Genomic DNA, 230686 nt, shown 5'->3' with positions numbered 1-230686 from the left:
GCTCATTGGGCGGGATCTGGTCAAAACGGGACATAAATACTCGTATTAAGTGAATGCATTCAGGCGCGAGCCGTTTGACTCGGGGGAGGGCTAATCGATGCGCTGCTCTTTTCGGCACGCCGCGCAAAGGCCCTGAAGTTCGATGGTTTGGCGTTCTACGTTGAAGCCCTTTTGGCTTGCAAGCTCTGCCAGTTCGTCGCTAACCGCATCCAGGTGCAGCTCCTCGACGTGGCCGCATTGTCGGCAAATCAGCAGTTGGAAGCCGTGGGTATGTTCCGGGCAGGCGCAGGCAATATAGGCGTTTTGTGACTCGATACGGTGAACGAAGCCTTCGGTAATCAAAAACTCCAGCGCCCGGTAAACGGTGGGTGGGCGGGCCGCGGCGTGTTCGCTCGAGAGTTGGTCGAGCAAATCGTAGGCTTTCAAGCCGCCGCCGTTGTCCGCGATCATTTCGAGCACGCGCTTGCGAATAGGCGTAAAACGCACTCCCCGCGTAATGCACTGTGATTCCGCCTGCTGCAGTAGCGTACTGGTTTTCATCATCAACGACTCGGTTAACGTAACACGCCTAGTTTACGCGCTCGCCGTCTTCGTGTCAGGGGAGGCGGTAAGCTCGCTTTGCCGGGCAAAGTGGTGCTGGGCAAAGGCTACGCGCTCCTGGGCGCCCACACCTTCAGGTTGGCGTTCGATCAAATCGAGCCGCCGGCGCAACCCCTCGCCGTTGGTCATTTGAATGGCGAGGCCCGGGCGGGCATTGAGCTCCAAAAGCATCGGGCCGTGTACTCGGTCGAGCACCATGTCGGTGCCCAGATAGCCAAGCCCGGTCATTTCATAGCAGCCGGCGGCCAGGTTCAAAAGGGTGTCCCACTGAGGCACCACCAGGCTTGCCAAATCATGGCCGGTATCCGGGTGGCGGTAGCAGGGGCGGTCGAACTGCACGCCACGAAGCGCCTCGCCACTGGCAATGTTGAGCCCCACGCCGACCGCCCCCTGGTGAAGGTTGGCTTTACCATCCGAGGCCGCGGTAGACAGGCGCATCATGGCCATGACCGGGTAGCCTTTGAAGACGATGACGCGGATATCCGGTACGCCTTCGTAGGTGTAGGCCATCAGGCTCTCGTCGAAGTTGATCAGCGTTTCGATCACCGCGACGTCCGGCGAGCCACCCAGCGAATAGAGCCCGGAGAGGATATTGGACACGTGACGCTCGACATCGGTCAGCGTCAGGTGGGCGCCGCTGGGTTTGATGAAGGCATTCTCTTCGACGTTCTCGATCACCAGAATGCCTTTGCCACCGCTGCCCTTGGCGGGCTTGATGACGAAGCCTTTGTGGCCGGTCAGCATCGCACCGATATGCTTGACCCCGAACTGGGTGCCTACCGTGCCGATCAGCGCTGGCGTGGTGATGTTATAGCGCTGGGCCAACAACTTGGTTTGGAGCTTGTCGTCCACCAGCGGATAGAGCTTGCGCGAGTTGTACCGGCCAATATAGCGGATATTGCGCCGGTTCATCCCGATGATGCCCTTGCTCTGCAGGTTTTTGGGCCAGGTCCAATCCTTTAACCAGTTCATGACGGCTTCTCGTCATCGATAATGGGCTTGAAGCGGCGAAGCTCCAGCAGGCGGTAACCGGTGTAGTTGCCCAGCAGCAAAATGAACGCCATCAGAATCAGCTGCACACCGAGGAAATTGAAGGTGATGTGGCGAATCCACGGGTTGTTCATGGCCAGGTACGCCAGTACCGCGGTGACCAAACTGCCGCCCCCCTGAATCAATACTTCCTTGGGGCCTTCCTCTTCCCAGAGAATCGACATGCGCTCGATCGTCCAGGCCAAAATGATCATCGGGAAGAAAGTGACGGTAAGCCCGGCACTAAGCCCCATACGGTAGGCAAGTACGGTGAAGGCGGCAATGATGGCGATGACCGTGATGATCACCGCCGACACTCGCGCTACCAACAGTAAATTCAAATACGACAGATAGTTACGAATCACCAGGCCGACGGCAACGATCAGCAAGAAGCCGATGAGACCGGTCAGCAGCGTGGTCTGGATGAACGCCAGGGCGATCAGTACCGGCATGAAGGTACCGGAGGTTTTAACGCCGATGAACACGCGCAGCAGCACGACCACCAACGCACCAATGGGGATCAGCAAAATGGTCTGGAACAGTGCCTGCTCTTCCAGCGGCAGGCTGTGAATCGAGAAATTCAGCAGCGTATTGTCCGAGCGGTGATTGCGCACGGCCGCCGAGGCGGGCTGATTGTGGGTCAACATCGCGAAGCTGACCTGGGAGTTGGTGCCACCCAGCACTTCGAGCACCGCGCGGCCGCCGGTTTCCCACAGCAGCAGGTTGTCCGGCCGGCCACGCTCGCCGGTAACCGGGTTGAAAATCGCCCACTGATCACCGGGCTCGTCGAAGACCTGAATCCAGCTAGACAGCGACTGACGCCGACGGGCGTCTTCGAGCAATAAGCCGCTGACTTCCCGCGCCTGGACACCGGCCTGGTTCAAAAGGCGCACGATAAGCGCCGAAGGCTCTTCCTGGGTTAGCAGCAGACGCGCGTTCTCCGCCTGGCGTTCGCCGTTGATGTCCAGGATGAGCTCGCGGGCGAAGGTCGCGTTATCGGCACTGCGCGCCCAGGCGCGTTCGATGATCTGTTCGGCGGCCGACTCGTAGGGTGACTCCCAGGGGGTAGGCGTCGAAAGCCCCGGCGGAGTCTGGATCGGCGCGTGGGCATCCGGTGATACCAGCATCTGTACCGAGTAGTAAAGCTGCTGGCTACCGGCGGCGTTGCGAATCGTCCACTGCGCCTGGCGGCCCAGCTCGTCGGCGCTATAGGCAAGCCCATAGCCGGATGACGCGGTGTTTTCGGTCAGTACGCGGTATCCCGCCTGGTGGGAAGGCAGCGCAAGGTCGACCTGAACCGGGCCGTTTTGGGCGTTGAAGGTGATGACCGCTTCGATTTCCCATACCTGGCGCTGTTCGCCGGGCACCCAGGGAATTTCGAACTGGACGTGGCGGTGAACGCTGGCAGCGATCCCCGCAATCAATAAAAAACCCACGATCAAATAGAAGGGCAAGCGTGACATGAAGATTCCTTTCAGCGAAAAGCGACAGGGTAGAGCGGTTACTCTTCGGTATCGTCCTGATCATCAGCTACTTCATCGTCAGCTGCCTGGTCTGCAGGCTCGCCGCCGGGAAATTCGGGCCGATCGTGAATGTAGGACTGCGCCACGTCGATAGTGGCAATATCCATCATGAAGCGTCGTCCCAAAAGCACCGGAAAATCCAGATGCGACCGATCGTTTAGCGTGAATTCGACGTTTTCGCGAATCGGCCCCAGGGTCAACAGCAGCGAGATGACCGGGCGCGACTCTTCACCGGAGGCTTGAACGATGCGGACCCGGCGCTGAATAGGTGCTTCGATCCACTCGTCGCGTATCTGCTCGACGGCTACGTCTTCCTCGTTGAGCGCCAGTTTGAAACGCACCCAGTTTTCGCCATCGCGCTCGAACCGTGTGATATCCGAGGCGGAAAGCGACGAGGTGCTGGCTCCCGAGTCGATACGGGCCTGCAGGTAGGTACCGATCATGGGAAAGCCTACCCATTCACTGCGTCCCAAAAGCGTTTTATCGCTTTGAGTCTGCTCGATCTCACACTCTTCGCGAACGATCAGGGGTTCTTCACCGCGAGCTTCGATATCCGCCACGTCGCGCTGCAGTACGCGCAACAGATTGCCCACTTCGTGCATGTTGGAGACCAGGGTTTGGTGCTGGCTGATCTGCTCGGTTTGCAGCGAACGGGTGTCGCACTGCTGAACGAGTGTCGATTCGAGCTCCTGAATGCGCGAGTCAAACGAAGCCTGGCTCAGCGGCGGGGGCTCGTTTGGCTCTGGCTGGTTCACTGCACAGCCTGCCAAAAGCAGCGGCGTAGCCATCAACCAGATAAGTGTTGGGCGCATAAAATGGGAATTCCTTGCCGATCAAGAGGGGGGAATAATATGAATAAGTACGCTGCCTTGTCCAATAAGGTGGCGGTTTTTTATTAACTCAAGATATCTGATTTAACATAATATATATTATACGAACTAAAGGGCACGGTTTTCTTTACGGGCGTCTAGCGTTGAGCTTCTTCTATCTCTTTTCCAAATAGCCCGCTTCAAGGCATGCCAATAAAAAGGACAGCCCTTATCGGGCTGCCCTTTGAACGACTGCGTTGGCCGTATCGATCCGGTCGCTACCAGATCACTCTTCTGCCGGCGCGTAAGATCCATCTTCACGATGGACTTCCTTGCCGGTAAGCGGCGGTGTAAACACACAGGCCACGGTCATGCCTTTTTCCTTGCCGCGCAGCAGGTGTTCGTCGTGCTGATCCAGCATGTAGACATCACCCGCTTTGATCGGCCAGATCTTGCCATCGGCGATGGTTTCCACTTCGCCTTCGCCTTCGTAGCAGAAAACGGCTTCGTAGTGGTTCTTGTAATGGATATGGGTTTCGGTGCCCGGGAAAATACGGGTGATGTGAAACGAGAAGCCGGCCTTGTCGCTGGCCAGTATCAAGCGCGTGCTGTCCCAGTTACCGTTCTCCGCCGTTACCAGGCGGTCTGTCTTGCGGGCTTCTTCCAGGTTGCGAACGATCATCGATGTGCTCCTTATGAGGTGGCCGTGTTTGGCCACCGTAACAGTCTTGGGCGTGGCTTAACGGGGTCTACCGCGTTACTTTTTTTCGTTGATCACTGCTTCGACACATTTTTCGAGAATATCCAGACCCGCAATGAGGTCTTCATCGCTAATGGTCAGCGGGCAGAGACATTTGACGACTTCACCGCCCTGGCCGCTGGTTTCGATGATCAGGCCGTGCTCGAACGCCTTGGCGGTAATTTCATCGGCAATATCGCCGGAAACCACATCAATACCGCGCATTAGTCCGCGGCCGCGCTCGGTGGCCGGCATGCCACTGTCAGACAAGCGCTTGGCCAGCTTCTGGAAGCGCTCTTCGACGATGCGTCCTTTGCGCTGGACATCACGCTCGAAGGTATCGTTGGACCAGTACTTTTTAAGCGCCGCCGTCGCCGTGACCATGGCGAGGTTGAAACCACGGAAAGTACCGTTGTACTGACCCGGTTTCCACTGGTCGAGCTCCGGGCGCATCAATACGTGAGCAAACGGTAGACCGAAACCAGAAAGCGACTTGGAGTTCGTCACCATATCGGGTTTGATACCCGCATGTTCGAAGCTAAAGAACTTGCCGGTCCGCCCGCAGCCTGCCTGAATATCGTCGATGATCAGGAGAATATCGTTGGCCTGGCAGATGCTTTCCAAACGCTTGAGCCAATCGAGGCCCGCCACGTTGATACCGCCCTCGCCTTGCACGGTTTCGACGATGACCGCCGCCGGGATATCCAACCCACCGGATTTATCGCCCAGAAGCTTCTCGAAGTAATCCAGCGTGTCGGCGTGCTCGCCCATGTAGCCATCGTAGGGCAAGAAACTTGCGCCCAGGGTGGGGATGCCGCCGGTCGCTTCGCGGAATTTGCGGTTACCGGTCGTGGCAAGCGCGCCCATGGTGACGCCGTGAAAGCCGTTGGTGAAGGTCACGATGTTGTGGCGGCCCTTGGCAACGCGGGCCAAGCGGATCGCTGCCTCGACGGCGTTGGTGCCCGTGGGGCCTGGCAGGTGTACTTTGTAGTCGAGCCCGCGCGGCTTGAAAATCAGCTCGTTCAGCGTATCGAAGTAGTCGCGCTTGGCGGCCGTCCACATATCCAGGCCATGCACCACGCCATCCGACGAAAGATAGTCGATCATCGCTTCCTTGAGGTGGGCATTGTTGTGACCGTAATTGAGCGTACCGGCACCGGCGAGGAAATCGATGTATTCGCGCCCTTCTTCATCGGTCAAACGCGCATTTTTCGCCTTGGTGAACACCACCGGGAACGAGCGCGAATAGGTACGCACATTGGATTCCATACGTTCGAGCGTTTGGGTCTGCATGTTGACCTCCCTTTCAGAGAATGACCTGTCTCAGAACCTTGAGACGGCTAAATGAATTTTCAAGGGCTTACTCGAGCAATCGAGTAACGGCTAAGCGATCTCCAGTTAAACGATATTGTCGGTTTGAAACGGCCCGATACGTACGAGGTTTTCCGGGTCGTGTTCGCCACCGAGCTGCTCGGTCGAAAAGTATTCACGGCTATTGAGCGGTGCCTGCCAGCGTGCGGCCAGGCGCCGGAAAAGCCCCCAGGACGCCAGATTGTCCGGGGTGATCGTGGTTTCCATGTGGTGTACAGCGCCCAGATCCTCGCGGGACATGATCGCTTCGATCAGCCGCCGGGCAAGACCGGTACCGCGGGCTTTTTCACCCACTGCCACCTGCCATAGAAAGAACGTGTCCGGGGCGTTGTCCTTGACGTAACCCGAGACGAAACCCACGATTTCGCCCTCTTCATTGGTGGCGACCGCGCAGGTGTCACGAAACTGGGTCGCCAGCAAAAGGTAAGCGTAAGCGGAATTCACATCGAGCGGCGGGCAGGCTTTGACCAGCTCATAAATACCCCAGCCGTCGTCGGCGTTGGGCTTGCGAATGTAGAGCGGCATCTGCTCGCTCCCCACTACCGCATCGGCCACGGTGGGTCTGGCAAGGTCGAAAGAAGGCGTAAAAGATGTTGAAGGCATGCTCATGGTGTTACTTCGCCGTTGCGAATTCGGGCTCTACTATAACAGCGAATTATTAATAACTCAAAATGCATATTATGCTTTTCTCCCTGTTTGATAATTTTTAATTATATATGGCGCGATTATGCAGACGTTGCCCATAAGAGCTGGCCGTTAAAAGCTTAGTCCAACTTCAAAAAAGTGGTAAAAAAAAGCGAGCTTTCGCTCGCTTTGATTGACTGACGTTTCATTGAGGTATTGGACGTTACGTGCGCGACGGTGTACGCATGGTGACAAGCTCTTCCGAGCCCGTGGGGTGAACCCCCAGGGTACGGTCGAAATCCTTCTTGGTGAGCCCGGCGCGCACCGCAATGCCCACGTTCTGGATCAGCTCGCCTGCATCTTCGCCTACGATATGGGCGCCGACCACGACGTCGCTTGCGTCGTCCACGACCAGCTTCATCAGCATGCGCTCGTCGCTTCCTGACAGCGTATGTTTCATGGGTTTGAAATCCGTGCGATACACGCGGATATGGGCAAAGCGCTCCCGAGCGGCCTCTTCGGTCAACCCTACGGTACCGATATTGGGATGGCAGAACACCGCAGTGGGCACGTGCTCGTAGTCCAAAGGCTCGGGGGTCGAGTCGCTAAAGTGGATCTCGGCAATCTGCATCGCCTCGGCAATGGCGACCGGGGTCAGCTCCGGGCTATCGATCAAATCCCCTAGCGCCAATACTGATGGCACGTTGGTCTCAAAGCGCTCGTTGACCGTGATTTTGCCACTTTCATTGAGCGCGATACCCAATTTATCGAGGCCCAGGCCTTCGATATTGGCATTGCGCCCGGTGGCGGCCAGCACGGTATCGACGATGAGTGTCTCGCCGGTGGTCAGGCTGACCTTGAGGCCATCCTCTTGTTTGTCGATACGCTCGATATTGGCAGAGAAATGTAGATTGACGCCCTTCTTCTTCATCTCGTCGCGAGTAAATTCGCGCACTTCGTTATCGAAGCCGCGCAAGAAGAGCTCTTGGCGATAGATTAGATGCGTCTCGCTGCCCAACCCGTTGAAGATACTCGCGAATTCAACGGCGATATAGCCGCCGCCGAGCACCAGAAAGCGCTGAGGAAACGTGTCGAGGTCGAACACCTCGTTGGAGGTTATCGTATGCTCGCTTCCCGGGAAATCCGGCACCCAGGGCCAGCCGCCGGTGGCCACCAGGATCTTTTTGGCGCTGACCAGGCTATCGCCCTTGGCCGAGCCAAGCGAGACGGTATGGGCATCGACGACCGAGGCCCGGGCGTTATAGAGGGTCACGCCGGCGTTTTCGAGCAGGCGCTGGTAAATACCGTTGAGCCGCTTGATCTCGCTGGACTTATTGTCGCGAAGCGTCGGCCAATCAAAGGTGGGCGTTACCGGTAAGTGCCAGCCGTAGCCGGCTGCATCGTCGAAGCTATCGCGAAAGTGCGAGGCGTAGGCGTAGAGCTTTTTGGGAACACAACCCACGTTGACGCAGGTGCCGCCCAGGTAGCGGTCTTCGGCAATCGCCACCCGGGCACCCTGGGCGGCGGCGGTGCGCGCCGCGCGTACACCGCCGGAACCGGCGCCGATGACCAACAGGTCGTAATCGAACTCAGCCTGCGCTGACATAGGGACTCCTTGCTACTTGACTGTATAACGAAATTTGACGGTATAACGAAAGCCGCCCGCTCAAAGGGAGTCTGAGCGAGCGGTTAAAGCGTCGTTTGAAGGGGGTGAGCCCTTAACGGTCGAACGATGAAGCCAGCTTAGCCAATGGCGCAGGTTACGCCAGTACCTTTCAGCCCGCAGTAGCCTCCCGGGTTTTTATCCAGGTACTGCTGATGATAGCCCTCGGCGTAGTAGAACGTGTCCAGCGGCCTAATCTCGGTGGTGATTTCGCCCTTGCCGTGTTCGTCGAGCGCGGCTTGAAACGCCTCGGCGCTTTGACGCGCCTGCTCGAGCTGGGCCTCGCTGGTCGTGAAGATCGCCGAGCGATACTGGCTACCGATATCATTGCCCTGGCGGTTGCCCTGGGTCGGGTCGTGCCCTTCCCAGAAGATCTGCAGCAACGTGGCAAGTGTCACTTTGGCCGGGTCATAAACCACGCGCACGACCTCGGTGTGGCCGGTGCGCCCGGTGCAGGTTTCATCGTACGTGGGGTTTGGCGTCTCGCCGCCGGCGTAGCCTGCGGCGGTGACGAATACGCCGGGGGTTTGCCAAAACAGACGCTCTACCCCCCAAAAGCAGCCCATACCCAGCACGATTTCATCGTACCCTTCGGGAAACGGCGCCTTGATCGACTGGCCGTTGACGGCGTGAACATCGCTTGTCTCGAGCGGCTGATCACGGCCTGGCAGTGATGTCGAAGTTCTGGAAAAAAGTGTCATGGCCACCTCTTATTGCCGTGGGAATATGCTGGGCGAGCCCTGGCGCGAGAAGGTGTAGATCAGATCCACCGCCTGACTCGTACCGGTAACCGCCTGTACGTAAAGATTACGCCAAAGCGTATAGCGTAGCGTTAGTTCCGCAATCGGCGAGAAAATTCCCACGCCGTAGCTAATGCGGAGGTCGTCGGTGAGCTGGCCGCTCAGGGCGACCTGGCTGTCGTCGCCGGCCCCGGTGGTGTCGAGTGCCAGATCGTTGATGCCGAAGGCTTCACCAATCGAGCCGACTGCGCCACCGGTACGCCCAAGCGACATACCGATGAGCGCAGTGGTCAAGGCGCTGTCGACGCCGCCACCGGAAGAATCCGGCGCCCGCCCACGCAGTACGTAGGAGAGCGCGCTGCTTTCCGGCATGGCAGGCTCCGAGAAGATCGCGACATTGGGCTCGTCGGCGGTGCCGGTGACTCTAAGCCCGGCGATCACGTCGTCCTGGGTCACATCCGGGTTACGAATCGCTTCGAAATCGAGCACCGGTTGGCCCGGCGGGCCGCTAAAGATCAACTGGCCGCGGCGAATCAGCAGGTCTTGGCCAAAGGCCTGGAAACGCCCGTCGACCAGGTTCACCTCGCCAAACAGTTGCAGGATGCCGTTATCCTGACGGATTTCGAGGCCGCCGGATAGCCCGGACTCGAGCCCGTAGGCCGCTAGCTGCATATCGCTGCCAAGCGTCAGAGAGATCAGCATATCGAGCTCGATACCGGTCTGGGCGAGTTCGTCGGTCCTGCTGGGCCCTTCGCCGTTGGCGGCTCGAAGCTGGGCAATGCGCTCGGCTTCGCGGTCCTGGCGCTCGGTAATGATGATTTCATCGCCGCTTGGGCTAATGGCGGAGGCCGGCAGTCGGCCGATTTCCAGTCGCGCCCAGGGGATGTCCACGTTACCGCGTATCTGAAGAAGCTCCGGGTTGATGCGAATACGAATATCCGGCGCGGCCTCCAGACGGCCGAACTGGGGAAGCACCACCAGTAACGGCTCCTGAACCGCGTTTAGATCGATGCCCATGCGCCACTGCTCGTCCTCGGGCCAGTAGGCATCGCCGGTGATATTGAGCCGGCCCCGCTCGGCGGCGACGAAACCGTCGATGGAGCCCTGACCGCCGTCGAAGCGCAGGGCCAGCTCGCCATCCACGATATCCAGCGGGATATCCGGGCCGCGCGCCCGAACGCCCCGCAGCGCAAGGGTGCCCTGGAGATCCGGCTGAGCCGTGGTACCGCCGATTTGAACGCTGCCGTTCAGGTCACCCTGTAACTGGTCGAGCTGCGCGACCATCGGTAGGTAAGGCTCGAGCGAGACGTTGCTGGCGCGCAGCTCGCCGTTGAGCCCGCCCTGGCCGATCGGGTCGTTAACGGTAAGGTCGAGGGCGAGCCGGCCGGCTTCTGAAAGCGAAAGCACGACGTTTGCGTTAGCCAGCGACTGGTTGGCCTCTATCTGGGCGTCCAGGTCGATGACCGGCAGCTGAACCGGCTGGCCAAAGTCGTTGATCGCGGTAATGGCCAGCTCGCTCAACAGTTCGACATTCGCCTGCCAGCGCGCCCCACCCTGACGCCAGGAAAGACCCAGGTCCGCCGTCGTGTCACCTTCAAGACGCCAGTCGTCGGGCAAGAACGGCTCGAGCATTTCCATGGGAACTTCGCGCACGGTCAAGGCGGCCTGGCCTTGATCCGCCGAGGCATTGATCGTCTCCGTGGAACAGACCAGTCCGCCTTCCAGCCGGCGCAAGCAGAACGGGGTTAGCCGCGCCTGGCCGTTGGCCAGGTTGTAGCGCACATCGAGCGGGCTCTCGAGGCGGATGTTGCCGGCCTCGGAGTCGATCTCGAGCGGTGTTACTTGCGCCTGGTAGCGCTGGTCTGCCTGATCGAAGCGCCCTGCCAGGCGCAGCTGGGCGCGGCTCATGATCGCGCCGTCGCCGCCTTGTGCATCGAAGGCCAGCGTATGTTGAGAAAGCCGCCCGTCCAGGGCCAGGTTTAGGCGCTCGAAGGTTTGGCCGCCGGCGATTACCCGGTCGAGCGCTAAATCGACGTCCAGACGCGGGTCGTCGATACCGGTGACATCGGCGTTGAGCGTCAACCGCTCGACGGCGTTGTCGGCAAAGCGCAGGCCCTCACCGGTTAGCGCGGCGTTGAGGCGTGGCTCGTTGAGGCTACCCCGCGCCTGGATATCGCCGGTCAACCGGCCGGCAAGTTCCGGATGCAGGGTTTGCAGCTGGGTGAGCGCAATGTCCGCATCCAGCGAAAGCGCCTGCTGGCTTGCCTGGCCCTGGGCGGTAAGACGGTTCTCGCCCTGGGTAAAGAGCAGCTCGTCGATATCGACTTCCAGGTCCGTATTGGCGGTCAGCGCGGCTTGCAGCGTCAGTGGATACTCCTGGAGTTCGCCGCCGATCGAGAGTTCGGGCAGGTCGATCAGCCAGCGGCTGCCCTGCTGAAGCACGCCCAGTTCGATATCTCCATCGAGCGAGCCGTTGAGGTCATCGACGAAGTGCGAGGGGTCGAAGTTATCCAGCCGAATCCGCGTATCCAGCGCAATGGCGTCGGCCCAACTGACCCGCCCCTGGCTTGCCAACCGGCTTTCATCGATTCGAAGGGCAAGGGATGACCAGCTAAAAGAGCCGGTATCGCCACTGCCTTCTACGTTCAGCGATAAAAGCGGCACCTCCGGCCCCTGGCCGTCCACATCCAACGCTAGTGTGTAAGCGTTGATGTCACCCTCGGCACGCATGTCCATATTCTGCACGACCCAGGGGGCAGTGTCGGCGTTTTCCGGGGCGATCAGGGGCCACTGTAGCCGTTCGCTTTGAAGCCGAGCGGTAAACGGGTAGTTCGCCTCCTCGATATCGATGCGTGCCTCGAGACGGGTATCCTCGATTCCATCGGCGTCGAGCACTACCGTGAACGCCTCCAGGTCGCCGTTGGCGTGCAGATCCAGATTCTGTACGACGATAGGGTCGGTTTCGGCGTTGTCTGCACCGATCAGCGGCCATTGGAACCGCTCGCTTCGTAGACGCAGGTCGAACGGATACGTCGGATCGTCAAGATCGACACGCGCTTCGAGCCTGGTGTCCTCGATACCGTCGGCGTCGAGCACCACTGTGAACGCTTCCAGGTTACCGCTGGCGCGAAGATCCAGGTTCTCCACCGTCAAGGGCTCGGCGTCGCTGTCTGCCGACGGCGTGGGTGGCCACTGCAATTGCTCGGTTTGCAGGCGCACATCGAAGGGAAAGCGTGGGTCGAGTACGTCCACGCTTGCATCGAGTACGACATTGACCAGCCCTTCGGTGTCGAGCTCGCCGCTTAGTTCGGCAAGCGAGCCGGACAGTGAAAGCGACAGCGTATTACCGCTAAGCTCGGGAAAGCGTTCGGGCAGGTAAAGCGTGGTGTCCAGGTTTAGATCGAGGGGATAGCTTTCCGCCAGGCGGATAGTGCCCGCAAGATCGACTTCGGCGTCCGGGGTGAGCACGTAGAAGGTATCGATCGCGACATCGTGTTCGACCACCGAGCCCACGAGCGTGAGCCGCTCGACCTGGTAGTCGAAGGCGCCTTCGAGGGCGAAGTCGTTGATGGCGAGTTCTTCGACGATGACATCGATGGGGAGCGTGATATCGGGCAGCTGCGTTCGCCCTTGTTCGCTCACCAGCACCCCGCCGCCTTCGTCTTCGGTTGCCTCTCGTTCATCCCGGGGCGCGTGAACGGCGATCGCCCCGTCGATGCCGGTGGCCTCGAGCGGTGTGTCGGTATTCTGGGTGAGCCGCACGCCTTGGGTCGGGGGCAAATAGACGCGAGGCTGGTTTAGCTCGGTCGGCGCCAAACGCACGCTTTGTCCTTCGGCGATGGTGGCGCTGGTCAATGACGCCAGCGTGATACGCGTGCCATCCCCCAACGTCACCGCGGTGTCATTCAGCACCAGTTCGCGAAGTTCAATGGGAAAAGGCAGCGTAATGCGCAGCGGCTGCTGGTTCTCTTGCGGCGGCGTTTCATCGTCACTCGCGCCGATACGGATATCCGCCCCGTCGGCGCGCAGCGTGTCGATACATAGCCGCCCGGACAGCAGGCAGTCGTCCGCCCAGCGAAGTTCCAGGTCATCGATGGCGACCCGGGTCGCGCCGATGTTCAGGCGAAAGCCTTGCAGTGTGAATTCGTCGAGCAGCTCCCCGGACTGCGACTCGAAGCTGATATAGCCGCGCTTCTCCGCCTGGGAGAAAATCTGCGCCGTGCCCCAGGGAGAAAGCGCCGTCCCCAAAATCAGCGCGACCAGGCCAAAAAGCCACAGCGGCACGAGGATTAGAAGCCGGATCAGGCTCCAAATGGCCAAGCGGGTGCGGGTTCTAGAAGAGAGCCGCTTTTTGCTGCGCGGCTTTTTCTTTGCGACGTCTGCCAAAATGCGCTCCTAGAACTCGGGGCCGATAGAGAAGTGTAAGCGGTAATCGTTGTCGTCATCGTCGAAGGGATGCGCGACGTCAAAACGAATGGGGCCGACCGGCGATACCCAGCGAACGCCCAGGCCCGCCCCGGTTTTCAGGTCGTCGGCTTCCCAGTCGTCGAAGGCGTTGCCGTTATCGACGAAGGCAGCGCCCCACCAGTTGCCGGTCGCCCGGCGCTGGTACTCGAGCGTCGAGCTCAGCATTTGCTGGCCCCCGCGTAGCAGCCCGTCTTCACTGCGCGGCGCCAGGCTCTCGTAGGAGTAGCCGCGCACGCTGCGGTCGCCGCCGGCAAAAAAGCGCAGCGAGGGCGGGATTTTGTCGAAGTCGTCGGTTTCGGTAGCGCCCACGCTGAGTCGCGCTATGAAGCGGTTGTCCGCATTGAGGGTACGGATCCACTCGGTATCACCGGTCACGCGGGCAAAGCGAGCGTCCGACCCCCAGGCGGTATCCGAGTACTCCACCGAGAGCTGCTGGCGGTCGCCCCAAAGCGGGAATCGCTCGGGCCGGGTGCGCGTACGTGACCATTGAATGCCGGGATAGTAAAGCCAGACCTCGTCGGAGAGCCCGCCCTGGGTAAAGTCTTCGTAGGTGGTACGCAAGTAAAGTGTCTGAACCCACCGGTTTTCGAACTCCCAGCGCCGGGCGAACTCGATGGTGCCTTCGATCGACTGGGTGTCATTATCGTCACGGTTACGGATCCCGTACTGGAGCCGGTAGTTGTCGCGAATCGGGTCTTCCAGGGGGATGTTATACACCCCGGTAAAGCGCTGATCCGACCCGGAGATGTAAAGGTCGTGGTTCAGGCTGTGGCCCAGGCTATTGATCCAGGGTTGCTGCCAGCCAAAACGCAGCCTGGGACCGACATCGGTGGCATAACCAATACCGGTTTCGAACTGGTGGCGGTCGGCAGGCTCGACGGTTACGTCGATCGGCAGGCGGTTATTGCCCGGCTGGCCAAGGCTTAGTGCACTCGCGAACGCCGCGCTGGAAAGCCGCGGGCGCTGGGGCTGGGAGGCGGTGGCCGAGTCGAACCAGGGCGACCCGCCGCCGCTTGGTGCAATCACCAGCTCCTGGGCGGTTTGCAGCCGTGGGCGCACGGTGACCGAGCTAAACCAGCGGGTTTCCCCCAGCCGCTGGCTATAACGAGCCACGGATTCCGCCAGATAAGGGTCGCCGGTCTCGAAGCCGCGCATCTGACGCAGCCGGTCGGGCTGGATATGGCTGCCCACGATGACGGTATTGCCGAACTGATAGCGTGGCCCGCTATCGAAATCCATGTAGAGTCGCGCGCTTTCAAGGTAAGGGCGAACTTCCATACGCCGGTCGGTAAAGCCCCAGTCGAAGTAGCCGCGCTCGATCGCAAGGCCCGAGAAATCGGAGCTTAGTTCGTCCCAGGGGGCGTGATTGAGCACGTCGCCTTCGCTGAGCGGAAAGGCGTCCAGCGCCGCCTGAAACGTCGGGTCGTCCTTGGCTTCGCCCTGGATATCGATCGACAGGGTGTCGATGCGTACCGCCGGGCCCGGCTCGATTCGTACCCTCACCGGGGTTTGATCGACGTCGACGTTGATCTCGGATTCGTAGTAGCCAAAAACCCGCAGGGCTTCCTGGGCGCGCTGACGGATCTCGCCTTCCAGGCGCACGTCGGTATAGCGCTCTTCGTCGATGTTTTGCAGGTAAGCGTCAACGTTCTCTTGTACCGGCCCGGTGACGCCGCTAATGGCGGCTTCTACCGCGCGCGCCATGGGGCTAAGCGTCAAAAACGGCGTTGCTGCCAACAGCGCGACGGGGATGGCCAATCGCTGACGGTATCGTTGCATGTGTGTCCTTTCCTAACCCAGGCCAGCGAAATAGCGTGAGGCGATAGAGTACGTGTAGACGATAGAGTACGTGTAAGCGATATAGTACTTGTAAGAGATATAGTACGTCGCGCGCCGAATTATCGCAGCATTTCCATTTGAGCACTAAACGCCAGCTGCGCCTGGCGCACCTGACGCACATCGCTCTCCAATGCGCTAATGCGCTCGCTTAGTTCTGCCGTCGCGCTATCGAGTGCTTGTTGATCGATACCCGTTTCATTGTTTTGAGGCCTTTGTGATAGTTCGGCCACCTGTTCGTCGAAGTCGCTACGCCACTGGCTGAACTGGTTCTCAATCGAGGTGCGCTCCCGGGCGAGCTGCTCTTCAAGTGCTGCGATGCGCTCGGCGGTACTCTGGTCGAGGTAAGCCACCTCTTCAACCAGATTTCGACGGCCGGCGGTTCCCGCCTGCTCCAGAGCGCCAAGCGAGGTGCGAATGGCGTCCAACTGGCGGTCGTTAAGGTCGGCGGCCTCGCGAAGCTGATCGAGGTCTGTGCGTAGGTCGTCCAGCGACTCGACCGAGGCCAACTCTTCGCCGTCGGTCAGTACACCGTAAAGCTCTTCCCGGGTGTTGCTCAGCCGCAGGGCAAGCTGTTCCTGCTCCTGGAACAGCGTGGTCATCTGCGCCTGCATGTAGGTGACCGTATCGACGACGTCGACATCGCCGGACTCGAGCCGCGCGTGCAGGTTGGAAACCTCCCCGCTTACTCGGCTAAGCTCGCCCGATAGACGCTCCCGCTCGAACCAAAGCCCTGCTGCAAGCGCCCCCAGCAGCGCGATCACTAGCAGCAGCATGAGCCACAAAGGCCAGATGGTTGGCCCGCGGCGGTGGCGCAGGTGCTGCGCGCTCAAGCTTTGGTCCACATCGGGCACGATGCGTTGGGACGAGGTGGCGTCAGACATGAAATATCCTCAAAGAGTCGTTGGGTCGGCACGACGACCAATCCCTCTATAGCGTAGGCCACAGCTGGCTACGAAGGCAGGGTCGAAAATGTTGCGCCCATCCAATACCAATTTAGCGTTGAGCAACGAGGCTAAGCGATGCCAGTCCGGGTTCCAATAGATTTTCCACTCGGTGACCAGCATCAGCGCATCTGCGCCCTCGCAGGCCAGGTAAGGGTCGCCGGTGTAAAGCGTCAGGTCCTCGCGCTCGCCCAAAAGCGTTGCAAGCGCCGGGGTGGCTGCCGGGTCGTGGAGTTTCACCTTGACCCCCTGGGCCAACAGCGCTTCCAGCAGTGTAAGGACCGGCGCGTGATCGATGCGCGCGGTGCCGGGCTTGAACGCCGCGCCCCAGATCGCGACAGTTTTGCCGGTCAGCTCGCCTTCGAAAAACGTCCAGAGCTTTCTGAACAGCGTCTCTTTTTTCTGCTCGTTGATGTCGACGACCTGCTCTAAAAGCGCCGAGTAGCGCCCGCTTTGCGACTGGACATCGGCCAGGCGCATCAAGTCCCGGGAAAAGTTCGGGCCGCCAAAACCGCACCCCGGGTACAGGTATTCAAAGCCGATGCGCGTGTCGGCGCCCATACCCTGGCGCACGTGCTCGACATCCACTCCTAACGTATCGGCAAGCCCGGCGATTTCATTCATGTAGCTGATGCGCGTGGCCAGCATGCCGTTAATGGCGAGCTTGGTTAGCTCCGCGGCACGCCGAGGCATGAGCTGGAAAACGTCGCGGCGGCGGTTGAACGCGCGCAGAAGTTCGCGGATGACCTGCTCGCCCTGGGCGTCGTCGCAGCCCAATAGCCAGCGTGTGGGGCGCGTAAAGGACTCCCAGGCGCGCCCTTCTTCCAGCGTATCCGGGAGGGCCACGCTCGAATGCTGCTCGCCCATCAAGGCGTGCAGCCGCTCGGTGTCGCCCACCGGAAAGGTGGAGTTATTCACCAGCACCACCCGCGGCACCTGAAACGTTAACGCGTCGATCAAGGTGTCCGCCGCCTGGCGCTGGTTGGGCGAAAGAGCCAGCCAGATCACCTCCGTGGCGTCGGCATCGTCCAACTGGTCGATGATACGCAAGGTACCCTGGTCGAGCGCCTGGCTGATATGCGCCATGAGCTCGGGCTCGCGGCGTAGCCAGTCGCGCTCGGAAACCGCCTCCCAGGGAGAGTCTTCGTGGAGCAGCCAATCGACCCGGTGGCCTACGAAGGCCAGCGCCGCAGCCGCCGTCGCAGCGCTGAGCTCACTGCCGTGGAGTAATACGCGCATTAGGTACGCTCCCAACGCAATCGCCGGATAAACAGGGCTTTTTGAGTCATGACGCGTTCCTTTTCATGCGCTTCGCTCCTGGAGTGGTTAGAATGTAATAATACAAAACCCGGGGGTGGATGCCACCTTGTTGCCTAATCTAACCCGCTGGAACGATCTGGCCGTTAGGCGGCCCGGTAAATCTCGCGCTGACACGATAAGGAAGTGACCCCATGCAAGCGACCTCTCAGGATAGCACTGCTGATCGCTATAAAGGTAACGTCGATCAAGCGGAAGTGGCGAAATTTGAAGCACTTGCCAGCCAGTGGTGGGACGACCAAGGCGAGTTCAAGCCGCTGCACGAGATCAACCCGCTGCGCCTGGATTTCATCGACGCCCGGGCCGGGCTTGCCGGGAAGAAAGTGCTGGATGTGGGCTGCGGCGGCGGCATCTTGAGCGAGTCCATGGCGCGCCGCGGCGCTCAGGTGACCGGCATCGACCTGGGCGAGGCGCCGCTGGGCGTTGCCCGGGTCCATGCCGAGCACCATAACGTCGAGCTCGACTATCGCAATATAAGCGTTGAAAGCCTGGCCGAGGAGTCGCCGGGCGCCTTCGATGTGGTCACCTGCATGGAAATGCTCGAGCACGTCCCGGACCCGGCCTCGGTCATTCGTGCATGCTGCAAGCTGGTACGCCCGGGCGGTTACGTTTTCTTTTCGACGATCAACCGCACGCCCAAAGCCTACGCGTTTGCGATTGTGGGCGCGGAGTACGTACTGAATCTTTTGCCCCGGGGCACCCACGACTACGCTAAATTCATTCGCCCTTCTGAAATGGCCGGCTGGGCGCGTGAGGCGGGACTCGAGGTGCGTGAGCAAACCGGACTGACCTACAATCCGCTTACCCGCCGCTACAAGCTGGTAGCCCAGGACGTCTCGGTCAACTACATGATGTACTGCCGCAAAGTGAGCCAATAAATGGCGTATTCGACCCTTGATGCGCCCGCCGCTAGCGCCACGCGTGAGCTTCCCGCGCCCAAGGCGGTGCTGTTTGATCTCGACGGCACGCTGGTCGATACCGCCCCGGATCTGGCGAACGCGACCAACGCGTTAAGGCAGCACCACGGCCTGGCGCCCCTGCCCTTCGATCAGATCCGCCGGGAAGTCTCCAACGGCGGCAGCGCCCTGGTGACGCTGGCCATTGGTCTTGAAGCCAATGCCGACGGCCACGCCAGCGCCCGCCAGTACCTGCTGGATGCCTACGAGCAGGCGGTAGCGGTGCATAGCCAGGTCTTTAGCCCGCTGGATCGGTGGCTGATCGACTGGCACGCCAACGAAAGACTCTGGGGGATCGTGACCAATAAGCCGCGCCGCTACACGCTGCCGCTACTCGAGGCGCTGGCGCTGGAGCCGGGTGCGCTTTTGTGCGCCGACGACTTGAGTGTCAAAAAGCCCAAGCCCGAGCCGCTTTGGGAGGCCGCGCGGCGCCTGAATATCGCCCCAGGAGAGTGCTGGTACGTGGGCGATCATCGCCGCGATATCGAGGCGGCGAAAGCGGCAGGCATGACGGCCATTGCGGTGGGGTATGGGTATATCAGCGAGCAGGACGACTATCGTACCTGGCCCGCCGATGTCTGGTTCGAGACCTGCGAGGCGCTGGTCGAGCGCCTTCTCACGTTCTAGCAGGCAGAGAACGAACCCTTTCGGAGTTTAAGCCCGGGGCGGCTGCGCGTCGATTTTTTGCCCCGTGACACCGCGGCTGTCCGGGCCCATCAGCCAAAGGTAGGTGGGCATGATCTGTTCCGGCGTACGCAGCGTAGTGGGGTCTTCCTGGGGGTAGGCGCCTTCACGCATCGCGGTGCGCGTGGCGCCCGGGTTTAGCGTATTGACGCGCAGGTGCGCGCGCTCCTGGAACTCGTCGGCCAAAAGCTCCATGAAGCCTTCCGTGGCAAACTTGGAAACGCTATAAGCGCCCCACTGCGCCCGGCCTTTACGGCCCACGCTAGAGGACGTGAAAATCAGCGAGGCATCCTCGGCGCTATCCAGCAGCGGCAAGAGTGCCTGGGTCATCCAGATGGGGCCATTGATGTTGACCTGCATCACCTGTTCCCAAAGCTCGGGATCGTACTCTTCGAAAGGCGTAATCGTTCCCAGAAGCCCGGCGTTGTGTAAAACGCCGTCCAGCCGACCAAACTCTTTATCCAACCGCCTGGCCATATCGTCGAAATCTTCGAGGGTTGCGCCCTCGATATTGAGCGGAAAAATCGCCGGCTGGGGGCTGCCCTGCGCCTCGATTTCATCGTACACGCGTTCGAGCTTCTCGAGCGTGCGGCCCAGCAGAATAACGGTGGCGCCGTGCTGGGCGTAGCTCAACGCCGCGACCCGGCCGATCCCATCGCCGGCACCGGTGACCAAAATGACCCGGTCCTTCAATAGTTCAGGCTGGGGCTGATAGTCGATCTTGCAGGTCATGCATAACCTCGAGGTGAGTATTATCCGGCGGACTGGCGGAGAAAGTCGTTGGCAAGCCCGGCGGCGCTGCTTTGCGGAAAGTCGTCGCGCACCTGCTCTAGTAGCTCGCGACTGCGCTCGGGCTCGCCCTGGCGGGCCTTGACCAGACCCAGCTTATAAAGCGCGTCCGGCACTTTGTTACTGTTGTCGAAGTCTTCGATAACACGGCTAAAGGCTTCATCCGAGGCGCCGAGTTCGTTTTCGGCGGCGTAGAGTTCGCCAAGCCAGTAGTAGCCGTTGGCCGTCAGGCTGGTATCCGGATGGGCATCGACGAAGGTGTTGAACGCGTCGATCGCTTCGTTAAAGCGGCGCGCCTGAACGTGGGCGAAGGCCGCCTGATAGTCGGCCTGGGCGTCTTCGCTTACGTTGCTGGAGGGGGCGTTGACCACCGCCTCCGCCGCCTCCGGTTCTACTTGCGGCGCGGCCTGCTCCGCGGGCGCCGAGGCTGGCGCGGAGGCCTGCGCCGGTGCGCTCGTTTGCAGGTTCATCAAGCGGTCTTCGATATCGATGTACTGCTGCTGCGACTGCCGGCGCAGCTGCTCCAGCTGATGCCTAAGCTCTTCGACCTGGCCGCGCAGTTGCTGGATTTCCTGCTGGTGCTCCTCGACCTGGTTGAACAACACCAGGTTACCGCCGGAAGCTTCCTGGCGCTGGGTTTGCTGATAGAAGCCGTTGGAACCCGAAGAAATATCCTGAACCAGGGGCTGTTGGGCAAGCGCCGTAAGGGGCAATACGGACAGCGGGAGCGCAATGGCTCCCGCACCGCACAGCCTCTCAAAAAAGCGTTTGAGACTGTGATTCATGTTGACTCCGAAAACGCAGGCGCGCCGTGGCGCGCCGGTACGTCTAGTAGCTAAATACAACGCGACGGTTTTGTGAGTAGGCGCTGTCGCCCTGGCCGCTGGCCGCCGGACGCTCTTCACCGTAGCTCACAACGCTCATCTGAGACGGCGAAACGCCCTGAATGTTCAGAAAACGCTGTACCGCGCGAGCACGGCGCTCACCCAGTGCCATGTTGTATTCCCGCGTGCCGCGCTCATCGGTATGGCCCTGAAGCGTGACGCGCGCGTTCGGGTTGGACTGCAGGTAGCGCGCATGGCCCATTACCACGGATTCGTACTCGCTTTTGATCGTATCGCGGTCGTAATCGAAGTAGATGGTGCGCACTTCGGGGATACGTGAATCGGCCTGCTGGCCGGTACCCGAGCCGCTGGTCGAACCGTACTGACCGGTACCGCTGGTGCCCGTGCCAGAACCGGTGCCCGTACCCGTGGTGCTGCCACTTTGGCTTCCGTAAGCGTCACCGTCCTGGGTGCCGCCGGTGCTGGAACAGCCAGCAACCGCCAGAATGGAGAAAGCGACTGCTAGAGAGCGAGCCAATGGCTTAAGTTGCATAATCAGACTCCTTGCCTGAAAACAGAATTTTGTGTTGTTCAACTATTTCTGTTGTTCAACTTTAATTTAAAAAGGGAGACCACGCGGGATCGCGTACTTCACCCTGTGCTGCCGGCAGTCTGAATGACGAGCGGCCATCCGCCGAAACGGCACTCAAAAAGCCACTTCCACCCTGTTGGGTAGCGAAGATTACCATGGTCCCGTTCGGCGCAACACTAGGAGATTCATCCCGCGTTGATTCGCTCAATACGACCAAACGGCCACCATCCAATTCCTGACGCGCTACCTGATACCCACGGTCCGAGCGGTGAATCAAAAAGATTTGGTCACCGTCGGGTGAGTAGCGCGCGCGGGCGTTGTAGTTGCCGGTGTAGGTCACGCGGTCGGCGCTGCCGCCACTGGCCGGCATCTGATAAATCTGCGGGCCGCCGCTGCGATCCGAAGTGAAAATCAGGTTACGGCCATCCGGCGACCAGGCCGGTTCAGTATCGATGCTATTGCTCTGGGTCACACGGTCGAGCGAACGACTGCCGATATCGAGCACGTAGATATCCGGCTGGCCATCCTTGGAAAGCGACATCGCCAGACGGCGGCCGTCCGGCGACCAGGCCGGTGCACCGTTGATACCTTCGAACGAGGTTGCCTGAACCCGCTGCCCGGAGGACACACTTTGAATATAAATCGCCGGGCGTTCCGTTTCAAAGGAAACGTAGGCCAGTTTAGTGCCATCCGGCGACCAGGCCGGTGACATGATCGGCTGATCAGAGGTCAGCACCTGCTGGCTGCGGCGCCCGTCAGAGTCAGCCACGTAAAGTCCGAATTGCATGTTGTCGCCCAAGCCCTGGGCGGTGACGTAGGCAATTTTGGTCGAAAACGCGCCGCGAATATCGGTGATCGCTTCAAAAATCTGGTCGCTGATGTAGTGCGCGCCACCGCGCAGGTCGTTGCTATCGACGTTGACGGTTTCGCCAATCATGCGCGACTGGCCGCTAATGTCCATCAGCTCGAACTGGATCTGGTAGCCGCTGCCGGACTGCTGAGCGCGCCCGACGACCAGGTAGCGGGTATCCAGCGAGCGCCAGGTGCCGAACTGCACATCGCTTGCCTGACTTGGTCTCTCGAACATTGCGCTGCGCTCGAGCGGCGCGAACATGCCGCTACGCTCCAGGTCATCCTGAACGATTTGCGCAACGTCTTCAGGAAACCCCTCGCCACCCTCGAAAGGCACTACGCCGATGGGGAGGGCCTGGTCGCTGCCCCGGGTTATTTCGATGGTAAGGTTGGCACTTGCGACGCTGCTGATCAGCAGCAGAACACAAAATAGCCACACTTTGCTCAATGTCTGCATCAACGTACCCCTCCTGGTGTGAAGTTAAAGTTCATCGGTTGTGATCGAATCATGCGCTGCTGTTCCGGGGTTAGTTGCAGCAGCTCGCGAAACGGCGCTGCTTGCTCGACCGCTTGAATGGCCGACTGATCAAAAGCGCTGTTGCCGCTCGACGTAACTATGTTAGCCATTAACACCTCCCCTGACGGCCCCAAACGCACGCTTATGGTGGCACGCAGGTTGTCGCCGGCGCCGCCGGGAATGATCCAGGCCTGCTCGACGGCACGCTGCACGAGGTTGCTAAAGTTATTGGCTGCCTGCTGGGCTTGTTGCGCATTGGCCGCGGCCGCCGCTTCGCCTTCCAGCTGGCGCTGCATGGCGGCTTCGGCCTCTGCCTGAGCTTCGGCTTCGCGCTGACGCTGGGCCTCTGCTTCCCGTTCACGTTGGGCCTGCGCCTCACGCTCGGCTTGGGCTTCGCGTTCGCGTTGCGCCGCTTCTTCGCGCTCACGTTCTGCCTGGGCTTCGCGCTCAGCTTGTGCTTCGGCCTCGGCTTCGCGACGCGCCTCTTCCTCACGCCGGCGTTCGGCCTCTGCCTCTGCCTCTGCCTCTGCCTCTGCTTGGGCTTCGGCCTCTGCTTCGGCCTCCGCCTCGCGACGTGCGGTTTCTTCGCGTTGGCGTTCGGCTTCCGCTTCTGCCTCGCGTTCCTGGCGAGCCTGCTCTTCGCGCAGGCGTTGCTGCTCGGCTTCGGCTTCTTCTCGGGCTTGCTCCTCGGCGGCGCGCTCTTCGGCCAGGCGCTGGGCTTCTTCTTCGCGTGCCTGGGCTTGAGCTGCCTGCGCCTGAGCCTGTTCTTCGGCCTGCTGTTCCCGGCGCGCCGCTTCGGCTTCGGCTTCTTCGAGCGCACGAGCGCGGTCTGCAGCCGCCTGGGCTTCAGCCTCGGCAGCGGCCTGCGCTTGCGCCTCGGCTTCGGCGTTACTCTCTTGCGGTGCAGGTTCGGGCTCGGGTTCCGGCGGTGGTTCGGTCGCCTCCGGGGCGCTGGCACTCTCTAATGCCGCCTGCTGTTCGATCGCCTGCTGCGCCTGGTCGGTAAAGGTCTCGGTGCTGACGAAGGTTGCCTGCACGATCGAGGTAGTGTCCGGCTCCTCGGTGCTGCTCGGCAGGCTGATCAAGCTAAACGCCAGGATCGCGAGGTGAACCGCAATCGCCAGTATCGCGGGCAAGGTATAGCCGACGTCCTGTCGGTCACGAAAAGCGTCATGGGCCATAAGCGTTACCCTTGCGCCTCCTGGGGCGGCTCGGAAAGTAGCCCTACGTTGGCAACGCCGGCGCGCTGAAGCGTACTCATCAGCACCACGATCTGGCCGTACTGTACGTTACGGTCGCCCCGCACCATGACCGGCGTATTGGGTACACGCTGGAGTATCGCGACGACGCGCTCGGACATCTGATCAAGCGACACCGCCGTGGTGTCCTCACCCAGGGTAATGAAATAGCTGCCTTCGCTATTGACCGAGATAATGATGGGGTCCGACTCGTCCTGGTTCTCCAGCGGTTCGGAGCTTACCTGGGGCAGGTCGACCTCGACTCCTTGAGTCAGCATGGGAGCGGTGATCATGAAGATCACCAGCAGCACGAGCATGACGTCGATGAAAGGGACGACGTTGATCTCCCCCATCGGTTTTTTATTACCGCCGCGATGAAATGGTCCGTTCATTGTGGACTCCCTTAGCCGACGCTCTTGCTGCTATCGCGACCTTGCAGATTGCGATGCAAAATGGCGTGGAACTCTTCGGCAAAGTCTTCGTACTTACCTAGTAGCCGGCTAACGTCATTGGAGAGACGGTTGTAGAAAATAACCGCGGGGATGGCAGCGAACAGGCCCATGGCCGTGGCGATCAGCGCTTCGGCGATCCAGGGCGCGACGGTGGCAAGCGTTGCCTGCTGCGACATGGAGAGCGACTGAAACGAGCCCATGATGCCCCAGACCGTACCGAACAGGCCGATATAGGGGCTTGCCGAGGCCACGGTGGCCAAAAAGGTCAGATGTTGGGTCAGGCGGTCTTCTTCCCGGGACCAGGCAACGCGCATGCTGCGCTGTACGCCTTCGAGAATGGTATCGGCGTTACGGGTCTTGGGAAGCAAACGGTTGAATTCGCGAAAGCCGGAATGAAAGATATGCTCGGCGCCATGCCCCGGCTCGTCGGCGGGAATGTCGCGATAGAGTTCGTTGAGATCGACCCCGGACCAAAACGACTCTTCGAACTCGCTGTACTCCCGTTTGGCTCGGCGTATAGCGATACTGCGCTGAAAAATCACCACCCATGAGAGGATCGACCCCACTACAAGCAGCAGCATGACCAGCTGCACGACGGTGCTGGCACTCATTATCAGGTGGGGTATGGACATGGTGTTATCGTTCACAGTCGCCCTCATCAGTCTGTTAGCGCAAACGCGCCGTTATGGTCTGTAGAATGGATCCAGAAACCCGTTAGGTAGTGCTGCCCGGCCCGCTTACGCGTCGAGTTGGGCGCGAAGCTCGCTGGGCCACGCTTTGGGCCGTAGCGTTTCGCCGTTCAAGCAGGCTATCTCGACTGTGGCGCGGCACAAGAGTTCCTCGTTTCGCCATACGCGTTGCTCGAACACCATCCGGCAGCGGCCCATACTGTCGACGGTTGCGTCTACGCTTAGCGCGTCGTCGAGTCTGGCCGGTTTGCTATAGTGACAAGCCAAGCGGTATACCACTAGCTGCGTGCCTTCGTCCAGCAGCGTTTGCTGGCCAAGCCCCAATTCTCTTAGCCATTCGCTGCGGGCGCGCTCCATGAACTTCAAGTAGTTAACGTAGTAGACGATGCCGCCGGCGTCGGTGTCTTCGATATAGACACGCACCGGCATACGAAACGTTGAGCTCATGGGCGGCGCTCCCCTTCCACGTCGATACTCTGCTCGTGGGGTACGCGGTCGAAGTGTCGCCAGGCCTGGCGGGTCACCACGCGCCCACGCGGCGTGCGCATCATGAGCCCCTGCTGAATCAGGTAGGGCTCGATGACGTCCTCGATGGTATCGCGCTCTTCGCCGATCGCCGCGGAAAGCGAATCCACCCCGACCGGGCCGCCGTCGAACTTGTCGATCATCGCCAGCAATAGCCGACGGTCCATATGGTCCAGGCCGTGATGGTCCACGTTTAGCATATTGAGCGCGGCGTCGGCCAACGCGGCGTTAACGACCCCGTTACCCTTGATGTCGGCGTAGTCGCGCACGCGGCGTAAAAGTCGATTGGCGATACGCGGCGTGCCCCGGGAGCGCCGAGCGATCTCGATCGCGCCTTCGTGGTCGGTTTCGACGTCCAAAAGCCTGGCCGAGCGGGTCACGATCTCGGTCAGCTCTTCCAGGTTATAAAACTCCAAACGCTGCACGATACCGAAGCGGTCGCGCAGCGGCGAGGTCAAAAGCCCGGCGCGCGTGGTCGCCCCGACCAGCGTAAAGCGCGGCAAATCCAGCTTGATCGAACGCGCCGCCGGCCCTTCGCCAATCATGATATCGAGCTGGAAATCTTCCATGGCGGGATAAAGAACTTCCTCGACGACCGGCGAAAGCCGGTGGATTTCGTCGATGAACAGCACATCACCGGGCTCGAGATTGGTGAGCATGGCGGCCAGGTCGCCGGCGCGCTCGAGCACCGGGCCCGAGGTAGACTTGAGCCCGACGCCCATCTCGGTGGCAATGATATTGGCCAGCGTGGTTTTACCAAGGCCCGGCGGGCCAAAGACCAGGGTGTGGTCCAGGCTCTCCTCGCGAAGCCGCGCGGCGCCGATAAAAATCTCCAGCTGTTCGCGTACCCGGGGCTGGCCAATATAGTCCTGGAGTTTTTTGGGGCGAATGGCGTGGTCGATGCGCACTTCGCCCTGCTCGGGGGCGGCGGCAATGAGCCGGTCGTGTTCTAGCATAAATACTCGTTAGCGCCTGCGTTCAAAACCCGATAATTTGTCATTCAGCCTCCCATGCGCCGGGTAAGGGCTGCTTTTATGAGCGCTTCCGTGGGCTGATGGGGGTCAATATCGGCCAGCATTTTAGCGGCTTCGGTCAGCTTATAGCCAAGGCTTGTAAGCGCCGCTTCGGCATCGGCCAGGTTGTTGCGCGGTGCGGGCTCGCCGTTGGCGCCTTCCAGGGCAAGCGGTGCGTGCTGGCCCTGCTCCCATTCCGGGAAGCGGTCGCGCATTTCGATGATCAGCCGCTCGGCGGTTTTCTTGCCCACGCCGGGCAGTTTGGTGAGCGCTTTACTGTCGTCGTCGCGCACGCAGCGCATGAAGGCGTCTTCGTCCATGCCCGAGAGAATCGCCAGGGCGAGCTTGGGGCCTACGCCGTTGACCTTGATCAGCGCCCGAAAGAGCGCACGCTCCTGCGCTCGGGCGAAGCCGTAAAGAAGATGCGCGTCGTCGCGAATGGTCAGGTGGGTATAGAGCGTTACGGTCTCGCCCGGGGCGGGAAGCGCCACAAGGGTTGTCATCGAGGCTTCCAACTCGTAGCCAACGCCGTGCACGTCGATGACCACCCAGGGTGGATGTTTTTCCAGCAGTGCGCCGTTTAAACGACCAATCATGGGCTACCTCGTTACCGATCAAACTTGGGTTACATAAAAAAGCGAGTGACTAAACAGACGGTTACTCTACACAGGGTTACTATATGACGACTCTGTACAGATGACCAGTGGTGGCGCGACGACCTTAAGCGCTGTGCGCCGTTAAAGTCGCCAACGCCCGCTCGAGCGCCGGCTTGCCCCCCGGGCGGGCAAAGCCGTTAGCCCCTGGCCTGCGTAGGCGTGGCTGAGCGCAATGGCCAGCGCATCCGCGGCGTCGGCCTGGGGGGTGGCCGAAAGATTCAAAATGGCGGTGACCATATGCTGGACCTGGGCTTTATCCGCCCCGCCCTGGCCGGTCACCGCCTGTTTGATTTGGCGGGCGGCGTACTCGGCGATTTCCAGCCCGTGATTGGCCATGCACACTAACGCCGCGCCGCGCGCCTGGCCAAGTTTCAGGGCGGAATCCGGGTTTTTCGCCATGAAGACACGCTCCACCGAAACCTCGGTTGGCCGGTGAAGACCCACTACCTCGGCAAGCCCGGCGTAGATTTGCGCCAGGCGCTGCTCGAGTGCCCCGTCAGCGGTTCGGATACAGCCGCTGGCCACGTAGTGCGGCTTGGCGTTGACCAGTTCGATCACGCCGTACCCGGTAATCCGCGAGCCCGGGTCGATCCCCAGGATGCGCCGGGTCGGGCCTTTGGGCCGTTCGTCCATGTGCTTTCTCCTGACGGACTATTTCTAACGTACAATTTCCAGACGTACTACTTCCAGACGTACTACTTCCAGACGTGCTTTTCCTGACCTACTTCCCTTGAAGCACGGTGCCTGGAAACAAAAACACCGACGCGAGCGCCGGTGCTTGAGCCTACCTTAACGTAGCATTGAAACCTTTACCGGATTACTCGCCGGTGGTGGTCTCGGGCTTCGCTTTCTGGCGCAGGCGGATGTTGAGGTCCTTGAGCTGATCCGGGCTCACCTCGCCCGGGGCGTCGGTCATCAAACACGCCGCGCTCTGGGTTTTCGGGAAGGCGATTACTTCGCGGATGGTTTTCGCATCGGCCATCAGCATCACCAGACGATCGAGGCCGAAGGCCAGGCCGCCGTGGGGCGGCGCGCCGTACTGGAGCGCGTCGAGCAAGAAGCCGAACTTCTCCTGGGCTTCCTCTTCACCGATACCCAGAATCTCGAACACGCTGCGCTGCATGGTCTGGTCGTGGATACGGATCGAGCCGCCGCCGAGCTCGGTGCCGTTGAGCACCATGTCGTAGGCGCGGGAAAGCGCGCTGGCCGGGTCGGCCTTGAGCTCTTCCGGCGAGCAGGACGGCGCCGTGAACGGGTGGTGAAGCGGGCTCAGACGACCGTTATCGTCGGCTTCGAACATCGGGAAGTCGACGACCCAAAGCGGCGCCCAGGATTGGGTGTAAAGGTCCAGATCGGCACCGAGCTTCACGCGCAGCGCGCCGATCGCCTCGTTGACGATATTGGTCTTGTCCGCGCCGAAGAAGATGATATCGCCATCCTCGGCCCCTACCCGGTCCAGAAGCTCTTCGACCACGTTCTCCATGAACTTGACGATGGGCGACTGAAGACCTTCCAGACCCTTGGCGCGCTCGTTGACCTTGATCCAGGCCAAGCCTTTCGCGCCGTAAATGCCGACGAATTTGGTGTACTCATCGATTTCTTTACGCGAAAGCTTGGCGCCGCCGGATACTTTCAGCGCGGCCACACGGCCGTCGTCGGCGCTGGCCGGTCCGGAGAAGACCTTGAAGTCGACCTGGCTCATCAGGTCGTCGACATCGGTCAGCTCGAGCGGGATACGTAGATCGGGCTTGTCCGAGCCGAATCGGTCCATCGCTTCCTGCCAGCTCATGCGCGGGAATTCGGGCAGCTCGACGGAGAGTACTTCCTTGAAGAGCTTTTGAATCATCGACTCGGTAATGCCCATGATATCGTTCTCCTCGACGAAGGAGGCCTCGATATCGATCTGGGTGAACTCGGGCTGACGGTCGGCGCGCAGGTCCTCGTCGCGGAAGCACTTGGCGATCTGGTAGTAGCGGTCGAAGCCCGCCACCATCAAAAGCTGCTTGAAAAGCTGGGGCGACTGCGGCAACGCGAAGAAGCTGCCAGCGTGGGTGCGGCTAGGCACCAGGTAGTCGCGGGCGCCTTCCGGCGTTGCGCGGGTCAGGATCGGCGTCTCGATATCCAGAAAACCTTCGTTTTCCAGATAGGCGCGAACGGTATGCGAGATACGCGAGCGCAGACGCAGTTTCTCGATCATGTCCGGGCGGCGCAGGTCGATGTAGCGGTGCTTGAGGCGCACTTCTTCGCCGACCTTGCCGTGCTCGTCGAGCTGGAAAGGCGGCGTGGCAGCGGTGTTGAGCACCTCGACGTCTTTCGCCAGAATCTCGATCATGCCGGTGGGCATGTTCGGGTTTTGCGTGCCTTCCGGGCGCAGCCGAACGCGGCCGGTAATACGCAGCACGTACTCATTACGGGCACGGTCGGCATTGGCGAACGCTTCAGCGGTATCCGGGTCGACTACGAACTGGGCGATGCCGTCGCGATCGCGCATATCGAGGAAAATGACCCCGCCGTGGTCACGGCGACGATGCACCCACCCACAGACGGTGACCGTTTGATCTACCAGAGTTTCGTTAAGCTGGCCGCAATAATGGCTGCGCATGTTTCATCCTGTTCTGTTACGTGACAATAAAGGTATCGCGGGTCTGGCCTTCACCGGCGCGGCTACGCCGCATCACCCTTGCTTTTGGAAGAGCCACCGGTGGGTGTAGACGAAGCGCTTTCGGCTTTACCCTTTGCGGCGGGCTGGTTGTCCGCTGCCAGGTTTTTCTTGCCACCGGTTTTGAAATCGGTTTCATACCATCCGCCGCCGGCCAAGCGGAAACCGGCCGCCGACACCAGACGATTGAGATCGTCGCGCTGACAGGCCGGGCAGTGCTTCAACGGGTCGGCACTGATCTTCTGTAGTTTTTCCATGCGATGACCGCAGGCCTTGCACTCGTATTCATAGATGGGCATGTTGATAGCTCCTGAAAAGCTCAGCGTAGACAGGACATTGATAACCCTAACGACTTTGGGCCCTGGCAATATGTGGCCTGTCGTAATAAATTCCAAGACAGCGGTTGGTAAAGCCGCCCATTATACCCTTTTGTGCCCCCTGCCGGGCAAGGCCTGGCACCCCTCGGTTTACATGGAGAGAATAAAATGGCCAACGCGGTAATGCTCGATGCACAAAGCATGGGCCCCCATATCGATTTCACCGCGATTCGTGACTGCGTCTCGACGCTGGATATCCACGACCAAACCACCCCGGAGCAGGCCGAAAAGCGCCTGAAAGACGCCGAGATCGTGCTGGTCAACAAGGTCAAACTCGACCGTCAGCTTTTGGAGTCGCTGCCCTCGCTCAAGCTTATTTGCGTCATGGCGACCGGCCTTAACAACATCGACATGGACGCGGCCAAGGCCAATGGTATTGCCGTGAAAAACGTGTCCGCCTACGGCACGGCCAGCGTGTCTCAGCATACGTTGATGTTGATATTGACACTGGCGGCTCGCCTGCCTCGCTACCAGCAGGATGTCGCCCAAGGCGCCTGGCAGCAGAGCGCGTTTTTCTGCCTGCAGGACTACCCGACGCTACAGCTTGCCGGCAAGGAGCTCGTCATGGTCGGCCAGGGCGAGCTTGGCTCGGAAGTGGCGCGGCTGGCGAAAGCGTTTGGTATGAACGTGACGTTCGCCGCACGCCCAGGTGGCGAGGCCGACGACCAGCGCCCAAGCCTCGACGAGCTTATGCCCCGCGCCGATGTCATCAGCCTGCACTGCCCGCTCAACGAGCAAACGAAACACCTGATCAATAAAGAGCGGCTGGAAAACGCCAAGCCGTCGCTTTTGCTGGTTAACTGCGCCCGAGGCGTCATTATCGACGAGCACGCTGCGCTAAAGGCCCTGCGCGAAGGCCAAATTGGCGGGCTTGGGGTCGATGTACTGCCCGAAGAGCCGCCGCGCAGTGGTCATGCCTTGCTGGACGCGCTGGCAAGCGACGAGGCGCTCAACCTGATCGTGACCCCGCATAACGCCTGGGTCACCCCGGAGGCCCGCCAGAACATCGTCAAGCTGACCGCCGAGAATATCGAACGCTTCAAAGCAAGCGCCTAGGCGGTCGTAAACCCTTCGGGCACGCGCACGCCGCTGACCTCTTCGAAGGAGACCTCGGTGACGTGTGCGTTCGCAGGCCCCTGCCAGAGCCACTCGCCAAGGGCGGTGACCGCCTCGGCGTCGCCGCACATGAGTACTTCGACCCGGCCATCGGGCAGATTTTTAGCGTAGCCCGTTACCCCTTTGGTACGGGCCTGTTGCTGAGTACTCGACCGGTAGTGAACGCCTTGTACCTTGCCGCTTACCCAAGCGCGAACGTTTTTCGTTACCACGATGGCCTCCTCTTTTTAAACGTCGTCCTGCTCTTTGATGAACTCATGCTTGACGCGAACCGCGCTATTACGCGGGATGATCGGCCGCCCGCGGCGGGCCAATAGCGAGCGGGTAAACGCAGCGCCAAACAGTAGAATAAGCGAGCTGTAATAGACCCATAAAAGTACCATGACGACCGAACCCGCCGCGCCGTAGGTCGACGCCGTCGCCGTGTAGGCCAGATAAACGGCGATCAGGTTGCGCCCGATAGTAAAGAGTACCGCCGTCACCAGCCCGCCAATCAGTACGTCCCGCCAGCGTAGCACGACATCCGGCAACACCTTGAAGATGGTCGCGAACAACAGCGTGACCATGGCAAGCGAAAGCAGGGATTCGAGCGTAGTGGTGAAAAAGCTCATAAACGGCATGAGATAATTGGCCGCTTGCAGCATCCCGCGAATCACCACCCCCAGCACCAGAGACACCAGTAAAATGAAGCCGATCGACAGCACCACGGTCAGCGATAAAAGGCGGGTCTTGATAAAGATGAAGGCGCTGTTGGAGGTAGGTTTGGCGGTAACGTCCCAGATGGTGTTCAGCGAAAACTGCATCTGCGCAAACACGGTGGTTGCGCCGACCAGTAGCGCGCCAAAGCCCAAAAGCGTGGGCAGAAGCCCCGACTCTTCGATACGCGACTGGGCGACGGCTTGTTCGATGGCGGATGCTGCATCGACCCCAAGTGTGCCCTGCAACTGGGCGACGATTTGGCCCTGGGCGGCATCTTCGCCCAGCACGATGCCAATGACCGTGACGGCGATAATGATCGTTGGTGCCAATGAGAAGAGCGTATAGAACGCAAGCGAGCCTGCGTAGCTAAAAGCGTTGCGCTCGAGCCAGAGTGCAATGGCGTCCTGCACTACTTTCCACCAGAACAGTAGCGTACGTTTTAGCATATTGATTCCCTTGCGAAATACTTTATGTCATGCGCTTTATAGCGCGCACTTGTGTGATGCTTTTTAATAATAACAGGATACCTAACTATTGCCTGGCGCGCTTTCTTCGCAATACCTGCCTTTTTCACAAGCACTTTATAGTGAAGCCGTTTTCAAATGATCACGCTTGAAGGAAATCCCTCGGGAGTTTCATCATCTGCCGCCAAAGCCGCTCGACACCGGGTTTATGAACCAGCGAGCAGCGGTAAAGGCGAATTTCCAGCGGGATATCGAGGCTTTCGTCGCCGGCGCGCACCAGGCGTTTGCTCTTGAGCTCCTCGCGAATGCAGAAGTCCGGAATCCAGGCAACGCCCACGCCCTGGAGCACCATCCCTTTTAGCCCTTCGGCCATGGCGGTTTCGTAAACCGTGCGCAGGTTCATGCGCAGCGGGTCGTTTTTGAGCACCATATGCACGCTGCGCCCCAAAAACGCACCCTGGCTATAAGCCAAATACGGGACCGGCTCTTGCTGGTCGAGGGTAAAGAGCGGCTGGCCGTCGCTATCGGCAAGCGACACCGGCAGCATTTTGACATTGCCGATGGAAAACGACGGAAACACCTTGGTATCGAGCTGCATGGTGGCGAAGGGGTCGTAATAACCGAGCATCAGGTCGCAGTTGCCCTCGCGCAGTACGTGGATCGCTTCGCCCACGTTCATCGCCATTAACCGGGTAGGCAGCTCGCCTACCCCTTTTTGCAGCCGCGAGATCCAGGGCGGATAAAAGCTGAGCGCAAGCGAGTGCGCCGCGACGATGTCCAATGCCTCGTTGGCGATGGAAAGCCCGTGTAAGTGGCTAATGGACTCGTTGAGTTGTTCTACCAGGTTACGCGCGGTCACCAGAAAAAGCTGCCCTTCGGCGGTCAATCCAATGGGCGTGGTCGAGCGGTCCACCAGCGTCGTATCCAGCGCCTGCTCGAGGGCGCGAATGCGGCGGCTAAAAGCGGGCTGGGTGACGTGGCGCTGTCGCGCCGAGGCCGAAAAGCTTCGCGTATTGGCCAGGGCGACGAAATCCTCGAGCCATTTGGTTTCCAGATTCATCCGAAACTCCTTGTGTCGGCGTCTACGCTAAAGCTACTGAATGGGCGCGGTTAAATAGGCAGCGCGGGAAACGACTTTTTTCCAAAGCGGTCGGTTATTGATTTCGTCGATGGTAACCCGCCGGCAATTGGAAAAATCCTCCTCGAGCATATCCGTGACGCTCGCGGCGAAGCTTGACGACGGTACGTAGGCGGTAATCTCGAAATTAAGCCGAAAAGAACGGTTATCCAGATTGATCGTGCCGACCGTGGCGGCTTCATCGTCGATTAGCATCACTTTTTGATGTAAGAACCCGGGAAGATAACGGTATATTTTAACACCTGCTCGCAGCATGTCCGGTAAAAAGGAGAACGCCGAAAGAAATACCAGCAGATGGTCTGGCCGCTCGGGGATCATGACGCGTACATCGACGCCCCGCATGGCCGCTAAACGCAGCGCATCCTGTACGCCCTGGTCCGGTACGAAGTAAGGGCTTGTCACCCAAAGCCGGTCGTTGGCGCTATGAATGAGCTGCTGGATCAAAAGGCTGGCCGTATCGTGCTTGTCCGCCGGGCCCGAGGGCACGATGACCACCTGATGGTCCATCTGCGCGTGGTTTTCGGCGTGCCAGTTCAGTGTGATGACTTCGCCGGTCGCCCAGTGCCAGTCCTCCCAAAACGCTTCCTGCAGACCCAGTACGCCGGGGCCTTGAAGCATCAGATGCGTGTCCCGCCAGGGGCCGTGACGGGGGTGCTCCCCTAGATACTCCACGCCGACGTTGAAGCCCCCTACCCAGCCTTTTTTGCCATCGACGACCATGATCTTACGGTGATTGCGGAAATTGAGCTGAAAACGATGCTTGAACCCGCGTGAGGAGCCAAAGGGGCTTACTTCTACGCCTTCGCTTGCCAGTTCCTTGAAGTAGCCATCCCGCAGCTTGCGGCTGCCAAGCTCGTCGTAAAGAAAGTAGATACGCACGCCCCGGCCCACCGCGTCTAACAGGTGCTCTTTGAGTTTTTGACCGAGCCGATCATCGCGCACGATAAAAAATTGCAGCAACAAGTAGTCGTTAGCGTCGTCGATTCCCTGGAACAGGCTCTCGAAGGTGGCGTCACCATTGATCAATAGCTCGGCGTGGTTGCCCTTGGTCAGCGGCATCATGGCCAGCTGCTCCACCGCTTGAATATCCGGCGTGGCGGGAAGCGAGATATGCGGCTTCATGTTGTTACGGTAGCGGCGCAGCACGCGCCTTAGGACATTGTCCTTGGCGCCGCGAGCCGTCACGTAGCCATAAAACCGCGGGCGGCCAAAAAACCAGTAGGCCGGCAGCGCCACGTAAGGAAACGTTAGAAGCGACATTATCCAGGCGACGGCACCTTGCGAGGTTCGACTCGACATGAGCGCCATGACGGCGGAGACCATGCCCAATAGGTGGATGAGCATAATGCCCGTACCGATAAGCCATGAAGTCATCAAACGCTCCCTGCCATACACTCAGTTCCTTGAACGATTCCCTATATGCAAAAGCCCCGCGAGACGGGGCTTTCGTTTTTGACTGACGGGTAATTTGCTTGTGCCAGTTTACGCGGTTTCGGCAATAATTGCTTTCCATTTAGCCGGGCCGGTCTGATGAACCGAGGTGCCTTGCGTGTCGACCGCCACCGTGACCGGCATATCTTCTACCTCGAACTCGTAGATGGCTTCCATCCCCAGATCTTCGAAGCCTACCACGCGGGATTTCTTGATCGCCTGGGCGACCAGGTAAGCCGAGCCACCCACCGCCATTAGATAAACCGCCTGGTTGTCTCGAATCGCCTCGATCGCCGCCTGGCCACGCTCGGCCTTGCCCACCATGCCTAGAAGCCCGGTCTCTTCGAGCATCGTGCGGGTGAACTTGTCCATGCGTGTCGCGGTGGTCGGGCCAGCCGGGCCCACGACTTCGTCGCCGATCGGATCCACCGGGCCGACGTAATAGATAAAGCGCCCTTTCATATCCACCGGCAGCGGCTCGCCTTTGGCGATCATGTCGGTCATACGCTTATGCGCCGCGTCCCGGCCGGTCAACAGCTTGCCGTTGAGCAGCAGCGTATCGCCGGGCTGCCAGGTTTTGACCTCCTCGGCGGTGACGGTGTCGAGATTGACCCGCTTGACGTTGTCACCTATTTCGCGGGTGATCTCGGGCCAGTCCTCAAGCTTGGGCGCCTTCAAGGCCACCGGGCCCGAGCCGTCGAGGGTGAAATGGGCGTGGCGTGTGGCCGCGCAGTTGGGAATGATCGCCACCGGCTTGTTGGCCGCGTGGGTCGGGTAATCCTTGACCTTGATATCGAGCACCGTGGTCAAACCGCCCAATCCCTGGGCGCCGATGCCGGTTTTATTGACCTTGTCGAAAAGCTCCAGGCGTAGCTCTTCGGCGCGGTTGCTTGCACCGCGCGCCTGCAAGTCCTGAATATCGATGGGATCGAGCAGCGCTTCCTTGGCGATCTCCATGGCTTTTTCCGCCGTACCGCCAATCCCGATACCCAGCATTCCCGGCGGGCACCAGCCGGCGCCCATTTTGGGCAGCTGCTCGAGCACCCAATCGACGACGCTGTCCGAAGGATTCAGCATGGCGAACTTGGATTTCGCTTCGCTACCGCCGCCCTTCGCCGCTACGTGGATATCGACCTTATCGCCGGGAACGATCTTGTGGTGGATGATCGCGGGCGTGTTGTCCTTGGTGTTCTGGCGCTTGCCGTCCGGGTCGGCCAGCACCGAGGCGCGCAGCACGTTATCCGGCAAAAGATAGGCCCGGCGAACGCCTTCATTGACCATATCATCCAGGCTCATGTCCGCCTGCCAAGTCACGTTCATGCCGACGTGAACGAACACGGTCACGATGCCGGTATCCTGACAAATCGGCCGATGTCCGGTCGCACACATGCGTGAATTGATCAGAATCTGGGCGATGGCATCCTTCGCGGCCGGGTTCTCTTCACGCTCGTGGGCGGCCGCCATGGCGTCGATAAAGTCTTTCGGATGATAATAGGAGATGTACTGGAGGGCATCGGCAACGCTTTGAATAACGTCGTCCTGTTTGATCACGGTCATGAACAACGGGCTCCTGATAGGTCGATTCAAGCGGCTATTTCTAAAGGATTTTGGCATCCCGTTAGCCGTCTAGGCGAAGCGCAGTATACCCGATCGAATAATTCGCGGCAGCTCTGCTTGGTGACAACATCACTCCAAAGGCGATTCTTTTAGCTTAGCCAACAAGATAACGGTATAAATTTGGATTCATGAAACCGGCTGGCAGTGTGGGCACCAGTAAAGCCTACGCGAGCCAACCATCTGCCGCTCGATGACCTCCCCACAGCGGTGGCAAGAGAGCCCGGCGCGCTCGAATACACTAAAGCGCCACTGCCGCCGTGTTTCGCCGGCGGCTTTGGCCTGTTCGATCCAGGCATCGCGGTTGGTGACCCCGGCCTGGCGATAGGCTTGCCAGGTGGTATCGATGATGATCTGCGCCAGCGTCTTGCGCGCGTCAGCGGTTAAATCCACCGGCCGGGTTTTGGGGTTGAGCCCGGCAAAGAACAGGATCTCCGAGCGCAGGTAGTTACCAAGCCCCGCCACCAGGGACTGGTCGAGCAGCAGCGCCCCCAGGCTTCTGCGATAAAACCGGGTATCGTCCAGGCGCTCGACCACCCCGGCGGTGGATACGTTCTGACTTAGCAGATCCGGGCCCAGGCGTGCCAAAAACGGATGTTCGTCGAGGCGGTCTTGCTCGAGCAGCGCGATACTCGACGCGCTATAAAGGCTCGCCGCCCTTCCCTCGGCGATCAAACGTACGCGCAGCGAGCGCCTGGTTTGAGGTGGTTGGTGGGCGGCGTGAAGCTTCCAAACGCCGTATAGCTGATTGTGCGAATAAAGCACCCGCCCATTGGCAAAGCGAATCAGCATGGCCTTGCCCCGGGTCTCGACGGCGTCGATGCGCACATCTACCAGCGAGTCGGCCTGGGCCTGGAGCTCGTCAAAGGCAAACCAGGCCTCTTCCACTACCCGGCCGCCTATCTGCTTTTCGATACGGTCCGCCGCGCGGCGGATTTCCGGACCTTCCGGCACGACTACCCTAGCACCAGCTGTTTCTCTTTCATTTGATTGAGCTGGTCGCGCAGACGCGCCGCCTCTTCAAACTCCAGATTTTGGGCCGCTTCGAACATCGCGTCCTCGAGCTTGCTGACCGCATCGGTAAGCTCCTGCTGGCCCATGCTCGCAATGTCGTACTCGACGGGCTGGCTTTTCTTGCGATCCGAACCGCGACGGCCGTTGGTCTTTTTAGCCCCCGGCGCTTGGCCGGCTTCCATGATGTCCGCCACCGAGCGGGTCACGGTAGTCGGCGTAATGCCGTGCTCCTCGTTGTGCTCCATCTGCTTGGCACGACGGCGCTCGGTTTCATCCATGGCACGACGCATGGAGTCGGTAATACGATCGCCGTAAAGAATCGCCTTGCCGTGGGCATTACGCGCGGCGCGGCCGATGGTTTGAATGAGCGAGCGCTCGGCGCGCAAAAAGCCCTCTTTATCCGCATCGAGAATGGCCACCAGCGAGACTTCGGGAATATCCAGGCCCTCGCGCAGCAGGTTGATGCCGACCAGTACATCGAACTTGCCCAGGCGCAGGTCGCGAATGATCTCGACCCGCTCGACGGTATCGATATCCGAGTGCAGGTAGCGTACGCGGATGCTGTGATCGTCCAGATACTCGGTCAGGTCCTCTGCCATACGCTTGGTAAGCGTGGTGACCAGCACGCGCTCGCCCACCGCGGTGCGCTTGTTGATCTCGGAGAGCAGGTCGTCCACCTGGGTACTGGCCGGACGCACCTCGATTTCCGGGTCGAGAAGCCCCGTCGGCCGCACCACCTGCTCGACCACCTGGCCGGCGTGCTCGGCTTCATACTTACCCGGTGTGGCCGAGACGAAAATCGTCTGCGGGGAGATCGATTCCCACTCCTCGAACTTCATCGGGCGGTTATCCAGCGCCGAAGGCAGCCGGAAGCCGTACTCCACCAGGGTCTCCTTGCGCGAGCGGTCGCCTTTGTACATACCGCCCACCTGGGGGACGCTCACGTGGGACTCGTCGATGAACAGCAGTGCATCGTCCGGCAGGTAGTCGAAGAACGTGGGCGGCGCGTTGCCCGGGTCGCGCCCGGAAAGATAGCGGGAGTAGTTCTCGATGCCGTTGCAGTACCCAAGCTCCAGCATCATCTCGATATCGTAGAGCGTACGCTGCTCCAGGCGCTGGGCTTCCACCAGCCGTTCGTGCTTTCTAAGCCACTCCAGGCGCTCCTTGAGCTCGGCCTTGATCGACTCGATCGCTTCCAGAATCGTCTCTCGCGGCGTTACGTAATGGGACTTGGGGTAGATCGTCATACGCGGTACTTGGCCGCGCACATCGCCGGTGAGCGGGTCGAACAGGCGGATGGAGTCGATCTCGTCGTCGAAGAGCTCGACGCGTACCGCCTCCTCGTCGGAATCCGCCGGGAAGATATCGATGACGTCGCCGCGTACCCGGTAGGTACCCCGGCGAAAGTCCATGTCATTACGGGTATATTGAAGCTCGGCCAGGCGGCGCAAAAACGCCCGCTGGTCGATCAACTCGCCCCGGGTAAAGTGCAGGCGCATCTTCAAATACTGGTCCGGGTCACCCAGACCGTAAATGGCCGACACGGATACCACGATCAGCGCGTCGCGGCGCTCCAGCAACGCCTTGGTGGCGGAAAGGCGCATTTGCTCGATGTGGTCATTGATCGAGGCGTCTTTCTCGATGAACGTATCCGAGGAAGGAACGTAGGCTTCGGGCTGGTAATAGTCGTAGTAGGAGACGAAGTACTCGACGGCGTTATCCGGAAAGAACGCCTTGAACTCCCCGTAAAGCTGGGCGGCCAGCGTCTTGTTGGGGGCCATGACAATAGTCGGGCGCTGCAGCTGCTGCACGATATTGGCCATGGTGAACGTCTTGCCCGACCCGGTCACACCCAGTAGCGTCTGATGGGCAAGCCCCGACTCGAGCCCGCTGATTAAGCCTTTGATGGCGGTCGGCTGATCACCCGCGGGTTCGAACTTCGACGTTAGCCGGAACTCTCTGCTCATCGTTACTCCAATCTGGAAAAATCGTTATTCGCCCGCGTGCTGGCCGGGGGAAGTCAACTGCGTATTGATGGTCACGGTGGCTTGGGTCATGAGCCGCTGCACCGGGCAGCGCTCGCTGATATCCAAAAGTTTTGCGCGCATTGCCTCGTCGAGAGGACCGTGAAGCTCGAGATGAACGTCGAGGGAGTACTGCCCTTGGCGCTCCTGGCTTTCGTCCCGCGCTACCGTCACCGTGATCCCTTCCAGCGGCCACTCCTTGCGCTTGGCGTACATCTGCACGGTAATGGCTTTACAGCTGCCCAGCGCCATATCGAAGTAGTCGTGCGGGTCCGGGTCCTGCCCATCGCCCCCCATCGGCGCGGGCGCGTCGGCGTAGAGCGCTTCGACGTCCTCGACCTCGATTCGCTGCCTGAAGGTTTTATTGCGCTCGCTGATAAGGGTGATGGGCTGATGCATTAGGAGACCTCGATGTTGAGCTTTAGATCCTTGACCGCCTTGATAAGCGTTTGATGGCTTGCACGCCCTTCGACCTCCGCGCCATGACGCCCGACCTCGGCGCTCTCCACGCCGTCGAGCATCATCAGTGCGGTCGTAATCTTGTTCACTTCATCGGCGTTTCGTACACCCTTGAAGTTCAGGGATTGGTAAGCCATGACTCATCCTTCTTTTGAAACCGGCGCCGGGCGCCCGCTAACCTATGCAAAACTGATACAACCCGAGAAGTCTAGCACGCCGCCGCTGCCTTGCAATTGCGACTTCGAGCCCTCACCTGCAGATCAACAGTGTTACGCTAGAGCGAACGCACACCCCCTGCTAGTGGAGCTTGTATGGCAACCGAACAGTCCCCTTCCTTCAAAGGCGACGTACGCCTGGATCACCTGGCCGCGCTGGATATCAAAGGTGCGAACGCCGAGAAGTTTCTACAGGGGCAAACCAGCGCCCAGGTGAGCCTGGCGAACGGCCACTTCGCCCCACTCACCTGCTTTTGTACGCCCAAGGGGCGCATCATCGCCAATGGTCAGCTTTTAAGAGTCGCCGAGCACCACTTTAGACTGCTGGTCAGCGAAAGCCTCGTCGAAAAACTTGCCGAGCATCTCAAAAAGTTTGCAGTGTTCTACCAGGCCGAACTTGGCGTCAACACCGGGCTTACATTGGTCGGCGCAGGACCGGAAAAAGCCCGGCAGCGGGCAGAAAAAGCGGGGCTTGCCTTGCCCGAGAGCGCCTACCTGCACACCGGCGATGAAAAAGCCTCGATACTGCGTCTGCCGGGTGAGGAGCGCTACGTGCTGGGCCTGCAAGACGATGAAAGCGAAGCGCCAGCGGATGAAACGCTGCAAAACGCCTGGCAGCTGGCGGATATTCGAAGCGGCCTTGCCTGGCTGACCGAAGCCCAGGAAGACCACTTCCTGCCCCAGATGATCAACTGGGAAGCCCTTGGCGGTATCAGCTTCAAAAAAGGCTGCTATACCGGCCAGGAAGTGGTGGCCCGCGCGCACTTTCGCGGTCAGGTGAAAAAGCGTCTTGTACGCGCAAGCCTTGAAAGCGACGTACTGCCCGGCGTGACCGATTCACTGACCGATGAAAATGGCAAAAGCCTGGGCGAAGTGATGAATAGCGCCTTTAGCGGCCAGCATCAGGTGGCGTTACTCGCGGTGGTGGCCACCAAAGCGATCGAAACGCCGCTTGCGCTAAGCTGGAGTGATAAGCCGGTCACACTCGAAGAGTTGCCCTACCCGGTCGAACGCCTGGACCCGGAGCAGCTTTCGGCAAGCCTTATGGGTTGAATCGATCAAAGCGCCGCCGGCTTTTAAGCCAGCGGCGCTTGGGAGACACGCGCTTAGTGCTCGCGGGTGGGCTGGAAGCGAATGTCCGGCCAACGCTCCTGGGTCATCTGCAGGTTGACTCGAGTCGGGGCAATGTAGGTCAAATAACCGCCGCCGTCGATGGCCAAATTGGTGCTGGCCTTACGCTTGAACTCCTCGAGCATCTTGGCATCTTCGCAATACACCCAGCGCGCGGTTTGCACGTTCACGCCTTCGTAAATACAGTCGACCTTGTACTCTTCCTTCAGCCGGTGGGCGACCACGTCGAACTGCAGGGTACCCACCGCGCCCAGGATCAGGTCATTGTTGTCCATGGGCATGAAGACCTGGGTCGCGCCCTCTTCGGAGAGTTGCTGCAAGCCTTTTTGTAGCGCCTTCATTCTAAGCGGATCTTTCAGACGTACGCGCTTGAAAAGCTCCGGGGCAAAGTGCGGAATGCCGGTGAAGCGCATGTCTTCACCCACCGTGAAGGTATCACCGATTTGCACCGTACCGTGGTTATGTAGGCCGATGATATCGCCGGGCCAGGCTTCTTCCACTTGGGAGCGGTCGGAGGCCATGAAGGTCAAGGCGTCGGCGATTTTGACGTCCTTGCCAATACGCACGTGGCGCATCTTCATGTTCTTTTCGTATTTGCCCGAGCACACCCGCAAAAACGCGATGCGGTCGCGGTGGTTCGGGTCCATGTTCGCCTGGATCTTGAACACGAAGCCGGAAAAGCGCTCGTCCGAGGCGATGACTTCCCGGGCATCGGTGTCCCGCCGCTGGGGGGGCGGTGCGTACTCGACGAAGCCGTCGAGCATTTCGCGCACGCCGAAGTTACCCATGGCGGTACCGAAATAGACCGGCGAGAGCTCACCGCGCCGGTAGGCGTCGAGATCGAATTCGTGAGAGGCGCCGCGGACCAGCTCGATCTCCATACGCAGCTCTTCGGCCTGTTCTTCGCCCAACAGCGCCTCCACGTCCGGGTTATCCAGACCTTCGATGCGCTTGTCTTCAGAAATGCGGTTACCCTGGCCCTGGGTGTAGAGGTGAATCACGTCGTTATAGAGGTGATACACCCCCTTGAAGTGACGCCCCATGCCGATCGGCCAGGTCATCGGCGCGCACTGAATGTTGAGCACGGTCTCGACCTCGTCCATCACCTCGATCGGGTCGCGAATATCGCGGTCCATCTTGTTGATGAAGGTCAAAATCGGCGTGGTACGCAGCCGACATACTTCCATCAGCTTGATGGTGCGGTCCTCGACACCCTTGGCGCCGTCGATCACCATCAAGGCGGAATCCACCGCCGTCAGCGTACGGTAGGTATCTTCGGAGAAATCCTCGTGGCCTGGGGTGTCCAGCAGGTTGACGATGCGCCCGTTGTAGGGGAACTGCATCACCGAGGTCGTAACCGAGATACCGCGCTCCTGCTCCATTTTCATCCAGTCGGAGGTCGCATGGCGGTCGTTACGCTTGCTTTTGACCGAGCCCGCCATCTGAATGGCGTTACCGAACAGCAGCATTTTCTCGGTGATCGTGGTCTTGCCCGCATCAGGGTGCGAAATGATCGCGAAGGTGCGCCGTAGTTCCGCTTCCTGGGCTAACTGAGTCTCTTTCATCTTGCCTCTATAAATTGATACTCAGCGATGTGTAAAGCGCCGAACGGCTCTGGCTGAGTGAGTCACAATGGCCGGGATTGTAACGTTCTGGCGGGACCGGTGCCACGCCCTTTAAAAAAGCAGCGCCGCCAGGCCTTGTTAAGTACAAAATGTTGAGCACAAAAAAAGAGCCGCCAGCGGCGACTCTTTGCAGTGAAGGGCTCGAATGCATCAGGCGTAGGTGTTGACCTGCGTGCCGAGCGTGCCCTCCCGGGCCAAATCCGGCTGGGCCTGAAGGTCGGCACCGGCCAATACCTCGGTTACCTGCTGCGACTGCATATCCAGCGCCTGACGAAAAAGCTCCATCTGGGCCTGCTCGGCGGTTTGCGCCTGATTCATATAAAGCGCTTGGCTAACGGCATGGCTCGCTGCGACATCCATAATCTCACCTCACGTTGAGTTCCTGATTCCTTGAGCGTACTGCTGGGTTGAAATCACGATTTGTAAAACCTGTGTCAAAGCGTAGCAAAGGCCCAATGATCTCACCAGTAAAGGATGAGTTTTATAATCCATTTAGAAGCGCTCAACCCGGAACGGCGCCATATCGATCGCCGTGGGCTTGCCTTCCATCAGGTCGGCCAATAGCGAGCCCGTCGCCGGGCCCAGGGTAAAGCCTTGGTGGCCATGGCCGAAAGCGAACCAAAGCCCTTGATGACGCGGCGCCGGGCCGATAATCGGCTTCATGTCCGGCAGGCACGGCCGGGCGCCCTTCCAGGCCGCCTCTTCGCTGCGCTCGCCTAGCGGAAAAACCTGTTGGGCCACTTTTTCCGCGGCGCCAAGCTGGTGCTCGTCGGCCGGTGACTCCAGCCGGTCGAGCTCGGCACCGGTGGTCAGGCGCACGCCCGCATTCATTGGCGCCAGCAAATACCCCACCTCGGCGTCCATCAGCCAGTAGTTGAGCTTCGCACCGGGCTTCGTGGCGTAGTGCATGTGATAGCCGCGCTTGACGAAGGTGGGAATATCATAGCCAAGCGTCGATGCCCATTTGCCCGCCCAGGGGCCCAGCGCCATGACCACATCGTCCGGTGTCAGCGTTTGCTGCCCCGCCACTACCTTGAAGCCTTCCCCGTCTTTCTCGACACTCTCGATATCCGCCTGCAGGATACGCCCGCCCAGTTCGACGAAGGAATCCGCATAGGCCTCTACCAGCGCCCCCGGGTCGGCCACGGTCCAGGGGTCCAGCCAGTGGATGGCACCGATGATGTCTTGACCGATGTCCGGCTCTTTTTGCTCGAGAGCGGCGCGGTCCAAAACGTCGAACCGTACGTCGAACCGCTCGCGCGCCTCCTTGGCTTCCTCGATACGCTTGGCAAGCTTCGCTTTGGTGCGGTAAATCTCGAGCCAGCCTTCGCGGCGCACCAGATGACTTGCTTTGGCCGCTTCGATCATCGGCCCGTGAGCGTCGAGGCAGAGCTTGATGATTGAGGCATATTCGGGAACGATCTTTTTATAAAGCCTGGCCGATGAATGATGCCAGTAGCTTAAAAGCGGCGAGAACGCATTGAGCATACCGCCGGGGCGGTAGCGGATATCGACCCGCTTGTTGGGCAGCACGCTCAAAATGGTTTTCATATCCCGGGGGAAAGCGTAAGGCCTAACGGCTTCGCGCTGAATGATACCGGCATTACCGTAGGAGGTTTCGCGCCCGGGCTCCCGCCGGTCGATGAGCGTTACCTGATGGCCCCGCTTTTGCAGGTGCCAGGCTATACTCACACCGACCATGCCTGCTCCGAGTACCGCAATACGCCGCTGGCCCATTTAAACGCTCCCCTTTATTGGTATAAATGACTGAAAGTATCAGAAAAAAATACCACTGCTCAGGAAGCTTTAATATAGTGATAACCACTGTATTGTAGGCAATAAACAGCATGAATTACGACAAAAGCCAAAAGAGCAGAATTATTTACCACTAAAAAACAAACGACAGTAAAATCGCCTGCTACGTTTTGATACGTCGATTCGCAGGGGAGATTTCAAGCGCAGCAGAACGCAGAACGCAGAACGCAGAACGCAGAACGCAGAACGCAGAACGCAGAACGCAGAAAAGACTACAAGCCATCTAATATGCTTGAAGCAAGAATTCGATAGAGAAAAAAACGAACGATAAAAAAAGAAGGGAAAAGAAACGAGAAGGGAAAGGTTAATGGGGTGGATGATGGGGATCGAACCCACGACCACCGGAGCCACAATCCGGGGCTCTACCACTGAGCTACATCCACCACAACCTGAAAGCTTATTACTACTGCTTTACTGCTACTGCTTTATTACTACTACGTGTTTCGTATCAATGGGGTGGATGATGGGGATCGAACCCACGACCACCGGAGCCACAATCCGGGGCTCTACCACTGAGCTACATCCACCATTGATAACCAACAAACACAACGCCTGCGCTTAACAGCTGCGGCCATACTTCGATGGCACGCCCAGCAGGACTTGAACCCGCAACCTACGGCTTAGAAGGCCGTTGCTCTATCCGGTTGAGCTATGGGCGCACATAAAGCATTCCTGATACCGAACACCGATGAGCACTTGACCACAACCAACGCCTGGAAAAGCAAGTTACCACCTTCCGCGCGAGGTACGTGGTCGGGATGGAGGGATTCGAACCCCCGACATCCTGCTCCCAAAGCAGGCGCGCTACCAGACTGCGCTACATCCCGATGACTACCTTTGACGCTACTGCTTAGCCCGTCTCAAGCGAGGCATATACTACTATTTTTAATTTTAAAGTCAACACTTAAAGGCTTTAAGGCCTTGGCCGCTTTGCCTGCCAGGCCCAACATGCGAAAATTGGCGATTCGCTGGTATGCCAACCTCATATCGGCCTTTTGACCCGCTCATCACCTCCATAGGGACCTCATTACATGACCGCCCAACTCATCGATGGCAAAACCATCGCCGCTAATGTCCGCCATCGTGTTGCCGAGAAAACCGCCGCCCGTTTACAGGCCGGTGCTCGCGCCCCCGGATTAGCCGTGGTTGTGGTTGGCGATGACCCGGCCTCTCATGTGTACGTTAACAACAAACACCGCGCCTGCGACCAGGCGGGCATTTTGTCCTTTCAGCACGCGCTACCCGCCGACACGACGCAAGACGAGCTCGAGGCGCTGGTCGACCAGCTAAACGACGACCCCCGGGTCGACGGCATTCTGGTGCAACTGCCGCTTCCCGAACATATGGACGCTCGCCCCATTCTCGAACGTATCCGCCCGGACAAGGACGTCGACGGTTTTCACCCCTACAACCTGGGCCGGCTGGCGCAACGTAGCCCGGCTCTTCGCCCCTGTACGCCGAAGGGCGTGATGACACTATTGAGCGAAAGCGGTATCGACGTACGCGGGCTTGATGCCACGATCGTCGGCGCCTCCAATATCGTGGGCCGCCCCATGTCGATGGAGCTAATGCTGGCCGGCTGCACGACGACCGTTTGCCACCGCTTCACCCAAAACCTCGAGGCCCACGTAAGCCGCGCCGATTTGGTCATCGTAGCCGTCGGCAAGCCCGGGCTCGTCAAGGGCGAATGGATCAAGCCGGGGGCGGTGGTGATCGATGTGGGCATCAACCGCCAGGCAGACGGTAAGCTCATTGGCGACGTGGACTTTGAAAGCGCCGCCGAGCGCGCAAGCTTTATTACCCCGGTACCCGGCGGCGTGGGACCGATGACCGTGGCCACGCTGCTCGAGAACACCCTCGAAGCCGCCGAGGCTCACGACGCTTAACATAACCAAAACCGTCTACATTCAATCGAAAGGGGGTACGCCGGGTGCAACGCATTGGAATTATTGGCGCAATGGCGCAAGAAGTTAAAACGCTGGCAGGTCAGCTCGAAAACGCCGAGCGTGTCGATCACGCGGGCTTCGTATTCTATAGCGGCACGCGTTACGGGCTCGAAGTGATCGTGCTTCAGTCCGGCATTGGCAAAGTCAACGCCGCGGTGGGCACGGCGGTGCTACTCGAGCGCTATCAGCCGGATGCGATTATCAATACGGGGTCGGCGGGCGGTTTTGCCGAGGATCTGGATATCGGCGATATCATCATCTCGAGCGAGGTACGCCACCACGATGTCGACGCGGTGGTCTTTGGCTATGAAATCGGCCAGGTACCGGGGATGCCGGCGGCGTATATCGCCAATACCCACCTGGGCGATATCGCCAAACAGGCCATCGAGACACTGGGCGAGGTGAATGTGCGCGAGGGGTTGATCGCCACCGGCGACGCCTTCATGGCCGACCCGGCGCGAGTAGCAGCCACCCGCGCGCAGTTTCCCACCATGCTGGCCGTTGAAATGGAAGCGGCGGCCATCGCCCAGACCTGCTACCTCTACGGCTGCCCTTTCGTGGTGATTCGCGCGCTGTCCGATATTCCCGGTGCCGGCGACAACCACCTCTCCTTCGAGCAGTTTCTGGAAGTCGCGGCCGCCCACTCTTCGCGCATGGTCGACCAGATGCTGCAAACGCTGGGGCAGCGAAAGCCGTAAATCCATGGCTTTATCAAATGGCGCGGCCGGGCGGCCTCGCCGTTTTATCCCAACAAAAAAGCGCCTGCCGGTTGGCAGGCGCTTTTTTCATAGCCGCTCTTGCAGCGCATGCAGGAAGGCATCCGCGACTTCGCGTTCGTAGCAGTAGTAGGTCCACTGCCCCACCCGCTGCGAAGAGACCAGCCCCGCGCGGGCGAGTGTCGAAAGATAGAGCGAAATGGTCGGCTGCGAAAGACCGGCCTTTTCGCGAATATGACTGACACACACACCGCCCTGGGGCGCGGTCTCTTTCTGAGCCGGAAAATGGCGCTCCGGCTCTTTCAGCCAGGTCAGTATGTCGAGGCGCACCGGGTTCGCCAGCGCGCTTAAAACGGTATTAATATCCATGATCACGGCCAGTGGCGAAAGCCTGATCAGTATACGCGTTTAACGCCATACTGCCGAGGCGCTCTTTGGTCTCGACTTAACGGACCAGGGACTCGAGGGCGGCGCTATCGAAGTCCGAAAGCTCGTCCAGGCGGCCCTGCTCTACCTTGTTGGCCCACTGCGGGTCGGAGAGCAGCGCGCGGCCAATGGCGATCAGATCGAAATGCCCCTTGGCACGCCACTCGGCAAGCTCGGCCACGTTCACCCGGCTCTTGGAGGTCGGGTCCTCGGTACGCGTGAAGTGGCCAGTCCGGAAGGTACGGTCGAGCCCTACGCTACCCACGGCGATCACCGGCTTGCCGGTTAGCTCGCGGGTCCAGGTGGCCAGGGTCTTCTCGCTACCCGTAAAGCCCGGCTCCCACACCCGGCGGGTGCTGGCATGGAATATATCCACGCCGTCATCGGCCAGCGGCTTCAAGAGCTCCCCAAGTGCTTCGGGGGTTTCGGCAATGATGGCCGTGTAGTCGGAAAGCTTCCACTGCGAGAAGCGGAAGATGATCGGGAAGTCCGGCCCCACCGCTTCACGCACCGCACGCACGATCATGCGCGGAAAGCGTAGCCGGTTTTCGAGGCTGCCGCCGTAGTTGTCGGTGCGCTGGTTGCTCTCCGGCCACAGGAACTGGTCGATCAGGTAGCCGTGGGCGCCGTGAAGCTCGATACCATCAAAGCCGATGCGCTGAGCATCCATCGCCGCCCGGGCAAAAGAGGCGGCGACGTCATGCATGTCGTCCTCGGTCATCGCTTCGACGACTTCCAGGTCGTTTTCGACGATCGACATGGGGCCGAAACCCGGCACGCTGGTTTGGGGCTCGACCCCCGGACGGCGCTCGCGACCTACGTGCCAAAGCTGGGGTACGATTTTACCGCCAGCGGCGTGTACGCCTTCGACCACGCGCTGCCAACCGGCCAGCGCTTGTTCGCCATGAAACGCCGGCACCGCCGGGTAGCCGTTGGCGCCGGGATGGTCGATATAGGTGCCTTCGGTGATGATCAGGCCAACCCCACCGGCGGCGCGGCTTTTATAGTAGGCCGCGACTTCTTCCGTGGGTACGCCACCCGGCGATTGGTTACGCGTCATCGGCGCCATGACGATACGATTCGCCAGGTTGAGCGAGCCAAGATCGAAGGGTTCGAAAAGCGGCGCGGCGAGGGTTTCTGGATTAACGGACATGCTTATTCACCTATATATAGAAATATCTCAATATATAAACATTAATATGCGCGCAAGACAACCGCTTGGACGAACCAGAATCTGGCGCCTTCCAACAACGAGCGCTTCAAGCAGGCCCATGAGGCGCCTTACAACGAAAAACGGAGCCCAAAGGCTCCGTTCAGTTCAATCAACCCAGGGGATTCGTCACCCCTTGAGCGACCACTCGAGCGTCTCCTCGGCCATTAGCGGTACGATCGAGCGGTTGTCACCGTATGCGTAGCTTGCCGGTAGCACCTGCGAGCGGCGCTCGAGGGTGACGGTATCGGCATTGGGCGCCAGGCCGTAAAAGCGCGGCCCGTTCAGGCTGGCAAACGCCTCGAGCTTGCCAAGCGCCCCCGCCTCTTCGAAGGCGATGGCGTATAGCTCGATGGCGGCCGGGGCCGTATAGGCCCCCGCACAGCCACAGCTCGACTCCTTGTCCCCCTTCTCGTGGGGGGCGCTATCCGTGCCCAGAAAGAACTTCGGGCTGCCGCTGGTGGCGGCTTGCAAAAGCGCCTGGCGGTGTTGCTCGCGCTTGAGAATCGGCAGGCAGTAGTAGTGAGGGCGAATGCCGCCGGCGAGCATCTTGTTGCGATTGAACAGCAGATGATGCGCGGTGATCGTGGCCGCCAGGTTATCCGGGCCTTGGGCAACGAACTCGGCGGCTTGCTGGGTGGTGATATGTTCGCACACCACCTTGAGCGTGGGATGGCGCTCGAGCAGTGGCTTCAACACGCGCTCGATAAACGCGGCTTCCCGGTCGAAGATATCGATGTCGCTATCGGTGACTTCACCGTGAATGAGCAGCGGCAACCCGAGCCTGGCCATCGCGCCAATGGCCGCATCGCAGTGGGTGATATCGGTAACGCCGGAGGCCGAGTTGGTGGTCGCCCCGGCCGGGTACAGTTTCACCGCCTTGACCACACCGCTTTGGTGCGCCTTTTCGATCTCCCCGGCAGTGGTGGTGTCGGTGAGGTAGAGCGTCATCAGCGGCTCGAACTGACTGCCAGGCGCCAGCGCCGCCAGGATGCGTTCACGGTAGGCGAGCGCTTGATCGGTGGTGGTGACCGGGGGCTTCAAATTGGGCATGATGATGGCACGCCCCATTTGCGCGGCGGTGTGATTGACGACCGCGCTCAGCACCTCGTCATCGCGCAAGTGAAGGTGCCAGTCGTCGGGGCGGGTCAGCGTAATAGAGTCCACGGTCAATCCTGTATCAGCGGTGGGTTTGAAGGGGCTTTCGGTCAGTATACCTGAACGCCGGACGGGTTAAATCCAGCCGGTAAATCGCGCGCAACGTCCACAGCGCTTTACAAGTGTCGTATCATGGCGGCTTTATAACCGCTCAAGGATTTTGGCCGACTATGCAAAACGTCAGACGCTACGCCGACATACTCACCAGCATTGAAGGGCTGATGTGGCTAGCGCTTGCCTGGTCCATCTCGGCATCCGTGCACCGAGGCAGCACCGAGCCCACGCTTGCCATGCTGTTCGTGGTGGGGGCGCTTTTGCTGTTTAGCTGGGCGCACAAGCCCATGCGCGTTTTACTGCGCCGCTACCACGTGCGTAAACGCCGCACGGACATGTGGATTCATACCCTGGCGCTGCCGCTGCTGCTGGCCATGCTGCTCCATATTTTATTGGAAACACTGGTCGGCCGTGCCTGGCTTCCGCCCAAGATACTGGTCTTCAACTTGCTGGCTACCGCCGGGTGGCTGACCTACGTGATGACCCTGTTCATCAAGTTCATCATTCACGGTTTCAAAACCTCCCGCGCCCAGTCGCGCTAACGCACTAACCAAGTAGCTCTCTATGCAAACCGCCCTGCCGCTTCCACTCTCCACCCCCAACCGCAACCTGGTCCGATTGACGATCGTGCGCGGCATTACCTGGACGGGCTTTTTGCTGGCGATCATCGTGGGCGTGGAGTTTCTCGCCTTCGAGCTCGAAGTCGCGGCGGTCATCAGCGTGGTCATCGCCATGGGGGTTTTGAATATCATTACCTGGTGGCGACTGGGCAGGCCCCGCGCGGTGAGCCATCACGAGTACCTTTTGCACCTTCTGGCCGATATTGCCGGCTTGACGCTACTTTTCTACTTTACCGGCGGCTCGACCAACCCGTTCATCACCTACTACCTGGTGCCGGTGACCATCGCCGCCGCTACGCTGCCCTGGCGCCACGCCTGGATCATCGCAGGCTGCGCGATGGCGGGTTACAGCTTCTTGATGGTCGTCTACCACCCTATCGCCCAGTTGAGCCATATCGACAGCGACAGCCTTTTGAACCTGCACGTGCTGGGCATGTGGCTCAACTTCGGCCTTTCGGCGGGGCTGGTGACGTTTTTCATCTACAAAATGGCCCACGCGCTCAGAAGTCGTGACAAGGCGCTTTCACGCACCCGTGAAGCGGCGCTGCGCAACGAACAGGTACTGGCCGTCGCGACCCAGGCGGCGGGTACCGCCCACGAACTGGGCACGCCCCTTTCCACCATGGCGGTGCTGCTCAAGGAAATGGAGGCGGAGACCACCGCCGACTCGCCGCTTCAAGCCGATATAAAACTTTTGCGCCAGCAGGTCGACGTATGTAAATCCCGCCTTCAGAATCTGGTCACCAACGCCGACCGGCGGCGCATGGCAGAGCCCGAAGTGTTCGATGCCGAAGAGTGGCTTTCGAGCGTCCTACAGCGCTGGCTGGTCATCCGCCCGGATGTCACCCATCAGTTGGAGGTTCAAAGCCGGCGGAGCCGCCCCTGGCTTTTGGTCGATGCCACCCTGGACCAGGCGCTGACCAACCTTTTGAACAATGCCGCCGACGCCCACCCGGAGCAGGTGAACGTACGTCTGGACTGGAACGAAGAGAACGTGGTGATCGATATTCGCGACCACGGCCCGGGGATCGCCATGTCGATTGCCGACCAGCTCGGCGACACCTTCGTTTCGACCAAGAGCAAAGGCATGGGCATTGGGCTATTTTTAACCCATGCCACCATCAACCGATTCGGCGGCGGCGTCAGCCTCTATAATCACCCTGAAGGCGGAACGCTCACCGAGGTCACGTTGCCCAGAAGCGATGCCCCCGAGAAATAGCGCCGCCCACCGATAAACAGCGAGAAGACCATGCCGACTCAAGACCAGCGCCTTTTGATCGTGGACGACGACGATGTGTTTTGCCATGTGTTGAGCCGCGCGCTGACCCGCCGGGGCTATGAAGTGCAGGTAGCCCACGACGCCGAACAGGCGCTGCAGATCGCAGCCGCGTTCGCCCCGACCATGGCGACCCTCGATTTGAAACTCGAACAAAGCTCCGGACTCAAGCTGTTGCCGGAGCTGCTGGCCATCGTACCCACCTGCCGGGTCGTGGTGCTGACCGGCTACTCGAGCATCGCCACCGCCGTCGAGGCGATCAAACTCGGCGCGCTACACTACCTGTGTAAACCTGTAGACGCCGACGACGTGATCGCCGCCTTCGAGCACGAAGGCGGCGACCCGGACATCGAACTAGCCGACAACCCGCCGTCGATCAACCGGATTACCTGGGAGCACATTCAAAAAGTGCTGCAAGAGCACGACGGCAATATTTCCGCCACGGCCCGGGCACTGGGTATGCACCGGCGCACGCTTCAGCGCAAGCTGCAAAAACGCCCGGTCAAGCGCTAGGATCGAGGCACCCAAGAGCCGCCGTTCGCATCAGTGCGCCGTCCAGCCAAGGTCGATATTGAAACTCGAGCCGGTGATGGCGCCCGCGGCGTCGGAAGCCAGGTAGTTCACCAGTTGAGCGACCTCGCTGGGTTCGACCAGGCGCTTCACGGCGGCATCCTTGAGCATGATCTTTTCGATCACCTCTTGCTCGTCCATCTTGTTGAGCTTCGCCTGATCGGCGATCTGGTTATCCACCAGCGGGGTTTTGACGTAGGCCGGGCACACGGCGTTGGCGGTAATACCCTGCTCGCCGCCTTCCAGCGCGGCGGTTTTGGTCATGCCGATCAGCCCGTGCTTGGCGGTCACGTAGGCGACCTTGCCCGGCGAGGCCACGTGGGCGTGAATCGAGGCGATATTGATGATCCGCCCCCAGCCGTTTTCTCGCATGGAGGGCCACGCGGCCTGGGTAAGCAAAAACGGCGCGGTGACCATCAAATCCATGATGGCGCGCCACTTCTGCTCGGGAAACGATTCGATGTCGCTAACGTGCTGTATGCCGGCGTTGTTGACCAGAATATCGACCCGGCCAAAACGTTTGATCGCCTCTTTCACCGCGTCCTTGCACGCCTGGGCGTCGGTCAAGTCGGCCTGGAAAAACGCCGCGCCCTGTTGGCTGGCCGTTTTCTCACCCTCGGCGTTGAAGTCTACCGCCAGCACTTGATAGCCCAGTTGGCAAAAGTGTTCGACCACGCTTGCACCAATGCCGCTGCTGGTGCCCGTGACCAGCGCGACCCGGGGCGTATTACCCATACCTGCCGACATACCCACCTCCTAAAAGAAGAAAAGTCCAAGCATTCATTAGACGAACCTCAGTATAGAACGCCTGAGCGAACATGATCGAAAGCGCGCCAAGATTGTTCAACGCAGCCCACCTGAGCGACAATGGCAAACCAACGTCACCACCCTCAAGGAGTCACCATGTTCGTGGTCATTTTCGGGCGCATGAGCTGCCCATTTTGTGTAAGAGCCAAGCAGCTTGCCGAGCAGCTGGAAAGCGCCCATAAGATCGAAGGCTATCGCTACGTCGATATGCCCTCGGAAGGCGTCACCAAAGAGGACATCGCCAAGACCGCAGGCAAGCCGATCCATACCGTCCCCCAGGTGTTTATCGACCAGGATCATATCGGCGGATATAGCGAGTTTGACGCCTACGTGCGTGAAAATGGCCTTCTGGCCTGATCCCTGCCCCTTTTATTCCCCTTTTTAATTGAACCCGCATGCCACCTTGCTGCCTATAGTGACCAGGGCCTACCTTCCCCAACAAGACCGCCCAAGGCGGCAAGGACATGCGCCATGCAACGTGAAGAATTCGAACAGCAGCTCTGGCTTGATTATATCCATACGCACCCGGACCTTGGCGGCCTGGGTATTTGGCCGGCCAACGTCAAAGCCGAATACCTGACGCTTTTAACCCTGAACCACGGGCCGTTTAGCGCGGCACGACTTGCCGACAAGCTTCACCGCATGGGTTACGTCTGTGCTACCCAGTATGCCTTGGCAGACAAAGGGCTCATCATTCATCTACTTGGCGCACCACAGAGTAGCTGGTTGATTTTAGCCGAGCTCCAGCTGGGCGCACTGTGTACATCGCCAAGGCAGGCACTTTTAGAGCTTATAGAGCAAAGCCACCCCCAGGATTGTAAGGGGCACAATTTGCTTTGCCGGGGAAGACCCTGGCCGATGCCCTCCTGGGCGCTTTACCAGGCACTCGAGCGGGAACACCCGGTGGCGGCGTGGCTTGCGGTGATGGGCCCGCGACTTCACCACGCCGGGTTCAATTGCCAGGTTTTGGGCGAGCCGCTGGCCACACTGAACGAGGCCCTCGAAAATGCCGGGTGGGCGTGCTCCAGTGATCGGCAAAACGGCATTTTTCCCGTCTCGAACTCCCTGGATCACCGCTTCTACCCGGCCATGCCGCAAAAGGTAGCGTTTAGCCAGGGAGATGAACACCGGCTCTGCTTTGGTGGACTGGCGCTGGCCCAAAAAGGGGTGAACAGCGCGTCAACCACCCTGGGCGAAGAGCTGCTTCCGCCGCACACCCGGTGCCAAATGGCGTGATCGAACACGCCATTTGAGAAGACCGCTTGAATCAAGCGAATTCCATTTCCGGCACATGGTCGGGAACGATCAGCTTACCGGCGGTTTTCTCCTGAATTTCCTCTACGCTTACCCCGGGGGCGCGTTCTTTCAAGATGAACGCGCCGTCCTTGATCTCCAGATACGCCAAGTCGGTCAGCACCCGGTTGATACACCCCGCGCCGGTCAACGGCAGCTCACACTTCTCGAGCAGCTTGGACTCGCCGTGTTTAGACGCGTGAGTCATGGTGCAGATGATGTTTTCGGCACCCGCGACCAGGTCCATCGCCCCTCCCATGCCCTTGATGAGCTTACCGGGAATCATCCAGGAGGCGATGTTGCCGTGCTGGTCCACCTCGAAGGCGCCCAGTACGGTCAAATCCACGTGGCCACCACGGATCATGGCAAAGGATTCGGCGGAGGAGAAAATCGCCGCGCCGTCTCGGGCGGTAACGGTCTCTTTTCCGGCGTTGATCATGTCCGGGTCGAGCTCTTCTTCGCTTGGGTAGCGCCCCATACCCAATAGCCCGTTTTCGGACTGAAGCATCACGTCGATCCCCTCGGGGATGTAATTGGCAACCAAAGTGGGGATACCGATCCCCAGGTTCACGTAGAAGCCGTCCTGAAGTTCACGGGCCACGCGCTGGGCCATCTGCTCTCGTGTTAACGCCATGGTAATTACCTCGAAGTCAGTGGAAGTTGGCCGGGTGCTTAGCTACGAACCGTGCGCTTTTCGATACGTTTTTCAAACGTGCCCTGGATGATCCGGTCGACATAAATACCCGGCGTGTGGATTTGGCTGGGATCCATCTCGCCGGGCTCGACGATTTCCTCCACTTCTACAACGGTAATTTTGCCGGCGCTAGCCGCCATCGGGTTGAAATTCTGCGCGGTGTGGCGGTACATGACGTTGCCGTAGCGATCCGCCTTCCATCCTTTGACGATGGCGAAATCCCCTACGATCGCCTCTTCCATAATATAGTGGCGGCCATCGAACTCGCGCACCTCCTTGCCCTCACCAATCGGCGTGCCGTAGCCGGTCGCGGTATAAAACGCCGGAATTCCCGCACCGCCGGCGCGCATTTTTTCGGCAAGCGTGCCCTGGGGCGTCAGTACGACTTCGATCTCTTCGTCGAGCATCTGCCGCTCGAAAAGCGCGTTTTCGCCCACATAAGACGCAAAAATCTTGCTGATCTGGCGCTTTTCCAACAAAAGCCCGAGACCGAAACCGTCCACGCCGCAGTTATTGGATACCACCGTCAAATTCTTGACCTCGCGGCGCTTGATCTCGGCGATCAGGTTTTCGGGAATGCCGCAAAGGCCGAACCCACCGGCCAGAACGGTCATGCCGCTTTCGATGCCTTCCAATGCTTCCTCATAGGAAGCGACCCGCTTATCGAATCCTGCCATGTGTAGCCTCGCTTGTTGTCATTCGTGCCCGGCGCGCCTTGGCGCGTGCACGCTAAAGGGTGAGTGGCTCGAGGGTTTTGCGCCCCAAAGTTGCTACATGGTTGCTTACCAAATACTACTACAGGGTGGTCGTTAAAAAGCCTGGCGCCAAAGGGGCGACGTGTTTTTTGTTATCAAACCAAAGAAACAACTTATAAAGAGCCACCAGGAGCGTCAAGCGTCTAACGGTGCTTATAGAGGGATTTACTGGGAAGTAAGGCCTTGATCCTTTAGCATTTACCTCAAAGGCCGTGTACAACGCAGCGCGCAAGGCCAGGGTTATGAAACCGCGAAGGAGTCAAGGGTATGCCAGTCATCAAGGGAGCAGGGAGCATTTTAATGCTCACGCTCAGCACGCTATTGTGGGGGGTGCCGCTGATCGCGCTCACCTTTTTGAAGGTCGTCGTGCCGGGCCAACGCGCGAAACAGTGGCTTTTGGGCAAGCTCTGCGCGGTCGCGCTCAATTGGATCGGGCTCAATCTTTGGTGGATGAAGCACTGGCTCAAACCCGATGTATCGATCGATATCCCCGCCTCGCTGAGCCCGAACCAGTGGCTTTTGGTCATCTCCAATCATCGCAGCTGGACCGATATCTTCATTTTGTTCATGGCGCTTCACCGGCGTATTCCCATGCCGCGCTTTTTTCTCAAACATCAGCTCATCTGGATTCCCATCGTCGGACTGGCCTTCTGGGCGCTCGAATTTCCCTTTATGCGCCGTTTTAGCCGGGAACAGATTGCCAAAAACCCTAAGCTCGCTACTATTGACAGGGATTCGACCGAACGCGTGTGCCGTCAGGCACGCCACGCGCCCATTTCGATCTACAACTTTGTCGAGGGCACCCGGTTTAGCGTGGCTAAACGTGAGGCCCAGCAGAGCCCTTTTCGCCATCTTCTACGCCCCAAGGCCGGTGGCGTGGCCCAGGTATTAGGGCTTCTCGGCGATCAATTGGATGGTATCGTAGACGTCACCATCAGCTACACCAACCCTTCGCCGAACTTCTGGGACTTCTTATGCGGCCAGGAGGCATCGGTTAACCTGGTGGCGCGACAGATCGCGATCCCCGAGTGGATGCACACCGCACGTTATCATCAACAACCGCAGCACAAGGAACGCTTCCACGCATGGATCAACTCACTCTGGCAGGAAAAAGACGCGCTGCTGGAAACGCTGAGCGACCACGACTAGCCCTTTGGGTAGGCGTTTGCTTGCTGGCGGCCTTATTGGCCGGGTGCGCCAGCTCAGCGCCGTCATCGAGCCAGCGAAACCCTACCAGCAGCGCCTCGAGTGCCATCAACGGCGAATGGGTCGAAGTGCGCCGTGGTGATACGCTGGGCCAGCTCGCGGCGCGGGCGGGCGTGCCCATCGAGCGTCTCGAGCGCTTCAACCCCGGGGTAAACGCCCAGCGCTTGGCGGTCGGTCAGCGTCTTTTGATCCCCACCCAGCAGGAGCGTGCGCCCTCCGGTGGGCCTTACCGCTACCAGATCCGCTCAGGGGATACGTTCTCCGGCGTGGCGCGCCACTTTGGCACGACCAGCGGGCGTATCCAGAGCGCCAACGCCGGGACCTCCCCCACAGCGCTGCGCGTTGGTCAGATCATTAGCGTGCCGCTTAGCGCGGGTTCCGCTTCGCGCGCCACGGCCTCTTCAAGCAGCTCGAGCGGTTCGAGCTCTTCGTCGTCGGCGGCGCCCACGCCCAGTGCAAGCGTGCCCTCATCGGCGCGCAATTGGCCCTGGCCGCTGGAGGATTACCGGATCGTGCGCCGCTTCGGCCCGGACAGCCGTGGCACGCTCCAGCCCATGCTACTGGCGACTCAATCCGGTGCCCGGGCGCAGTCGGTCGCCCCGGGCGAGGTACGCTTCGCCGACGGCATGCGCCAGCTCGGCGAGGTAGTGATCGTTCATCATGCCGACAACCTGCAAAGTGTCTACGCGCTTTGCGAGCGCATACTGGTGAGCACAGGGCAGAACGTAAGCGCCGGTGAGCCGCTTTGCGAGGTCGGCCAAAGCAGCGCCACCGAGCGCTATGATCTGTTGTTCGACCTGCGCCAGGCCGGTAAACCCATCGACCCGCGTCAGGTTCTTCGCTAACGCGTTCGTCGTTGAAAGCCCTTTTCACTCGCCCATAAAAAGCCCCGGTATCACCGGGGCTTTTTATGTCGGGGCTTTTCATATCGGGGCCAGGCCGCGCTATTAACCGCGGTGGTAGCCCGGCGTAATGAAAGGCGTTTTGACGACCGTCATGGGCAGCTTTTTACCGCGTACCTCGGCGTAAACCACGCTCTCCGGTGCCTCCCATTCGCGGGTGACGTAGCCCATGGCGATGGGCTTGCCAACGCTTGGCCCAAAACCGCCAGAGGTTACCACGCCGACCTCTTCGCCCTGCTCGTCGAGCAGGCGCGCGCCTTCGCGCACCGGCGCGCGGCCCTCGGCAACCAACCCTACCCGCTTACGGGTGTGGTCCTTGGCATCGATCTGATGGAGCACGACATCCGCACCTGGGAAGCCGCCGGCGCGCTCGCCGCCGTGGCGGCGCGGCTTGCCCACCGCCCAGATCAAGCCAGCTTCGACAGGCGTGGTCGCCATATCCATATCATGGCCGTAGAGGCAGAGCCCGGCTTCAAGACGCAGCGAGTCACGCGCGCCCAGGCCAATCATTTCGACTTCCGGCGCCTCTAAAAGCCCTTTGGCGAATGCTTCGCTGGCCTCGGCGGCCACCGAGATTTCGAAGCCGTCCTCACCGGTGTAGCCGCTGCGGCTCACCCAAACGTCTTGACCCAGAATCGTGAAACGCCCGTGCTGCATGAACGTAAGCTCACAGGCCTCGGGGCAAAGCCTGCGCATTACCTCCACCGCTTTGGGCCCTTGCAGGGCCAGCAGGCCACGCTCGAGCACCTGGATGTCGTGGCTCGACCCCAGGTTGGCACGCAAATGCGCGATGTCCTGGTCCTTGCAGGCGGCGTTGACCACCAGGTAGAAGTGATCTCCCGCGTTGACGACCATCAAATCGTCGATGATCCCGCCATCGGTGCTGATGAAAAGCCCGTAGCGCTGACGCCCTTCGGCCAACCCCTCCAGGTCGGCCGGAATCAGCGACTCCAGCGCCGCGGCGGTGTCCGGCCCGGAGACCAAAATCTGGCCCATGTGCGACACGTCGAAAAGCCCGCATTGGCGACGGGTATGTTCGTGCTCTTTTTTCACGCCAAGCGGGTACTGCACCGGCATGTCATAACCGGCGAAAGGCACCATTTTGGCGTCAAGTGTTTGGTGAAGCGCGTGAAGCGGTGTTTTGTGGAGTTCTGTCATGTCGTGTCCTCGCCATCGAAAGAGCCGGCAAGCAAACGTCGCTTCCCGGCTCGTATTGGGGGTTACGTCGTTCAACCCTTACTTGTCGTGATCCAGCGCTTCGCCGGGCAGCACGTCCTTACCGGCGAAATAGTCCTTGGCCAGTTTGAACACCACCGGCGACAGCAGCGCCAGCGCGATCAGGTTGGGAATGGCCATGAGCGCATTGAACGTGTCCGCCATCAGCCAGATAAAGCCCAACTGGGCCATCGCGCCAAGCGGCAGCGCCAGCACGAACAGCACCCGGTAAAGCATGATCGAGCGCGTACCGAAGAGAAACTGGAAACACTTCTCGCCGTAGAACGACCAGCCCAGAATCGTGGTGAACGCAAACACCGCCAGCGCAATCGCCACGATCTGGTTACCAAAACCGGGGAGCGCCGCATCGAAAGAAAGCGCCGTCAGCGAGGCCCCTTCTTCCCCTTCGAGCCATACTGAAGAGGTCAGGATCACAAGTGCGGTGATGGTGCACACCACGATCGTATCGATAAACGTCCCCAGCATGGCGATCAACCCCTGGCGGACCGGGTTTTTGGTTTGCGCCGCCGCGTGGGCGATCGGCGCGCTACCGAGCCCCGCTTCGTTGGAGAAAATACCGCGCGCCACACCAAAACGGATCGCCGCCATGACCGCCGCACCGGCAAAACCACCGGCCGCCGCCATGGGGTTGAAGGCGTAGTAGAAAATCAGCCTAAAGGCTTCACCGACCTGGTCGGCGTTGACGATCAGCACCACCACCCCCGCCAGCACGTAAGCGATCCCCATAATGGGCACGAGCTTACCCGCCACTTTGGCGATACGCTTGATGCCGCCCAGAATGACCGCGCCAGCCAACACCATGATCACCACGCCGGTCAGCCAGTGTGGCACACCAAAGGTAGCGTCCATGGCGTCTGCAACGGAGTTCGACTGCACGGTATTACCGATGCCGAAGGCCGCCACCGCGCCAAAGAAGGCAAACAAGATACCCAGCCATAGCCACTTTCTGCCCAGGCCATTTTTGATGTAGAACATCGGCCCGCCCAGGTGGTAGCCGTTGCTATCGGTTTCACGGTAGCGAACGGCGAGCACCGCTTCGGCGAATTTGGTCGCCATGCCGACCAGTGCCGTAATCCACATCCAAAACACCGCCCCCGGCCCACCGAGGGCGATCGCGGTGGCCACACCGGCGATATTGCCCGTGCCTACGGTGGCCGAAAGCGCTGTCATCAACGCGTTGAAAGGCGAAATTTCGCCGTCGTCGGTCGTTTGCTCGCCTCCCTTGCCGCGCTTGGCATCACGCCCTTGCCACATCAGTTTGAAGCCGGTACCGAGCTTACGGATCGGCATGAGCTTCAAGCCCGCCTGAAGATAAAGCCCCACACCGAGCAGCAGGATGAGCATTAACGGCCCCCACACGACCCCGTTAACGGCCTCGACCACAGTTGTTAGCGTTTCCACGTCGTTCTCCTTACCCTTGAGCATTTCAGGAATGCATGTTTATTCGATGTCATTATGGTGTCGTGATGGTGTCGATATCCGATACGCCCATAAAGGCGGCCCGCCTTCGAGCATAGCTGGCAAACCCCGGATCGAGACGGTGATGCTTTGCCACGTTAGAAGCGCCGATTCCGGAGCGTGTATAGCGCGTAAGCGTTCGTTACTCGGCTAAACGGCCGATAACCCTGTTTTACACTATTTTCCCGTTGGCTTGCCATGGACTTGACGCTTTTGCTGGGCAAAATCAGGGCGAAGTGGTTGATTCTATTAAATAGCATGGCGTTTCCAGGTAAACAAAAACGCAGTGGGCCTCTACTCATGCCACGCTATAGAAATTTGTTTCCTATGAGAAACACGGTACCATAGCGCTATCGGCCAGCGCGTTTGAAGGGGTCGCTAAGGCCCCCAACAAGCGCTAGTATGTTTTAGCTTGGACAACCGTTTAATAGGGATACGACATGAGCAATCTTCCTGCGAATCTTCGCTACGCCAAAAGCCATGAATGGGTGCTTGACCACGAAGATGGCACCGTCACGATCGGTATCACCGACCACGCTCAGCAAGCACTTGGCGACGTGGTATTCGTCGAGCTTCCCGAGATCGGCCAAACGCTCACCAAGGGTGAAGAGTTTGGTGTGATCGAGTCGGTCAAGGCCGCCTCGGATCTTTACGCGCCGGTGGATGGCGATGTAATCGAGGTGAACGATGCGCTCGAAGACGCGCCGGAGACCGTCAACGAAGCGCCTTATGATGGCGGCTGGATCATGAAAGTCCGGGTCAGCGACCAGGACTTCGACGATCTTCTCGATGCCGACGCCTATCAGGCAACGCTGGCCGACGAGTGATTTTCAAGCGCCTGCCTACGCAGGCGCTTAGGTTTTGCCCCGCACGGTCTTCCCATTACGTCTGGAATCTTCTCATGTCCTTTCAAACTCGCCGCTTGGCCGAACTGGCCGATCACGATGCTTTTATCAAACGCCATAACGGCCCTAACGAGCGCGATGCCGCGACCATGCTGAGCGCGCTCGGCATGAAGCGCATCGAGGACCTGATCGAGCAAACCGTGCCGGGGGATATCCGACTAGACCGCGAGCTCGCCCTCGACGAGCCGCAAAGCGAAGCCGAAGCGCTCGGTTACCTAAGCCAGCTGGCGCGCCAGAACAAGGTCGCCAAAAGCTACATCGGCCAGGGGTATTACAACACCCACCTGCCCGCGGTCATTCAGCGTAACGTGTTGGAAAACCCGGGCTGGTACACCGCCTACACGCCTTACCAGCCGGAAATTTCCCAGGGCCGACTCGAAGGGCTTCTGAACTTCCAACAGGTGGTGATGGACCTGACCGGTATGGAGCTTGCCAACGCGTCGCTGCTCGATGAAGCCACCGCCGCCGCGGAAGCCATGGCGCTTTGCAAACGCGCCAACAAGAAGAGCAAGTCCAACGCCTTTTTCGTTGCCGACGACGTTTTCCCGCAAACCCTCGACGTCGTCAAAACCCGCGCCGAGTGTTTTGGCTTCGAGCTGATTACCGGCCCGGCCGACACCCTCGCCGAGCACGACGTGTTCGGTGCGCTGCTTCAGTACCCCGGCGCAAGCGGAGCCGTCACCGCGCTCGAGCCCCTCGTAAGCGCCGCCAAAGAGCGCGGCATCATGACCTGCGTGGCCACGGACCTTTTGAGCCTGGTGCTCTTGAAAGAGCCGGGCGCGATGGGCGTCGACATCGTGGTCGGCAACTCCCAGCGCTTTGGCGTGCCCATGGGCTTTGGCGGCCCCCACGCAGCGTTTTTTGCCACCTCGGACAAGCTCAAGCGCTCGATTCCCGGGCGTATCATCGGCGTCTCCCAGGACAGCCGGGGCAACACGGCGCTGCGCATGGCGATGCAGACCCGCGAACAACACATACGTCGCGAGAAAGCGACCTCCAACATCTGTACCGCCCAGGCGCTTTTGGCCAACATCGCCGGCTTCTACGCGACCTATCACGGCGCCGAGGGCCTGCGTAAAATCGCCGCCCGGGTTCACCGTCTCACCTCGCTGCTGGCCCAGGGCCTGAAACAGGCCGGCGTGGCGCTAGAAAGTGAAAGCTGGTTCGATACGCTTCGCCTGACCGGCGTGGATGCGGGCAAGATCCACGGCCGGGCGATGACCGTCGATATCAACCTGCACTACTTCGACAATGGCGACATCGGCGTAAGCCTGGACGAGACCACCACCGCTCACGACCTGGCGGCGCTGTTCGACGTGATCCTGGGCGACGAGCACGGCCTATCGATTCCGTCGCTCGAAGACCAGCTGTTCGAAAGCGCTCTTTCAGGCATCCCCGAGGCGTACCGCCGCGAAAGCGACTTCCTGACGCATCCCACGTTCCACCGCTACCGTAGCGAAACCGAAATGCTTCGCTACTTGAAGCGATTGGAGAACAAGGATTTGTCGCTCGCCCACGCGATGATTCCGCTGGGCTCTTGTACCATGAAGCTCAACGCCACCAGCGAAATGCTGCCGATTTCCTGGCCGGCCTTTGCCCAACTACACCCCTTCGCCCCGCGGGATCAGGTCGCGGGTTATCATCAGATGATCGACGAGCTGGCCGCGTTTCTGGTCGAGATCACCGGCTACGATCACGTTTCGATGCAGCCCAACTCCGGCGCCCAGGGTGAATACGCGGGGCTTCTGGCCATCCGCCGCTACCAGGCGGCCAACGGTGAAGGCCACCGCAACGTCTGCTTGATCCCAAGCTCCGCCCACGGCACCAACCCGGCCTCCGCCGCCATGGTCAGCATGGAAGTGGTCGTGGTCGAGTGCGACAAGCAAGGTAACATCGACCTCGACGACCTGATCCAAAAGGCCGAGCAGCACAAGGATCGCCTCTCGGCGGTAATGATCACCTACCCGTCGACCCACGGGGTGTTCGAATCCCACGTGCGCAAGGTGTGCGAGGTGGTTCACGAAAACGGCGGCCAGGTCTACGTCGACGGCGCCAACATGAACGCCCAGGTCGGGCTTACCCGCCCCGGCGATTTCGGCGGCGACGTATCGCACCTGAACCTGCACAAGACGTTTTGCATTCCCCACGGTGGCGGCGGCCCGGGCATGGGCCCCATCGGCGTGAAAGCGCACCTGGCGCCTTACGTTGCCAACCACGTGGTCACCCCGATCAACGGCGTGAAAACCGAAGGCGGCGCGGTGGCCGCGGCGGCCTTCGGCAGCGCCTCGATCCTGCCGATCTCCTGGGCCTACATCAAGATGATGGGCGCCCGGGGGCTTCGTGAAGCCACCGAATTTGCCATTCTCAACGCCAATTACATCGCCAAGCGCCTGGCAGAGAGTTACCCGATTCTCTACCGCGGGCAAAACGGCACCGTGGCCCATGAGTGCATCATCGATATTCGCCCGCTCAAACAGAATTCCGGTATTTCGGAAGAGGATATCGCCAAGCGCCTCATGGACTACGGCTTCCACGCCCCGACCATGTCGTTCCCGGTGCCCGGCACGCTGATGATCGAGCCCACCGAGTCGGAGTCGCTTTTCGAGATCGACCGCTTCTGCGATGCGATGATCGCAATTCGCGAGGAGATCGAACGCGTCGAGAGCGGCGAGTGGCCGCTTGAGAACAATCCGCTGGTCAATGCACCGCACACTCAGCGCGATCTGGCCGACAGCGAATGGGCGCGGCCTTATGACCGCACTCTGGGCGCCTTCCCCTCCGAGGCGGTGATGGCGGCGAAGTACTGGCCGACGGTCAACCGGGTCGATAACGTGCTGGGCGATCGTCAGCTGATTTGTTCCTGCCCCAGCATCGATGACTACCGTAACTAAAGCGCCCCCAGGCCAAAAAAGCGTTTAGCGCACTCTCAAAAAAGCCCCGGGATACGAGCATCCCGGGGCTTTTTTATAGGTTTCAGTGCCTGGCGCTACTGGGCGATTTCCTGCAGACGCTGCTGTTTGAAGCCGTTGAGCAGCTTTTCGTAGCGCTTGGGCGGCGTCGAATCCCGCCGGGTCAGCACGTAAAGCACCTCATCCACCGCCACGGGGAGCGACAAGGCCCTCACCTGTCGCTGCCAGGGCGAGGTTTCGAGCACCAGCCGTGACACCACGGTAAAGCCAAGCCCCCGGGCCACGGCGTCGAGCACCATGCTCACCTCGTTGGTAAAGCCCTGATGGCGAAAGTGGCTCATGGAGCGAAACTCGTCGGGGAAGTTGGCGCGCAGCAGGTAGTTGGCGTGATTGATACCGTCGTAATAGTTGATAAAACCAAGCCCCATCAGCTCGGCCAGCGTGGTGCCGGCAAAGTCTGCCGGCACCACCAGACAAAGCGGCTCTTTATGCCATACCTCGCAGGAGACTTCGGCGCTTTTGACCTGCTCGGTGGCGATCCCGATATCGTAGCGACCGTCCAGCAGGTCCCCGACGATTTCATGATTGAAGGCGAAGCTATAGCTCACCGTAAGGTTCGGGTGCATTTGTTGCTGGCCCAAAATGAACGGATAGAGCATGAGCCCGACGCTTCCAGGCGAGGCGATCCGGCACTCACCGCTGTCGATCAGGTCATCGTCCAGGGCGTGGCGAAATTGCTCGTGCTCGGCAAACAGCTTCAGGGCATAGTCGTAGGCGCGCCGGCCGGACTCGGTCAGGGTAAAGCTTTTTCCCTTGCGCTCGATCAGCGTTTTATCAAGATACCCTTCGAGCTTTCGAACGTGCTGGCTGACGCCTGGCTGAGTCATTTCCAGGCGGCGCGCGGTGCGCGTAAAGCTACCGGTTTCCACCAGCGTAATAAAGGTTCGAAAGTAGTGGGCATTGAACATGATGAGCGCCATAGCAAAAGTAACGTATGGTGTTTCAAACGCGAACACCAAAACGGTCAAGATTAGCATATCTGGCACGCCGAGGCGCCTTGCACGTAGCCATTCGCTTGGGTGATAGTAGGGCAAGTCATTGTTATTCACCCAGAGAACGTTACACGAATGAACCAAGCCCTGGCCCCACGGCCCACGATTTCCAGCACGATTTCCCCTGAAGGCAGCCTCGAGGTGCTCTCTCAACAAGAGGTCTATCGCCTGCAAAGCACCTCTCAAACCGGGCTTCACGACTTGCTTCGCCGCTGCGCGCTGGCGGTACTCAACTGCGGGCGCCCCTCGGACGATAGCCTGGCGATCATGGAGGCTTACAAGGATTTCGACATCGAAGTGCTGCAGCAGGACCGCGGCATTCGGCTGAAGCTGACCAACGCCCCGGCGGAAGCCTTCGTCGATGGCCACATGATTCGCGGTATTCGCGAACATCTTTCGTCGATCCTTCGCGACATCGTCTACGTGTATAGCGAAATTCAGCGCCAGGACCGCTTCGACCTGACCACCGGCGAAGGCACGACCAACGCGGTTTTCCATATTCTGCGCAAGGCCGGCACGTTAAAGCCCGAGCTCGACCCGAGCCTGGTGGTGTGCTGGGGCGGGCACTCGATTTCCCGCGAAGAGTACGACTACTCCAAGGACGTGGGCTATCACCTGGGCCTGCGCGAAATGGATATCTGCACCGGGTGCGGGCCCGGGGCGATGAAGGGCCCCATGAAAGGTGCCAATGTCGCCCACGCCAAGCAGCGGCGTAAAGGGGGGCGTTATTTGGGGATCTCCGAGCCCGGTATCATCGCCGCGGAAGCGCCGAACCCGATCGTCAACGAACTGGTGGTCATGCCGGATATCGAAAAGCGCCTCGAGGCCTTCGTGCGCCTGGGTCACGGCATCATCATTTTCCCCGGCGGTGTGGGCACCGCGGAAGAGATCCTGTATCTACTGGGTATTCTGCTACACCCGAAAAACAGCGACACGCCCTTCCCGCTCATTTTCACCGGCCCGGCCGCCTCCGCCGCCTACTTCGAGAAAATCGACGAGTTTTTGGTGTACACCCTGGGTGAGGAGATTCGCCGCTACTACACCATCATTACCGGCGACCCGGTGTCCGTTGCCCGGGGCATGCGCGAAGGCATCGACGAGATCGCTCAATTTCGCCGCGAGCATCAGGACGCTTTCTATTTCAACTGGCGTCTCAACATCGCCCGCGAGTTCCAGGCCCCCTTCGAGCCGACCCACGAAGCGATGAAGAACCTTGCCCTGCATCGCGACCAGCCCACTCACGAACTGGCCGCCAACCTGCGCCGGGCGTTTTCCGGCATCGTGGCGGGTAACGTGAAAGAGCCGGGCATTCGCGCCATCAAGGCCCATGGTCCTTTCGTGCTCTCCGCCGAGCCGGAGCTCATGCGCCGCCTGGACGAGCTTTTGAGCTCCTTCGTCGCCCAGGGGCGCATGAAACTCGACGGCGAGCCCTATACGCCCTGCTACGTCCTCGAAAACTGATCTTGAACGCATGACATACAGGATGAACCCGTGATCATCGCGCTATTCACGCTATTGATAGCCGGAGTGGTGAAAGGCGCAATCGGCTCCGGCGTGCCGGTCATCGTCGTGCCGGTGTTTACCATGCTCTACAACGTTCAGACGGCCATCGCGCTACTGGTGGCCTCCAACCTGTTCAGTAACGCCCTCCAGGCCTGGCAGCACCGCCGCCACCTGCTGCCCATCCGGTTTTTGATGGTGTTCTCGCTGGCAGGCTGCGCGGGCATCGTCCTGGGTACCTGGGGGCTGGTAGCGCTCTCTCACGATACGCTGTCATTAGGCGTGGCCGGGGCGATCGTGCTTTATCTCGTGATCAAGCTACTGAGGGGAAAGATGGCGCTTTCGATGGCGATGGCCGACCGGCTCGTACTGCCGGTGGGGCTAGTCGGCGGCATACTTCAGGGGGCGGCGGGCATGTCGGCGCCGGCCTCGATTACCTTTTTAAACGCCATGCGACTCGAGCGACGCGCGTTCATTGGCTCGATCTCGGTATTTTTCTGCGCCATTACGCTGGCCCAAATACCGGCACTGCTGGCCACGGGTATTCTAACCCTCGAGCTTGGCGCCTATAGCCTGGCGGCATTCGCCGTGATTGCGCTGGGCATGCCGCTGGGCGCCGCCCTTGGCAAGCGCCTGCCATTTGCGTGGTTCGATAAGCTGATCATGCTGCTACTGGCCGGTATCGCGGTTAAAATTCTCAACGAGGTATTTGTCTAGCCCGCGTGGAACATTTAGGCTCTGTCTGAAAAGTGCCTGCGCTCGACAATACGGCGTTAAAAATTGGCTCAAAATACTCATTTACACATGTAAACTCCGTTTTTTCGCCAATTTTTGCCTTGTCTTGTCTTCGCTCGTCGACTTTTCAGACAGACCCTCGCGCAAAGTGCTGGCTAATTACTATACTGACTCATACCTGCTATTAAGCACCCAAAAGGAAAGGATACGACCCAATGGAAATGATCAACCAGCTTCAGGAAGGCCCGACCAAAGCATTCGCCAAACACTGCTTCGAGGCCCATTCGCCGGAAGAGCTCGAAGCCGCCGCCGAAGGCGCGCCGGATGAATCGGAGATGGAGCACTGGGGTATCGACGCCGGCCAATGGGAAGAAGCGGTCACCACCGCCCTGGCCGACCACCGCGCCCAGCAAGAATAAGCCCGCCGAACGCGAAGGGCCGCCGCTTGCTTTAAGCGGCGGCTTTTTTGATTCAGCACGTTCGCCCGGAATCAGCGTCTTTGGAGGTCATCATGCGTAAGTGGATACTGCTGGCGCTCTTCAACTGGCTACGAAAGCCCGCCAACCGGCAAAAGGCGAAAAACGCCTGGAACAAGTATCGGGGTAACGCCGCGAGCCGGCCAAGCCAACAACCAGGCACCCGCCCTGGCGGCGCGCAACGCCGCCCCAACGATATCAAAGACATTAACGAGCGTTTTTGATCAGGCATAAAAAAACCGCCGCTCGGGGTAACCCGTAGCGGCGGTTTTCGTATTTTGGTCGGAGTGACAGGATTCGAACCTGCGACCTTTGCAACCCCATTGCAACGCGCTACCAAGCTGCGCCACACTCCGATGTCTTTTGCGATCGGCACTTTTAAAGCGCTGACTTATCGCCTCAAGACGGTGCGTATACTAGCGTTTAATGGCGCAAATGAAAAGTCCTTTTTAGGCTTTCTTTTCAAATGCTTGGCCCAACGCTTACGACACGCCCTTGAGAAGCGACGCCATCTCCTTGAAAACGCCGGGGGCCGTGATCAGAAGCTCTTCAGGGTACAGGTCCGCCGAGAGCCCCTCGGGTACTTCGACCAAACGGCCAAGCGAGGCGCCCGCCTCGCGTGCGATGACCCAGCCCGCCGCAAAATCCCAGGGCGAGACGGTCTCGAAGTAGGCGTCCAACCGCCCGCAGGCGATATCGCAGATATCCAGCGCCGCGGCGCCGTTACGGCGGATATCCTGGCAATTCGTTAATACGGCCTCCAGGCGCGGCATTAACGCTTTGCGCTCAGCCCTGTCGTAGGGAAAGCCGGTTCCGACCAGGGTCGCTGCCAGTTCACTGGCCTTGCTTGGCTCGATGGGCTGACCGTTCAGGAACGCCCCGCCGCCCTCGACCGCGGTAAAGGTTTCATCCAAAAACGGCGCGTGCACCACACCGACCTTGCCCACGCCCTGCTCCAGCCAGGCAATGGAAACCGCCACATGGCGAAGTCCTTGGGCGAAGTTCACCGTGCCGTCGATTGGATCTACGACCCACAGCGGCTCCCTCGCTTCCAACCCCTTCTCTGGGCTCAGCTCTTCACTAAGCTGCGCTTCCCCGGGAAAGTGTTTGGAAAGCTCTTCGCTGATAAAGGTATCCACCGCCACGTCCACATCGGTGACCAGCTCGATGCCCTGCTTTAAGCGCTGATCGAAACGCTGCTCGGTTCGCGCTGTTTTGATCATTCGGCCTGCTGCTTGGGCAATGCGTATGGCCTCTTGCAAGCGTGCTTGTAACGTAGTCGCCATCATTGCTTCCTAATTGGTATTTAAATGCTCACTGCCAGGCTCTGTCTGAAAAGTATCTACGCTCGACCTTACGGCGTTAAAAATTGGCTAATAATACTCATTTACGACCATTAAACCCCGCTTCTTCGCCAATTCTGCCTTGCCTTAGCTTGTCTTCGCTCGTCGACTTTTCAGACAGAACCTAGGGTTGCGAAGTGACACTGTCATGAATCAAAGTGATCCTAACATATTAATTAATAACCAAAAATTTCGAACCATTGCGCTAGCGGAGTAATTAGAAAGCATGCGGTAGAATTTAAAACTCAGGTCAGCATGCTTAAATAAAATAACATTTAATATAAAAGATATTATATTTATATTAAGTAAACAAAAAAGCCGCCTAAGAGACGGCTAAAATTGAATATTCAGGTATCAATTCGCTTAAGGTGTTACAGGCGTTTCAGGTGTTACATCTATTTGACCATTCTCCACTGGTACAGCATCAACCCCAGTGCGATTTACATCGACGTTTTGCTGAGTACCGCTGATAAGATTGTTAGCCAATGTAACTTTAGCAGCATCTCCATCAATGCTACATGATTCAAAATTATAATCTGTAATTACACTATTATCGGCAGAGACAGCTCCATTAGTAGTAGTAGCGCTTTCAGCTACAGCAATACTTCTAAAAGAGCTTAACTCGGAAACACAAGCAGTTCTGGCAGAACGATCTAAATAATTACCATACTGCGGCACTCCAATAGCGGCCAATATACCGATGATCGCAATAACGATCAGCAGCTCGATCAGCGTAAAGCCGCCCTGGTGGTAGCGTTTTAGCTGTGTTGCGTTTGGAATTTGCATTCGGTGTGTCCCTTTGAATATGTCGTTTTTTTGGGGCTAAAAATGTTTAGCCCATGTGGGGATCACAGTAGCCTGGCGGGGAAGAGCTGACAACTAGCTTTATAAGCCTTTTTTGAGCGCTATTCCCTCTTTATGATGACGGCAAAGCGTGCATTATAGTAGTTTTTAATGGCAGTTAAGTATTCTTGCTGCCCACACGCACGCGTTGCGAGATTCTATGACCTCTTCTGCCTTTGACGAGCCCGCCACGGGGCTTAAATTAAGCGGTATTGCCAGGCGCCTGGTTGCCCACGAAGTGCTGACCCGGGCTCAAGCCGAGGTGGCGGACGAGTCCTCCGCCGAGCTCGATCTTTCGTTTCTACAGCACGTGGTAGAAAGTGGACTGGTGGATTCGACCGATGCGGTGCTGGCGGCGGCCTGGGAGTACGGGCTGCCGGTGGTGGATCTCGAGGCGGTCAAGCTAAGCGCCCTGCCCCCGGCCAACGAATACCCTATCAAGATACTCAACAAGCTGAACGCGCTGCCGCTGGCGCGCCACGGCCACCGGCTCACCGTGGCGGTGCCTTACCCGGCCACGCTCACCCAGCTTGATGAACTGCAGTTTGCCACCAACTTGAGCGTCGAGGGCGTACTGGCACCGGCGGAGCAGATACGCAGCCACCTGATTCAGTACGTGGCCCAGAACGAGCGCAGCCTGCTCGAAGAGCTCGACGGCGTGGACGACTCTGTCGGCGCGCTCAATATCGTTCACGACGAGGAAGGCGAAGAGGTCACCCTCGAGAGTACCGGCGTCAACAAGGAGGACGCGCCGGTCGTCAAGTTCGTCAACAAGGTGCTGCTGGATGCCATTAGCCGCGGCGCGTCGGATATTCACTTCGAGCCTTACGAATCCCAGTACCGGGTGCGTTTTCGTATCGACGGCATGCTCATCGAGATCGCCAAGCCGCCGTTTGCCATGCGCGACCGGATTGCGGCGCGCTTGAAAATCATGTCTCGGCTGGATATTTCCGAGCGCCGCCTTCCCCAGGACGGGGCGATCAAGCTGCAGCTGTCCCGCTCGCGCTCGATCGATTTCCGGGTCAACTCGCTTCCTACCGTGTACGGCGAAAAGCTGGTGCTGCGGATACTCGACCCCTCCTCGATACGCTTGGGTATCGAGCAGCTGGGCTTCAGTGCACGCCAACAAAAGGATTACGAAGCCGCCCTCAAACGCCCCCAGGGCATGATCCTGGTGACCGGCCCCACCGGTAGCGGTAAAACCGTAACGCTCTACACCGGTATCGATATGCTCAATCAGATCGAGCGCAATATCTGTACCGCCGAGGATCCGGTCGAGATCAAGGTCTCCGGCATCAACCAGGTCAACGTGCTGCCCAAGATCGGGCTCAATTTTGCCAGCGCCCTGCGCGCGTTTTTGCGCCAGGACCCGGACGTGGTCATGGTGGGCGAGATTCGCGATCTCGAAACCGCAGAGATCGCCGTCAAGGCGGCGCAGACCGGGCACATGGTGCTCTCGACCGTGCACACCAACTCGGCGGCGGAAACCCTGACGCGCTTGGCCAATATGGGCGTTGCCTCGTACAACATCGCAAGCTCGGTCACGCTGATCATCGCCCAGCGGCTAGCACGCAGGCTCTGCCCTAACTGCAAGGCGCCGGCGGATATCCCTCACGAGGCGCTTTTGAAAGCCGGTTTCCGCCAGGCGCAGCTCGATAACGTCACCATCTACAAGGCGGTGGGCTGCAAGCAGTGCACCCAGGGCTATAAAGGGCGCGTGGGCATTTACGAAGTATTGCCGATTAGCGACGACATGCGCACCTTGATCATGCGCGACGGCAACGCGCTCGAAATCGACAAGCTCGCCCGCCAGGAAGACCACCCAAGCCTCTATCAAAGCTGCTTGAGTCGGGTGCTGGATGGCAGCACCAGCCTTGAAGAAGTCAACCGTATCAGCAAGGAGTAACCAGGGTGATGGCCAAAGCGAAAGCGCGCACGAAACTTGCTCCCTTGCACCGCTGGAAATGGCAGGGCAAGGGCCCGAAAGATCGTGTCATGAAGGGCGAGCTGATTGGCCGCACCAAGGATGAAATCGTCGAGCAGCTTGCACGCCAACGGGTTACCGCACAAAAGATTCAAAAGCGCAGCAGCCTGAACGGCCGCGGCAGCGTCTCCAGTGTCGACATCATGCTGTTTGCCCGGCAAATGGCGACCATGATGCGCGCAGGTATCCCGATTCTTCAGGCGCTCCAGGCCATTTCCGAGAGCATGAAAAAGCCGGCCATGGTCGATCTGACCCAGCAGATCATGCGCGATGTCTCCTCCGGCGACAGCCTTTCCCAGGCGATGGCCCGACACCCCAAGCAGTTCGACCGGCTCTTTGTGAACCTGGTCAGCGCCGGCGAGCAGGCCGGGGCACTCGATCAAATGCTCGAACGCATCGCCCTCTACAAGGAAAAAGTCGCCTCACTGAAAAGCCGGGTGAAAAAGGCGCTTTGGTACCCGGCGGCGGTCATGACCATCGGCCTGGTCGTGACGATGATTTTGTTGGTAATGGTCGTGCCCGAGTTCGAAAGCATGTTCCAGGGCTTTGGCGCCGAGCTTCCCGTACTTACCCAGGTGACCGTGCGCTTCTCGGAACTCGCCCAGGCCTACTGGCTACCCACGCTTGGCCTGATCGTAGGGGGAATCGTGCTCCTCAAGGCGGCGGCCAGACGTTCGGATAAAGTCGCCTACGCCATCGATCAGTTCCTGCTTCGCCTACCGGTGCTAGGGGACATACTGCACAAATCAGCGGTGTCACGCTTTACCCGAACGCTTGCCACGACCTTTAGCTCCGGCGTGCCGCTCATCGAGGGGCTGGAAACCGCCTCCGGGGCGGCTGACAACCGGGTCTACATCAAGGCCATCAACGAGGTACGCGAGGACGTGACGACCGGCCAACAGCTGCACTTTGCCATGCGCCTGACCAATCGTTTTCCGGCCCTGGCCGTGCAAATGGTGAGCATTGGCGAAGAAGCAGGCTCCCTGGATGCGATGTTGAACCGAGTGGCCGACTATTACGAAGAAGAAGTGGAAAACAAGGTCGACACACTTACCTCACTCATGGAACCGGTTATAATCGTCGTTCTGGGGCTTTTGGTCGGCGGCGTCGTCGTTTCCATGTATCTGCCCATCTTCGAAATTGGTACCGCACTTTAACCGCTTGCCTGGAGCATCATGGGTTTACCGCCAGCCGTTTTATATAGCGCCATTTTTATCGTTGGACTCTGCCTGGGCAGTTTTTTGAACGTGGTCATTACCCGCCTTCCGGTCATGCTGATGCGCCACTGGCGCGAAGAGGCGCGGGCGTCTTTGGAGTTACCCCTCGAACCCGCCCCGCGCTTCAATCTCGCCGTCCCCGCTTCCATGTGCCCACGTTGCGAGGCGGCCATCGCCTGGCACGATAACCTGCCCGTCGTCGGATGGCTAAAGCGCCGGGGGCGCTGCGCGCATTGCCAAACACGTATCAGCCCGCAGTATCCGCTCGTGGAACTCGCCGGGGGGCTACTGGCCGTGGCGGTGCTGGCACTTTTTGGTTTTACGCTCAACGCGCTGTTCATCTTTGCCGCGTGTTTGACACTTCTCGCTCTGGCGGTTATCGATTTTCGTACCTTCTTGTTGCCCGATGCGCTGACGCTACCGCTTCTCTGGCTAGGCCTCATCTACCAGCTGATGTTCCAGCCGTTCATGCTGCAAAGTGCCGTTATCGGTGCCATGGCGGGTTATCTCGTTCTTTGGAGTTTTTACTGGCTCTTTAAGCTGATAACCGGCAAGGAAGGCATGGGGTATGGCGACTTCAAGCTGCTGGCTGCCCTTGGCGCGTGGCTGGGGTGGGCGTTCTTGCCCCTTTTGCTGGTAGTGTCGGCGGGGCTGGGGGCGGTCATAGGCTTGCTCGCCCAGTGGCTGATTCCCAACATGCGCGGTAAGCCGCTGCCTTTTGGCCCCTTTTTGGCGCTGGCTGGCTGGACGTGCCTGCTCGCCGGTGACGAACTGTTCGTGCTTTACACAGCGCTTAGCTTTTAACCAAGCCCCACCAGGGCTGGATAGATAGTTTTATGATCATTGGTTTAACAGGTGGTATCGGCTCGGGTAAATCGACCGTCGCCAGGGCGTTCGAGGCGCGGGGTATCGGGTTCGTCGATGCCGATGACGTCGCCCGGGAAATCGTCATGCCCGGTGAGCCAGCGCTTGCGGACATCATCGAGCACTTTGGCGGCCATATACTCAAGGGTGATGGCACGCTCGACCGGGCCGCACTACGCGCCCTGATTTTCAACGACGCCACAGAGCGTCAATGGCTCGAGTCCTTTACCCACCCGCGTATCCGTACGCGTCTGGTCGAGCATCTCGAAGCACTCGAACGGCACTCGCCCTACGTACTGCTGGTTTCACCGCTGCTATTCGAGTCCGGACAGGCGGCATTGGTCGCGCGCGCGCTCGTGGTCGATGTGAGTATCGAGACCCAGCGCGAACGTACCATGCGCCGGGATAACGTAAGCGAAGAGCAGATAAATGCGATCCTGGCCGCGCAGCTTTCTCGGGAAGAGCGTTTGGCCAACGCCGATGATGTGGTCGATAATGATAGCGCTTGCGAGCAGCTCGAAAAACAAGTCGCCACTCTCGACCAGCGCTACCGGCATTTGAGTAACATTATATGAGCATCAACGTGCAGGAGTTTTATGTCCCCCGCTAACGATTCCCCTTTTGAAGTAGCCTGCCCCCAATGCGGTACCCAGGTACCCTGGACGCCGGAAAGTGCGTATCGGCCGTTTTGCAGCAAGCGCTGCCAGTTGATCGACCTTGGTGCCTGGGCGGATGAATCCCACCGCATTGGTGGCGAATCGGCCATGGATGAAGCCGATATCGAAACACTGCTGGCCCAGGCCGACAAAGACGCCCCGCTCTCATGAAGCCGCGCGATGAGTAACGATACCCCCGCGGCGTATCACCTCTTTTACGCGCTCGATTCACGCTTCGATCAGCTGATAGCCGCCATCGAAAAGGCCGCCGAGCTTTATGAAAGAGCCCAGCCGCCCACCTGGCAACTCGAAGAAACAAGCGAGCAGGTGTGCTGGTTTCGCCATGCACTGATGGACATGTGGCATGTGCAAGGCCAGGACGGGCGCGAAACGCGTAACTATATCGCCGTGATCGCGGCGGGCGACGACCTTCTCGAAGCCATCGACGAGGTCAACCAGGCCAAGAGCGCTATTAGCGAGCTTATAAGGCGTATCAAGGCGCTTTCACCCAGCGCCTTGAGCGAGGCGCGGCAGCGCTTGCCGCAGCGCCATCCCCATGTCGATGATGTATTGCGCAAAAGCGGTATGGCACGCCTTCACTTGAAGCAGTGTTGGCGTCATATTCCTATCGCCCCGGCCCCGGTCTCCCGGGTGCGCCTGGCCTGGTATACGAGCGGGCGTTCGATTAAAAAGCTGAGCGTTCAAGAGGCGGAGAAAAAACTGCTGCAACTCGATACCGATGCCCCTCACATACGCATTCAGCTTCAGAAACTGGCCGGCATACCCTCTGGCGAAACGCTGGCCCGGGTGCAAGCCCAGGCACCATTGTTGCGCGCGAACCTGTTCTTTACCGAGCCACTTCAGGATGGCCATACACGCCTGGCGCATAATATTGCCATGCCACTGATCGTGCCCGCCCAGCAAGCGCGCCTACCGCACATCAAGGCGCCCTCGCCTCAGGTGCCGGAGCAGCGCACCCGCGCCAAGCGCCGCGATGAAAAGCTGGAAAGTGAGGCGTTTCTACCTAGCCTGCGGGTTTATCGCTACCGCTAAGGCTATGTTCGACCGTGGGCTGGGTAACCGACGGTGTTTCATCCATAGCCCAGCGTCCTCCTTTCACCAAAGCCTCTACGAGCGCTTTGACACTTTCCTCAGAATATCCGCTTTCGATACACAGGGCTTTCAAGCGCTCACCAAACAGCTGCTCGCGTTGTTCGACCCGGGTTTTCTCATCCTGCTCTTCCAGGTCTTTAAGCGAACGTACCGGAGGGCCGGTAGGAATATCAAAACTATTGTCTGGATTCTCCAGCTGACGTAACGCCTGCGCGAAAGCATCGTCAAGCTCGCGAAACTTACGTAGTTTGTCGCGCTCGTCCACCTGCTTATAGTCCTTTTGATATTTCATTGATCTTTCATTTACACCTTACTTAAGAAAAGAAAATGTGCAGCTTCATGGTGCGGCAAGTCTGGCTTGAGGGTGCGACTTAATATCGCGCTTACTAACAAAGGTTAATTTTAGTAAATACTCTAAATCGGCCGAGCCAATCGGCTAATTGATACTCAAAATACTTGATGACGGCTTACAGGCTCAGTGAGCGTTACTACGTCTTATAATGGTGGCAGTGGCAGTCGTTTTAAATGGTAAGAATGAGCTACTTAATGCACCACACAGGCTGAGGTCGCCGTTACCTTGTCCAGGCTTTTCGCTGGATTACATGGGCTGCCCGCAGGGGCGAAAAGCGTTCATCTTGGCGTTTCAGCACAACGACTATAGCGCATAAAAAGCGAGCCGGGGCTGTCACGTTCACACTTATCTGACACTGAACGAAGCGTGCGACATTCAAACCATACGGCAAAGGGCTAAGGACAAAGTCAGAACACTGCAAAGAGACGTTGATTCAAAGCTCTTGGGGCCGTTCACAAATGCTTATTAAAGCGCTCAAGGCGTGGCAGACCTTTTTCAAGCATAGCAGAAGTGTCTGTGCTTACGCAGCAGGCGCTGGAGTGGATTCAGCTATCTACTGCTGTGGATCTTTGCGAGAAACGCTTGCTGGCTCGTCTGCGCTTGAAGGGCTTTCAGAGAACCCGTGGCATCCAATGCTTAACTCGAACAAAAAAAGCCGGTGCCCTCAAAAGGCACCGGCTTTTCTTAATTAGCTGTCTTGCGGCTGGAGCCAGGATTCGACGGTCTCATCGCCGTACTCGTCTTTCCAGGCACGTAATCCTTTATGGTTTCCGCCACGTGTTTCAATGACATCGCCGGTGTTCGGGTTCTTGTACACTTTAAGACGACGCTTGCGACGATTGGTCGGGGCCGCCGCTTTCTGGGAAGAGCGCTGGTCACTGGAAGGTTCCAGTAACGCAACGACATCGGCCGGGCGCTTATTGAACTCGTTCATCAATGCTTCAAGCTTTGATTTAAACTCGAGCTCGCTCTTAAGGCGCTGATCACCTTCTAGACGCTGTAGATCTTCCTGCAGCTGCTTTAGCTGCTGCTCTTTCTGCATGTATTCATTTAGGAGTGACATAGGGGGTTCCTTGATAACTGTGACTGAACAAGTAAAAGGTTAAATGTTAATAACCATGAATTACTTGCCCCGAGGCGTCGACATTATTGCTTTAATTGATCTAATTGACAATAGTCTAGTTGATTTTAAGCTAAATACTAATCGTTTTTTTATATCAAACCAGTTTAAAAGTTTAAACCTGGAAACCGGCAAAGTAATTTATTGAAGCAGACGCGTTATTACAGGTAAAAAAAACGCCGCCCGAAGGCGGCGTTTCTTGAATGAACGCTAGGACGATTAGTCCTGGCCGCCCATCTGCTGCTTGATCAGGTCGCCGATAGTGGTTGCACCACCGCCGCCTGTTTCAGAAGAGTCCTGATCGCGCAGTTTCTTCATGTTTTGACGTGTATCGTCCTGGTCTTTCGCTTTGATCGACAGATTGATCTGACGGCTCTTGCGATCGACATTAACGATGCGCGCTTCAACGCTGTCGCCTTCGTTTAGCACGTTACGCGCGTCTTCGACGCGGTCAGCGCTAATTTCAGACGCTTTCAAGATAGCAATAACGTCGGTAGCGAGTTCTACGTGCGCTTCCTTCGCGTCAACTTCGACGACGCGACCCGTTACCATGCTGCCTTTATCGTTGACCGAGAGGTACTCAGCAACCGGATCGGAATCCATTTGCTTGATACCCAGCGAGATACGCTCACGCTCGGGGTCGATAGACAGGATGACGGCTTCGGCTTCGTCGCCTTTCTTGAAGTTGCGAACCGCTTCTTCGCCGGTCTCGGTCCAGGAGATATCGGACAGGTGTACAAGACCGTCGATACCGCCTTCAAGGCCGATGAAGATACCGAAGTCGGTGATCGACTTGATGGTACCGGAAACACGGTCGCCCTTGTTGTACTCAGCGTTGAAGGTTTCCCACGGGTTAGCGGTGCACTGCTTGATACCCAGGGAAATACGACGACGCTCTTCGTCGATATCCAACACCATGACGTCGACATCATCGCCCACTTGCACGACTTTGGACGGATGGATGTTTTTGTTGGTCCAATCCATTTCGGAAACGTGGACCAGACCTTCGACGCCCTCTTCAAGCTCTGCAAAGCAGCCGTAGTCGGTCAGATTAGTGACGACAGCGTGTACTTTGGTGCCTTCCGGGTAGCGCGCTTTGATGTTGACCCAGGGATCTTCGCCTAGCTGCTTAAGACCCAGCGATACGCGGTTGCGCTCACGGTCGAACTTAAGAACCTTGACGTTGATCTCGTCGCCCACGGCAACGATTTCGGACGGATGCTTGATGCGCTTCCAAGCCATATCGGTGATGTGCAGCAAGCCGTCAACGCCACCCAGGTCAACGAAGGCGCCGTAATCGGTCAGGTTCTTGACGATACCCTTGATTTGCTGGCCTTCCTGCAGCGTAGCGAGCAGTGCTTCACGCTCGGCGCTGTTTTCGGCTTCAAGCACGGCGCGACGCGATACAACGACGTTGTTGCGTTTCGGGTCGAGCTTGATGACTTTGAAATCGAGTTCTTTGTTTTCCAGGTGCGCGGTATCGCGAACCGGACGAACATCGACCAGTGAACCCGGCAAGAAGGCACGGATAGAGTCAACGTCGACTGTAAAGCCGCCTTTAACTTTACCGTTGATCACGCCCTTGATGATTTCGTCTTTCTCGAAGGCTGCTTCAAGAATCTTCCAGGCTTCTGCACGCTTGGCTTTTTCACGAGACAGACGTGTTTCACCGAAGCCATCTTCTACGGCTTCCAGTGCAACGTGAACGTCATCACCGATCGCGATGTTGAGTTCGCCGTTTTCATCGCGGAACTGCGCCGCGGGGATTTGGCCTTCAGATTTCAGACCAGCGTTAACGGTAACCCAGTCACCGTCGATGTCGACAACCTGGGCCGCGACGATGGCGCCCGGCTCCATATTGATGTCGTTAAGAGACTGTTCAAACAGTTCAGCAAAGCTTTCGCTCATGGTTTTCCTACGTGATCAACGTTGTTGAGGCGTAATGCCTTCTCCGTACCACCAGCGAGTACGGGCCTAATGTAACTCAGCTTTCAGGGGTGTTAACGCTGGTTAGACCTGACCGGGCTCTCTGATATGAACGATCATATGAATTGCCGCCCTGCCATGTCGTGACACCTTCCCAAAAACGCCGCAAGGGAGAGTCAGTTTGCGCTTGCAAGCCCTTTCTCAGCGAGCAAGCGAGTTAGCTGATCAACCACTTCCGGTATACTCAGGCGTGTGGTATCAAGCGTAATGGCATCATCTGCCGGCTTGAGAGGAGCCACACTGCGCTGCGTGTCGCGTGCATCGCGTACCTGAATCTCCTTTAAAAGACTCGAAAGACTAGCATCCACGCCGGCTTCCTGCAACTGCTGATGCCGTCGACGGGCACGCTCCTCGGCGCTGGCGGTTAGAAACACCTTTAAAGGCGCATCGGGAAATACCACCGTTCCCATGTCCCGCCCATCGGCTACCAGGCCCGGCGCTTTACAAAAGTCGCGTTGGCGCTCCAGGAGCCCTTGGCGCACGCCGGGAAGCGAAGCCACCCGTGAAGCCCGCTCGCCGGCCTGCTCGGTGCGAATGGTGAGCGTGACGTCCTCGCCTTCCAACAGTGTACGCGGGGTACCGTCTGTCACGGGAAAGGCGACATCGAGTTCTGCTGCCAGGCGCTTGAGGCCGTCTTCATCGTCCAGCGCCACGTCGTGTTTGGCCGCCGCCTGGGCGGTGAGTCGGTAAAGCGCGCCGCTGTCCAGCAGATGCCAGCCAAGGCGCTCGGCGAGCAGACTGCTGATCGTGCCCTTGCCGGCCCCGCCGGGGCCGTCGATAGTCAGTACCGGGATCGATATCATGGCTCGCGTACCTCCTCGGCGCTCATGCCGATGCGTTCCAAAAGCGTCAAGAAGCCCGGAAACGACGTGGCCACGTTGGCGCAGTCGTTAATGACGATCTCGCTCGAGGCGCGCAGACCCGCTACGGCAAACGCCATGGCAATACGGTGATCGCCCAGGCTATCGACCGTGCCGCCGGCGTAGTTTGGCGATGCGTCCGCTGACAACTGGCCGCCAACGATATCGATACCGTCTTCCACCACGGTGTGCTCGACGCCCAGAATGGCAAGGCCGTCGGCCATGGCCTGGAGTCGGTCGGACTCCTTGACGCGAAGCTCCTCGGCGCCGCGCAGCCGGGTCGTACCCCTGGCATTGGCCGCGGCGATAAACAGCGCCGGAAACTCGTCGATGGCGAGTGGCACCTGGTCGACCGGAATATCGACACCCTCGAGCGGCGCGTAACGAATGCGAATATCGGCGACCGGCTCGCCGCCTACTTCGCGCTCGTTTTCAAACGCGAGATTAGCGCCCATCAGCGTCAGGATATTGATGACACCAATACGGGTCGGGTTCATCCCCACGTGCTCGAGGGTAATGTCCGAGTTTGGGGTAATCGCCGCAGCGACTAAAAAGAACGTGGCCGACGAAATATCCGAAGGGACGTCGATGGGCCCGGCGGTGAGCTCATGCCCGCCTTCCAGCCAGCAAGTATCGCCTTCACGGTGTACCGGGTAGCCAAAGCCGTTGAGCATGCGCTCGGTGTGATCGCGGGTCGGCGCGGGTTCGCGCACGCGGGTTTCGCCTTCGCTGTAAAGCCCCGCCAGCAGCAAACAAGATTTGACCTGGGCACTGGCCATGGGCATATCGTAATGAATGCCCTGCAGTTTGGCGCCACCGCGGATGACCAGCGGCGGGCGCCCGCCCTCGGCGGTTTCAACCGCCGCGCCCATCAAACGCAGCGGCTCTGCCACGCGGCCCATGGGGCGTTTGGTCAGCGACTCGTCCCCGGTGAGCTCGCTATCGAACTGCTGGCCCGCCAAAAGCCCGGCAAATAGCCGCATGGCGGTACCCGAATTGCCCACGTAAATCGGCCCGGCCGGTGCCTTGAGCCCGTGAAGCCCCACGCCGTGAATCGTCACGCGCCCCTGGTGCGGGCCTTCGATGGCCACGCCCATTTCGCGAAACGCCTGCAGCGTGGCCAGGCTGTCCTCGCCTTCCAAAAAGCCCTTTACCTCGGTCACGCCCTCGGCCAGCGCCCCCAGCATGATCGAGCGGTGGGACATGGATTTGTCGCCGGGCACCCGCAGCCGGCCCTGGGCCTGGCCACCGGGTTTTACACGGTAGGTAACATTTGCGTGAGACTGCATATGGTATTCCGCCTGATAACTGGTTTTACTAAGTAGGGTGCCAAAGTAGTGCCGCGCGTGGCTGGCCCGGTCGAAGGTGGCAATGAGCGCGTCGCTATCGCCCTGCTCGATCGAGCGGCGAAGACTCGCCAGACCCGCCTCGAAGTCATCGAGGGAGGCCAGCACCGCTTCGCGATTGGCGATGAAGATATCGCGCCACATGACCGGGTCACTGCCGGCGATGCGGGTAAAGTCGCGAAAGCCACCGGCGGCGTAGCGGAAGATTTCCATCCGCTCGTCCTGACGGGCCAGCGTATCCACCAGGGAAAATGCCAGCAGGTGCGGCAGGTGGCTGGTACGCGCCAACACCTGGTCGTGGCGCTCGACACTCATTTCGAGCACCTCGGCGCCGCAGGTCTGCCAAAGCGCAGCGACTCTGGAAAGCGCTACGGGGTCGGCGTTGGGTGCCGGCGTCAGGATGACCTTATGATCGATAAAAAGCGTCGGGTTGGCCGCCGCCACGCCGCTTTTCTCGGACCCGGCGATGGGGTGGCCGAGCACCACGTTAGCAGGCAGTTCGCCAAAGACCCGCACCACGCAGTCGCGAATCGTGCCCTTGGTACTGCCGACATCGGTGATCACTACGTCGGGAGATGCGCTATACAAGCCCTCCTTAAGCGTTGCCAGCACCGTCTCCATGGCCAGCACCGGCACCGCCAGCACGATCATCGAGACGTTATCCAGCAGCGTTTCGAGATGGCGACCGCCGCCGTCGATCAGCCCCATCTCGATGCCCAGCGCAATCTCGCTATCACTGGGGTCGCAGGCCAGAATCTTGCCATCAAAGCCTTGCTGCCTAAGCGCAGCCGCAAGCGAGCCGCCCATCAGGCCAAGCCCGACGATCAATAACCGCGGCTCTCGAAAGCCCCCCTGGCTTTTCAAAGAGGATTGCCGATCGATCACATTACGCCCTGGGGGTAGGAGCCCAAAACACGCAGCTCAAGCGCGCGCTGTTTGACTTCCTCGAGCACAGAGGCAACGCCGGGTTCGTCGCAGTGGCCTCTGAAATCGATAAAGAAGACGTAGTTCCACGCCCCGGTGCGCGAGGGGCGTGTTTCGATACGGGTAAGGTCGATACCGTGACGATGAAAGGGTTCGAGCAGGTCGTGAAGCGCGCCGGGCTGGTTGCGCATGGCCACGACCACCGAGGTTTTATCCTCGCCGCAGCTGGGCACGCCTTCGCTACCGATGATCAAAAACCGTGTCGAGTTGTCCGGACGGTCCTCGATTTTTTCCGCGATATGCGTAAGCCCATAGAGCTTGGCCGCCATATCACCGGCAATCGCGGCGCTGTGCCACTCGGTCTTGACCAGCTTCGCCGCTTCGGCGTTGGAGGCGACCGGCACCCGCTCGGCGTGAGGAAAGTGAGCGTCGAGCCACTTGCGACACTGACCAAAGGATTGCGGGTGGGAGTAAATACGCGTGACCTTATCGCGACGGGTATTCTCGCTGACCAGCAGGTGGTGATGAATGCGCAGAACGACCTCGCCGCAAATCTTGATCGAGGAGTCGATAAAGGTATCGAGGGTGTGATTCACCACCCCTTCGGTGGAGTTCTCCACCGGCACCACGCCATAGTTCACCGCGCCCGCCTCGACCTCGCGAAAAACTTCGTCGATGGCTGCCATGGGCAGACTGACGGCGCTGTCGCCAAAGTGCTTGAGCGCTGCCTGCTGGGTGAAGGTGCCTTCCGGGCCCAGGTAGGCGACCTTGATGGGTTTCTCCAGCGCCAGACACGCCGACATGATCTCTCTGAAAAGCCGCGCCATCTCTTCGTCATCGAGCGGGCCTTCATTGAGCGACATGATGCGGCGCAGTACCTGGGCCTCACGCTCGGGCCGATAAAACACCGCGTTCTCGTCATCCACCAGCTTGACTTTGGCCACTTGCTGGGCGCAATGGGCACGCTCGCTGATTAAACGCACGATGTCCTCATCGAGCTGGTCGATGCGTTGGCGCAGCTCGTCCAAATTGATCGGCGTATCTGACATGAATCCTAGCCCTTTCGTTGTTCGAAATCGTGCATGAACGCAATGAGCGCGTCCACGGCGGCTTCCGGCACGGCGTTGTAGAGACTTGCGCGCATGCCGCCCACGCTGCGGTGGCCTTTCAGGTTCAATAGCCCGGCCGCTTCGGCCTCACGCAGAAACACCCCATCGAGGGCGGCGTCGGCCAGCACGAACGGCACGTTCATGCGCGAACGATTGCGCTTGGCGATCGGGTTGGAGTAGAAGTCGCTTTCGTCGATGGCGCGGTAAAGCTTGTCGGCTTTACGCTGATTGAGCGCATCCATCGCCTCGAGCCCACCTACCTCGTCTTTAAGCCACTCGAAGACGAGCCCCGAGAGATACCAGGCGTAGGTCGGCGGCGTATTGACCATGGATTCCGCTTCGGCGAGCTTTTGGTAATCAAACAGCGAGGGGGTCACGGCCTGGGCGCGACCCAACAGGTCGTCGCGCACGATCACCAGCGTCAAACCCGCCGGGCCGATGTTCTTTTGGGCGCCGGCGTAGATGACACCGAAGTCGCTGACGTCGAGCGGCCCGGACAGAATGCTCGAGGACATATCGCAAACGAGTGGCACGTCCGCACCGTCCTGGCGTTTGAGCGCGGGGGTGTAATCGAATTCTAGCCCGCCGATGGTTTCGTTGGCCGTATAGTGCAAGTAGGCGGCATCAGCACTCAAGGCAAGGCTCTCGAGCGTAGGCACCTCCAGGTGCCCATTCGCTTCGCTGCTGCCCGCCACATGGCAATCAAAGCCCAGCTGTTTGGCTTCCGATAGCGCCTTTTTCCCCCAGATACCGGTCTGGATAAAATTAGCGCTGCCGCCACGACCTAATAGATTCATGGGCAGCATGGCGAACTGCAGGCTTGCGCCACCCTGTAAAAACAGCACCCGGTAATTATCCGGAATGCCTAAAAGGCCCCGTAGATCCGCCTCGGCCTTATGGGCAATGGCAACGAACTCATCGCTTCGATGACTCATCTCCATCACCGAAAGCCCGCGCCCTTGATAATCGAGCATTTCTTGCTGGGCGCGCTCTAAAACGGCGGTGGGCAGGGCCGCCGGCCCTGCGCAGAAGTTATAGTGACGTGTCATCGTGCCCGCTTTCCTCCTCGCCGCTATTGATCGCCTCCTCCGGCGCTTCGCCCTCTTCGCCTGGCTCTTCGAGCGGCAGCTCAGCGGGCTCGTCGACACGCACGGTTTTGACCAGCTTCTCCTCTTTACCCAGACGAATCAACATGACGCCCTGGGTGTTACGCGAGGTGGTCGAGACCTCTTCGACACGGGTGCGCACCAGCGTGCCGCGGTCGGTGATCAGCATCATTTCATCGCAGTCGTAGATCTGCATGGCGGCCACTAACGCGCCGTTACGCTCGCTGGTCTGCATGGCGATCACGCCCTGGCCGCCGCGTCCGCGCAGCGGAAACTCTTCTAGCCGCGTACGCTTGCCGTAGCCTTTTTCACTGGCGGTGAGAATGTAGATCTGCCCTTCCGCCTGAGGCTCGACCTGGGCCGCCGCCTCTTCACCGGTTTCGGTTTCGGTTTCGCTATCGGTTTCCGAGTCGATCTGCTGGCTCTTGGGAATGATCAGGCTGATCACTTCCGCGTCGCCTAGCAGGCGCATGCCGCGAACGCCGCGGGCGGTACGGCCCATGGCGCGCACGTTACCTTCTTCGAAACGGATCGCTTTGCCGTTGGACGAGAGCAGCATCGCGTGATCGCTACCGGAGGTAATCGCCGCGCCGACGAGGCGGTCGTCCTCTTCCAGGTCGATCGCAATCAGGCCGACACTGCGCGGGCGCGAGAACTGCTCGAGGCTGGTGCGTTTGACCGTGCCTTTGGCGGTGGCGAACAAGATGTAGTTGTCCGGGTTGTAATCGCGCACCGGCAAAATCGCGTTGATCGCTTCGCCTTCGTCGAGCGGCAGCATGTTGACCAACGGTTTGCCCCGCGAGCCCCGGCTGGCGTTGGGCATCTCGTACACCTTGAGCCAGTAAACCTTGCCGCGGTTGGAGAACAGCAGCACGGTGTCGTGGGTCGAGGCCACCAGCAGGTGCTCGATGACGTCTTCGTCCTTCATCGAGGTAGCGGACTTGCCGCGACCGCCGCGGCGCTGAGCCTGGTAGTCGGAAAGCGGCTGGGTCTTGGCGTAGCCCGAACGCGACACGGTCACCACCATGTCCTCTTCGGCGATCAGATCTTCCATGGAAAGATCGAGATGGCTTGCCTGAATCTCGGTGCGGCGGTCGTCGCCGAACTGGTCGCGAACAGCATGAAGCTCTTCGCGGATGACTTCCATCAGACGCTCCGGCGAGGCGAGAATCTCGGTCAGCTCCGCAATGCGCTGCAGAATCGAGAGGTACTCGTCGAGCAGTTTCTCGGTTTCGAGACCCGTCAAGCGGTGCAGGCGAAGCTCCAGAATGGCCTGGGCCTGGGCCGGCGAGAGACGGTACTCGGTGGCCGTGGTATTCAGACCAAAGCTTTCGTCGAGGTCTTCCGGCTTGCAGGAGTGGGCACCGGCACGCTCGAGCATCGCGGTGACCTGACCGGGCTGCCACACTTGTTCGAGCAGCTTCTCTTTCGCCTCAGCGGCGTTGGGTGAGGCCTTGATCAGCTCGATGACTTCGTCGATGTTCGAGATGGCAACCGTCAGGCCTTCGAGGATATGGCCGCGTTCGCGCGCCTTTTTGAGCTCGAACAGCGTGCGCCGGGTAACCACCTCGCGCCGGTGGCGAATGAACGCCTCCAGCATTTCTTTCAGGTTCAGCGTGCGCGGCTGGCCATTTTCCAGCGCCACCATGTTGATACCGAACACGTTTTGAAGCTGCGTCTGGGCGAAGAGGTTGTTGACCACCACCTCACCGGACTCGCCGCGTTTGATCTCGATGACCACGCGCAGGCCGTCCTTGTCGGACTCGTCGCGAAGCTCCGCAATCCCTTCGATGCGCTTCTCTTTGACGAGCTCGGCGATTTTCTCGATCAACCGCGCCTTGTTCACCTGGTAGGGAAGCTCGGTGATTATGATGTGATCGCGCCCGGTCTTGTCGTGGTGCTCGATGGTGTGCGCCGCGCGCACATAAATACGTCCGCGACCGGTGCGGTAAGCGTCCAGAATACCCGCGCGGCCATTGATGATCCCCGCGGTCGGGAAATCCGGCCCCGGGATGTACTGCATCAGATCATCGATGGTCAGCGTGTAGTCGTCGATCAGTGCCAGGCAGCCGTCGATCACTTCGCGCATGTTGTGCGGCGGAATGTTGGTCGCCATACCCACGGCGATACCCGACGAGCCGTTGATTAACAGATTCGGTACGCGGGTGGGCAGCACCTCGGGAATCCGCTCGGTGCCGTCGTAGTTATCGACCCAATCGACGGTATCTTTTTCCAGATCCGCCAGCAGTTCGTGGGCCAGGCGCGCCATGCGCACCTCGGTGTAACGCATGGCAGCGGCGTTGTCGCCGTCGATCGAACCAAAGTTACCCTGGCCATCCACTAGCACGTGGCGCATGGAGAAGTGCTGGGCCATACGAACGATGGTGTCGTAGACCGCGCTGTCGCCGTGGGGATGGTACTTACCGATGACATCGCCGACGACACGCGCCGACTTCTTGTACGGTTTGTTCCAGTCATTGCTCAGTTCGTGCATGGCGAAGAGCACGCGGCGATGCACCGGCTTCAGCCCGTCGCGCACATCGGGAAGCGCGCGGCCGATAATGACACTCATCGCGTAGTCGAGGTACGACTGCTTTAGCTCGTCTTCAATATTGACGGGCAAGATTTCTCTGGCGATGTCACCCATGAAAGTCAGATCCTTTGCACTGCATTGGCACTGCGAGAGTTGAAAGCGCTTTAATGCCGCCGTGTTAGAGAATCAACAGGCGGGCGCACATACCCCTCCATCATACCACCGCATAAGCACCAAGGGCAGTCAGAGAGCGCGTTAAGGGTAGACTCATCAACGCGCCGGGATCATTTGCGAATGAAAAGCTTAAGCGAAGGCTTCTTTATCGACCCGGAGCCGGTCGAGCACCTGGTACACATCGCCTTCTATGGCGCTTGCCTTGTTCGATTTTATATCCAGCAGCACGAAAGTAAGATCCGCCTGGGCGACGACTTTGCCGTCGGCGCGTTGGATACGGTGGTGGCAGCGTGCGCTGCGCTCGCCCACCTCGGTAATCCCGGTGAGCACGGACAGGTCGTCGTTCTGCACCGCCGCGTTTTTGTAATCGATATTGAGATTGACCACTACAAAAGCGCGCCCGGCCTCGTGCAGCTCGCGAATCAGGTCCTTGTGGTCGTCGAAAAACGCCCAGCGTCCCTCCTCCATGAACTCGAGATAACGGGCATTATTGACGTGGCCGTAGCCATCCAGGTGGTAGCCACGTACGCGAAGATCGACACGGGTAATCGAAGACGACATAAAAAATCCTTATTGAATTAAACAACGCTTGAAAAGCGCCAGCGAGCAAACATGGGTTTTAAACGCACATTTAAATACCGGCCATTTAACGTAGGCAATAAAGGCGCTTTAGTGCAAGAGGCTGGCAGGACGGGCAGCGTTTCGCCATAATGTGCCCCCTTTTGGATAGGATTGGTGATATGTGGTTTAAGCACCTGCACTTGTATCGTCTACACGGCGAGTTCGAGCTCGATGCCAGCGCGCTTCAGAGCGCACTCGAGCCCCACGCCGCCAGGCCTTTGGGCGGCGCCGATGCCCGCAGGCTTGGGTGGACAGCGCCGGCAGGCCGCTTGGGCAGTGGTCAACTGCTCCACGAGATCCAGGGTCACCGCCTGCTGAGTGCGCTGCGCCAGGAACGCCTGCTTCCGGCTTCCGTGGTCAAGGAAGAGCTCGACGAGAAAGTCGCCGATATCGAGGCCGCCGAGGCGCGTAAGGTGACCCGCAAGGAGAAAACCACGCTCAAGGAGCAGATCACCGAGGAGTTGATGCCGCGTGCCTTCGTACGCAGCCAAAAAGTCGATCTTTGGTGGGATACCAGGCGCAACATGATCGGTATCAACGCAAGCTCGCGCACTCGCTGCGAGGAGATTCTCGATCTTCTACGCGAAACGCTAGGCACGCTGAAGGTGACCCCGGTCAACTCGCAAACCCTGCCGATTCGCGCCATGACGACCTGGCTTGGCGACGCCGCGAGCCGCCCGGCGGATATGCAGCTAGGCGATCAGGTCGAGCTCAAGGCCAAGGGGGACGACGGCGTCCTGCGCGCCCGCCAGGTCGATCTCGACAGCGACGAGATTCAAAACCTGCTGGAGAGCGGCCGCCAGGCAAGCAAACTTGCCATCGGCCTCGAAGGTCGGTTACACCTGGTGCTACACGACGACCTGGCGCTCAAGTCGCTGCGCTTTGGCGATGCCCTGATCGAGGAAGCGGATCACGCCGACGACGGCGACGACGCGCTTGCCCGGCTTGAAACCGACTTCATCCTGATGGCGCAGTCGCTTTCAGAAGATATCGCCCGGCTACTCGAATGGCTAGGCGGCGAGGCCCAAAAAGAGCCCGCCACGACCGACCAGGCCTGACGCGCGTCGTTGGGTTAGAATGGCGGTATCACCCTCGATTTGGCTCACTCTTACAAACGGATCGCATGACTGACCAACATCACGCTCTCAACGACGCCTCGTCCGATGATCCCTGGGCGGATATTCGCCCTTACATGGATCACGAGGTGAAAGACGTGCTCACGCGGCTGAGTCGCGACAGCGAGCTACTCGATGCGTTAACCCGGTTCAAGCTGCCCCGTCTTGCCAAGTGGGCGCCGGCGCTTGCGCGCATGATCGCTGGGCGCACGGTGCGCCGCGAGGTCGAAAACGTTGCCTCGGTTCGCGATTTTCAAATGCGTATCGCCGGTTACATGGAGCGCATGATACGCACCACGACCGACGCCTTCGAGGTCACCGGGCTCGAGAAGCTCGACGCGAATAGCGCTTACCTGTTCATCGGTAATCACCGCGATATCTCGCTGGACCCGGCCTTCGTCAACTACGCGCTTTACGCCGCCGGACGCGACACCGTGCGCATCGCCATTGGCGACAACCTGCTCAAAAAGCCCTACGTCACCGACCTGATGCGGCTCAACAAGAGCTTTATCGTGCCGCGCAGCGCGCGAGGCAAGCGGGCGATGCTGGCCGCTTACCAGAAGCTTTCGGGCTATATTCGCCACTCGATCACCGGCGACAACCACTCTATCTGGATGGCCCAGCGCGAAGGACGGGCCAAAAACGGCATCGATCGTACCGACCCGGCCATCATCAAGATGTTGACCATGGCGAGTCGTAGCGATCCGGGCGATTTCGTTTTCGGCGAAGCGATCGCCGAGCTCAAGCTCGTGCCGGTGTCGATCAGCTACGAGTACGACCCCTGCGACGTGCAAAAGGCCCAGGAACTGCATGACGTGGCCACCCTTGGCAGCTACGCGAAAAGCGAGTTCGAGGATATCCGCTCGATCGTGGCGGGTATTACCGGTACCAAGGGCCGCGTGCAGCTGCGCTTTGGCCAGCCGCTAGACGCGGACATGGCGACCCCGGACGAAGTCGCCGCCGAGATCGACCGCCAGGTGATCGGCGGCTACCGGCTATTCCCCAGCCACTACCTGGCCCTGGAAGCGCTCGGTGAGGCGCCGGAGCTGGTGGCGCGCAAGGCCATTACCCGGGAAGACCGGGCACGCTTTGCAGAGCGCCTGGCCTCTGTGCCCGAAGAACTGCGCCCTTATTGGCTCAACCAGTACGCCAACCCGGTAAAACACAAGGCCGGCCGGCTACGCCTTTAAAACGCGTGCGCGGCCCACGCCTTGCCCGCGCACGGCTCATGCCGAGCCTGTCAAAAAGTGCTAAGGTCAAGGCATTCACTGTTTGGTTCAGGCTTGGCTTTTAGCCCAAGCCTCAAGGAGCGCACCATGTCGGCATCCGAAATTCAAAAAACTCGCGTAATCAACGAGCTACGTGGATTTATCCGCAAGCTTCTACAAGACCCGGATATCCTACTGCAGTCGCTCGCCGTGGCTCGCCGGGAACTTGCCGAAGGCTCCAGCCCCGCGGCGATGGCGCGCATCGCCAACGAAGTATCCGGCACGACCAGCGTGCATATCCCCGAAGACCCCGCCGAGCACTCCGAAGCGGACAAACTCTTTTTAGAGCTTTTGCGGGAAGTCGTGCAGGAGGAGCAGGCGCTTTACTAGCGCCGGTCTTGCGCTGACAAGAGGCGCCCGGCCCTCACTGGCGAACGACGTTATCGGCGAAGTGCACTCACCCTTCGCCGACTTTATTTGTTACAAGCTAATCGGAAGTATTCCAAACCATGTCAAACACTGCCCCGCGCGATATTTTGGTGACCAGCGCCCTCCCTTACGCCAACGGTGATATCCACCTTGGTCATCTGCTCGAATATATCCAAACCGATATCTGGGTGCGCTTTCAAAAAAGCCGGGGCCAGCGCTGTTTTTACGTGTGCGCCGACGACGCCCACGGCACCGCCATCATGCTGCGCGCCGAGCAGGAAGGTATTACCTCCGAGGCGCTGATCGAGCGGGTCTCCAATAATCACCAGGCGGATTTCGCCCGCTTTGGCGTGGGCTTTGACAACTACCACTCCACCCACTCGGCAGAGAACCGCCACTTTAGCGAGCAGATCTACACGCGCCTGCGCGACAAGGGCCATATCGCCACCCGCGATATCGAGCAGATGTTCGACCCGGTCAAGGGCCTCTTTCTTGCGGATCGCTTCATCAAGGGGACCTGCCCCAAGTGTCATAGCGATGACCAGTACGGCGATAACTGCGAAAAATGCGGCGCGACCTACACGCCGGCGGAACTGATTGATCCGGTATCGGCGATCTCCGGCGCCAAGCCCGAGGTGAGAAGCTCGACCCACTACTTCTTTAAGCTGCCCGAGTTCAGCGAGTTTCTGCAGAACTGGATCAACGACGGCCACGTGCAGCCGCAAATTCGCAACAAGCTAATGGAGTGGTTCGAGTCCGGCTTCAACGAGTGGGATATCTCCCGGGATGCGCCCTACTTCGGCTTTGAAATTCCCGACGCGCCGGGCAAGTATTTCTACGTTTGGCTCGACGCGCCGATCGGCTACCTGGCCAGCTTCAAGAACCTTTGTGAGCGCGAAGGCATCGACTTCGACAGCTTCTGGGAGAAGGACTCCACCGCCGAGGTGTATCACTTCATCGGCAAGGATATCGTCTACTTCCACGCGCTTTTTTGGCCGGCGATGCTTCACGGCGCCGACCTGCGCACCCCCACCGCGGTGAACTGCCACGGCTTTTTGACCGTGGACGGCGCCAAGATGTCGAAATCCCGCGGCACTTTCATCAAGGCCGCCACCTACGCGGATTATCTCAACCCGGAGTACCTGCGCTACTACTTTGCCGCCAAGCTGAGCGCTGGGGTCGATGATCTCGACCTGAACCTCGACGACTTCACCGCCCGGGTCAATTCGGATCTCGTCGGCAAGGTGGTCAATATCGCCAGCCGCTGCGCCGGGTTCGTGAAGAAGCTCGGCGGCGGTACGCTCTCAGCGCACTGCGCCGAACCGCAGCTGGTAGAGCGCTTCGTTGACGCAGGGGATGAGATCGCCCGGGATTATGAGGCGCGAGAATTCGGCCGCGCCATGCGCAAGATCATGGAGCTTGCCGACGAAGCCAATACCTACATCGCCGATAAAGCCCCCTGGGCGCTGGCCAAGCAAGACGGCCGCGAGCAGGAAGTACTGGACATCTGCTCGGTGGGCATCGATTTGTTCCGCCAACTGATGGTGTATCTGGCGCCGGTCGTGCCCACCATGGCCGGTGAGGCTCAGCGCTTTCTCAACGTCGACTCCCTCGACTGGGAGAGCCGCCGAGCCCTTCTGACCGGCCACACTATCGAGAAATTCAAGCCGCTGATGACGCGCATCGAGCGTGACAAGATCGACGCCATGATCGAGGCCTCGAAAGAAGACCTCGTGGAAGAGCAGAAACTCAAGGAATCCGCCAAGGGGCCGCTTGCTGACGACCCCATCGCGGCGGAAATCAGCTTCGACGACTTCACCAAGGTCGACCTGCGCATCGCGCGCATCGCGAAAGCCGAGTACGTCAAGGGCGCGGACAAGCTATTGCAGCTCACCCTGGATTTGGGCGGTGAAACCCGCAACGTATTTTCCGGCATCCGCAGCGCCTACTCGCCGGAAGCGCTCGAAGGCCGCCTGACCGTGATGGTCGCCAACCTGGCGCCACGCAAGATGCGCTTTGGCATGTCCGAAGGCATGGTACTGGCCGCCGGCGACGATGAAGGGATCTATCTAATGTCGCCGGACAGCGGTGCCAAGCCGGGCCAACGGGTGACTTGAGTGGCTGCTAGTGCGCTCATCGATGCCATCGACGCCGAGCTTCCGCAAACCCAGTGCGGCAAGTGCAGCTATAACGGCTGTCGCCCCTACGCCGAAGCCATCGTAGCGGGTGACGCTATCAACCGCTGCCCGCCCGGCGGCGTCGAGACCCTAAACCGGCTGGCCGAACTCACCGGCCGGGCCACGCTGCCGCTGGAGCAACCGCCCCAGCCACCCACGCTTGCGCTCATCCGTGAGGATGAGTGCATCGGCTGCACCAAGTGCATTCAGGCCTGCCCGGTGGATGCGATCGTCGGCGCGGCCAAGCAGATGCATACGGTCATCGAGGACGAGTGCACCGGCTGCGAGCTCTGCGTGGCGCCCTGCCCGGTAGACTGCATCGACCTGGTGCCCCACCCGCAGTGGCAGGCCGCGAATACCGACGCCGAGCAAACCGCTTACCTGGAGCATCGCGCCATCAAAGGGCGCGAGCGCTTCATCGCGCGCAACCAACGCCTGGCCGCCCAGGCCGAGGCCAAACGTCAGCGGCGCGCACAGCGTAGCGCCGCCAAACCGTTGGAGGCGCCTAAAAAGGAGACCCCAACCGCCTCGCTCGCCTCGCCCAGTGCGCTGCGAGCCAACCGCGCGCGCCAGGCCGCCGCCCTCAAACGCCTCGAGCGTAAGCTTGAAACCGAGCAGGATAGCGCCAAACGCGACGAGCTTGCCGCCAGCCTCGAGACCCAACGCCGGGCGCTAGAGGCGCTCGACGCGACCCTGAATGAAGCAAACGCCGGCGAGCCAGCCACCGCACAGACACAAAGCAGCGCTACGCGGCGCCATCAAAAACGCATGGCACTAAAAGCCGCCGAGCAGTCGCTACGCCACGTGCGCCAGCAGCTAAGCCACGCCAAGCGCCAGGGAACGGCCGCCGACGTCGCGCGGGTCGAAGAGCAGTTGCACCAGGCCCAGCAGGTGGTAGATGCGGCCCATCAGGCGCTCGAATCGGAAACGTCCTCATGAACGCCAACAAGCGCTTTGAAATCTTTAGCCGGCTCCAGGCCGACAACCCCCACCCCACCACCGAGCTCAACTGGCGTACGCCGTTCGAGCTGCTCGCCGCTGTGCTGCTCTCGGCCCAGTCGACCGACGTCGGCGTGAACAAGGCCACGGCGAAGCTCTTTCCCGCCGCCAATACGCCCGGCCAAATCATCGCCCTCGGCCTCGAGGGTTTGAAAGAGCACATCAAGACCATCGGGCTCTATAACACCAAAGCGCAGAACCTGATGAAGACCTGCACGCTTTTGGTAGAGCAACATGACGGCGAAGTGCCCCGCACCCGCCAGGCGCTGGAAGCACTGCCCGGGGTAGGCCGCAAGACCGCCAACGTCATTTTGAATACCGCCTTCAATGAACCGACCATCGCGGTGGATACCCATATTTTCCGGGTCTCCAACCGTACCGGCATCGCCAAGGGCAAGGATGTCGTCGAGGTCGAGCAAAAGTTGATGCGCCACGTCCCCCGCCCGTTCATGAAGGATGCCCACCACTGGCTGATTCTTCACGGCCGCTACACTTGCGTGGCGCGCAAACCGCGCTGCGGCAGCTGCATCATCGAAGACCTGTGCGAGTACAAGGAGAAAGTCGAGCTTTGAGCGGCTACTCGCTCGTTGCTGGCGGCCCGTACAAAAGCGCCTGGTAGCGCGCCTGCCACTGGGGCCACTCCCAGGCGTGGCTATCCAGCCGCTTTGGGCGGCGCTCGGGGTCGGTTAGCCACGTTTTTAAACGCTCATAAAGCCCCTGGGGCGTTCCATCGTAGCGGTATGCTTGCGGGTAGAGCTCGGGAAAGCAGAGCCGGTCGGGCACCAGCGGCCGTGCGCCCTGCTGGGCGGCCTCCATGATCGCCAGGCCCTGGAACTCGTGCCAGGTCGTGGAGACCACGATGCCGCCTTGCTCCAAAAGCTGCCGGTATTTTGAAAGCTCGAGCGCGCCCCAGCACACGATATGCTCTTTTAGGCGCGTTTTCGCCTCGTCGAAAATGGCCGGCTCGTCGCGAAAGCGCTGGCCTACCACCGCAAGCTCGAAGGCCACTCCCGCCTCGCTTAGCTTGAAAAGCACGTTAAAGAAGTCGTCCGGGTTCTTGTCATACTCCCAGCGGTGATTCCAGATAATCCGCTTTGAAGGCGACCCTCCCGTGGCGGTTTGCTCAAGCGGCGCAATCGGCACCGGCAACACCCACGCGCGGCGTCGAAGCGCCTCCAGCGGCGCGGCGGCGGGCAGGTTATCCGGCATCTTTTTCAAAAATGCCCGGGCGCCGTCGATGAACGAGTCCCGGTTATAGGCCGAGTTGAATACGATTTCATCTGCGCCAAGCGCTGCGTAGAGATTGACCATCATCGCTTCGACGTGATGCTGCTGGGCGCTCGACGGTGGGTAGGCAAACTGGTTTTCGTGAAAGTAAACGATCTTCCGCGCCCGCCCAAGGTGAGGAAAAAGCCCGACCAATGTGGCCAGGTCCACCACAGAGGTGGCCAGCACCACATCATAAGACTGGCTCAGCGTGGCGTGCTCTTTGAGCCACCAGCTCATGGGATTACCGCGAATGCGCCAGGCAAAGTGGCGTGGCGCCAGGCTAAGCCGTGTCCAGTCCAGATCATCAAAGCGCGCGATCAACTGGTCTGCCCAGTAGCGGTGGCTAACCGCCTCGTAAGCCGAGAGTAACAGTACCCGCATTTAAAACCCTGTTGGCTAAGCGCTTGCCAGGCCCTGCCTGAACGATACCCGTACCGCCGGCTTTTCGGACAAGCCCTGAAGACCCGCCAGTATATCAACTCGCTTCGCGCCACAAAGCACTAAAGAGAACGGCTGTTTGCACCAAGGTCGCCTAGGCGGATAGCGCGTATCTACATAGACTTCCAACAGCTTAAACTTCCAACAGCCGGGTTCGATACGCCGGCGCCCAGCCACCTTCGCCGACAAAGGACTCAGCGCTTGTCTATTTATTTGTTACGTTTAGCGCTTTCGAGCGCCAGCCGCCACGCGGGCGCTGACCATGGTTAAAGGCCTGCCTACACCCCAGCGGCTGGTAGGGCTCTGGCTGCTGCTCGGGGGTATTAGCCTGTTGGGCGGCGCCGTGTTCGCGGCCTGGCTCGACAGCCAACTTGTGCTTCCGCCCCTGCCGCGGGCGCTTATGTGGCTGTGCGCGCTGTCCGGCGGGGTCACGCTCTTGACGGTGGGCTATGGGCTCGAGCGCTTTTTGCTGACGCCGCTGCGCACCCTTCATGGCGAGCTTGCCAAACTGCTGGCCCACCCGGATAAAACCATCGAACCCCCGAGCGGCTGGCTTGCAAGCCTGGGGCCGGACGTGAGCCAGATCGCCGAGCAGTGGCGCGTCGACCGGGCTCGGCTGCAAAGCGCGCGCCAGGAAGGAGCACAAGAAACCGCACGGGTTCGCCGGGAACTCGAAAACCTGTTACAGCGCCTGGCCACGCCCATTCTGGTGTTCGACCAGCACCGTCGGCTGTTACTTTTCAATCAGGCGGCGGAGGCGCTTTTCGTCTCGCCCTACTGCCTGGGACTGGGCAAAGAGCTCAAGAGCCTGATCCCCGACCCGGCGCTTGGCGCACGCTTCGACGCGTTGATGGCGGCCCCCGCCTCGAACGGGGATTTCTCCCGGGAAGTGCTAACGCGCCAAACCGAGCGCATCCTGTCGGTTAGCTTAACCCGGCTTGCCCATTCCACCGGTGAAATCGTCGTAACGCTCAAGGATGTGACCCGCGCCTGGCAAAACGAGCTGGGGGTGCGAAAAAACATCAATACCCTGCTGCAGGGCATCGAGCAAACCACGCCGCCCGCGGCGCTTGGCGAGTTGAGAGCGCTGTGGCAAGACCCGGATTTCGTCAACGAGCGGCTGACCTCGATCTGGTCGAACGCGTTCTGGCAGGCGCTGGACGAACAGCTGGATCCGGCACGCCCCCTGATAACGCCCATCGGCGTGCCCGGCTGGTTCAAGGGCCACCAGCCATCGCTCATCGCCCTGTTCGATACGCTGGTTAAAAAGCTGCACGGTGAGCTGCCCCGATGCGGCTTCGAAGGCGAGCTGATCAACACCCACGACGGCGTTTGGCTCGCTTTCATCTGGCGGGGGCTTGCCATCGAGGCGACAACGCTAACGAACTGGCGAAACGAAGTCATCGAGACGCTGCCCCTGGCGCCCAGTGTCGAGGACGTCCTGCTCATTCACCAAAGCACGCTCTGGAGCGAGAACGACGCGGACGGCAAGCACGCCAGGCTATGCGTATCGTTCAAGCGCTCGCGCCGCCAGAGCGCTCCCAGGCCGTCTGCGTCTCCCCGCCCGGAGTTTCATGACTTCGCCATCGCCGATCAAACACCGGCGGCGGCGCCGTTCGAGCGCGCCCTGGAGCAGCTCGATATCGTGGCCTTCGACACCGAAACGACGGGGCTCGACCTTCGCGGCGGCGATACGCTGTTAAGCCTTGGCGCCTGCCGAATCGTCAACAACCGGCTGCTCGCCAACGACGTGTTCGACCGCTACATCAACCCCTTTCGCCCGATCCCCGCCGCGAGCACCGCCATTCACGGCATCCGCGACGACGACGTACGAAACGCACCGGCTGCAAGCGTGGTGCTCGATGCGTTTAATGCCTACACCCAAAACGCCGTGCTACTGGCGCACAATGCCTCGTTCGACCTGCTCGCGCTGAGCCAAGCGGGCGCCAGGCCGACCCAGCCGGTGCTGGATACACTGTTGATTTCCAAAGCGTTGGACAGCGCGCTATCCGGCCACGACCTGGAGTCCCAGGCCAAGCGCTACGCGCTGGCAATCCCCCAGGACGCCCGCCATACGGCGCTGGGCGACGCTCAGCTAACCGCCGAGCTTTGGCTTTCGATGGTTACTCGGCTAAAAGCGCGCAACATTCATACGCTCGCCGAGCTTCTCGTTTTCCAGGCGAGCGCCCTGGACCGCCAGGACGGTAGTTTATAGACGTTCTCTAATTTCGAGCCGAGGGTTAAAAGCCACTTTGCTTGCAAATTCGCTGGTTCGTTCGCTGTAGGGTAACTAGCACGGGGGGAGAGTTTAAGCTAACATTCCCGGCCACACAGGCCATATAATTGGGAGCCATAAGTTAATGCCAAGCAGCGCACTCGATGTGGCTTCCAAAAGCTATACGATCGCACTCCAGCCTATCGTCGATGCCCATCTCAACCACGTCGCCGATGAGCTACTTTATCGTGGTCATTTCAACGACCGGGAAGCGCATATCGATGACGACGTACAGGCAACCGCCCGGGCCTGCGCCGTCGCTATTTACGAAATAGGCTTAAACAAGCTTTGCGGCACGCGCAAACTGTTCATCAATGTCTCCGAACAGTGGCTTCTCAACCCGGACCTGCACGCGCTCCCGGCCAATCAAGTCGTGCTCGAAATTCTTGAAACCACGCCGCCCACGCCGGAAGTCAAGCAAGCCCTGGCGGGGTTGAAAGCGCAGGGCTACACGCTGGCCATCGACGACTTCCAGACGGACCAAAATCACGAATCGCTGTTGCCTTATTGCGACATTATCAAACTGGATATTTCATCCGGTATTTCAAACGAAATGATCGCATCGCTCAAAGCGCACAATGTCACGCTTTTGGCCGAGCGGGTGGAGACCCAGGAGGAGTTCGAGCATTTCAAAGCGCTTGGGGTCTCGCTTTTTCAGGGCTATTTTTACGAGCGCCCGACCACCCAAAAAACGCGCAACATCCGCCGCTCATCCCCAAAAGCCTATCAGCTGCGGCTCATCGCGAAACTCTATAAGCCCGATGTCAGTATTTCGGAAATCCGGTCCCTGATTGCTCAGGACCCGAGTATGGTCGATGCAGTATTAAGGCGCACCAACTCGGCATGGTATGCGCTCGCGCAGCCCTCTTATAAGCTCAATAGCTGCATTCAGCTTCTGGGTATTAACGAGCTGAGAATGATGGTGACGATTATCCTGCTCGCTAATAATAGTCCGGCCAACAAGCTGAACCTGATTAACGGCCTGACCAAGGCGCTGGCCTGCGAGCAAGTCGCGCGCAAAAGAAAACTGGACGACGAAGAAGGGTTCATACTCGGGCTCTTATCGCACATGCCGATCATTTTGAATATCGATCTAAGCACGCTGATGAAAGAGATTTCGCTGGGCCCCATGTTTTTTGAGGCGCTGGTCGAGCGCAAGGGCGCAATGGGGATGCTGCTCAATGATGTGGAGTCCGCCGAGAGTGGCAACCTCTTGAACGGGCTTTCGGACTCTCTTTTGCTGGGAGCCGCTGCACAAGCCCGGTCCCTGGTGGATAACACTCTAAACAGTAGTGCCAAATCCTAAACGTTAGGGTCTCTTGCGTGGCGCGGGTCGGGGTCGAACATCGCCTCGCCAACCTCGTCGATATAGCGCTTGGCCTTGGTCACCATCATGTCGTCGCAGGCCTGGCGCGCGGGCAGCATGTCCGAGCGCTCGAAGCGGTGCTCACGGGTTTGACCATCATCGCACGCCTTGCTGATAGTGCCGCTCACCCGGTACTGGCCGCTTTGCGGGTCCGGCGTCGAGACGATGGCGTACTCCTTGTACTGAACGGGCTCGGCGGGCGACACCCCGGCGGCGGGTTGATCGCCGCTGCCCGTTAGAATCGAAAGCAGTTTTTTAAACATGGCGCTATCCTGAACCGTTACCTGAAAACGACGTCTTGCCGCTAAAAGCGGCCAGCCGCGCTGGCCGCCAAACGTTTAGCTTTGCTTACGTCCTTTGCCTGCGGCGATACGCAGACGCAGCGCGTTCAGCTTGATAAAGCCTTCCGCGTCTTTTTGATCATAAGCGCCGGCATCGTCTTCGAAGGTAGCGATCGACTCATCGAACAGCGACTGCTCGGACTGACGACCCACGACGATGGCATTGCCCTTATAGAGCTTCAAACGCACCACGCCCGAGACATTGCCTTGGGTTTCGTCGATGGCGGCCTGCAGCATGCGCCGCTCCGGGCTCCACCAGTAGCCGTTATAGATCACTTCGGCGTACTTGGGCATCAGTTGGTCTTTCAGGTGTGCCTCTTCACGGTCCAGAGTCAGTGACTCGATGGCGCGGTGGGCGCGCAGCATGATGGTGCCGCCCGGTGTTTCATAGCAGCCGCGCGACTTCATGCCCACGTAGCGGTTTTCGACGATATCCAGACGGCCGATACCGTTGTCGCCGCCGACTTTATTGAGCTTTTCGAGCACTTCGTGGGGCTTGAGCGCTTGGCCGTCGATGGCGACGATATCGCCCTTCTCGAAAGTCAGCTCGATATAGGTCGGTGTTTCCGGCGCCTGTTCCGGCGATACGCTCCAGCGCCACATGTCTTCCTCGGCTTCCGCCCAGGGGTCTTCCAGAATGCCGCCTTCGTAGGAGATATGCAGCAGGTTGGCGTCCATGGAGTACGGGGATTTCTTCTTCTTGCTGGAGAAATCGACCGGAATATTGTGCTCTTCGCAATACGCCATCAATTTCTCACGCGAGGTCAGATCCCACTCGCGCCAGGGCGCGATGACCTTGACGCCAGGCTTGAGCGCGTAGCCGCCCAGCTCGAAGCGCACCTGGTCGTTACCCTTACCGGTCGCGCCGTGAGAGATCGCATCGGCGCCGGTTTCGTTGGCGATTTCGATCAAGCGCTTGGCGATCAGCGGGCGGGCGATCGAAGTGCCGAGCAGGTACTCGCCTTCATAAATGGTGTTGGCGCGAAACATCGGGTAGACGTAGTCGCGCACGAACTCTTCGCGCAGATCTTCGATGTAGATCTCTTTAACACCTAACGCCTCGGCCTTGGCGCGGGCGGGCTCGACTTCTTCACCTTGACCGATGTCGGCTGTGAAGGTCACGACCTCACAGTTATAGGTCTCTTGCAACCACTTAACGATCACGGATGTATCAAGCCCTCCTGAATAGGCCAGCACAACCTTTTTGACATCGGACATTCTCGACTCCTTTGGTTTAGCAAAGCCCGCTCTTAAACACCCGGGCTTTAACGAATTCGTTAAACCCTGAGTATAGCGCTCTCAAAGTCTCGGGAACACCGTCAACGACGCCGCCGGTTCAAAGCTGCTAGAATCAAGCCACTGTTAGCGGTAGCCTGCCGCTACTCTTTACCGACTACTCGCTTTTAAGGAGAGCTGCATGAGCGAGGCAATAGCCCGTGAATTGATGGCCCAACGTTTTCGCAGTTATTTACCGGTCGTCATCGATTTGGAAACGGGTGGATTCAACGCCCAACGTGATGCGGTTCTCGAGATTGCAGCCGTCACGCTCACGATGGACGCCGACGGCAACCTCTTGCCGGATGCGACCTACGCCTACCACATCAAACCTTTCGAGGGGGCGAACGTCGAGCAATCAGCGCTCGATTTCACCGGTATCAACCTGGACGACCCGCTGCGCCAGCAGGTCGCGCTCTCGGAAGAAGAAGCACTGAGCGAGATTTTCAAACCGATTCGTAAGTCGGTCAAAGCGCACAACTGCTCACGCGCCATATTGGTGGGCCACAACGCCGCCTTCGATCACGGTTTCTTGAACGCCGCCGCCAACCGCTGCGGCGTGAAGCGAAGCCCGTTCCACCCCTTCTCGAGCTTCGACACGGCCACCCTCGCCGGTTTCGTCTACGGGCAAACGGTGCTGGCGCGGGCGTGTCGGGCAGCGGGCATCGAGTTCGACAACAAGGCTGCCCACTCGGCGCGCTACGACACCGAGCGCACCGCCGAGCTGTTCTGCGCCATGGTCAACCGTTACAAGGACCTGGGGGGCTGGCGCCTTGCGCTTCAGGAGCAAGACCTGGATACATCGGAGTAACCCGTGATGCAGTTAAAACCGCTTTACGGTAAACTCCGGCCGATATGACTCGATTGGTATCGGTTTCAAAAGCCGGCAACGCCTCACCCCATCCGAATCAGGAGTTAAAAGGTTTCCATGGCTCAGCATAACGCCTTCTACGCCCAGTCCGGTGGCGTCACCGCCGTCATCAATGCAAGCGCCTGTGGCGTTATCGAGGCCTGCCGCCAGGCCCCCGACCAGATTGGCAAAGTGTACGCCGGCCATAACGGCATCATCGGTGCCCTCACCGAAGATTTGATCGATGTCTCCCAGGAAAGCGACGAGTCGATCGCCGCCCTTAGGCACACCCCGGGTGGCGCCTTCGGCTCGTGTCGCTACAAGCTCAAGGACATCGAGACCCATAGAAAACAGTACGAGCGCTTGATCGAGGTCTTCAAGGCCCACGATATTCGTTACTTCTTCTATAACGGCGGCGGCGACAGCGCCGATACCTGCCTCAAGGTCTCGCAGCTTTCCGAGAAGCTCGGCTACCCGCTCACCGCGATCCACGTACCCAAAACCGTGGATAACGACCTGCCAATCACCGATAACAGCCCGGGCTTTGGCAGCGTGGCCAAGTACATCGCCACCTCGACCCGCGAGGCCTCGCTTGATATCGCGTCCATGTGCGCCACCTCGACCAAGGTGTTCGTTCTCGAGGTAATGGGCCGTCACGCGGGCTGGATCGCCGCCGCCGGAGGCTTGGCGGGGGAAGGCGAAGGCGAGCCGCCGCACCTGGTGATCTTTCCGGAGATCGCTTTCGACCGTAAAGCCGTCATGGCGCGAGTCGATGAAAGCGTGAAGAAGTACGGCTACTGCGTGATCGTGGTGTCCGAGGGCGCGCGCTACGAAGACGGCACCTTCCTGGCCGATGCGGGCAACACCGATGCCTTTGGCCACCGCCAGCTCGGCGGCGTGGCGCCAACACTGGCCGGCATGGTGAAACAGGACCTGGGTTACAAATATCACTGGGCGGTGGCCGACTACCTGCAGCGCGCCGCGCGCCACCTGGCGTCGAAAACCGATGTGGAACAAGCCTACGCCGTAGGCCGCGAAGCGGTAAGCCTGGCGCTGGCAGGCAAGAACGCGATGATGCCGGCCATTCGCCGCATTTCGCAAACGCCCTACCAGTGGGACGTGATCTCCGCGCCGCTTTCCCAGGTCGCCAACCAGGAGAAGTTCATGCCGCGGGACTTCATCTCCGATAACGGCTTTGCCATTACCCAAACCTGCCGCGACTATCTTTCGCCGCTGATTCAGGGTGAGGATTTCCCGCCCTTCGAAAATGGTCTGCCGAAAGTCGCCAAGCTGAAGCTTGCCAAGGTCGAGCAAAAACTACCCGCCTTTTCGCTTTAAGCGTTAACGGGTAAAAAAAAGCCGGGGCGATGCTCACATCGTCCCGGCTTTTTAGTGGCTGACTATTCAGTGTGACCGCTACAGCGGACTATCGCAGCAGCCAGGAGAGCACGAGGAGCAACAGCAAAATACCCGCCACCCCCTGCCAGAATCGGCGTGGCTCGCGGCGGGTTTCGTCGCGCACCGGCACCCGGCCAAGCGATACGCGCAGCGCGTGTAAAAGCTCCGATAGCTTTCTAAAACGCAGTGCTCGCTGGGGGTCCAGCGCACGCCGCAGCGCATCGTCCAGCGCCGGGGTAATTTCCGGCGTCGCGCTACGCGCGCTTTTATAACTAAGGGATTCCAGGTCGGTGTGGCTGCGCAGCCGGTCGGGGGTGAGGCTATAGGGAAGCGTCCCGGTCAGCAGCCAGTAGACCGTCGAGGCCAGCGAGTACTGATCGCTTCGCCGTCCAACGCTATCGCCCAGGGCGTATTCCGGGGCGGTGTGCTCGTTAAAACCGACCTGGCGCAACAGCTCGCCGGAGTTACGATGCCCCTCCATATCGCGCATGTGGCAGGCGCTGAAGTCCGCCAGTACGACCTGGCCGTGCTGGTCGATCAAAACGTTGTCCGGGGTGATCTGCTGGTGAATGATGTCCCGGTGGTGCAGCGCCTGCACCGCCTTACCCAGCTGGTTGGCGATGTCCAGGCGCTGCTTGAGGCTTGCCTGAGGGTGGCGGTCCGCCCACTCGCGCAGCGTTTCGCTTTCGATATACGCCATCAGGTAGTAAAGGTAGCGCCGGGGCCGCGAGGGGTCGATCACCTTGACCACGAAGGGCGAGTTGACCCGCTCCACCACCCACTGTTGAAGCAGAAAATGTTCGAGATAGGCGTTGCGTAGCGAAAGCTCCGGGCTTGGCGCCTTCATGACCATACGCCGCTGGGAGTTGATATCGCGCACCTGATAGACCCGCGACTGCGCATTACGCGAAAGGACGCGTTCGACTTCCATGCCGTCGAGGCGCTGACCGGGGGAAAGCTCCGGCGGAATGGGCAGGTCGCCGTAGATGAGCGCCGGGTCATCCTCGGTCTCCTCGGGCAGCTCGTCGATGCGCAGAATCTGAAAGCAGAACTGGTCGCCGCCGTAGCCGCGTTCCTGGGCGCGCTGCTTGGCTTCACTGGCGAGCCGCTCGCAGGCGGCGTCCAGGTCGCTTGCGTCTTCGCGAATCAGGCGCACGTAGTCCGAGGGCATCAGCGTGCCGCGAACGCCCTGGGTGGTGAACACGAAGAAATCGCCCTGCTTTAGATTGATCAGGCTGTAGTCGATATCCAGGCTGCCATCCATACCCAGTGCCCGCGAAGGGTAGCGGTAGCCGCCGACGTCGGTGACGTGATCGCGGGTGAGTTGCTCGAACTCGGCACCGCGCAAGCGAAAGACCAGCGTGTCCCCCATATGAAACAGGTTGGCCTCACCGGCTTTGAAAATCATCGCCGACATGGACGAGACGAAGCTGCCCTCTTTGACGTGCTGGCTCTGGCTATAGCACCAGCTATTGAGAGCGAGCATCACCCTGGTCGCCGAGGTTTTGATATCCCAGTGCTCCGGCGTCGAGTAGTAGTCGGCCATGAAGCCGCGCACGCTCAAATCCCCCGCCTGTTTCGCCATGGTATTGCGCGAAAGCGAATCGCTGATCACCGCGCAGGCGCCCTTGGTGTTGAGCAAGGGGGTGTCCGGCACGCTTACCGACATGGAGCTTCGATGCTTTCGCCGGTCCGGGGCAACAAACGCCTGGCCGTAGCTGATCAGTAATTGAGCGTGCGCCAATTCATCCTCCTTGGCCGCGGGCGTGAAATATCAAAAAAAGAGGCGCCAACCGCCAAGCGCCCTATCGATAGGCGTTATCATACACGTTGCGTAAGCACAGCGATGCCCGCCAATGGTCGGTGATCGTCAACGCGGCTGGCCGCCTCGAGGCGAATAACGCTTTTGCATTTCAAGTTAAAACCGGGGAAATTTAGCGCGTGGCCGACGTTGAATTGGTAATTCTGCGGTCTTATTCGTATAATTTGTCGCAATTGCGCAATACATCAATCGCTTAGACTCCGTACGTTAAAAGCCAAGCTAAGGACTCCAAATGAACTTCGACCACATCCCCGCTGGAAAGGATCTGCCCAACGATATTTATGTGGCGATCGAAATTCCGGCTAACCACGCCCCGATCAAGTACGAAATCGATAAAGACATGGGCGCGCTGCTGGTTGACCGCTTCATGGCCACTCCGATGTTCTACCCGGCCAACTACGGCTTCATTCCCCACACCCTGGCCGACGACGGCGACCCCCTCGACGCACTGGTCGTGACGCCGCACCCCGTCGCGCCGGGTAGCATCATCCGCGCTCGTCCGGTGGGCATTCTCAACATGACCGACGAAGCCGGCGAAGACGCCAAGCTGGTTTGCGTACCGCACCCCAAGCTCAGCACGCTTTATGACGACATCCATGAAGTGACTGACCTGCCTGAGCTGCTTCGCCAGCAAATCGCGCACTTCTTCGAGAACTACAAGGATCTCGAAAAAGGCAAGTGGGTGAAGGTCGAGTCCTGGGAAGGCGTAGACGCCGCGCGCAAAGCCATCGAAAAATCCGTGTCCGCTTACCAGAAAGCGTAAGCCACGCTTTTTTTGCCGCGCTAAAGGGCCGCCCAAGGGCGGCCCTTTTGTATGGAAAACGAATTTATTGAAAAAGTCGGCATCGAAGACGAATGCATGGAAAACCCGTGCATTCAAGGCGGGCCAGGCGCCGAGCGCGGCACGTCATCGCAGCCGCTACGCGCGTCCGCTCTGGTACGTTATGCTACGCGGGACGATTTTCAAGGACCTGCCGTGTTATTGATCAAGCGCTTACTCTTAACCTGTTTACTGGCTCTACCGCTGGCAGCCCAGGCCCAGTGGTTCTCGGATAGCAGCCAAAGTGATTTTCTCCCGGTACACGAGGCGTTTCAAAGCCAGGCCTGGCACGACGGTGAGCGGGTTTACGTCGGGGTGGATATCAGCGAGGGCTACTACCTCTACCGTCATCAGCTCGCCCTCGAGGCCTCCAATGAACAAGCGCTGCTGGACGCGCCGGTCATTCCCCAGGGCCGCTTGATTACCGACGAATTCATGGGCGAAGCCTACGTTTTCAGGGACCAGCTGGTATTCGAAGCGCCCTTTACCACCGCTCAAAACGGCCCGGTTTCCCTCGAGTTCCGCTTTCAGGGCTGCGCCGACGCCGGACTCTGCTACCCGCCAGAGCAGATTACCTTGGAGGCCGCCCAAACGTCCCCGCCCGCCGCTTTTGCAGACTGGCAAAGCGAGGCAGAAGAAGCACCAGCGGCCACGACCGCGGGGGACGCCGCCTCATTAAGCGCGCCGCAAAGCGAAGATGGGCGCTTCAGCGCGCTGATTAGCGAAACCAGCCTGCCCGTCGCGCTCGGGCTGTTTTTGTTGGCGGGCATCGGGCTGACCTTTACGCCCTGCGTATTGCCGATGCTGCCCATACTCTCGTCGATCATCGTGGGACAAAACCCCACGCGGCCGCGGGCCTTCGTGCTCTCCTCGAGCTACGTGCTGGGCATGGCCGCCACCTACGCCGTGGTCGGCATACTGATGGGCCTGTTCGGCGCGGGGCTCAACCTGCAGGCACGGCTACAGTCGGCGCCGGTATTGATCGGCTTTGCGATTCTTTTTGGCCTGTTCGGCTTGGCCATGCTGGGGGCGTTCGACCTGCGCCTTTCGCCGCGCCTTGCTCAGCAGGTAGAGCGCTGGCAAACCCGCGCTCAGCAAAGTGGCCCCGCGGGGCTGGCGCTGGCCGGGGCATTGTCGGTATTGGTGGTGTCGCCCTGCGTGACCGCGCCGCTGGCCGGCGCTTTAGTGTTCATCTCGACCACGGGCGACGCCTTGATGGGTGGCGCGGTGCTGTTTGCTTTAGGGCTAGGCATGGGTTTGCCGCTCTTACTGGTGGGCACGTTCGGCACGACCCTGCTGCCGCGCTCCGGGGCGTGGATGAATGGCGTCAAAGTGGCCTTCGGGCTGCTGCTCTTTGGCGTGGCCATCTGGATGATCGAGCGGTTAATCGACCCGGCGATGGCGCTTTTGCTCTGGGCCGGCCTGGCAATCGGTACCGCGTTGACGCTTGGCGCGCTGACCCCTCACCCGGCAAACGGCTTTGCCCGCGCACGTCAGACCCTTGCCCTGATGCTGCTGGCCTGGGGGGTGGCGCTGGTCTTCGGCGCCGCTCAAGGCAGTCACGACCCGCTGCGCCCGCTGGGCGGCTTTGGCTCATCGACCGCTTCATCCCAGCGGGCCGAGCCGCCCGCTTTCACTACGGTGGCGGGGCTCGAAGAGCTGCAGAGTGCCCTGGAACAAAGCGGTGATACCCTTGCATTCGTGCACTTCACCGCGGACTGGTGTATCGCCTGCAAGGTGATGGAGCGCAACGTCTACCCGGACCCGCGCGTGGTAAGCGAACTCGAAGACCTGACGCTGATCGAGGTCGATGTCACCGAGACCACACCGCAAACCCGGGCGGCGCTGGAGGCATTCGATCTATTCGGCCCGCCGAGCCTTTTGTTTTTCGATGCAGGTGAAGAGATTCGCCAGGCCCGTGTTCAGGGCGATATCAGCGCCGACGCCCTCGCAAAGCACCTCGCCTCGCTCAAACGCTTTCAGCAAGACGACCGGGGCGCTTAGTAGCCGCTTACTGCGCCCATGAGGGCTTTAAAGCCCCCGCGCTGGACAATAGGGGTGTTTTTCGGCAAACTCCGCCCCCATATCGGTCAAATACGCGCTTTTAAGGCTGTCCGGCAGACATCGTTCGTTAACGTGCAGCCTTTTGACTCATTTACCATTTGGTTTACTGCGCTTTTAAACGTGCGTTTCAAGGCACGCGCACCATTATTCACCAGCATAGGGCCCCCGTTATGGATATTCGCAAGGTTAAAAAACTCATCGAGCTGCTCGAAGAATCCAACATCAGCGAAATCGAGATTCAGGAAGGCGAAGAGTCGGTCCGCATCAGCCGTCACCCGGATGGCGCAAGCTGGCAGCCTCAGCAAATGCCGCAATACGGCTACCCGGGCTACCCCCAGCCGGCACCGGCACCCGCGGCTCAGCCCTCCAGCACCGATACCGCCCCGGACGCCCCGGCGACCAGCTACCGCGGTGAAGCGGTCAACTCGCCTATGGTCGGCACCTTCTACCGTAGCCCGGCGCCGGGTGCGAAGGCCTTTGTCGAAGTAGGTGATACCGTCAAGCAAGGCGATACGGTATGTATCGTCGAAGCCATGAAAATGATGAACCAGATCGAAGCCGATCGCGACGGCGTGGTAGAGGCTATCCTGGTGGAAGACGGAGAGCCGGTGGAATTCGATCAGCCCATGATCGTCATCGCTTAATCTTTCATTTCAATACGGGTGGATTCTCCCATGCTGGATAAGGTACTTATCGCGAATCGCGGCGAGATTGCCCTGCGTATTCTTCGCGCCTGTAAAGAGCTAGGGATCAAGACCGTAGCGGTGCACTCCAAGGCCGACCGGGACCTTATGCACGTACGCCTGGCCGACGAAGCGGTATGCATTGGGCCGGCAGCCTCGAGCCAGTCCTATCTCAACATCCCCGCGCTGATCAGCGCCGCCGAAGTGACCGACTCGAGCGCCATACACCCCGGCTACGGCTTTTTATCCGAAAACGCCAACTTCGCCGAACAGGTCGAGCGCTCCGGGTTTACCTTCATTGGGCCCCGCGCCGAGACCATTCGCCTGATGGGCGACAAGGTCAGCGCCATCGAGTCGATGAAAGAAGCCGGCGTTCCGACCGTGCCCGGCTCCGACGGGCCGCTGGGTGACGACGACGCCACCAATCTGGCCACGGCAAACCGCATCGGCTACCCGGTCATCATCAAGGCCGCCGCCGGCGGCGGTGGCCGCGGTATGCGCGTGGTGCACACCGAAGGCCACCTGCTCTCGGCGATTACCGTGACCCGCACCGAAGCCCACGCCGCTTTCGGCGATGGCACGGTGTACATGGAAAAATTCCTGGAAAAGCCGCGCCACGTGGAAGTCCAGGTACTCGCCGACGGCCAGGGCAACGCCATCCACCTTTATGACCGCGACTGCTCCTTGCAGCGCCGCCACCAGAAGGTGCTGGAAGAAGCCCCGGCGCCGGGGATCGACCCGGACGCCCGCGCCAAAGTGCTGGAAGCGTGCCGCCAGGCGTGTCTGGAAATCAACTACCGTGGCGCCGGCACCTTCGAGTTTCTTTACGAAGACGGCGAATTCTTCTTTATCGAGATGAATACCCGGGTCCAGGTCGAGCACCCCGTGACCGAAATGGTCACCGGTGTCGATATCGTCAAGGAGCAGCTGCGTATCGCCTCGGGTTTGCCGCTGTCGATTCGCCAGGAAGACGTGCAGATCAATGGCCACTCCTTCGAGTGCCGGATCAACGCCGAAGACGCGCGTACTTTCATGCCCTCGCCGGGCAAGGTGACGCTCTATCACGCGCCGGGTGGGCTTGGCGTGCGCATGGACTCGCACATATACACGGGTTACAGCGTGCCGCCGCACTACGACTCCTTGATCGGCAAGTTGATCACCTGGGGCGCCAACCGCGAGACCGCTTTGACGCGTATGCGCAACGCCCTCGACGAGCTACTGGTCGAAGGGATCAAAACCAATATCGACCTGCAAAAAGATCTGGTACGGGATAGCTACTTCCGCCAGGGCGGCGTCAATATTCACTATCTCGAGAAAAAGCTGAGCAGCTAATCCACGCTTGCAATCGAGTCTGACGGGGTGGCCTGGCCACCCCGTTATCGTTTCCCCCGTTCATCATTTTCGGAGAGTGCCATGCCCTGGCTACAGCTTCGCGCCCACGTCGCCCCCGAGCAGGCGGAACTTCTCGAGGAACTCTTACTGGAAGAAGGCGCCACCGCCATCGGCCTGCAAGACGCCGAGGACGATCCGGTGTTCGAGCCCGACCGGGGCACTACCCCCCTCTGGCAAGACACCATTTTGACCGGCCTGTACGACGACCTGGAAGGCATCGACGCGATGCTTTCACGCATCGAGGCGGCCTGGGCCGAGCAGATGCCCGGCGAACCCTGCCCGAGTATCGAGTACGAGCTCTTGGCGGATCGTGACTGGGAGCGCGAGTGGATGGACGACTTCGCCCCGCTACAAATGGGCGAGCGTCTCTGGATCGTGCCCAGCTGGCACACGCCACCCCACGTTGATGCGGTCAACCTGATCCTCGACCCGGGCCTGGCGTTTGGTACCGGCACCCACGCCACCACCGCGCTTTGTCTCGAGTGGCTCGACGGCCTGGCGGTCGAAGGCAGTCTCGAGGGTAAAACCGTACTGGATGTGGGCTGTGGCTCGGGCATTCTTGCCATCGCCGCACTCAAGCTGGGCGCCGATAGAGCCGATGCCACCGACATCGACCCCCAGGCGCTGCAGGCCAGCCGCGAAAACGCCGAGCGTAATCAGGTGGCCAAAGAGCGGCTATCGCTTTACTACCCGGAGCAGCTCGAAGGCGGCGACTACCCGATCGTGACCGCCAACATCCTGGCCGGGCCGTTGATCGAACTGGCCGGCACCATCGCCGGCCACGTGGCCGCGGGCGGCCATATCGCGCTTTCCGGCATTCTGGCCAACCAGGCCGACGAGGTCATTAAAGCCTACGAAGCCCAGGGGCTTGTCATCGACGAGCCGGCGGTACGCGAAGGCTGGGTGCGCCTGACCGGCAAGCGGCCGGTATAATTGCCGCAGGGCCTTCACCCGGTTAGCGGGTAGGCGTATCATACGCCCCTTTAACGCGCCCACCCGCTCGCCCAACGCTTGAATCATCATGACATTATCGACCCTTAAGCTTCCTGACATTGGGCCTTACCCCCTTCATGGCCCGGTAATGCTGGCCCCCATGGCCGGCGTGACCGACCGGCCGTTTCGCAGGCTTTGCCGCCGCCTTGGCGCAGGCTGGGTAGTGGGCGAAATGGTGACCTCCGACCCTTCGCTTTGGCGCACCCGCAAATCTCAGCTGCGCATGGACCATACCGGCGAGCCCTCGCCCAGGGTGGTGCAAATTGCCGGCGGTGACGCCGCGATGCTCGCCAACGCCGCCCGGCTCAACGCCGAGCTTGGCGCCCAGGTGATCGATATCAATATGGGCTGCCCAGCCAAGAAGGTGTGCAATAAAGCGGCGGGCTCGGCGTTGATGCGCGACGAAGCGCTGGTGGCCGAGATACTGGACGCGGTGGTGCGCGCGGTGGATATCCCCGTGACGCTTAAAATCCGTACCGGCTGGTGTCAGGACTCCAACAACGCGCTGAGCATCGCAAGGCTTGCCGAGTCCGCCGGGATCCAGGCATTGGCGATACATGGAAGACACCGGGAACAGCGCTATACTGGTTGTGCCGAGTACGACACCATCGCCGAGGTCGCCTCTCATCTGTCGATTCCAGTGATCGCCAACGGCGATATCACCACCCCCGAGAAGGCCGCTTTCGTGCTCGATTACACCGGGGCGGATGCGCTCATGGTAGGTCGAGGCGCCCAGGGCAACCCCTGGATATTCGAACAGATCAATCACTACCTGGCCCACGGTGAACGCCTTGCACCACCTTCGCTGGCCACGCGTCGCATCGTGCTCGACGAGCACATCGCCGCTCTGCATGCGTTTTACGGTGACACCATGGGCGCGCGCATTGCGCGCAAACATCTGGGCTGGTATCTCGACGAGGACACGCGCTTCGACGAGGCCCAACGCAAGTCATTAAAACAACAATTCAATGCGCTCAGCACCCCTCAGGCACAGTTTGAATGGATCAACGAGGCGATGACGCCTGACGCCGCGGCGCACCTGCTAGCAAAAGGAAGCCATGCTGCATGAACGAACGTTTTATAATGAATAGCGAAGTGACTTCTCTCGGTGCCCAGAGCCCGGACCCGCAAGCGGGCCCTCAACCCTTGAGAGAAGCCGTTGAAAGCGCGATGCGCCGTTACTTCGAGCATCTCGATGGCAGTCAGGCCACTGACCTTTATGCCATGGTGATGGCCGAAGTAGAGGCACCACTTCTTGCCTGCGTGATGGACCACACCGATGGTAACCAGACGCGAGCCGCCGACGTGCTGGGACTCAACCGAGGCACACTGCGCAAGAAGCTTAAGCAGTACAGCCTAATCGAAAGTGACGCCCCTTAAATGGGGCGTTGTCGTTTTTAATCCCTGACTCTTACGAGCATCCAATGGCAGATAGCACCCACACTCCTGTTCGCCGCGCCCTCCTGAGCGTTTCTGACAAAACCGGCATCGTCGACTTCGCCCGCGGGCTGAGCGAGCAAGGCGTTGCCCTGCTCTCGACGGGCGGTACGTTTCGTCTACTCAAGGAAAACGGAATCGAAGTGCAGGAAGTATCCGAGCATACCGGCTTTCCGGAAATCATGGATGGCCGAGTCAAAACGCTGCATCCCAAAATCCATGGCGGCATTCTGGCGCGTCGGGGCCAGGACGATGCGGTCATGGCGGAAAACGATATCGACCCCATCGATATGGTGGTGGTGAATCTCTACCCCTTCGCGGCTACCGTGGCCAAGGACGACTGCACCCTTGAAGACGCTATCGAAAACATCGATATCGGCGGCCCGACCATGGTGCGCGCTTGCGCCAAGAACCACGCCTACACCACCATCGTCGTCAACACCAGCGACTACGCCCGGGTGCTGGGTGAGATGGCCGCTCAGAATGGCGCCGTGAGCGAAGCGACCCGCTTCGATCTGGCGGTCAAGGCTTTCGAGCACACCGCCGGTTACGACGGTGCGATCGCCAACTACCTCGGGCGCCAGGTCAGCGAAAGCGACGCTACTTTCGCGCGCACCTTCAACCTGCAACTGAACAAAAAGCAGGACATGCGCTACGGCGAAAACCCGCACCAGCAGGCGGCGTTCTACGTCGACCCGAACGTTTGTGAACCAAGCGTTGCTACGGCCAAAATCCGCCAGGGCAAGCCGCTCTCTTATAATAACGTGGCCGATACCGACGCGGCGTTCGAAGCCGTCAAGGCCTTCGATGAAACGGCGTGCGTGATCGTCAAGCACGCCAACCCTTGCGGTGTGGCCACCGCCACCACGGCCCTGCAAGCCTACGACAAGGCCTTCGCCACCGACCCGACCAGCGCCTTTGGCGGTATCATCGCCTTCAACGTAGCGCTTGACGGCGACACCGCCCGCGCCATCGTGGAGCGCCAGTTCGTCGAGGTGATCATCGCCCCCGGCGTCAGCGACGAAGCCGCCGCCATCGTGGCCGAGAAAAAGAACGTGCGCCTGCTGGAAACCGCTGCCCTAGAGGGCCGAAACATAAAAGCCGCGCTGGACTACAAGCGCGTCAACGGCGGTCTGTTGGTGCAGGAGCTCGACCAGGGCGCGGTCACCCGGGACGAGCTCACCGTGGTCAGCAAACGCGCGCCCTCCGAGCAAGAGCTGGGTGATCTCCTGTTTGCCTGGCGGGTCGCCAAGTTCGTCAAATCCAATGCGATCGTCTACGCCAAGGATGGCCAGACCATCGGCGTGGGTGCCGGTCAAATGAGCCGCGTCTATTCGGCGAAGATCGCCGGCATCAAGGCCTCGGACGAAGGCCTCACCGTGCCAGGCTCGGTCATGGCCTCGGACGCCTTCTTCCCCTTCCGCGACGGCATCGACGCCGCCGCAAAAGCGGGCATCACCGCGGTCATTCAGCCCGGTGGCTCCATGCGCGACCAGGAAGTGATCGACGCCGCCGACGAGGCCGATATCGCCATGGTCTTTACCGGCATGCGCCATTTCCGCCACTAAGTACGACGGGAGAAGAGCCGCCGCCCATTAGCCGAGCGGCTCATCCATTAAAAAGCCCGGGCATTTGCCCGGGCTTTTCTGCACTAGCCATTATCGATCAATCGATTAGCTGCCAAGCTCCATACACAGATACTTGGTCTCCAGGTACTCCTCGAGGCCCTGATGGCCACCTTCGCGGCCAAGACCGGAGGCCTTCACCCCGCCAAAGGGCGCGGCGGCGTTGGAGATCAGCCCGGTATTGATCCCCACCATGCCGTACTCCAGCGCCTCGGAGACACGCCATACCCGAGCCAGATCCTTCGAATAGAAGTAGGAGGCCAGACCGTACTGGGTATCGTTGGCCATCTCGATGGCGGTCTCCTCGTCATCGAAGGGGAACACCGCCGCCAGCGGGCCAAACGTCTCTTCGTGGGCGACCTTCATCTTGTCGTTGGCGAAGTTGATCAGCGTCGGCGTGAAGAAGTTGCCGCCCAGCGGGTGCGGCTGGCCCCCCAACAGCAGCTCGGCGCCGTTATCCACGGCGTCCTGAACGTGCTCGCTGACCTTTTTGACCGCGTCTTCGTTGATCAAGGGGCCCACGTTGACATTGGCCTCGGTGCCGTCACCGACGTGCAGCTCGCTATTCATCGCCACGGCCAGCTTTTCGCAAAAGGCGTTAATCACGCTGGACTGCACCAAAAAGCGGTTGGTGCACACACAGGTTTGCCCGGCATTGCGAAACTTGGCCGCCATGGCACCTTCGACGGCGGCGTCGAGGTCCGCGTCTTCGAAGACGATAAAGGGCGCGTTGCCACCCAGCTCCAGGGAAATTTTCTGCACGTGCTGCGCGGCTTGCGCCATCAGCTCGCGCCCCACTTCGGTTGAGCCGGTGAAGGTAATCTTGCGCACCTTGGGCGAGTCGGTCAGCGCTTTGGCGATCTCGGAAGCGCTGCCCGGCACGACGTTGAACACGCCGCGGGGGATGCCCGCACGCTCGGCCAACAGCGCAAGCGCGGTAGCGGAAAACGGCGTTTGGCTGGCGGGCTTGACGACGATCGTGCAGCCTGCGGCCAGCGCCGCCCCGGCCTTGCGGGTAATCATCGCCGCCGGGAAGTTCCAAGGGGTGATCGCCCCGACCACGCCCACGGGTTGTTTGGTCACCAGGATACGCTGACTGGCTTTCGCCGCCGGGATGGTTTCCCCGTAAACCCGGCGCGCCTCTTCGGCGAACCAGCGAATGAAACTCGCCGCGTAGGCGATTTCGCCTTCGGCTTCCTTGACGGGTTTACCCTGCTCGTGGGTCATCAGTACGGCCAGGTCGTGCTGATGCTCCATCATCAGGTCATACCACTTGAACAGCAAATCCGAGCGCTCCTGGGCGGTCAGCGCACGCCAGGCGGGCAGCGCGCGGTCCGCGGCGTCGATCGCCCGCTCGGTCTCCGCGCGACCAAGGCGCGGCATGTCGCCCATGCTTTCGCCGGTAGCGGGGTTGATGACATTGATCTGCTCGCCGCTGTCGGCGGCGACCCAGCTACCGTCTATATAGGCAAACGGGCAGTACAGTTCGGTTTCCTTGAGCGCTTCCATGACAGTCTCCTGACCCGAAGGTCGTCGGTGATTTCCATGTTCGATTCATTTCAATCGTTTCATGCTAAGACGAATCTGCCCGTTTGACCAAATGTTTGCTTTCAGGTAGTGAAATTTCCTCGCTTAGTTCACCAGCGTCAAAAACTCCTGGCGCGTTGCCTGGCTGCTTCTAAAGCGACCCAGCATCACCGAGGTGGTCATACTCGAGTTCTGCTTCTCGACGCCGCGCATCATCATGCAAAGATGGCGCGCCTCGATCACCACGCCCACGCCTTTCGCGCCGGTCACTTCCTGCACCGTTTCAGCGATTTCGCGGGTCAGGTTCTCCTGGATCTGCATACGCCGGGCGTACATATCGACGATACGTGCGAACTTTGAAAGCCCCAGCACCTTGCCATCGGGCAGGTAGGCAATATGACACTTGCCGATAAACGGCAGCAGGTGGTGTTCGCACATGGAGTAGAGTTCGATGTCCTTGACCAGCACCATCTCGTCGGTTTGCGACTCGAACACGGCGTTGTTGACGATCTCATCGAGCGAGGTTTTATAGCCCGCGTTCAAAAACTGCATCGCCTTGGCGGCGCGGGTGGGTGTATCCCGCAGCCCTTCCCGGTCCGGGTCCTCGCCCAGGGCGGTAATAATGTCGCGGTAGTTCTTTGCAATGTCATCGGTCATGACGAGCCTCATTCAACCTAACTGATGGGCGGCACGGGCTTTAGAACACACTTGCGGGTTCATCGATAGCGCGGGGATGCGTGCCGCCCCATGGCAAACTGCTTTCAGGCGCTTTTACGCCATAAGCCGCCAGGCCCATGAACGTTTGAATCATTAAAAGCGAAAAGTTAAAAGCGATGGAGTGCGCGCATTTTACCCTACCCGGGGCTTGGGTGGCAGGGTAAAACCGACCAAAAACCGTGGTTAAACATCCACATCCCGACATTCAAACGCCGCTGCCCTTGCCCGACCCAAGCGCCGCGCTTTAACGGGCGTCTTTCATGCAAGCCAGCGCGGCTCGCTTAGTTGAAGCAGTTGCTGCTCCAGTTGGCGAATGTGCTGGTCCCAATAGCCGCTTTCGGCCACCCAGGGAAACGCCCGGGGAAAAGCCGGGTCCTCCCAGCGCGACACCAGCCACGCCGTGTAGCGAATCAAGCGGTAGGCTCTTAGCGACTCGATCACGCCAAGCTGCTCGCGGGGAAAGGGCCTAACCTGCTCGTAGCCTTCGATCATTTCACTCAGCTGGGCTTGCCAGCTATCGGGCTCCCCGGTGGGCAGCAACATCCACACGTCTTGAATGGCGGGCGCCATCAGGCAATCGTCGAAATCGACCAGGTGAAAGCGCTCGTCGCGGCCCAGAATATTACCCAGGTGGCAGTCGCCGTGGGTACGTACCAGGGGTGTTTTGGCGACGCCAAGCCGCGCCAGGGCCGCAAGCGTTTTATCGATTACCTGGCAGTAGGCTCTTTGCTGGTGCCCCCCTAACCGGCCACTGGCCAGCACCCGCGCCTCGGCGTCCTTTATGTCTTTTTCGAAACAAAGCGTGTGGCGGTGCTCGAAACTGCCCTTCGCGGCCTGCTCGTGCAACTGGCCCAATAGCTCGCCCAGCGCGAAAAGATGCACGGGATTATCGAGCTCCGGTGCCTGGCCCACGCACTGGGGGAATAGTGCAAAGCGAAATGGCTGGTCGCCATGCACGTAGGTGTGAAGCGAGCGGCCCTGGCCATCGCGCCAGGGGGCGCTGACCGGTACGCGGGCGGCCTCTAACTCGGCAAGAAAGTCGTGCTCTTCTTCGATCGCCGCGTCGCTCCAGCGCCCGGGGCGGTAAAACTTCACCACCCAGCGTTTTTGATCATCGTCCTGGAACATCAATACGCGGTTTTCGTAGCTATTGAGCGCAAAGGGCTCGGCGGCCGGATAGATGCCAACGGATTCGGCGGCGGAGATCACCGCATCCGGGGAAAGCGCGCTAAATGCGTGGGCCATACGCAGCTCCTGCAAATCGCTCATTCTATCAGTTACTTCCCAGAGGTGCCTCGCCCAAAGGTGCCTCGTTAGCTCGTGTCCAATGTGGTTACTACTACGACTGACAGGAAAGACGTTAGTGGCTATCTGATGGGTTACTACAACCAGCAGCGACCTCATTCCTTTAATGGTGGCATTTCTCCCGCCAGGGCTGAGGAAAATCTTAAATTACTGTCCGGTATTAGTTGACCACTACACTACCATTATAAAAGAAAAATATTCTTTATCTAAATCCATCTCATAGGCCATTTAACCTTCAAAAGGCTACCCTAAATTATTCATATCAACCCCTATCATTTAATATATATTCACATTCAGTCTTATGACCTTCAGCTGGTACACACTCAAAAAAAACCTCATCACCTTTTTTAGCGCTCAAAATGTCACTTTTTGGCTTTAATATCACTGATTTAAAATAAGTTATTTTATAAGGCATTAATACTTCTTGACTAAAAATCTTTAAAACCTCTCCTTTTTCATCTACTCTCAAATCTAAAACACTGCCAATTTTCAATTTATCTTGGGCGTCGATTCCATCACATTCAAGAATAAAACCAATTTCTGCGCCATCTTTGATACCTCCTAAATTGACAGCACCTTCTCCTAGCAGGATATTAGCTGCATCATAAACATCTGTTGCTTCTTTTTGATTATAAACATGTTCAGCATTAAAAAATATATCACACCCCATCCTTTCAGAAATAACTCTTGCCTTCTCAATGTACATAAGAAAACTATCAATGTACTTAAATCTAGATATTCCTTTAATGTTTTTTGCATTCGCACTAAAGGCGATATCACCATGTATTTCCAATGATGTATGCAGTTCGTTTCCGTTAAAAAGGCTATCGAAAAAAAATTTTATTTTATTAAAATATGGTAAATTTTTAATATTTCTTCCATCCCATTTCGAAAAATTCAACGAAATATCGAAACCAGACCCCTTATTAAAATTAGCTATCGGCCGAGTATATTTTAGCGAGAAAATTTCTGAGCAGGCAAAACCTTCAAATCGCATGGCCTTAGTGCCAGAAAAGATTTTTCCATGCACATCATTAAACTGTTCTGTTATATTAGTGTCAACGTCGATTAACCATATCTTATGTATTGCTTCGATACCGTCATTTTTAATTTCTATCTGGGAAATTCCATCCGTAGAGCCTCCAGGAAAGCCGTCTCCACTAATTTCAAAATACTCTGCAGGCAAGCTAGCATCCTGTCCTTCTTCAAATATTTTTCTTAATATTTTTACACCTTCTTCACCTTTTACTTCAAAATTAAAAGACACATCCTCCTTAGCGTGGTACTCAAAAACAGTTTTTCCATCCTTAAATTGAGTAACCACTTCAAACCTTGGATCGGATTCTTCTATAGCTTTTGCTGTAGCATTATGAACATTATATATAGCTGATGTAATTATCTTCTTGGGTAGCCCTGTCAGAGCCATCGTTGTCTGATGTATTGCATCTTCTGTAGTTGGGAGTCGCGTTCCTTGCTCTTTAAACGCTTTGTCTTCAGCTGTTTTCTTCCAATCTCTGAGCAAAATCGCTGAATATCGAGACTCATTTCTATCAATAACAGTGGAGCACGTTGAGCAAAGCCAAATTGCATTTGATATAGAGCTTCTTTCCTTTGAATTCATAGTTGAGTCATAGCGAGCTCCACCAGGTGCGGCTGCATGTATATGAGCAGCAACCCCAACATTGCTCACCTTTAACTCGGTTTCGCCTGGAGCAGCAGTAGGTGCTCGACAATCGGGGTTGGAGCAACGTTGAGACACCCTACGGCTCAGTACATCTTTAACTTTCGACGTAAATTCATCTTCTTTTTTTCTTGTCACACCTACCTCCCATGCCTTAACTCAATCAAAATTTTAACGAAGCATAACTAAAAATAACTTATAGCTATATAGTCAAATAATATTTAGCTTTAGGTCTCGAAAACATTTAAAGGAACATTGAGATTATAATTAAGCCCAAAGATAGAAACTTGCTAATAACATGTCCTAGAGATAGAGATGATTTTAAGCATCTAACACTTTAATCGGCTACTGATGCTTGATACGCTTACTTACTTTGGAAAATATCATGCTCCTGCAAAACGTCCATTCTATCAGTTACTTCCCAGCGGTGTGCGCGCCGGCGCCCAGAGATCGACCCGGCTCGCGCCGGCGCTTAGCGCCCTGCGCGCCAGCTCGTGCCCAGTGGCACCCGTCGTAACGACATCGTCGATAACGGTTACGTGGGGCGGAAGCTTTGGGGGAAGCTTGAAGGCGCCTTTTAAGTTGGCCGCACGCTGCTTACGGTTGAGCGTGCGTTGCGAGGGCAGATTTTTAACACACTCACCGGTGAGCAAGGGCCGCCCCAAACGCCTGGCGAGCTGCTGGGCAAGCCAGTGTGCCTGGTTGAAGCCGCGCTCGCGCGCTTTAGCCGGGTGCATAGGCACGCCGATGAGCGCATCGCCCACCGCCGCCGGTGGGCGCGTCAGCATCAACTCCACCAACAGCATGCCCGCCCGGGGCGAGGCGTGGAACTTAAAATCGCGCACGAGCTCTTTAACGCTCGCTAAATACAGAAACTCGGCGGTGGTCGCGGAGAACGCGGGCGGCTCGATTAGGCAGTGGCCGCAAAGCGCGTTTTCAGTGCCGGCATAAGAAGATGGCAGCGGCTCCTTGCACCGGGGGCAGGCGCAGGTGTTAAGCGCAAGCAGTGAATAGCATTCGTCGCACCACCCTTCTACTCGGGCCTGAGGCGACAGACAGAAAGCGCAGTACCCCGGCAGCGCTTTTTTAAACGCCGCATTGGCTGCCCGGCCCCACTGCATTAACCCCATGGCAATCTCACCTGTTCGGTACTAATTTCTTCTGGCAGCTTATTGACTTAGCGCCAAATATTGATAATATACGCCTCGTCTTCTGCGGATGTGGTGGAATTGGTAGACACGCTAGATTTAGGTTCTAGTGCCGTAAGGTGTGGGAGTTCGAGTCTCCCCATCCGCACCAATATGATTTTGTTAAGTTTTTCCCTCCTCTTAGTATTCCTTCTAGACTCCCTGAATTATCCCGCGTGACCGGATTGTGACTTGGCCAATTGACGGCTTAACGCACTTCTTCGGCGCCCAGCCTTTGTTGCTCGTCTTTCAAATTCCGTTGCTCGCTCTCCAAACTAAAGTACCTTTTGGTGGCTGACAACTCGTCGCCTCTAATCCGCACGGCTTTTTATTACGCCTTACCCTGGGCTAATGACTTTTGGCGCCTGCCAGGCTAAATTAGCGCGCTACAAATGACTTCATTCAAGGGATCTGCCATGGAATGGCTCGATGAGAATGCGCAGGCAATTTCGGCGCTTACCAGCTCTTTAACGCTTTTTGTTTGGCTTTTTTACGCCCAACTGCTTTTTCACAGTTACTCCCGCCAGCGTCGCCCTCGCATCATCATCAACCGCGGTAAAGGTATCGGTACCGAAGCGCTTTGCCTGGTGAGCAACATGAGTACCGAATCGGTTTATCTTCAGCATGTCATTGCGGTCCTGCATACGGATAGCCACTCCTATGAGCTCGACGTAGTGGAATACCAGCAGCAAAGCGATGACGAAGGCGAAGATAGCTACCGCACCCACCAGGGACCGCTTACCTCCGGCAACAATATCCATATTCAAAGCTTTGGCGCGATCATCGAGCAGGTTCAAAAGTACTGGAACATCGATCAGCAAACCATCGAGCAGTCGAACCTTAAAATGGAAATACGCGTGATCGCCATTTACGGGCCGGAAGACAAGCCTTTTGGCGCCTCACGCTGTTTCGACCTGGACGTCAACGCCGAGCCGAACCGCCAGCTTATTCCTCAAGGCATCGATACCCAACGCATGACCAGCTACCGCCAGCGTAAAAAAGTGATCAAGTGGGCCGAAGAGGTCGAACTGCACAAGGCGAAATAACACCGTAAAACAACATAACACCGGCAAGACAGCTGACTTAGCGGCTGCCTGCCCGCATCATCATTCAGGGACGTTTTTCATGAAGTTAGTTATTGCCTCTCTTTGTATGGGCTCGTTCGTCGCTTTTTCGCTACCCGCCCATGCACAACAAGAGGAAGAGAGTGACTTGTCCGACTGGGCGACGGAGCGGGTAGAGCCCTTTCGCGCCAGTGTGGGTAACTGGGTCGACAATACCTCACGCAACGTGGACGCTTTTTTCGGGGGCGACCACTACACCGCCTCCGCTGAAAACGACTCCTACCTGCGCCTGGGTCAGGAAATCGACTGGATGGAAGGTGAAGGCGTCGACGGCGATACCAGCATCCGCTACCGAATCGATCTACCCACTACCGAAGAGCGCCTGCGCCTGGTCATCGAGAGCGACCCGGACGAGAGCCAGGGCACGCTTGCCGAAGAGGGCTCGGGGCGGCTTTATAACGACCAGCGCGATCGCAGCAACTCGATACTCGGCCTTGACTGGCTCGAAAGCCGGGACAAACGTGAAAACTGGAGCAACCGGTTTGGCGCCGGTGTCCGGCTGCGCCTGCCCATCGACCCCTACGTGCGCTTCACCAGCGAACGCTTGTGGGATATCGGCGATGGCCCCTGGCAGCTCGAGTCATTCAACCGGCTCTCCTGGTTCAACAATTCCGGGTACAACGCCCGCACCCGCTGGGATATCGGCCGAGCGCTGAGCGAGCGCCGCCACCTTCGCTTTATCAGCACCGTGCAGTGGCGCGAAGAAGAAGACACTCTCGAGTACAGCGAAGTGGCCGAGCTCAACCACCGCATCAACGACCGCAGCGCGCTGCGCTACTCGGCGATTGCCATAGGCGAGAGCGTTTCGACCCCGCGCATGACCGATTACTACCTGCAAACCCGTTACCGCCGCGACCTGCACAAGGGTATTCTGTTTGCGGATGTGATTCCGGAGCTGCATTTTCAGCGCGATGTCAGCTACGACCCGCGCTGGGCGATGACGATGCGCCTGGAAATGTACTTTCAGCGCGAGATCAGTCGCGACTACTTTTAAGCCGACACGCTTGGGTTAAAGGCGCAAGCCACCGTCGCACTCGATGATACGCGCGGTGAAGTAGTCGTTCTCGAAAATGAACGCCACGCTCTGGGCGATATGCGAAGGCTCGCCCAGCGCTTTCAGTGGCACACTTTCCGCGATGCGCTCGCGCATATCCGGGCGCATCGCCGCGGTCATTTCCGTCGAAACGAAGCCCGGCGCGACGGTTCCGGTACGAATACCATGGCGGGCAAGCTCTTTGCCCCAGGTGACGGTCAACGCGTGAATCCCCGCCTTGGCGGCAGCGTAGTTGCTCTGGCCCATGTTGCCCGCTTTGGAAATACTCGAGATATTGACGATGACCCCAGCGTGGCCCGCCTCGATCATCTGGGTGGCAGCTTCACGCCCGCAAAGAAACGCCCCGGTCAGGTTCACGTCGAGCACCCGCTGCCAGGCGTCAAGCGACATACGCTTTTCGACCTTGCCCTCCTTGACCTTCACGAGCATCGCGTCGTCGGTAATACCCGCATTATTGATACACCCGCTGACCGGGCCGAGCGTACGCTTGATCGCCGCAAACCCCTCCTCGACCGAGCGTTCGTCTGCGACGTTCACCTCAAACGCGTTAGCCTGAATATCGCGCTCGGCCAGGCGTGCAACGGCCTCGCTGAGCGCCTGAGGTTGGGTATCCAGTAACGCAAGCCGAGCACCGCGAGCGCCCAGGTGTTCGGCGGCGGCAAACCCCAACCCGCGGGCGCCACCGGTAATCGCGATGACTTTATGATCTACGTCCATTGCTCGTTCCCAGGTAAAAATTAATGATTGAGCGCGCGACGCTTTTGCCCGCACTGCGCGCGAGGCTGCTTGTAATTGTAATTTTTGGCACCATAGAGGGTACTAACGTTAGTGCTGGAGGCAGCCATGCCCGTATTACTTTTCATATCGATCTTCACCCTACTCGATTTTGTCGTGCTTTTCTCGGTAGGCAGCCATATCGGCCTGCTCACCACACTTGCTTTAGTGGTGCTCACCGGCTTTGTCGGCCTGCACCTCATTCGCCGCGAAGGTATCTCGACACTGGCCCGGGCACGCGCGCGGATGCAGTCGGGTGAAATTCCCTCTTCCGAGATCTTCACCGGGGCGGCGCTGATCTTCGGCGGCGCCCTGCTCATGGCCCCCGGCTTTTTATCCGATGCGCTCGGACTTGCCTGTTTGCTGCCCAACGCGCGGCAGCTGATGGTAAAGGCGCTGACCTGGTTTGGCTTGAAAACCACGCTTCATCAGTCGGGCCCGCGCCCACAAGAGCCGCCTCATACCGGCTGGAACGATCAGCGCGGCGGCCAACGCGACTCCACCACCATCGAGGGCGAGTTCATTAGCCGTGAAGACGAAGGTCGCCGGTAGTGAGACCCGCCCCCGCGATCACGACTTAAGTCGAGGTCTTTAGGATAATTTTTTGGCTCCAGGCCCTTGAAAGGCAGGCGTAAGCCCCCACTTTTTGAATCAGCACAGACTTCGGCAAAAGCAGTGGCTTTTGCCTTCGACAGGAAGGCAGCAGGCCTTCACTTCTCGGGGCAAGACCGCGAGAATTCATTTAAAACGGCCCGTTGGGCTTTGACGATACTCAGGAGAACGAAAGCATGAATATCCGTCCCTTGCACGATCGCGTCGTAATTCGTCGCGTGGAAGAAGAACAGAAAACCGCTGGCGGCATCGTGCTACCGGGCAACGCCCAGGAAAAACCGACCCGTGGTGAAATCCTGGCCGTCGGTAATGGTCGCATTCTGGAAAACGGTGAAGTGCGCGCCCTGGACGTAAAAGTAGGCGATAACGTGATTTTCAAGGACGGCTTCGGCGTCGAGAAGCAAAAGATCGACGGTGAAGAAGTGCTGATCATGAGCGAAGCCGACATCCTGGCGGTCGTCGAAGGCTAATTCGACTGTCTCGACTATTTACTTTCATCTATTCACTTTCAATTTAGGAAGTAACGAACATGGCAGCTAAGCAAGTCAAGTTTTCCGATGATGCCCGCAAACGTATGGCACGTGGCGTTGACACGCTGGCCAACGCGGTAAAAGTCACGCTGGGCCCGAAAGGCCGTAACGTGGTACTCGATAAATCCTTCGGCGCACCGACCGTCACCAAAGATGGTGTTTCCGTTGCCAAGGAAATCGAACTGAAAGACAAGTTCGAAAACATGGGCGCGCAAATGGTCAAGGAAGTCGCTTCCAAGACCTCTGACGCCGCCGGCGACGGTACCACCACCGCTACCGTTCTGGCCCAGGCGATCGTCGCCGAAGGCCTGAAAGGCGTGACCGCCGGCATGAACCCGATGGATCTCAAGCGCGGTATCGACCAGGCCGTCAACGCCGCCGTCAAAGAAATCCAGGCAATGGCCGTACCCTGCACCGACACCAAGTCCATCGCTCAGGTCGGTACGATCTCTGCCAACGGCGACAAGCGCATTGGCGAAATCATCGCTGAAGCGATGGAAAAAGTCGGTAAAGAAGGCGTGATCACCGTCGATGAAGGCCGTGGTTTCGAAGACGAGCTGGAAGTGGTCGAAGGTATGCAGTTCGACCGTGGCTACCTCTCGCCCTACTTCGTCACCAACCAGGAAACCATGTCCGTCGAGCTCGAGGACCCCTACATCCTGCTCGTCGACAAGAAAGTTTCCAACATCCGCGAACTGCTGCCGGTACTCGAAGCCGTTGCCAAGCAAGGCAAGCCGCTGGCCATCATCGCTGAAGATATCGAAGGCGAAGCGCTGGCGACGCTGGTCGTCAACAACATGCGCGGTATCGTTAAAGTCGCCGCGACCAAGGCGCCTGGCTTTGGTGACCGTCGTAAGTCCATGCTGCAGGACATCGCGATCCTGACCAACGGCACCGTGATCTCTGAAGAAGTGGGCCTGACGCTCGAGCAAGCGAACCTGGATCATCTGGGTACCGCCAAGCGCATGACCATGTCCAAAGAGAACACCACCATCATCGATGGTGCCGGTCAGGAAAACGACATCGAAGCGCGGGTTAACCAGATTCGTGCCCAGATCGAAGAGACCTCTTCCGACTACGACAAAGAGAAGCTTCAGGAGCGTGTCGCGAAGCTGGCTGGCGGCGTTGCCGTCATCCGTGTGGGTGCGGCGACCGAAGTCGAGATGAAAGAGAAGAAAGCACGTGTCGAAGACGCGCTGCACTCTACTCGCGCCGCGGTCGAAGAAGGCGTCGTACCTGGCGGCGGTACCGCCCTGGTTCGCGTCATGGCCAAGGTACAGGGCCTGACCGGCGACAACGAAGACCAGAACCACGGCATCAACATGGCGCTGCGTGCCATGCAGTCGCCGCTGCGCCAAATCATCACCAACGCAGGTGAAGAGCCGGCGGTCGTGATCAACCGCGTTAAAGATGGCGAAGGCAACTTCGGCTATAACGCGCAAACCAGCGAGTACGGCGACCTGTTCGAAATGGGCGTACTCGACCCGGCGAAAGTTACGCGTACCGCGCTGCAGTCTGCCGGTTCCGTGGCGGGTCTGATGATCACCACCGAGTGCATGATCGCCGACGACCCGGACGAGAAAGAAGCTGCCTCGGATATGGGTGGCATGGGCGGAATGGGTGGCATGGGCGGCATGATGTAAGCCTTGCCCCACTGCTTTGACGTTTGACGTCGACAAGAACCCCGCCCTGTGCGGGGTTCTTGCCGTTTGGGGCCGCGAGACGGCTTTTTTGAGGCCAAAGCGTGCTACCATGCGCGCTTTATTCAGGCTTTACTTGGGTCGTTCTTACCGTGCTTTCTCGTATTCGTATCGTGCTCGTTCAAACCTTTCATCCTGGTAATATCGGTGCCGCGGCGCGGGCCATGAAGACCATGGGTCTTGTGGACCTGGTGCTGGTCAATCCCCGGGAGTTTCCAAGCGAAGAAGCAACCCGTTTGGCCGCCGGCGCCACGGACGTGCTGGAAAACGCACGGGTCGTGAATGGCCTCAATGAAGCCGTCAGCGACTGCGTACAGGTGATCGGTGCCAGCGCCCGGCTGAGAAGCCTGCCACTGCCCCACTTCGACGAACCCGATGAGATGGCCCAAAGCGCGGTGCAAAATGCCCAGCAGGCGCCGGTGGCGCTGGTATTCGGGCGCGAGCGCTCGGGGCTGACCAACGACGAAATTCGCGAATGCACCCATCAGGTGAGCATTCCGGCCAACCCGGAGTACGGTATCCTGAATATCTCCCAGGCCGTGCAGATACTCGCCTACGAGGTTCACCGGGCCTGGCGCAAACGAGCCGGAAGCGACTTTTCCTATCAGCGCCCGCTCGAGGCCACGCCCCCTACCCGCGAGCAGCTCGATTACTTCCAGGACCATCTGGGCCGCCTGATGCGCCAAAGCGGCTTTCTGACCCAGCCCCACGCCCGCACCGAAGAGCAGCTGCAAATGCTCTTCACCCGCGCCGAGCCGAGTCGCAAGGAGCTTTCGCTACTACGCGGATTGCTAAGCGCGTTCGAATCCCACCTTCCGAATAACGAATAACGCACTAAAGCGTCATAAAAAAAGGCAGCCGAGGCTGCCTTTTTAAGTAGCAAGCGATACCTAGAACCACATCGCGCCGAGCCAGCCAAAGGCGATCAGCGGCAGGTTGTAGTGGATGAAGGTGGGTACCACGCTGTCCCAGATGTGGTCGTGCTGGCCGTCGACGTTGAGCCCGGAGGTTGGGCCAAGGGTCGAATCCGACGCGGGTGAGCCTGCATCGCCCAGGGCGGCGGCGGTGCCGACCAGCACCACCGTGGCCATGGGCGAAAAGCCAAACTGTACGGCCAGGGGCACGAAGATCGCGGCAATGATCGGTATGGTCGAAAACGACGACCCAATCCCCAGGGTGATGAAAAGCCCCACCAGCAGCATGGTCAGCGCCGCCAGGCCCCGGTTATCGCCGAAAAGTTCGAAGGCGCCGCTGACCAGCGCATCGATATCGCCGGTCGCTTTCATTACCTCGGCAAAACCCGCTGCGGAAATCATGATAAAGCCTATCAGCGCCATCATGCGCATGCCGCTGGTGAACAGGTCGTCCGCTTCGCGCCACTTGAAGATACCGCCCATCGAGAGAAGACCAATGCCCACCAGACCGCCCAGAATCATCGAGCCGGTATAAAGCTGCAAGCCCAGTGCAGCGACGATGGCAACCCCGGACATGATAAGCCCCTTCGCATGGGGCGTGGCCGGTGTAGCGCTGACCTGCGAGCTATTGGCCGCCACCTCTTTATCGGCGTAGCGGCGCTGGCCCCGGTAGCTGAAAAACAGAGCCACCAAAAGGCCCACCGCCATGCCGCCCACGGGAATGGCCATCGCCATGGGGACCATGGCCCGTGTGATCTCCAACCCCAGTGCTTCGCCGGCGCTGTTCAAATTGGCGAGCAGAATATCGTTGAGAAAAATCGCCCCGAACCCCACCGGTAACAACATATAGGGGGCGGTCAGGCCAAAGGTGAGCGCGCAGGCGATTGCACGGCGGTCGAGCTGAAGGCGGTTCATCAGCGCCAGCAGCGGCGGGATCAAAATGGGGATGAAGGCGATATGAACGGGAATGGCGTTTTGCGAGAAGATCGCCACCATCAGGATAGCGCCCAGTAAAATATACTTGACCCGGGTTTGGTGCGCCGCGGTGGACTCCTTGCCCAAAAGCCGAATCAAACGCTCGGCGAGCATATCGGGAAGCCCGGAGCGGGAAATCGCCACGGCGAACGCGCCCAGTGTGGCGTAGGCCAACGCCACCTGGGCACCACCCCCCACGCCGTCGTTGAACGCGCCCAGGGTATCCTCCAGGGAGAGCCCACCTACCAAACCACCCACAATGGCGCCCGCCACCAGGGCGAATACCACCGAGACACGTAAAAGCGACAGCGCCACCATGACGAGCACTGCAATAATCACTGCATTCATCGAGTTACCTAAAGCCTTGAAGGGTTTTGTGGACGTTGGCACTAGCGCTAAAGGTGACGAATATTAGCAGATGCCCACGGCTTTTAGCAGGCTAAATTCAGCGCCCGGCCCCGGCGTTACTCGCTACAACTTTAGTCACTAAGGCATTGCTGCTTTGCAACATCGGGCCTACTCTTTTTCGCTTGTCCACTCTATTAACAACAAAGATCAAGGCACTCCCATGAGTATGCTGGCAATTATCGTTTCCCTCGTACTGTTGATGCTGCTGGCCTATCGGGGCATCTCGGTCCTGCTGTTGGCGCCGCTCATGGCATCACTTGCCGTGCTGCTTTCCGGCGATGGCGCTTTTTTGCTGCCGGTGTACACCGACACCTTCATGCAGGCGCTGGGCGGTTACGTCACCCAGTTCTTCCCGCTTTTTTTACTCGGCGCGCTGTTTGGCCAGCTAATGGCGGATTCCGGCGCGGCCCACTCGATCTCGAACGGTATCGTCAAGCGTTTGGGCACCCAACACGTGGTACTGACCGTGGTCATGGCCTGCGCGGTACTGACCTACGGCGGCGTATCGCTGTTCGTGGTCGCGTTTGCGATCTATCCGATCAGCCGCGAGCTTTTCCGCGAGGCCAACGTGCCCAAGCGGCTCATTCCCGCTTCCATCGCACTTGGCTCGTTCACCTTTACCATGACCGCCCTGCCCGGCACACCGGCCATCCAGAACGCCATTCCCATTCCGTATTTCGCCACCAACAGCTTTGCAGCCCCGGGCCTTGGGGTGATCGGCGGGCTCATCATGCTGGGGCTGGGGATCGCCTATATTCAGTCGCGCGTGCACAAGGCCAAAGCAGCTGGCGAAGGCTACGGCGTACATACCGATAAAGAGGCCGAAGAGAGCGCTGATGAAGCCCCTCTCGCCACCATGGCACTGCCGCTTGCGCTGATCCCGCTGGTGATGGTGATCGGGCTGAACGCTTTATTTACCTACGGTGTGTTTCCCGCCCTGGATTTGAGTTTTATCGACGCCGCCTTCGAGAACGTCACCGCGGATAACCAGGCGGGCCTCTGGGCCATCCTGATTGCGCTCTTGAGCGCCTCCGCCTGGCTAATGGTGGCCCGCTGGCGCCACTGGGCCAATCTTAAAGCGACCGTCAACAAAGGGGTATTTGGCTCGCTGTTGCCTATTTTCAACACGGCGTCCGAAGTAGGTTACGGCGCGGTGATCGCAAGCCTTGCTGGCTTTGCCATCATTCGCGACGCGGTGTTGAACGTGTCGCCCAACAACCCGCTGATTTCCGAGGCGCTTGCCATGAGCGTGCTGGCGGGTATCACCGGCTCCTCCTCCGGCGGGCTCTCGATTGCGTTGGAAACCCTGGGCGACGAGTATTTGGCCATGGCGCAGCAGGCCGGTATCGACCCGGAACTGATGCACCGGGTGGCAACAATTGCCGCGGGTGGCATGGATACTCTGCCTCACTCCGGCGCGGTCATTACGCTTTTGGCCATCTGCGGGCTCACCCACCGCCAGTCCTACGCCAACGTGGCCATGGTCACTATCGTGCTACCCATCGCGGCACTGGCCAGCGTCATCACCCTGGGCACGTTATTGGGGAGTTTTTAGAACGCTTGATTCGAAAAGCTTGCTTCATATCAAACCCGCAACCCGCGTCCACGGTAATATGGCCCGACGCGCCCTACCCAATGTGACTTCATGCTTTTCGTTCTTTCACTTTTGCACCAGCTCAAAAGCAGCCTGCGCGATCTTGCCCCGATCGTGCTGGTGATGGGCTTTTTTCAGCTCGTGGTCATTCGCCAGCCGCTGCCGGATACCATTGCCCTGGCGGATCTCGCGGTGGGCGTTTTCTGCGTACTGATTGGCCTGACGCTTTTTATCAAGGGGCTATCGTTGGGGCTTTTCCCGCTTGGCGAAAGCCTGGCCCACGCCTTCGTGAAAAAGGGCTCGATCGTCTGGCTGATCGTTTTTGCCTTTGCCCTCGGGTTTGGCTCTACCGTGGCCGAGCCGGCGCTTATCGCCGTGGCCGCCCGGGCGGCGCTGGTACTTTCCGAAAGCGCCATGATCGAGCCCGGCGCCCAGGCAAGCTTTGCGTTGACGCTTCGCCTGGTGGTAGCGGTGTCGGTCGGCGTGGCGGTGATTCTTGGCGTGGTACGCATCATCAAGGGCTGGCGCTTGCCGCCGCTGATCATTACCGGCTACGTGCTGGTACTGCTGCTTACGCTGATCGCCCCGGAGGCGCTGATCGGGATCGCCTACGACTCCGGCGGGGTGACCACCTCGACCATTACCGTGCCGCTGGTCACCGCGCTGGGCGTAGGGCTTGCTTCCAGCATCAAGGGGCGTAACCCCATGCTCGATGGCTTTGGACTGATCGCGCTGGCCTCCATCATGCCCATCATCTTCGTGCTGGTATTCGGCATTCTAAGTCTGGGAATCTCGGCGGGAGGCGTGCCATGACGATACTGCAAAGCCTCTGGAGTACGTCGATCGATATTGCGCCGATCATTTTGATCATTTTTGGCTTCCAGTTTGGCGTGATCCGCAAACCCATCAAACGCCCGGCCCAGGTCGCCGTGGGCTTCATCATGGTGTGGCTGGGGCTTGCGCTATTTCTGGTAGGGCTGGAAAGCGCGCTGTTTCCGCTGGGCGAGCTCATGGCCATCCAGCTGACCGACCCGGACTTTCTACCCGCGCTTTCGCCAAGGGCTACGCGCCACTGGTCCGACTATTACTGGATCTACCTGTTCGCCTTCGCTATCGGCGCAAGCACCACCATTGCCGAACCCGCGCTCATGGCCGTGGCCCTCAAGGCAGGCGAGATTTCCGGCGGCACGCTCAACCCCTTGATGCTGCGCATCGCCGTCGCCCTGGGGATGGCCATGGGCATTACGCTCGGGGTTTGGCGTATCGTCATGGGCTTGCCGCTTCACTGGTTCATTCTGGGAGCTTATTGTCTGGTGATCGTGCAAACACTGCGCTCGCCGCGCGCCATCATACCGCTGGCCTTCGACTCCGGCGGGGTGACGACCTCGACCATTACCGTGCCGATCATCACGGCACTTGGCCTGGGAATCGCCGGCGCCATTCCCGGGCGCAGCCCGCTGGCGGACGGCTTTGGCATGATCGCCCTGGCATGTCTGTTTCCCATCATGACCGTTATGGGCTACGCCCAGATCAGCCAGTGGCTTTATCGACGCAAAAGCGCTCGAAGCCATTAGGCAACCGTTAATAGCAGCGCGCAAAGGAGATTACCATGCGCTTCAAACTGATCGTCGCGTTAGTAGAAGACGAGCTGAGCGATAGAGTATTGAACGCCGCCCGCGAGGCCGGTGCGACAGGAGCGACCGTGATCAACAACGCCCGCGGCGAAGGCCATCATCCGGTGCATGGCTTTTTGGGTATGGAGATCACCGCTCAACGCGATGTGCTGCTTTTTCTCAGCGAGGCGAGCGCCAGCCGGGCAATACTCGAAGCGATTGCCCGGGTGGGCGAATTCGATGAAACGCCGGGCACCGGGATCGCCTTTCAACTGGATGTAGAAGATGCGTTGGGCGTACAGAGTCAGATCAACTCGCTGGCCGCAGGTGAAGCCAAGCGCTAACCGCGGCGGCCGCCCTGCCGCGAACGGCGCTAGAGGCGTTAGGGGTATGCTAGTATGCGCCGGTGCAGGCGTTGGCCGGTAAAAGCCACGGGTAAACAATTTAGCCTTGGCTAACAATCGCCGGTGCGATACGCTAGCTTTATGACGCTGTTTCCATCTACTGCCAGTAAGTTTTGCCAATGAGTGATGACCAAACGCCGCAACGTCCATTACGGGGCGGCCATAGCAACGATGCGCTTCCGCCGGTCGAGCAACACGCTCGCCAGTACGAAACGGTGCGCAACGCTCATGAAACCGAGCTGATCGAAGACTACGTAGAGCTCATTGGCGACTTGCTCGATCATCGCGGTGAAGCGCGGGCAGCGGATATCGCCAATCGCATGGCGGTAAGCCAGGCGACCGTTTCAAAAATGATCCGCCGTCTCAACGAGCTGGGCCTTGTCACCAGCCAGCCCTACCGCTCGCTCTTTTTGACCGAAGAAGGCAAGAAAATGGCGCAGACCTCTCGGGGCCGCCACGATGTCGTGCTGCACTTTTTGCGCGCGCTGGGCGTGACCGACAGCACCGCCCGCATCGATGCCGAAGGTATGGAGCACCACGTCAGCGACGAAACCCTCGCCATTATGCAGCGCTTTACCGAACAGCACCGCCGCTAGCCTACTTCTCTTTTCCCGCCAGTGCCGAAAGCCGGTTGACCTGTGTCAGTCGGCCATTCCAGACCATCTCGATATGCGTGGTTTGCACGACGCCCTTCACATAGCGTGGGGTCATTAGCGCCCAGCAGGTCGCCCCGGGATTTCGCACCGACCGATAGCGAAGCCCTGGTTCCCGGGCCTGACGAAGTTCTCTGCCCAGTACGCGGGAAGCGCGGTAGCTGTCCGGGTCATAAACCGGATGATCCTGTTCAAGGGCGAGTCCATCGCGGCAATTTTTCTCATCGAACGTGCAGCGCAGTCCTCGAAACACGAAGCGTTCATAATGAAGCGCGGGCACTTTCTCCCAATAGGCCTGCTGGTGGTGGCTGACCTCGGCGATCGCCGTGGCTAACGTATCCGCGATATAAAGCACGCCAAAATGCCCGTCGCTAAAGCGCGAACCATCCGGATTGACGTGGGTAAATGCCCCGGCGGCGTAGGAACACCCGCGAATCCCGAAGGGAATCTCCTCGGTGGGTAGCAGCGCCAAATCCCCCAGCTCGTTGCGAATGCGGGGATTGGTCAGCGCCTGAAGCTTGAAAAGCGCTTCGAACTCATCCGCATCGGCCACGTCGTCGAAAAGTGCGATCGGCGGGAATTTGCTATTGATCAGCCGGTAGCCTTCGACCCGATTGGGCACGCGCTGCGCCAGCGCATCCACCGTTACCACTGGGCGCCTCGCAGGCTATCGATGCGCTTGAACGTTTCGTAAAGCGCGGCGAAGTCGCCACTTGCGATCACCTCGAGCGGCGTACGGCCATTAAAGTAAGGGTTATGATTGGCCATGGAGACAAACCCGTAGATGTTCTCCGGGTTTTCAAACAGGGTACGCAGCGCCGCGTGAATATTGAGCAGATAGCTGATGCGGGTGAGCTGGTCGCTGTCGAGCTTGATTTCGGCAAGCTCCCCACGCCGCGCCCGGGCGTAGGTCGAATGCGAAACACGTAGAATCGCCTCGCCTTGCTCTCCGCTTGCCTGCCATTTATCCAGAATGCGGACCGCGGCCTTCAAACCGGCCGCGGCGGCGGCTTTGTCGTTCGCTAACTCAGGTGCTGTTTGCATGACCAACCTCAACTATTATTTACAAATACTAATCCTTTAATAAAGTATCTGCAAATATATCGAGACGTCGTGTAGGGTCGCTCGCGCAGACTTACCTGGCGCGCCTGGCCAATCCGGCCGATTCCCGGCAGCTTGAAAATAGCGCCGCATCACAAGGCTAATAATCCCTGCAAAGCCGCCTCACGACGATCCCCAATCAAATACGTCAATGACACCTTAACGAAATAGCGGCGCGTAGATCACGAACGAGAATAGGAAGATAGAGAAAAGAAAAAGCGACGTTAGAAAATATCGCTTTAACTTAAATCGAAAAGCCATGCAAATAACTCAAGTTAAAAAATTATTTATATTAATATCTCCTCTCAAAATGGCACCTCAATCTCAGTCATCAACAACATATATTAAAGTATATTTATTATTTAATGATAAAGGATCGATCTACACACTTTATTTTCTTAATAACATGGATTAAATAAAAATATTTTCTTTGGCAAAGAATTGGGCAATACGATGGCCTCATTTTGAATATCACGAAAGCCAGAGAGCGACCGATATATTCGACACTCATCAATCTGGCCTAAATACCGCATAAGGCCCGGCATAACGGGCTTTAAACACGACAAATCCCGCCTCTATCTATCGTTTAATCAACGCGATTCCTCGCTAAAAACATGCCCCGTTTCGATCGACTCAAAGCTATCAAAGTAACTCTTATAGTCGATAGTAGACCTGTCCAACTTTCCATTTGGATTCGTGACACGCCTTGAAAATACTAAAAATCAATACCACCATAGTGGCCAACTTTTAATCGAAACTATTAATATAAGAATGCATTAATTTATTTGAATTGAAATATTTCAGCATTAAGACCATGAGCTTTTTTAGCTAATCAAGCTAATGCTCATCGAAACCTTTTGACATAAAAATATAAGACGACACTTTACCAAGGAGTAACAGGGAACATGAAAATTAGTATTTTCGGTTGTGGCTATGTGGGTCTCGTAACGGGTGCCTGCCTGGCCGATGTCGGTCATGACGTTATGTGCGTCGATGTCGACGAGAAGACAGTGGCCAGTCTTGAAGCGGGCAATTTAACGATTTTCGAACCGGGGCTGGAGCGCCTGGTACGAGATAATCAAGCCTCTGGCCGGTTGAAATTTACCACCGATGCGCCAGAAGCGGTCAAATTCGGCTCGCTTCAGTTCATCGCGGTGGGCACCCCTTCCGACGAAGATGGCAGTGCCGATCTTCAGTACGTCCTCAAGGTGGCCCAGACGATCGGCCAGCATATGGATGACTACACGATCATCGTCGACAAATCGACCGTGCCCGTAGGGACCGCCACCCAGGTGGAGCAAGCGGTGGCTACCGAGCTCGAAAAGCGGGGCCTCGCGCTGGATTTCGACGTTTGCTCGAACCCGGAGTTTCTCAAGGAAGGAGCGGCCATCGAGGACTTCTCCCGCGGTTCTCGCATTATCGTTGGCACCGAATCCGAGCGCGTCAAGGACGCCATGCGGGAGTGTTACGGCCCTTACAACCGCCAGCGCGACAAGCTGATGTTCATGGGTGTACGCAGCGCCGAATTGACAAAGTACGCGGCCAATGCCTTGCTTGCGACCAAGATAAGCTTCATCAACGAAGTCGCCAACCTGGCCGAGCACCTGGGCGCCGAAATCGAAGAGGTTCGCAACGGGATCGGGTCCGACCCGCGCATTGGTTACAGTTTCATCTATCCCGGCTGTGGCTACGGTGGCTCCTGCTTCCCCAAAGATGTCAGAGCGCTTGCCAATACCGCCGACGACATCGGCCAGCCCGCGCATGTCATCAAGGCGGTGGAACAGGTCAATACGCGCCAGAAGAGCACGCTGTTCGACAAACTCTCTCAGGCCCTGGATGGTCAACTGGCAGGCAAAACCATCGCCTTGTGGGGGCTTGCCTTCAAGCCCAATACCGATGACATGCGAGAGGCGCCCAGCAGGACCTTGATAGAAGCCCTGTGGAACGCTGGTGCGCGCGTGCAAGCGTTCGACCCGGAGGCCAGCCACGAGTGCCGTCGCCTCTACGGGGAGCGCGATGATCTCCTCCTCGCCGAGCAGCGCGACGATACCCTGGAAGGCGCCCATGCACTGGTCATCTGCACCGAGTGGAAAGCCTTTCGTACCGTCGACTTCTCCCAACTGAGCAACACGTTGCTCGAACCCGTCGTCGTCGATGGGCGCAATCTCTTCAATCCCGCTACCGTCAAAGCGGCAGGGCTTGCCTACTACGCCATCGGCCGGGGTGACTCCGTACGCGCCGTCCCGGCTTGAGGCCTTCAATGTTCGCTACTCGCCCCAAGCATTCCTCGGCCAGCCGTATCACGGAACTGACCACCTTCCTGTTCGGTTTGGCCCTGCTGATCTTTGCCATTAGCCAATTGCCGGCGGATGTCCTCTCGCCCGAGTCGGAGAGCTTCTTTTTCATCATTGGAGCGATCGCTATCTGGCGCTACTCCTGGTGGGCGGTACAGGCCGTTCGCTCGCTGTTGTACAACCGGCTGGTCTTTCCAAACCTGCGTGCCGACGCCGATGAGGCCGGCAACCAGGAAAAACCGCCTGAGCTCTTCGTGCTTTGTACCTCTTATCGTATCGACGAGCGCGTCAACTTCCAGGTCTACGATGCCTTGATACGCGAAGCCCATCAGTACGGGGTTCCAACGACGATCTTCGCGTCCGTTTCGGACCGTACCGACGTGGATATCATCACGCACGTGCTGGAAGAAAACGACTGGCCACAGAATGTCAGCGTGCGCTACATGTTTCAAAAGGGTGACGGCAAGCGTTCGGCCATGGCCGAGGTGCTGCGGGCGATCTCCCGGTGCCTGCCAGCGCCGGGGTCGCTTTTGATCTCGATGGACGGCGATATCCTCATCGAGCCCGACACCCTGTCACGCACCCTCTCTTTCTTTCTTGCCCAAAACGATTTGGGGGCGCTAACGACCAACAACCGTGCCCGGGTAACCGGGGGAGACGTCACCCGGGAGTGGTACGACCTGCGCTATGCCCAGCGCCATTTGATGATGAGTTCGATGTCGTTGTCCCGGCGGCTACTCGTTCTCACCGGTCGTTACAGCGTTTTTCGCACCGACCTTGCTACCAAGCCGGACTTCATCGAGCTAATCGAGAGCGACCACGTCGATCACTGGCGCTTCGGTAGTTTCAAGTTCCTGTCCGGCGACGATAAGTCCTCTTGGTATTGGCTGCTGAAAAACGGCTGGTCGATGCTCTACGTGCCCGATGTCTTCGTCACGGGATTCGAGGAGTTGCCCAACCGGCATCGCTTCTTTGCATCATCCACCGATCTGATGCGGCGCTGGTTTGGCAACATGCTGCGCATCAGCCATCGCGCCATCGCCCTGGGCCCTCGCCCCATGGGAATGTTCACCTGGTGGAGCCTGGTCGACCAGCGTATCTCCATGTGGACGACCCTGGTGGGCCCCACGGTGGTCCTGCTGGTCACGCTTTTCATACGCCCCTCGTTTTTCTTCACCTATGTGCTTTGGATCATGTTCACCCGTGGCATTGCCGTGTCGATTCTGGCGTGGCAACGCGGGCGGTTCAGCTGGCTGTGGATTCCGCTGATTTATTACAACCAGGTGTGGGGCGCGATCCTCAAGACCTATGTCAGCTTTCGCTTCAATCGTCAGCAGTGGTCGCGCCAGGGCATCTCGGCGGGCGAACCGGACGACCCGGTCGCGGTGCGCCGACAGCGACGCATCGGCCATGCGCTGCACGGGCTCTTCTATGGCACGCTTTTCCTCATCCTGGTGATCTCGACCGGCGACACGCTGCTTCCGGATCGGACTTCGATGCATATCGCCATCGATCAGCTATGGGGGGCAGGCAATGACGCCCGGTAATCCGATCCAACAGGCGCCTACTGACTATTTCTTATAAAAAGGCGGCCTGAAAGTTGTCGACGACTCATTCCTGACGCAAGGAACCACCTACGGATGAAAGATGATCCTTTACATCAAGAAAACGAACGTATGACCCAGGATAACCCACTCCAGCATGAGAAGCGCGACGAAAGAGGCTATATCCGGGTTCCGACCCTGTTTCGCGTGACCCTCGCCGATAGCGATATTGAGCTTGACGGCAACGATGTCTCGCTCGGCGGCTTTTCTGCTCAAAGCAGCCGTGCGTTTGAAGCTGGTGAGCGCGTTGACGTGTCACTGATCATGGCGGCGGGCACCTTTGACGTCATCGTGCCAGCCACAGCCGAATGCATCGACACCACTCCCCGAGAGAACGGCAAGGGATTCGATGTCAGATTCAAGTTCAACGAGATGGACCCGCAGCACCAGGAGTCGCTACGTCAAATCATTCGTAGCTGGTTGAGTGGCCGTGCGCCCAATATCGAAGGCCAAATGGTCAGCGACGATCCGCAGACGCCTCGCAAGCGTCAAGCCGCCAGGACAGCGCCTGCCAAACGCCCGCCCAAGCCTATCGGACGCTACGTTCTGCTATTCCTTGCGATCGGCTTGTTGGTATTGGTAGCGGCTGCAACCGCTTATCGTAATTTCGTGCTGATCGAGCCAAGCTTCGCCGCCGTGACGGCACCGCGTATCGATATCCGCGCCCCCAGCCCCGGCGTGCTGGGCGAGCACGACTTCAACGCGGGTGACCAGGTCGAGCGCGACCAGCTATTGACCCACGTGATCGACCGCGACCTCGAATCGGAACTGATTCTCGCAGAAGCCGCCATCAGCTATAACGAACAACTGATCGAGAACCTGCGAGGCTATCTCGAAGAGGATACCCAAGAGATCAGCCTGGCGGATTCGGCAAGGCCCGCCAGCGGTGACACGACCAGCTTCGATACGGTATCGCCGGCGATCGCCGAGGCGCGTATCGAACAGTTCGAGCAGGTGCGCGATTACGAGAGCTCGCGCATCGCCGCCCTCCAGGGTGTTCAGGCCAGAAACGAGATATACAGCCCCTGCAACTGCCTCGTTGCCTGGGCGCTGAGCAGTGCCGCCGGCGTCTACATCGACGAGAGCGAACCGATCATGACCCTGGTGCGTACCGATGAAGGCGACGTGATGGTCGAGGCGCTGGTGCACATGGATGACATTAGCCGCATCCAGCCCAATCAGCAGGCCTACGTCACCCTGCCCAATGCCACTCAACCGATTCGCGCTCAGGTGCGCAACGTCGCCCTTGATATCGAATCTCAGCCCCGGGCCGGTTTCCCCAGCTGGGTACGCCAGCAGCAAAACATGGCCAGTGTATTGCTATTTCCCGAGGAGCCCTTGCCGCCAGAAAGCGTGGGCCAACCGATCGACGTTCGCTTTAGCGAAACACAGCTTCTTAGTGACGCCTCGGAAACGATATGGCAAGGCGTGAACTGGATTGCACAGACAAGCCACGACCTCTACGACACGGTCCGGGATGAAATCAACCACTACTGGGACGATACCGATGCCATCAGCACTGAAGGGTAAATACTCCAAGCCATTTATCGGGTTACGACCCACGCCTCTACTAGTGGGCGTGCTGGCGCTGCTGCCGTTTTCGGCAAACCAGGCCGCCCAGGCCGAGAATGCCGTCGTTAGCACGCCCCAGGAGGCGCCCTGCTCTCAGCGCTACCACCTGGCCGAAGCTCCGCACCTGGCGCCCACCGAGGACGCTTACAGCGCCATTCGCCAGGCGTTCGATACCACGCGGCACTGGGGTACCGAAGAGAACGTTGCGTACCTGGCCTCCGAGGACAATGGCCTCAATGAAGCAGGTCTGCGTGTCCGCTATCCCGCGGGCAGCTCGTCGCCCGGGGAGAAGCCTCTTGGGGGCGCCGGCTTCTACAGCGACCCCGCTTCGTTTCAAAACGCCGAGCGCGCTTGCCTGAGCTACAAGGTACGTTTCCCGGCCGACTTCGATTTCGTAAAAGGCGGCAAACTGCCGGGGCTTTATGGCGGTGACGCCCCCTCCGGCGGCGATAGCGTCGATGGCGAGCACGGCTTCTCCATGCGCTTGATGTGGCGCGAAGAGGGCCAGGGCGAGCTCTACCCTTACGTGGTCGGTTTCGAGGGAAAATCGGTAGGTCGCGGCTCCTGGCGCTACCCGGCCGGGTCCTGGGCGACCATCGAACAGGAAATCCTGCTTAACGACCCGGATCGGGAGAACGGCGTCGCCAGGGTCTGGATAGACGGTCAGCCCGTGCTTGAACAAAGCAACATCGTCTTTCGTACCACCCCGGCTATCACCATCGATGGTTTGATGTTTTCTACTTTCTTTGGTGGCACGGGGGAAGGCTGGCGCACGCCCCGCGACCAGTACGTGGATTTTGCCGAGTTCCGCTTCTATACCCCAGCATCTTGAGCGCGAGCCGCCACGCTTTCGGAGCAATAATGATCATGCCTCTTGGCTTAGCAAAAGGACGTCCCGCCCGGTTTCTCTTTGCATTGCCCGTCGCCCTGGTGGCAATGGGCAGCACCGCTTTATCGGCTAGTGTGAACCTGGACGAGACGCTCTCTAACGAGGAGCGGCAAAACCTTGACCTTTCTGACTACCGTGTCACCGATACCAACGCCAGCTACTTTGACGTAGAAGCGCGCATGGCGCTACTCGAGCAAACCGAAAGCACCATTTTGCTCCAGTTGAAAGACGAGTTCTCGATGGGCCCCAGTTGCCGTCAAAAAACCAACGCGGAGCCCATCACGACCCGGGGCGCGATACCCGGCTTCTATCCCAGTCCTGACGAATGGGAGGTGGCGACCAGGCCATTATTCGCCTTCGAAGATAGCGTATCGGAACTTGCCGGTGCGTTCGTGGCCAGTGGCGACATTTACTACGGCGAATGCCTGGTGCATTACTTGCATCGCTGGGCCGAGGCCGAAGCCATGACGGACTTCGTCTATGCCCCCGCGCAACCCCAGGCCTGGTTCGCCTCCGAGTCGATGCTGTTCGCCGCGGGCCTGGCTTACTCCATCGTGCGCCCTTTTATCGATGGCCTCGAGCAGGAACGGGCCGAGATCGAACAGTGGTTGCAACGCCTGGCCCGGGAGCACTCCAACGTGCCGGGCGTCGCGCAGCAAAGTTGCTGTAACAACCATTTATATCGTCGCGCGCTTTACGCCACCATGATCGGCGTACTGGTCGAAGACGACGACCTGTTTCGCTTTGGTGTTGGCGCTATTTACTCGGCCCTGCACGACATGACCGAGGAAGGCGCCCTTCCCCTCGAGGTGCGCCGCGGACGACGCGCTACTCACTACCAGAACTACGCACTTAGCTACCTCATCCCCAATATGCAGATCGTCTATCGCCAGGGCTATGACATCTTCGATCTGGAGTATGAGAACAGCACCATTCATGAAGGCGTCGATTATCTGTTCGAAATCCTCGACGACCCGGAAGCATTGGGCGATTACGCGCCCCGCGAACAGTACTCCGGTTTTCTGCGAGACCCCCAGTACTTCCCCTGGATGGAGATGTACCTTTCCCACTTCGACCATCCACGTATGGAAAGCTTCATTACCCGCGTACGCCCCACCTATAGTCGCAGTGCGGGAGGGCCCGTCACTTTTTACTTCATGGCCCCCGATGCCCAGCAGCACATTCGCAGAGACGAAGAGCGCCAGGATACCGACGCCTTTCGCGGCCTGGATAGCTAAGCGGTCATCGCGCCACACAAAAACGACAGGAAGCATATGACGAGGAAAACGACTCGGATACTTCATAGACCTACGCTGCAGCTAAGCGCAGCGCTGACCTTATCGGCATGGCTCGCTGGCTGCGCCGTCACCACCGAGAAGGCGCCTGTCGGAGAACATGCAGGCCCGGTTCCTGCCCACTATGTCGGCTGGTTCTCCAATGCGCCAGAAGTCGATACGGGCGGCTCGGACTGGGAGAGAATCAACCTCGCCCAGGAGCGCATCGAAGAGGGCCGCTTCGATGAAGCCATCGCCTACCTCAAGCCCTTGATGGCTCGCTATGTACCGCCGGCCTTTTATGAAATGGCCAAGCTTTATGAACAAGGGCTCGGCGTCGAACAGGATTTCACCGAGGCGGCACGCCTTTATGGCGAAGCAATCAACCGGCCTTCCTCGACCCGCGGTCATGCCTCGCTCAACCTTGCACAGCTCTACCGAGAGGGTCGTGGCGTAGCACGTAACGACGTGCTCGCCTATCACCTGCTTTGGCAGGCCAAAGAGGCCAACCTTGACCGGACAGCGGAAGTCGACCTTGCCGCCCTGCTGTCCGAAGGCGGCGAAGGTGTCCAAGCGGACCCGGAACTGGCCCGCGAGCTTTACGAACGAGCGGCTTCACAAGACAAGGAACAGGCGCTGCTGGCGCTGGCCCAGGCGTACGCGCCCGGCGGTTGGCTAGAAGAAGATACCGCTCGGTCGATGGATTACGCCAAGCGTTACGCCATGCGCCTCGAGGCCAACGCAAGCCAGGGCGATGTCGACGCCATGCTTCGGTTGGCATCGCTCTACTCCTCGGACGGCCTGCTCAGTGACCAGTCCGATCAAGGCATCCTGTGGTTGCAGCAAGCCGCGCAGCTGGGTGATCTTGAGGACCGGGCCCGGGCCGGGCAGGCGCTGGCCAACGCCGGCGAATATCGACTGAGTATCTCGTTACTGGAAGAGCCCGCACGCCAGGGTGACGTCGAGGCCATGACCTACCTCGGTCAGGCACTGTTGACGCCCGGAAGCGACGGCCGCCCCCCGGCGCCGGATCGCGCTGAACGCTGGCTGAGCGAGGCTATCCAGGCGGGCTCCAACGATGCTCGGGTGATTCTCGGTCGTGCCCTCGTCGAAGGCCAGGCAGGCCTTGACGATCTTTCCCGGGGCATCGACCTGCTCGAACAAGCGGCCGAAAATGACGACCCGCTGGCCCTGGCCCAGCTAGGGGCACTGTTCATGGATGACGAGCGAGTCGAAAGCCGACCCGGTGTCGCCGCGGACTATCTGGAGCGCGGCCATGAACTAGGCCACCCCTGGGCGACCCAGCAACTCGGCGCCGCCTACCTGGCGGGCCGGGGCGTGACAAGAGACCCCGAACGCGCCCAGGCGCTACTCCAGGAGGCGGTCGCGCAAGGCCAGACCGGCGCCATGCGGCTGCTCGGTGAGGCCTACCTGGCCGGCGATGTCTTGCCCTCACGGCCTGGCCAAAGCCAGGAGCTGCTGACACGCGCCGTCCAGAGCGGCGATACCACCGCGATGACCCTCCTCGGTGAAGCCTATCTGGACGGCGCGTTGCCAGGCGATGCCTCCCAGGGCATTCGACTGATCACCCGAGCCGGCGAACAGGGGGATGGCTATGCCATGGTATTGCTGGGTCGTGCCTATCGAGAGGGAAACGGCGTCCGGCGAGACCTCTACGAGGCCAGGCGGTGGCTGACCCGGGCGCAGGAGGCAGGCCACCCCTCCGCCGCCGACGCCCTCGCCTACGTGCAGCGCGACCTGGGGGCCGAAGGCGATATCGAGGCGCTCATCGCCGCCGCCCGAAGCGGGCATCCCAGCGCCATGGCCAACCTTGGTCGCGCCTATCTCGACGGCAATGGCGTAGAGCGTGACCAGGCTCAGGCTGAGCGCTGGCTAGACCGGGCCTATCAGGCAGGCCATGCCGGTGCCGGGGCAACCCTTGGCCGCATGTATCTGGATCGGGGCGAAAGCGCGCGCGGTATCGACTACCTGGAAACCGCTGTATCCCGAGGGCACGCGGGTGCGCGCCAGGACCTGGGGGAAGCCTACTTGACCGGCAGGCACACTGAGCAAGATGTGCCGCGCGGTCTTGAACTGCTCAACGAGGCGGCCGCCTCCGGCAACCCGTACGCCGCCTACGTGCTGGGCGATGCCTACCAGCACGGTGACGTGGTCGAACAGGATGCTGAGCTTGCCGAGCGCTGGTATCGACAGGCCAGTGATGCGGGCGCCCTCTATGCCCGCGCCGAACTGGGTATTGCCTATATGCGGGGTCAGGGTGCTATCGACCAGGATGTTCCGAAAGGCCATGAGCTACTGCTGGACGCCGCCAATCGAGGCCACGCGGGCGCCCAAGCATCGCTTGGCCGTGAATACCTCAACGGGGACAACATAGAGCAGGATGTCGAGCGGGGTGCCAGCTACCTCTATGAGGCAGCAAGCCAGGGACACCGCACTGCTCGCCTCGCTCTGGCCAGAGCCTATCTTTTGGCGCGGGGCTTCGAGAATCCCAATCAGCAGCAGGCCTTGCTATGGCTAAATAACCTGATCGATGACGAGGGCCAGCTGGCCGTCGAAACGCTACGCCAATTGCTAACGGATGAGGCCGCGTTTGCCTCCATCGATAATGAACTGGACGCCGTCTTTGACGAATGAGGCGTTAACGTACTCCCCCAATCGTTAGAAATGGCACGCCATACGGTTTTGGGCTTCGATGAATGACCTTGTGTGCGATCGCATAAAGCGTTTCGCCGATCGCACACAGGCAGACGTTGCCAATGCATGGATAAGCGTCGCGAGGGCGTTCTAGCGCCAGCGATCGAGGTCTTGATAACGGGGGGGGGGAACGTCAGAAATGGAGGCGGCCCCAAAAGCCACATCCCGGCACACGCATCCACCACTACCGTTGCTCCCTTCCGGGCCTGGCGGGGTTTGCAGTTTCGCGTTGCGGGAGGACCTAAGGGGCCACCATAGCGATAAAGCCTTGGCGTGCTAGCTTTATCGTGCGCGATGTGGTGGCTACGCCCTGATTCGAACAGGGGACCCCATCATTATGAGTGATGTGCTCTAACCAGCTGAGCTACGTAGCCTTTGCCTCATCAGCGGGTGCAGATTATGCCCACATCGATGACAAAAGGCAAGCCATAACGGCCTGCCTTTTACACTAAATGTTTAAAATCATGGGCACTTCTGCTTTTTGCCCTGCAAGAACATTAGAGCGCCTGACGAACAGCGGGCAGCGCTTCGTCGCCTTCGCGCGTGGTAACGCCTTCGAGCCACTGCTCGAGAACGTCGTCGTGCTCGGCAAGGTACGCCCGGGCCGCCTCGCGGGGGTCCGTGCCTTCATCCATGATCTCGGCCATCAACTGGTTTTCCATTTCCAGCGTAAACGTCATGTTGCCTAAAAGCTCGCCCACGTTGGGGCAATCTTCGATGAAGCCGGCTCGGGTATTGGTGTGCACCGTTGCCCCGCCCAGGTTCGGGCCGAAGTAGTCGTCGGCGTCAGAAAGGTACGCCATGTCGAAGTTGGTGTTCATGGGGTGCGGCTCCCAACCCAAAAATACCATCCACTCTTCGTTGGGCACCCGCGTGTTGAGCTCGGAGAGCATGCCCGCCTCGCTCGAGTCGACGACCTGCCATTCACCCAGGCCATAGGCGTCGTCTTCGATCATCTGCTCGATCATTTCGTTACCGTCATTACCGGCTTCGATGCCGTGAATGCGGGAGTCGAACCGCTCGGCGTTTTCAGCCAGGTCCTCGACCGAGGTCACTCCGGCGTCATAAACGTACTGCGGAACGGCCAGGGTGTACTTCGCCCCTTCCAGGTTCGCCACCAGGCGCACCACGTCGCCGTCCTCAACGTAAGGGTCGCTGATGGAGGCCATGGAGGGCATCCAGTTTCCCAGGAAGACGTCGAAGTCGTTATTACGCATACCGGCATACGCAATCGGCACCGATACCGTATCGACCCGGGGCTCATAACCCAGCGCGTCGAGCACTTCGCTTGCCATGGCGGTGGTCGCGGTAATATCGGTCCACCCCACTTCGGCAAAACGTACGGTCGTGCAGTTATCGGCCATCGCGGCGGCGGGCAGTGCGGTCAGCACTGCAAGCGCGCTCCATTTAGCCTTGTTTGCGTAGCTCATGACTTATCTCCTGATGGGTGAGGGTCTTAGCGTAGTAGCGTTGGGGGGCGTTGGTCACTTCGTTTTTATTGATTGAACGTTCAATCAATAAATGTCACGATATTCAGGTAACCATGCCCCAACGCGGATTTCAAGGCGAAGTCCTGGGGCTATCACGCGCTTCACCCTTAAAAACGCCGGTCTGAATCGTCATCCAGGAGGTCATCGTGCCCAAAGTGGGAATGGAGCCAATACGCCGTCAGCAGCTGATCGAGGCCACCATGACCGCGATCGACGAAGTGGGTCTCGCCGAGGTCACTATCCTGCGTATCGCCCGCCATGCGGGGGTATCTGCGGGCATTATCAGCCACTACTTCGGCGGTAAGGATGGCCTTTTGGAAGCCACCATGCGCCAGATTTTGACCGACCTGAGCCAGGCGGTCGCCAAACGGCGCCGGGCACTGATTGAGCGTAGTGCTCGCGCACATATCGGCGCGATCATCGAAGGCAACTTCGACCGCTCTCAGGTCAGTGGCCCCGCGGCTAAAACCTGGCTGGCGTTTTGGGCCAGCAGCATGCACCGCCCGGCGCTTGCTCGCCTACAAAACGTCAACGACCGGCGACTTTACGCCAACCTGTGCAGCCAGTTTCGTAAAGCAATGCCCCGGGATCAGGCGCAAAACGCCGCGCGCACCCTAGCCGCTTTGATCGACGGGCTTTGGCTACGCGGCGCCCTTACCCCGGATGGGCTCGACGTCGAAAGCGCCCGCGACCTGGCGCTGGCCCAGCGAGACCGCTTACTTGGCCTACCTCACTGATTCGATAGCGCCCTACCCACAGGAGTCTTCCATGAACGTGCATCCAACCGTCCCTCTATATATCAACGGTCGTATGAAAGAGGCTTCTTCCGGCGAAGTCTTTAGCGTCACTAACCCGTTCGATGGCGCAACGCTTGCCACCATTGGTCAGGCAAGCCAGAGCGACGTGGATAGCGCTGTCGAGGCGGCCCAAATGGGCCAGCGCGTCTGGGCGGCCATGACCGGCATGGAGCGCGCACGGATTTTACTGCGCGCGGTGGCACTGCTGCGTGAGCGTAACGATGAACTCGCTGAACTGGAGACGCTCAACACCGGCAAGCCGATCAGCGAGACATCGAGCGTCGATATCGTCACCGGCGCCGATGCGCTGGAGTACTACGCGGGCCTGGCCCCGGCGATCGAAGGCAGCCAGATTCCGCTGCGCGAAAGCTCCTTCGTTTATACACGGCGTGAGCCGCTGGGCGTTATCGGCGCAATTGGCGCCTGGAACTACCCGATCCAAATCGCCTGCTGGAAAGCCGCCCCAGCCCTCGCGGCGGGTAACGCCGTGGTTTTCAAGCCAAGCGAGATCACCCCGCTCACGGCCATCAAACTGGCCGAAATCTTGACCGAAGCGGGTCTGCCCGACGGCGTTTTCAACGTGGTGCAGGGCGACGGTCGCGTGGGCGCCATGCTGACCGAGCACCCGGGGATCGCCAAAATTTCGTTCACCGGCGAGGTCGAGACCGGCAAGAAGGTAATGGCCGCCGCCGGGGGCTCCACCCTCAAAGACGTCACCATGGAGCTTGGCGGCAAGTCGCCGCTGATCGTCTTCGCGGATGCCGAGCTTGATCGCGCCGCCGACGCTGCGATGATGGCGAACTTCTACTCCAGCGGCCAGGTATGCACCAACGGCACGCGGGTCTTCGTCGAGCGCTCGGTCAAAAAAGCGTTCGAAGCCAAACTACTCGAGCGCGTCGCGCGTATCCGCGCCGGCGACCCGCTCACCCCCACGGTCAACTTCGGCCCGTTGGTGAGCTTCGAGCACCAGAAGAAGGTGCTCGCCTACATCGCGCTTGGCAAACAGGAAGGCGCGCGGGTACTGGTGGGCGGCAACGCCTGGGATCACGAGCCGTTCACCAAAGGCGCCTGGGCGGTGCCGACCATTTTCACCGACTGCACCGATGACATGCGCATCGTCCAGGAGGAGATATTTGGCCCGGTGATGTCGGTGCTCGCTTTCGATGACGAAGACGAGGTCATTCGCCGTGCCAACGATACCGCTTACGGGCTGGCGGCGGGGGTTTTCAGCGAACGGCTCAGCCAGGCCCACCGGGTGATTCACCAGCTGCAGGCGGGTATTTGCTGGATCAACACCTGGGGCGACTCCCCTTCCCAGATGCCGGTCGGCGGCTATAAGTCCTCGGGCATCGGCCGTGAAAACGGGGTCGAAACGCTTAACCACTATACCCAGCTCAAATCCGTGCAGATCGAGATGGGGCCGTTCGAGTCGGTGTTTTGAATACGACGTTTTAACCCTGCTTCGTTACTCGACTCTCGGGAGGTATGCATGGCTTGGCAACGCGAATTTGACTACATCATCATCGGCGCGGGCTCGGCGGGCAACGTGCTGGCCACACGCTTGACCGAAGACGAGGGCGTCAGTGTGCTGCTACTGGAAGCGGGCGGGCCGGACTACCGCCTCGATTTTCGCACCCAGATGCCGGCCGCCCTCGCGTTTCCGCTTCAGGGTAAGCGCTACAACTGGGCGTTCGAGACCGACCCGGAGCCCTATATGGATAACCGGCGCATGGAGTGCGGTCGGGGCAAGGGCCTGGGTGGGTCGTCGCTGATCAACGGCATGTGCTATATCCGCGGCAACGCCCTGGATTACGATCACTGGGCGAAAGAGCCGGGCCTTGCGGAGTGGGACTACCTGAGCTGTCTGCCCTACTTCAAAAAGTGCGAAACCCGGGACACCGGCGCAAGCCCCTATCACGGTGACAACGGCCCGGTCAGCATCACCACGCCGAGGCCGGGCAATAACGTGCTCTACCGCACCTTCATCGAGGCGGCCAAACAGGCGGGCTACCCGGAGACCGAAGACGTCAATGGCTACCAGCAGGAAGGCTTTGGCCCAATGGACCGCTTCGTCACGCCCAAAGGGCGGCGCGCCTCTACCGCCCGTGGCTATTTGGATATCGCCAAAAAACGCGCCAACCTGACCATCGAAACCCACGCGCTGACCGATGTGATCGCGTTCGAAGGCAAGCGCGCCGTGGGCGTTCGCTATCGGCAAAAAGGCGAAGAGAAACGCGTGCGCGCCAAGTGCGAGGTACTATTGTGCGGCGGCGCCATCGCCTCGCCACAGATACTCCAGCGCTCCGGCGTAGGCGACCCGGCACTTTTGAAAGCCCTGGATATCCAGGTCGTTCACGCGCTGCCCGGCGTCGGCAAAAATTTGCAGGACCACCTGGAGATGTACATTCAGTACGAATGCAAGGAACCGATTTCGCTCTACCCGGCGCTCAAATGGTACAACCGGCCCAAAATCGGCGCCGAGTGGCTCTTTAAAGGCTCCGGCACCGGTGCCAGCAACCAGTTCGAGGCCTGCGGATTCATCCGCTCCAATGACCAGCAAGTCTGGCCCAACCTGCAGTATCACTTTCTACCCATTGCCATCAGCTACAACGGCAAAAGCGCGGTTCAGGCTCACGGCTTTCAAGCCCACGTCGGCTCGATGCGCTCGCAAAGCCGCGGGCGTGTCCAGGTGCGTTCGAAAGACCCGGCCGCCTCGCCCAGCATCCTGTTCAACTACATGTCAAAAGAGAAGGATTGGGAGGAGTTTCGCGACGCCATTCGACTGACCCGCGAGATCATCGCCCAGCCGGCGTTCGACCGCTACCGTGGCCGGGAAGTCGCCCCGGGGGTAGACGCGCAAAGCGATGCGGCGCTGGACCGGTTCATCAAGGAGCACGCCGAAACCGCCTACCACCCCTGCGGTAGTTGCCGGATGGGCGAAGGGGACGATGCGGTGACCGACGGTCAAGGCCGGGTCCATGGTATCGAAGGGCTTCGCGTGGTCGATGCCTCGCTCTTTCCGCTGATTCCGACCGGCAATCTCAACGCGCCGACGATCATGCTGGCCGAGAAAATCGCCGACCGTATTCGCGGCCGCGCGCCGTTGCCGCGGGAAAACGTCGAATACTTCGTGGCCGGTAACGCCCCGGCCAGGCAACGAGCCCAACGATTACCCTGCTGATGTCCGCAAGGCTCCCCTGCGTGGCCCTCTTTGGCTTACCTACCTACGACACGCCATCAAGCAAGCAGCCACCATCGGGCCCACTATAAAGAAGCCAAGCCACCGCTGGGTTATCGGCACGACTCATGGCAGGCGAGCAGTAATGGCGCAGTACTTGAGTGCCGCGGGCGTAGCGCTCGTGTAGTACTTACATAGTACTGGCGCAGTACTGGCGTAGTACTTGCGCAAAGCAGCGCTAGTCTGCCACTATTCAAACATTCGTTTAAATACGTACCCTGGGCGCTGCCCCAAACCCCCGGTTTCAAAAACAGGTTTGTACAAAAAGCCCTGAACGAACCACGCTTGAAGACTCTGCATAAACAAAAAGGAGAAATTCCATGCTCACGCTACTGCTTATAGTGCTGGCCGTGATAGGCCTGCTGGTGGTCATGCGCCGCGAGGCCGGTGCGGCCCCGGCCATCGGCGTACTCGCGGTATTAGGGCTGGTGGGTCTGGTGTTCGAGGCACCGGTCACCGGCTTTATCCTCATCATCGTGGCGCTACTGGTCGCGGCGGCGGGCCTGGCTCCGCTTCGCCGGCTATGGCTGACACCGCGCATTTTCGCCACGTTCAAAAAAGTCGCGCCGAAAGTATCCGCCACCGAGCGCACCGCCCTCGAAGCGGGTACCGTTGCCTGGGATGGCCAGCTCTTCTCCGGCAAGCCCGAGTGGAACACGCTGTTAAACTATAAAGACGAAGGCCTTCGCGAAGACGAGCAGGCGTTTCTCGACGTGCAGTGCGCCAAGGCCGCCGGCATGTGTAATGCCTGGGATATCTCCATCGAGCGTGCTGATCTTCCCCAGCAGCTTTGGGATTACCTGAAAAAAGAGGGCTTCTTCGGGATGATCATCCCGAAAGAGTATGGCGGTCTAGGCTTCTCGGCCAAGGCGCAGTCCATGGCGCTGCAAAAGCTTTCGGCCAACGAGACCCTGATGGTCACCGTGGGCGTGCCCAACTCGCTCGGCCCGGGTGAGCTGCTGCTCAAGTACGGCACTCAAGAGCAAAAGGATCACTACCTGCCGCGCCTGGCCGATGGCCGCGAAATTCCCTGCTTTGGCCTGACCGGCCCGCGCGCGGGCTCTGACGCCACCTCCCTTCCGGACACCGGCGTGGTCTGCAAGCAAACCATCGATGGCCAGGAAGTGCTCGGCGTACGCCTGAACTTCGAAAAGCGCTGGATCACCCTGGCACCGATCGCCACCGTGGTCGGCCTGGCGTTTCGCCTGTTCGACCCGGAAAAACTGCTCGGTGACGAAGAAGATCGCGGCATTACCCTGGCGTTGATCCCCCGGGACACCGCCGGCATGGAAATCGGCCGTCGCCACCATCCGATCGGCAGCCCCTTCATGAACGGGCCGATCAAGGGACACGATGTGTTCGTACCGCTGGACACCATCATTGGCGGCCAGGACATGATCGGTCAGGGTTGGCGCATGCTGGTCGAGTGCCTGTCTATTGGGCGCTGCATCACCTTGCCTTCTGGCGCTACCGGCACCGCGCGCTATGCGCTGGGCTGGAGCGGCGGCTTCACCCGCGTGCGCCGCCAGTTCAACGTGCCGGTGGCCGAGATGGAAGGCGTGCAGGAGCCGCTGGCTAAAATGGCCGCCCTTGGTTATATCGCCCAGGCCACGGTCTACCAGACCGCTAACCTGATCGATCACGGCGAGAAGCCCGCGGTCCCCTCGGCGATTTTGAAAAGCCAGCTGACCGAATTCCAGCGTGAGATTCTAAGCCACGCCATGGACGTGCATGGCGGTAAAGCGGTCACGCTTGGCCCGCGCAACTACTTAGGCATTGGCTACAGCGCTAACCCGGTGGCGATCACCGTGGAGGGCGCGAACATCATGACGCGTAACCTGATGATCTTTGGTCAGGGCGCGATCCGCTGCCACCCCTACGTACTCGAAGAACTGGCCGCCAAGGACGCCAACGACATGAAAGCGTTCGACACGGCGTTCTTCAAACACGCCGGGCTCATTTTCGGTAACGCGGCCCGCGCCCTGACCCTGGGCATCGGCATTGGCAAACCCGGCGTGCCGTTTGACGCCCCCGCCGCCGCCTACGCCCAGGATATCGCCAGGCTCTCGGCAGGCTTCGGCCTGTGTGCCGACGCCGCCATGGCAAGCTTGGGCTCGGCGCTTAAAAAGCGCGAAATGCTCTCGGCGCGCCTGGGTGATGTGCTCTCCAACCTTTATCTTGCCTCCATGGTGCTCAAGCAGTGGCAGGCCGGTGACAAGGTCGAAGGTGAAGAGGCGCTCTTGCACTATAGCTGCCGCTTCTTGCTCCACCGCGCTGAGCAGGCGTTCGTCGAAATCTTCGACAACCTGCCCAACCGCGCGCTTGGCAAGGTGCTCAATGCCGTGGTGATGCCTGCTGGCCGGCGCTGGGACAAACCCCACGACGATTTCGCCCGCGATATCGCTCACCGGGTCTCGACTCACAGCGCGCTGCGCACCAAGCTTTTGCACAACACCTGGGATCAGGACGACGGCGAACAGCGTAACCCCTTGGCGCGTTACAACGCCCTGCTGGTGGACTACGAGCGCGCCGAGAAGATCTATCGCACGGTCAACAAGGCCTACGCCAAAGGCGAGCTACCGCAAACCGCGCTTCATCCGGAAGCACGTGTCGTAGCGGGCCTTGAATCGGGTATCGTTAGCGAAGAGGACGCCGAGTTCATGCGCATCTTCGAAGAAGAGGTGCTGGAGATGCTCACCGTGGACGACTTCGCCTACGACGAATTCGCGACCAACAAGTCGACGCTGATCAACCACAACGCGGCCGCCAAACCAGCCCCGGCCGTTAGCGAAGAGGCCAGCATCAAATAGAAAGCTTGCTGCTCGAACGCTACTGAAACGGTAAAGCCGGCCCCCTGGGTCGGCTTTTTTTATGCACGTCATCGCGCTGTCGCGTACCAGACGTACGCTGCTCTTATCTAAAACTTTCGAAGCTTCGTTTACTGGTGTTACTGAAGTGACCCACCCAGGGCTAAACGCGTTGAATGTTCGGAATCGATCATCTATAGTTTCGTTATTGAAAATAAAGCGCGGCTTTACGCCTCGGCCCCACGCCTAAACCTGACGGTAACCGCTATGACGCTTCGAACTCGCAATCTCGAAAAGCTGCCCAATGAAGAGTATGACGCGCTGATTATCGGCGGCGGCATCAACGGTGCGGCCGCCGCCGCTGCCCTTTCGGGGAAAGGCGCGAAAGTCGCCCTTATCGACCGCGGGGATTTCGCCGGCAGCACCAGCATGCACTCGTCCAACCTGGTGTGGGGCGGTATCAAGTACATGGAGTCCAACGACTTCGGGCTGGTGCGCAAGCTCTGTAAAAGCCGCAACCACTTGATTAAAAGCTACCCGTCTACGGTCAAGGAAATTCGCTTTCTCACGACCATTACCAAGGGATTTCGCCATTCCCCGTACTACCTATGGGCGGGCACCTGGCTTTACTGGCTGATGGGTAACGGCTTCACCAAGCGCCCCAACCTTTTATCGCCGAAAAACATCAAACAGGAAGAGCCGATCATTCAAACCGAAGGCGCTGTAGGCGGCTTCGAGTACTCGGATGCCTACCTCTACGATAACGACGCCCGCTTCGTGTTCAACTTCGTAAGTCAAGCCATGAAGTTCGACGCCGTGGCGGTCAACTACGTGGAGTCGCTCGGTGCCGAGCGTGAAAACGGCGTGTGGGTCACGAAAGCCCGCGATGCGATGAATGGCGCCACCTTCGAAATTCGCTCCAAAGTGCTGATCAACGCCGCCGGCCCCTGGGTCGACGAGCACAACGCGCTGACAAAGCAAACCACCTCGCACCAGCACATGTACTCCAAGGGTATCCACCTGATCGTACCGCAGCTGACCGAGACCAAGCGCGTACTGGCGTTTTTCGCCAACGACGGGCGGCTGTTCTTCGTGATTCCAATGGGCAACCGTACCTGCATCGGGACCACGGATACGCACATGGAGCACCCCAACCCGGAGGTCACCCAGGAAGATATTCAGTTCGTTCTCGAAAATATCAACTCGCGTTTGACGCTTAAAACGCCGCTCACCCAGGACGATGTGGTTTCTACCCGGTGCGGGGTACGCCCGCTGGCGGTTAAAGCCGAGAAAGACGAGGAGCGCGACTTCCTGCAGCTTTCGCGCAAACACGTGATCGACACCCACGAAGAGAGCGCCCACATCAGCATCTTCGGCGGCAAACTGACCGATTGCCTGAACGTGGGCGAAGAGATCGCCGACGAGTTAACCAGGCTCGGGGTCGAGCTGAGCGCTCCCAACAAGCTTTGGTACGGCGAGCCAGGCGACGATGTAAAAGCGTCGTTCATGCAGCAAGCAAGCGAGATGGAGCTCGACAAGCTGACCCCGGCCACCTCGACGGAGAAGCTCTCTTCACGGCTGTGGCGCCGCTACGGTTTGGATGCCTTCGCCATGCTCGACAAGATCAAGGCCGATCCCACCGAGGCGGAGATCCTCATCGAGAAAACCGAATACATCCGCTGCGAGCTCGAGTACGCCCGCGATCATGAAATGATCACCGAGCTCGAAGACTTCCTGCGCCGCCGCGCCAAGGTGTCGCTGGTGGTCCACCGCGACGAACTGGCGCGCTCCGAAGGCCTCAAAAAGGCCTGCGAGGTACTGTTTGGCGACGACGCCGAGGCGCGCTTCAATGCCTACTTCGACAACAACCCGGACACGACCCACCCGCCGGCGGAGTTGACCCAATAAAGTCCCATAAAGCGCTCGATAAAAAAGCCCCTTGAAGGGGCTTTTTTAGTTACCGCGCTGGTCGCTACTCGACTCTTTGCCTTCGACACGTCTACTCTTCGTCTTCGACGATCAGTTGAGAGTCCTGGGCAAGCACTTCTTCCCAGGCCTGTTCCATCGAGTAGCCCGCGCGTGTATCGATCGTGTCGAGCACTTCGACCGCCTGTTGAAGTGACTCGCCCTGGCTTTTAAGTGCCAGTACCAGTTTGGCAAGCTCTTGCTTGCTGAACGTGCTGGCGATTCGGTCGGCTTGTTGATTCAATTCGATACAGTTCATAAACCACCTCTTGACGTTGTTACCGCTTACGGGTTTAAAAGAGTTTTCGAGCGCCTGGGGTGAGGCGCCGACGCCCGCGGGGCGGTAGACCTCGCAGTGTCCTAATGAGGCGCATTGGCTTATAAAGTCCAAGCGCCGGGCTTTGAGGGATGCGTTATTCAAAGCCATGACGTGACTATGGCCGACGCCGATAACGCCGACAATCGATCATTGGCAGGGGCCGGGGTTGTAACTCGACTACACCAGCACTCGCTGAGCGCTATTTATGTCGATTACTTTCAAACGATCGTTTTATTGGCGTTATGCTTTAAAAAAGTGCGTTAACGCGTCATTAAATCGAATAAAAAGCCGCCACTGGGGTGACGGCTTTTTAGGATCAACAGCGACGTTCAATACTTTTTAAATATAATCGGCCAATGTCGTTTCGAGGCGGCGTTTAAACGCCCTACTTCAAAACTATTTGAAATAGCGTTTCAGGAAATCGATGCGTATTTCAGGCAACGTGCAGCTCGACACCGTGCTCGCCCAGTAGCTTAATGATGGCCTCTGGCGGTTGGCGGTCGGTAAATAGCGCATCGAGCTGGGCGATGTTGCCCTGGCGAACCACCGGGTTACGGTGAAACTTGGAGTAGTCCGCCGCCAGGTACACCCGCCGCGAGTTGGCGATAATGGCCTGGGCGACGCGCACTTCCTGATAGTCGAACTCGAGGAGCGAACCGTCTTCGTCGATACCGCTAATGCCAATGATGCCGACATCCACCTTGAACTGATTGATGAAGTCGATGGTCGCCTCGCCGATGATGCCGCCGTCGCGCGAGCGTACCTGGCCGCCGGCAATGATCACCGAGAAATCCTCTTTACGCTGCAAAATGGCGGCCACGTTCAAATTGTTGGTGATGATCTCGAGGCCCTTGTGCTCCAAAAGCGCCTGGGCGATCACTTCGTTGCTGGTACCGATATTGATGAAAAGCGACGCGTGGTCAGGGATGTGCGCGGCCACGCACTGCGCAATGCGCTCTTTCTCACCCAGATGGAGGGTTTTACGCGTGCTGTAAGCGGTATTCACCGTACTCGACTCCACCCCGGCGCCACCGTGTACCCGGCGGATACGTCCTTCGTCGGAGAGCGTATTGAGATCACGACGAACGGTTTGCGGGGTGACGGCGAAGTGTTCGGTGAGCTGCTCAATGCTCACGTAGCCGTTCTGGCGTACCAGTTCGACAATGGCGTCCTGGCGATACTGTTGATTCATGGGCCGAGCCTTTTATACAGGTGGCCAGGCGCGCTATCGCGCGCCTGGCCGTGTTCACGGGTTCAAAAATGCAGGCGTCTAGCCGGATAAAGGCCACACTAGCAGAATTACGGGGATAGCGGTGACCATGACCACGATCGAAAGCGGCAGACCCAGCTTCCAGTAGTCGCTGAAACGGTAGCCACCGGGGCCGAGCACCAGGGTATTGGACTGATGCCCGATGGGCGTCAGAAAGGCGCAGGAAGCGCTAACCGCCACGGCCATCAAAAAGGGTTCCAAAGAGACGTCGAAGCCGTTTGCCAAACTCACCGCGATCGGCGCCATCAAAAGCGCCGCGGCGGCGTTATTGACGATGTTGGAGAGCAGCATACACAGGATGAAAAGGCCCACGAGGGAGATGACGACGGGCCAATCGGCGCCAAAATATAAAAGCGAGTTGGCGATGATATCCGCCCCGCCACTGGTTTCGAGTGCCTCGCCCACCGGCAGCATGGCGGCCAGCAGTATGATCACCGGCCCGTCGATGGCCTGGTAGCCTTCTCGAAGCGGCAGCACGCCGATCAAAAGCGACACCAGCGCCGCCGAGCTCATGGCGACCGCGGCGGGCAGCAGGTCAAACAACATGGCGGCAATGGCCAGCGCAAAAATTCCCAACGACACGGCAAGCTTACGCGGCTGGCCCAGGTGTAGCTCGCGGTTGGCAAGCGGCAGACAGCCAAGCGTCGAGAGGCTGTAGCCAATCTCCTTTTCGCTGCCCTGGAGCAGCAATACATCGCCGGTTTGAAAGCGGATATCGCGAAGGCGTTGCTTCAAACGGCCGCCATCGCGCGCTACGGCCACCAGATGAAGACCGAACTGATGGTTGAGGCGAAGCTGGCGCACGCTGCGGTTGATCATCATCGAATCATTGCGTACCACCGCTTCGACAAGCTGCAGGCCTTCGGTGTCGACCGGCTCGTCGTCCTGCGGGTCGAGCTCTTCTTCATCCTGGCTTGTTTGCCCCTCCGGCGCGTCCTGGTCAAGCTCCGCCACGGCACTCAAGCCGACCTTGTCCTCCAGTAGCTGAAGCTCGTCCGGGCCGGCTTCGAGCAATAAAATATCGCCCTGCTTGAGCACGCCGTGAAACGAGTAACCCGCGAGGCGGCTATCATCGCGCACTACGGCAAGCACCGGGATCGTTTCGTCCAACTCGTCGCGAAGCTGTTGAAGCGTTAACCCGTTGGCTTTGGATTCCTCGGCGACTTTTAGCTCGACCAGGTAGTTGGCGGTATCGAACATGTCCGCAGAGCCTGCCTGGCTATTACGCCTGGGGGTAAAGTGCCACCCCAGCAGTACGATAAAGGCAAGGCCCGCCAGCGCCACTGCCACGCCCACCGGCGAGAAGCTGAACATGCTGAAATTTTCGCCGGTAATGTTGCCCCGGTATGCGGCGATGATGATATTGGGCGGCGTACCGATCAGCGTCGTCAGCCCCCCTAGTAGCGAACCAAACGCCAAGGGCATCAGCAAAAGTGAAGGCGAGGTATTGTGCTCGCGCGCCAGGCGCATGGCCACCGGCAACAGTAGCGCTAAAGCGCCGACGTTATTCATGATTCCCGAGAGCACCACGACCGTGCCCACCAGCACCAAAAGCTGCAGCATCAGGCGCTCACCGGCCTTCATGACCTGGTGGGCGATGATATCGACCACCCCGGAGCGCTCGAAACCGCGGCTCAATACCAGCACCGCGGCGACGGTAATCACCGCCGGGTGGCCAAAACCTGAAAAAGCCTCATCCGCCGGCACCAGGCCCACCATGACCGAGCTCAAAAGCGCGGTCAGCGCGACCAGGTCATAGCGAAAGCGGCCCCAAATGAACGCCGCCAGTGTCAGTGCCAGGATGATGAAAATGAGCGTACTGGGGGCCAGTCCGAGCGACTCGATCGCCATTGAACAACGTCTCCTTTTACCACCTGGCACGGTTGCCGCGTGGTATGTAATCTATTGATCTTTTAACCCAAAACACGGCGCAAGTTAACTTATTAATTGGCGGGCGAAGCCATAGGGTATTCATACCCGGGGCGCCAATGGCGGCTTCGCTTTAAAACCGGCTTTCGCGGGCCCATTGCCGCGCTTACACTTAAGCCGATCAATCGGGCAATGAGCGCTCCCCTTACGAGCGCTCATTGCCCCCACCACTGAAAGGACGTTATATGGATTTGTGTCAACGTTTGCGCGAAGCCGCCGCCCCGTACTGGGACGCCTCGGTCAATCATCGTTTCGTCGATGAACTGATCAGCGGCGATATCAGTGATCCCGCGTTCGCGCGCTACCTGGTTCAAGATTTTTGTTTTTGCGATACCTTCGTACGTTTACTGGGCGCGGCGGTGTGCGCCGCGGATGACCCCGAGGCGCGGCTCACCCACGCGCGCCAGCTAGCCATCGTGGCCGGGGGCGAGTACCGCTATTTCATTGACGCCTTTCAGGCACTCGGCGTCGCCGAGGCGCAGTGGCGCAACCCACCTCATGCCGAACCCACCCAGGCCTTCATTGCGCTTATGGACAAGGCCTGCCAATCCCAGGACTACGCGCTGATTCTGGTCGTACTGGTGGTGGCTGAATGGCTCTATCTCGACTGGGCCCAGCGCGCCAAGCAGCCGCTGCCCGAACGCGCCGAACACCGCGACTGGATCGTGATTCATAGCGATGAGGATTTCGTGCGCTGGGTGGACTTTTTACGTACCGAGCTCAACCGGGTCGGTGCCGAGCGCGATTTCGAGAGCCTGCGTGCCCCCTTTGTCGATGCAAGCCACATCGAGCAGCGCTTTTTCGATAGGGTCTACGAAGATACCGACCAGTAACCCTCAAAGCCGCCGCGTTCAAACGACAAAAGCCGCCCAGGGCGGCTTTTGTTCTCGAAAATTTCTAACCCAGGATCAGGGAAGAAGAATGGTAGAACCGGTGGTTCGACGGCTTTGCAGCGCATCCTGGGCCTTGCCGGCCTCTTCGAGCGGGTAGCGATTGGCCACGTCGATCTTGATCTTGCCGCTTTCGATCATCTCGAAAAATTCGCTGCACATCTGCTCGAAGCGCTCCCGGGTGTCGGCATAGCCGTTAAGGCTTGGCCGAGTCACGAACAGCGCGCCCTTTTGGTTGAGAATACCGATATTGACGCCATCGACCGGGCCCGACGCATTGCCAAAGCTCACCATCAGCGAGCGCGGCTTCAGGCAGTCAAGCGACATCTCCCAGGTATCTTTACCCACCGAGTCGTAAACCACGTCGCACATCTGACCATCGGTCAGCTCGCGCACGCGCTCGACCACGTTCTCCTCGGCGTAGTTGATCGTCGCCCAGGCGCCGTTGGCCTTGGCAAGCTCGGCTTTCTCCTTCGAACTCACCGTGCCGATCAGCTTCACGCCCAACGCCTTCGCCCACTGGCAGGCAATGGAGCCCACCCCACCAGCGGCGGCGTGAAAAAGAATCGTCTCGCCGCCTTCGAGCTTTTGGGTTTGGCGCAGCAGGTATTGAACGGTCAGACCTTTGAGCATACTCGCCGCAGCGGTTTCGAAGTCGATACCGTCGGGCAGTTTGATGACCTTGTCGGCGGGGAGCACATGAAGCTCGGCGTAGGCACCCAGCGGCCCCTGGGCGTAGGCCACTCGGTCGCCCTCTTTCAAATGACTCACGCCGTCACCCACCGCGTCCACCACGCCGGCCCCTTCCGTGCCAAGCCCGGAGGGCATGGAGGGCGCCGGGTAAAGCCCGGTACGAAAGTAGATATCGATAAAGTTGAGCCCCACGGCCTTGTTGGCAATGCGAACCTCGCCCTTGCCCGGCGCTTTAGGGTCGACATCCTTTACCTCGAGCACTTGCGAGTCACCGGTGGTTGCAAACTCGATCCGCTTGGCCATAAACGAACACTCCCATATTCCCTGGATGATTAAACGATCGACTACCTTGCATTATCCAACCGCGTCAGAGGCGATAAATCAAGCCTTCTGGCGAAGCCATCGCGCTGTCATACACCCATGCTAGACTGGCCTTTTATTCCCCACTATTACGGATACACCATGTCGAATCCAGGCATTTTGTTACCGGCGCTGATCGCCCACCGCGGCTACTCTGCTGCCGCCCCGGAAAACACCCTGACCGCCGTACGCGAAGCTTACAACGCCGGCACCACCTGGGTAGAGCTCGATGTGCAGCTACTGGCCGACGCCACGCCGGTGATCTGGCACGACGCCGATGTCCGGCGCTGCTCCGACGGGCGCGGCGGGCTTGCAAGCCTGAGCCTGCAAGCCGCCAAGCGGTTGGACGTGGGCAGTTGGTTTTGCGACCGCTTCACCGGTGAAAAAATGGCCACCCTGGATGAAATGCTGGCGCTTTTAAACGAGCTCGGCATGGGCGTCAACCTGGAAATCAAGGTCAATAAGGGCCGCGACCCGATCGCGTTGGTCAACGCGGTAATGCCTACGCTTTTGAACGAAATTCCCGCCGAGCGGCTTATCGTCTCTTCTTTCGATATGGCGGCGCTGCGCCGCTGCCGTGAATTCGCCGGTAGTGACGCCCTCGCGCTGGGTGTGCTGTTCGCAAGCATCCCCAAGGGGTGGCAGGCGGTATGCGAAGAGCTCGAGGCGTTTAGTATCCACCCGGACTGGTCACGCCTGAAACGCCCCCAGGCCGAGGCAATGGTCGGGGCCGGCTATCAGCTTCTTTGCTACACACCCAATGACCCCAGCGCCTTCGAGCCCCGCTGGGCCTGGGGGATTGCGAGCGCGATTACCGATCAACCGGCGCTTTTCAAACGTTTTTTGGATCACCGGGATAACGCATAATGGGCGAAACCACGTCCCAGTAAGGAAACGTCATGAAGTATATCGGTGCCCACGTCAGTGCCGCCGGCGGGCCGGACCAGGCCGTACACCGCGCCGTCGAGATCGGCGCCAACGCCTTTGCGCTGTTCACCAAGAACCAGCGCCAGTGGAAAGGCAAGCCGCTCACCGAAGAGGCCATTAAGGCATTCAAAAAAGCCTGTGACGCACAGGGCTTCGGGCCTCACCAAATTCTTCCCCACGATAGCTACTTGATCAACCTGGGCCACCCCCAGGCGGAAGGCCTCGAGAAATCCCGGGCGGCGTTTTTGGATGAGATGCAGCGCTGCGAACAGCTGGGGCTGACGCTTTTGAACTTTCACCCGGGCAGCTTTTTGAAAAAGATCAGCGAGCACGACTGCCTTTTACGTATCGCCGAGTCGGTCAATATCGCGCTCGAACAAACCCGGGGTGTAACCGCGGTGATCGAAAATACGGCAGGCCAGGGCACCAACCTGGGCTGGCGCTTCGAGGACCTGGCCACGATTATCGAAAACGTCGAGGACAAAACCCGCGTGGGCGTGTGTATCGATACCTGCCACGCCTTCGCCGCCGGTTATGATCTGCGCGATGCCAAGGCCACCGAGCAAACCCTGGACGCGCTTGGCAGCATCGTGGGGTTCGACTACCTGCGCGGCATGCACTTGAACGACGCCAAAAGCGAGTTCGCAAGCCGAGTGGACCGCCATCATAGCCTGGGCAAGGGCAACATTGGTTTGGAGGCGTTCACGACCATTATTCAGGACGCTCGCACCGACGATATCCCCCTGATACTGGAAACCGTCGAGCCAGAAAACTGGCCGGAAGAGATCCGCTGGCTGCGTACTCAGTTGCCCGAAGCCGCGCCGGGCAGGTAGTGAATGACGTCGTGAAAGCGAAGCCTCGCCGCTCCGCTATTGCGCATGACGTGGGGCCGGTCGGCGAAAAACCGCAGCCCCTCGCCGGCTTTCAGACACTGCCAGCGTTCGTCGATGCGCAGCTCCATTTCCCCCTCGACGACCACGATATGCTCGACGCCCCCGCTTGCGTGGGGTGCGGATTCGCTCATTGCCCCCGGGGCAAGCTCGATCATGAACATCTCGAAGCCCAAAAGCGGATCGAACGGAAACAGCAGCCGCGCCTGCATGCCCGCACTATCATGCCCCCACACCGACTCCCCGCTATCACGCTCAAGCTCGCCCTGGGCGGGCTTCGAGCCATTGAACAAGGTGGAAAACGATACCCGAAACCCGCTGGCGATTTTCCAGAGAGTGGACACCGTCGGGCTCGATTCGCCGCGTTCGATTTGCCCCAGCATCGCCTTGCTCACACCGGTTTGCGTGGCAGCTCGACCCAGGCTCCACCCCCGTGCATTGCGTAGCCGTTTAACGGTACTGGCAACGTGACCGGCAATGGCGGGTGATTCGCGTGTCATCGATCTCTCCTTTGAATGGGCCCGGCGCATCGCGCCGGCGCCTGAACCGTAACAAGACGAATTTTTACTACACCCCTGTTCATTTTTCTAATCTCGACAGGCGATAAAAAAAAGAGCCGAGGCGAGGCCTGTCAACAGCTTGAGCTGACTATCGATGTATCATCTTTAAAAATAAAAAACCATTTTCAGAAAACCTTCAACAATGTTAACTTTTTAAATAAATATTTGTTTTTACAAAACTATTTTTCAGGCTTATAAATGCGGATATTTAATGAGTAAATATTTCAGGGATACGTCTTTTGCTCAAGAACTTCATTAGGAAACTGGAAAACTTCCAATCTTTTTCTAAAGAGGAAGTCAGCGCACTCGAAGGTTATGTAACCCCCATCCGAACCCTGAAAAAGTCCGAAAACCTCATACAAGAAGAAGACAAACCCTACGAAGTCAACATTTTGCTCGAAGGCTGGGCGACGCGCTACAAGGTGAGTGCAGAAGGCAAGTTTCAAGCGCTCGCGTTTTTGGTACCCGGCGACGCGTGCGATGTGCATATCACCCTCATAAAGCAAATGGATCACTCCATATGCGCTGTGGTGCCCTCGACGTTCACGTCTATTCCCAAGCACAATATCGAAAAAATATACGAACACCACCCGCGAATTGCGCGCGCTCTTTTCTGGTCGATGCTCGTCGATGAATCCACCTTACGCGAATGGGTTTTCAACATTGCCGGCAGGCGGGCCGACCAGCGCATGGCCCATTTGTTTTGCGAATTACTGGTTCGCTCCTGGGCGGCCGGCTTGACGAGCGATCATTCGTTTTACCTTCCGCTGACCCAGCAGCAAATAGGCGAGGCCATGGGCATCACCCCGGTACATACCAGCCGCGTCGTGAGCAAGCTCCGCGCTGAAGAGCTGATTTTCTGGGAAAGCAAACGCATGAAAATTCGCGACTGGGAAAGGATGAAAGCCTTTAGCGGCTTCGATGCAACGTACCTGCACCTGGATCAAGCCCCGCCATGCCTGGCCAAGGAAATTTGATGCCTTGCCCCCATTAATGAATGCGCAGGGCTATAACGTAGAAGCCCGGCCATAAGGCCGGGCTTTGCTGCGACGTCCGTGTGAACATCGCGGGCATCCTGCCCGCGCCTCCCTGGAAATCTTCCTGATTCGATACTCCCTGACGAATATCCTTATCCGCCCAGGCCATATTGGCTTTTAAACCCAGGGTTGTAAGTAACCTAATATAACAAAGCCACTAAATAACCTTAATATTCATTGATAATCAGGATAAACCATCAGGACCTTTCCCTTAAAACGCCTCGGTTGGGCACGTTTAAGAACGAAAAACCGGACGTCTTGCGCCCTCGGCATTACTTGCTAGGCTTATATCGGCTTCACTGCCGACAAAGTACAAACCCGGAGAAGAATCAGACAAGGAGTCGTTGTGAGCGAGACCGATTTAGGCTTAATGGATGCCCATTCGCTTCGTAAACTTTTCGAAAACAAACAGGCTTCACCCCTTGAAGCCACCCGCGCCGCGCTGGAGCGTATCGATCGCTTCAATGACGAGGTCAACGCCTACGTTCACGTGGACCACGAGGGCGCCGAAAGCGCCGCCAAGACCTCGGCCCGGCGTTGGGGCCAGGGTAAACCGTTGAGCCCCATCGACGGCGTGCCGGTGTCGATGAAGGACCTGGCCCAGGTGGCGGGCATGCCGTGCCGGGAAGGCTCGCTCACCACCACCAAAAAGGTGTGCGATACCGACTCCCCACCGGCGCGTATGCTGCGCGAAGCCGGGGCGATCATTCTGGGCAAAACCAATACGCCGGAATTTGGCTGGAAAGCGGTGACCGATAACCGCGTATTCGGCGCCACCACCAACCCCTGGGACACGCGGCTCACACCCGGCGGCTCGTCCGGCGGTGCTGCGGTGGCTGCGGCCCTCAACATGGGCGTACTGCACCAGGGCGGCGACTCCGGCGGCTCGATTCGCATTCCCGCCGCCTTTACCGGCACCTTCGGTTTCAAACCGACCTACGGCTGGGTGCCTCAGTGGCCGCCGGCCAAGGAGCCCAGCCTTTCACATCTGGGCACACTGACCCGTTCGGTGGAAGACGCGGTCAGCATGCTCAACGTGATCGGCCGCTACGACTACCACGACCCCTACGCTACTCGCGGCCAGCCCGACTGCTGGGGCGAAGACCTGCACAAGAGCCTGAAAGGCCTACGTATTGGTTTCTCGCCGGATTTGGGCCATGTCAACGTCGACCCTCAAGTGGCCGAAAAGGTGCGCGAAGCCGCCAACATGCTGAGTGAGTTGGGCGCCGAGGTGGTGGAAGTCGACCCGGGCCTGAGCCCGGCGATCGATACCTTTCGCAAGCTCTGGTTCACCGCCTCGCTTCACCAGTGGGATCAACTGGACGACAAGCAGCGCGAACTGCTCGACCCGGGCCTGGTGGCCAACGCCAAGGAGGCACAAGGCTGGAGCGGGCTGGACTTTTTCCGGGCGCTCAACGAGCGCGCCTACATCACTCAGCGCCTCGAATATTTCAACCAGAACTACCATCTGCTGATGACCCCGGCGGTGGCGATTCCCCCCTTCGAGGCCAACCACGAAGTGCCACCGGGCAGCGACATGCGCGATTGGGAAGAGTGGGCCTCGTTTAGCTACCCCTTCAACCTGAGCCAGCAGCCAGCGGCTTCCGTGCCCTGCGGCTTTACCAACGAAGGGCTACCCGTAGGCTTTCAGCTTGCCGGCGGTAAATTCGACGATGTACGCGTGCTGCGCGCGTGCCACGCCTACATGCTCCATAACCCGCCGCGCTTTCCAAGCATTCCCAACCCTTCCCATACGCCGGGATAGGTGATTCCCCCAAAGGCGGGCGTGGTGAACGCCCCACAACCATTGTGCGCTATAGCGCACAATGGTAGCGTCGTTTTTGTGCGTTATAACGTATACCGACGATTAAAGGCCCGCCATGACCACCCCCGAGCATTCTACTCCTGCTAGCCCCTCACTTTGGCGTGATACCACGCTTTCCACGGTTACCGCGGGGCTGGTGGCCGTGGTCATTAGCTATACGAGCTCGGCGGCCATCGTCTTTCAGGCCGCCGCGGCGGCGGGCGCGACGGCGGCACAGATCAGCTCCTGGCTTTGGGCGCTGGGTATCGGTATGGGATTGACCTCGCTTGGGCTTTCGCTTCGCTACCGCATGCCGCTACTCACCGCCTGGTCCACGCCTGGGGCGGCCTTTTTGGCGACCAGCCTGCCTGGCGTGCCGATCAACGAGGCGATCGGCGCGTTTCTATTCTCGGCGTTTTTGATCACTCTGTGCGGTGTGACCGGGCTTTTCGAGCGGCTGATGCGCCATATTCCCAACGCCATTGCCCAGGCCCTGCTGGCGGGCATTTTGCTGCGCTTCGGGCTCGAGCTATTTGGCGTGATGGAAACCGAGTGGCTGTTACCGCTGATCATGCTGGTCACCTGGCTTGCGGGGCGGCGGCTTTGGCCAACGCTTGCCGTACCGGTAGTGCTGCTGGTGGGGCTTGCCGGTGCGCTTTTGCTGGGCCAGGTGAATATGGCGGGTATCCCGCTTGCCCCGGCGCTACCGGTATGGACCTCGCCCGCTTTCGCACCCACCACGCTGATCAGCATCGGCATACCGCTTTTCATCATCACCATGGCCACGCAAAACCTGCCCGGGGTGGCGGTACTGCGCGCGGCGGGGTATCAGCCCAATAGCTCCGCGCTGATCGGCTGGACCGGGGCGGCAACGTTCTTGCTGGCACCGCTTGGCGGCTTTGCGCTGAACATGGCGGCGATCAGCGCGGCGGTGTGTATCGGCCCGGACGCCCACGCAGATATGCGCCGGCGCTACACGGCGGGCGTGGCGGCGGGCGTGTTTTATATCCTGATGGGCGTTTTCGGGGCGACGGTGACCGGGCTTTTCACGGCCCTGCCCCAGGCACTGGTCGTCGCACTTGCCGGAATTGCGCTGCTGGGCACATTGAGTGGGGGGCTTGCCGGCGCGTTTGCGCAAAGCGATCAGCGCGACGCCGCGATCGTTACCTTTTTGCTGACCGGCTCCGGCATCACGCTATTGGGTATTGGCAGCGCCTTTTGGGGGCTGGTGGCCGGGCTGATCACGTTAAAGCTTGCCCGGCGCGCACTTTAAAGCGTGCTCAGGCGCTCGTCGTCCATGACGCCGGACATCCGCACCAGGGCAAGCGCTTCATCCAGGCTTTCGACCTCTTCCATGATCAAAAGCTCATCGTGCAGGTTGACGGGCTGGCCGGCCTTGTCGGAAAGGATTCGCTCGAGCGAAGCCAGATCCTGGGAGTCGTCGAGCTTGAAGGTATCGATAGAGGCGCTCGAATTGCTGGGCAAGTAGATCGTGCCGTTGGAGAAGTCCACTGCGTAGGCGATCACGCCGGGCAGGATGAAAAACAACAGCCCAACGCCGTTGGCGATGGCCACCACCGGGTCTACGTTGCCGCTAAGCTGGCCCTTGCGCTCCGGGTGAAACAGCGTCCCGCAACCGCTCAAGCTAATGATCAGCCCCCCTATGACGGCGCCTTTCAAACCACGGTGTACGAGCTGTTTCATCGATGCCCTTCCTGAAAAAGTGAAAAAAAATGGCCTGGCTATAAACCGGTTATACCATTTGGAGCGGCCCAGTCTAGCATAATTGCGCTAACGCTTTGGCACGGCGCTTAATTTTTGCCGCCTTTACCGCTTGCCCGTACAATGCAATCATTCAACGTATTACCGACCCTAAAGGAAGTTCCTCGCTCATGCGCGCCAGCCAACTACTGATTGCCACACTAAAAGAGACCCCGGCCGATGCGGAGGTCGTGAGTCACCAATTGATGCTGCGCGCCGGCATGATTCGCCGTTTGACCTCGGGCCTTTATACCTGGCTGCCGCTGGGGCTGCGCACGCTGCGCAAGGTCGAGCGCATCGTGCGCGAAGAGATGGACCGCGCCGGCGCTCAGGAAGTGCTCATGCCCGCGGTGCAGCCGGCGGATTTGTGGCAGGAGTCCGGCCGCTGGGAGCAGTACGGCCCGGAGCTTTTGCGCGTCAAGGACCGCCACGAGCGCGACTACTGCGTGGGCCCGACCCACGAAGAGGTCATTACCGACCTCGTTCGCCGGGAAATTTCCAGTTACAAGCAGTTGCCCGTTAGCTTCTACCAGATTCAAACCAAGTTTCGCGACGAAATCCGCCCGCGCTTTGGCGTCATGCGCTCGCGGGAGTTCATCATGAAGGACGCCTACTCCTTCCACAGTGATGAAGCCTCGCTCGGCGAAACCTATCAGCACATGTACGACGCCTACACGCGTATTTTCACCCGGCTGGGGCTCGATTTCCGCCCGGTGATCGCCGACAACGGCTCGATCGGCGGAACCGGCTCTCACGAGTTCCACGTGCTGGCAAGCTCCGGCGAAGACGATATCGTCTTCTCCAACGAATCCGACTACGCGGCGAACATGGAAAAAGCCGAAGCGCTGGCTGCCCCGCTTGGCAGCGACGCCAAGCGCGACGCGCCGAGCCAACAAATGCACCTGGTCGACACGCCCAACGCCAAGACCATTGCCGCCTTGGTCGAGCAGCACGGCCTTGCGATCGAAAAAACCGTGAAAACACTGATCGTACGCGGCGCTGAAGGCGGGCTGATCGCGCTGCTGGTGCGCGGCGATCATGAGCTCAACGAAGTGAAAGCGGAAAACCTGCCCGAGGTGGCAAGCCCTTTGACCATGGGCGACGAAGAAGCGATCCGCGCCGCCGCCGGCGCGGGCTTTGGCTCACTGGGCCCGGTGGGGCTCGATATGCCGATAATCATCGATCACAGCGTCGCGCTGATGTCCGACTTCGGCGCCGGTGCCAATATCGAAGGCAAGCACTACTTCGGTATCAACTGGGAGCGTGATCTGGCGCTGCCGCAAACGGCGGATCTGCGCAACGTGGTCGAAGGCGATCCCTCCCCGGACGGCAAAGGCACGCTCTCGATCAAGCGCGGCATCGAAGTCGGCCATGTCTTTCAGCTCGGTCAGAAATACTCCGAGGCCATGGATGCCAAAGTGCTGGGGGATAGCGGCAAAACCATCCACCCCTGGATGGGCTGCTACGGTATCGGCATCACCCGCGTGGTGGCCGCCGCTATCGAGCAGAACCACGATGACGCCGGTATCATCTGGCCCGATGCCATCGCCCCGTTCAACGTCGCGCTGGTCCCCATGAACGCCCACAAATCCCAGCGCGTGCGCGAAGCCTCCGAGGCGCTCTACCAGTCGCTGACCGAGGCCGGTTACGACGTCCTATTGGACGACCGGGATACCCGGCCCGGCGTCAAGTTCGCCGACCTGGAGCTGATGGGCGTGCCGCACCGTATCGTGATCGGCGATCGCAGCCTGGATAACGGCGAACTCGAGTACAAGGGCCGCCGCGACGCCGAGGCCACCATGGTGGACAAGGATCAGATCACCGCGTTTTTAAACGAACGCGCCGGCCGCTAACCGGCTGTGAGCGTGTCGGCGCGGCTTTGGCGCCTGGTAGGGGCGAGCGCGCTATGCCTGGCCCTATCGCCGCTTGTCGCCGTGGCCGAGGCGCCGCTTCGCTCGACGTTCGAGGCCGCGGGCAGCGCCGAGCAGCACGCGTTGAGTGTCGAGATGCGCCAGTGGCGAGCGCGCATGCACCCGCCGCTTGCCAGGTTCATTGCCGACCCCGCCGAGCGCGACGCTCTGCTGACCCGCCTCTACCTGGAGGCGCACTTGGCGGGGCTCCCCCCCAGCCTGGTGCTTGCGCTGATCGAGGTGGAGAGCGCCTTCAAACAGGAAGCGGTCTCCACCGCTGGCGCCGTGGGCCTGATGCAAATCATGCCCTTTTGGGTAGCCGAGCTTGGCTTACCCATGGACGACTTGACCCATCCTGACCGCAACCTTCGCTACGGCTGTACGATTCTGGCCCACTACCTGGCCGTAGAAGGGGGCGACTTTACCCGGGCATTGGCCCGCTATAACGGAAGCCAGGGCAAAACCTGGTACCCGGAGCGGGTAATGCGCGCCTGGCAGTCCGCCTGGCGCTAGCGGTCATAGCGGCTTCACGCCCTTTTGATACCTCCCCGTTATACGTACCTGTTAGACGTACCTGCCAGCTCCTCCCTCAAGGTCCGCTTCTTTCTAGTACTCTTTTTAGTTAAGTTGGCTTATCGTTAAACGGATAACATGACTTTTCACGTCAAGCGACACACTATTAAGTTCATTATTTCTCAATTCAAACCGGGGGCCTCGTGGCATTATCCACCCGTCGTATCCTTGCAGGTTCGGCACGCGCCGCTGTGCTGGCTCTTTTAGCGATGGCCTCTTATAGCTACGGGGCGGTCATTACGGTTAGTGATACAAGTGGCCAGCCGCTCGAGGATGCGGTGGTCGAGGTTTACGCCCCTTATCAGGCGGATACGCCCACCGAAGAAGGCCGTATCTATCAACGCAATGCGGCGTTTCAGCCCCGAGTGCTGGCCGTGCCCGTGGGCAGCTTCGTCTCGTTTCCTAACCAGGATACGACGCGCCACCACGTTTATTCGTTTTCACCGGCCAAGACCTTCGAACTCAACCTCTACTTGCAGGAAACGCCGCCGCCCATCGAGTTCGACCAGTCGGGTATCGTCGTGCTGGGCTGCAATATTCACGACAATATGCAGGCGTTCATCGTGGTAAGCGAGGCGCCCTACGTGCAAAAAACCGGCGCTGACGGTGTGTTGGATCTTCCCGAATTACCCCCGGGGGAACACCGCGTTCGGGTCTGGCACCCGCAGCTGGACGACCGCCAACAAGTCTGGTGGGAAGGCGAGATCACTCAGCACGCACCGCTGGACGTTCGCCTCGAGCTCAACGCGCTCGCCCCCGTGGCACCTTCTCTTTCGCCGCTTCAAGAACGCTTTAGACAGGCCACCGGGAGCTGATGTCATGATGATTCGTTATCGGCTGGCGTCGACAGGCGCTATCTGCTCGAGGATGCCATGCGCTTTCGCACACGCCTGATGCTGGTCCTGCTCGCCGTCGTGCTCGTGTCGCAGATTGCCACCGGCGCGGCGTTTCTTCGCGCCACCCAAAACGACATCATTGCCAAGGGCCATCAGCGCCTCGAGGTGGGCGCCAACGTCTTTAATCAACTGCTCGCGTCTCGTGGCGAGCAGCTCAGCCAGAATATTGCCATTCTCGCCGGCGACTTCGGTTTCAAAAGCGCGGTGTCCACCCAGGATAATCAAACGCTTTATTCGGTGCTGGCCAACCACGGCACCCGCGCCAACGCCGATACGGTGCTTCTTAGCGACCTCGAGGGGCGTATTCTGGCGAGTAGTCATCACGCGCAAGGCAGCGAAATGCCCTTTCCTAAGCTTTTCGAGCGCGCCAATTTGAACGGCTCGGCGGTCAGTGTGGTGGTCATCGACGGCCAACCCTACGAGTTCGCCCTGCTACCGGTTCGTGCGCCCAACCAAATCGGCTGGGTGGGCATGGGCTTTTTGATCGACGAAACGGTCACCAACGAGGTCAAGGCGTTGACCGGCCTCGATATCAACGTCGTTACCTATCAAGGCGACCGGATCAGCGAACTGGCAAGCTCGCTCCCGGGGCCCGTCGCGATGGAGCTTGCAAGCAGCAGCCGCGAACAGCTGAGGGACGGCGAGTACGCCAACACCAGCCAAATGACCCCGGACGACGAGTACCTCTCCTACGCCAGTACCCTCTACGCCAACGACACCTATCAAACCCACGTGCTTTTGCAGCTATCACGCAACGAGCTGCTGGGTGCTTACCGCTCCCTATGGTGGCAACTGCTGGGTATCGTGGCGCTGATACTCTTGTTTACGGCGCTGGTGGCCATGTGGAGCGCCCGCAGCATGAGCCAACCTCTCATGGCGCTCGCCCAGGCTGCGAAGCGCATTGGCCAGGGCGAGCGCGTCACCGATTTGGGCCAGGGCAATCAGCGTAGCGAGACCCGTCAGCTCGCCGTGACCCTGCTCACCATGCAAGACGAGATTGCAAAGCGCGAAGCCGTGCTCCACTACCAGTCGCGCCACGACCTGCTGACCGACCTTCCCAACCGGGTTAGCGCAGAAGAAGATATCCGCGCGGCCATCGACGCCGGCAACGCCTTCACTCTCATGCGTTTGGCGATTGCCAACTTTCGCGATATCAAGGACACCTTCGGCTACGCGGTGGGCGACAACGTGCTGGTCACCCTGGCCCAGCGTCTGCAAAACCAGAAGGCTTTCGAAAGCACCGCCTACCGGCTGGACGGCGATGAGCTATTGTTGATTCACCGCCAGGCCAGCAGCAGCGCCAGCGGACGCGCTCCCCTTTTCGAGACGCTTTGTCACCCGATCACCCTCGATAAATCGCCTATCGTGCCTTCGCTTTGTGCGGGTGAAGTCAACTACCCCGAACATGGCGACACCCCCCAGCTTTTGTTGCGCCGGGCGGATGTCGCGCTCGATACCGCCAAGCGCACGCACTGCACGCATCAGCGCTATCAAACGGGCCAGGACGAGCAGCACCAGCGCCAGCTCACCCTGATTCGCGATCTTCAAAGGGCCGTCGACAACGGTGAGCTCTGGATGGCTTACCAGCCCAAGGCGACTACGCAAACGGGCCGGGTCAATCAGTGCGAAGCGCTCATGCGCTGGCAACACCCCCAGCTTGGCTTCATTCCCCCGGATGAATTCATCGGGCTCGCGGAGCGCTCCGGCCATATCGGCATGCTGTCTCAGTGGATGCTCTCCCACGTCTGTGCGCAACTGCACGACTGGAAACAGCGCGGTTACCACTTGTCCGTGGCGGTCAATCTCTCCACGAGCGACGTCATGGATCCGCTTCTTTGCGAGCGCATCGCGGCGCTTTTGGAGCGCTACCAGCTCACCCCTTGGCAGTTGAGCGTCGAGGTGACCGAAAGTGCGGTCATGCAGGATGTAGACATCGCCTCCAGAACGCTGCTCGAACTCGCCGGCCTGGGGCTCTCGATCGCAATCGACGACTATGGGACCGGCTACTCTTCGCTTGCCCAAATCAAACGCCTGCCGGTGAACGAACTAAAAATCGATAAATCTTTCGTGCTCGCCCTGGATACCCAGGCCGATGATTTCACTATCGTCCGCTCGACCATCGAAATGGGGCATAGCCTGGGGCTGAGGCTGGTCGCCGAGGGTGTTGAAAACCTTGCCAGTGCCGAGCTTTTGAGCAAGCTCGGCTGCGACTATTTACAGGGCTACTGGATCGCCAAACCGATGCCAAGCGAGGCGCTGACGGGGTGGCTGGATAATTTCGAGACGCTCTCGCTCCCCTTGCCCGATTGATCGGTCCAGGGTCTGTCTGAAAAGTCGACGAGCGAAGACAAGACAAGGCAAAAATTGGCGAAAAAACGGAGTTTACACGTGTAAATGAGTATTTTGAGCCAATTTTTAACGCCGTATTGTCGAGCGCAGGCACTTTTCAGACAGAGCCTAATATACTGAAGGAATCTTCTGGATGGACTACTTACCCGTATCGGCCATCACACCTACCTTAGCCTGCGTAAAGGCTTCGATGAAGCGGTTTTTGGAGACGCCCTGGTGGCTTGCAAGCCTTGCGGCGGTGAGCCTGGCGCTTCCGGTAACCGACGCCTGGGCCGGTAGCCGTATTATCGGCACCGGGGGCGTTAGCGCCATAGAAGGCGCCGCCGGGGGCGGGTTATCGCCCTGGGCGGTACTTTCCAGTACGGCGAGCGCCGAGGAAATCGGGGTGACGACCGCGGCGTCCCGGGCATGGCTCGACGATTACCGCCTGACGGTCATGGGTGCCAGCGCGAATATTTACGATCGCGTCGAGGTCTCTTACGCGCGCCAAACCCTCGATCTACAAACCCATGGCGGCCAGCTGGAGCAGGATATTTATGGCCTCAAGCTGCGCTTATGGGGCAATGTGCTCTATCACCCTTGGGGGATCTGGAGCGCGGGCATTCAGCACAAGCGCCTCGTGGATGGCAGCACCCCCACGGCGTTAGGCGCCCACCGTACACAAGGCAACGATGGGTATTTGAGTGCCAGCAAGCTGTTGTTCGGGGCGGTGGCCGGGCGTAACGTTTTGCTCAATGCAACGCTTCGCAACACCGAGGCCAACCAGGGCGGGCTGCTGGGTTTTGGCGGCGATGATGGGGGGCGCCAGTGGGTAGCGGAGGGAAGCGTAGGGCTTTTCATCACCCCGCAATGGGTTCTGGGCACCGAGTATCGCCAAAAACCCGACAACCTGAGCGTGGCCCAGGAAGATGACTGGCAAAGCATCTACAGCGCCTACTTCTTCAACAAGCACGTGTCGGTGACCGGCGCCTGGCTTGATCTTGGCAGCATCGCCGGCCTGCCCTCCCAGCGCGGCGGCTATCTTTCACTTCAGGCAGCTTTTTAAAGGGGGCTCGATGACACGCTCGAAAAACCAACGCCGTGCTCACTCCGGCTTCTTTGCCGCGGGAGCGCTTGCCGGTGTATTGACACTTGCCAGCTGCGCGGCGAGCTCACCGCCTGAAACGCTTTATGATCGAATGGGCGGTGAAGCCACGATCGACGCGGTGGTCGAGAATTTTCTTTATCGCATCGCCGATGACCCGGCACTCGTCGGCTTTTTTGCCAATACCAATATCGACTACCTGGCCGACGCACTCTCTAGCCAGTTTTGCGAGGTCAGTGGCGGCCCTTGCCGTTACGAGGGCCCGCCCATGGAGCGAGCCCACCAAAACATGGGCATCACCGACGCCCATTTCAATCGACTCGTCGAGCATCTCGACGCCGCCCTGCAGGCACAACGGGTACCGCTTGGCATGCGCAACGACCTGCTCGGCCGGTTGGCGCCGATGCATGGCGATATCATGCGCTATCAATAGCTCGCCGCGACGAACGCCCCATTGGGCCAAGCTCGATACGCCCTGTTGCGCGTAGACCCCGGATCGATAGGCAAAAAAAAGCCGGCCTCCTCGGCCGGCTAAGTGAAGGCTCGACGCCTTCCCCCTGACAAAGCAAATGCACACATGCAGCGACACCATAAAGACGCTGCGTGCCCAACGCTTTCAACTACTTTAACGGCCATCGGCTTTGAAAACCGTGATCTCGGTCACGTTTTGAGCCGTTAAGGTTTTCTAAAGCGCACCGCTCAAAGAACCTTGCGATCTTCGACTTTTTTATGCTCGGTTCCCGGGGGCAGCGGATGGCCCTTGGCAAGCTCGGCCCGGGTCGCCTCGCGCAGGCTGAGCACCTTCACCTGGTAGGCAAGCGTGCGCCCGGCTAGCGGATGATTCATGTCCACGCGGACCTTATCGCCTGCGACCTCGAGCACCGTCACGATTTGCGGGCCCGCTTCACCTTCGGTTTGAAAGCGGCTGCCCGGGGTGAGCTCGGCGCCGCTAAAAGCGGTTTGACTCACGGTTTTGATCAACGCCTCGTCACGCAGACCATAAGCCTCGACGGGCGCAAGGGTGACGCTGAACGCATCCCCCGGGGCCTTGCCTTCGAGAGCGCGCTCGAGGCCTGGTAAAATGTTCTCGTGGCCATGAAGGTATTCCAAAGGCTTTTGACGCGCCTGGGAATCATCGAGCACTTCGGGCTGGCCGTGACTGGGGACGTCGCTCAATACGTAATGCAGACTGACGACCTGGTGTGACGTAATCGACACGGAAAACTCCTCTCCGGTAAGCTATCGGCTCTTTCAGGCGGCCAGTTTATCCTGCCGCGTTTTCCCAAGGCCACCGTTAACGGCTTTTTCTGGAGTCCTATCACCATGGTATCCCCTACTCCCAGGCGCAGCTGGAAAAGCGCCCTGGCCGTTTACTTCTGCGCGCCGGTGATCACCATGCTGTTTCTGGGGTTTTCCGCGGGGCTGCCCTTTTTGCTGGTGTTTTCTACCCTTTCGGCCTGGCTTAGAAGCGATGGGGTCGAAGTGGCGGCCATCGGCTTTTTCTCCTGGATCGGCATTCTCTATTCGATCAAGTTTTTCTGGGCGCCGGTGGTCGACCGGCTGGCGCTTCCGGTGCTGACGCGGGGTTTTGGCCAGCGCCGAGGATGGATGCTCATCGCCCAGGTGACGATCGCCGCCGGGCTTGTCGGCATGGCGGGCATCGACCCGGTGGGCAACCTGGGGTTCGTGGCGGCGTTTGCGCTGCTGGTCGCCTTTGGTTCGGCGACCCAGGATATCGCCGTGGACGCCTACCGGATCGAGTCGGCCAGCGACGATCTACAGGCGGCCATGTCGTCGACCTACATCATCGGTTACCGCTGCGGGCTGATTGCCGCCGGAGCCGGGGCGCTCTACGTCGCCTCGCACTACTCCTGGGAGGTAGCGTACCTGGCGATGGCGGCGCTGATGGGCGTGGGCGTGCTGGCCGTGCTGGTTCGCCCGGAACCCAAGCGCGCCTCATTGACCATTCAGCTGGTACACGAGCCCAGCGTGCGCGCCTATCTTCGCCAAAGCCGCGGCCAGCCCAAGTGGCGCCGCCGCCTTGTGGCCTGGGCGATCGGCGCGGTGGTCTGCCCGTTCATCGATTTCTTTCGCCGCTTCGGCGTCAAGGCGCTGGGGCTTTTGGCCTTCATCGCGGTGTTTCGTATCAGCGATTTGGCCATGGGCTCGATGGCGAACCCGCTGTATATCGATTTGGGCTTTTCGCTCGAGACGATCGCCGCGGTGACCAATATATTCGGGATCGCCATGAGCATTGCCGGCGGGGTGCTGGGCGGGCTTTTAGTGGCCCGCTACGGGGTGAAGCCGCTGTTGATCGGTGGCGCCGCCTTCGTGATGGTGACCAACCTGCTGTTCACCGCGCTCGCGCTGATCGGCGACCAGCTGCCGATGCTGGTCGTCACCATCATCGGCGACAACCTGGCCAACGGCCTGGCCAGCGCCATCTTTATCGCCTTTTTATCGAGTTTGACCTCGAAGGCCTACACCGCCACTCAGTACGCGCTGTTCTCGTCGCTGATGACGCTGCCGGGCAAGTTTTTGAGCGGCTTTGGCGGGCTGGTGGTCGGCGCCCAGGGGTACGCCACCTTTTTCCTGGTGGCGACCCTTTTAGGGCTACCGGCGGTGCTGCTGGCAATCTGGGTCAACAAGGACAAGACGCTGTTCGAGACGCCGCGCTAGCGGTGCTTTAAAAGCCAGTCCAGCGCACCCGGCGTGGTGCGCCACTGATCGCGCATTAGCGTGCGGTACTGCCAGGCCTCTGCCCGCGAACCCGGGTCGACCTGGCCATCCGCGTGGGGCAGCGAGGGTTTGGGGCTCTCGGCGCAGAGAAGCTCCAGGGCATGGCGGTTGTGGGCCACGGCCTGATTCAGCGCGCCTTCGGCGGCCTGGTGCTCGGCCAGCCGATAAAGTGCCAGGGTTCTGCCCATCAAAAGCCCCAGCACCTGGGAGCCGTCGTCTTTCTCGCACTCCTCGGTGAGCGTCAGCGCTTCGCGGTTGCGGTCATCGCGCAAGAGCTGGTCCAGCACCAGCTCCTTGAGCCCGAGGCTATCCTCCTGGTCGATGGCCAGCAGTTCTTCGGCAAGCTCCCGGGAGTGTTGGCGGGCGCCGCGCTCCATGCCCACCACCAGCGCAAGGCCGGTGCGTAGCAGCATGACGTTTTGAGCGTCGTCCCAACAGAGGCTACCGCTACCCGCAGCGCGGGCCTGCTCCAGCCAACGCGAAAGGCGCACCGCCAGTGGCTCCAAAAGGCTCGGCGCCATCCAGGGGAGGCTGCCGAAGCGGCTGGTCAGCGCTAGCGTGACATCCTGCATCACCTGGGGCGAATCCAGCCACTCCGGGTTGGCGCAAAGCGCCGACATCCACTCCACCGCGTTGCCCCAAGGGTCGTCGCGAAAGCCAAGCGCTACGTCGTCATCGACCCACACCTGGAACTGCTCGTGCCAGGCGGCAAAGAGGGTCTCTTCGCGGGCGGTGGTGGTGTAATAAAGGCGCGTATCGTCTTGTGATGCCTTGAGATCGAGCTTCGGCGCGGTCGGTAGAGCCGCTAACAGCGACTGTAGCGAGATCAGCGGCGTCGCCAGGTCCTCTTCGGCGCTCAAAAGCTGGTCGGCAAGGGTGGCGCCGGGGTTATCGGCCAGCGCCGAGAGAAACTCGAGCTGCTCTTCGTCGAGCCCGCCCTGGCGCACCAGCCGGCGATACCAGAAGTTGGCCCGCTCGCGCGCCTCCTCTTCGTGCCCCTCGTGAAGCAGCAGCATCGCCTCGATATACGCAAGCGTCGGCGAGTCGGGCAGCGCCTGCATCGCCTTGATGAACGCGCCGCGGGCGCTGTCCAGGTCGTCGTTATCCAGGTGCATCAAGCAAAGCCGCTCGAGCGCGACGCCGCGCAGAAACATCGGCCCGCGCTCCATCACGTCGTCAAGCAGGTCGGCGCGCTTGCGGGTGAAGCCGCGCTCCTGGTAGATATCGAGCAGAATCTCGAAGGCCGGCTCGGCCTGGTCGGGCAGGCGCGACCAGTCGCTGCCATCGAAAAGCGACTCGAGAATCTGCATGGCGCGCCCGCTCTGGCCGCTTTCGGCCGCGATCAGCCCGGCTTCGAGAAGCGCCTGGGCCGGGGCGTGGTGGCTATCGAGGGCGGCCTTGAGCGTGGCACCCTTCCACTCCTTGAGCGAAAGCATCCACATTACCTGGTCGGGGATCTCGGTGGGAAAACTCACCCGTTGGCAGCACTGCTTGTACTTGCGCCCGGAATCGCACCAGCAGGGCTCGTTGCGCCCGGGTGTGGCCAGCGGCTCGCTTGCGAATTCGAGACGTTCGAGCGGTGCTTGCGACCAAAGAATCGGCGCCAGCGCCTGGGCGGTCGCTATATCGCCGTTGAAGTACTCAGCACCCTGCGCCCGAACCCAGGTCATGAAATCCGGATAGTGTTCTTGCTGCCTGATTGCCGAGAGTGCCCCTGAGGCGAATCCCAGCAGTTGATCGACCCATACCGCCAGCATTTGCCAACTCCACTGTTTAGAAAGCGCCATAGTCTAGCATGAGCACGGGGCTTCTCGCAGGAGGATTGGCGGGGCGTTGAACGACTGTTACTGTGCGTCGAGCGCCGGCTCGACCGCCTCCCGTCAAACGCACACCTCAAGAGTCATTCGCCATGTCGTCACGGCAGCGTTAAGGCGTCGACGGCGGCACGTGGCCAGCCCAGTTTAAAAGCGGCCGGGTACGCTCGTGCATGTCCAAGCGCGCTTTTAGGCGCACCAGATTCCAGTAGTGGCCGTTGAGCGCGCGGGAAAGCAGCAGCGTGTCCGCCGGGGGCTGAAGTCGGTCCATCGCGCCCCACACCTTGGGCGAAAGTTCGCGCAGGCGCTGGTGTACGCGCACATCGCCAAAGTCCTGCTCGCCGGGCTCAAAAAGCGGGGTAATGCTTTCCGCCGCTTCGCGATAAAGCGTGAGCGGCGCGCCCTGGCCCTGGCGGCCGCCCATCTTCACCATGGCCTCGTCCATCGCCATCGGGTCCTGGTCCAACGTGGCCTTCAAAAGCGCCATCATTGCCGCAAGGCGCTCCCTGGGCACGGGGATCACCGCGCCGAAATCGTAGATCACCAACCGCCCGTGCGCGTCGGCGGCGAAGTTGCCCGCATGGGGGTCGGCGTGAAGCTCTCCATGGGTGAAAAGCTCTTCGGTGATCCAGTCCGCCAATACCTGCGCCACCTTCTGGCGGGTGGCATCATCAGCACTTTCCAGCTCGCGCAGCGGCGTACCGTCGACGAAGCGCATGGCCAGCACGTGGGTGCCGCAAAGCGCCATGACGGGCTCCGGGATCACCAGCCTTGGCTCGTCTATGTAGCGCTCGCGGTAGCGGGCCAGCGCCTGCGCCTCGGCGGTATAGTCGAGTTCGTCGCGTAGCCCCGCGGCGAGCTCCTCGAACATCGCATCCAGCCGCGCCTGGGGCACCTTGAACCAGCGGCCCAGCCGCATGATGCGCCGCAATTGCACCAGGTCACTCTCCAGCACCTCGGCAAGGCCGGGATACTGTACCTTCAAGACCACCGTCTCGCCGTCGAGTGTCACCGCTTTATGTACCTGGCCCATGGAGGCACTGGCGAAGGGCCGCTCTTCGATCTCGCTAAAGTGGCCGTCCAAATCGCCGTACTGGAGCACCAGCGCCTCGCGGATGCGCGGCCAGGGCATCGGCTCGGCCTGGCGCTGCAGCCTGGCGAGTTCCTCGGCCAAATCCGGCGGCAGCAGGTCGTCCCACTGGGACATCATCTGCGCCATCTTCATCGCCGGGCCCTTGAGCTCGGAAAGCCCTTCGAACAGCGCCTCCCCGAGCGAGCGCCAGTCCGCCTGGCCGCCCAGCCGGGTTTTAAGCATCGCCCCGCCGGTACGGGCGCCCAGGCCCATCAACCGCCGCGTTCTTCCGCGATCGCGCATAGCTTCATATCCTTTTTTGAAGGGGTGACACCAGAGTTACCGCATCCGCGATACCTCTTCTAGCGTAGCTCATAGCGCACTTCGCCAGCGCCCGGCCGCTTTTTTAAAGGCGCTGACCAAAACGCCTTCCATTCATTAAAGCCGGTCGTACTTAGGTGCAAATTTTTCTTCAATCAGTTCAATCCAAACACCAATACACATATTAAACGTCTGTTTTTAATTGATTTATTTTACAAGAAATAAATTTGCACGTATGTGCAAATGTAAACGTACTGTCACGTTCGCCTCCTAGAATGCGTTTTATATCGGGCCGATGCCGTCGGCTGTCAATTGCGTTTACGAGGACTACTCATGGCCGGGTCGATTCACACGCCGCTCCCCCGTTACCGAGCGTTGCAGCTGAGCTTGAAAAATCCGGCGACGCTGCTGGGTTTGGCCTTATTGGCTACGTTCAGCTATCTGATCCTGGCGCCGGTGCTGTCGATTTTGCTGGACGCCGTCAACGTCAACTTTGGCGACGCCAAGCGCATCGGCACCGAGCAGGGCAGTTTTACGCTCTACTATCTTCAACGCGTGTTCACCTCCCCGGTTTCCCACCGCTTGTTTTGGCAGCCGCTGCTCAACACCCTGGGCGTCGCCATTGGCGCCATGAGCATCGCCATGGTCGTGGGGGGCGTCATGGCCTGGGTTGTGAGCCGTACCGACCTTTGGGGCCGGCGCTGGTTTGCCACCGCGCTGATCGTGCCCTTCATGCTGCCCACCTGGACCTTCGCCCTTGCCTGGACGACGCTTTTTAAAAACCGTTCGATGGGCGGCCAGCCCGGCTGGGTAGAGTCCATGGGTTATGATTCGCCGGACTGGCTGGCCTACGGCGCGGTGCCCATGATTTTGATACTCGCCCTGCACTATATTCCGCTGGTCATACTGCTTTTTGGAAACGCCCTGCGCCGCTTCGATTCCCAGCTCGAGGACTCGGCGCGGATCATGGGCGCTGGCCGCACCACTGTGGCGTTTCGCATCATTTTACCGCTCATGCGCCCGGCGCTGATGTCCGCCATGGTGCTGATTCTGGCCGATGCGCTGGGGGAATTCGCCGTACCTTATATTCTGGGCTTGCCGGTGCAGTTCGATACGCTCTCGACGTCGCTTTTTCGGTCCATTTCCTCGCGCCAAACCGGCGTAGCCTCCGTACTGGCCGGGGCCATCATGGTGCTGGGCTGTATCACGCTGACCATCGATCTATACCTGATGCGCGAAGCGCGCCGCTTCGTCACTTTGGGGGGCAAAGGCGCCATGCAGCGCCGCCGCCCGCTGGGCGTTTGGCGCCTACCGGCCACCCTGCTTGCCGCCTTCCTGTTTATCATCGGCGTCGTCTTGCCGCTTCTCACGCTCTTTCTTTCCACGGTCATGCATATCCCGGGGCGCTTCAACGCCGCCAACTTCACGCTGGATTACTGGATCGGCACCGACCTCGATACGATCGCGCTGCAAAACGGCATCCTGCTCACGCCCGAGTTTTGGTCGGCCACCGGCAATAGCCTGCGTATCGTGGGTAGCGCCTCCATCTGTGCGGGTTTGCTGGGCCTGCTGGTGGGCTATGTCGTGACGCGCACGCCCTGGCGCTGGCTTGCCAGCGGTTTACGCCAGCTCACCTTCATGCCTTACCTGGTGCCGGGTATCGCGTTCGCCGCCGCCACGCTTTCGCTCTTTGCGGTACAGCGCGGCCCCGTGCCGGCGCTTTACGGCACCTCGCTGATTCTCATGCTCGCCCTGATTGCCGATCAAATGCCGTTTGCCTCGCGGGCGGGGATTTCCGCCATGACCCAGCTTGGCAAGGAGCCGGAAGAGGCGGCGCAGATCGCCGGCGCCACCTGGTGGCGGCGCATGGTCAGCATCATCGTTCCCATCCAAAAAGGGGCGCTGGTCGTGGGCATCGTGTTGCCCTTCATCTCCGGCATCAAGGGGGTGAGCCTGTTCATCATCCTGGCGGTACCGGCCACCGAGGTGCTGACCACCTACTCACTTCGGCTGGTGGATTACAACTACACCCAGGCCGCCAACGCCGTTGTCCTGATGATCGCCCTGCTCGCCTGGGGCGGCACGATCCTGACGCAAAAATTAACCAAAACGGGCCTGGCCCAGGGCCTGGAGCATTAATCATGCCGACTATCACGCTAGACGCCATTGGCAAGCAGTACGGCGGCCAAACGATGGCCGTCGACACGATCGACCTGACGATCAAAGACGGTGACTTCATGTGCCTGCTCGGCCCTTCAGGCTGCGGCAAAACCACCCTGCTGCGCATGATCGCCGGGCTCGAGCACCTGAGCCAGGGCCAGCTCTTCATTGGCAGCCAACTGGTCGACTCGCCCAAGGCGGGATGCTTCGTCGCACCGGAAAAACGCGAGCTGGGGCTGGTCTTTCAAAGCTACGCGCTTTGGCCGCACATGAGTGTCGAGCAAAACATCGCCTTTGGCCTGCGTCTTCGCAAGTTGCCCGAGCGCGAGCAGCGCGCCCGCACCGACGATGTCATGGAAAAGCTCGGCATCGCCGCCTATGCCAAACGCTACCCGTCCCAGCTCTCCGGTGGCCAGCAGCAGCGCGTGGCGCTCGCTCGTATGATGGTATTGAAACCCAGGGTACTGCTGCTGGATGAGCCGCTTTCCAACCTTGACGCTTCGCTGCGCATCGAAATGCGCGCCGAGCTCAAACGCCTTCATCAGGCCTTCGACACCACCATCGTCTTCGTCACCCACGATCAGTGGGAGGCCATGACCCTGGCGGACACCATCGCCGTCATGAGTAAGGGCACGCTTCAGCAGGTCGGCAGCCCGGACGATATTTACGCCCGCCCCGCCAACCGTTTCGTGGCCGAGTTTATCGGCAACCCGCCGATCAACCAGGTCGCCGCCGCGTCCCGTTTGGGCCGCCGGCTCAATGGGGACCCACCCACGCACAGCCTGGGTATACGCCCGGAAGACATTCACCTGGCCGGTGCCGGACAAGCCGGTGCCTTGCCGGCCAGGGTGCAAAACGTGATGCCCACCGGCGGCAGTTGGATACTGGAGCTCGAAGTGGAAGGCCAAACGCTACACCTTTCGACCCAAATGCGCCCCGGCGTAAAGGCCGGCGAGGCCACCTACTGCCATATCCAGGCGCAGCATCTGCACCTTTTTGACCACCACGGCCGCCGCCTCGAACGCCCTCATCTTTTAAAAGCCAACGCGGCGCCCGACAGCGCCTCCACCACCTCTTACATGCACGCCGTTTAAAGGAATTCGCCATGCGCACGCTAACCAGAATCGCCCTGGCCGTCAGTCTCGTTTCGACGCCGCTTGCCTTTGCCGAACAGCCAGGTTCGCTCGATGAACTCATCGCCGCCGCGCGCGAGGAGCCGGCCATCACGGTCTACGACTCGACCGGCAAGATCGTCGAGCAGGCGGCCAACTTTTCTGCCAAATACGGCGTTCGAGCCGAAGGCGTCAAGTCGAAGGCGCCCCATACGCTGGAGCGGATCATTCGCGAGGCGCAGGCTGACAACATCCAAACCGACGTGGCCATTTTGGCCGATGCCCCGGCGGCCGTGGCCCAACTGCTCGAGACCGGGTTCGCCTTCAACTGGTTTCCCGACGATATGGCCGACACGGTCAGCGAGCGCTACCGCGACCCGCTGGCGATCGTCATGGCGCCCAACGTATGGACCTATAACACCGCGCTACACGAGAGCTGCCCTATCGACAACGTCTGGGCGTTGACCGACCCGGAGTGGGCGCGCCATGTCACCATGCAGGACCCGTTGGGCAAGCCCTCTTACGTGGACTGGTTCAACCAGATGGCGCAGCACAGCGACCAGGCGATGGCCGAGGCGTTCGAGGCGCACTATGGCCACCCGCTCGACGAAAGCGAAGAGAGTGCCACTGCGGCCTGGGTCAGCGCGCTGGCGGCCAACGCGCCGCTGCTCACCGATTCGGACTCCAACGCCGCCGAAGCGGTAGGCTCCCCGGACCAGCAAGACAGCTTTATCGGTTTGACCAGTACCGCCAAGTTTCGCGAAAACGCCAACGGCATGAAGCTTGGAATCTGCGAGGATCTGACCCCGTGGATCGGCTGGACCTACCCTTCGATCGGGCTGATCGCCAGCGGCACGCAAAGCCCCAACGCCGCCAAACTCTTCATTCATTACCTGCTGACCGCCGAAGGCATCGCCCCCCAGGCCGTGGATGGAAAAATTTCAACCCGCTCGGATATCGCTTTACCCGCGCAAGAGCCCTCGGGTATCGGCGCCTTCAAGGCACAGCTATTCGACTACTCGCCGAGTACCGCCATCGACGACTGGGATAATCGCCAAGAGTGGCAGGATCTTTGGATGCTCAACTATCGTCGTTGAAGCCAACTTCAAAACGCTATCTTAAAAATGGCGGCTCAATAACAAGACACAATGCTCAAAACGTTAATGCCAAGGACTACTATGCCCATTTCGTCACACGCGCTGAAGGCCCGCGCTGAATTTCTCAAAGAGGTCATTCAGCAAACGGGTCTTACGGCACACCGCCTGTTTGAAAACCGTACGCCCGGGCGCTATACGCTCAAGGGGCCCCAGGACTTTTTGACCGAAGCCGATACGTTGGTCGAAAGAGCGCTTCGTGACGCGCTTTATGAGCGCTTTCCCCAGGACGGTTTTTTGGGCGAAGAAACGGGCGGTGAGTTCACGGGTAACGCGACCTGGGTCGTCGATCCGATCGACGGGACCGCCAACTACGCCCGGGGCATTGCGCATTATTGTGTGTGTATCGCCTTCGTGGATGAGGGCAAAACCCAGCTGGGCGCTATTTACAACCCCTGCACCCAGGAGCTTTATTTCAGCCAGCGCGGCCAAGGTGCCTACAAAAACGGCGACCCGATTCGCGTCGCCGATACCGATACGTTCACCGCCGCCACGATCGAGATGGGCTGGTCGACACGAACCTCCCTACACGACTATTTGAGCGTGCAAAAAGCGCTTTTGAGCCAGGGCGCCAATATACGCCGCGGGGCGTCCGGCGCCCTGGCGCTGGCCTGGGTCGCCGAAGGCCGTATCGACGGTTATCTCGAGCAGCACATGAACCCCTGGGACAGCCTGGCGGGGCTTCTCATGGTCAAGGAGGCCGGCGGGATAACCCAGCCGTACCTCTCTTTGGCCGGCACCCTCGACCGGGGCGGCCCGGTGCTTGCCGCGGCACCGGGTATCGCGGACTCCCTAACCCACTGCAGTCAACTCGAAGAGCCTGAAATCGCATGACCAAAATCCACTACCCGCGCCCGCCCCTGAGCCTGATCGAGTCCGAACTGCCCGGGCGAAACGTCGCGCTCTATATCGGCGACAGCGACGCTGCCAGCCAGCCAGCGCTACTTCACGAGCGCGGGATTACGACCGTGATCAACTGCGCGGTCAACCTCGACATCAACCTGGTCGAACCAGGGCCAGCCCCGGCGCCTGGCGGTTTAACGCACGGCACCGGCGCGTTTCGCTACTATAAGATCGGCATGATCGATGGCCCCGGTAACCCCCACGAGCAGATACTGGCGGGCTATTTCATCGTTCGCGCCGCGCTCGACCAGGTCCTGCCGGACAAGCCCTCGTACCCGCTGCGGGAAAAAGGCAACGTGCTGGTTCACTGCCGCGGAGGACGCAGCCGCTCGGTCACGCTGGTGGCGCTATTCCTGCACCTGGAGCTGCCCAGCCGCTACCCTACGCTCGAAAGCGCGGTGGCCCACGTGCGCCAAAAGCGCGAGCTGCACCCGGACGAGTGGTTCGAAACGCCCAAGCCGGAACTTCTGGAGGCGGCCCGCATCGCCGCCGACCAGGTCACTTTGTTGCGTCAGGGAGCACCCGATGAGCAGCTCACGCAAGTTTGCTAGCGCGGAAGAAGTCGCACGCTTGGCGGGCGTTTCGCGCTCGGCGGTATCGCGCACGTTCACCGACGGCGCCAGCGTTTCCGACGAGACGCGTCAAAAGGTGCTCGCCGCCGCCGCCGAACTCAATTACCACGTCAATCACCTGGCGCGCGGGCTATCCCAGGAGAGTTCACGGCCGGTATGCCTGGTCGGCAACCATCTTGGCTCGCCGTTTCTCTCGAGCCTTTTGGAGGCGGTGAGCCGCCATATTCAGGCGCTTGGCCGGGCGGTCATGCTGATCAATACCTCTGGAGAAGCCCAGGCCGTCGAGAGCGCCCTTCACCAGGCCCTGCAATACCGGGCGAGCGCCGTCGTGGTGCTCTCCGGCGCACCGGCCGAATCCCTCGTTCAGACCTGTATCCAAAGCGGGCTGCGCGTCGTGCTGGTGAACCGAGGCCAGGTCTTCGATGGCCCGGTGCATATCACCCTGGGCCATGAAGAGGCCATGCAGGAGGCTTTCGATTTGTTCTATCGCGCGGGCTGCCGCTCTTTTGGGCTGGTCACCTCGACCGCCGGCACCCCCAGCCTGCTCGCCCGGGAGCAGGCGTTCATTCGGTCCATCGACGAAGCGGGGCTTGCCGTCACCACGGTGCGCGCAGGCCCCACCCGCTACGCCACCGGCCAGGAAGCCGCCCGTCAGCTGCTCGGCCGCGCCAAACGGCCGGACGCGGTGCTATGCACCACCGACCTACTCGCCTGCGGCTTTTTGGATACCGCCCGGCACACCTTCAAGCTCGATATTCCGCGCGATGTCTGCGTGATGGGCTTCGACAACATCGAGCAAGCCAGCTGGGAAAGCTATGGGCTGACCACGTTTCATCATCCGGTCGAGGAGATAGCGGCCTCGGTGGCCCAGCAGTTGGCGGACGAGCGCGTGGCGGGCCAGACCATCCAGCTACCCGCAAGACCGGTGTGGCGTAACACCATCCGGCCAGGCTAGCCACCACCGTTTAAAAACTCAACACCTTGATTTTATTCGCCATGACGCGGCGAAGGGGCCCCGCTGTGCCTTGAAAAACGGCCACGCATCATCCGTATGCCCAAAACGACATAACGTCATTGACTCGCCAAAGGAGATTTCCCATGCAGTTGACTCACTGGTCCGTGGGCGCCGCCGCGCTCTGCTGCGGCCTGGCCGCCACCCAGGCCCTGGCGCAAGCCCAGGCAAACGATGAAAACGCTAAAGCCACGACCTACTTCAGCACCAAGTCGCCCTACGATTACGTGGCCGCCGACCTCACCCCGGCCCCGGAAGGCTACCAGCCGGTGTTTATCCAGTACGCGGGCCGACACGGCTCGCGCCACCTTTCCAGCGCCAAGTACGATAAAACGCTTTTCGATCTGCTCACCCTGGCCGACGAGCGCGGCCAACTCACCGCCACTGGAAGCGAACTCCGCCAGCAAATCGCCCGACTCATGGCGGTAGAAGAAGGCGTTTACGGCGAACTCTCGATCCTCGGCGGCGAGGAGCTTTACGGGATAGGCGAGCGCCTGGGCGATCGGTTCACGGCGCTGTTCGAACAGGGCCGCCCAATCCTTGCCCACGCCACCTACAAGGACCGGACCCCGCAAAGCCGCGACCACTTCCTGGCAGGGCTTCAAAGCGCGCTAGGCGATGCCACCCCGCCGATCATCGCCGAGCAGTACGCCAAAGGCCGCGACCCTTACCTAAGACCTTATGACCTGGCGACCCGGTATCGCGACTACAAAAGCGGCGGTGAATGGCAGCAGGTGCTCGAGGCATACCTCGACGGGCGGTCAGAAACCCGCGACTTCGCCCGGGATATTCTCGAGCAATTCATCGACGACGAACTGTTCGAGGAGCTGGCGCAGGGCGAATTCGCCCTGGAGGACGCCAAAGGCCGCGTCAAGCTCGCCACCCCCACGGACGCCGCCAACAATCTTTACCAGCTCTACATCATCTCGCCCAACATCGCCCGCGAAGGGGCTTTCGACTTCGGGCAGTACTTCAGCGAAGAGCAACTGGCCTGGTACGAAGACCTCGACCTGATGGACGCCTTCTACGCCAAAGGGCCCTCGCTCACCACGAGCGACCTGCCTCGGGAAATTGCCGCCCCCATGGTCAAGGAGCTGATCACCTCGACCGACGAAGCGCTCGAAGAGGACAGCGCCAGCGGCATTTTCAACTTTACCCACGCGGAAATGATCATGCCGCTGGCCGCGTACCTTGAAATCGAGGGCGCCGATGAAAGCCAGGACGACCCGGCGCGGGTTATTACGACCTGGGATGGCAAAGCGATCACGGCCATGGCGGCCAATATTCAGTGGATCTTTTACGAAAATAGCGGCGAGCTTTTGGTCAAGATGCTGCACAACGAACGCGAAGTCGCGTTTCCCGTGGCGACGACGGCCTACCCGTATTACGAGTGGGAAAGCGTCAAGGCGTACTACGCCGACAAGGTCGAGGAAAGCGGAATCGCCCTGGGCGACACCCTACAAGACGATATCGAGGCGCTAAAAAACGATTTTTAACAAGTAAGCGCCCTTAACCCAACGAATTAACACACTGATAACCAAGCCCTCTTTTGATCCTTCGATCAATGGAGCGGCCACTTGCTGCCCAAATTTCATCAAGGGATACGAACATGAAGACTTCACTCACCGCCCTACTGGTTGCCATTGCGGCGTTTCAGAGCGCCCACGCGGCCATCGTTTACCAGGACGAAGACCTTCGGGTCGACCTGCGAGGCAAAGTGCAATACGAAGCCGGCGCTTTCAAGTACGACAAGGACAACCCAGCAAGGCGCCTGCATTTTGGCGGCGACGGTAAGGCGCGCCTGGGCCCCCAGTTCAAGTACCGCTTTTCCGATGAGCTGGACCTTTTGGGTAAGCTCGAATGGCAGCTTAGCGCCGAGGACGAAAACGATGCCAAGACCGACGGCATCGACGTTCGCTACGCCTGGCTTGGCTTTCGCTATCAGGATCAGCTCGAAATGGCCATCGGCCGGACGAAAAGCTCGACCAGCCAGCTCATCGACGTTACGGATATTTTCGAGCTGTATGGTTCTTCGGCCAACGACAACAAGATCAACGGCGTCAAACCCTTTGCCAGTAAAAAGGATGACCAGCTGACGTTGGGCTACGATATCGGCAATTGGGACTTGCGCGGCAGCTACGTGTTCGAGGATGAACGCCGCCCTCGCGAAACCAGCGTAGGCGATCGCGACTACCAATACAGCTTTTCGGCGCGCTACACCACCGACAACGAAATCGACTTCGTCGGCGCCTATGAGCGCCAAAGCTTTCAAGGCACCACCGACACACTGGGCGATATGACCAGCTGGGGGCTGGGCGTAGGCTGGCGCTTCGACCCGTTCTACGTCGGTGCCCTCAACGGCTACAAGACCATGAACGCCGCCAACGATCAGACGTTCTCCAGCCATTTCTATGAGCTGGCCGCCGCTTATGAGCTGGGCAAATTTCTGATCATGGCGGGCTACAACAATGAAGAGGCCGAGGACGACCTGGCCTACCAGGGCCGGCGTGTCGACGAGTACGTGTTCGGCGTCTCCTACCAGCCGATCCCCAGGGCCAAGGTATACGCCGAATACAACGTTGACCGCGTGAACGTCGACGGCCAAACCCGGGACGATCTATTCGGTATCGGCATGGAGGTCAAGTTCTAGCGCCGCCGCCAGGCGGGGGTGGATAACACCCCAAGCGTTTTTGGGCTTTCGAGTGTAAGGGTCGACTCTGCTACCATGGAGCGCTCTGATCACTCGAAGGCCCTTCGCGTATGCGCTTGATTATCGCCGAAAAACCCAGCCTCGCCCGGGCGATTGCCGATGCCCTGCCGGGCAGCGCCCGGCGCCAGGACGGCGCGCTGGTATGCGGCGATACCACCGTGACCTGGTGTCTGGGCCACCTTTTAGAACAGGCCCCACCGGAGAGTTACGACCCGGCAGACAAACAGTGGCGCCTGGACCGGCTACCCATCGTACCCGGCCGTTGGAAACTGGCGCCGCGCAGCCAGGCACGCGGTCAGTTGGCGGTGATTCGCAAGCTGATCAAACAGGCAAGCGAGGTGGTTCACGCCGGCGACCCGGACCGGGAAGGCCAACTGCTGGTGCAGGAGGTGATCGAGTATCTGAACTACCGAGGCCCGGTCTCGAGGCTTTTAGTGAGCGACCTTAACCGCCCGGCGGTGGCGCGCGCCCTCGACAAGCTGCGCCCCAATCAGGAGTTTCAGCCGCTCTATCAGGCCGCCCAGGCGCGCTCTCGGGCCGATTGGCTCTATGGCATCAACCTGACCCGCGCCTGGACGATCACCGGCCGCCAGGCCGGCCACGACGGCGTGCTCTCGGTGGGTCGCGTGCAGACCCCGGTACTGGGTTTGATCGTTCGCCGCGACAACGCCATTCGCGATTTCAAGCCCCACCCGTTTTATCCGCTCTGGGCCGAGCTCAAAGTGGCCCAGGGTCAACTGCGCGCCTGGTGGGTACCCACCGAGCGCCAGCCCCTGGACGACCAGGGCCGACTGGTCGAGCGCGGCCCCGCCGACGCCCTGGCGAGCGAGCTCCCCGGCGCTCAGGGCACGCTTGCCCAACTCGACCAGCAGCAAAAGCGCCAGAACGCGCCGCTGCCCTACTCGCTCTCGGCGCTTCAAGTGGACGCCGCGCGGCGCTTCGGGCTTTCGGCCCAGGCCGTGCTGGACGTGTGCCAGCGTCTTTACGAGCGCCACACGCTGATTACCTACCCGCGTTCGGACTGCCGCTACCTGCCCGAAGAGCACTTGCCGCTTGCCAAGCGCAGCCTGACCGGGGCCTGTCAAAACGATGAAACCCTCACGAAATGGCTAGAAGGCGCGGATTTCAGCCTGCGCTCGAAAGCCTGGAACGACAAGCAGGTCGGCGCCCACCACGCGCTCGCGCCTACCGGCAAACCGGCGGACTTCTCCGCGCTCTCGGAAACCGAGGGCCAGGTGTTTCGCCTGGTAGTGCGCAACGTGATGGCCCAGTTCTACCCGCCGCTCAAAACCTTTGAGGTAAAGGCGGAGTTTCAGATTCTGGGGGAAGCCTTTCGCGCCCGAGGCCAGAGCGTGCTCGACCCCGGCTGGAAGCCGCTGTTCACCACTAAAGAAGACGCCCCGCCGCTACCGCCGCTTACCCAGGGCGAAACCTGTCAGGTCGTGAACGCAGGTGTCGAGGAGAAAGAGACCCGCCCGCCGGAGCCGTTTTCGGATGCCAGCCTCATCAAGGCGATGATGAACATCGGCCGCTACGTGGAAGATGTGGAGGTGCGCCGCACGCTTCGCGACACCGACGGCCTGGGCACCGAGGCCACCCGGGCGGGTATCATCGAAACCCTGGTGCAGCGGGGGTATCTGGTGCGCAAACAGAAGGCGCTGCGCGCCACAAAACTGGGCACCGCGCTAATTGCGGCGCTACCCAGTGCAGTGAGCACGCCGGAGCGCACCGCGCTTTGGGAGCAGCGCCTAAGCGGTATTGCCGAACGCCAGGACAATGCCGGCGCCTTTCAGCAAGCGCTGGTCGACGACCTGCGCGGGCTGCTCGGCCAAAGCGATGCGGGCAAACTAAGACAAAGTTTGCAAAGCGCCCAGGGCGAAGCGGCCACCCCGGCCAAGCGCAGCGCCGGCAAACCCAAAAAGCGCTACACCAAGCGCAAAACCACTGCAACGCGTAAGAAGACGACTTAGTGAAAACTCTGGTCTACCGGCTTTTTTCTTAACAAGAAATCCAAAGTCTATTCGAAAACAGATATAAGATAACGGTATAAATTATTTAGCGAACGGTAAGCGAACTCGGTCCCCGCTCAAACGCAGCGATTCGTCGACGTCCATCTACTCAGCTTCACGCTCTTGCAAAAGCGGAGGTACCGGGGCGCCCAACATGTCCGCCGTGGCGCGAAACAGCTCGGCTTCCGCCGGGCGAATCTCGCCACTGTGCTCGATACAGCGGGCCATGGCCTGCAAGAGCTTCGATTTATGCTGCGGCTTCAAGCGGCGCAGCCGGCTCACCGACTGGCTTAGCGCACGCCGGTCATCGACGTTGGCGCTCAAAGCCAGCTCAAAAGGCAGCTCCTGGGCGGCGGCGCTGAGGGCCGCATCGATGGCCGAGGTATCATCCTGCCCGGCGCTTGCCAGTACGCCAAGCAAGGTTTGGCACTCGTCGTGTAAATCGGAGAGCCTGCGATTGGCCGGGCCGTCTGCGCTTTTGGTCAGCCCCAGGTGATGAACCAGCCAGTGATAAAGCGTCCACTCGAACAGGCTAATCTGGCCATCGGCTTCGGCCAGGGCTTTGATACATTCGCGAAAGCGCTGCGCGTGGCTTTCGGAAAGGCTCTTGAGTGCGGGCAGCGCAAGCTCCACCAACGGCAAGCGAAGCTCGTCTCTTAGGGTCAGAATCTCACCGGCGTGGCTCATCACCGCGCGATAGACATCCGGCTGGGCGGACTGCTTTAAAAGCTCGAGCTGCGCCTGGCGCACCTGGTTTTGCTGGCTAAGCAACAACCCGTACATCAGCGCCCGTACCCCATAGGGGTCCTGGGCGGCCGCTTTGATCCGCGCTGGCAGCGCATCGAGGGTCGCACGCGCCTGGGAAATATGGCGCGGCCCCGGCTGGCCCATGGCCGTAATGGCCGCCTGGGCCGAAGCGCCGGTCATGCCCGTACCAACGCTTTGTGCGGGACCGGTATCTGTAAAGCCCGCGGCCTGAGAGGAGGCCTCCCCGGAGGTAGCGCCGCCGGCGGTGGGCGCGCTCAACGACGCATCGAAGGCGCCGTTCCAGCCTGGCATTACGCGCCGGATGCGCTTTTCGACCGGCGGGTGGGTGGCCAGCAAGCGCGTAAAACCAGCCTTCAAGCCTTGGCCAAAAAACATATGGCTATACTCGCTTGCCTGGGCGGTGTCGAGTCGCGAGCCGCGGCTGCTCGAGCCGATCTTGATCAGCGCGTGGCCTATGCCCTGTGGGTTGCGCGTGTACTGCACCGCAGATGCATCGGCCAGATACTCGCGCTGGCGGCTCACTGCCGCCTTGATCCAGTTGCCAAAAAACGTGCCCGCGTAGCCGATCACCATGAGCGCCGCGCCCAAGGCCACTAAAACAATCGCCGCTTTGCCATTATTGTCGTTAGTACGCTGCATGGAGCGCCCGCGAAAGGCTGTGCTGCGCAGCAGGATATAGCCCAACAGGCCAATCAAAAGCACACCGTGCAGCACGCTGATCAGGCGCATGTTCAAACGCATGTCACCGTGCAGGATATGGCTGAACTCGTGGGCCACTACGCCCTGAAGCTCGTCGCGGCTCAAATGATCGATTGCCCCTTGGGTAATCCCGATCACCGCATCGCGAGTATCGAAGCCGGCGGCAAAGGCGTTGATACCCACCTCTTGTAAAAGATACACCGGCGGTACCGGCGTACCCGAGGCAATTGCCATCTCTTCGACCACGTTGAGAATACGGCGCTCGTTGGCGTTCTCGGTGGCGGGGTCGATCTCCCTGCCGCCCAGCGATTCGGCGACGACCCGGCCACCACCGCGGCGCAGTTGAAAGCGCTTGAACAGCCCGCCAAAGCCCACCAGTGCAACCACGCCAAGCGCTACCATACCCACTAGCTCAGGTGAGAGTGCCGCCAGCAAGCCATTAGCCGTCAGCTCGGTCTGACCCGCCCCCTGATCGCCCATGAAATAAACAACGAGCGCAACCACCAGGGTGGTAACGACGATGAGGGCCATGACGGCCGCTATCAATAATATGACCAGCCGCCCGGTTTTACGCCGGGCGTCGTCCTGCGCCGTAAAGAAATCCATGCATCATCATCCTTGTAAAACGCCTTAAAACGATACCTCGGGCGCGGACTGGATCTGCGCGCTGTCCTCGAACTCCAGAAATGCGGCGTCCTCGCCGTGGCCGACCATCGGCGCTATCGCGACCGGCGGGAAGCTTTGGCGGTAGGTGTTGTAGCTCATGACGGCATCGTTGAACGACTGGCGGGCAAAGGCGACCTTGTTCTCGGTACTGGTCAGCTCTTCCGAGAGCTGCTGCATGTTCTGGGAGGCTTTCAAGTCCGGGTAGGCTTCCATCACCACGTTGAGCCGACCCATCGCCTGGGTAAGCGCCCCTTCCGCGCCGCCAAGCTCGGCCATGGCTTTTTTGCTTCCCGGGTTGGCCGCCGCCGCCTGGAGCCCGGACGCCGCCGAATTGCGCGCCTGGATGACCGCTTCCAGAGTCTCGCGTTCGTGGGACAGGTAACCTTTCGCGGTTTCTACCAGGTTGGGGATCAGGTCGTGGCGACGTTTGAGCTGTACTTCGATTTGCGCAAAGCCGTTTTGAAAGCGATTGCGCAGCGAGACGAGCTTGTTATAAACACTGATGGTGTAAAAGACGATGATTGCGATAATCGCCGCGATAATGAGAGTGGCTACCATGAGGGATCCTTGTCCTGGTCGATTGAAACGAGGCGGCAAGACGACGCCCAAGCGCGACGTTTGCATGCCAAAAGAGCTGCTCGGTCATTGCATCATCGCACTACTTGGCAAGCGCGGGTAAAAAACTTAAATCCATATAATAGTTTTTGGGATTGTCCTGCTCGATGTATACCGCCACGGTATCGGTGCTGATATACGTGGAGGGGTCGAACCAGATATTGGCGCTTTTGAACACGTGTACCTGCATGGTCGCCGGGTTCAGCCATTGAGACACCACCTGGTAGGGGTTCTTGCCGTTAACGGAAAGCCCGGTATTGCGCTCGACGCCCTGAAAAGTGGACTCGATACGCAGGCCGGTTTCCATGAGGGCCTTGTCATTACGGGCGTTGAAGCCCGGTACCACAAACATCGCCAGGCCGCTCAAAAAGAAGGCGGCGCCCAGGCCACCAAGGATCAACGGGGCCCCCCAAGCCGAGAAAAAGCCGGTCAACCGCGCATCCACCGGATTGGTCGGGTCATACAGCACCTCGACACGCTCCCCCGGGGAATAGCCTGGCGGGTTGCTGCCCGCCGGCGAGACGAACTCCACCGGCGCGCCGCCCTCGGCGGTAAACTCGACCACCGGGCGGTAGGTAACGGAATCCTCAGAGCGAGTCCTGATCAGCTCGGTGACCGTACCCTGCGCGCTCGCGGCCTGGTCGAGAAACGCCGCCGAACTCTGATAAAGGAAAAAAGCCCCTACCAACAAGCCCAGGCCCACCAACAGCGACAGATATTTTGCGATGGCAACAGCACGCATTTTTCATTCCTTGAAAATGTTAAATGAAACGTTCAAACGCCCGGCGCCAGCGTACTGGCACCGGGCCCTTCGGTGAGACGAACCCGGCTCGTTTGGCTACATCAACGTCTCGCCGTTGAGGGTGACCTCGCCGCGCTCGACCGTAAGCGTCTGCTGCTCGAGCGCCGGGTCGAGCATGAAACTAAACGGCATGGGGATTAGCATCATGGCCTCTTCAGGGGGTGTACTCACGCTAACGCTCATGTAAAGGCGTTCGAAAAGCTGCTCGAGGGCCTGCGCCTCGGTTAGCGTATCGGCGCCCTCGTCTACCGCCGCCGGCAACGCCAAATCGCGATCCCACACCGCGCTATAAAGCGCCTGTTTGGAAAGCCCCTCGCCATCGAAGCGTATTTGCGCCGTCAGGCGGGGTTTGAAATCCAGGCCCATTTCCGGCAGCACGATATGGGCTTCGAGCGGGTCGATGGCCAGGGTCGGGCTTTTATTCAAAATCTCATAGCCGCCTTCGATGGCGCCGATCAGGTGTTCGCGGTAGCGCGCTTCGTCCACGGCGCCTGGGTCCTCCTCCCGCGTCTGCTGCATCTGCTCCAAGGGCAAGTAGGCTTTTGAGAAGTCCTGCAGACCCTGCATGTCCAGATTTTCCGCGGGCATATTGAGCGAGAAACGGCCCATGGAGGTGTCGTCGACGCCCATATCGTCCACCGTCAAATAGGCGCTTTGGTTCATCAAGGAGGTATCATCGATACGCTCGTTGACCGCCTCGAACTCGACATCCGCCATATAAAGCGTCACCCCTTGGGTCAGTAGTTCAAGGCGCGGTATGTGAAGGCGCTGGCGAAGGACACCCTCCTCACTCTCTCGCGCGTCCATCGTAGCGCTTGGCGAGATTAGTCGGTAGGTCATCTCTGTGGGCGGGTCAGTCAACAGGAGGTCGTCGCTTCGAAGGTCGAAGCGCCAGCGCTGCTCGTCATTGAAGGATAAATCCATGACCGCGCCATTGATCTCGCCGTCGGCCTGCAGAAGACCAAGCGTATCGGCGCTCAGTTGCCCTTCTACGCCGCTTAGTGAGGCCACCATATCGATGTCGATCACACCGCTAAACAGCGCTTCGTTGGGTAGGATGGTGCCGGTCACCGGGCTTTGAAAAACGCCGTGATCGACCAGTAGATCGACATCGGCGGTCACGCCCTCGTACGCCACCATCTCGAGCGTCGCCGTGGCGCGGGTATCGAACAAAGACTTGTCGATGTGAACATCGGTGACGCGCCAGGAGGGCGAGGCATCGAGTCTTGTAAAGGCCTGCTCAAGCGATTTCTCTACTTCGCTGCCCACGAACGCCTGAGCGCCCAGATAACCGCCCATCCCCACCACGACGACCGCGCCTGCGACAATCCCTACCGTTTTCGAACTTACGGCCATAGCCAGGTCCTTTCATATGTATTAATAAAGGTTAAGCTTAAATTAACAATGATTATTATTACAATCCTGGCGTGTGCCGGCGGTTTTCCTTTTAGGCGGTACGGCCCACCAGCTTGCCAGCACCAGCGCGCCGAAAACCGAGTACACCAACCCAAAGACCCAGGCCGGCGCAGTGTAGTAAATAAGGCTTTGCAGCCAGTGCTGAATAAAGGAGCCCGCGTAGGTGGCTTGATTCGCTTCAAAGCGCAGCGCCATTTCCAGGCGGGTAAGCGGGCAAATGTACCCAAGCCAGGCCTGAACGACCACGTAGCCAATCGCGCCCAGGTGTACTAGCCGGAACCTGCGATTGCGCACCCAGCGCCAGCCCAACAAACGCCCGACGTAAACGACCAGTATGCCGCCCACCACGAACGCAACGAACAGTACGTGAACGATGAGTACGGCATCAGCCAGTAAAAGATAAACGGAAGACGACATAGCGAGCCTTTATAGCCTACGGTTGAGCGCCCCAGGGTCTGTCTGAAAAGTCGACGAGCGAAGACAAGACAAGGCAAAAATTGGCGAAAAAACGGAGTTTACATGTGTAAATGAGTATTTTGATCGGACTCGCGCACGAGCCAATTTTTAACGCCGTATTGTCGAGCGCAGGCACTTTTCAGACAGAGCCTAACGCCAGGTGTGTTTTGAGACGCCTGAAGCGCTTTGAGGTTTCACCCCGAAGGGGCGAGCGCTAACGGCGCCGTTTTAAGACATCTGGCTTGCATAAAATAGAAATCAGACTTGCCAAATACACAATTGCCGCCCTTGGGCTTACCTGGTAGCTTGATTTTCGGCAACCTGCGGCGCAACTACCCGCCACTTAACGCCCTTTTGGATAAACCGCACGTAAAGGGTTACCCCTTTTAGCGTCTTGCCTGCTGGCTTTTTTGGCGATCTGCGCAGGGCTGATGCCAAGTAGTTGCCCTTTATGTGTCGTGATAATTAAAAACCCCCCGAAGCATGCCTGCACACTAAAACCATAACGTTGGAAGCGGAGAGATCGATGAAAGAGACGTTGCGTTCGACCGAGGCAAGCGCCAGGGGCAAGAAAAAACGCGCCATGCCGGATGTGTTCATCATTTTGTTTGGCTTTATGGTGCTGGTGCTCCTCGCCTCTTACGTGGTGCCGGCCGGTACCTATGAAAGAACCGTCGAAAACGGCCTGACCCAGGTCGATACCGAAAGCTTTCGCTATATCAGTGCCGACTCGCTGAACGTGATGGACCTGTTCACCGCCATGCATAACGGGCTGGTCGCGGCTTCCACGCTGGTCTTTCTGATTCTGATCGTGGGTGGCGTACTGAAGGTGATCGAATCGACCGGGGCGATCAGCGCGGGTATACATAGGCTGATCGCGCTGGCCAGGGGGCGCCAGAACGTGTTGATTTTCATCTTCTGCGCGACCTTCGCAACGCTTGCCTCGGTGGGTGTAGGCGCCAACCTGGCTATCGCTTTCATCCCCATCGGGCTCTACCTGGCCCGCTCGATGAACCTCGACCCCGTGGTTGGCGTGGCGATCATCTTTTTGGGTTCCTACGCAGGCTTTGGCGCTGGCGTTTTCGATCCCACCGTGACGGTGACCGGCCAAACCATTGCCGAGCTTCCGCTGTTTTCCGGTGTCCTCTACCGCGGGGCGATCTTCGTGGTCTTTTTGGGCGTGACCGCCGCCTATATCTGCCGCTATGCCAGGCGCATCAAGGCAGACCCAAAGGCAAGCGTCATGGGCGCGGCGTTCATCGAAGAGACCCAGGATGGGCAGCAGCCGACCGAAGCCACCACCTTTACGTTGACCCACAAGCTGGTGCTGGCGCTTTTCGTATTCGGCTTCGGTTTCTTTATTTATGGGGCGTTCAATCACGGCTGGAGCATTCCCCAGCTCTCCGCCACCTTTCTGATGATGGGCGTACTCACCGCGGTGATCGCAAAAATCTCACCCAACGCTTTTATCAAGCGTTTGATGGCCGGAGCCGGCGAAGTACTGTACGGCGCGCTGGTGGTCGGGGTGGCCGCGGCAGTAATCGTGCTACTCAGACAGGCCGAGTTGATCGATACCATCGTCCATAGCGTGGCGACCTCGCTGCATGGCCACGACAAGATCGTGGCGATGGAACTGCTCTATGGCTTCAACCTGTTGTTCAACGGCCTGATTACCTCGGGTACCGGCCAGGCCGCGATCGTGATGCCGATCATGGTGCCCATCGGCGACATGCTCGAAGTGACCCGCCAGGCCACGTTCATCACCTTCAAGCTGGGCGATGCGGTCACCAATATCGTCACGCCGCTTTCCGGCACCTTGATGGCGTGTTTGGCGATCGGCCGCGTCTCCTACGTGGAATGGTTCAGGTTCGTACTGCCGCTGGTGTCGCTTTGGGTCCTGATCGGGGCGCTCTTCGTGGGCGTGGCCGTGGCCATCGACTACGGCCCGTTTTAACGCAAGCGCTTGCCTCCCCTGAAACACCTTCGTCAGCCAAGCCCCGACGAAGGTGTTTCCCCCGCCTTTGCCAGTTGCTCTTCCAAACACTGCAAAAACGTTTCGATGTGCTCCGGAAGCTGACGCTCGGCCATGACCTGCACCTGAAGGCTTCGCTGTGAAAGCTGGGGTTCCTCGAACGGCCTTAGCACCAAACCCTCCTCCTGGGTTCGGCCACTGACCGACACCGCACTGCAAAGCCCGATCATGCTCGGGTGTTCGCTAACCACCGTGTAGGTGACGCCCAGGGTATTACAGGCAACGCTTGGGTGCAGCTTGACGCCGGACAAGCTGCACGCGACGTCGAACAGATGGCGCACCGTCGAGCCTGTGACCGACATGGTCAGCGGGTAGTCGCGCAAATCCTTTACCTGGAGCGAAGCCTTCTGTGCCAGGGGGTGTTGGGCCGACATCAGCGCGCTAATCGCCGCGCTGTGACTCGATACCACCTGCACGCCAATATCCACCGACAGGCTAAAAGTCAGCGCGATATCCACGCTGCCTTGCTTGACCAGCTCCGAGGCGCGCGCGGATTCGACCACCTGAAGATCGAAGCCGATCTCGGGATGCTCGCCGATAAAGCGCGCAATCACGCTGGGCAGAAAGTGCCACGCCATGCCGTCCGGACAGGCCACGCTAATCGTCTGGCGCTGGCGAGTGGTGGCGCTATGCATCTCGTCAACCACGCTTTCGAGTTCCAACTGATTACGCAGCGCGTAAGCCTGAAGCAGCTTCCCCGCTTCGGTGAGCGCCATCCCCCGGGGCTGGCGGATAAAGAGCTTTAGCTCCAGGCGCTGCTCCAGGTTGGTGATCTGGCGGCTGACTGCCGATACCGCCACGTGCAGCTCCTCCGCCGCCGCGGAAAGCGAGCCGGTTTTAGCCACGCTTTGAAAGTAGCGTAAGTTGAGTTCCAGCATGGCCACTCCTGGGTCATCGCCCATCAAGAGAAAACGCCTGGCAAGGCGCTAGCGGTTTCTAATTAAAATAAACATAACTTGATATATTAATAATTGTGGCAAATCGGAGCAAGCACTAGGCTTCTCGTACTTACTTGCCCCTTTAGCCGAGGCCCGCCATGACGACTGCGTACTCGAACGAGCAACCGACTGCCAAAACGAGCGCCCGCTCGACCCGGCAAGATGCCATCAAGCTGGCCCTGGAAGAGCTCTCGAACGGCAACTTTTACAAAACCCTGGCGCGGCGGGTCGCCATGCGCACGGTGAGCCAGAACGCCGAGTGCAAAAAGATGCTCGAGCGCTACCTCGATACCGAGATCGAACCCTTCTTGAGCGGGCTTGGCTTCACCTGCCGCGTGATCGATAACCCCCAAGAGGGCATGCCGCCGCTGCTGATCGGCGAGCGTATCGAGGATGCGTCGCTCTCGACGCTTCTGCTCTACGGGCACGGCGACGTGACCGACGGCCAGGAAACGCAGTGGTCCAGCGACATCGACCCCTGGGCGCTGACGTTCATCGATGGCCACATTTATGGCCGCGGCTCGGCGGACAACAAGGGCCAGCATAGCGTCAACCTGACCGCACTTGAAGCAACCCTCAAGGCGCGGGAAGGCAAGCTTGGTTACAACGTCAAAATACTCTTCGAGATGAGCGAAGAGATCGGCTCGCCGGGGCTGGAGGAGACCTGCCGCCTTTTCCGTGACGCGCTCAAGTCGGACCTTTTTCTCGCCTCGGACGGCCCGCGTATTCGCGATGACATGCCCACACTCTTTCTGGGCTCACGCGGGGTGCTCCAGTTCAAGCTGTCGCTCAACACCGGCAACGGGGGGCGCCACTCGGGCAACTGGGGCGGGGTCATCACCAACCCCGCGGTGGTGCTGAGTAACGCCCTGGCCACGCTTGTATCACAAAAGGGCGAAGTGCTCGCCGACTTCATGAAAGCGCCGGCCATTACCGATGGCGTGGGCAAGTTGATCCGCCATTTGCCGGTCGGCGGCGGCGCCCTCGACCCCGTTATCAACCCCTGCTGGGGTGAACGCGCGCTCAGCGGCGGCGAGCGCCTTTACGGCGCTAACACGCTGGAGATTTTAGGGCTGAGCGCCGGGCGTACGGACAAGCCGGTAGGCGCGATTCCGGAACTCGCCGAGGCGGTGTTACAACTGCGCTTTGTGAAGGGCACCGACTGGAAAGCGATCGAAGCCCGTCTACGCCAGCACCTGGACATGCACGGATTCGAAGAGGTGGCCCTCGAAATGCTTGGTGGTTACGCCGCCACGCGCCTGGACGCCGACCACCCCTGGGTCGGCTTTGTTGCCAAATCCGCCGAGCAGACCTTGAACGAGCCCATTCATATTCTTCCCAACCTGGGCGGCACCATTCCCAACCACTGCTTTGCCGACGTGCTAACGCTGCCCACGGTATGGCTACCCCACTCCTACCCTTCCTGCAATCAGCACGCGCCGAACGAGCACCTGCTGGAAACCATCGTCGAGCAAGGGCTCAAAATGGCCGTGGGGGTCTTTTGGGATTTGGGCGAACCCGAAGCGCAACCACTCACCGCAGCCAAGGCGACAACCTCATGACCACGTCTAAAAACGCCGTCGATAACGAAGCCATTCACTGGGACCAGGACATAAGCTACGGCCAGTACCTGGACCTGGAAGCGCTGCTGGCCTGCCAAACCCCGGCATCCGATGAGCACGACGAACTGTTGTTCATCGTGATTCACCAGGTGTCCGAGCTCTGGATCAAGCTTTGCCTGCACGAAGCCCAGGGCGCCGCGGCGCACATCGCTCAGGACAATCTATCCCCCGCTTTCAAAATGCTCAGCCGCGTCGCGCGTATTCAAGAGCAACTGATCAAGGCCTGGGAAGTGCTGGTCACCATGACCCCGGCGGACTACGCGAGTTTTCGCGACAGCCTCGGCCAAAGCTCCGGGTTTCAGTCCTACCAGTACCGTGAAATCGAATTCTTGCTGGGCAACAAGAACGCCAAAATGATCGAGGCGCACCGCGCCAGACCCCAACACTACCAAAAGCTGCAGGACGCACTTCACGCGCCGAGCATTTACGATGTCGTTTTGCAGCTTTTAGCGCGGCGCGGCTTCGCCATACCGGCGGATAAAATCGAGCGTGACTGGAGCGAGCCCTACCAGGCGAGCCCGGATGTCGAAAAAGTCTGGACCGAGATCTATCGCCAAAGCGAGCAGTATTGGGACCTTTACGAGCTGGCCGAAAAGCTGGTGGACGTAGAATTCAACTTTCAGCGCTGGCGCTTCAACCATATGAAAACCGTGGAGCGCATCATCGGCTACCGGCGCGGTACCGGCGGCACTGCAGGGGTCAATTATCTCGTCAAGGCGCTGGATTTGCAGTTTTTCCCCGAGCTTTGGAGCGTTAGAACCACGATCTGACTCCGGGGGCGAAAGCCTTGAAAGAAGCGCCATTCGATTTAGCAGGAGATGTGTCATGAGTGATAGCTATAACGGTGTAAGCCTGCAAAGTGTACGAGAGCGCGACCGCAACGACCCCTTGGCCGCCTTCAAGGGGCACTTCGCCCTACCCGAGGGCATGCTGTACCTTGACGGTAACTCGCTGGGCGCCCAGCCCCAGGCGGCCAGAAAAGCCGTGGGCGACACGCTCGATCAATGGCGCGACGAGCTGATCAAGGGCTGGAACCAGGGGTGGTTCGACGCCCCGGAGCGCTTGGGTAACCTGCTGGCCCCGGTCATCGGCGCCAGCCAAAATGAAGTAATCGTCACCGACAACATCACGCTCAATATTTTCAAATTGCTGGGCTATATCACCAGGCAAGCCCCGGCGACGCGCCAGGCGGTGCTTTCCGAGGAGAGCAACTTCCCGGCCGACGGCTACATCGCCCAGGGTTTTTGCCAGGTGAGTGGCCTCGAGCACCGCTTTCTACCCGAAGATGCGGACCTTGCCGAGCACCTCGAGGGGGTGGCGGTGGTCGTACTTAGTCAGGCGAACTATCGTACCGGCAAGCTACGCGACATGGCCGCTACGACGAAGCTCATCCACGCCCAGGGCGCCGAGGTCATCTGGGATCTCGCCCACTCCGCCGGGGCCTTGCCCGTCGAGCTCAACGAGGCCGGTGCGCGCTTCGCGGTTGGCTGTACCTACAAGTACTTGAATGGCGGTCCGGGCGCGCCGGCCTTCGTTTACGTTAGAAGCGACGTTCAAAACGGCGGCTGGCAGCCGCTTTCCGGCTGGCACGGTCACGCAGCGCCCTTCAAGTTCGCAACCGACTACACCCCCGCCGGGGACATATCGCGCTTTCGTACCGGCACCCACTCGGCCCTTGCCTATTCGGCGCTCGAGGCCTCGCTGGCGCTTTGGAATGAGGTCGATATGCAGGCTCTGCGCGAAAAAAGCCTCGCGATGTCGGATCTGTTCCGCGAATGCCTGGGCGATCTTTTTAAGACCCACGGCATCGATGACATTACCCCCGAGGCCGCAAGCCGGGGCAGCCAGGTCTCGTTGATCGATACTGAAAACGGCTACGCCATCGTGCAGGCGCTCATTGCCCGCGGCGTGATCGGCGACTACCGCGAGCCCGGCCTGATGCGCTTTGGCTTCACCCCGCTCTACCTTAGCTATGAAGACGTATGGCAAGCCGCCGGCCAGTTTCGCGACGTGGTCGAAAGCGGTGAGTACAAGGACCCGCAGTTTCACGTGCGCGGCGCCGTTACCTGAGAGATCGAGATGAGTAAGACACGCCAGGATACTGCCTATTCCCCGAGCCACTTCGCGCGGGATTTCGAAGCCACCCTCGCCCGTCAGGCCGTCGCCGGGCGCGAGCTCGCCGCCCATCACCGCCCGGTGACGATCAGCCCAGGCAATTCCCCTGCGCCATGTTTCAACCTCTTCCTCCCCCAGGGCGAAGGCCCCTGGCCGTTGATGGTATTCATCCACGGTGGCTACTGGCAGGAACTCGACAACACGGCCACGGACTTTCTCGCCCGCCGTTACCTGGCCCGGGGCATGGCGTTTGCCTCGATCAGCTATGAGCTGGCCCCCGGCGCCACTATCGAGGCGATGATCGAGCAGTGCATTCAAGGCCTGGAGGCCGCGTATCGAGGGCTTGCAGAAAGCGGCGGGACCTGGTCGATCACCCTAGGCGGGCACAGCGCTGGTGCCCAACTGGCTTACTGGGTGGCCGCCCGCAGCGGCGTTCCCATCGATGAGCTGGTACTGGTCAGCGGCGTTTTTGATCTGACACCGCTGGTCGATACCTACGTGAACGCCGCGCTTGGCCTGAGCCACGCCCAGGCGCGGGCGCTCAGCCCTCAGTTCGGCCCGCTAAGCGGGCTACCGCCCTGCCAGGTGGTGGTTGCCGAAAACGACCCGCCCACCTTTCATCAGCAGGCCGCGAATTTCGCCGCCGCGTTGAAGGCGGCGGGCGTAGAGGTCACGCAAAACGATATCGCCGGGTGCGATCACTTCGACGTATTGGAAAAGCTTTAGGACCAACGCCAGGAATGGGCGCGTGGATCAGTCGCTGTAGATCCCCGGCGCGCCGGATTCGGCAAACGCCCAGCACTCATGAATATCGGTGGGCAAGGTGCGCCCTTCGGAAAGTGGCGGCAATTCATCGAGAGGGAAAAACGCCGCCGCGTCGGTTTCGTTATTGGCCACGAATGCGCCGCCTTCTAACGTGCATACGTAGAACAGCTTATAGATGTGATCCGGCGAGTAGTAAGCGTAGGGGTGCAGGCTTCGATCCTTGAGCATGGCAAGGCGCGGGTTGCTCGCTCGGTGCCCGGACTCCTCGAAGATCTCCTTGAGCACACCTTCGCTCGGGCCTTCGTTGACATCCGCCCAGCCGCCGGGCAGCGTCCAAAGGCCATCCTTGATTTCGCGCACCAGCAGCACCCGGCCGTTTTCATCGAACACCGCGCCGCGCACGTCCACTTTGGGCGTGGCGTAGCCCTTGTCCGGGATGATCAGGTTTTCGATCTTCTCGACGGGTACATCGCCCAATACGGCAAACATCTGGTTGGTCAGCGTCTCGAGCTGGCGGTAGCGCTCCAGCTCGTACTTGTTGGTGGTGTAGGTCTGCCCGGTCTGGGCAATCGAGCGAAGGGACTTGGCGAAAGCGAGCCAGTCGTGGGTCATGGCGGTCATCCGTGTCTGTCTGCAAAAATGGCGTGCCATCAGTCCAGGGTCTGTCTGAAAAGTCGACGAGCGAAGACAAGACAAGGCAAAAATTGGCGAAAAAACGGAGTTTACATGTGTAAATGAGTATTTTGATCGGACTCGCGCGCGAGCCAATTTTTAACGCCGTATTGTCGAGCGCAGGCACTTTTCAGACAGAGCCTAGCGGGTTACGTCTCGGCCGAGGCATTTTCACCAGGTCTGGTCGGCGTCCGGCGGGCCGATATTCAGCGGCGTATCCGGGGCAATATCGATCACACCTTCCAGGCAGCGAATACGCTCCGCCGCGGCGCTGTCCGCCTCGCCGGTGATACAGCCGATTGCGTCCAACTGCTCCTTGATTCGAAGCCCCTGTTCTTGCAAATGTATCGCCATATCGCTCATCGAATACTCACTTGATAGCGTAACGATCCAGAACTCGACTTTTTGCATCGTGACCTCCCGGCACTACGTAAGCGGCCGCGCCGAGCGCGGCCGCCGTGGCTCTTGTAGCCGTCATTATCCCCGCATTCAGGGCGCCTGCACCAGCCCCGCACCAACATAAGCCTCCGAGCCAGACAAACGCCGCGCCGAGGCGACCAGCCGCTGCCATAGCTCGGTTCCGCGAAGCGAGGCATCCGACTGCGCCCAAAGCGCGGCGCAGCCCGCCACGTGGGGCGTGGCCATACTGGTGCCGCTGATGGTGCGGTAATTCTGGGGCCGTGGCCAGGCGGAGAACACGTCCCGCCCCGGGGCGGCAATCTCTACCTTACCAAAGTTGGAAAAGTTGGAACGAGCGAGGTTCGGGTCCAGCGAGGCCACCGACATGATGGTCGGCGAATTGGCCGGGGAGCCGGTACGCGCCCCTTCGTTACCGGACGCGGCAATGGGCAGGCAGCCACTCTGTAGCGCGGCTTGCCCGGCACGGGTGAACGCCGTTTGCACCGGGCTTTGACCGCCCAGCGACATGGAGATCACCTCGCAGCGGTTGGCGACCGCCCAGTTCATCCCCGAGAGCACGCTCCCTCCGGCGCTGCCCCCGGAGTTGGTCAGCACCTTGCCGGCGTAGATCTCGGCGGCCGAGGCCACACCATAAGCGGGTGTACGTCCATTCATCGCGCGGGGCCCGCAGGCGGTGCCGATACAGTGCGTGCCGTGGCCGTGAAGATCCTGCACGGGTTCACCGACGAAGGAGCGCCCGAACATCGAACGGCCCGCAAAATCCGGATGCCCTGGGTCGATGCCGGTATCGAGCACCGCCACCTTGATGCCGGCACCGGTCCAGGCGCTCTGGGGCACGCGACACTGTGCCAGCCCCCAAGTGACTTCATCGGCGCTTGGCTCGAAGGGCTGGCTGCCCCGTTCGTCGAGCTGGCCCAGGTCCTCGGCGATGACATTGGCCGCGCGTAGAAAGCCCCGCAGATACTCGGCGCTTTCCGAAAACGTGAAGTACTCCGGTTCGATTGATGCGATGGCGCTCTGGGCGAACAGCTTGTCGTCACTGCGCATCTCCCGCAGCTCTAGAGCATCGCCACCCAATAGCGCCACGCCCAGCTCGGGAAACACCATCACTTCCGCATCCCCCGCCTCTTCCAGGTTGGCCACCTGTTCACTGAAATCCCGCGCATCGGCCACGCGAAACTGCTGATCCTTCAGCACCTTGATTCCTTCATCCAGCATCCCCTCGCGGTAGCTCACCAGGTACCGGCCGGTTTCCAGACAATTGCCGCCTCGCTCGAGGGCGGCCATCAGCAGCCGTTCCGACCCGCAAGCGATCGATTTTATCGGTGCATTCGCGTTAGTGGATTTCCCGCCGCCGTTACCTTTCGATTTCGTCGCCATGGTGATGTCCTCCTGATTGCACTTTGCTGGAGGGCGACCCGAGGGCCCCGGGCCGCCTGAAGAGGCCGATCAAGGTTCCAGAAAGCTGCGTAAGGGCTGGAAGCGATGAAATGCCTCATGCTTTCAGCCTAATGCATGTGTCTGATGATGCCAGGACCTTTTAATTTGCGCTCATAACCTAACGGTCATTCATATTTCGAAATACGCAATGAAAAAAGACGCCCTTCAATTGGCGCTCTTTCGGCGGATGGCCCACCAGACGAAGCCGATGAACAGCGCCTGCAGCGGCAAGCGAAAATACAAAAGCCACAGGGGAATGGCCGGAAACTGCTCGGGGTGTAGCGCCATTTGTACATTGGCGGGGAAGACCGCCACCATCAACGCGATTAGCCCCCACCCTGCCAGCCGCCGGGTTCGGGGAAGCAAAATGCCGATGCTGCCCATAAGCTCGAACGCGCCGCTAATCAAGACCAGCTCGCGGTGATAGCCCAGATAACCCGGCATGGCCTGCACGAAAAAATCGGTCAGCGCGAAATGCGCGACGCCGCCGAGAACGAAGAACAGGGAGATGATAATAATAGGGATGGCAGGCATGAGCGGCTCTGTGGGTCAATCCGTTCGTGAGTCGATATCTTCGAGGACGGCCACCCGCTACCGATCAAGCGGGCATAAACACCCTCACCACCACGTCAATTTATAATTATAGCACTCCACTTTGCCCCCCCCCCTTAGAACCTTTTAAGGACGATACTAATTAAGTGCTCTTTCCACTATTTCACGGCAATGAATTTCCGTCGTTGAAAACAAAGGAACCCCCTTGTGTTCTGAATCAGTTATTAGCAAAGGAATTTCAGTACAACCCAAAATTACACCTTGCGCCTCTTGCGCAATCAATTCTTCTATGACGGATAAAAAGCCATGCCTTGTTGCTTCACTGAAGTCATTTAATACCAATTCTGATACGATTTTCTGATGAACGTAGTTTCTAGAGGCTTGCTCAGGCACTATGGCTTCGATGCCAAAGTTTTGAAGGGCACCTTTATAGAACTCTGTTTCCATGGTTTTTTGTACGCCCATAAGACCCACACGATCCAAGCCCATTTTTTGAATGGATTTAGCAGTTGCATCTCTAATATCCACCAATTCAACATCATACCTGGCTTTTATAGAACACATAAAACGATGCAACCCATTCGCGCATAACGCGACTACCTCTGCGCCTCCAGAAACAAGTACTTCTACAGCGTCGAGAATCATTTTCTCGCACAACTTTTCTGTCGGGTCGCTACTTTGATTTTCGAGGAACAATCCCTCGTCAAGGCTTTCGATTAAAAGGTGGGCACTTTTATGGCCACCACATTCTTGATGGGTCAAAACATTTATATGTTTGTAATACTCGAGTGTAGACACCCAGCCTAGCCCACCCACTAATCCAATTTTCTTCAACTCACATACTCCTTTTTTTTAAACCCTATTGCCTACGGTGAAAAAAGCCTCAAAGGTATCAGACTGCCCAATATTTGATCCAGTAAACGTGCTTGCACGTTTAACAGAAAAATACTGCCTATAAAATCCACCCTGATTGTTGGGCATTACTGATTTGAAACTTCAAATTGACTGCGTACGCATAATTCACGTAGCCGCTGCATTTGCCAGCACACCCAGCTCAAGGCGGAGATGGGCTTCATGTCGACACCGCCTTTACGATCCACGATGTTCACGCTTATCGGGTTGCCCTGCCCTATAAACGATTATTTTACTCAGTAAATTAGCAAATGGTGATAGGCCATGTCATCAGCCAGTTAAGCATTCACCGAACTGGCTTCACCGTTGCCTTCATTTCCAGCCGACAATCACGACAGAGTTGGCTATCTCGTTCTCCTACCGGCATGAATGCCATAGGGTGGACTGTAAACCTTAAATTACTCGACAACGCTTTTTTAACGTGCGGATTCAAGAGCCGATTCGACTTGCCGATAGCTACTGTTATCGTTGATTGGAGTCCTTTGATGTTTAATCTTCTCTTCAAGAAAAAGACCAAAAACCCGCGCGGAGGATGGGCTGCGCTTCGCCAGCTACATGATCAGATGGAAATGGGCATGCTCTCCATCACGCTGAATGCCGACCTCTCGATTTCGGGTCTGAACGAGAGGTTTGTCGATGCCCTTGGTTACCCACGAGAGCAAGTTTTGGGGCGGCCGATGACGGATTTTTTGCCCTCCTACGTCGCGGAGCTTTCTTGCTTTCGCGCTTTCAAACAAGCCATCTCGGTGCTCGCTCCGGTCAACGACAACTACCGCTACTTGCGAGCCGATGGCTCCCTGATCTGGCTGAATATCGACTGGCTACCGGTACGCGGTGCGGGCGGTAAGCTCGCTTATGTGCAAGGTTACGGCCGCGACGTCACCCAGAAGGTGGAAGGCGCCAAAGAGAGCGAGTCGTTCATTGCCGCGCTGATCCGCTCCACCGCGGTCATCCAGTTCAAGCTCGATGGCACCATCATCACCGCCAACGATCAGTTCCTGCAGGCCATGGGGTACTCGCTCGAACAGATAGTCGGCCAGCACCACCGTATGTTCTGCACCAAAGAAGAAGTTGGCTCGCCGGAGTACGCGGCCTTCTGGGATAAACTCAACAGCGGTGAGTATGTCGCCGACCGCTTCAAGCGGATCGACAGCCGAGGGAGCGAAGTGTGGCTGAGGGCCACTTATAACCCTGTTTACAACGCGGAAGGCCACCTTTGCAAGGTGGTGAAATTCGCCACCGTCATCACCGACCAAATGGCGCAGGAAGCCCAGGTACGCGAAGGCGCCAGCCTGGCGTTCGAAATATCCCAACGAACGGATGAGAGCGCCGATAAAGGCGCGACCGTGATCCAGCAGACCGTCGAAACCATGCGCCATATCACCACGGAAATGCAGACGGCGTCAGATAGCATCGAAGCACTGGATAAACAGTCCCTACAGATCAACGCTATTGTACAAACCATTGGCGGAATCGCGGTACAAACGAACATGCTGGCGATCAACGCCGCCATCGAAGCCGCCAAGGCCGGCGAGCAGGGGCGCGGGTTCGCGGTGGTGGCCGATGCGGTGCGAAAGCTTGCAGCCAGCACCAGCGCAGCCACCGTGGAGATTACCCAAGTCGTTCAGAAGAATCAGACACTCTCGCATGATGTCATGCGCCAGATTTTCAGCACCCGGGAAGAAGCCGAACAAGGACTGGAACTGGCAAGCCAAGCGGGTACGGTGATTCTGGAGATTCAGGAAGGCGCTAAACAGGTCGTCGATGCCGTACAGCGGTTTTCCAACGACTTGCAGTAGCGCCTGGGGTGATTACTTTTCACCCTCAGACGCTTTTGCTTTATCGTGTGGCGACCTCCCCGTTCAATGAACGGGGAGAGACGTTCAGCGCGCGGCGTTGCCCATCACCCGAAGCGCGTTAATTTCGATAACGAGCGCTTCGCGGGTTCTGTCCAATGCGCTTACCTCTTCAAGCACGGCGTCGCGCCGATCATTGGCCTCTTCGACCTCAGCGTTTAACGCCTCAAGCTCCGATTCGACCTGTTCACGGGCCTCTTCAGCCTCCTGGCGTGATTGAAGTGCATCGTCCCGGGCAGCTTCTGCCTGCTGGATCTCGTTTTCACGCTCGGTAGTGGCCTCTTCGAGTTCCTCGAGACGGCGCTGCCTTTCGTCGATCTGCTCGTCGAGCGTCGTGAGTTCTTCTTCACGGCTTTCACGCTCTCCCTGCAAGGCGCTCAAATCTTCTTCGGCATTGGCGATGTCCGCTCGCGTCGACGCCAGCGCCGCTTGCGCTTCGCTCTGCTCGGCCTCGAGAGCGTTCGTTCGCTGCTGCAAGGTGGCAAGGTCGAGCTCCGCGGCCTCCACCTCTGACATCTGAGCCTGAACCTGTTGATGCTCACGCTCTGTTTCGGCCAATCTCGCTTCAAGCGCGTCGTTCGACTCTCCTCGCGAGTCGGCAATGAAGTGCGCCACGACGGCCCAGACGACCGCCACCATCAGGAGTACCAAAAGCACCTTTACCCGGTTATCGCTCAGAAATCCTGTCGATGATGATTTATGTTTCCCTGTCATTGGTGCATCCCTCTCACTCGATCTATCGCTCATTATCGTTACCACGGCTATACATCGGTAACTCGTGATCTTACCCCTTGTAAATATGGAGGAAAGTTTCCGTTTCGGCCAGCGAAGAACTGACACGCCGCCACTTGAACATGGCGCTGCTGACGGCAGCGTTTCGGGCATGCGTTGGGCGCGTCAAATCTGGCCGAGGTCGATCACGGCGTGAGAGACGCATCCCATGGCACCTGGGGGCAGGGCAACGCGCCGTTGCGGGCTTGCGGCCTTCCGACCCAGCCGACTGTCCAAAGCTCACCCATGCAAAATGCTCGTTGGCTCGAGTACGTACTCTAAAAAAAGAAGGTTTTACCTTTTCTTGAAAGCCAGCAATATATAACAATGTACATTGCGGCTTTTTAAGCTACTATCGACTTTCAAGCATTGTTGAAATACTGTTTTATTAGTCAATTCATTAACTCATATAGGTAGTTATCATGAGCAAAGGCCAAGACAGTAAAAAAGACACCAAAAAGAAACCCCTTTTAACAGCCAAAGAAAAGAAAGCCGCAAAAGCATCGAAGAAAAAAGAGACTAACGTATTGGGAAATTGAACGAGTCTCCCCGTTCAAATACCCCTATACCTTGCCAGGTTCGATAGGCCAGCCGCGTCTTATATGTTTAAGATGAGAAGGTCGACCTGGCGTTCTGAAGCTGTAAAAGTTTCATGATTTCTTCAGCCTCGACAGGGCGACTTAGCAAATAGCCTTGAGCAAATGGGCACTCCATCTCTTTTAAACACTGTAATTGAGGATCGGTCTCGACACCTTCGGCCGTAATATCGATATTCAAGGCCCGGCCTAACGACAAGATACTTCTAACGATGGCTTCGCTTCGTTGGAAAGTCATCATTCGGGATACGAATGACTGGTCGATTTTGATGGCATCGATCGGATAGCGGTCGATGTAGCCAAGGGCACTGTATCCGGTCCCAAAATCATCCAGTGCGATACGCACGCCATGCTCTCGAAGGCTCTCCAACACGCTGGCTATTTTGTCGGGCTGGTGGAGAAAAACGGATTCCGTGATTTCGACTTGAAGATCACGGGCATCGATACCGGTCTGCGCGAGGATATCCTTTACCTGGCTGACGTAACCGGCTCGGCTAAGCTCGATACCCGAGACATTCACGTTCAGGTGCAATGTCAGCCCAGGGAACGCAGTTTTCCAGCGCTTGAGTTCAGCACACCCTTCTTGCATGACCCAGCGGCCTAGTTCGTGTATGACCCCGATATCTTCGGCGACAGGAATAAAGCGGTCCGGCGATACCCGGCCAAGCACCGGATGATGCCATCTCACCAATGCTTCGGCGCCGGAGATACCCCCTGAAAGGGTGCTGTAAATAGGCTGATAGACAACGGAGAACTCATTATTCGCCACGGCCTGCTTTAGCGCATTCTGCATTGCCAGCGCCTCGATGGCCGCCTCGCGCATGGATACATCGAACAGGGCCCACCGCCCCCGGCCATGTTTCTTGGCGGCATACATGGCAATGTCAGCATCACGCAGTAGATCCTCTGGCAAGGTATGCGTCACATCCGCGGTGACTATACCGATGCTGCAGGAGGTAAAAAGGTCGTGCCCATCGATCACGATCGGCAAACTCAGTTGATCGACAATGCGTTGGGCAAGGTTGGTCGCCAGCGACGTTGGGACCTCGCCCACCAGCAGAATGGCAAACTCATCGCCACCGACCCTGGCTAATACATCCTCTTCTCTAATACATTTTTCGAGCCGCCGTGCGACCTTTTCGAGCAGTATGTCGCCTGTTCGGTGGCCCAGGCTGTCATTGACGAATTTGAACCTATCGACATCCAGAAAAAGTACCGTAGCGGTGGGTGTTTTGGGGTAGTCGTCATTGCTAAAGAGATCTCCCAACAGCGTCATCAGGTACGACCGGTTATACAACGACGTCAAGTCATCGTGGTAAGCGGCGTAGGACAACTCTGCTTCGATGCGCTCGCGCTCTTTTAAACGACTTTCCAATGCGACCTTTTCTTCCCGGTCGGCAAGCGCCTGTAACGTCAAATGCTCGGATTTCTTGCGCTCGCTGATATCCCGCTGCACGGAAACCCAATGAGTGAACCAGCCTTTCTCGTTGGCAACCGGGACAATGCTCAACTCGACCCAAAAGTGGCTGCCGTCGCGGCGGGTATTGAGAATTTCGACTTCGATGGACTGCCACTTTGAAAGCGCGTTTCGAATGAGATCCAGGGTGTCACGACTGGTCTGCTCGCATTGAAGTATTCTCGGCGTCTGCCCAATCACTTCGGATAACGTATAACCCGTGGTATTCAAAAAAGCCGGGTTGCAATAGACGATTCTGGGGCCAGGCTCGTCGATGGGCTCGGCCTCTGTAATCAGGATCGCATCCTTGGCATTGACCACGACGGACTCTAATAAACGAAGGCGTTCCATGAACGTTTTTTGCTGCGAAACAAACGCCTCGGCTTGTCGTTGAAGCGTTTGGCTAATGAGCGCTGCATGCGTTTGTAAGGCATAGACTTGTGCATTGCTCAATCGCTTTTGTGGCGAAGAACCGCTTAACAACAGTACCCCTATCGTTTCCCCCTTTTCGCCCTCTACCGCTTGGCCAACTATAAATTCATGTCCGGGGCCACTTAGCTTTTGAAAAAAATCGGGCAGGGATCGAGCTAACGCGTCATCGATGATGAGGGGTTGGCTGTCGGTAAAATTCGATTTCAGCCACTGTTCGACCTGGCTATTAAACGCCAGTTCGAGCTTGACTGGGTAGCTTGCCAGAAGGCCCCATTCAGTCTCTGCACCGCCTACCAGGAGCCCGGTTGGGCAATCTACTGAGCAGGCTGCCGCCTTGACGAGCAAGCTCAAAGCATTGTGATGAGGTTCATTGCCAACAAAAGCCATGTCGATCGCCTGTAAAGAGCCTTACCAAGGAAAATAAATACAGGAGCTTTATTCTTTTTATTTTACCGTATAGAAAAGGCGTTAGACGGCGAGTACTTCTACCAGAACGTGATACCCGTAACGCAGCGCCAATCCCAGCTTAGCTTCAAATTTGCGTTGATTGCATCATTCCTGATTAATTTTATGCTGATGAAACCGTCTTTGTTCCTGCCCGCTTGTGGTCAAGGGTTTAAAAGCCTGTCGGCGCCCTGCCGTCATGTTGTCGAGCGCTGCCATTCGGCCCAGATCTGGCGAGTCATTAACGCACCCCCGGTGTTACCAGGGGCGCGATCTGTTTTGTTTAGCTGACCGGGATCATGACGACTTTCTGAAAGGCAGGGCGCTCGGTCAGGGCCTGGTACCAGCGCTCGAGGTGAGTACGTGGATTCCAGGTGAGGCCGCAGTTCCAGAGGTTGTAGACGAACGGGGCCACGGCGATATCGGCCAGGCCGAACTGCTCGCCGGAAAGCCACGTTTGATTTTCCAACGCTTCATCGAGCAGTTGGAAAAGCTCTTCACACGCGGCAGTGCCGGCTTCGAGTTTCTCGAGATCGCGGGCCTCCGGCGGAGTGCGCACGTAGCCCATCAGCATGACGCGATGGTTCGGCGAGAGCCGCGTATTGGCCCAATCCATCCACTTCTCGGCCTGGGCGCGCTTGGCCGGTGACTCAAGCCAGAGCGCGCCTTCACCGTACTGAGCCGCCAGATACCGCATGATGGTATTGGATTCCCACAGCACGCTGTCGGTGGCGTCGTCTTTTAGAACCGGCACAAGGCCGTTGGGGTTCATCGCCTTGTATTGTGGCGTGTCGTTGACACCGTGCTGCAGGCCCGCCTGGATCTGCTCGTAGTCCAGGCCCTGCTCTTCGAGTACCCAGCGTACTTTTTTAACGTTGGTGGAGTTATCGCGGCCCCATAGCGTAATCATGGCAATCCTTGTCGTTGATCGATGGTAAGACAGAAAGTGTGGCTTGCGTTGAATAGCGTGGCAAGCCTGGCCTTTGCGGGCACCTTACGTTGCACCTCGCAGGATTCGTTACCCTGTTATGGGGTTTCATTGCCTTGGTAGAAGGTCATCAGGCTGGAGAAATCGAGCCGGCCGTGGCCCTGGGCTTTATGCAGGGTAAAGAGCGCGCGGGCGGCCGAGCCCATGGGCACGGGAGCAGCGCTTTGCTGGCTGATGTCCATGGCGAGCCCCAAGTCCTTGGTCATCAAATCCACCAGAAAACCACCCTGGTAGCCTTTCGAGGCCGGCGCGTTTTCCATCACCCCCGGGTAGGGGTTATAGACGTTGAGCGCCCAGTTGCCGCCGGAGCTCTGCTTCATGATCTCGGAGAGTACGCCGGGGTCGAGGCCGTTTTTCACGCCCATATTGATCGCCTCGCAGGTGCCGGCCATCAGGATCGCGAGGAGCATATTGTTACACGCCTTGGCCACCTGCCCCGCGCCATGCTCGCCGGCGTGAAAAATGTTCTTGCCCATGACATCGAGTATGGGCCTTGCCTGGGCGAACTGCTCTGAGCTTGCGCCCACGATAAACGTAAGCGTTGCGGCCTGGGCGCCCCCTACGCCGCCGGAAACCGGTGCATCGATAAAATGGATGCCTTTCTCTTCGGCGGCGGCGGCCACATGGCGGGCGGTGCCGGCATCGATGGTGGAGGAATCGATCACCAGCGCTCCGGGTTTGATGACGTCGAAAAGCGGCGCCTGGCCCTCCAGGAACAGCGCGCGAACGTGTTGCCCGGCGGGCAGCATGGAGATTATAACGTCGGCGCTTTGCACGGCCTCCACCGCCGAGGCCGCGACTTCACACCCCTGGGCTTTGGCGGTCTTTAATGCTTGCTCACTGACATCGAAGGCGCGAACATCGAACCCGGCTTTGGCAAGGTTCGCAGCCATCGGGCCTCCCATGTTGCCCAAACCGATAAAGGCGATACTGGTCATCAGGATTGTCCTTGTTGTTGGTTTTATCGATAGCCGCCTTTATTAGCGAAGCGAGGCCAGCGGGCTCTCCTCCCAGGGCGAGGCCAAGAGCTCGTCGATGAAGAACTGCTCCACCGAGGCGGCATCCGGGTAGGTCCAGGCCGGGTTGGCGTCCTTGTCGACCAGTAGCGCACGTACCCCTTCGGGAAACTCCCGGTGACGGCAGCACTGTACCGACAGCGAAAGCTCCGAGCGGAACACCTCGGCCAACGACATATAGCGGGCACGCTTGAGCTGCTCGTCGATCAACGTGACCGACACGGGACTGCCGTGGGCCAGGGTTTTCTGGGCACGGCTAAACCAGCTGTCGTCGCTTTCTACCGCCAGAATGGCGGCCACGGTCTGCTCGGTGGTGTCGTGATCCATCAACTCACGGATCAGCGGAATCGAATCGAGTACCGGGGTGGCCATTTCGGCGAAACTGGCGGTAGAGGCCTGCTCCAACTCGCGTAGTGAGCGGTTGACCACGCCGAGGGCGTCGATGGTGCCATTTTTTTGCCAGTCGGCAAGCGTGAGCGAACTCATCAGCGCCTCGAACTGATCGGCGGCGATGCAGCGGTCGGCCAGCCCCAGGTGGACGGCGTCCCGGGCGTTCACGGGGCTTCCGGTCATGGCGAGAAAGCGCCCGGTGCCCACGGGCAGGCGGTTCAAAAACCAGCTCGCCCCGACATCCGGGTAAAGGCCGATGGTGACCTCGGGCATGGCGAGTCTCGAGGTCTCGGTCACTACGCGATGGCTGCAGCCGCTCAATAGTCCCATGCCACCGCCCATCACGATACCACTGCCCCAGCAAATGATCGGTTTGGCGTAGGTGTGCAGCTCGAAATCCAGCTGGTACTCATGGGTAAAAAAGCGCTCGGGGAAGTCCGGGTCGTCTTTCTCGCCGGTGATCGATTGATACAGGCTCACTACATCGCCGCCGGCGCAGAAGGCTTTATCCCCGGCGCTGGTGAGCAGCACCGCCACGACCTTCGGATCATCCAGCCAGGTGGCCAGTTGCGGGCGGATCGCCTCGATCATTTCCAGGGTCAACGCATTGAGCGAGCGCTCGGCGTTGAGCACGATTTCAGCCAGGGTGTGGCCGTCTTTGGTGGCGTGCTCGTTAAACAGTACGCTACTCATTGAAGCATCCTTGTTCAGTCAAACGTCATCTTCACTATAGCTCGCCCGCGCCTTCGGCCAACACCCGGCGGGAAATAATCAAGCGCATGATCTCGTTGGAGCCCTCCAGAATGCGGTGCACTCGCGTGTCGCGAACGAAGCGTTCCAGCGGGTACTCCTTGATATAGCCGTTACCGCCGTAGAGCTGTAGCGCCTCGTCGCACACTTTGAAACCCACATCGGTCGCGAAACGCTTGGCCATGGCGCAGTAGGTGGGCGCATCCGCGTGGCCGGCGTCCAGCCGGGTAGCGGCCATGCGCACCAGCTGGCGGGCGGCGGTCAGCTCGGTCACCATGTCGGCCACGCGAAACTGCAAGGCCTGAAACTCCGCCAGTCGTTTACCGAACTGCTTGCGCTCGCGCATGTAGTCACAGGCCATGTTGAGCGCCTGCTGGGCGGTACCTATCGAGCAGGTGGCGATGTTGATCCGCCCGCCGTCCAGGCCCTTCATGGCGATTTTGAACCCCTCGCCTTCGCTGCCCAGCAGGTGGCTTTCGGGTACGCGTACGTCTTCGAAGGTCACCATGCGGGTAGGTTGGCTGTTCCAGCCCATTTTGTCTTCTTTACGCCCGTAGCTGATACCCGCGGTTTTGGCGTCCACGGCAAAGGCGGAAACGCCGGCCGCGCCTTCGCCACCGGTACGCGCCATGACCACCAAAAAGTCGGTACTACCGGCGCCGGAGATAAACATCTTGCTGCCGCTGAGCACGTACTCCTCGCCTTCCCGCCTGGCGGTGGTCTTGAGCGAGGCGGCATCCGACCCAGCTCCCGGCTCGGTCAAACAATACGAGCCAAGCAGTTCGCCAGTGGCAAGCCGTGGCCCCCACTGCTCGACTACGTGAGCCTTGCCGAAATCCGCCAGCATCCAGGTCACCATGTTGTGAATGGTGAGATACGCCGTGGTCGAGGTGCAGCCCATCGAAAGCTGCTCGAAGATGATGCTGGCATCCAGCCTGGAAAGGCCAAGCCCGCCTACGCGTTCCGGGGCGTAAAGGGCGCAAAACCCTAGCTCGCCGGCCTTTCTGATCACATCCACCGGAAAGAGCGCCTCGGCGTCCCACCGGGCTGCATTCGGCGCCAGCTCCCTCTGGGCAAAGGCCCTGGCCATATCGGCAAAGGCTACCTGGTCGTCACTCAGCTCGAAATCCATGGCGAGTCTCCTGCAAATGCCCCCGCTGTGGCGGCGCGGGCCTTACGTGTTGTCGTTATTGATTAGACGTCCATTGAATTGACGTATACGTTAACTTATCGCTTTGCCTGCCCAAGCGCAACGTTCTCCACCGCTTCCTGGCAAAGACCATGAGGACGCAATCGGCTATTTCTTTACGTTAACGTCAACTTGTTTTAGCCTCGATACAAGAGTCGGCTTAAAACACCCTGTCAGAGACACCTTTTATGAGCAGAACCTACTCGATCAGCGAATTGGCTAACGAGTTCGATGTGACCACGCGCAGCATTCGCTTTTACGAAGACCAGGAGCTTTTAAGCCCCACGCGGCGCGGCCAAACGCGTATTTACAGCAGCCAGGACCGGGTGCGGCTCAAGCTGACCCTGCGCGGCAAACGGCTGGGGCTGTCGCTTGCCGAGATTCGTGAACTTTTCGAGCTGTGGGACGAAACCCGCAGCGGAAGCGAAAAGCAGCTCACACTGATGCTGAGCAAAATCCGCGAGCGCCGCGCCGCGCTCGAGCAGCAGATAAAAGACATCACCATGATGCAGCTCGAGCTCGAAAGCGCCGAAAGTCGCTGCCGCCAGGCACTGGAAGAACTCGAACAAAAGCCAGCCGAGAAGAAGCGTTCCGAGCCCTCCTCCTGACATCGGCGGCCAAGGCTCACGGAAAACTCAAAAACAATTCAACAAAACGCAGGTGACCGACCATGCACTCGCTCTATTCGGAACTCGACTTTGGCCTGGATGAGGACATGACCATGCTGCGCCGCGAGGTGAACGCCTTCGCCGCCAGCGAGATCGCCCCCCGAGCTGCGGAAATAGACCAGCAAAACGAATTCCCCAACGATTTGTGGAAGAAGTTCGGCGACATGGGCCTTCTGGGCATTACCGTGGGGGAAGAGGATGGCGGTAGCGGCATGGGGTATCTCGCCCACTGCATCGCCATGGAGGAGATCTCCCGGGCCAGCGCCTCCGTTGCGCTCTCTTACGGCGCGCACTCCAATCTCTGCGTCAACCAGATCAAGCGTAACGCCAGCCCCGCCCAAAAAGAGCAATACCTGCCCAAACTGATCAGCGGCGAGCATATCGGCGCGCTTGCCATGTCCGAGCCCGGCGCCGGCTCGGATGTGGTATCGATGAAGCTTCGCGCCGAGAAAAAAGGCGATACCTACGTTTTGAATGGCAACAAAATGTGGATCACCAACGGCCCGGACGCGGATGTGCTGGTGGTCTACGCCAAGACCGACCCGGACGCCGGCTCGAAAGGCATCACCACCTTCTTGATCGAGAAAGGCATGCCGGGTTTCTCCACAGCGCAGAAGCTCGACAAGCTGGGTATGCGCGGCTCCAACACCTGCGAGCTGGTGTTTCAGAACTGCGAAGTGCCTGCCGAGAACGTGCTGGGCGACGTCGGCAAGGGCGTGAACGTGTTGATGAGCGGGCTCGACTATGAGCGCACAGTGCTGGCCGCCGGTCCCATCGGCATCATGCAGGCGGCCCTGGATGTGGTCGTGCCCTATATTCACGAGCGCAAGCAGTTCGACCAGGCCATCGGCGAGTTTCAATTGGTGCAGGGCAAGGTAGCGGACATGTACACCACGCTCAACGCCTGCCGGGCGTATCTTTACGCGGTCGCCGGGGCCTGCGATCGCGGCCATACCTCGCGCAAGGACGCCGCCGGGGTAATTCTCTACTGCGCCGAAAAGGCCACCCAAGTGGCGCTCGATGCCATTCAGCTGCTCGGCGGCAACGGCTATATCAACGAATACCCCACCGGGCGGCTTTTACGCGACGCCAAGCTCTACGAGATTGGCGCGGGCACCAGTGAAATACGCCGCATGCTGATCGGCCGTGAACTCTTTACCGAGAGCCGTTGAGGAGTGCGCCATGAGTAGCATCGACACCCAGGTCAATACGCGTAGCGAGCTGTTCCAAAGCAACGAAGCGGCGATGCGAGCAGAGGTTTCGAAACTGCGCGAGTTAACCGCCGCTATTGCCGAGGGCGGCGGGCAAAGCGCCCGCGAGCGCCACGAAAGCCGCGGCAAGCTCTTCGTGCGCGACCGCATCGACCATCTCGTCGACGAAGGCGCGCCCTTTCTGGAGTTCTCGGCGCTGGCCGCCTTCGAGGTTTACGAGTCCGAGGTGCCCGCGGCGGGGGTCGTCACCGGCATCGGCCGGGTGAAGGGCGTGGAGTGCGTGATCGTCGCTAACGACGCCACGGTCAAGGGCGGCACCTATTTTCCGCTTACGGTCAAAAAGCACCTGCGCGCCCAGGAGATCGCCCGCAAGCACCGCCTGCCCTGTATCTATCTGGTCGATTCCGGCGGTGCGTTTTTGCCCCGCCAGGACGAGGTCTTCCCGGACCGTGACCACTTCGGGCGCATCTTCTACAACCAGGCCACGCTCTCCGCCGAGGGCATTCCCCAGATCGCCGTGGTCATGGGCTCCTGCACCGCGGGCGGGGCCTACGTGCCGGCGATGGCGGACGAGTCGATCATCGTGCGTGAACAGGGCACGATCTTTCTGGGTGGCCCGCCGCTCGTCAAAGCAGCCACCGGCGAAAGCATCAGCGCCGAAGCCCTGGGCGGTGCCGACGTGCACACGCGCATAAGCGGCGTGGCGGATCATTACGCCGAAAACGACATGCACGCGCTGCAACTGGCGCGCAACTGCATCGCGCGGCTGAACTGGCAAAAGCGCGGTGCGCTTGCCATGAAAGCCCCCGAGCCGCCCAAACTCGACCCGGCGGAGCTTTACGGCATCGTGGGTACGGATTTGAAGAAGCCGTTCGATGTGCGCGAAGTGATTGGGCGCATCGTTGACGGCTCGGATTTCGACGAGTTCAAACGCTACTACGGCGACACCCTGGTCACCGGGTTTGCCCATATCCATGGCCACCCGGTGGGGGTCGTTGCCAACAACGGCGTGCTCTTTTCCGAATCCGCGGTGAAAGGCGCGCACTTCATCGAACTCTGCGCCCAGCGCAAGATTCCGCTGGTGTTTCTGCAAAACATCACCGGTTTCATGGTCGGCTCCAAATACGAGCACGAAGGCATCGCCAAGCACGGCGCCAAGCTCGTCACCGCCGTGGCCTGCGCGAAGGTGCCCAAGTTCACCGTGCTGATCGGCGGAAGCTTCGGCGCCGGCAACTACGGCATGTGCGGGCGGGCGTTCGAGCCGAATCTCTTGTTCATGTGGCCCAACGCGCGCATTTCGGTGATGGGCGGCGAGCAGGCCGCCGGCGTGCTTGCTCAGGTCAAGCGCGAGCAGTTCCAGCGCGACGGGCGCCCGTGGAGCGCGGAGGACGAAGAGGCGTTCAAGGCGCCCACCCGCGCGCAATACGAGCACCAGGGCCACCCGAATTACGCCAGCGCCCGGCTTTGGGACGACGGCGTCATCGACCCGCTGCAAACCCGCGACGTGCTGGGGCTTTCCTTGGCCGCCGCGATGAACGCCGAGATCGAAGAGACGCGCTTTGGCGTGTTCAGGATGTGATGCCATGAGCCATTCGACACTGACGTTCGATCGCCACGTGGCCACCCTTCGCCTTGAGCGACCCGAGGTCCATAACGCCTTCGACGATCACCTGATTTTGGAGCTGACCGACCATCTAAAGGCGCTGATCGCCCCAATCGAGCGAGGCGAGGTTCGCGTGCTGGTGCTGGCCTCCGAGGGCAAGAGCTTCTCCGCCGGCGCCGATCTGAACTGGATGAAGCGCATGGTCGAGTACAGCCGGGAGGATAACCTGGCGGATTCGCGCAGGCTTTCCGAGCTGATGCACCGCCTCGATACCCTGCCCTGCCCGACGCTCTGCCGGGTTCAGGGTGCGGCGTTCGGCGGCGCTGTGGGGCTTGCCGCCTGCTGCGATGTGGTCGTGGCCTCGAGTGCCGCCAAATTCTGTCTGTCGGAGGTCAAGATCGGCCTCTCGCCGGCGGTCATTAGTCCTTACGTTCAGCGTGCTATCGGCGCCCGGCAGATGCGCCGCTACGCGTTAACGGCGGAAGTAATCGATGCCCCCACCGCGCTCGCGTTAGGGCTGGCTCATCGGGTCGTCGAGATCGAGGCGCTGGATGAAGCAGTGGCGGCGATGACGCAGACGCTGTTGGCGGGCTCGCCCCAGGCGCAGCGCGCGACCAAGTCGCTGCTCGAGACGGTCGGCCAAGCGCCGGACAGTGACGCCACCCGGGAGGCCACCTGCCAGGTCATTGCCGGGCTTCGCGTCAGCCGCGAGGGCCAGGAAGGGCTTGCCAGCTTTTTCGACAAGCGCCCACCGCCCTGGAAGCCTTTGGATGAACCACAAGAATAAAGCCTCGGAGTCCTTATGAGCGCAACTCTTACCACGTTCGACACGCTACTGGTGGCCAACCGGGGCGAAATCGCCTGCCGGGTGATGCGCACCGCCCGCCGGATGGGATTGAAAACCGTGGCGGTCTACTCCGACGCCGACGCCCACGCCCGCCACGTGCGCGAAGCCGACGAGGCGATTCACATTGGCCCCGCCGCCGCCCGGGAAAGCTACCTGAACATCGAGGCGGTGATCGACGCGGCCAGGCGGAGCGGCGCCGGCGCCGTTCACCCGGGCTACGGGTTTCTCTCCGAGAACAGCGCCTTTGTCGCCGCACTCGATGAGGCCGGCCTGGTCTTCGTCGGCCCGCCGGCGTCGGCAATCGAAGCGATGGGCGATAAAGCCGCCGCCAAGGCGCGGATGGCCAAAGCCGAGGTGCCGCTGGTGCCGGGCTATCACGGCGATGACCAGGGTGACCGCTACCTGCGAGAAGAGGCGGACAAAATCGGCTACCCGGTAATGCTCAAGGCAAGCGCGGGCGGCGGCGGCAAGGGCATGCGCGTAGTGGAAAGCGGCGAGGCGTTTCAGGCCGCGCTCGAGGGCTGCCGGCGCGAATCGAAGGCGTCGTTCGGGGACGCGCGTATGCTGATCGAGAAGTATCTGGTCAAACCGCGCCACGTGGAAGTCCAGGTATTTTGCGACGCTCAGGGCAATGGCGTGTATCTGTTCGAGCGCGACTGCAGCGTGCAGCGCCGCCATCAAAAGGTGCTCGAAGAGGCCCCTGCCCCGGGCATGACCCGCGAGCTTCGCGAGGCGATGGGCAACGCCGCCGTGCGCGCCGCCCAGGAGATCGGCTACGTGGGCGCGGGCACCGTCGAGTTTCTGCTCGATTCAAACGGCGCCTTCTACTTCATGGAGATGAACACCCGGCTGCAGGTCGAACATCCGGTCACCGAAATGATTACTGGCCAGGATCTGGTCGAGTGGCAGCTGCGTATCGCCATGGGTGAGCCGCTACCGTGCGGGCAAAACGAACTCACCATTAGCGGGCACAGTTTCGAGGCGCGCCTTTACGCCGAAGACCCGGCCCAGGCGTTTCTGCCCGCCACCGGCACCCTCACCCGCTTTACGCTCGATTTGGACGGCGCGGATCTCAACGCCGCCCAGGTACGATTGGACAGCGGCGTGGAAAGTGGCGATGTGGTCTCGATGCACTATGACCCGATGCTTGCCAAGCTGATCGTTCACGGCCCCCACCGCGAGGCGGCCCTTGCCACACTCAACCGGGCGCTGGCCGCGCTGGACGTTCAAGGCGTGGTGACCAACCGCGCATTCCTGCAACGCCTGGCCACCCACCCCGCCTTCAAGGCCCAAGAATTGGATACCGGCTTCATCGAACGCCACGAGAATGACCTTTTCGCCGAGCAAGCGATCACCGCCGAGACTTTCGCGCGCGGTGCGCTGATCGCTTTGAATACGCTAAACCAGCGCGATGCAGCAACGCGCGACGCGCAAACGCCCTGGGACCGGGCGGACGGTTTTCGCCTGAACGCCCCCCATAAAGTACGCATTGCCCTGGCAACCACCGGCATGGAGGTGGACGCCAGCGTGGTCGAGGCCACCCGCGAACCGAATGCGCCCGAGTGGCAGCTAAGCGTGCAGGGTCAGCGCTTCAAGGCAAGCCTGGCTACGCTTACCGGCGACAGCGTTGCGATCACGCTCGACGGCCACCGGCGCCGCTTTCAGGTGCAGCGCGATGGCGACACGCTCGTGATGGTCGACCCGCAAGGCGAGACGCGCCTGACCTGGCAGCGCCTGGATGCGCTGAATCACGCCGCGCGGGAAGTGGCCACCACTTTTACCGCGCCTATGCACGGCACGGTGGTGGCGCACCTGGTCGAGCCCGGCAAGCCGGTCGAGAAAGGCATGCCGCTGATGGTGATGGAGGCGATGAAAATGGAGCACACGCTCAGCGCCCCGGCGAATGGCCAGGTCGAGGCGTTTCACTTCGCCCCGGGCGAAAGCGTCGGCCAAGGCGACGTGTTGCTCGACTTCGCCCCGCTGGAAGAAGGAGATTCGGCATGACGCTTCCGGCTCGCGTTCGGCTGGTCGAAATGGCCCCGCGGGACGGGCTTCAAAACGAGCCCGGCGCGCGGGTGCCCACTCACATCAAAATCGCGCTGATCGAGCGCCTGGCTCGTGCCGGGCTTACACACATCGAGGCCGCCAGCTTCGTCTCGCCCAGGTGGGTGCCGCAAATGGGCGACGCGTTGGAGGTGATGCTGGGCATCGCGCGTGCGCCCGGCGTCACCTACTCGGCGCTGACCCCCAATCTCAAGGGGCTCGAGAATGCGCTGAGCGCCGGCGTCAAGGAAGTCGCGGTGTTCGCCGCGGCCTCCGAGACGTTTTCGCAAAAAAACATCAACTGCTCGATTAGCGAGTCGCTCGAACGCTTCGCCCCGGTTCTAACGCGCGCTAAAGCCGAGGGCGTGCGGGTGCGCGGCTACGTCTCCTGCGTACTGGGCTGCCCTTACGAGGGCGCCATCGCCGCGGAGCAAGTCGCCGAAGTTGCCCGCGCGCTTTACGCGATGGGCTGCTTTGAAATATCGCTTGGCGACACCATCGGCGTGGGCACGCCCCTGGCCGCCAAGCGGATGATTCGAACGGTCGCCCGTGAGATGCCCATCGAATACCTGGCCGCACACTTTCACGACACCTACGGCATGGCGATCGCCAACCTGTACGCAGTGCTGGAGGAAGGTGTACGTGTGATCGACGCCTCTACCGGGGGGCTTGGCGGCTGCCCCTATGCCAAGGGGGCTTCCGGCAACGTGGCCACCGAAGACGTGCTCTATCTGCTCGAAGGCTTAGGCATCGAAACCGGCATCGATCTGAATGAGGTGATCGACACCGGTGTCTGGATTACCCGAGAACTCGGCCGCCCGCCCGGCTCCAAAGTGGCCCAGGCCCGGAGCAGGGTCAACTAAATAGAGATCACAACAACCAGAGACGGAGAGACTCCATGGCGCTCAACGTACCCCCTCTTCCCAGCTACTCGAGTGGCACCGCCGATAAGCCACTTTTAGGCATGACCATTGGCGACAAATTCGATCAGATTGCCGCGCAGTATCCGGATAACGATGCGCTGATCGTGCTGCACCAGAACATCCACTGGAGCTACCGAGCGCTTTATGAAGAGGTGACCCGCTGCGCCCGGGCGCTGCTGGCCCTGGGGGTACAGCGCGGCGACCGTGTGGGCATTTGGGCGCCTAACTGTGCCCAGTGGACGCTGACCCAGTTCGCCACCGCCAAGATCGGCGCGATTCTGGTCAACATCAACCCGGCCTACCGCACCCAGGAACTCGAGTACGCCCTGAACCAGTCCGGCGCGCGCTTTTTGATCTGCGCGGATAGTTTCAAAAGCGCCGACTACCGCGCCATGCTGTTTGAGCTTGCCCCGGAGCTTGGCGAGTGCGCCCCGGGCAAGCTTGCCTCCGCTACGCTGCCCGCGCTCGAGTGCGTCATCAACCTAAGTACCGAGCAGCACGCGGGGATGTGGCGCTGGGTCGATATGCTGGAGCAGGCGGCTCAAACCGACCAGGCCGAGCTCGAAGCACTTCAGGCAACGCTCTCGTTCGACGACCCGATCAACATTCAGTACACCTCCGGCACCACCGGTTTTCCCAAGGGCGCCACCCTTTCGCACCACAACATCCTCAACAACGGCTTCTTCGTGGCGGAAAGCATGGGCTTTACCAGTGAAGACCGGCTGGTGATTCCGGTGCCGCTTTATCACTGCTTTGGCATGGTGATGGGCAACCTGGGCTGTATGACCCACGGTGCAACGATGATTTACCCAAGCGAGGCCTTCGAGCCCGGTCAGGTGCTCAAGGCGGTTCACCAGCAGCGCGCCACCGCGCTTTATGGGGTGCCCACCATGTTTCTGGCCGAGCTCGAGCACGAAGACTTCCCCAACACGGATTTCTCCGGGCTGCGCACCGGCATCATGGCGGGCTCTATCTGCCCGGCGGCGGTGATGACCCAGGTGATCGAGAAGATGAACATGAAGGGCGTGCAGATCGCCTACGGGATGACCGAAACGAGCCCGGTCTCGGCGCAGACTGGCGCCAATGACACCATTGAAAAGCGTGTCTCGACCGTGGGGCGCACCCAGCCACACCTGGAGAGCAAAATCATCGACCCCGGTAGCGGTGCCGTGCTTGCCCGGGGTGAAATCGGCGAGCTCTGCACTCGCGGCTATAGCGTCATGCTCGAGTACTGGAACAACGAGAATGCTACTGCGGATGCCCTCGACCGCGCCGGCTGGATGCATACCGGTGATTTGGCCACCATGGACAAGGACGGCTATCTGCAAATCGTCGGGCGTATCAAGGACATGGTGATTCGCGGCGGCGAGAACGTCTACCCGCGCGAGGTCGAGGAGTTTCTTTACACCCACCCGGCGGTGCTGGATGTACAGGTCACCGGCGTGCCGGATGAGAAGTACGGCGAGGAGCTGGTCGCCTGGGTTCGCCTCGACCCCCACCAGGCGGAGATCACCGGTGAAGAGCTACGCGCATTTTGTAAGGATAAAATCACCCACTTCAAGATTCCGCGCTACTTCAAGTTCGTCGATGAATTCCCCATGACGGTCACGGGCAAGATTCAGAAATTCAAAATGCGCGAAATCTCGACGTTTGAGCTCGGCCTCGACCGGGCGACGCTCTCGTAATTACGCCGCGCTCGCTGAGCGCCGGCTACGCCTTGCACGTTAAGTGGCGGGCCGGCCCTCATGGAGGTTGCAAGCGTTTCAATGAGATGGGCAAAAAACCGTTTGAAAGTTTGATGAATCGCGCAATTAACGTGGTCGCGCCCCACGCTTGTTGCTAGGCTTGGGGGGACTTGGCTTTTATAAAAGGATAACAACGATGCCAACCAACCGCTTGGCAAGCACCCTTCTATGTAGTGTTCTCGGCAGCTCTTTTCCCTTGCTCTGCCTTGCAAGCGAAAGCAGCTACCTGAATACCGACGTACTCCCCAAAGCCTACACCGCCCCGGACAGCGAAATGATGTCGCTGGGCAACGGCGTGGTGCTCGAAGGCAGCAACCTCAATAGCATCGACAGCTACACCTCGGGCTTTCGGCTCACGGCCGGCTTCAGCCCGGGCAACTTACCGCGCGTCGATATCGGCGCGGAAATCGCCTACCGCGAAAGCGAGGAAGTCTTCACGACCTCCAGCGTCGCCCCGCTCGTTCAGGATACCCTGGCACTGGGCGGCGCCCTGGTGGCGGGCCTTCGCATGGGCGCGTTCAGCGTTTACGCGAAATCCGGACTGACCGAGTGGCGTGGCGAAACCGAGCTCGAAGGCGATGAAAGCGGCACCGCCATGCTGCAAGGCTTTGGCGCCACCATGACCGTCAAGCGTCTGGTCAGCCGACTGGAATACGAACGCATCGACGCCCCCACGCTTAGCCATTTGAATCAGCTAAGCGCCTCGATTCATATCCCGTTTTAACGATTGATACTTAGCTTTTGTAAGACATTTCTTACTTTGATGTAAGCCATTGCCGCTACGTTGCTGATAATAATTGTTTTTTTACCGCTCACTCGCTAACCTGGCCTTTCCTATAGGCAACATACGGTTCAGGAGAGTGACACCATGGCGGACAGAACGGGGCTGCAGTTTACCTTGACCCTGGCCGGGGCAAGCGATATAGCGGTTGTACGTTTTACCCACCGGGAAACGCTCTCCCAACCTTTCGAGCTGGCCGTTGAGTTCGCCAGCCGCGCTCATGATTTATCCCCTGCCGACTGCCTTGACCAAATCGCTACCTTGACGATTTGGCAGGATGGCGAACCACTGCGGCGCATTCACGGTATCGTCAGTGAATTTGGCCGGGGCGATAGCGGGCACCGCCGCACCTTTTACCATGTCGAGATCCGCCCGGCCCTATGGCGGCTATCGCTGCGCCAGAATTCCCGCATCTTCCAGCAGACCGACCCCCACAGCGCGATCAATACGCTTGCCGGTGAGCGCAGTATTACCGATATCGGCTTTGCCACGACGCGCACTCCACCGCCACGAGAGTTTCTCGTTCAGTACCGTGAAACCGACCTGGACTTTGTCGAGCGCTTGGCCGCCGAAGAGGGCTGCTTCTATTTTCATGAATTCGAGAATACGGAGGGTGGCGCTCACCGGCTGGTATTCGCCGACGATACGACGACGCTGACCAGTATCGGTGAGCGCAGCTATCACGCGCGGGCAGGCGGCACTTCTCCCAAGCGACACCTACGCAAGCTTCGCCAAGTGAGCCGGGTACGCCCGGCCTCGGCGGCGCTCAAGGATTACAGCTTCAAGACCCCCGGCTACGCGCAGTTGCACGAGCAAACGGCGTCAGGCCTGGGCGGTCACGCTCAGCGGGGAGACTACGAGCACTTCGACTACCCCGGCCGCTACAAGCAAGATGCCTCGGGCAAACCCTTCTCGCGTCACCGGCTGGACGCGCTTCGCGCCGATGCCACCACTGCCGAAGCCGAAAGCGATCTACCGGAACTCGCGCCAGGCGTTTGTTTTACCTTGACCGACCACGATGTCGCCAGTTTCAACGACGACTGGCAGGTCGTCTCTGTCGTACATCATGGTGAGCAGCCCCAGGCGCTCGAGGAAGATGGCATGGCGCGGGGCAGCGCCACCGCCGAGCAAACCAGCGAGCAGATGACGCGTTACCATAACAACGTGGTCATCATGCCTAGAACGCAGACCTGGCGGCCCACGCCCAACCCCAAACCGCGGGTGGATGGTCCCCAGGTCGCTTTCGTGGTGGGCCCGGAAGGCGAAGAGATTCACTGCGACGAACACGGCCGGGTCAAGGTGCAATTCCCCTGGGACCGCTACGCCGAACCTAACGAGACCGCCAGTTGCTGGGTGCGTGTCTCTCAGGGCTGGGCCGGTAGCGGCTACGGCACCATGGCGATCCCCCGCATCGGCCACGAAGTCATCGTCTCGTTTCTGGAAGGCGACCCGGACCAGCCGCTGGTCACCGGGCACAC

Annotated in this window: 201 protein-coding genes, 7 tRNA genes and 1 other RNA gene (2 of these 209 only partly in view); 103 read left to right on the top strand and 106 right to left on the bottom strand. The window is 59.5% G+C overall.

What is annotated here, in order from left to right; all coding sequences use genetic code 11:
• The 14 genes from hisI to ACWHXT_RS09030 all read right to left on the bottom strand — a co-directional run.
• A protein-coding gene (hisI, locus tag ACWHXT_RS09095) for a phosphoribosyl-AMP cyclohydrolase (protein WP_447926075.1) crosses the window boundary here: on the bottom strand, positions 1-34 show its 5' end (the start). Its footprint begins 431 nt before the window's first position; the window shows 34 of its 465 coding nt (coding positions 1-34); it begins with the start codon at positions 32-34; its stop codon lies beyond the left edge, outside the window.
• 56 nt (positions 35-90) lie between these two features.
• The gene (locus tag ACWHXT_RS09090) at positions 91-543 is read right to left on the bottom strand and encodes a transcriptional repressor (RefSeq protein WP_447926074.1); all 453 of its coding nucleotides are present in this window, start codon (positions 541-543) and stop codon (positions 91-93) included.
• Between the two features lie 30 nt (positions 544-573).
• A complete protein-coding gene (locus ACWHXT_RS09085; protein ID WP_447955604.1) occupies positions 574-1572 on the bottom strand; it encodes an alpha-L-glutamate ligase-like protein in 999 nt (332 codons plus the stop codon).
• Entirely contained in the window at positions 1569-3092 is a 1524-nt protein-coding gene (locus ACWHXT_RS09080) for an inactive transglutaminase family protein (RefSeq protein WP_447955603.1), read from the bottom strand. The genes ACWHXT_RS09085 and ACWHXT_RS09080 overlap by 4 nt, the downstream gene beginning before the upstream one ends.
• Positions 3093-3130: 38 nt before the next feature.
• Positions 3131-3964, bottom strand: a complete 834-nt coding sequence (locus ACWHXT_RS09075) for an ATP-dependent zinc protease family protein (protein ID WP_447955602.1) — start codon at positions 3962-3964, stop codon at positions 3131-3133.
• 283 nt (positions 3965-4247) lie between these two features.
• A complete protein-coding gene (locus ACWHXT_RS09070) occupies positions 4248-4643 on the bottom strand; it encodes an ectoine synthase (protein ID WP_447926070.1) in 396 nt (131 codons plus the stop codon).
• 75 nt (positions 4644-4718) lie between these two features.
• Complete coding sequence (ectB, locus tag ACWHXT_RS09065; RefSeq protein WP_447955601.1) at positions 4719-5993, bottom strand: diaminobutyrate--2-oxoglutarate transaminase; 1275 nt, start codon at positions 5991-5993, stop codon at positions 4719-4721.
• 105 nt (positions 5994-6098) lie between these two features.
• Entirely contained in the window at positions 6099-6680 is a 582-nt protein-coding gene (ectA, locus tag ACWHXT_RS09060; RefSeq protein ID WP_447926068.1) for a diaminobutyrate acetyltransferase, read from the bottom strand.
• A gap of 238 nt (positions 6681-6918) precedes the next feature.
• Positions 6919-8301 carry a glutathione-disulfide reductase gene (gorA, locus tag ACWHXT_RS09055; protein WP_447957997.1) on the bottom strand — a complete coding sequence of 461 codons (1383 nt, stop codon included), beginning with the start codon at positions 8299-8301 and terminating at the stop codon, positions 6919-6921.
• 137 nt (positions 8302-8438) lie between these two features.
• Positions 8439-9059 (bottom strand): peptide-methionine (S)-S-oxide reductase MsrA, encoded by a 621-nt coding sequence (gene msrA, locus ACWHXT_RS09050; protein WP_447957996.1) that lies wholly within the window; start codon positions 9057-9059, stop codon positions 8439-8441.
• Between the two features lie 9 nt (positions 9060-9068).
• Positions 9069-13484: an autotransporter assembly complex protein TamB gene (tamB, locus tag ACWHXT_RS09045; protein WP_447957995.1), complete on the bottom strand. Its 4416-nt coding sequence runs from the start codon at positions 13482-13484 to the stop codon at positions 9069-9071.
• A 9-nt stretch (positions 13485-13493) separates the two neighbouring features.
• On the bottom strand, positions 13494-15344 hold the full coding sequence (tamA, locus tag ACWHXT_RS09040; protein WP_447957994.1) for an autotransporter assembly complex protein TamA: 1851 nt from the start codon (positions 15342-15344) through the stop codon (positions 13494-13496).
• A 119-nt stretch (positions 15345-15463) separates the two neighbouring features.
• Positions 15464-16285, bottom strand: a complete 822-nt coding sequence (locus ACWHXT_RS09035; RefSeq protein WP_447957993.1) for a hypothetical protein — start codon at positions 16283-16285, stop codon at positions 15464-15466.
• A 9-nt stretch (positions 16286-16294) separates the two neighbouring features.
• On the bottom strand, positions 16295-17584 hold the full coding sequence (locus tag ACWHXT_RS09030) for a nucleotide sugar dehydrogenase (protein WP_447957992.1): 1290 nt from the start codon (positions 17582-17584) through the stop codon (positions 16295-16297).
• A gap of 212 nt (positions 17585-17796) precedes the next feature.
• Here ACWHXT_RS09030 and ubiG point away from each other — a divergent pair, with 212 nt between their 5' ends.
• Positions 17797-18540: a bifunctional 2-polyprenyl-6-hydroxyphenol methylase/3-demethylubiquinol 3-O-methyltransferase UbiG gene (gene ubiG, locus ACWHXT_RS09025; RefSeq protein WP_447957991.1), complete on the top strand. Its 744-nt coding sequence runs from the start codon at positions 17797-17799 to the stop codon at positions 18538-18540.
• Positions 18541-19245, top strand: a complete 705-nt coding sequence (locus tag ACWHXT_RS09020) for an HAD family hydrolase (RefSeq protein ID WP_447957990.1) — start codon at positions 18541-18543, stop codon at positions 19243-19245.
• A 27-nt stretch (positions 19246-19272) separates the two neighbouring features.
• Here the strand turns inward: ACWHXT_RS09020 and ACWHXT_RS09015 are convergent, their stop codons facing one another.
• The 13 genes from ACWHXT_RS09015 to ACWHXT_RS08955 form a co-directional block, all read right to left on the bottom strand.
• Positions 19273-20034 (bottom strand): YciK family oxidoreductase, encoded by a 762-nt coding sequence (locus ACWHXT_RS09015; protein ID WP_447926059.1) that lies wholly within the window; start codon positions 20032-20034, stop codon positions 19273-19275.
• Positions 20035-20054: 20 nt separating this feature from the next.
• A complete protein-coding gene (gene ybgF, locus ACWHXT_RS09010; RefSeq protein WP_447957989.1) occupies positions 20055-20876 on the bottom strand; it encodes a tol-pal system protein YbgF in 822 nt (273 codons plus the stop codon).
• A gap of 43 nt (positions 20877-20919) precedes the next feature.
• Positions 20920-21468: a peptidoglycan-associated lipoprotein Pal gene (gene pal / locus ACWHXT_RS09005; protein ID WP_447896128.1), complete on the bottom strand. Its 549-nt coding sequence runs from the start codon at positions 21466-21468 to the stop codon at positions 20920-20922.
• A gap of 61 nt (positions 21469-21529) precedes the next feature.
• The gene (tolB, locus tag ACWHXT_RS09000) at positions 21530-22816 is read right to left on the bottom strand and encodes a Tol-Pal system beta propeller repeat protein TolB (RefSeq protein ID WP_447926057.1); all 1287 of its coding nucleotides are present in this window, start codon (positions 22814-22816) and stop codon (positions 21530-21532) included.
• On the bottom strand, positions 22816-24057 hold the full coding sequence (tolA, locus tag ACWHXT_RS08995) for a cell envelope integrity protein TolA (protein ID WP_447957988.1): 1242 nt from the start codon (positions 24055-24057) through the stop codon (positions 22816-22818). Before tolA ends, tolB begins: the two co-directional genes overlap by 1 nt.
• A gap of 5 nt (positions 24058-24062) precedes the next feature.
• On the bottom strand, positions 24063-24506 hold the full coding sequence (tolR, locus tag ACWHXT_RS08990; protein WP_447926055.1) for a protein TolR: 444 nt from the start codon (positions 24504-24506) through the stop codon (positions 24063-24065).
• Between the two features lie 11 nt (positions 24507-24517).
• Positions 24518-25198 carry a protein TolQ gene (gene tolQ, locus ACWHXT_RS08985; RefSeq protein ID WP_447957987.1) on the bottom strand — a complete coding sequence of 227 codons (681 nt, stop codon included), beginning with the start codon at positions 25196-25198 and terminating at the stop codon, positions 24518-24520.
• Positions 25199-25303: 105 nt separating this feature from the next.
• Positions 25304-25702 (bottom strand): tol-pal system-associated acyl-CoA thioesterase, encoded by a 399-nt coding sequence (gene ybgC, locus ACWHXT_RS08980; RefSeq protein ID WP_447957986.1) that lies wholly within the window; start codon positions 25700-25702, stop codon positions 25304-25306.
• The gene (gene ruvB, locus ACWHXT_RS08975) at positions 25699-26736 is read right to left on the bottom strand and encodes a Holliday junction branch migration DNA helicase RuvB (protein ID WP_447926053.1); all 1038 of its coding nucleotides are present in this window, start codon (positions 26734-26736) and stop codon (positions 25699-25701) included. The genes ybgC and ruvB overlap by 4 nt, the downstream gene beginning before the upstream one ends.
• Positions 26737-26780: 44 nt before the next feature.
• The gene (gene ruvA / locus ACWHXT_RS08970) at positions 26781-27389 is read right to left on the bottom strand and encodes a Holliday junction branch migration protein RuvA (RefSeq protein ID WP_447528845.1); all 609 of its coding nucleotides are present in this window, start codon (positions 27387-27389) and stop codon (positions 26781-26783) included.
• A 141-nt stretch (positions 27390-27530) separates the two neighbouring features.
• Positions 27531-28082, bottom strand: a complete 552-nt coding sequence (ruvC, locus tag ACWHXT_RS08965; protein ID WP_447957985.1) for a crossover junction endodeoxyribonuclease RuvC — start codon at positions 28080-28082, stop codon at positions 27531-27533.
• Positions 28083-28266: 184 nt separating this feature from the next.
• The gene (gene aspS / locus ACWHXT_RS08960) at positions 28267-30051 is read right to left on the bottom strand and encodes an aspartate--tRNA ligase (protein ID WP_447926051.1); all 1785 of its coding nucleotides are present in this window, start codon (positions 30049-30051) and stop codon (positions 28267-28269) included.
• Positions 30052-30113: 62 nt separating this feature from the next.
• The gene (locus tag ACWHXT_RS08955; protein WP_447926050.1) at positions 30114-30407 is read right to left on the bottom strand and encodes an FmdB family zinc ribbon protein; all 294 of its coding nucleotides are present in this window, start codon (positions 30405-30407) and stop codon (positions 30114-30116) included.
• Between the two features lie 186 nt (positions 30408-30593).
• Here ACWHXT_RS08955 and ACWHXT_RS08950 point away from each other — a divergent pair, with 186 nt between their 5' ends.
• Positions 30594-31541, top strand: coding sequence for a D-2-hydroxyacid dehydrogenase (locus ACWHXT_RS08950; protein WP_447957984.1), 948 nt, complete (start codon positions 30594-30596; stop codon positions 31539-31541).
• Here ACWHXT_RS08950 and ACWHXT_RS08945 read toward each other — a convergent pair.
• The 9 genes from ACWHXT_RS08945 to ACWHXT_RS08905 all read right to left on the bottom strand — a co-directional run bounded on the left by ACWHXT_RS08945 (position 31538) and on the right by ACWHXT_RS08905 (position 40581).
• Entirely contained in the window at positions 31538-31813 is a 276-nt protein-coding gene (locus ACWHXT_RS08945; protein WP_447957983.1) for an acylphosphatase, read from the bottom strand. The two genes, ACWHXT_RS08950 and ACWHXT_RS08945, sit on opposite strands and share 4 nt — an antisense overlap.
• 15 nt (positions 31814-31828) lie before the next feature.
• On the bottom strand, positions 31829-32746 hold the full coding sequence (locus tag ACWHXT_RS08940; protein WP_447926047.1) for a YihY/virulence factor BrkB family protein: 918 nt from the start codon (positions 32744-32746) through the stop codon (positions 31829-31831).
• Between the two features lie 160 nt (positions 32747-32906).
• Positions 32907-33824 carry a LysR substrate-binding domain-containing protein gene (locus tag ACWHXT_RS08935; RefSeq protein WP_447528838.1) on the bottom strand — a complete coding sequence of 306 codons (918 nt, stop codon included), beginning with the start codon at positions 33822-33824 and terminating at the stop codon, positions 32907-32909.
• Between the two features lie 33 nt (positions 33825-33857).
• On the bottom strand, positions 33858-35276 hold the full coding sequence (gene cls, locus ACWHXT_RS08930) for a cardiolipin synthase (RefSeq protein ID WP_447957982.1): 1419 nt from the start codon (positions 35274-35276) through the stop codon (positions 33858-33860).
• A gap of 108 nt (positions 35277-35384) precedes the next feature.
• On the bottom strand, positions 35385-36890 hold the full coding sequence (locus ACWHXT_RS08925) for a fumarate hydratase (RefSeq protein ID WP_447957981.1): 1506 nt from the start codon (positions 36888-36890) through the stop codon (positions 35385-35387).
• A 186-nt stretch (positions 36891-37076) separates the two neighbouring features.
• Positions 37077-37901, bottom strand: coding sequence for an endonuclease VIII (gene nei, locus ACWHXT_RS08920; protein ID WP_447957980.1), 825 nt, complete (start codon positions 37899-37901; stop codon positions 37077-37079).
• Positions 37902-37903: 2 nt separating this feature from the next.
• Entirely contained in the window at positions 37904-39928 is a 2025-nt protein-coding gene (uvrB, locus tag ACWHXT_RS08915; protein WP_447896118.1) for an excinuclease ABC subunit UvrB, read from the bottom strand.
• Positions 39929-39952: 24 nt separating this feature from the next.
• Positions 39953-40384, bottom strand: a complete 432-nt coding sequence (locus ACWHXT_RS08910) for an OsmC family protein (RefSeq protein ID WP_447926042.1) — start codon at positions 40382-40384, stop codon at positions 39953-39955.
• The gene (locus ACWHXT_RS08905; protein WP_447528832.1) at positions 40384-40581 is read right to left on the bottom strand and encodes a hypothetical protein; all 198 of its coding nucleotides are present in this window, start codon (positions 40579-40581) and stop codon (positions 40384-40386) included. Before ACWHXT_RS08905 ends, ACWHXT_RS08910 begins: the two co-directional genes overlap by 1 nt.
• Before the next feature lie 174 nt (positions 40582-40755).
• Here ACWHXT_RS08905 and ygfZ point away from each other — a divergent pair, with 174 nt between their 5' ends.
• Entirely contained in the window at positions 40756-41712 is a 957-nt protein-coding gene (gene ygfZ / locus ACWHXT_RS08900) for a CAF17-like 4Fe-4S cluster assembly/insertion protein YgfZ (protein ID WP_447957979.1), read from the top strand.
• Positions 41713-41765: 53 nt separating this feature from the next.
• On the opposite strand, the gene ACWHXT_RS08895 is transcribed toward ygfZ, so the two are convergent.
• The 7 genes from ACWHXT_RS08895 to ACWHXT_RS08865 all read right to left on the bottom strand — a co-directional run bounded on the left by ACWHXT_RS08895 (position 41766) and on the right by ACWHXT_RS08865 (position 46057).
• The gene (locus ACWHXT_RS08895; RefSeq protein WP_447957978.1) at positions 41766-43355 is read right to left on the bottom strand and encodes a peptide chain release factor 3; all 1590 of its coding nucleotides are present in this window, start codon (positions 43353-43355) and stop codon (positions 41766-41768) included.
• A 210-nt stretch (positions 43356-43565) separates the two neighbouring features.
• Positions 43566-43775 (bottom strand): putative motility protein, encoded by a 210-nt coding sequence (locus ACWHXT_RS08890; protein WP_447929102.1) that lies wholly within the window; start codon positions 43773-43775, stop codon positions 43566-43568.
• Positions 43776-43907: 132 nt separating this feature from the next.
• A complete protein-coding gene (locus ACWHXT_RS08885) occupies positions 43908-45152 on the bottom strand; it encodes an NAD(P)/FAD-dependent oxidoreductase (RefSeq protein WP_447957977.1) in 1245 nt (414 codons plus the stop codon).
• 386 nt (positions 45153-45538) lie between these two features.
• Positions 45539-45613: transfer RNA gene (locus ACWHXT_RS08880), tRNA-His, on the bottom strand.
• Positions 45614-45682: 69 nt separating this feature from the next.
• A tRNA-His gene (locus tag ACWHXT_RS08875) sits at positions 45683-45757 on the bottom strand.
• A 55-nt stretch (positions 45758-45812) separates the two neighbouring features.
• Positions 45813-45889 (bottom strand) — tRNA-Arg (locus tag ACWHXT_RS08870).
• 91 nt (positions 45890-45980) lie between these two features.
• Positions 45981-46057, bottom strand: a tRNA-Pro gene (locus ACWHXT_RS08865).
• Positions 46058-46261: 204 nt separating this feature from the next.
• Between ACWHXT_RS08865 and folD the strand changes: the two genes are divergently transcribed.
• Together folD and mtnN are read left to right on the top strand one after the other, a co-directional pair.
• Positions 46262-47116 (top strand): bifunctional methylenetetrahydrofolate dehydrogenase/methenyltetrahydrofolate cyclohydrolase FolD, encoded by an 855-nt coding sequence (gene folD, locus ACWHXT_RS08860; protein ID WP_447957976.1) that lies wholly within the window; start codon positions 46262-46264, stop codon positions 47114-47116.
• 44 nt (positions 47117-47160) lie between these two features.
• On the top strand, positions 47161-47874 hold the full coding sequence (gene mtnN, locus ACWHXT_RS08855) for a 5'-methylthioadenosine/S-adenosylhomocysteine nucleosidase (protein WP_447957975.1): 714 nt from the start codon (positions 47161-47163) through the stop codon (positions 47872-47874).
• 87 nt (positions 47875-47961) lie between these two features.
• Here the strand turns inward: mtnN and ACWHXT_RS08850 are convergent, their stop codons facing one another.
• The 3 genes from ACWHXT_RS08850 to pyrC form a co-directional block, all read right to left on the bottom strand.
• The gene (locus tag ACWHXT_RS08850; RefSeq protein WP_447528825.1) at positions 47962-48261 is read right to left on the bottom strand and encodes an ArsR/SmtB family transcription factor; all 300 of its coding nucleotides are present in this window, start codon (positions 48259-48261) and stop codon (positions 47962-47964) included.
• Between the two features lie 76 nt (positions 48262-48337).
• Positions 48338-49471 (bottom strand): NADH:flavin oxidoreductase, encoded by a 1134-nt coding sequence (locus ACWHXT_RS08845; RefSeq protein ID WP_447957974.1) that lies wholly within the window; start codon positions 49469-49471, stop codon positions 48338-48340.
• Between the two features lie 186 nt (positions 49472-49657).
• Positions 49658-50695 (bottom strand): dihydroorotase, encoded by a 1038-nt coding sequence (pyrC, locus tag ACWHXT_RS08840; protein WP_447957973.1) that lies wholly within the window; start codon positions 50693-50695, stop codon positions 49658-49660.
• Between the two features lie 161 nt (positions 50696-50856).
• On the opposite strand from pyrC, the gene ACWHXT_RS08835 reads away from it, so the two are divergent.
• The 3 genes from ACWHXT_RS08835 to ACWHXT_RS08825 are packed head-to-tail and all read left to right on the top strand — an operon-like array spanning position 50857 to position 53149.
• Entirely contained in the window at positions 50857-51282 is a 426-nt protein-coding gene (locus ACWHXT_RS08835) for a hypothetical protein (RefSeq protein ID WP_447929096.1), read from the top strand.
• A 22-nt stretch (positions 51283-51304) separates the two neighbouring features.
• Positions 51305-52579, top strand: a complete 1275-nt coding sequence (locus ACWHXT_RS08830) for an ATP-binding protein (RefSeq protein ID WP_447929095.1) — start codon at positions 51305-51307, stop codon at positions 52577-52579.
• A 30-nt stretch (positions 52580-52609) separates the two neighbouring features.
• On the top strand, positions 52610-53149 hold the full coding sequence (locus tag ACWHXT_RS08825) for a response regulator transcription factor (RefSeq protein WP_447957972.1): 540 nt from the start codon (positions 52610-52612) through the stop codon (positions 53147-53149).
• 30 nt (positions 53150-53179) lie between these two features.
• Here ACWHXT_RS08825 and ACWHXT_RS08820 read toward each other — a convergent pair whose 3' ends face one another.
• The gene (locus ACWHXT_RS08820; protein ID WP_447957971.1) at positions 53180-53953 is read right to left on the bottom strand and encodes a 3-hydroxybutyrate dehydrogenase; all 774 of its coding nucleotides are present in this window, start codon (positions 53951-53953) and stop codon (positions 53180-53182) included.
• Between the two features lie 156 nt (positions 53954-54109).
• Between ACWHXT_RS08820 and ACWHXT_RS08815 the strand changes: the two genes are divergently transcribed.
• Positions 54110-54370: a GrxA family glutaredoxin gene (locus tag ACWHXT_RS08815; protein WP_447929092.1), complete on the top strand. Its 261-nt coding sequence runs from the start codon at positions 54110-54112 to the stop codon at positions 54368-54370.
• A 114-nt stretch (positions 54371-54484) separates the two neighbouring features.
• Positions 54485-55249: a DUF1338 domain-containing protein gene (locus tag ACWHXT_RS08810; RefSeq protein WP_447929091.1), complete on the top strand. Its 765-nt coding sequence runs from the start codon at positions 54485-54487 to the stop codon at positions 55247-55249.
• Positions 55250-55280: 31 nt separating this feature from the next.
• Here ACWHXT_RS08810 and ACWHXT_RS08805 read toward each other — a convergent pair whose 3' ends face one another.
• Together ACWHXT_RS08805 and ACWHXT_RS08800 are read right to left on the bottom strand one after the other, a co-directional pair.
• Complete coding sequence (locus ACWHXT_RS08805; protein WP_447528817.1) at positions 55281-55940, bottom strand: CoA transferase subunit B; 660 nt, start codon at positions 55938-55940, stop codon at positions 55281-55283.
• Between the two features lie 38 nt (positions 55941-55978).
• Complete coding sequence (locus ACWHXT_RS08800; RefSeq protein ID WP_447957970.1) at positions 55979-56677, bottom strand: CoA transferase subunit A; 699 nt, start codon at positions 56675-56677, stop codon at positions 55979-55981.
• A gap of 345 nt (positions 56678-57022) precedes the next feature.
• Here ACWHXT_RS08800 and ACWHXT_RS08795 point away from each other — a divergent pair, with 345 nt between their 5' ends.
• A complete protein-coding gene (locus ACWHXT_RS08795) occupies positions 57023-57904 on the top strand; it encodes an acyltransferase (RefSeq protein WP_447929088.1) in 882 nt (293 codons plus the stop codon).
• A gap of 20 nt (positions 57905-57924) precedes the next feature.
• Entirely contained in the window at positions 57925-58806 is an 882-nt protein-coding gene (locus ACWHXT_RS08790; RefSeq protein WP_447957969.1) for a LysM peptidoglycan-binding domain-containing protein, read from the top strand.
• Positions 58807-58908: 102 nt separating this feature from the next.
• Here ACWHXT_RS08790 and gcvT read toward each other — a convergent pair whose 3' ends face one another.
• Together gcvT and ACWHXT_RS08780 are read right to left on the bottom strand one after the other, a co-directional pair.
• Entirely contained in the window at positions 58909-60021 is a 1113-nt protein-coding gene (gcvT, locus tag ACWHXT_RS08785; protein WP_447957968.1) for a glycine cleavage system aminomethyltransferase GcvT, read from the bottom strand.
• Between the two features lie 78 nt (positions 60022-60099).
• Positions 60100-61500 (bottom strand): alanine/glycine:cation symporter family protein, encoded by a 1401-nt coding sequence (locus ACWHXT_RS08780; protein ID WP_447929085.1) that lies wholly within the window; start codon positions 61498-61500, stop codon positions 60100-60102.
• 497 nt (positions 61501-61997) lie between these two features.
• Between ACWHXT_RS08780 and gcvH the strand changes: the two genes are divergently transcribed.
• Complete coding sequence (gcvH, locus tag ACWHXT_RS08775; protein WP_447528811.1) at positions 61998-62384, top strand: glycine cleavage system protein GcvH; 387 nt, start codon at positions 61998-62000, stop codon at positions 62382-62384.
• 74 nt (positions 62385-62458) lie between these two features.
• Complete coding sequence (gcvP, locus tag ACWHXT_RS08770; protein WP_447957967.1) at positions 62459-65353, top strand: aminomethyl-transferring glycine dehydrogenase; 2895 nt, start codon at positions 62459-62461, stop codon at positions 65351-65353.
• Between the two features lie 95 nt (positions 65354-65448).
• On the opposite strand, the gene ACWHXT_RS08765 is transcribed toward gcvP, so the two are convergent.
• Positions 65449-66339 (bottom strand): LysR family transcriptional regulator, encoded by an 891-nt coding sequence (locus ACWHXT_RS08765; protein ID WP_447929083.1) that lies wholly within the window; start codon positions 66337-66339, stop codon positions 65449-65451.
• A 159-nt stretch (positions 66340-66498) separates the two neighbouring features.
• Here ACWHXT_RS08765 and ppnN point away from each other — a divergent pair, with 159 nt between their 5' ends.
• The 4 genes from ppnN to ACWHXT_RS08745 all read left to right on the top strand — a co-directional run bounded on the left by ppnN (position 66499) and on the right by ACWHXT_RS08745 (position 69358).
• The gene (gene ppnN / locus ACWHXT_RS08760) at positions 66499-67884 is read left to right on the top strand and encodes a nucleotide 5'-monophosphate nucleosidase PpnN (RefSeq protein WP_447957966.1); all 1386 of its coding nucleotides are present in this window, start codon (positions 66499-66501) and stop codon (positions 67882-67884) included.
• A 30-nt stretch (positions 67885-67914) separates the two neighbouring features.
• Positions 67915-68640 (top strand): sulfite exporter TauE/SafE family protein, encoded by a 726-nt coding sequence (locus tag ACWHXT_RS08755; protein WP_447957965.1) that lies wholly within the window; start codon positions 67915-67917, stop codon positions 68638-68640.
• A 233-nt stretch (positions 68641-68873) separates the two neighbouring features.
• Positions 68874-69077, top strand: a complete 204-nt coding sequence (locus ACWHXT_RS08750) for a hypothetical protein (RefSeq protein ID WP_447896101.1) — start codon at positions 68874-68876, stop codon at positions 69075-69077.
• Positions 69078-69169: 92 nt separating this feature from the next.
• Positions 69170-69358 carry a hypothetical protein gene (locus tag ACWHXT_RS08745; RefSeq protein WP_447957964.1) on the top strand — a complete coding sequence of 63 codons (189 nt, stop codon included), beginning with the start codon at positions 69170-69172 and terminating at the stop codon, positions 69356-69358.
• Between the two features lie 55 nt (positions 69359-69413).
• On the opposite strand, the gene ACWHXT_RS08740 is transcribed toward ACWHXT_RS08745, so the two are convergent.
• The 3 genes from ACWHXT_RS08740 to ACWHXT_RS08730 all read right to left on the bottom strand — a co-directional run bounded on the left by ACWHXT_RS08740 (position 69414) and on the right by ACWHXT_RS08730 (position 71263).
• A tRNA-Pro gene (locus ACWHXT_RS08740) sits at positions 69414-69490 on the bottom strand.
• Between the two features lie 126 nt (positions 69491-69616).
• Positions 69617-70423 carry an inositol monophosphatase family protein gene (locus ACWHXT_RS08735; RefSeq protein ID WP_447957963.1) on the bottom strand — a complete coding sequence of 269 codons (807 nt, stop codon included), beginning with the start codon at positions 70421-70423 and terminating at the stop codon, positions 69617-69619.
• A 417-nt stretch (positions 70424-70840) separates the two neighbouring features.
• Complete coding sequence (locus ACWHXT_RS08730; protein ID WP_447957962.1) at positions 70841-71263, bottom strand: prepilin-type N-terminal cleavage/methylation domain-containing protein; 423 nt, start codon at positions 71261-71263, stop codon at positions 70841-70843.
• A gap of 217 nt (positions 71264-71480) precedes the next feature.
• Here ACWHXT_RS08730 and pilB point away from each other — a divergent pair, with 217 nt between their 5' ends.
• The 6 genes from pilB to ACWHXT_RS08700 are packed head-to-tail and all read left to right on the top strand — an operon-like array spanning position 71481 to position 77094.
• Entirely contained in the window at positions 71481-73226 is a 1746-nt protein-coding gene (pilB, locus tag ACWHXT_RS08725) for a type IV-A pilus assembly ATPase PilB (RefSeq protein ID WP_447896097.1), read from the top strand.
• Positions 73227-73234: 8 nt separating this feature from the next.
• A complete protein-coding gene (locus ACWHXT_RS08720) occupies positions 73235-74461 on the top strand; it encodes a type II secretion system F family protein (RefSeq protein ID WP_447957961.1) in 1227 nt (408 codons plus the stop codon).
• Positions 74462-74479: 18 nt separating this feature from the next.
• On the top strand, positions 74480-75325 hold the full coding sequence (locus ACWHXT_RS08715; protein ID WP_447929076.1) for a prepilin peptidase: 846 nt from the start codon (positions 74480-74482) through the stop codon (positions 75323-75325).
• A gap of 32 nt (positions 75326-75357) precedes the next feature.
• Positions 75358-75960: a dephospho-CoA kinase gene (gene coaE, locus ACWHXT_RS08710; protein WP_447957960.1), complete on the top strand. Its 603-nt coding sequence runs from the start codon at positions 75358-75360 to the stop codon at positions 75958-75960.
• A gap of 21 nt (positions 75961-75981) precedes the next feature.
• On the top strand, positions 75982-76212 hold the full coding sequence (gene yacG, locus ACWHXT_RS08705; RefSeq protein ID WP_447896093.1) for a DNA gyrase inhibitor YacG: 231 nt from the start codon (positions 75982-75984) through the stop codon (positions 76210-76212).
• Positions 76213-76221: 9 nt separating this feature from the next.
• A complete protein-coding gene (locus ACWHXT_RS08700; RefSeq protein ID WP_447957959.1) occupies positions 76222-77094 on the top strand; it encodes a DNA replication terminus site-binding protein in 873 nt (290 codons plus the stop codon).
• Here the strand turns inward: ACWHXT_RS08700 and ACWHXT_RS08695 are convergent.
• From ACWHXT_RS08695 to ACWHXT_RS08655, 9 genes are all read right to left on the bottom strand, one after another.
• Positions 77066-77446 carry a hypothetical protein gene (locus ACWHXT_RS08695; protein ID WP_447957958.1) on the bottom strand — a complete coding sequence of 127 codons (381 nt, stop codon included), beginning with the start codon at positions 77444-77446 and terminating at the stop codon, positions 77066-77068. The two genes, ACWHXT_RS08700 and ACWHXT_RS08695, sit on opposite strands and share 29 nt — an antisense overlap.
• A 748-nt stretch (positions 77447-78194) precedes the next feature.
• Positions 78195-78569: a histone-like nucleoid-structuring protein, MvaT/MvaU family gene (locus ACWHXT_RS08690; RefSeq protein ID WP_447896090.1), complete on the bottom strand. Its 375-nt coding sequence runs from the start codon at positions 78567-78569 to the stop codon at positions 78195-78197.
• A gap of 276 nt (positions 78570-78845) precedes the next feature.
• Complete coding sequence (gene rpsA / locus ACWHXT_RS08685; RefSeq protein ID WP_447528795.1) at positions 78846-80534, bottom strand: 30S ribosomal protein S1; 1689 nt, start codon at positions 80532-80534, stop codon at positions 78846-78848.
• A 194-nt stretch (positions 80535-80728) separates the two neighbouring features.
• Positions 80729-81415 (bottom strand): (d)CMP kinase, encoded by a 687-nt coding sequence (gene cmk, locus ACWHXT_RS08680; protein ID WP_447957957.1) that lies wholly within the window; start codon positions 81413-81415, stop codon positions 80729-80731.
• Positions 81412-83703, bottom strand: coding sequence for a bifunctional prephenate dehydrogenase/3-phosphoshikimate 1-carboxyvinyltransferase (locus ACWHXT_RS08675; protein WP_447957956.1), 2292 nt, complete (start codon positions 83701-83703; stop codon positions 81412-81414). The genes cmk and ACWHXT_RS08675 overlap by 4 nt, the downstream gene beginning before the upstream one ends.
• Positions 83700-84791 carry a prephenate dehydratase gene (gene pheA / locus ACWHXT_RS08670; protein WP_447528792.1) on the bottom strand — a complete coding sequence of 364 codons (1092 nt, stop codon included), beginning with the start codon at positions 84789-84791 and terminating at the stop codon, positions 83700-83702. Before pheA ends, ACWHXT_RS08675 begins: the two co-directional genes overlap by 4 nt.
• A gap of 5 nt (positions 84792-84796) precedes the next feature.
• Positions 84797-85900, bottom strand: a complete 1104-nt coding sequence (gene serC, locus ACWHXT_RS08665; RefSeq protein WP_447957955.1) for a 3-phosphoserine/phosphohydroxythreonine transaminase — start codon at positions 85898-85900, stop codon at positions 84797-84799.
• Entirely contained in the window at positions 85884-88604 is a 2721-nt protein-coding gene (gene gyrA, locus ACWHXT_RS08660) for a DNA gyrase subunit A (protein WP_447957954.1), read from the bottom strand. The genes serC and gyrA overlap by 17 nt, the downstream gene beginning before the upstream one ends.
• 189 nt (positions 88605-88793) lie before the next feature.
• Positions 88794-89225: an acyl-CoA thioesterase gene (locus ACWHXT_RS08655; RefSeq protein ID WP_447528789.1), complete on the bottom strand. Its 432-nt coding sequence runs from the start codon at positions 89223-89225 to the stop codon at positions 88794-88796.
• Between the two features lie 179 nt (positions 89226-89404).
• On the opposite strand from ACWHXT_RS08655, the gene ACWHXT_RS08650 reads away from it, so the two are divergent.
• The 6 genes from ACWHXT_RS08650 to nth all read left to right on the top strand — a co-directional run bounded on the left by ACWHXT_RS08650 (position 89405) and on the right by nth (position 95785).
• On the top strand, positions 89405-90343 hold the full coding sequence (locus tag ACWHXT_RS08650; RefSeq protein WP_447896083.1) for a recombination-associated protein RdgC: 939 nt from the start codon (positions 89405-89407) through the stop codon (positions 90341-90343).
• 65 nt (positions 90344-90408) lie between these two features.
• Positions 90409-91590: a 1-acyl-sn-glycerol-3-phosphate acyltransferase gene (locus ACWHXT_RS08645; RefSeq protein ID WP_447929067.1), complete on the top strand. Its 1182-nt coding sequence runs from the start codon at positions 90409-90411 to the stop codon at positions 91588-91590.
• 126 nt (positions 91591-91716) lie between these two features.
• A complete protein-coding gene (locus ACWHXT_RS08640) occupies positions 91717-91998 on the top strand; it encodes a hypothetical protein (RefSeq protein WP_447528786.1) in 282 nt (93 codons plus the stop codon).
• A gap of 119 nt (positions 91999-92117) precedes the next feature.
• Positions 92118-94154, top strand: a complete 2037-nt coding sequence (gene metG / locus ACWHXT_RS08635; RefSeq protein ID WP_447957953.1) for a methionine--tRNA ligase — start codon at positions 92118-92120, stop codon at positions 94152-94154.
• Complete coding sequence (locus tag ACWHXT_RS08630) at positions 94155-95153, top strand: RnfABCDGE type electron transport complex subunit B (protein WP_447957952.1); 999 nt, start codon at positions 94155-94157, stop codon at positions 95151-95153.
• A complete protein-coding gene (nth, locus tag ACWHXT_RS08625) occupies positions 95150-95785 on the top strand; it encodes an endonuclease III (RefSeq protein WP_447929064.1) in 636 nt (211 codons plus the stop codon). The genes ACWHXT_RS08630 and nth overlap by 4 nt, the downstream gene beginning before the upstream one ends.
• 4 nt (positions 95786-95789) lie before the next feature.
• On the opposite strand, the gene ACWHXT_RS08620 is transcribed toward nth, so the two are convergent.
• Positions 95790-96863, bottom strand: coding sequence for a tRNA-queuosine alpha-mannosyltransferase domain-containing protein (locus ACWHXT_RS08620; RefSeq protein ID WP_447957951.1), 1074 nt, complete (start codon positions 96861-96863; stop codon positions 95790-95792).
• 319 nt (positions 96864-97182) lie between these two features.
• Here ACWHXT_RS08620 and ACWHXT_RS08615 point away from each other — a divergent pair, with 319 nt between their 5' ends.
• Positions 97183-99135, top strand: a complete 1953-nt coding sequence (locus tag ACWHXT_RS08615; RefSeq protein ID WP_447929062.1) for an exonuclease domain-containing protein — start codon at positions 97183-97185, stop codon at positions 99133-99135.
• A gap of 145 nt (positions 99136-99280) precedes the next feature.
• Positions 99281-100501, top strand: coding sequence for an EAL and HDOD domain-containing protein (locus tag ACWHXT_RS08610; protein ID WP_447929061.1), 1221 nt, complete (start codon positions 99281-99283; stop codon positions 100499-100501).
• Here the strand turns inward: ACWHXT_RS08610 and ACWHXT_RS08605 are convergent.
• Together ACWHXT_RS08605 and ACWHXT_RS08600 are read right to left on the bottom strand one after the other, a co-directional pair.
• Positions 100498-100824 carry an HlyU family transcriptional regulator gene (locus ACWHXT_RS08605; RefSeq protein WP_447957950.1) on the bottom strand — a complete coding sequence of 109 codons (327 nt, stop codon included), beginning with the start codon at positions 100822-100824 and terminating at the stop codon, positions 100498-100500. The two genes, ACWHXT_RS08610 and ACWHXT_RS08605, sit on opposite strands and share 4 nt — an antisense overlap.
• 75 nt (positions 100825-100899) lie before the next feature.
• On the bottom strand, positions 100900-102120 hold the full coding sequence (locus ACWHXT_RS08600; RefSeq protein ID WP_447929059.1) for an argininosuccinate synthase: 1221 nt from the start codon (positions 102118-102120) through the stop codon (positions 100900-100902).
• A 199-nt stretch (positions 102121-102319) separates the two neighbouring features.
• Here ACWHXT_RS08600 and rnt point away from each other — a divergent pair, with 199 nt between their 5' ends.
• Together rnt and ACWHXT_RS08590 are read left to right on the top strand one after the other, a co-directional pair.
• Positions 102320-102988 (top strand): ribonuclease T, encoded by a 669-nt coding sequence (gene rnt / locus ACWHXT_RS08595; RefSeq protein ID WP_447929058.1) that lies wholly within the window; start codon positions 102320-102322, stop codon positions 102986-102988.
• Positions 102989-103105: 117 nt separating this feature from the next.
• Positions 103106-104365, top strand: a complete 1260-nt coding sequence (locus ACWHXT_RS08590) for a 6-phosphofructokinase (RefSeq protein WP_447528776.1) — start codon at positions 103106-103108, stop codon at positions 104363-104365.
• A gap of 88 nt (positions 104366-104453) precedes the next feature.
• Here the strand turns inward: ACWHXT_RS08590 and ACWHXT_RS08585 are convergent, their stop codons facing one another.
• Positions 104454-106169: a protein kinase domain-containing protein gene (locus tag ACWHXT_RS08585; RefSeq protein WP_447957949.1), complete on the bottom strand. Its 1716-nt coding sequence runs from the start codon at positions 106167-106169 to the stop codon at positions 104454-104456.
• 310 nt (positions 106170-106479) lie between these two features.
• Here ACWHXT_RS08585 and ppa point away from each other — a divergent pair, with 310 nt between their 5' ends.
• The 8 genes from ppa to purH all read left to right on the top strand — a co-directional run bounded on the left by ppa (position 106480) and on the right by purH (position 115204).
• Complete coding sequence (ppa, locus tag ACWHXT_RS08580) at positions 106480-107010, top strand: inorganic diphosphatase (RefSeq protein ID WP_447528774.1); 531 nt, start codon at positions 106480-106482, stop codon at positions 107008-107010.
• A gap of 213 nt (positions 107011-107223) precedes the next feature.
• Positions 107224-109071 (top strand): protein-disulfide reductase DsbD, encoded by a 1848-nt coding sequence (dsbD, locus tag ACWHXT_RS08575; RefSeq protein ID WP_447958020.1) that lies wholly within the window; start codon positions 107224-107226, stop codon positions 109069-109071.
• A gap of 230 nt (positions 109072-109301) precedes the next feature.
• Positions 109302-109775 (top strand): acetyl-CoA carboxylase biotin carboxyl carrier protein, encoded by a 474-nt coding sequence (gene accB, locus ACWHXT_RS08570; RefSeq protein WP_447528773.1) that lies wholly within the window; start codon positions 109302-109304, stop codon positions 109773-109775.
• 30 nt (positions 109776-109805) lie between these two features.
• Positions 109806-111146: an acetyl-CoA carboxylase biotin carboxylase subunit gene (gene accC, locus ACWHXT_RS08565; RefSeq protein ID WP_447929056.1), complete on the top strand. Its 1341-nt coding sequence runs from the start codon at positions 109806-109808 to the stop codon at positions 111144-111146.
• A gap of 81 nt (positions 111147-111227) precedes the next feature.
• On the top strand, positions 111228-112139 hold the full coding sequence (gene prmA / locus ACWHXT_RS08560) for a 50S ribosomal protein L11 methyltransferase (RefSeq protein ID WP_447957948.1): 912 nt from the start codon (positions 111228-111230) through the stop codon (positions 112137-112139).
• Between the two features lie 88 nt (positions 112140-112227).
• Positions 112228-113268, top strand: coding sequence for a tRNA dihydrouridine synthase DusB (dusB, locus tag ACWHXT_RS08555; protein WP_447957947.1), 1041 nt, complete (start codon positions 112228-112230; stop codon positions 113266-113268).
• A gap of 14 nt (positions 113269-113282) precedes the next feature.
• The gene (gene fis / locus ACWHXT_RS08550; protein ID WP_447929132.1) at positions 113283-113579 is read left to right on the top strand and encodes a DNA-binding transcriptional regulator Fis; all 297 of its coding nucleotides are present in this window, start codon (positions 113283-113285) and stop codon (positions 113577-113579) included.
• Positions 113580-113623: 44 nt separating this feature from the next.
• Positions 113624-115204: a bifunctional phosphoribosylaminoimidazolecarboxamide formyltransferase/IMP cyclohydrolase gene (gene purH, locus ACWHXT_RS08545; protein ID WP_447957946.1), complete on the top strand. Its 1581-nt coding sequence runs from the start codon at positions 113624-113626 to the stop codon at positions 115202-115204.
• Positions 115205-115309: 105 nt separating this feature from the next.
• On the opposite strand, the gene ACWHXT_RS08540 is transcribed toward purH, so the two are convergent.
• The 5 genes from ACWHXT_RS08540 to ACWHXT_RS08520 form a co-directional block, all read right to left on the bottom strand.
• The gene (locus ACWHXT_RS08540) at positions 115310-116770 is read right to left on the bottom strand and encodes an NAD-dependent succinate-semialdehyde dehydrogenase (RefSeq protein WP_447957945.1); all 1461 of its coding nucleotides are present in this window, start codon (positions 116768-116770) and stop codon (positions 115310-115312) included.
• A gap of 123 nt (positions 116771-116893) precedes the next feature.
• On the bottom strand, positions 116894-117445 hold the full coding sequence (gene folE / locus ACWHXT_RS08535; protein WP_447528767.1) for a GTP cyclohydrolase I FolE: 552 nt from the start codon (positions 117443-117445) through the stop codon (positions 116894-116896).
• Positions 117446-117763: 318 nt separating this feature from the next.
• Complete coding sequence (locus tag ACWHXT_RS08530; RefSeq protein ID WP_447957944.1) at positions 117764-118750, bottom strand: serine/threonine protein kinase; 987 nt, start codon at positions 118748-118750, stop codon at positions 117764-117766.
• 322 nt (positions 118751-119072) lie between these two features.
• Positions 119073-120629, bottom strand: a complete 1557-nt coding sequence (locus ACWHXT_RS08525; RefSeq protein WP_447957943.1) for a hypothetical protein — start codon at positions 120627-120629, stop codon at positions 119073-119075.
• Positions 120630-120901: 272 nt separating this feature from the next.
• Complete coding sequence (locus ACWHXT_RS08520) at positions 120902-121621, bottom strand: ComF family protein (protein ID WP_447957942.1); 720 nt, start codon at positions 121619-121621, stop codon at positions 120902-120904.
• Positions 121622-121705: 84 nt separating this feature from the next.
• Here ACWHXT_RS08520 and ACWHXT_RS08515 point away from each other — a divergent pair.
• From ACWHXT_RS08515 to ACWHXT_RS08505, 3 genes are all read left to right on the top strand, one after another.
• Positions 121706-121790 (top strand) — tRNA-Leu (locus ACWHXT_RS08515).
• A 304-nt stretch (positions 121791-122094) separates the two neighbouring features.
• Positions 122095-122724, top strand: a complete 630-nt coding sequence (locus ACWHXT_RS08510) for a hypothetical protein (protein ID WP_447957941.1) — start codon at positions 122095-122097, stop codon at positions 122722-122724.
• Between the two features lie 79 nt (positions 122725-122803).
• Positions 122804-123796 (top strand): hypothetical protein, encoded by a 993-nt coding sequence (locus tag ACWHXT_RS08505; protein WP_447957940.1) that lies wholly within the window; start codon positions 122804-122806, stop codon positions 123794-123796.
• Between the two features lie 15 nt (positions 123797-123811).
• Here ACWHXT_RS08505 and ACWHXT_RS08500 read toward each other — a convergent pair whose 3' ends face one another.
• Positions 123812-124573, bottom strand: a complete 762-nt coding sequence (locus tag ACWHXT_RS08500; protein WP_447929043.1) for an SDR family NAD(P)-dependent oxidoreductase — start codon at positions 124571-124573, stop codon at positions 123812-123814.
• 126 nt (positions 124574-124699) lie between these two features.
• On the opposite strand from ACWHXT_RS08500, the gene ACWHXT_RS08495 reads away from it, so the two are divergent.
• From ACWHXT_RS08495 to ACWHXT_RS08480, 4 genes are all read left to right on the top strand, one after another.
• Positions 124700-125182 (top strand): FxsA family protein, encoded by a 483-nt coding sequence (locus ACWHXT_RS08495; protein WP_447957939.1) that lies wholly within the window; start codon positions 124700-124702, stop codon positions 125180-125182.
• A gap of 236 nt (positions 125183-125418) precedes the next feature.
• Positions 125419-125712: a co-chaperone GroES gene (locus ACWHXT_RS08490; protein ID WP_447528761.1), complete on the top strand. Its 294-nt coding sequence runs from the start codon at positions 125419-125421 to the stop codon at positions 125710-125712.
• Positions 125713-125771: 59 nt separating this feature from the next.
• Positions 125772-127415, top strand: a complete 1644-nt coding sequence (gene groL / locus ACWHXT_RS08485; RefSeq protein WP_447929041.1) for a chaperonin GroEL — start codon at positions 125772-125774, stop codon at positions 127413-127415.
• 149 nt (positions 127416-127564) lie between these two features.
• Entirely contained in the window at positions 127565-128302 is a 738-nt protein-coding gene (locus ACWHXT_RS08480) for an RNA methyltransferase (protein ID WP_447957938.1), read from the top strand.
• Positions 128303-128362: 60 nt separating this feature from the next.
• Here the strand turns inward: ACWHXT_RS08480 and ACWHXT_RS08475 are convergent, their stop codons facing one another.
• Positions 128363-129709, bottom strand: a complete 1347-nt coding sequence (locus ACWHXT_RS08475) for a Na+/H+ antiporter family protein (protein ID WP_447957937.1) — start codon at positions 129707-129709, stop codon at positions 128363-128365.
• A 220-nt stretch (positions 129710-129929) separates the two neighbouring features.
• On the opposite strand from ACWHXT_RS08475, the gene ACWHXT_RS08470 reads away from it, so the two are divergent.
• The 5 genes from ACWHXT_RS08470 to mntR all read left to right on the top strand — a co-directional run bounded on the left by ACWHXT_RS08470 (position 129930) and on the right by mntR (position 133976).
• Positions 129930-131324, top strand: a complete 1395-nt coding sequence (locus ACWHXT_RS08470; RefSeq protein ID WP_447957936.1) for a GntP family permease — start codon at positions 129930-129932, stop codon at positions 131322-131324.
• Between the two features lie 90 nt (positions 131325-131414).
• A complete protein-coding gene (locus ACWHXT_RS08465) occupies positions 131415-132176 on the top strand; it encodes a DUF1538 family protein (RefSeq protein WP_447957935.1) in 762 nt (253 codons plus the stop codon).
• Entirely contained in the window at positions 132173-132937 is a 765-nt protein-coding gene (locus ACWHXT_RS08460) for a DUF1538 family protein (RefSeq protein WP_447957934.1), read from the top strand. The genes ACWHXT_RS08465 and ACWHXT_RS08460 overlap by 4 nt, the downstream gene beginning before the upstream one ends.
• Positions 132938-132972: 35 nt before the next feature.
• Positions 132973-133320, top strand: coding sequence for a P-II family nitrogen regulator (locus ACWHXT_RS08455; RefSeq protein ID WP_447929035.1), 348 nt, complete (start codon positions 132973-132975; stop codon positions 133318-133320).
• A 179-nt stretch (positions 133321-133499) separates the two neighbouring features.
• Positions 133500-133976 carry a manganese-binding transcriptional regulator MntR gene (mntR, locus tag ACWHXT_RS08450; RefSeq protein ID WP_447528751.1) on the top strand — a complete coding sequence of 159 codons (477 nt, stop codon included), beginning with the start codon at positions 133500-133502 and terminating at the stop codon, positions 133974-133976.
• Position 133977: 1 nt separating this feature from the next.
• Here the strand turns inward: mntR and ACWHXT_RS08445 are convergent, their stop codons facing one another.
• Both ACWHXT_RS08445 and ACWHXT_RS08440 read right to left on the bottom strand, forming a co-directional pair.
• Entirely contained in the window at positions 133978-134685 is a 708-nt protein-coding gene (locus ACWHXT_RS08445) for an RES family NAD+ phosphorylase (RefSeq protein WP_447957933.1), read from the bottom strand.
• Entirely contained in the window at positions 134679-135077 is a 399-nt protein-coding gene (locus ACWHXT_RS08440; RefSeq protein ID WP_447929033.1) for an antitoxin Xre-like helix-turn-helix domain-containing protein, read from the bottom strand. The genes ACWHXT_RS08445 and ACWHXT_RS08440 overlap by 7 nt, the downstream gene beginning before the upstream one ends.
• Before the next feature lie 962 nt (positions 135078-136039).
• On the opposite strand from ACWHXT_RS08440, the gene ACWHXT_RS08435 reads away from it, so the two are divergent.
• The 6 genes from ACWHXT_RS08435 (at position 136040) to ACWHXT_RS08410 (ending at position 145422) form a co-directional block, all read left to right on the top strand.
• Positions 136040-137386, top strand: coding sequence for a UDP-glucose dehydrogenase family protein (locus ACWHXT_RS08435; protein WP_447957932.1), 1347 nt, complete (start codon positions 136040-136042; stop codon positions 137384-137386).
• Positions 137387-137394: 8 nt separating this feature from the next.
• On the top strand, positions 137395-138975 hold the full coding sequence (locus ACWHXT_RS08430; RefSeq protein WP_447957931.1) for a glycosyltransferase: 1581 nt from the start codon (positions 137395-137397) through the stop codon (positions 138973-138975).
• Positions 138976-139104: 129 nt separating this feature from the next.
• A complete protein-coding gene (locus ACWHXT_RS08425) occupies positions 139105-140562 on the top strand; it encodes an HlyD family efflux transporter periplasmic adaptor subunit (RefSeq protein ID WP_447957930.1) in 1458 nt (485 codons plus the stop codon).
• Entirely contained in the window at positions 140540-141436 is an 897-nt protein-coding gene (locus tag ACWHXT_RS08420; protein WP_447957929.1) for a polysaccharide lyase, read from the top strand. Before ACWHXT_RS08425 ends, ACWHXT_RS08420 begins: the two co-directional genes overlap by 23 nt.
• 35 nt (positions 141437-141471) lie before the next feature.
• Complete coding sequence (locus tag ACWHXT_RS08415) at positions 141472-142731, top strand: alginate lyase family protein (RefSeq protein ID WP_447957928.1); 1260 nt, start codon at positions 141472-141474, stop codon at positions 142729-142731.
• 36 nt (positions 142732-142767) lie between these two features.
• Complete coding sequence (locus ACWHXT_RS08410) at positions 142768-145422, top strand: tetratricopeptide repeat protein (RefSeq protein WP_447957927.1); 2655 nt, start codon at positions 142768-142770, stop codon at positions 145420-145422.
• 209 nt (positions 145423-145631) lie between these two features.
• Here the strand turns inward: ACWHXT_RS08410 and ffs are convergent.
• From ffs to ACWHXT_RS08395, 3 genes are all read right to left on the bottom strand, one after another.
• Positions 145632-145728, bottom strand: an RNA gene (gene ffs / locus ACWHXT_RS08405) — signal recognition particle sRNA small type.
• Positions 145729-145779: 51 nt separating this feature from the next.
• Positions 145780-145856 (bottom strand) — tRNA-Met (locus tag ACWHXT_RS08400).
• Between the two features lie 123 nt (positions 145857-145979).
• Positions 145980-146912 (bottom strand): choline ABC transporter substrate-binding protein, encoded by a 933-nt coding sequence (locus ACWHXT_RS08395; RefSeq protein ID WP_447957926.1) that lies wholly within the window; start codon positions 146910-146912, stop codon positions 145980-145982.
• A 206-nt stretch (positions 146913-147118) separates the two neighbouring features.
• On the opposite strand from ACWHXT_RS08395, the gene betI reads away from it, so the two are divergent.
• The 5 genes from betI to ACWHXT_RS08370 all read left to right on the top strand — a co-directional run bounded on the left by betI (position 147119) and on the right by ACWHXT_RS08370 (position 155722).
• Positions 147119-147709, top strand: a complete 591-nt coding sequence (gene betI, locus ACWHXT_RS08390) for a transcriptional regulator BetI (RefSeq protein WP_447957925.1) — start codon at positions 147119-147121, stop codon at positions 147707-147709.
• A 31-nt stretch (positions 147710-147740) separates the two neighbouring features.
• On the top strand, positions 147741-149210 hold the full coding sequence (gene betB, locus ACWHXT_RS08385) for a betaine-aldehyde dehydrogenase (RefSeq protein WP_447957924.1): 1470 nt from the start codon (positions 147741-147743) through the stop codon (positions 149208-149210).
• Positions 149211-149258: 48 nt separating this feature from the next.
• Positions 149259-150950 (top strand): choline dehydrogenase, encoded by a 1692-nt coding sequence (betA, locus tag ACWHXT_RS08380; RefSeq protein ID WP_447957923.1) that lies wholly within the window; start codon positions 149259-149261, stop codon positions 150948-150950.
• 377 nt (positions 150951-151327) lie between these two features.
• A complete protein-coding gene (locus ACWHXT_RS08375; protein WP_447957922.1) occupies positions 151328-153817 on the top strand; it encodes an acyl-CoA dehydrogenase in 2490 nt (829 codons plus the stop codon).
• A 264-nt stretch (positions 153818-154081) separates the two neighbouring features.
• Complete coding sequence (locus ACWHXT_RS08370; protein ID WP_447957921.1) at positions 154082-155722, top strand: glycerol-3-phosphate dehydrogenase/oxidase; 1641 nt, start codon at positions 154082-154084, stop codon at positions 155720-155722.
• 91 nt (positions 155723-155813) lie between these two features.
• On the opposite strand, the gene ACWHXT_RS08365 is transcribed toward ACWHXT_RS08370, so the two are convergent.
• The 3 genes from ACWHXT_RS08365 to ACWHXT_RS08355 form a co-directional block, all read right to left on the bottom strand.
• Complete coding sequence (locus tag ACWHXT_RS08365; RefSeq protein WP_447929020.1) at positions 155814-156038, bottom strand: hypothetical protein; 225 nt, start codon at positions 156036-156038, stop codon at positions 155814-155816.
• 493 nt (positions 156039-156531) lie between these two features.
• Entirely contained in the window at positions 156532-157290 is a 759-nt protein-coding gene (locus tag ACWHXT_RS08360) for a DeoR/GlpR family transcriptional regulator (protein ID WP_447528735.1), read from the bottom strand.
• A 78-nt stretch (positions 157291-157368) separates the two neighbouring features.
• The gene (locus ACWHXT_RS08355; protein WP_447957920.1) at positions 157369-159219 is read right to left on the bottom strand and encodes an SLC13 family permease; all 1851 of its coding nucleotides are present in this window, start codon (positions 159217-159219) and stop codon (positions 157369-157371) included.
• A gap of 263 nt (positions 159220-159482) precedes the next feature.
• On the opposite strand from ACWHXT_RS08355, the gene ACWHXT_RS08350 reads away from it, so the two are divergent.
• Positions 159483-160130, top strand: coding sequence for a TenA family protein (locus tag ACWHXT_RS08350; RefSeq protein ID WP_447957919.1), 648 nt, complete (start codon positions 159483-159485; stop codon positions 160128-160130).
• 75 nt (positions 160131-160205) lie between these two features.
• Here ACWHXT_RS08350 and ACWHXT_RS08345 read toward each other — a convergent pair whose 3' ends face one another.
• Positions 160206-161183: an NADPH:quinone reductase gene (locus ACWHXT_RS08345; protein WP_447957918.1), complete on the bottom strand. Its 978-nt coding sequence runs from the start codon at positions 161181-161183 to the stop codon at positions 160206-160208.
• Positions 161184-161342: 159 nt separating this feature from the next.
• Between ACWHXT_RS08345 and ACWHXT_RS08340 the strand changes: the two genes are divergently transcribed.
• Together ACWHXT_RS08340 and nfo are read left to right on the top strand one after the other, a co-directional pair.
• The gene (locus ACWHXT_RS08340; protein ID WP_447957917.1) at positions 161343-162107 is read left to right on the top strand and encodes a glycerophosphodiester phosphodiesterase family protein; all 765 of its coding nucleotides are present in this window, start codon (positions 161343-161345) and stop codon (positions 162105-162107) included.
• A 32-nt stretch (positions 162108-162139) separates the two neighbouring features.
• Complete coding sequence (gene nfo, locus ACWHXT_RS08335) at positions 162140-163000, top strand: deoxyribonuclease IV (RefSeq protein WP_447957916.1); 861 nt, start codon at positions 162140-162142, stop codon at positions 162998-163000.
• On the opposite strand, the gene ACWHXT_RS08330 is transcribed toward nfo, so the two are convergent.
• On the bottom strand, positions 162970-163557 hold the full coding sequence (locus ACWHXT_RS08330) for a helix-turn-helix domain-containing protein (protein ID WP_447957915.1): 588 nt from the start codon (positions 163555-163557) through the stop codon (positions 162970-162972). The genes nfo and ACWHXT_RS08330 overlap by 31 nt on opposite strands.
• 299 nt (positions 163558-163856) lie before the next feature.
• Between ACWHXT_RS08330 and ACWHXT_RS08325 the strand changes: the two genes are divergently transcribed.
• The 3 genes from ACWHXT_RS08325 to ACWHXT_RS08315 all read left to right on the top strand — a co-directional run bounded on the left by ACWHXT_RS08325 (position 163857) and on the right by ACWHXT_RS08315 (position 167731).
• Complete coding sequence (locus ACWHXT_RS08325) at positions 163857-164594, top strand: Crp/Fnr family transcriptional regulator (protein WP_447957914.1); 738 nt, start codon at positions 163857-163859, stop codon at positions 164592-164594.
• A 406-nt stretch (positions 164595-165000) separates the two neighbouring features.
• A complete protein-coding gene (locus ACWHXT_RS08320; RefSeq protein WP_447957913.1) occupies positions 165001-166419 on the top strand; it encodes an amidase in 1419 nt (472 codons plus the stop codon).
• Between the two features lie 115 nt (positions 166420-166534).
• The gene (locus ACWHXT_RS08315) at positions 166535-167731 is read left to right on the top strand and encodes a benzoate/H(+) symporter BenE family transporter (protein WP_447957912.1); all 1197 of its coding nucleotides are present in this window, start codon (positions 166535-166537) and stop codon (positions 167729-167731) included.
• Here ACWHXT_RS08315 and ACWHXT_RS08310 read toward each other — a convergent pair.
• Positions 167728-168162 (bottom strand): hypothetical protein, encoded by a 435-nt coding sequence (locus ACWHXT_RS08310; RefSeq protein ID WP_447528725.1) that lies wholly within the window; start codon positions 168160-168162, stop codon positions 167728-167730. The two genes, ACWHXT_RS08315 and ACWHXT_RS08310, sit on opposite strands and share 4 nt — an antisense overlap.
• 188 nt (positions 168163-168350) lie before the next feature.
• Between ACWHXT_RS08310 and ACWHXT_RS08305 the strand changes: the two genes are divergently transcribed.
• The 6 genes from ACWHXT_RS08305 to ACWHXT_RS08280 all read left to right on the top strand — a co-directional run bounded on the left by ACWHXT_RS08305 (position 168351) and on the right by ACWHXT_RS08280 (position 175464).
• Entirely contained in the window at positions 168351-170072 is a 1722-nt protein-coding gene (locus tag ACWHXT_RS08305; RefSeq protein ID WP_447957911.1) for a proline--tRNA ligase, read from the top strand.
• 6 nt (positions 170073-170078) lie between these two features.
• The gene (locus tag ACWHXT_RS08300) at positions 170079-170642 is read left to right on the top strand and encodes a transglycosylase SLT domain-containing protein (protein ID WP_447957910.1); all 564 of its coding nucleotides are present in this window, start codon (positions 170079-170081) and stop codon (positions 170640-170642) included.
• Between the two features lie 203 nt (positions 170643-170845).
• Positions 170846-171517, top strand: a complete 672-nt coding sequence (locus ACWHXT_RS08295) for a Cupredoxin (protein ID WP_447957909.1) — start codon at positions 170846-170848, stop codon at positions 171515-171517.
• A 57-nt stretch (positions 171518-171574) separates the two neighbouring features.
• Complete coding sequence (locus tag ACWHXT_RS08290; protein ID WP_447957908.1) at positions 171575-173908, top strand: EAL domain-containing protein; 2334 nt, start codon at positions 171575-171577, stop codon at positions 173906-173908.
• A 172-nt stretch (positions 173909-174080) separates the two neighbouring features.
• A complete protein-coding gene (locus ACWHXT_RS08285) occupies positions 174081-174992 on the top strand; it encodes a DUF3034 family protein (RefSeq protein WP_447957907.1) in 912 nt (303 codons plus the stop codon).
• 10 nt (positions 174993-175002) lie between these two features.
• Positions 175003-175464, top strand: coding sequence for a group I truncated hemoglobin (locus tag ACWHXT_RS08280; protein ID WP_447957906.1), 462 nt, complete (start codon positions 175003-175005; stop codon positions 175462-175464).
• A 266-nt stretch (positions 175465-175730) separates the two neighbouring features.
• Here the strand turns inward: ACWHXT_RS08280 and ACWHXT_RS08275 are convergent, their stop codons facing one another.
• Entirely contained in the window at positions 175731-176249 is a 519-nt protein-coding gene (locus tag ACWHXT_RS08275; RefSeq protein WP_447929005.1) for an FKBP-type peptidyl-prolyl cis-trans isomerase, read from the bottom strand.
• A 105-nt stretch (positions 176250-176354) separates the two neighbouring features.
• Between ACWHXT_RS08275 and ACWHXT_RS08270 the strand changes: the two genes are divergently transcribed.
• Positions 176355-177710, top strand: coding sequence for an AmpG family muropeptide MFS transporter (locus ACWHXT_RS08270; protein WP_447957905.1), 1356 nt, complete (start codon positions 176355-176357; stop codon positions 177708-177710).
• On the opposite strand, the gene ACWHXT_RS08265 is transcribed toward ACWHXT_RS08270, so the two are convergent.
• Both ACWHXT_RS08265 and ACWHXT_RS08260 read right to left on the bottom strand, forming a co-directional pair.
• Entirely contained in the window at positions 177707-179527 is a 1821-nt protein-coding gene (locus ACWHXT_RS08265; RefSeq protein ID WP_447958019.1) for an SEC-C metal-binding domain-containing protein, read from the bottom strand. The two genes, ACWHXT_RS08270 and ACWHXT_RS08265, sit on opposite strands and share 4 nt — an antisense overlap.
• Before the next feature lie 169 nt (positions 179528-179696).
• A complete protein-coding gene (locus ACWHXT_RS08260; protein WP_447957904.1) occupies positions 179697-180959 on the bottom strand; it encodes an ABC1 kinase family protein in 1263 nt (420 codons plus the stop codon).
• A 351-nt stretch (positions 180960-181310) separates the two neighbouring features.
• Here ACWHXT_RS08260 and ACWHXT_RS08255 point away from each other — a divergent pair, with 351 nt between their 5' ends.
• The 9 genes from ACWHXT_RS08255 (at position 181311) to ACWHXT_RS08215 (ending at position 192570) form a co-directional block, all read left to right on the top strand.
• Positions 181311-183116 (top strand): ABC transporter permease, encoded by a 1806-nt coding sequence (locus tag ACWHXT_RS08255; protein ID WP_447957903.1) that lies wholly within the window; start codon positions 181311-181313, stop codon positions 183114-183116.
• A gap of 2 nt (positions 183117-183118) precedes the next feature.
• The gene (locus ACWHXT_RS08250) at positions 183119-184231 is read left to right on the top strand and encodes an ABC transporter ATP-binding protein (protein ID WP_447957902.1); all 1113 of its coding nucleotides are present in this window, start codon (positions 183119-183121) and stop codon (positions 184229-184231) included.
• 11 nt (positions 184232-184242) lie between these two features.
• Positions 184243-185346: an ABC transporter substrate-binding protein gene (locus ACWHXT_RS08245; protein ID WP_447957901.1), complete on the top strand. Its 1104-nt coding sequence runs from the start codon at positions 184243-184245 to the stop codon at positions 185344-185346.
• Between the two features lie 81 nt (positions 185347-185427).
• Complete coding sequence (locus tag ACWHXT_RS08240; RefSeq protein WP_447957900.1) at positions 185428-186237, top strand: inositol monophosphatase family protein; 810 nt, start codon at positions 185428-185430, stop codon at positions 186235-186237.
• Entirely contained in the window at positions 186234-186857 is a 624-nt protein-coding gene (locus ACWHXT_RS08235; protein ID WP_447957899.1) for a dual specificity protein phosphatase family protein, read from the top strand. The genes ACWHXT_RS08240 and ACWHXT_RS08235 overlap by 4 nt, the downstream gene beginning before the upstream one ends.
• Complete coding sequence (locus ACWHXT_RS08230) at positions 186832-187833, top strand: LacI family DNA-binding transcriptional regulator (RefSeq protein WP_447957898.1); 1002 nt, start codon at positions 186832-186834, stop codon at positions 187831-187833. The genes ACWHXT_RS08235 and ACWHXT_RS08230 overlap by 26 nt, the downstream gene beginning before the upstream one ends.
• 143 nt (positions 187834-187976) lie before the next feature.
• Positions 187977-189386 carry a histidine-type phosphatase gene (locus ACWHXT_RS08225; protein WP_447957897.1) on the top strand — a complete coding sequence of 470 codons (1410 nt, stop codon included), beginning with the start codon at positions 187977-187979 and terminating at the stop codon, positions 189384-189386.
• A 113-nt stretch (positions 189387-189499) separates the two neighbouring features.
• Positions 189500-190540, top strand: a complete 1041-nt coding sequence (locus ACWHXT_RS08220) for a porin (protein WP_447957896.1) — start codon at positions 189500-189502, stop codon at positions 190538-190540.
• 110 nt (positions 190541-190650) lie between these two features.
• The gene (locus ACWHXT_RS08215; RefSeq protein WP_447957895.1) at positions 190651-192570 is read left to right on the top strand and encodes a DNA topoisomerase III; all 1920 of its coding nucleotides are present in this window, start codon (positions 190651-190653) and stop codon (positions 192568-192570) included.
• A 144-nt stretch (positions 192571-192714) separates the two neighbouring features.
• Here ACWHXT_RS08215 and ACWHXT_RS08210 read toward each other — a convergent pair whose 3' ends face one another.
• From ACWHXT_RS08210 to ACWHXT_RS08190, 5 genes are all read right to left on the bottom strand, one after another.
• On the bottom strand, positions 192715-194682 hold the full coding sequence (locus tag ACWHXT_RS08210) for a M48 family metallopeptidase (protein WP_447957894.1): 1968 nt from the start codon (positions 194680-194682) through the stop codon (positions 192715-192717).
• A 24-nt stretch (positions 194683-194706) separates the two neighbouring features.
• A complete protein-coding gene (locus ACWHXT_RS08205) occupies positions 194707-195300 on the bottom strand; it encodes a LemA family protein (protein WP_447528703.1) in 594 nt (197 codons plus the stop codon).
• 100 nt (positions 195301-195400) lie between these two features.
• Positions 195401-196099 (bottom strand): DUF3592 domain-containing protein, encoded by a 699-nt coding sequence (locus ACWHXT_RS08200; RefSeq protein WP_447957893.1) that lies wholly within the window; start codon positions 196097-196099, stop codon positions 195401-195403.
• 96 nt (positions 196100-196195) lie between these two features.
• The gene (locus tag ACWHXT_RS08195) at positions 196196-197515 is read right to left on the bottom strand and encodes a DUF945 family protein (RefSeq protein WP_447957892.1); all 1320 of its coding nucleotides are present in this window, start codon (positions 197513-197515) and stop codon (positions 196196-196198) included.
• Positions 197516-197557: 42 nt separating this feature from the next.
• Entirely contained in the window at positions 197558-197992 is a 435-nt protein-coding gene (locus ACWHXT_RS08190; RefSeq protein ID WP_447957891.1) for a DUF2784 domain-containing protein, read from the bottom strand.
• Between the two features lie 565 nt (positions 197993-198557).
• On the opposite strand from ACWHXT_RS08190, the gene ACWHXT_RS08185 reads away from it, so the two are divergent.
• Entirely contained in the window at positions 198558-199985 is a 1428-nt protein-coding gene (locus ACWHXT_RS08185; protein ID WP_447957890.1) for a YfcC family protein, read from the top strand.
• A gap of 32 nt (positions 199986-200017) precedes the next feature.
• Here the strand turns inward: ACWHXT_RS08185 and ACWHXT_RS08180 are convergent, their stop codons facing one another.
• On the bottom strand, positions 200018-200941 hold the full coding sequence (locus ACWHXT_RS08180; RefSeq protein ID WP_447957889.1) for a LysR family transcriptional regulator: 924 nt from the start codon (positions 200939-200941) through the stop codon (positions 200018-200020).
• Between the two features lie 158 nt (positions 200942-201099).
• On the opposite strand from ACWHXT_RS08180, the gene ACWHXT_RS08175 reads away from it, so the two are divergent.
• The 4 genes from ACWHXT_RS08175 to ACWHXT_RS08160 are packed head-to-tail and all read left to right on the top strand — an operon-like array spanning position 201100 to position 205464.
• Positions 201100-202563 (top strand): M20 family metallopeptidase, encoded by a 1464-nt coding sequence (locus ACWHXT_RS08175; RefSeq protein ID WP_447957888.1) that lies wholly within the window; start codon positions 201100-201102, stop codon positions 202561-202563.
• Positions 202560-203393, top strand: a complete 834-nt coding sequence (gene kynA / locus ACWHXT_RS08170) for a tryptophan 2,3-dioxygenase (RefSeq protein ID WP_447957887.1) — start codon at positions 202560-202562, stop codon at positions 203391-203393. Before ACWHXT_RS08175 ends, kynA begins: the two co-directional genes overlap by 4 nt.
• Positions 203394-203448: 55 nt before the next feature.
• On the top strand, positions 203449-204693 hold the full coding sequence (gene kynU, locus ACWHXT_RS08165; RefSeq protein WP_447957886.1) for a kynureninase: 1245 nt from the start codon (positions 203449-203451) through the stop codon (positions 204691-204693).
• Between the two features lie 9 nt (positions 204694-204702).
• The gene (locus tag ACWHXT_RS08160) at positions 204703-205464 is read left to right on the top strand and encodes an alpha/beta hydrolase (RefSeq protein WP_447957885.1); all 762 of its coding nucleotides are present in this window, start codon (positions 204703-204705) and stop codon (positions 205462-205464) included.
• Positions 205465-205491: 27 nt separating this feature from the next.
• On the opposite strand, the gene ACWHXT_RS08155 is transcribed toward ACWHXT_RS08160, so the two are convergent.
• The 5 genes from ACWHXT_RS08155 to ACWHXT_RS08135 all read right to left on the bottom strand — a co-directional run bounded on the left by ACWHXT_RS08155 (position 205492) and on the right by ACWHXT_RS08135 (position 209421).
• Complete coding sequence (locus ACWHXT_RS08155; protein WP_447957884.1) at positions 205492-206115, bottom strand: NUDIX hydrolase; 624 nt, start codon at positions 206113-206115, stop codon at positions 205492-205494.
• A gap of 231 nt (positions 206116-206346) precedes the next feature.
• Positions 206347-206586, bottom strand: coding sequence for a hypothetical protein (locus tag ACWHXT_RS08150; RefSeq protein WP_447957883.1), 240 nt, complete (start codon positions 206584-206586; stop codon positions 206347-206349).
• 78 nt (positions 206587-206664) lie between these two features.
• Positions 206665-207975, bottom strand: coding sequence for a S8 family serine peptidase (locus ACWHXT_RS08145; RefSeq protein WP_447957882.1), 1311 nt, complete (start codon positions 207973-207975; stop codon positions 206665-206667).
• Positions 207976-208200: 225 nt separating this feature from the next.
• Positions 208201-208569 carry a DoxX family protein gene (locus ACWHXT_RS08140; protein ID WP_447928979.1) on the bottom strand — a complete coding sequence of 123 codons (369 nt, stop codon included), beginning with the start codon at positions 208567-208569 and terminating at the stop codon, positions 208201-208203.
• Between the two features lie 156 nt (positions 208570-208725).
• Positions 208726-209421 (bottom strand): aspartate/glutamate racemase family protein, encoded by a 696-nt coding sequence (locus tag ACWHXT_RS08135; protein ID WP_447928978.1) that lies wholly within the window; start codon positions 209419-209421, stop codon positions 208726-208728.
• A gap of 563 nt (positions 209422-209984) precedes the next feature.
• Between ACWHXT_RS08135 and ACWHXT_RS08130 the strand changes: the two genes are divergently transcribed.
• Positions 209985-211298: a methyl-accepting chemotaxis protein gene (locus tag ACWHXT_RS08130; protein ID WP_447957881.1), complete on the top strand. Its 1314-nt coding sequence runs from the start codon at positions 209985-209987 to the stop codon at positions 211296-211298.
• Positions 211299-211382: 84 nt separating this feature from the next.
• Here ACWHXT_RS08130 and ACWHXT_RS08125 read toward each other — a convergent pair whose 3' ends face one another.
• The 6 genes from ACWHXT_RS08125 to ACWHXT_RS08100 form a co-directional block, all read right to left on the bottom strand.
• A complete protein-coding gene (locus ACWHXT_RS08125) occupies positions 211383-212069 on the bottom strand; it encodes a hypothetical protein (protein ID WP_447957880.1) in 687 nt (228 codons plus the stop codon).
• Between the two features lie 663 nt (positions 212070-212732).
• Positions 212733-214997, bottom strand: coding sequence for a putative bifunctional diguanylate cyclase/phosphodiesterase (locus ACWHXT_RS08120; RefSeq protein ID WP_447957879.1), 2265 nt, complete (start codon positions 214995-214997; stop codon positions 212733-212735).
• A 340-nt stretch (positions 214998-215337) separates the two neighbouring features.
• Positions 215338-215964: a glutathione S-transferase family protein gene (locus ACWHXT_RS08115; protein ID WP_447957878.1), complete on the bottom strand. Its 627-nt coding sequence runs from the start codon at positions 215962-215964 to the stop codon at positions 215338-215340.
• Between the two features lie 116 nt (positions 215965-216080).
• Positions 216081-216980, bottom strand: a complete 900-nt coding sequence (gene mmsB, locus ACWHXT_RS08110; protein WP_447957877.1) for a 3-hydroxyisobutyrate dehydrogenase — start codon at positions 216978-216980, stop codon at positions 216081-216083.
• 42 nt (positions 216981-217022) lie between these two features.
• Positions 217023-218141, bottom strand: a complete 1119-nt coding sequence (locus ACWHXT_RS08105; protein WP_447957876.1) for an enoyl-CoA hydratase/isomerase family protein — start codon at positions 218139-218141, stop codon at positions 217023-217025.
• Between the two features lie 34 nt (positions 218142-218175).
• Positions 218176-219330, bottom strand: a complete 1155-nt coding sequence (locus tag ACWHXT_RS08100) for an acyl-CoA dehydrogenase family protein (protein WP_447957875.1) — start codon at positions 219328-219330, stop codon at positions 218176-218178.
• Between the two features lie 245 nt (positions 219331-219575).
• Here ACWHXT_RS08100 and ACWHXT_RS08095 point away from each other — a divergent pair, with 245 nt between their 5' ends.
• The 9 genes from ACWHXT_RS08095 to tssI form a co-directional block, all read left to right on the top strand.
• Entirely contained in the window at positions 219576-219995 is a 420-nt protein-coding gene (locus tag ACWHXT_RS08095) for a MerR family transcriptional regulator (RefSeq protein ID WP_447957874.1), read from the top strand.
• Between the two features lie 62 nt (positions 219996-220057).
• A complete protein-coding gene (locus ACWHXT_RS08090; RefSeq protein WP_447957873.1) occupies positions 220058-221227 on the top strand; it encodes an isovaleryl-CoA dehydrogenase in 1170 nt (389 codons plus the stop codon).
• A 10-nt stretch (positions 221228-221237) separates the two neighbouring features.
• Positions 221238-222845, top strand: a complete 1608-nt coding sequence (locus tag ACWHXT_RS08085) for a carboxyl transferase domain-containing protein (protein ID WP_447928968.1) — start codon at positions 221238-221240, stop codon at positions 222843-222845.
• Between the two features lie 4 nt (positions 222846-222849).
• Entirely contained in the window at positions 222850-223656 is an 807-nt protein-coding gene (locus ACWHXT_RS08080; RefSeq protein WP_447957872.1) for an enoyl-CoA hydratase-related protein, read from the top strand.
• A gap of 15 nt (positions 223657-223671) precedes the next feature.
• A complete protein-coding gene (locus ACWHXT_RS08075) occupies positions 223672-225720 on the top strand; it encodes an ATP-binding protein (protein ID WP_447957871.1) in 2049 nt (682 codons plus the stop codon).
• Positions 225717-226622, top strand: coding sequence for a hydroxymethylglutaryl-CoA lyase (locus tag ACWHXT_RS08070; RefSeq protein ID WP_447957870.1), 906 nt, complete (start codon positions 225717-225719; stop codon positions 226620-226622). The genes ACWHXT_RS08075 and ACWHXT_RS08070 overlap by 4 nt, the downstream gene beginning before the upstream one ends.
• Before the next feature lie 35 nt (positions 226623-226657).
• The gene (locus ACWHXT_RS08065) at positions 226658-228367 is read left to right on the top strand and encodes an AMP-binding protein (protein ID WP_447957869.1); all 1710 of its coding nucleotides are present in this window, start codon (positions 226658-226660) and stop codon (positions 228365-228367) included.
• A 196-nt stretch (positions 228368-228563) separates the two neighbouring features.
• Positions 228564-229151 carry a hypothetical protein gene (locus tag ACWHXT_RS08060; RefSeq protein ID WP_447528675.1) on the top strand — a complete coding sequence of 196 codons (588 nt, stop codon included), beginning with the start codon at positions 228564-228566 and terminating at the stop codon, positions 229149-229151.
• Positions 229152-229295: 144 nt separating this feature from the next.
• Positions 229296-230686 carry the 5' portion of a type VI secretion system tip protein TssI/VgrG gene (gene tssI / locus ACWHXT_RS08055; protein WP_447957868.1) on the top strand. The gene runs 817 nt beyond the window's last position, so the window shows 1391 of its 2208 coding nt (coding positions 1-1391); the start codon lies at positions 229296-229298; the stop codon falls past the right edge of the window.

The sequence above is a fragment of the Vreelandella halophytica genome (assembly GCF_968193635.1).
This window is presented reverse-complemented; position numbering and strand designations above follow the sequence as displayed.

What these genes read in the sequence shown, in the direction of transcription:
- ACWHXT_RS09090 (WP_447926074.1), bottom strand. Translation starts at nt 543, where the DNA reads ATGATGAAAACCAGTACGCTACTGCAGCAGGCGGAATCACAGTGCATT.
- ACWHXT_RS09085 (WP_447955604.1), bottom strand. Translation starts at nt 1,572, where the DNA reads ATGAACTGGTTAAAGGATTGGACCTGGCCCAAAAACCTGCAGAGCAAG.
- ACWHXT_RS09080 (WP_447955603.1), bottom strand. Translation starts at nt 3,092, where the DNA reads ATGTCACGCTTGCCCTTCTATTTGATCGTGGGTTTTTTATTGATTGCG.
- ACWHXT_RS09075 (WP_447955602.1), bottom strand. Translation starts at nt 3,964, where the DNA reads ATGCGCCCAACACTTATCTGGTTGATGGCTACGCCGCTGCTTTTGGCA.
- ACWHXT_RS09070 (WP_447926070.1), bottom strand. Translation starts at nt 4,643, where the DNA reads ATGATCGTTCGCAACCTGGAAGAAGCCCGCAAGACAGACCGCCTGGTA.
- ectB (WP_447955601.1), bottom strand. Translation starts at nt 5,993, where the DNA reads ATGCAGACCCAAACGCTCGAACGTATGGAATCCAATGTGCGTACCTAT.
- ectA (WP_447926068.1), bottom strand. Translation starts at nt 6,680, where the DNA reads ATGAGCATGCCTTCAACATCTTTTACGCCTTCTTTCGACCTTGCCAGA.
- gorA (WP_447957997.1), bottom strand. Translation starts at nt 8,301, where the DNA reads ATGTCAGCGCAGGCTGAGTTCGATTACGACCTGTTGGTCATCGGCGCC.
- msrA (WP_447957996.1), bottom strand. Translation starts at nt 9,059, where the DNA reads ATGACACTTTTTTCCAGAACTTCGACATCACTGCCAGGCCGTGATCAG.
- tamA (WP_447957994.1), bottom strand. Translation starts at nt 15,344, where the DNA reads ATGCAACGATACCGTCAGCGATTGGCCATCCCCGTCGCGCTGTTGGCA.
- ACWHXT_RS09035 (WP_447957993.1), bottom strand. Translation starts at nt 16,285, where the DNA reads ATGTCTGACGCCACCTCGTCCCAACGCATCGTGCCCGATGTGGACCAA.
- ACWHXT_RS09030 (WP_447957992.1), bottom strand. Translation starts at nt 17,584, where the DNA reads ATGCGCGTATTACTCCACGGCAGTGAGCTCAGCGCTGCGACGGCGGCT.
- ubiG (WP_447957991.1), top strand. Translation starts at nt 17,797, where the DNA reads ATGCAAGCGACCTCTCAGGATAGCACTGCTGATCGCTATAAAGGTAAC.
- ACWHXT_RS09020 (WP_447957990.1), top strand. Translation starts at nt 18,541, where the DNA reads ATGGCGTATTCGACCCTTGATGCGCCCGCCGCTAGCGCCACGCGTGAG.
- ACWHXT_RS09015 (WP_447926059.1), bottom strand. Translation starts at nt 20,034, where the DNA reads ATGACCTGCAAGATCGACTATCAGCCCCAGCCTGAACTATTGAAGGAC.
- ybgF (WP_447957989.1), bottom strand. Translation starts at nt 20,876, where the DNA reads ATGAATCACAGTCTCAAACGCTTTTTTGAGAGGCTGTGCGGTGCGGGA.
- pal (WP_447896128.1), bottom strand. Translation starts at nt 21,468, where the DNA reads ATGCAACTTAAGCCATTGGCTCGCTCTCTAGCAGTCGCTTTCTCCATT.
- tolB (WP_447926057.1), bottom strand. Translation starts at nt 22,816, where the DNA reads ATGCAGACATTGAGCAAAGTGTGGCTATTTTGTGTTCTGCTGCTGATC.
- tolA (WP_447957988.1), bottom strand. Translation starts at nt 24,057, where the DNA reads ATGGCCCATGACGCTTTTCGTGACCGACAGGACGTCGGCTATACCTTG.
- tolR (WP_447926055.1), bottom strand. Translation starts at nt 24,506, where the DNA reads ATGAACGGACCATTTCATCGCGGCGGTAATAAAAAACCGATGGGGGAG.
- tolQ (WP_447957987.1), bottom strand. Translation starts at nt 25,198, where the DNA reads ATGTCCATACCCCACCTGATAATGAGTGCCAGCACCGTCGTGCAGCTG.
- ybgC (WP_447957986.1), bottom strand. Translation starts at nt 25,702, where the DNA reads ATGAGCTCAACGTTTCGTATGCCGGTGCGTGTCTATATCGAAGACACC.
- ruvB (WP_447926053.1), bottom strand. Translation starts at nt 26,736, where the DNA reads ATGCTAGAACACGACCGGCTCATTGCCGCCGCCCCCGAGCAGGGCGAA.
- ruvA (WP_447528845.1), bottom strand. Translation starts at nt 27,389, where the DNA reads ATGATTGGTCGTTTAAACGGCGCACTGCTGGAAAAACATCCACCCTGG.
- ruvC (WP_447957985.1), bottom strand. Translation starts at nt 28,082, where the DNA reads ATGGACGAACGGCCCAAAGGCCCGACCCGGCGCATCCTGGGGATCGAC.
- aspS (WP_447926051.1), bottom strand. Translation starts at nt 30,051, where the DNA reads ATGCGCAGCCATTATTGCGGCCAGCTTAACGAAACTCTGGTAGATCAA.
- ACWHXT_RS08955 (WP_447926050.1), bottom strand. Translation starts at nt 30,407, where the DNA reads ATGCCCATCTATGAATACGAGTGCAAGGCCTGCGGTCATCGCATGGAA.
- ACWHXT_RS08950 (WP_447957984.1), top strand. Translation starts at nt 30,594, where the DNA reads ATGGCCAACGCGGTAATGCTCGATGCACAAAGCATGGGCCCCCATATC.
- ACWHXT_RS08940 (WP_447926047.1), bottom strand. Translation starts at nt 32,746, where the DNA reads ATGCTAAAACGTACGCTACTGTTCTGGTGGAAAGTAGTGCAGGACGCC.
- ACWHXT_RS08935 (WP_447528838.1), bottom strand. Translation starts at nt 33,824, where the DNA reads ATGAATCTGGAAACCAAATGGCTCGAGGATTTCGTCGCCCTGGCCAAT.
- cls (WP_447957982.1), bottom strand. Translation starts at nt 35,276, where the DNA reads ATGACTTCATGGCTTATCGGTACGGGCATTATGCTCATCCACCTATTG.
- ACWHXT_RS08925 (WP_447957981.1), bottom strand. Translation starts at nt 36,890, where the DNA reads ATGACCGTGATCAAACAGGACGACGTTATTCAAAGCGTTGCCGATGCC.
- uvrB (WP_447896118.1), bottom strand. Translation starts at nt 39,928, where the DNA reads ATGAGCAGAGAGTTCCGGCTAACGTCGAAGTTCGAACCCGCGGGTGAT.
- ACWHXT_RS08910 (WP_447926042.1), bottom strand. Translation starts at nt 40,384, where the DNA reads ATGCATCAGCCCATCACCCTTATCAGCGAGCGCAATAAAACCTTCAGG.
- ACWHXT_RS08905 (WP_447528832.1), bottom strand. Translation starts at nt 40,581, where the DNA reads ATGGCTTACCAATCCCTGAACTTCAAGGGTGTACGAAACGCCGATGAA.
- ygfZ (WP_447957979.1), top strand. Translation starts at nt 40,756, where the DNA reads ATGGCAACCGAACAGTCCCCTTCCTTCAAAGGCGACGTACGCCTGGAT.
- ACWHXT_RS08895 (WP_447957978.1), bottom strand. Translation starts at nt 43,355, where the DNA reads ATGAAAGAGACTCAGTTAGCCCAGGAAGCGGAACTACGGCGCACCTTC.
- ACWHXT_RS08890 (WP_447929102.1), bottom strand. Translation starts at nt 43,775, where the DNA reads ATGGATGTCGCAGCGAGCCATGCCGTTAGCCAAGCGCTTTATATGAAT.
- ACWHXT_RS08885 (WP_447957977.1), bottom strand. Translation starts at nt 45,152, where the DNA reads ATGGGCCAGCGGCGTATTGCGGTACTCGGAGCAGGCATGGTCGGTGTG.
- folD (WP_447957976.1), top strand. Translation starts at nt 46,262, where the DNA reads ATGACCGCCCAACTCATCGATGGCAAAACCATCGCCGCTAATGTCCGC.
- ACWHXT_RS08850 (WP_447528825.1), bottom strand. Translation starts at nt 48,261, where the DNA reads ATGGATATTAATACCGTTTTAAGCGCGCTGGCGAACCCGGTGCGCCTC.
- ACWHXT_RS08845 (WP_447957974.1), bottom strand. Translation starts at nt 49,471, where the DNA reads ATGTCCGTTAATCCAGAAACCCTCGCCGCGCCGCTTTTCGAACCCTTC.
- ACWHXT_RS08835 (WP_447929096.1), top strand. Translation starts at nt 50,857, where the DNA reads ATGCAAAACGTCAGACGCTACGCCGACATACTCACCAGCATTGAAGGG.
- ACWHXT_RS08830 (WP_447929095.1), top strand. Translation starts at nt 51,305, where the DNA reads ATGCAAACCGCCCTGCCGCTTCCACTCTCCACCCCCAACCGCAACCTG.
- ACWHXT_RS08825 (WP_447957972.1), top strand. Translation starts at nt 52,610, where the DNA reads ATGCCGACTCAAGACCAGCGCCTTTTGATCGTGGACGACGACGATGTG.
- ACWHXT_RS08820 (WP_447957971.1), bottom strand. Translation starts at nt 53,953, where the DNA reads ATGTCGGCAGGTATGGGTAATACGCCCCGGGTCGCGCTGGTCACGGGC.
- ACWHXT_RS08815 (WP_447929092.1), top strand. Translation starts at nt 54,110, where the DNA reads ATGTTCGTGGTCATTTTCGGGCGCATGAGCTGCCCATTTTGTGTAAGA.
- ACWHXT_RS08810 (WP_447929091.1), top strand. Translation starts at nt 54,485, where the DNA reads ATGCAACGTGAAGAATTCGAACAGCAGCTCTGGCTTGATTATATCCAT.
- ACWHXT_RS08805 (WP_447528817.1), bottom strand. Translation starts at nt 55,940, where the DNA reads ATGGCGTTAACACGAGAGCAGATGGCCCAGCGCGTGGCCCGTGAACTT.
- ACWHXT_RS08800 (WP_447957970.1), bottom strand. Translation starts at nt 56,677, where the DNA reads ATGGCAGGATTCGATAAGCGGGTCGCTTCCTATGAGGAAGCATTGGAA.
- ACWHXT_RS08795 (WP_447929088.1), top strand. Translation starts at nt 57,023, where the DNA reads ATGCCAGTCATCAAGGGAGCAGGGAGCATTTTAATGCTCACGCTCAGC.
- gcvT (WP_447957968.1), bottom strand. Translation starts at nt 60,021, where the DNA reads ATGACAGAACTCCACAAAACACCGCTTCACGCGCTTCACCAAACACTT.
- gcvH (WP_447528811.1), top strand. Translation starts at nt 61,998, where the DNA reads ATGAGCAATCTTCCTGCGAATCTTCGCTACGCCAAAAGCCATGAATGG.
- gcvP (WP_447957967.1), top strand. Translation starts at nt 62,459, where the DNA reads ATGTCCTTTCAAACTCGCCGCTTGGCCGAACTGGCCGATCACGATGCT.
- ACWHXT_RS08765 (WP_447929083.1), bottom strand. Translation starts at nt 66,339, where the DNA reads ATGTTCAATGCCCACTACTTTCGAACCTTTATTACGCTGGTGGAAACC.
- ppnN (WP_447957966.1), top strand. Translation starts at nt 66,499, where the DNA reads ATGAACCAAGCCCTGGCCCCACGGCCCACGATTTCCAGCACGATTTCC.
- ACWHXT_RS08750 (WP_447896101.1), top strand. Translation starts at nt 68,874, where the DNA reads ATGGAAATGATCAACCAGCTTCAGGAAGGCCCGACCAAAGCATTCGCC.
- ACWHXT_RS08745 (WP_447957964.1), top strand. Translation starts at nt 69,170, where the DNA reads ATGCGTAAGTGGATACTGCTGGCGCTCTTCAACTGGCTACGAAAGCCC.
- ACWHXT_RS08735 (WP_447957963.1), bottom strand. Translation starts at nt 70,423, where the DNA reads ATGATGGCGACTACGTTACAAGCACGCTTGCAAGAGGCCATACGCATT.
- ACWHXT_RS08730 (WP_447957962.1), bottom strand. Translation starts at nt 71,263, where the DNA reads ATGCAAATTCCAAACGCAACACAGCTAAAACGCTACCACCAGGGCGGC.
- pilB (WP_447896097.1), top strand. Translation starts at nt 71,481, where the DNA reads ATGACCTCTTCTGCCTTTGACGAGCCCGCCACGGGGCTTAAATTAAGC.
- ACWHXT_RS08720 (WP_447957961.1), top strand. Translation starts at nt 73,235, where the DNA reads ATGGCCAAAGCGAAAGCGCGCACGAAACTTGCTCCCTTGCACCGCTGG.
- ACWHXT_RS08715 (WP_447929076.1), top strand. Translation starts at nt 74,480, where the DNA reads ATGGGTTTACCGCCAGCCGTTTTATATAGCGCCATTTTTATCGTTGGA.
- coaE (WP_447957960.1), top strand. Translation starts at nt 75,358, where the DNA reads ATGATCATTGGTTTAACAGGTGGTATCGGCTCGGGTAAATCGACCGTC.
- yacG (WP_447896093.1), top strand. Translation starts at nt 75,982, where the DNA reads ATGTCCCCCGCTAACGATTCCCCTTTTGAAGTAGCCTGCCCCCAATGC.
- ACWHXT_RS08700 (WP_447957959.1), top strand. Translation starts at nt 76,222, where the DNA reads ATGAGTAACGATACCCCCGCGGCGTATCACCTCTTTTACGCGCTCGAT.
- ACWHXT_RS08695 (WP_447957958.1), bottom strand. Translation starts at nt 77,446, where the DNA reads ATGAAATATCAAAAGGACTATAAGCAGGTGGACGAGCGCGACAAACTA.
- ACWHXT_RS08690 (WP_447896090.1), bottom strand. Translation starts at nt 78,569, where the DNA reads ATGTCACTCCTAAATGAATACATGCAGAAAGAGCAGCAGCTAAAGCAG.
- rpsA (WP_447528795.1), bottom strand. Translation starts at nt 80,534, where the DNA reads ATGAGCGAAAGCTTTGCTGAACTGTTTGAACAGTCTCTTAACGACATC.
- cmk (WP_447957957.1), bottom strand. Translation starts at nt 81,415, where the DNA reads ATGATATCGATCCCGGTACTGACTATCGACGGCCCCGGCGGGGCCGGC.
- pheA (WP_447528792.1), bottom strand. Translation starts at nt 84,791, where the DNA reads ATGTCAGATACGCCGATCAATTTGGACGAGCTGCGCCAACGCATCGAC.
- serC (WP_447957955.1), bottom strand. Translation starts at nt 85,900, where the DNA reads ATGACACGTCACTATAACTTCTGCGCAGGGCCGGCGGCCCTGCCCACC.
- gyrA (WP_447957954.1), bottom strand. Translation starts at nt 88,604, where the DNA reads ATGGGTGACATCGCCAGAGAAATCTTGCCCGTCAATATTGAAGACGAG.
- ACWHXT_RS08655 (WP_447528789.1), bottom strand. Translation starts at nt 89,225, where the DNA reads ATGTCGTCTTCGATTACCCGTGTCGATCTTCGCGTACGTGGCTACCAC.
- ACWHXT_RS08650 (WP_447896083.1), top strand. Translation starts at nt 89,405, where the DNA reads ATGTGGTTTAAGCACCTGCACTTGTATCGTCTACACGGCGAGTTCGAG.
- ACWHXT_RS08645 (WP_447929067.1), top strand. Translation starts at nt 90,409, where the DNA reads ATGACTGACCAACATCACGCTCTCAACGACGCCTCGTCCGATGATCCC.
- ACWHXT_RS08640 (WP_447528786.1), top strand. Translation starts at nt 91,717, where the DNA reads ATGTCGGCATCCGAAATTCAAAAAACTCGCGTAATCAACGAGCTACGT.
- metG (WP_447957953.1), top strand. Translation starts at nt 92,118, where the DNA reads ATGTCAAACACTGCCCCGCGCGATATTTTGGTGACCAGCGCCCTCCCT.
- nth (WP_447929064.1), top strand. Translation starts at nt 95,150, where the DNA reads ATGAACGCCAACAAGCGCTTTGAAATCTTTAGCCGGCTCCAGGCCGAC.
- ACWHXT_RS08620 (WP_447957951.1), bottom strand. Translation starts at nt 96,863, where the DNA reads ATGCGGGTACTGTTACTCTCGGCTTACGAGGCGGTTAGCCACCGCTAC.
- ACWHXT_RS08615 (WP_447929062.1), top strand. Translation starts at nt 97,183, where the DNA reads ATGGTTAAAGGCCTGCCTACACCCCAGCGGCTGGTAGGGCTCTGGCTG.
- ACWHXT_RS08610 (WP_447929061.1), top strand. Translation starts at nt 99,281, where the DNA reads ATGCCAAGCAGCGCACTCGATGTGGCTTCCAAAAGCTATACGATCGCA.
- ACWHXT_RS08605 (WP_447957950.1), bottom strand. Translation starts at nt 100,824, where the DNA reads ATGTTTAAAAAACTGCTTTCGATTCTAACGGGCAGCGGCGATCAACCC.
- ACWHXT_RS08600 (WP_447929059.1), bottom strand. Translation starts at nt 102,120, where the DNA reads ATGTCCGATGTCAAAAAGGTTGTGCTGGCCTATTCAGGAGGGCTTGAT.
- rnt (WP_447929058.1), top strand. Translation starts at nt 102,320, where the DNA reads ATGAGCGAGGCAATAGCCCGTGAATTGATGGCCCAACGTTTTCGCAGT.
- ACWHXT_RS08590 (WP_447528776.1), top strand. Translation starts at nt 103,106, where the DNA reads ATGGCTCAGCATAACGCCTTCTACGCCCAGTCCGGTGGCGTCACCGCC.
- ppa (WP_447528774.1), top strand. Translation starts at nt 106,480, where the DNA reads ATGAACTTCGACCACATCCCCGCTGGAAAGGATCTGCCCAACGATATT.
- accB (WP_447528773.1), top strand. Translation starts at nt 109,302, where the DNA reads ATGGATATTCGCAAGGTTAAAAAACTCATCGAGCTGCTCGAAGAATCC.
- accC (WP_447929056.1), top strand. Translation starts at nt 109,806, where the DNA reads ATGCTGGATAAGGTACTTATCGCGAATCGCGGCGAGATTGCCCTGCGT.
- prmA (WP_447957948.1), top strand. Translation starts at nt 111,228, where the DNA reads ATGCCCTGGCTACAGCTTCGCGCCCACGTCGCCCCCGAGCAGGCGGAA.
- dusB (WP_447957947.1), top strand. Translation starts at nt 112,228, where the DNA reads ATGACATTATCGACCCTTAAGCTTCCTGACATTGGGCCTTACCCCCTT.
- fis (WP_447929132.1), top strand. Translation starts at nt 113,283, where the DNA reads ATGAATAGCGAAGTGACTTCTCTCGGTGCCCAGAGCCCGGACCCGCAA.
- purH (WP_447957946.1), top strand. Translation starts at nt 113,624, where the DNA reads ATGGCAGATAGCACCCACACTCCTGTTCGCCGCGCCCTCCTGAGCGTT.
- ACWHXT_RS08540 (WP_447957945.1), bottom strand. Translation starts at nt 116,770, where the DNA reads ATGGAAGCGCTCAAGGAAACCGAACTGTACTGCCCGTTTGCCTATATA.
- folE (WP_447528767.1), bottom strand. Translation starts at nt 117,445, where the DNA reads ATGACCGATGACATTGCAAAGAACTACCGCGACATTATTACCGCCCTG.
- ACWHXT_RS08530 (WP_447957944.1), bottom strand. Translation starts at nt 118,750, where the DNA reads ATGGCCCACGCATTTAGCGCGCTTTCCCCGGATGCGGTGATCTCCGCC.
- ACWHXT_RS08520 (WP_447957942.1), bottom strand. Translation starts at nt 121,621, where the DNA reads ATGGGGTTAATGCAGTGGGGCCGGGCAGCCAATGCGGCGTTTAAAAAA.
- ACWHXT_RS08510 (WP_447957941.1), top strand. Translation starts at nt 122,095, where the DNA reads ATGGAATGGCTCGATGAGAATGCGCAGGCAATTTCGGCGCTTACCAGC.
- ACWHXT_RS08505 (WP_447957940.1), top strand. Translation starts at nt 122,804, where the DNA reads ATGAAGTTAGTTATTGCCTCTCTTTGTATGGGCTCGTTCGTCGCTTTT.
- ACWHXT_RS08500 (WP_447929043.1), bottom strand. Translation starts at nt 124,573, where the DNA reads ATGGACGTAGATCATAAAGTCATCGCGATTACCGGTGGCGCCCGCGGG.
- ACWHXT_RS08495 (WP_447957939.1), top strand. Translation starts at nt 124,700, where the DNA reads ATGCCCGTATTACTTTTCATATCGATCTTCACCCTACTCGATTTTGTC.
- ACWHXT_RS08490 (WP_447528761.1), top strand. Translation starts at nt 125,419, where the DNA reads ATGAATATCCGTCCCTTGCACGATCGCGTCGTAATTCGTCGCGTGGAA.
- groL (WP_447929041.1), top strand. Translation starts at nt 125,772, where the DNA reads ATGGCAGCTAAGCAAGTCAAGTTTTCCGATGATGCCCGCAAACGTATG.
- ACWHXT_RS08475 (WP_447957937.1), bottom strand. Translation starts at nt 129,709, where the DNA reads ATGAATGCAGTGATTATTGCAGTGCTCGTCATGGTGGCGCTGTCGCTT.
- ACWHXT_RS08470 (WP_447957936.1), top strand. Translation starts at nt 129,930, where the DNA reads ATGAGTATGCTGGCAATTATCGTTTCCCTCGTACTGTTGATGCTGCTG.
- ACWHXT_RS08465 (WP_447957935.1), top strand. Translation starts at nt 131,415, where the DNA reads ATGCTTTTCGTTCTTTCACTTTTGCACCAGCTCAAAAGCAGCCTGCGC.
- ACWHXT_RS08460 (WP_447957934.1), top strand. Translation starts at nt 132,173, where the DNA reads ATGACGATACTGCAAAGCCTCTGGAGTACGTCGATCGATATTGCGCCG.
- ACWHXT_RS08455 (WP_447929035.1), top strand. Translation starts at nt 132,973, where the DNA reads ATGCGCTTCAAACTGATCGTCGCGTTAGTAGAAGACGAGCTGAGCGAT.
- mntR (WP_447528751.1), top strand. Translation starts at nt 133,500, where the DNA reads ATGAGTGATGACCAAACGCCGCAACGTCCATTACGGGGCGGCCATAGC.
- ACWHXT_RS08440 (WP_447929033.1), bottom strand. Translation starts at nt 135,077, where the DNA reads ATGCAAACAGCACCTGAGTTAGCGAACGACAAAGCCGCCGCCGCGGCC.
- ACWHXT_RS08435 (WP_447957932.1), top strand. Translation starts at nt 136,040, where the DNA reads ATGAAAATTAGTATTTTCGGTTGTGGCTATGTGGGTCTCGTAACGGGT.
- ACWHXT_RS08430 (WP_447957931.1), top strand. Translation starts at nt 137,395, where the DNA reads ATGTTCGCTACTCGCCCCAAGCATTCCTCGGCCAGCCGTATCACGGAA.
- ACWHXT_RS08425 (WP_447957930.1), top strand. Translation starts at nt 139,105, where the DNA reads ATGACCCAGGATAACCCACTCCAGCATGAGAAGCGCGACGAAAGAGGC.
- ACWHXT_RS08420 (WP_447957929.1), top strand. Translation starts at nt 140,540, where the DNA reads ATGCCATCAGCACTGAAGGGTAAATACTCCAAGCCATTTATCGGGTTA.
- ACWHXT_RS08415 (WP_447957928.1), top strand. Translation starts at nt 141,472, where the DNA reads ATGCCTCTTGGCTTAGCAAAAGGACGTCCCGCCCGGTTTCTCTTTGCA.
- ACWHXT_RS08410 (WP_447957927.1), top strand. Translation starts at nt 142,768, where the DNA reads ATGACGAGGAAAACGACTCGGATACTTCATAGACCTACGCTGCAGCTA.
- ACWHXT_RS08395 (WP_447957926.1), bottom strand. Translation starts at nt 146,912, where the DNA reads ATGAGCTACGCAAACAAGGCTAAATGGAGCGCGCTTGCAGTGCTGACC.
- betB (WP_447957924.1), top strand. Translation starts at nt 147,741, where the DNA reads ATGAACGTGCATCCAACCGTCCCTCTATATATCAACGGTCGTATGAAA.
- betA (WP_447957923.1), top strand. Translation starts at nt 149,259, where the DNA reads ATGGCTTGGCAACGCGAATTTGACTACATCATCATCGGCGCGGGCTCG.
- ACWHXT_RS08375 (WP_447957922.1), top strand. Translation starts at nt 151,328, where the DNA reads ATGCTCACGCTACTGCTTATAGTGCTGGCCGTGATAGGCCTGCTGGTG.
- ACWHXT_RS08370 (WP_447957921.1), top strand. Translation starts at nt 154,082, where the DNA reads ATGACGCTTCGAACTCGCAATCTCGAAAAGCTGCCCAATGAAGAGTAT.
- ACWHXT_RS08365 (WP_447929020.1), bottom strand. Translation starts at nt 156,038, where the DNA reads ATGAACTGTATCGAATTGAATCAACAAGCCGACCGAATCGCCAGCACG.
- ACWHXT_RS08360 (WP_447528735.1), bottom strand. Translation starts at nt 157,290, where the DNA reads ATGAATCAACAGTATCGCCAGGACGCCATTGTCGAACTGGTACGCCAG.
- ACWHXT_RS08355 (WP_447957920.1), bottom strand. Translation starts at nt 159,219, where the DNA reads ATGGCGATCGAGTCGCTCGGACTGGCCCCCAGTACGCTCATTTTCATC.
- ACWHXT_RS08350 (WP_447957919.1), top strand. Translation starts at nt 159,483, where the DNA reads ATGGATTTGTGTCAACGTTTGCGCGAAGCCGCCGCCCCGTACTGGGAC.
- ACWHXT_RS08345 (WP_447957918.1), bottom strand. Translation starts at nt 161,183, where the DNA reads ATGGCCAAGCGGATCGAGTTTGCAACCACCGGTGACTCGCAAGTGCTC.
- ACWHXT_RS08340 (WP_447957917.1), top strand. Translation starts at nt 161,343, where the DNA reads ATGTCGAATCCAGGCATTTTGTTACCGGCGCTGATCGCCCACCGCGGC.
- nfo (WP_447957916.1), top strand. Translation starts at nt 162,140, where the DNA reads ATGAAGTATATCGGTGCCCACGTCAGTGCCGCCGGCGGGCCGGACCAG.
- ACWHXT_RS08330 (WP_447957915.1), bottom strand. Translation starts at nt 163,557, where the DNA reads ATGACACGCGAATCACCCGCCATTGCCGGTCACGTTGCCAGTACCGTT.
- ACWHXT_RS08315 (WP_447957912.1), top strand. Translation starts at nt 166,535, where the DNA reads ATGACCACCCCCGAGCATTCTACTCCTGCTAGCCCCTCACTTTGGCGT.
- ACWHXT_RS08310 (WP_447528725.1), bottom strand. Translation starts at nt 168,162, where the DNA reads ATGAAACAGCTCGTACACCGTGGTTTGAAAGGCGCCGTCATAGGGGGG.
- ACWHXT_RS08305 (WP_447957911.1), top strand. Translation starts at nt 168,351, where the DNA reads ATGCGCGCCAGCCAACTACTGATTGCCACACTAAAAGAGACCCCGGCC.
- ACWHXT_RS08290 (WP_447957908.1), top strand. Translation starts at nt 171,575, where the DNA reads ATGCGCTTTCGCACACGCCTGATGCTGGTCCTGCTCGCCGTCGTGCTC.
- ACWHXT_RS08285 (WP_447957907.1), top strand. Translation starts at nt 174,081, where the DNA reads ATGGACTACTTACCCGTATCGGCCATCACACCTACCTTAGCCTGCGTA.
- ACWHXT_RS08280 (WP_447957906.1), top strand. Translation starts at nt 175,003, where the DNA reads ATGACACGCTCGAAAAACCAACGCCGTGCTCACTCCGGCTTCTTTGCC.
- ACWHXT_RS08270 (WP_447957905.1), top strand. Translation starts at nt 176,355, where the DNA reads ATGGTATCCCCTACTCCCAGGCGCAGCTGGAAAAGCGCCCTGGCCGTT.
- ACWHXT_RS08265 (WP_447958019.1), bottom strand. Translation starts at nt 179,527, where the DNA reads ATGCTGGCGGTATGGGTCGATCAACTGCTGGGATTCGCCTCAGGGGCA.
- ACWHXT_RS08260 (WP_447957904.1), bottom strand. Translation starts at nt 180,959, where the DNA reads ATGCGCGATCGCGGAAGAACGCGGCGGTTGATGGGCCTGGGCGCCCGT.
- ACWHXT_RS08255 (WP_447957903.1), top strand. Translation starts at nt 181,311, where the DNA reads ATGGCCGGGTCGATTCACACGCCGCTCCCCCGTTACCGAGCGTTGCAG.
- ACWHXT_RS08250 (WP_447957902.1), top strand. Translation starts at nt 183,119, where the DNA reads ATGCCGACTATCACGCTAGACGCCATTGGCAAGCAGTACGGCGGCCAA.
- ACWHXT_RS08245 (WP_447957901.1), top strand. Translation starts at nt 184,243, where the DNA reads ATGCGCACGCTAACCAGAATCGCCCTGGCCGTCAGTCTCGTTTCGACG.
- ACWHXT_RS08240 (WP_447957900.1), top strand. Translation starts at nt 185,428, where the DNA reads ATGCCCATTTCGTCACACGCGCTGAAGGCCCGCGCTGAATTTCTCAAA.
- ACWHXT_RS08235 (WP_447957899.1), top strand. Translation starts at nt 186,234, where the DNA reads ATGACCAAAATCCACTACCCGCGCCCGCCCCTGAGCCTGATCGAGTCC.
- ACWHXT_RS08230 (WP_447957898.1), top strand. Translation starts at nt 186,832, where the DNA reads ATGAGCAGCTCACGCAAGTTTGCTAGCGCGGAAGAAGTCGCACGCTTG.
- ACWHXT_RS08225 (WP_447957897.1), top strand. Translation starts at nt 187,977, where the DNA reads ATGCAGTTGACTCACTGGTCCGTGGGCGCCGCCGCGCTCTGCTGCGGC.
- ACWHXT_RS08220 (WP_447957896.1), top strand. Translation starts at nt 189,500, where the DNA reads ATGAAGACTTCACTCACCGCCCTACTGGTTGCCATTGCGGCGTTTCAG.
- ACWHXT_RS08215 (WP_447957895.1), top strand. Translation starts at nt 190,651, where the DNA reads ATGCGCTTGATTATCGCCGAAAAACCCAGCCTCGCCCGGGCGATTGCC.
- ACWHXT_RS08210 (WP_447957894.1), bottom strand. Translation starts at nt 194,682, where the DNA reads ATGGATTTCTTTACGGCGCAGGACGACGCCCGGCGTAAAACCGGGCGG.
- ACWHXT_RS08205 (WP_447528703.1), bottom strand. Translation starts at nt 195,300, where the DNA reads ATGGTAGCCACTCTCATTATCGCGGCGATTATCGCAATCATCGTCTTT.
- ACWHXT_RS08200 (WP_447957893.1), bottom strand. Translation starts at nt 196,099, where the DNA reads ATGCGTGCTGTTGCCATCGCAAAATATCTGTCGCTGTTGGTGGGCCTG.
- ACWHXT_RS08195 (WP_447957892.1), bottom strand. Translation starts at nt 197,515, where the DNA reads ATGGCCGTAAGTTCGAAAACGGTAGGGATTGTCGCAGGCGCGGTCGTC.
- ACWHXT_RS08190 (WP_447957891.1), bottom strand. Translation starts at nt 197,992, where the DNA reads ATGTCGTCTTCCGTTTATCTTTTACTGGCTGATGCCGTACTCATCGTT.
- ACWHXT_RS08185 (WP_447957890.1), top strand. Translation starts at nt 198,558, where the DNA reads ATGAAAGAGACGTTGCGTTCGACCGAGGCAAGCGCCAGGGGCAAGAAA.
- ACWHXT_RS08180 (WP_447957889.1), bottom strand. Translation starts at nt 200,941, where the DNA reads ATGCTGGAACTCAACTTACGCTACTTTCAAAGCGTGGCTAAAACCGGC.
- ACWHXT_RS08175 (WP_447957888.1), top strand. Translation starts at nt 201,100, where the DNA reads ATGACGACTGCGTACTCGAACGAGCAACCGACTGCCAAAACGAGCGCC.
- kynA (WP_447957887.1), top strand. Translation starts at nt 202,560, where the DNA reads ATGACCACGTCTAAAAACGCCGTCGATAACGAAGCCATTCACTGGGAC.
- kynU (WP_447957886.1), top strand. Translation starts at nt 203,449, where the DNA reads ATGAGTGATAGCTATAACGGTGTAAGCCTGCAAAGTGTACGAGAGCGC.
- ACWHXT_RS08160 (WP_447957885.1), top strand. Translation starts at nt 204,703, where the DNA reads ATGAGTAAGACACGCCAGGATACTGCCTATTCCCCGAGCCACTTCGCG.
- ACWHXT_RS08155 (WP_447957884.1), bottom strand. Translation starts at nt 206,115, where the DNA reads ATGACCCACGACTGGCTCGCTTTCGCCAAGTCCCTTCGCTCGATTGCC.
- ACWHXT_RS08150 (WP_447957883.1), bottom strand. Translation starts at nt 206,586, where the DNA reads ATGCAAAAAGTCGAGTTCTGGATCGTTACGCTATCAAGTGAGTATTCG.
- ACWHXT_RS08145 (WP_447957882.1), bottom strand. Translation starts at nt 207,975, where the DNA reads ATGGCGACGAAATCGAAAGGTAACGGCGGCGGGAAATCCACTAACGCG.
- ACWHXT_RS08140 (WP_447928979.1), bottom strand. Translation starts at nt 208,569, where the DNA reads ATGCCTGCCATCCCTATTATTATCATCTCCCTGTTCTTCGTTCTCGGC.
- ACWHXT_RS08130 (WP_447957881.1), top strand. Translation starts at nt 209,985, where the DNA reads ATGTTTAATCTTCTCTTCAAGAAAAAGACCAAAAACCCGCGCGGAGGA.
- ACWHXT_RS08125 (WP_447957880.1), bottom strand. Translation starts at nt 212,069, where the DNA reads ATGACAGGGAAACATAAATCATCATCGACAGGATTTCTGAGCGATAAC.
- ACWHXT_RS08120 (WP_447957879.1), bottom strand. Translation starts at nt 214,997, where the DNA reads ATGGCTTTTGTTGGCAATGAACCTCATCACAATGCTTTGAGCTTGCTC.
- ACWHXT_RS08115 (WP_447957878.1), bottom strand. Translation starts at nt 215,964, where the DNA reads ATGATTACGCTATGGGGCCGCGATAACTCCACCAACGTTAAAAAAGTA.
- mmsB (WP_447957877.1), bottom strand. Translation starts at nt 216,980, where the DNA reads ATGACCAGTATCGCCTTTATCGGTTTGGGCAACATGGGAGGCCCGATG.
- ACWHXT_RS08105 (WP_447957876.1), bottom strand. Translation starts at nt 218,141, where the DNA reads ATGAGTAGCGTACTGTTTAACGAGCACGCCACCAAAGACGGCCACACC.
- ACWHXT_RS08100 (WP_447957875.1), bottom strand. Translation starts at nt 219,330, where the DNA reads ATGGATTTCGAGCTGAGTGACGACCAGGTAGCCTTTGCCGATATGGCC.
- ACWHXT_RS08095 (WP_447957874.1), top strand. Translation starts at nt 219,576, where the DNA reads ATGAGCAGAACCTACTCGATCAGCGAATTGGCTAACGAGTTCGATGTG.
- ACWHXT_RS08090 (WP_447957873.1), top strand. Translation starts at nt 220,058, where the DNA reads ATGCACTCGCTCTATTCGGAACTCGACTTTGGCCTGGATGAGGACATG.
- ACWHXT_RS08085 (WP_447928968.1), top strand. Translation starts at nt 221,238, where the DNA reads ATGAGTAGCATCGACACCCAGGTCAATACGCGTAGCGAGCTGTTCCAA.
- ACWHXT_RS08080 (WP_447957872.1), top strand. Translation starts at nt 222,850, where the DNA reads ATGAGCCATTCGACACTGACGTTCGATCGCCACGTGGCCACCCTTCGC.
- ACWHXT_RS08075 (WP_447957871.1), top strand. Translation starts at nt 223,672, where the DNA reads ATGAGCGCAACTCTTACCACGTTCGACACGCTACTGGTGGCCAACCGG.
- ACWHXT_RS08070 (WP_447957870.1), top strand. Translation starts at nt 225,717, where the DNA reads ATGACGCTTCCGGCTCGCGTTCGGCTGGTCGAAATGGCCCCGCGGGAC.
- ACWHXT_RS08065 (WP_447957869.1), top strand. Translation starts at nt 226,658, where the DNA reads ATGGCGCTCAACGTACCCCCTCTTCCCAGCTACTCGAGTGGCACCGCC.
- ACWHXT_RS08060 (WP_447528675.1), top strand. Translation starts at nt 228,564, where the DNA reads ATGCCAACCAACCGCTTGGCAAGCACCCTTCTATGTAGTGTTCTCGGC.